Source organism: Actinokineospora diospyrosa, from assembly GCF_024171925.1.
Classification (GTDB): domain Bacteria; phylum Actinomycetota; class Actinomycetes; order Mycobacteriales; family Pseudonocardiaceae; genus Actinokineospora; species Actinokineospora diospyrosa.
In genome coordinates this window covers 57,672-284,739 of sequence record NZ_JAMTCO010000013.1, presented here as the reverse complement: position 1 = coordinate 284,739, position 227,068 = coordinate 57,672, and the positions used below count along the sequence as shown (strand labels likewise).

Below are 227,068 nucleotides of genomic sequence, written 5' to 3'. Positions count from 1 at the left end.
TATCAACACCGTTCGAGGGTCGCCACCACGACATTCACTGCCTCAGGAAATCAGGCATCCTGCAGGGCCGGGACACCACCTCCTGGCTCGCCGACAAAGGCTACATCGGCAGCGACATGATCACCCCGTTCCGCAAACCCCGCAAACGCGAACAACCCCGATGGCAGAAAGAATACAACTTCCAACACAACAAGATCCGCGTCGCCGTCGAACGAGCCATCGCCCACCTCAAAACCTGGCGGATACTCCACACCGACTACCGGCGCCCGTTCAACACCTTCACCGCCACCATCACAGCAGTCATCGGACTCTACTTCTACGCACGCTCTGAATAACCCTCATAGTTTGCAGTCGAGGCATTCTTGTCTCAACGAGTGTCAAGACCAGACCTCCTGCGCAGCGGCGCAGGAGGTCTGGTCACTTGAGTGGCCCGGGGCCATCGAACCTGGGCGCGGGCTGCCTCTTCCCTCTGACGAGTGCGACTTTCCGCCACTGGGAGGGTAAACATGCCGGGTCGTGGGGGTTAGAGGTCGAAGCGGGTGTGGTCTGTGGCGATGGTGGTGCCTGTGGCCTCGATGGTGGCTCGGGCGGTGGAGTCTTGGGCGGCTGCGGGGTTGGTGTTGTTCAGGTGGGTGTAGTGCCAGGCGGTGACCCCGATGGGGAGTAGGGGGAGGGAGGCGGTTATGGGGAGGTGGCCCATGACCTGTTGGTCAGGCTGGCCGGTAGTAGAGGCCATCTCGTCGGCGCTTAGGAAGGTGCCGTCTAGGAGGGCGCAGGTGGCGCCGGTGACGAACTCGGTGAAGCCGGGGGGCCAGGAGGCCAGGCAGGGGGCGTAGAGCAGCGACCCTCCAGTGTGGACGTCGGTTATCCGGTAGGCGACAACCCAGTCTGGGGCGGGGGAAGCGGATTGGGCGTAGCGGGGGCGTTTGCCGGACAAGGGGAAGACGGCGCATTCTAGGTGGCCGTCGTCGAGGCGGAAGGTGTCTTCGGCTGGGTACCAGGTCCAGTGGTTGTAGTGGGCCAGGAGGTCGCGGACCGCGGCGGCGTCGAGTACCGGGCGGGGTGCCCAGACGGTCAGGCGGCCTTCGCGGAGCAGGGTGAGGCCGAGGGTGTGGTCGAGTTCGGCGTCGGTGAGGAGGGCGCCGCGGATGGGCGTTTCCCGCCTGCCTGGGCCTGGGGCGAGTTCGGGGGTGGCGTTGATCTGCGCGCGCAGGTCCGGGGAGGCGTTGAGCAGGTACCAGTTCCGGCCGGTCGCGCTGATCGCGAGGCAGTCCTGCAGGCGCGGCGGTACAGCCGGGTCGCCTGAGCGGGAGCGTTCGCACAGGTCGCAGGCGCAGTTCCACTGGGGCAAGCCGCCGCCCGCTGCGGTGCCGAGGACGACGACTCTCATCGGCGCATCACGAACGGGAGGTCCTCGGTCGGGGCGACAGCGCGGAGAACCACGTCGTGGTTCGGCGACAACGCGCACACCGGGTCGGTGTTCTCCGCCGCGCCGGTGAGCAAGAACGCTTGGCAGCGGCAGCCGCCGAAGTCGATGCCGCGGCGGGAGCAAGAGCGACAAGGGTCTCGCATCCAGTCCTCACCTCTATAGGCGTTGAAGGACGGCGAGTCGTACCAGATCTCGGCGAGGGGGCGTTCGCACGCGTTGTCGAAGGTCAGCGTGGTGATCACGTGTGCCGACGGACAGGGCAAGACTGTGCCGTCGGGAGCAACAGTGAGTTGGCGGGCACCCCAGCCGTGCATGCAGGGTTTGGGGAGGCGGTCCTGGTAGTCGGCGAGCACATAGATCACCTCCATGCGCCCCGCGAGCCGTTGGCGTGCAGCCCGCACAACCGGCTCGGCAGCATCGAGTTGAGCGCGAGTAGGCATAAGAGCCGCCCGGTTGCGCAACGCCCATCCGTAGAACTGGGTGTTCGCCAACTCAAGACGGTCAGCGCCCAACTCTTCGGCCAAGTCGATGATCGCCGCCACCTGGTCATGGTTACGCCGATGCAGGACAGCGTTGACGGTCAGCGGTAGTCCCGCCGAGCGAACGGCAGCCGCGGCGGCTCTCTTGTGCTTAGCGGCACGAGTACCGGCGATGATGTCAGCGCGCTCCGGGTCAGCCGCCTGGATGGACAACTGCACGTGCTCGATCCCCCGCACAGCGAGGTCGGCCATACGAGCCTCGGTAAGGCCGAGTCCACTGGTCACCAGGTTGACGTAACAGCCAAGACCGGAGGCATGGCTAACGAGTTCCGGTAGGTCGCGACGGGCAAGAGGCTCCCCGCCGGACATGTGGACCTGGAGCACGCCAAGCGCCCGCGCCTGGGTCAGAATCGACCGCCACTGGTCGGTGGTCAGTTCGCGGTCGCGGTGGACCAACTCCAGCGGGTTCGAGCAGTACGGGCAGTGCAGCGGGCAACGGTGGGTCAACTCGGCCAGCATCCCCAGCGGGGCGGTCATCGGGTCTCCTCCGGGTGCAGCACGCCGCGCGCGACAAGCCCGCGCAGCAGGGTCAGCACGTCCTCAGCGCGCACCCCGGCGTAGCGCTCGTCGAGCCGGGCGACGATGTCGGGCACGGTCGCCACGCCGTCGCAGGCGGCGATCACGGCCTCGGCGGTGGCGTTGAGCAGGAGCACGCCCTCGGGGTGGAGCACGACCGGGGCCCGGCGTACCGGGTCGAACCCCAGCCGTGCTCCCCGCCGCAGCCGCGGCGCCCACTCGCTCACCGCTTCCCTACTCCGTGGCAGGCGTGGTCGATGGCGCTGAGCATGGACCAGAGCACATCGCACTTGAACGCCAGCGCGGCCACGGCGGAATCTTGGTCGGCCCGCGTCACGCAATGCGCGAGCACCAGGTCGACGGCCTGCTTCCCCTCTGCGGACACCGCGTCGACCCGGGTGGTGAAGTAAGAGAGGTCGGCACGCTCGATCCAGGGGTAGTGCGCCAGGACGTCGACCACCCGACGGCGCATCAGGTGCCCGGAGAACATCTCCGTGAGCCCGGCGGCGACAGCGATGACCCACGGCCGCGTCTGGGCGAACCGCACATAGGCGTCAACCGCGAACCGCACGCCAGGTACCACGTGCCGCTCGTCGAGTACCTCAGCTCGGGTAAGGCCAAGAGCCTCACACAGCCGCAGCCAGTCCTCTCTGCCACCCTCCCCTTCCACAGCCCCGTCGTGGTAAACGATCCGCTCTAGCCACAACCTGCGGACCTCGGGCTCGGGGCAGTTGCTGACGATCGCAGCGTCCTTGAGCGGTAGAACACTCTGGTAGTACCAACGGTTCGCCGCCCACGTGCGCAGCTCCTCGCGAGTCAAGTGTCCCGCGTGCATGCGCACGTGAAAGGGGTGCGATCCCCAGTAGCGGCTGGAGAGGGCTTGTAAGGCGGCTAGGAAGTCCTCCCGCGGCAAGGGATCCGTCAACGCTTAGTCCTGCCGCGCGACGTAGGCCGTGACCTCCATGGGGGTGTCGTAGTCATCGAACTCCGGCACCACCCACTGCTCACGGTTGTCACCCATGTGCGCTCCTTTCTGTCGGCACCTACTCCCCCAGCATGACCACCCCACCCTGAGCCGACCTGGACCCGCGCTGGACCGACAGCCCTGTTGATGCCGCGAGGCACCCCCCCCCACCTGCGCGCGGGCCGACACCTCGGTGTGGCCTCCCCTCGTCACCGCTGCTTTTCCAGGTTCTTCCCGACCAACCGGCGCCCGACCTCAGCCCATCATCGGTTATCTTGATAGTTCATAGTCGATAATATGATCGCAGCTGGAGAACGCAGGAAAACGGGCTGTGGCCGCGGGATCGAGTCCCGCGGCCACAGCCCGCCGTTGGTCGGAAATCCGCCTGGGATCAGGCCTTCTTGCGCCTCTCCCGACCACTCATCAGCACCAGCACACCGGCGACGAGCAGGACCAGTGACCAGCCGAACAGCGTGATCGCGCCGGTGGCACCGGTCGCGGCCAGGCCGCCCTGCGCGGCCGGTTCGGCCTCCTCGGCGTCCCCGGTGGCCGCGATCGAGTCGTCGACCGGCACGTCGGCCGCGGAGGGCTGGGAGGTGACCGAGTCGCCGCCCGCCACGTCACCGGAGGCGGTGGCCACGTTGTGCACCGTGCCCGCCGCGATGTCGGCCGCGGTCACCACGTACCCGAGCTTGACGCAGGTGAGCGAGGCACCCGGGGCCAGCGCGGTCGTCGGGCAGACGACCCCGGTGATCTTCGGGTCGTCGACGCGGATGTTCTCCAGCGCCACGTCACCGGTGTTGGTGACCAGGAACGAGTAGTCGACCAGTTCACCCTCGTCGGCCAGGTCGTCGCCGTCGGTGTCGCGCAGCGCGGCCGACTTGACCAGCGTGATCGCCGGGGTGCCCGCCGCCTCGTTGGGGTCTTCACCGCTGACGATCTCGGTGGTCGGCACGTCCCTGGTCACCGGCGGGGTGACGTAGGGCGGGTCGGTGCCCGGCGGCTGCCCGGACGCGGTGGCCTCGTTGTGCACGATGCCCACCGCGACGTCCTCGGCGGTCACCTCGTAGGGCAGCGACGAGCACGTGGTCGTCTCCCCCGGCGCCAGGGTGGTGACCGGGCAGGTCACCACGCCCGCCTTGGGGTCGTCGACCTTGATGTCGGTCATCGGCACGTTGCCGATGTTCACCAGCACGAAGGTGTAGGTGATCGTCTCGCCGAGGCTGGCGAGGCCGTCGTCATCGGTGTCGTTGAGGGTCGCGATCTTGTCCAGGGTCAGACCCGGGTACGCGATCGGGACCTCGGCGATGGCGGGCGGCGTGCGCAGCGGCGGCCCGACCGGCGGTGTGCCGAACCCGGTGGCGACGTTGCGGACGATCCCGGCCGCGATGTCGTCACCGGTCACCAGGTAGGGCTGAGCGGTGCAGGTAGTGGTAGCGCCCGGCGGCAGGACCGACACGGGGCAGGTAACGGCACCGGCCTTGGGGTCGTCGACGCCGATGTTCGTCAGCGTCAGGTTGCCCGTGTTGGTGAGCACGAACGAGTAGAGGATGAACTCGCCCTTGTCCGCCAGGTCGTTCTCGTTGCTGTCCTGCAGGTCGGCCCGCTTCGACAGCGTCAACCGGGGCGCGGGGCCCGCGGTGGGCGTCACCGTGGAGTCCGGCGGCGAGACGACCTCGGTCTGCAGGGCGTCACCGAGGTCGGTGATGGCGATCGCGGTGTTGGCGACCTCGCCGAGCAGGATGTCGCTCTCGACGACCTGGTGCGGCGCGGTGGCCGTGCAGGTGGTCACCGCGAGCACCGGCAGGTCGGTGACCGGGCAGGTGATGGCGCCCGCGACCGGGTCGACGATGTGCAGCCGGAACAGCGGCACGGTGCCGTTGTTGACGACCAGGAACGACCACTGGATGTTCTCGCCGAGGTCGGCGAGGCCGTTGCCGTTGGTGTCGCCGAGGGTCGCGATCTTGTCCAGGGCCAAGCCGGGCACGGCGACGAAGGTCGGCGTGTTGGTGCGCGACTCCAGCGACACGATCGGCGAGCCGTCCGGCGCGAGACCCCGGGCCGTCGCGACGTTGACGACCTGCGCCGCCGCCACGTCGGCCGTGGTGGTCACGTGCGGGGCGTTGGACGTGCAGACCGTGCTCTCCTGCTGGATCAGCGTGGTCTTGGGGCACGTGCTGCCGACCAGCAGCGGGTCCTGGATGTTCAGGCCGGTGACGATGACGTTGCCGACGTTGGTGACGGTGAAGGTGTAGTCGATCTCCTCGCCCGCGTCGGCGAGCCCGTTGGCGTTGGTGTCGTCGAGGATGTCGTCCTTGACCAGGGCCAGGACCGGGTCCGGGTCGAACACCGGGATGTTGGCGGTGACCGGGGCCGAGCGGACCTGGACGCCACTGGGGGCGGTGCCGACCGCGGTGCCGATGCCGAGCACGGCGCCGACGTCCACGTCGTGCTGGCGGATCGTGTAAGGCAACCGGGCGCAGGTGGCGCTGGCCTCGGGGGCGAGGACCGGTTGCGGGCAGATGGTCTCCGGCGAGCCGCTGAGCTCGCCCTCGACGATGACGTTGGTGAGCGTCACGTTGCCGGTGTTGGTGATCGTGACGGTGAAGTCGATGACCTCGCCGAGGTCGCCGATGCCGTTGCCGTTGGCGTCGACGAGCGTCCCGGTGTGGGTGAGGCCGATGGACGGGTTGGGCACGAAGACCGGGATGGCGGAGGTGACCGGCTCCGACAGCGTGACGACGCCACCGGCGGAGGTGCCCCTGGCGCGCACGGTGCGCGTGACCGAGCCCGCGGCGGCGTCTTGCGGTGTGACGACGTACGGGATGGATTGGGTGCACACCGCGGTGCCACCGGGCTGGATGCTCAGGTTGGCCGGGCAGCCGGACAGACTCGGTGCGCCGACCACGATAACGACGTCGACGTTGCCTAGCGAGGTGTTGCCGTTGTTGGTGATCGTGGAGGTGAAGCGGACCGTCTCCCCCGCTTCGACGCGGCCGTCGCCGTTCTCGTCGCCGAGGGCGAAGGTCTGCGAGATGCTCACCGCGGGGGCGGGCACGAACGTCGGCGTCGTCGTGGTCGACGGCGCCGAGGTCACCGTGGCGCCGCCCGGCGAGACACCGGAGGCGGTGGCGGTCCGCACGACCGACCCGTTGACCGCGTCTTGTGCCGTGATGACGTAGCGCGGCGAGCGGACGCATTCGACCGTTTGGTTGGGCTGCAACGTGACGACGACACCGGCGCACGGGTTGGTGGCCAGGTCGGCGCCGGAGACGACGATCCCGGTGAGGGCGACGTTGCCGGAGTTCGACACCAGGAAGCGGTAGTCGATCTCCTCGCCGACCTCACCGACGGTGTCGCTGTTGGTGTCGATGAGGTTCGCGGTGCGGACCAGCTCGATGGCGGGCGCGGCCGCGAACGTCGGGATGTTGGTGACCGTGGGCGCGGAGGCGACGAGTTCGCCGTCCGGGGCGGTCGCGGTCGCGGTGCTGGTCGTGACGACCTGTCCCGCGGTGACGTCCGCCGCGGTGACCACGTGTGCGGGGGCGGAGCACGAGGTGCTCGCGCCGAGCGACAGGATCGTGGAGCCGCAGGTGACGCTACCGGCGCCGTTGTGCTGCACGTTGAGACCGAACAGTGTCACGTTGCCCTGGTTGTGCGCCTCGAGCGTGTAGGTGATGTTCTCACCGACGTCGCCGACACCGTTGCCGTTGGTGTCGTTCAGGTTCGCGGAGGCCGATAGCGCTACCGACGGAGCCGGGGTCGCGGTGGTGGTGACGGTGACGGAGTTGTTGTTGCCCGTGTTGGCGTCACTGTCAGTGGGGCCTGTCCCGACCGAGGCCTGGTTGACCAAGGGGAAGGTGAACGAGGCCGGGGTGGTGCCGTTGATTCGGATGGTCGTCGAGGCGCCAGCCGCTAGAGCACCTCCCGCGCAGGTGACTGAATTACCCGCTATAGAACATCCCGCGGTGGGGCTGCTAATCCCAGTCACCGAAATCGGGACGGTGTCGGTCACGGTGAAGGAAGACGCCGCGCCGGGGCCGTTGTTCGTAACCGTGAGAATCCACGAGATTGCCGCACCCGGGTTAGCGGCCTCCGGAGCGTAAACGCTCAACGCGAGGTCTACCGTCGCGCGCGGGTCGGCTTCTTGGATGCTGGGGGCATCCTCGACAGCAGGCGCTTGCTCTGCCGCAGGCTCCTTGGGAGGTTGCTCGCTCGGCGCCCCGTCACTCGGTGGGGCATCCTCGATCGGGGCGGGAACCTCGGCCTGGGACTCCTCAGTGGAGGGTGCGGGGGACTCGGGCTCGGGAGCCGGATCGGACACAACGGACGGATCACCTGCCGTGCCCGCGTCGCCCGCGCCCGCCGGGTCACCGGCTCCGTCGACCACCTCGACCTGCGTCGGGTCGACCGGGTCCGGGTCCGCGAGCACCGGACCGCCGGTGGACACCAGCGTCGCCACGACCAGCAGCAGGACGGCGACTCTCGCGCCGGGTCTGCGGGTCAGTGATGGGAGGAGCCGCCTACCGGGTTCCTCTGAGGGCGACTTCCGATTTCGCATCCCGCACCTCGCCACATAGTCCAGCCAGGACGTTCCCTGGGTGGATTCAAAGACTAGGGCCGCGGGATCTCAGCACAACGTCGGCAACGACTGTCCACCCGGAAGAGTCACCACAGAGGATTAAGGTGCGCTGGGCCGTCACCGATCTATTCCGAATTGGACCGGACGGGCGTACCGGATGATGTCTTCTTGCACCGGATCGAGGGAGAACGGCGCTGTAACGCTTCCATGATCAGCGCGATTGGATCTTCCGGCTTGGGCCGGGCGGGTGGCCGCTCAGCGCGACAGGGTGAAGTAGGCGGTGAGCGTGCCCCCGTCCGCGCCCACGTCGAGGTCCACCCGCTCGGCGACCCTGGCGATCACCCGCAGCCTGCGCTCCCCCGGGTCGTCGCCGCGGTGGGCGCGGGCGGTCCAGGTGAAGTGGTCGACGGCGGTGAGCACCACGCCGTCGCGGTCGCAGTGCAGGGTCACCGTGGTCCGCTCGCCCGCGCCGGGCTGGTCGATGGCGTCGCTGAGGGCCTCGTGGGCGGCCAGGACGACGTCCTGGCGCACGGGGGCCGGTACCCGGCAGTGGGCCAGCCAGCGGCGCACCCGCCTGCGCAGCGGGGCGAGGTGCTCGGCCCGCGCGGGCACGGTCGTGCTGAACACGGCCAGGTCCTGGTGGGTCGTCATGTCCCAGGACTGCCCGCCGTAGCACCCGGTCACACCCAATGGTTCAACCAATCACATCGGGTCTGCACCGATCGGGTGATGGGGTGACCGTGTTCAGCACGTCCGGACCGGGTCGCTCAGGTGCAGGTGGGGGTCGGTTCGCCGGGTTGCGGGGGAACGCCGACGGCGTTCCAGGCGGCCTTGACCGCGTTGTAGTCGGCGCAACTGCCCGGGGTGAGGGCGAGCGCCGCTTGGAGTGTGGCGATGCGGTACTTGAGGTAGGTCATGTTGGTGACCTTGCGCAGCATGCCGTTGTAGAGGATCTTGATGGCCTTCTCGGCGCCGATCCCGGTCACCCGGCTGCCGTTGCAGGTCGGGCTGGGCGGCAGTCCGCCGGTCGGCTCGGATCCCGCTGTGAGCAGGGCGAACCAGTGGTCACCGACCCCCGCCGCCGAGTACGGGTCGAGGGTGGGGATCGCCGCGGAGTAGCAGTTGGCGCCGCCGGTGGCGGCCGGGTTGGACATGTTGCGCACGGAGAAGTCCGGCCGCTCACCGACGAGGAAGTCGGGGACGTCGCCCGCGGTCTGCGCGCTGAAGAACTCGGCGGCGGCGCCGAAGGCGTCGGCGATGAACTCGGCGGTGCCATTGCTGGAGCGGCCACCGGGGGTGGTCTGGTCGACGATGCTGCCGTACTGGCGGCCGATGAGGTCGAGCGAGCCGACCCAGGCCCCCGCGTTGTTGTACCCGACCCAGATGCGGCCGGAGACGGCGCCCAGGCCGACCCTCCGCTCGCCGACGCGGAGACCGAGGCCGGCGCGGCCGTTGCCGTCGGCCCCGTTGCGCTTGAGCCAGGTGAGGGTCATCCGCTGGAAGGTCTGCGCGGCGTAGAGGGCGTCGACGCAGCCGGTTTCGCGGTTGGTGGGGACGCCGTCGCCCCACAGGTCGTCGGGGCCGCTGAACACCTGGCCGGTGACCGCGTCGACGCAGTCGAGGCCGGGCCAGCGCGGGTCGCGCATCAGGTAGGTGGAGCCGGAGGAGTAGGTGTCCAGCGGAACCGGGTTCTGGTTCCACGCTCCGGTACCGGAGCCTGCCGCGTGCGCCGAGGCGGGTAATGCCGCCAACAACGTCACGGCGAGTACGAGGGTTGTCTGCGTTCTCAGGGTTCTCCCCCACGAGGTCGACATCCCCACAGGATCGACAGTGGCCTGGACCACTGCAAGAGAACGCGGGCCTGAACAGATAACCAGTACCCGCGCGGGTCCGATATGTCCATGTTGGCGAATTCCCAACAGTGGACTTCACACCACCGGTCATCGCATAATGGTCTAGACCTTTCCTCGACCGCCGAAGGAGTCGCAGATGAGGATCCCCCGCGCCGCCACCACGGTGACGGCACTCACCGGCGCGCTGCTGGCCTCGACCGTGCTGGTCGCGAGCCCGGCGTACGCGCACGGATCGATGGGCAACCCGGTGAGCCGGATCTACCAGTGCTTCACCGAGGGCCCGGAGAACCCGCGCTCGGCCGCGTGCAAGGCCGCCGTCCAGGTCGGGCAGAGCTGGCCGATCTACGACTGGGACGAGGTGAACCAGCCCAACGCCAACGGCAACAGCCGCCAGATCATCCCCGACGGCAAGCTGTGCAGCGCGGGCCGCGACAAGTACAAGGGCCTCGACCTCGCTCGCGCCGACTGGCCCGCGACGACGTTGCCCACGGGGGCGTACACCTTCACCTACAAGGCGACCGCGCCGCACCCGGGCACGTTCGAGCTCTATGTCACCAAGCAGGGCTACGACGCGACCAAACCCCTGAAGTGGTCGGACCTTGAGCCCACGCCGTTCTACAAGCAGTTGAACCCGCCGCGCGCCGGTGGCGCTTACCAGCTGAAGGCAACCATTCCCGGCGGTCGTACCGGACGCCACCTGGTCTACTCGATCTGGCAACGCCACTACCCCGACAGCGGCGAGGCTTTCTACTCCTGCTCGGACGTCTTGTTCAACTGACGCACGTGAGACGGTGGTCCGCCGAGCGGCGGACCACCGTCCCTCCTCTATGGACTAGCTCGCAGTGCAGGCGGTAGGGCTAACAGCCACTGTCAGGCCCTGCCAGCCTTCACCGACCCAGCGGCCAACACCGTTGTTGGCCCACTGTGAATCGTGATAGCGGTACCAGTACATGTCGCCCGCCTCATCGACCGCGTAGAGCACACCGGCACCCGCGTAGAGGACGTTGGTGAAGTCACCCCAGCCGCTGTCGATCCACTCCGCTTGGACGACCCACTCCTCGGTGTCGTACCGGTACTGGTACCTCAACGCGTTGCCAGCGCTGTCGAAGGCGAAGAGCTCGCCCTCGTCCCCGGCGACGACTCTTTCGAAGTTGCCCCAACCAGTACCGATGACCTCGCCAAGGTTGTTCTCCCAGCCGTCTTGGGTATAGACCCAGGACCGGAGGACTCCGGTGTCATCGATCCCATAGAGCTTCCCGGCGGCGTCGATGGTGAACGTCCTGCCCTCGCCGACGTACCGGTCGAACCCCTCACCGATGACCTTGTAGTGCGCGCCATCGACCAACTTCCAGTACGCGCCCTCGCGGATGTAGCGCCGCAACTCGCCTGTGCCCTCAGGGATGGCGTAGAACTGGAAGTAATTCTCGCGTCCGACAATGGCGAGTTCGCCCGACCACCCCGCCTCACCGTTGTAGCGCATGAGCCAGTCAGGTTCGCCCGTGGCGGCGGCCGAGTGCGCGTAGTGGAACAAGCGGTCGTTCTCGTGGCCGAGGAAGTACGCCCCTCCGTAGCAGTACGCCTCTGACGTGCTCGGGGTCGCCCCACCCGGGGGCGCGGTCGTGGCAGCGAGTGCCGCGGCGGCCAGGGTGAGGCCTGCCAGGAGGCCGCTCCAACGCCTTCTCATGTTCACGCTCCTACTGACGTCCGGATGGGTCGGCTTCAGGCGGCGGAGCAGGTGTTGGGGCTGACGGCCAGGGTGAGGTTCTTCCAGCCTTCGCCGATCTGGCGGCCGATGCCGTTGTTGGCCCATTCGCCGTTGGCGTAGCGGTACCAGTAGAGAGTGCCTGCCCGGTCGACCGCGTAGAACACACCCGCGCCCGCGTAGAGGACGTTGGTGAAGTCGCCCCAGCCCTCGTCGATGTTGTCGGCCTGAACAGTCCACTCGCCGGTGTCGTACTGGTACTGGTACCGCAGCGCGCTGCCGTCGTGCTCGAACGCGAAGAGTTCGCCCTCAGCGCCTGCCACGACGCGCTCGAAGGAGTCCCAGCCGGTTCCGATGACCTCGCCCGCGCCGTTCTCCCAGCCGTTGTCGGTGCGGATCCAGACCCGGAGTTCGCCGGTGTCGTCGATCCCGTAGAGCTTGCCCGAGGCGTCAAGGGTCAGGGTCGCACCATCAACGGTGTACCGGTCGAACCCGGTGCCGAGGACCTCGTAAGGAGCGCCGTTGATGGTGTTCCACTGGCCCCTGTTCCGCGCGTAGTGGCGCAGTTCGCCGGTGCCCTCCGGGATCAGGTAGTAGTCCCCCCACCAGTTGTAGAGCAGCGTTCCGTTCCAACCGGTCCCGATGTACTCCTTCGGGAACCAGTCGCGGGTGCCCGTGGCGGCACCGAAGTGCAAGAACTCGAAGAGGCGGCCATCCGCCTCCACCCCTTGGATGGCCGCACCGGTCCCGCAGCGGGCCTCGGGCAGGTCCGCCGCCGCGGGGCTCGCGGTCACGGCGGTGAGCGCGGAGGTCGCCACGGCCAGGCCGACCAGCAGGCCGCTCCAGCGTTTGGTCAAGCTCATGAGTAGTTCCCCAGGTGTCGAACGGATGGTGACACCTGCTCCACGCACGAGGCCCGCACCCGGTTGCCCCCAGTTCTGGAAACTTCTCCACCACCCGGATCGGCCTGTCGATCTTGTGGGGAACCGCCCCGCTGTCGGACCGGCCGGCTACGATCCGCGCGTGACAGAGAAGAGGGCGCTGCCCGCCGACTTGCTGGACCTGTTCACCGGCGACGCGGGCGCGGGGCGGAGTTTGTCGGTGGCGCTGCCGCCGGGGCGGTTGGTGCGGCACGAGGAGGACGACCGACCCGCGTTATGGATGAGCGATGAGCCCGCACCCGCCGGACTGTGGGCGAGGTTGCGCGCCGAGCACGCCCGGTCCGGGCTGTGGCCGGTGCTGTTGGACGCGCTCGACGACGAGGCCGAGGAGTACCGGCCGTGGGCCTCCGGCGAGGTCGCGCCCGGGGACACGACCACGATCGGCGCGCACGACCCGGCCGCGCTGCTCGCCGGGTGGTGGGCCGAGCACACCGCGGAGGAGGCCCCGACGACCACGAGCCCCTTCGGCCGCCAGTGGCCGGGACTGGCCGCGGTGCCCGCGACCACCGGCGACCCGGACCGCGTGGCCGACGACCTCGCCGACCACCTGCTGGCCGGTCACCCGTCGATGCGGCTCGGCCTGGTCGCCGCGGACCGGGGCGCCGACACCCCCGCGGCCCTCGAGTGGGGCGGACCCACCAACTACATGGACGACCCGGCCAAGCTGTCAGCCGTGCTGCGCGACTGGGCGGACCGCTTCGGCGCCCGCGTGGTCGGCATCGGCTTCGACACCCTCGTGCTCGCCGTCGCCGCCCCACCGACCACCCACACCGACGCCCTCGCCGTCGCCGCGGAGCACTTCGCGCTCGCCCCGGACAACGTGTGGCAGTCCGAACCACCGAACACCCTCGCCGCCTACGCCCAACACCTCGTCGGCGACCACTCGTGGACCTTCTGGTGGGACTGATCGGTAGGACTAACGGGTGAGACTGGCGGGTGAGACTGGCGGGTGGGACTGAAGCCAGGGCGGTCACCGCGGGTCGATGACCCGCGGTGACGCGCATCACCGCTACGGGGGTCACCCGGGAAGGCTCACCGCGCCCGGGCCACCCGTTCGCCCGACCTCACCAGCAGCGCAGGTAGTTCAAATTGCTGGCCCAGATTCCTCCGGTTCCGATGTAGGAGCCCGCGTCGTGGTTGTAGTACGCGTTTCCCCAGTACTGGGCGCTCGACCGGTCCGACACGTTGAAGATGGATCCTGCGGGCACATAGGGGCCGGTGGACAACCAGGTGTTGTTGCTGACGCTGTATTGCCAGGTCCCGCACGGCAGCGCCGCCGAGGCGGGCGCGACCACCACTGGAGCCAGGACGGTGGCCGTGGCCAGCAGGAACGCGGTCAGCAGTCGACGAAAGAGCATCCGTTCTCCATTGTTGTGGGTTTGTCTGAGAGGTTCCTCCAGCCTGCCCCAGCATTTATGACGATCACAATCGACCAGGTGAGTGAACGATTATCGGCAGCGAATCGGCACACCTTAGCGTTGTTCACCGAAACCATTTCCGCAGCAATGCGACCTGCCGGAAATAGGCGGGATAAGGCGTTCGTCATGGCACCGCGCGCCCACGACGCGCACCCGGACCGCTCCTGGAGCGCTCCCCCGTCGCACTGCGTGCCCGGGCCATCGGTCGGATGAATGGCTCAGGTCTATGGCCGGGGTGCCGACCTTCCCGGGGCAGGTGAAGCCAGAGGGCTGACGAAGAGCGTGAGGGTAGGGCGATGGCTGCGAACGCAACCGAGATCAAGAAACCGCGGGGCCTGGCCAGGCTCATCGCGAACTGGGGTATCCGGACCAAGATCCTGACCGCGCTGAGCGCGGTCGTCGCGGTCGCCGTGCTCATCGGCGTGCTCGCGATGATCCAGATGTCCAACCTGGACGCCCAGCTCAACCGGGTGGCCACCGGCAACGCCGCGGCGCTGAGCGACCTCGGTGACATCCGCGGCGCGCAGGGTGACATCAACCACTGGGCCGTGATGTGGTACGTCGACAACAGCCCGGAGGGCCAGAAGCGGGCCCGCGACGGCCAGCACGCCGCCGACGGCAAGATCGACACCTCGGTCGAGGCCTACCTCTCGCACACCACCGAGGAGGCGGGCCGGGTCCGCGCCGCGAAGCTGCTCGCCGACCAGAAGAAGTTCCGCATCGAGCGCGACATCTCCTACGGCGACCCCGTGCCCGCCGGCTACACCCCGATCACCGACATGAACGAGTTCACCACCCTGGTCGGCAACATCGACAAGGGCATCGACGAGCTCGCCGTCATCGAGCGCACCAGCGCCGAGCGCGCCGCGGCCGAGGGCAGCGACGCCTACAACACCGCGTGGACCGTCGTGCTGATCTCGATGATCGTCGGTCTCGCCGCGGCGATCCTGCTCGCGCTGCTGGTCGCCGGGCGCATCGTGCGCCCGCTGCGCCAGATCACCGTCGTGGCCCAGCACATGGCCGACGGCGACCTGAGCAAGGCCGCCGTGGTCGAGGGCGACGACGAGGTCGGGCAGCTGGGCACCGCGTTCAACCGGGCCCGGGAGAACTTCGGCGCCGCGGTGTCGGCGCTGGCCACCACCGCGCAGACCCTGCAGTCGGACTCGACCCGCCTGGTGCAGGTCAGCGACCGGCTGCTGGAGAGCACCACCGGCGCCAACACCCAGGCCACCCAGGTCGCCGCGGCCGCGGACAACGTGTCGCTGAACCTGCAGACCGTGGCCACCGGCGCCGAGGAGCTCGGCTCGTCGATCAAGGAGATCGCGCACAGCGCGAACGAGGGCGCCAACGTGGCCTCGCACGCGGTCGAGGTCGCCGCCTCCACCACCGACGTGGTCGCCAAGCTGGGCGACTCCTCGGCGCAGATCGGCAACGTCGTCAAGGTCATCACCTCGATCGCCGAGCAGACCAACCTGCTGGCGCTCAACGCGACCATCGAGGCCGCCCGCGCCGGTGACGCGGGCCGCGGCTTCGCGGTCGTGGCCAGCGAGGTCAAGGAGCTGGCGCAGGAGACGGCCAAGGCCACCGAGGACATCGCCCGCAAGGTCGAGGCCATCCAGTCCGACACCGCGCAGGCGGTCGGCACGATCGGCGAGATCTCCGAGATCATCGCCAAGATCAACGACTACCAGCTGGTGATCGCCTCGGCCGTGGAGGAGCAGACCGCCACCACCAGCGAGATGACCCGCTCGATCGCCGAGGCCGCATCGGGCAGCTCGCAGATCGCGGGCAGCATCGGCCACGTCGCCAGCGCCACGCTGACCGCGGCGCAGGAGATCGACGGCAGCAAGCAGGCCGCCGTGGACCTGGAGCAGCTCGCCGCCCACCTGCGCGAGCTGGTGGCCCGCTTCCAGTACTGATCCGAACCCCTCTCCACCCCACCGCCGACGGCGGACCGGCCCCAGCCGGTCCGCCGTCGGCCGTTTACTCGGGTGCGCACGCGGTGGCCGATGTGCAGGATTCGGATGGGCGACTCGGCTGAACAGCGGCTCTACGGCGCGGTGCGGCGCTGGCAGGTGGTTCCGAAGGAGGGGCTGGCCGGTGTGATCGACGCGGCCTGCCTGGCGCTGGTCGACGGGCTGGACTCGCCCGCGTTGCGGGACCTCGCAGGCGCTTCGCCGCGCGACTCCCGCTACGACGTCGGCGACGTGGTGACCGCGACGCTGGCCGAGCTGGGGATCCCCGAGGTGGGGACCATGCCGCTGGGGTGCGCCGCGGCCGCCGGTGGCGGGGTCACCCGGCGCGACGCGGTGGACGTGCTCCGGTTGGACGTCGTGCCCGGGGAGGGGGTGAACCGGTTCCAGGTGGTGGTCGAGGTCAACGGGACGGACATGACCCGGGTCTGGGGACACCGCGGTGTGGACCCGGACGAGCTGCTCATCCCCGACAACCTGCTCTCGGGCGGCCCCAAGCCGCGGGTCGTGCCGATCGCTGTCCTGGTCGAGTGCTGCGAGTACGACAGCGAGACCATCAAGGTCACGGTCACCCGCGACGGGGACCGGGTGCACTGGGACTGGCCCGCGAACTCCCCTATCGAGCCGAACCTCACCTTCGGCGCGGCGGAGTACGACGCCGAACTCGCGAGGGTGGGCGCCGACCACTCGTGGGAGACACCGCTGCGCACCGCCGGTCGACTCGTCCAGACCGGCATGGACCGCGACCGGCTGCGCGACCACGGCCTCGAGTTCGGCTGGGTGGGCAGGAGAAACCAGGACCCCGAGTACTTCCGTGTCACGTTCGCCGTCGACGAGTACCAGGTGTTCGTCGACACGCCGTGGCTCGGACGTGGCCCCGAGGAGCTGGCGCGAGCGGTGTGCGAGTCCCTGGCGCTCCCGCTCGAGCAGTGGCGGGCGACCTGGTCCTCAACGAAAGCCAGCGTGACCACACCACCTTCAATCGCCGGCCCGTCGTGGCAGCCCACGCCTAGTAGGAGGCCATGAGGTCCCGGTAGGTCAGCAGTGATCGGACGGTGAGCCTGCGGCGGAGCGCGCTGTCGTCCAAGGCGTCGACGACGGTGGCGGCGCCCAGCCAGTCGGCGCCCACCTCGTCGACCAAGGCGCGGACCGCGGTCGCTTGGCCGCCGGTCTCGATCCAGTCGTCGACCATGAGGACCCGGTCGTGGGGGCGCACGAGTCGGCGGGGGAAGCCGAGCCGCAACTGGCGGTCCAGGTAGTCCGGTGGGGCCGTGCGCTTGACCCACGCGTCGCTGTCGGTGAGCTGGTCGGGGTCTTTGCGCACCTCGACGAACCCCACACCGAGGGCGATCGCGACCAGCGGACCGAGGATGTGTCCCCGCGACTCCGGGCTGAGCACGACCGTGGGCCGCAAGTCGGCGAACAGGGCGGCCAAACCGGCCCCGAGCGACCGCAACGTCTCGGGATCACGCCACCACCCGCACATGTCGGCGTACCTGGTGTGATCAGTGCGATCACCGCGCCAAGCGAACTCCGCGAGCAACGACTCGCGCAACGCCTTGCCGTCGATCGCCCCTTCCGGAGCCGGTGCTGCCCACATGCGGCGAATGCTGTGGCCGGGAAACGCCGGTCAACCGGGTTTCCCGGGCGGTTCACCCGGTGTTCGCGCTGGTGGGAACCCCCGTCTCCCCTCCCAGCGGAAATCGACGGCGGCAAGCGGGCCGCCGTGGGCCTGGAGCAGCTGGTGACCGAACCCGCGGGTCTCCAGGTCTAGCGCGTACACGATCAAGCTCACTGTTGTGAAGACAGCACGCCGGGTCAGGGAGGTGGCTCAGTCGTCCCGTGCGGGAGGGCTCACCGGCTCCGGGTGTCTTGGTTTCGACCATTGCGGTCCGCACGCGCCGGACACAGCTCACCTCCGCGGCACTCTGCAACACGAACTATGCACAGCCGTCCATGACCTGGGCAAACACAACAGGGACGGATCATGGGCAATCGTGGAACACTGTCCACTATGACGGTCAGGCGCTCCGAGCTGGCACGCAGGCGCAAAGCCCAGGGCCTCAGCCAGGAACAATTGGCCGAAGCCCTGCACGTTGACCGCATAACCGTCTATCGGTGGGAAGCCGGGCGCAACGAACCCCAGCCCTACCTGTGGCCGAAGCTGGCCGCGTTGTTGGGGATCAGCCGAAGCGAACTGGTCCAGCTCCTCAGCCCCCAGCCCGGCGCCTTCCCCACACCTCCAGCAGCTACTCCCCTGTCCGGTGCTCAGGACACGGAGCATCTGGCGAAAGCCCTTACTGACAGCGCCCGCTTCTTTGATGGCCCGATCATCGGCTACTTCGAGCTCCAGCTCCGCACCTACATGAGCTATGACGGCACCGAAGGCCCCCGCACTGCCCTCCCCGGCGTGCTGGGCCTGCTGCGAGCGGTCAAGGACAACGCCCGAGAAGTACCCCACCGGGTCCGCGGTGATCTCCTGCGGTTCGGAGCCAAGAGCGCCGAGTTCGCGGGCTGGCTCTACCGGGACTTGCAGGAGACAGCCGCGGCCCGCTTCTGGCACGACCGGGCCACCGAATGGGCACAGGAAGCCGGGGACCTGCCCTTCCAGGGCTACGTGCTCCTGAAACGGTGACAGATGGCCTACGAGCAACGAGACGCGGCGCGGGTACTGGCCTTTGCCCAAGCGGCCTACTCCGGCCCTTGGCAGCTGCCACCCGCTGTCCGCGCTGAAGTCGCCCAACAGGAGGCTCGGGGCCTGGCCATGCTCGGCGAACCGATCGATGCTGTTGAACGCAAGCTAGGCGAAGCCCGAACATTGGCTGCCGCTCCCGACACCACGGACGGACACCACCGGCTCAGCAGCTACTACAACGACCAGACCCACTTGCTGCGGGTGGCCAGCTGCTACATCGAGGCTGGAAAGCCAGCCCGGGCAGCCACACTCTTCGGGGAGGTCCTAACGACACAAACTCTGTCCCGCCGGGACGAGGGCTACTTCCGGGCCCGCCGAGCCGTGGCCTTGGCGCTCAGCGGGGATCCGGACACGGCGGCGCTGGAAGGCGTGGCCGCTGTGGAACTGGCCAGTGAACTCGGTTCCAGCCGCACCAAACGCGAACTCGGACGGGTCGTGGCCACCTTGCAGCCCTGGCGTAACCGACCCGCGCCCAGAGCCCTTCAGGACGCCTTGAGGACGTAAGCCGCAGTCAGGAGCCAGTAAGCCACTGCCGCACCGTCCCGATGACGGATGCCTGCCAGGCTTGACTCTGGGGATTGGCGTACTCCGGATCGCGGTGGACGGCGAAGCCGTGTTCGGCCCCCTCGATCTCCACCAGCCGGTGCTCCACCCGGAGTTGCCGCACGGCCTCTCGAGAGGCCGCCACCGGCACGAAGGTGTCCTCCGTGCCATGCACGATGAGGGTCGGGGCAGCGATCTGACCAAGGACGGTGTTCGGCTGTAGCCAGAACACCTCGTTGAGGAAAGCCCGGCTGTGCTGAACGGTCGGCGAGTGGTCGAGGTAGCCCTGTGCGGCAAGCCGCTGAGCGGCTTCCGTGCTCAAGGAGTCGTCTGACCAGTGCGGTTTCTGGTCAATGTAGCGACGCTTGTAGTTGAGCTGCGGGTTGAGGAGCACCAGTCGCGCGACTTCCGCCGGACGCTGCGCCGCGTAGTAGGCCGCCAACCCACCACCGAAGCTAGCGCCGAGCAAACTGACCCGGGAGGCGCCCACATCCTCGCGCACGTACCGAAGCGCTACCTGAATGTCGTTGAGGTGCGCTGCCAGCGACGACTCCTGAGGCTGCCCCTCACTCTCCCCGTGCCCCCGCAGGTCGTAACGCAGACTGATGACCCCCGCCTCCGCAAGGCCGTTCGCCAGGCGAGCGAAGAAGCCGCCTTCTTCCCGGGTTACTCCACCGCCATGCACCATGACCAGGGCAGACGGCGCCGGAGACAACGTGGCTGGCGGTGTGACCATCGTGGCCGCCAAAGCCAGCCCGTCCAGGGTGCGCAGGTGCAGCTCAGTGGGAGACACGGGGGCTCCTTTGGTATGGGGGACCCTCACCGGAAGCCTACTGAGATAGCCACGTCTCGAGCGATACCGACTCCGATCGCAGGACCGTGCGGTGGGAAACCGCGGTGCGCTTGGGGTGGTGGGTGTGGAGGATGGCCGGTGTGAACGAATCCTCCGAGCAGCGTCTCTACCAGGCAGTCCGTCGTTGGCAGGTGGTTGGGGCGGGGCCTCGTGACCTGATCCACGAGGCGTGCCTGGCGCTGGTTGACGGGCTGGACTCGCCGGGGTTGCGGGATTTGGCGGGGGCTTCGGCGAGGGACTCGCGGTGGGAGATCGACGAGTTGGTGAGGGCCACGTTCGCGGAGTTGGGGATTCCGGCGGTGGGCACTGTGCCGTTGGGGTTCGCGGTCGCGGCCGGTGGTGGGGTGATCAGGCGGGCCGGGGTGGACACGTTGCGGTTGGCCGTGGCACCGGGGCCGCGTGAGGAGGTGTTCCAGGTGCTGGTCGAGGTCAACGGGACGGAGATGACGACGGTCTGGGGTGCGCGCGGTGTGGACCCCGACGAGGTCCTGCTGCCCGACAACCTGCTGGTAGCCGGTCCTGAGCCGCGGGTGGTCCCGATCGTCGTCACGGGCGAGGACGGCATCCCGCACGACGGCTCGTTCTACTGGTACACCGAGAACGCGGGAGTCACGATCACCCGCGACGGCGACGTGGTGCACTGGGACTGGTCCCCGGACCCCGAGGACACTGAAGACTCGGTCGTGGCGCCGAACGCCACCTTCACCGCGGCGCAGTACGACCGCGAGCTCGCCAGGTTCGTCGCCGACCACGCGTGGGAGACGCCGCTGCGCACCGCTCGTCGCCTCGTGCACGCCGGTATCGATCGCGACCGGCTGCGGGGGTACGACCTGACCCTCGGTTGGGTGGGCAACAAGCACCGGGAGCCCGGGCTCTTCCGTGTCACCCTCATCACCGGCCACTACTCGGTGTGGTTTGACACCCCGGGGCGCGGGCGAGGTCCGGAGGAGGTGGCGCGGGAGGTGTGCGCGGCCTTGGCGCTGCCGCCCGAGCAGTGGCAGGTGAGCTGGCAGTCACACCGCGACACCACACCGCCCGCCATCGCCGGACCAGGGTGGCAGCAAGGGAGCTGAGACGTGTTCGCGCAGGTGGGAACCCCCGCACCGCGCGTGGTGGGGGTCCGTCATAGGCTGCCGAACATCCCCCGGGAAAAAAGTTCGGGCAGTGTGTCGATCCGTGCCGCGGCCCGTTCGACCTAGGGGTGAAGCGGGGCCGAGAGGGCCTCGGTGAAGCCAGGGAGTACGACGATGAAGTACATGCTGATCATGCGCGCGTCCGACGAGGCTTTCGCCGCGATGGGCGACATCGACTTCGGCGAGATGCTGGCGACCGTCGGCAAGTACAACGACGAGCTCATCCGCGCGGGTGTGCTGGTCGCGGCCGAGGGGCTGGCCGACGCGGCCGACGGTGTGGTCGTGGACTACTCGACCGAGCCGCCGGTGGTGACCGACGGGCCGTACGGGGAGACCAAGGAGCTGTTCAACGGCTTCTACCTGCTCAACGTGGCCTCCAAGGAGGAGGCGGTCGAGTGGGCGCGGCGGATGCCGATGACCGGGGCCGGGTTCAAGACCGAGATCCGCCGGGTGCCCTCGATCGAGGAGTTCCCGCAGGACAACGAGTGGATCCAGAAGGAGCGCGCGTGGCGCGAGGCGACCGGGCAGCTCTGAGCGGTGCCCGCGACGCGGTCGGCGCGGTGTGGCGGATCGAGTCGGCGCGCATCGTCGGCGCGCTGGCCCGCCACACCGGGGACTTCGCGCTGGCCGAGGACCTGGCGCAGGAGGCGTTCGCCGAGGCGCTGGTGACCTGGCCGCGCGAGGGCGTGCCGGACAACCCGGCCGGGTGGCTGCTCACCGTCGGCAAGCGCCGGGCGATCGACACCTACCGCAGGCGCGCCGCGCTGGACCGCAAGTACGCCGTCCTCGCCAACGACGCGGGCGGGGACGGCGTGACGACCGACTGGGACCCCGACCAGATCGACGACGACGTGCTGGCGCTGGTGTTCACCGCGTGCCACCCGGTGCTCTCGCGCGAGGCCAGGGTCGCCCTGACCCTGCGCGTGGTCGGCGGGCTGACCAGTGACGAGATCGCCAAGGCGTTCCTGGTCCCGACCGCGACCGTGCAGGCGCGGATCACCCGGGCGAAGAAGGCCATCGCCTCGGCCGGGGTGCCCTTCGAGGTGCCCCCGGTCCAGGAGTGGTCCGCGCGGCTGGGGTCGGTGCTCAGCGTGCTGTACGTGATCTTCACGGAGGGGTCGTCGGCCAGTTCCGGCGCCGACCTGATCCGGCTGGACCTGGCGGGTGAGGCGCAGCGGCTGGCCAGGGTGCTGGCCAGGCTGGTCCCGGGCGAACCGGAGGTGCACGGCCTGCTCGCGCTGCTGGAGCTGACCGCGGCCCGGTTCCCCGCCCGCACCGGACCCGACGGTCACCCGGTGCTGCTGCAGGACCAGGACCGCGGGCGGTGGGACCACGCCGCGATCCGCCGGGGTCAGGCGGCGTTGGCCCGGGCCGAGCAGGCGGGCCGGGGCTTGGGCGCCTACGGCCTGCAGGCGGCGATCGCCCAGTGCCACGCGGTGGCGCCCTCGGTGGCGGCGACGGATTGGGCGCGGGTGGTGGCGTTGTACGAGGCGCTCGCCACCCTGACCCCGTCCCCGGTCGTCGACCTGAACCGCGCCGTCGCCGTGTCGATGGCGGACGGCCCCGCCGCCGCACTGGCCATTGTGGACGGACTGGTCGACGCGCTGCCCGACTCGCACCTGGTGCCGAGCGTGCGCGGGGAACTGTTGGCCCGCTTAGGACGTGACGACGAGGCGCGGGAAGCGTTCAAGCGGGCGGTCGAGTTGTGCGGCAACGAGCGCGAGCGGGCTGTGTTGCGGGACAAGCTCGACGCCCTCGGCTGACCTGGCGGCACGGGGTGGCAGGATCGCACGCGTGAACGAGTGGGATGACGCGGCGGACACCTTCGACGACGCGCCCGATCACGGGCTGCGGGATCCGTTGGTGCGCAAGGCTTGGGCGGATCTGCTGCGCGCGGTGACGCCCGAGCCGCCTGCCACCGTGGTCGACCTCGGGTGCGGCACCGGCTCGCTGTCGGTGCTGTTGTCGGCGATGGGCCACCGGGTCCACGGGCTCGACCTGTCCGAGCGGATGTTGGCGGTCGCCGCGCGCAAAGCCGGTGCGGCCGTGGCACTGCGGCAGGGCGACGCGAGCGCGCCGCCGTATCCGCCCGCCACCTTCGACGTCGTGCTGGCGCGGCATGTGTTGTGGGCATTGGACGATCCGGCGACCGCGGTGCGGCGGTGGGTTGACCTGCTGCGCGCCGGTGGGCGGCTCGTGCTCGTCGAAGGCCACTGGCACACCGGTGCCGGGCTGACCGCCCTCGAGTGCCGGGACTTGGTGCTCGCGCACCGCCACGAGGCCGAGGTGCGGCGACTCGACGACCCGGCGCTGTGGGGCGGGGCCATCTCGGACGAGCGGTACCTCGTGCTCAGCACCCGCTAGAGCGAATCACGCTCCGTTGGCCCGATAGCCACTCCGTGCTAGCGTGGTTCCGGCCCGACAACGGCATGGGATTCACGGGTGAATTCCCGGCCGACGAGAAGGGAATTCGGTGGCGACAACCATCCCGAGTGCGCACGGCGACGTCACCGTCGGCGATGTGTTGCGGACGAGTAGGACCTACACCGTCGACGAGGTCCGGGAATTCCGGCGCCTTTCCGGATATTCGGACAATACCGAACCCCGGTATTTGCCGTACCTGCTCGTGGTCGCCCCGCTGACCAAGCTCGGCGGCGACATCGACTACCTGTCCGGGCGGATGAGCTGGACGGTCACCCGGCCGGTCGCGGTGGGCGAGACGATCACCGCGGAGCTGGAGATCACCCGGCTCGAGCGCGGCGAGTCGGCCACCAAGATCGCCTTCGACGCGCGCATCCGGTGCGGCGACGAGGTCGTCATCACCGGGACGAGCAAGGGCGTCGTCCTCACCGCGGGGAGTGGGCACTGATGGGCGAGAGCCTCACCGTCGGCGCGACGCGCAGCGCGAGCCGGACCGTCTCCGACGCCGACATCGCCGCCTGCGCGCGGCTGACCGGCGACTTCGGCGCGCACCACATCGCCGGGATGGCGGGCAAGAAGGTCGCCCAGGGCCTGCTGACGCTCTCGGGCACCCCCCTGCTCGCCGACGACGGCGTGCACGTCACCGGAATGGACCTGCGCTTCCTCGCGCCGGTGTTCGTCGGTGACGAGATCACCACCTCGGTCACCGTCGACGCGCTCGACGGACCCGCGATCGCCTTCACCGTGGTCGTCGCCACCGCGGCGGCCGAGGTGCTGCGCGGCACCGGCACCGCCATCGCGCCTGCCTGACCCACCCGCGCCGAGCACGCGGGCCCCGCCCCGCACGGGGCACCGTGACGAATTCCCGCCGGGCCATACCGCACACCCGTGCGGGCTGTCCACACTCGGCGGTCGAATTGGTGCGTTCCGGTTTTCCCAGCTGACAATTCCTTGCGGATCCCGCTCGGCGTGGGGTTCACTGGGTGCGGAACGGCGAATGGGGGCCAATCACCAGGAGCGCTGATTCACCGCGCTCGCCCGCCTGCCAACCACGAAATCATCGATATCGGGGGGACGTACGCAGGATGACGGAACAGGTTGGTCAAACGAGCTTACTCACCCGCGAGGTGATGAGCGACCCCTATCCCACTTATGCCCGGTTGCGCGCCGAGGACCCGGTGCACTACAACGAGCAACTCGGCGGCTGGGTGATCACCCGCTACGACGACGTCACCGCGGCGCTGCGCGACCACGAGACGTTCTCCTCGCGCCGGATCGCCCTGCTGGTGGCCCAGCGCGGCGGCGCGAACCCCTCCCCCGCCGTGGCGCGGTTCCTGGAGCTGGCCGGGCACTGGATGTGGATGCTGGACCCGCCGACGCACACCCGCATGCGCAAGCTGATGAACCAGGGGTTCACCCCGCGCGCGGTGCGGCTGCTGGAACCGATGGTCCAGGGCATCGTGGACGAACTGGTCGACGCGGCGGTGCAGCGCGAGGAGATCGACCTGATGGCCGATTTCTGTTTCCCGGTACCGGCCCTGGTGATCTGTGGGCTCTACGGGTTGCCCCCTGCCGACGCCCGCCGGGTGACCGAGTGGTGCGACGCGCTCAAGGTGTTCCTCGGCGCGGCGACCGACCTCGGTGGCGCCCAGCAGGCCGCCGAGGCGGTGCACGAGATGATCGACTACCTCACCGAGATCATGGAGGCCCGGCGCGCCGAACCGCGCGACGACCTCGTGTCGCGGTTGGTCACCGCCGACGACGAGGGTGACCGCCTCGGCGTCGACGAACTGGTGTCGAACCTGCTGCTGCTGATCGCGGCCTCGTTCGAGACCACCATCGACATGCTGGGCAACGGCCTGGCCGGCCTGCTGACCCAGCGCGACCAGTGGGAGCTGCTCAAGAGCGACCCGTCGACCATCCCGAGCGCGGTCGACGAGGTCATCCGCTGGGACGGCCCGGTCCAGCTCACCCACCGGCTGCTCACCAGGGATGTCGAACTGCGGGGCAAGCAACTGCGCGAGGGCCAGTTGGCTTACCTCATGCGAGGTTCGGCGAACCGCGACCCGGAGCGGTTCGCCGACCCAGACCGCATCGACGTCACCCGGGGCGACACCGGGCACGTCGGCCTTGGCCTCGGGGTGCACTTCTGCATCGGCGCGGGCCTGTCCCGGATGGAGGGCAGGATCGCCCTCGCCGAGCTGACCACGCGGCTGCCGAACCTGCGGCTCGTCGAGCCGCAGCGGCTGGACTGGCGCGCCGACAACCTGCAGTTCCGCGGCCTGTCGCAGTTGCGGGCGAGCACGTCGTGACCCGGGTCGCCGTGCACGTGGTGTCGCTGCGCGCCCTGGAGCGGGTGCGCGGGCGCGCCGAACCGGACCTGCCCGCCGCTGAGCGGGCCGCGATCGAGCGCCGCGCCTCGGGCCGTCGCCGCGTCCAGGCGCAGGCCGCCAGGGTGTTGGCTGGCGTCGCCGGGGTCGAGTCCGGCAACGCCAGCCACGACCAGGACTTCCTCGTCGTGGCCGAGAGCCCCGCGACCTGCGGTGTCGACGTCGAGGACGCCGCGGAGGACGAGTTACGCGAGGTGGCGACCCGGTTCTGCGCGGCGAGCGAGGTCGCTGGGCCTGTGTCGGCGCGGGCGTTGTGGACGGCGAAGGAGAGCGCGGCCAAGGCCACCCGGCTCGGGCTGCGCGCCGGACTGCGGTCCATCGGCTTCACCGCCGACCCGAGCACCGGGTGGTCCACAGTGGACTGGCCGTACGGGGCGGGCTTCCTCACCCGGACGGTCGATCTGGGCACCCGGCACTGCGCACTCACCGTGCGCGCCGACGCGCCGCCCCGGGTGCGGGCGCGCGTGTGGACGCCGACGGTGTCCGACGGGCGCTGGTCGTTCACCCCCGCCGCCCCGGCCGGGGACTCCCCCGCCCACCGGTTGGCCGAAGGGCTGCGCGCGTTCGGCGGCACCCGTGGCTGAGCCGAGCACCCTGCACGCGGCCCTCGCGGCGGCGGCGCGGCGGGGCCCCGACACGCCCGTCACCTTCCACACCGGCCGCGAGCGGCTGGGCCTGGCCGACCTGCTCGACCAGTCGCACGCGATGGCCGGGGCGCTGGCCGCGGCCGGGGTGCGCCGCGGTGACCGGGTCGGGCTGCTGTGCCAGAACGAGGCGGACTTCTTCCGCGTGCTCATCGGCTTGGGCGTCCTCGGTGCCTGCGCCTGTCCCCTCCCCCTGCCGACCATGGCCCGCGACGGCTACCAGGTGCGGGTGCGCGGCGTCATCGCGGCGGCGCAGATCGAGACCGTGGTGGTGTCGGAGCGGCTGACCAGGCTGCGCGGTGTGCTGGGTCCGGCGCTCGACGGGACCACCGCGGTGTCCACCGGGGACCTGCGCGACCACGACGCGCCACCGGACAGCGGGGTGACCGGCGAGGACGACCTGATCGTCCAGTTCACCTCCGGTAGCACTGCCGTGCCGAAGGGCGTGCGGTTGTCGCACGCGAACGTGCTCGCCTGCCTTACCGCGATCCGCGACGGCATCGAGCTCAGCGGCGCGGATCGCGCGGGCAACTGGCTGCCGCTGTTCCACGACATGGGCCTGTTCGGCTCGCTCACCGCCTTGTACTACCCGATCCCGTTGACCGTGTGGCAGCCGTCGGTGTTCGTGAAGGACCCGGCGCACTGGCTGCGGCTGATGTCCGAGATTGGTGTCACGGCGTGCCCGCTGCCGAACTTCGCCTATGACGCGATGGCGCGCGCTGTGCCCGCGGACGAGGTGACGGACTACGACCTCAGCAACTGGCGGGTGGCGTTCAACGGCGCCGAACCCATCGCTGTGGACACTCTGGAAGGGTTCCTCGACCACTTCGCGCCTGCCGGTTTCCGGCAAGAGGCCATGCTCCCGGTCTACGGGCTCGCCGAAGCCACTCTCCCGGTGACGTTCTCCGAGCTGACAGCGCCGCCTCGCGTGGATTGGGTAGACCGCCCACAGCTGGCCGAAACAGGCAAAGCCGTCCCGGTCGACCGCGGTAGCCCCAACTCCCGCGGTGTGGTGTCGGTAGGACGACCGGTGACGAACATGGCCGTCCGCATCGCCGACCCGGAGACGGGCGCGCTCCAGGGCGAGCGGGTCGTGGGCGAGGTCGAGATCCGGGGCGCGTCGGTGACCGCGGGCTACCTGCGCGGCGAGCAGCCGTTCACCGAGGACGGCTGGCTGCGCACCGGCGACCTCGGCTACACCGCGGGCGGCGAGCTGCACATCACCGGCCGCCGCAAGGAAATGATCATCGTGCGCGGCGACAACTACTACCCGGAGGACGTCGAGGCCGCCGTGCGCACCGACCCCGGCGTCCACCGCAGGCGCTGCGTGGCCTACCTCGACGAGGGCGCCGAGCGGATGGTCCTCGTGGTCGAGTCGACCGAAGAGGACTCCCCGGCGCTGCGGGAGCGGCTGCGGGCGCTGGTCGCCACCGCGACCGGCCTGGAGGACGTGCGGGTGGTCGTCGCGCCACCGCAGGCGATCCCGCGCACCAGCAGCGGCAAGCTGCAACGACTCGCTTCCCGGGCCAGGTTCGGCTAGTGGCTGACCCGGAACGTTGACCACATCCCGGCGTTCTCGAGTCGAGCCACCAGGTCAAGACACCAGAGGAGAAGGGGACATGCACAGCTTCGACGTCTTCACCCACTACGAACGGGTCCACTGGCAGCTCAAGGACATCGACTTCGGCAGCGTCGACAAGGACCTGGTCAAGCCGGAGCACGTGCTGATGGCCAAGAGCGGCGTGATGGGCGAGTCCAACGTGATCGCCGCGGTGCACGGGTTCCTCAACGAGTTCGTCGACGACTACGACTTCTCCACCTTCGCCGTGGTGTGGGGCTACCAGGAGGTGCAGCACCACTACGCCTTCAAGTCGTGGCTGGAGGCGATCGGCGAGGCCGTCGACGACGCGCCGGTGCAGGCGATGCGCGAGCCGTACGCGCCGGGCAGCACCCCCGCGGCGACGCTGGCCACCAACATCATCTCCGAGCTGACGGTCAACCACATCTACCGGCGGGTGGCCGCCGCGGTCGAGGAGCCGGTGCTGGCCGACATCCTGCTGCGCGCCAGCCGCGACGAGGCCGGGCACGCGCGCGAGTTCATCCACTACTGCCGCGGCCGGTTGGAGCGCAAGCCCGAGGAGATCCCGTCGGTGCTGGAGACGCTGTACGTCTACACCTCCGACCAGAAGATCAAGCACCCGGTGAGCATGTTCAAGAGCAACCTGGTCGAGCTCGAGGACCACGAGACCATCGACACCGGGTTCGACCTGTTCCTCGAGGGCGTCGCCGACCAGGGTGAGCTCGACGAGCTGCAGGGCAAGATCCGGCAGGTCTTCGGGCAGCTGGTCGACAAGGACCTCAGCACCAACGGCAAGGTGCGCCGGGCGCTGGCCGAGGCGCTCGGGTGAGCGACGGGACACCGGTCGAGGTGCCGTGGCGGGTGCTGCCGGACTACAGCTGCTTCGGCTGCTCCCCCAGCAACGAGCACGGGCTGCGGCTGAACTTCACCCACGCCGGCGACGGCATCGAGTGCGTGCTGCGGGTCGACCGGACCTTCGAGTCCTACCCGGGTGTGGTGCACGGCGGGATCGCCACCACGGTGTGCGACGAGATCATGGGCAACCTGCTGGTGCTCAAGATCGGCACGTCGGTGTTCACCACCACGCTGCGCACCCGCTACCTGTCCCCGCTCGCGGTCGGCGTCAGCTACCGCTGCGCGGCGAGCGCCGAGGACCTCACCGCGGCCCCGTACCGGGCGTACGCGGAGATCACCGACCCCGACGGCGCGGTGTGCGTGACCGCCGTCGGCACCTACCAGCCCGCGACCGCCGAGCAGGTGCGCGACCGGATGGACCTGACCGAAGGCGAAGCGGAACTGATCGAGAACGCCCTGGCCGGACTGCGGCCGGGCGGCTGACCCGAGGAGACAGCGCGAAATGTCCGAAGACGTGATCACCGTGATCACCACCGTCACCGAGATCGTGGCCGGGGAGTTCGGCCTGCCGGTCGCCGCGGTCGACGCCGACGTCGACCTGAGCTCGCTGGAGGGCGCGGACTCGGTGAAGGTGCTGCGCGCGGTCGCCAAGATCGAGCGGACCTACGACATCGAGCTCGAGGACGACCAGGTGTTCGGCCTCAAGACGGTGCGCGACGCGGCGACGCTGGTCGTGGCCACCCTCGCCGAGAAGGAGCCCAGCGGTGGCGGTCGCTGACACCAACGTCCACTACGACCTCGACCCGGAGATCTTCGGGCTGTACCTGGACCCGATGCGCAAGTACTCCTCGGGCCTCTACACCTCCCCCGAGGACACCCTGGAGCAGGCGCAGCGCACCAAGCTGCGGTTCGTCGCCGACCGGGTCAAGCTGGCGCCGGGCAAGCGGCTGCTCGACATCGGCTGCGGGTGGGGGTCGCTGATCCTGTTCATGGCCCAGGAGTACGGCGCGCGCGTGGTCGGGGTGAGCCCGGCGCCCAACCAGCACGGCTACATCCACGACCTGGTGGCCGAGCGCGGCCTGGGCGAGCTGGTGACGACCAGGGTCGGGCAGATCCAGGAGCTCGACATCGAGCCGCGCTCGTTCGACGCGGTCACCATGCTCGGGTCGATCGTGCACATGCCCGACCTCGGCGAGGCGTTCGGCCGGGCGCACGCGGCGCTGCGCACCAAGGGCATGCTCTACGTCTCGGAGAGCTGCTTCCGCAACGCCGCCAAGCACGCGGAGTTCAGCGAGCAGGAGTCCACGGCGTTCGTCCGCGACGCGATCTTCGGCTGGGGCGACATGCGGCCGCTGTCGGAGTTGGTGCGCGGCGCCGAGGACGCCGGGTTCAGCGTGGTGGCGGTGGACGACCTGACCGAGCACTACCACCGGACCATCGAGGACTGGCTGGTGAACGTGGCCGCCTCGGCCGAGCGGCTCGACGAGATCGAGGCGGGCCTGGCCGACAAGCTCACCAAGTACCTGCGCACGGCGAACGCGGGCTGGGGCTTCACCACCAAGCACTACGCGCTGACCTGCGCGAAACGCCGCTGATCGGGGAGGGAACGGTTGTGCACAGGCAAGTCGGCGGGCCACTGCTGCCCGCGGCGGAGGTGGACGCGGCGGTCGGCACGTTCCTGCGCGCGGGCCGCACCCGCTGGGACGAGTTCGACTTCGACTGGCCCCTGGCCGACGCGTCCCGCCTCACCGACGGCCAACGCTCGGCGGTCGAGTTCATCACCATCATCGAGGACCACCTGCCCGGGTACTTCGCGCTGTACGACGAACACTTCCCGCTGAACGAGAGCGTGGAGCGGGAAGTGTTCGTGCACAACAGGGAGCTGTACCACTTCTCGATCCGGTGGGCGCAGGAGGAGGACACGCACGCGCGGACACTCTTCCGCTACCAAGTGGAATCCGGCCTGGCTTCGGCATCCGGCTTGCGGGACTCCCTGGCAGTGGAGGGCCAGAAGAAGTTCGCCGTCGACTACGCCGACGCGGTGCAGTTCTTCACCTACCCACTGGTGCAGGAGAAGGCGACACAGCTGTACTACCAGAACCTGCGCCAAGTCATCGACGAACCGGTCCTGGGCCAAATCCTCAACCGGCTCAGCCGCGACGAGGCCCGCCACTTCACCTTCTTCGCCGACATGCTGCAGCGCTACCTGGTGCGGTACGGGGACGCGGTGGTGGAACCGGTCCGGGCGGTGATCGCCGACTTCCGCATGCCCCTGGCCGACACCATCCGCGGCTACTGGCGCTGGGCCCTGAAGATCGCCGACACCGCCCGCTACGACCACACCGACGCCTACGACTACCTGATCAAGGTACTCAACCGGGCGGTGGACGCGAAGTCGGACAAGGTCACCGAACTGATCGACTTCATAGCGGCCTGTCGAACCATCAACGCGTGAATCGGTGAGGGGCGGCCAGATGGCCGCCCCTCACTTCACTTCAGTCACTCATTCCATTATGGACTCGTCGGCACCACCGATTCCGAGTTGGTGGTCGGACTCGGGCTCGGGCTCGGACTCGACGAAGGTGTCTCGCTCGACGGGGGTGTCGTCGACGATGGTGGGGTCGACGAGGACTCGGTGGGCGAGGGCGTTGTAGTCGTGACCGAGGTGGCCGTGGACGACGACGAGGTGGGCAGGGTTGTGGTGGTGGAGGGCGGCTGGTCGGCGTCGAGGACGGCCTGGATCTCGCGTTTGACGGCGTCGAACTCGGCTTGGATCTCGGCGATGGACATGTCCTGGACCCGCGTGGCCAGGTCCGTCATGCGGGACCAGATCTCGGTGATCTCCGCCTTCGCCGCCTCGCTCGGTTCGTTGGCGACGGTGAGCACCAGCTGCGCGGCGAGGGCGAAGGTCACGCAGTCCACACAGGACTTGTTGACCGCGACGGCCACGTTCTCCGGGACCACCACGTTCGCCTGGCCGACGATGATCACGATCTGGAGGGCGATCGCGACGGTGGCGCAGTCGCGGCAGCTGGCCAATGCCCATGCCTCGTTGCGGTTGTCCACCGTGTCCTCCGTGGCCCACACCAGCGCGAAGGCGACCTCGTAGAGCACCGACCCGTCGGTCGTGTTGATGGCGACGGCCTGGTTGTCGCCAGGGCCGGGGGCGTCGGGGCGCTGGAAGGGGAACACCCAACTAGGCGCGGTCGGATTGTTGACCGGGCGCAGGACCACAGCCGGGACCGGCTTGTCCTTTGTGGGCAGAGCGGCACCCTCGGGCATCCGCGCCTGCCGCTTACCCGCCGCCGGGACGACCGACGAACGCTCGGGAAGGGCCTGAGGAGCGCGAGCGGCCTGCGGCATCACGTCCTGCACCGTGCCGCGCTCGCCAGGCTGGATCGGCCGGTAGCGGTCACCCTCCGGCCACCACGCCCACGCCAACCCGACGACGACCGCGATGAGCGCAACGAGTGCGACAGCGCGGCGACCCGGCTTCGCCGATGACCAGCCGACGACCTTCTTGCCCGTCCGGCGCACCATCCGCGCCAGCAGGTAGAAGATGCCCAGCATCGGCACGGCGATCGCAACGATCGACAGCACCCGCACCGCGGAGAGGGCCAGGTTGCCGTCGTCGAACGCCGCACCCAGGCCCGCCCACTGCTGCTGGACCCCGTTGACCGCGGTGCCGATGATGCGCGGCAGGGTCAGGACCATCAGCAGCAGGCTGAGCAGCAGCACCGGGACGACGACCACGACCCACAGCGTCACGACCGCGCGCGCCCACGGCTTGAGCACGGTCGTCTCCGGGGAGCGCCACCGGTTCGGCAGCAGCCCGAGCAGTGTCGGCTTGATCCGCTGGAACAGGTCGGGCACGCCGGTGAGGTCGGCGAGCACGTGGTAGCCGTCGAAGCGGACCAGCGGGGTGAGCTGGCGGACCATCTGCAGCAGCTGCGTGGCGATGACCAGCAGCAACGCGTCCCACCCGGACAGCGCCCAGCCGCCGAACATCGCGACGGCGACGATGGCGTTGAAGTAGAGCCCGCCGAGGTCGGTGCGCAGCCGCCCGGCCCGGCCGAGGCGGTAGCTGTCGGTGACGTCGGTGTAGAAGGCGGGCCACATCAGGTACATGCCGAAGCCCATGGCGCCGGGTGTGGCGCCGCCGTAGCGGGCCGCGGCGGCGTGGCCGAACTCGTGGAACCCGGCGGAGATGATCGTCACCGCGAACACCAGCAGCAGCAACGACGGCCGCTGGAACGCCTCGTACGCCGCGCCCGCCAGGCCCTTCTCGAACAGCACCCAGAACGACACACCGAGGAACGCGAGCACGACGGCGACCACGACCAGCGGGTGGAACAGCCAGGTGAACGGGCTGGTCACCCGCCGCGTGGTGTCCTCGCTGGAGATCACGCAGCGCATCCGCAGGCCCAGCAACGGGTTCGCCTTGCGCGGCTTCGGGTCGGTGCCGTCTGGCAGCCGCAGCACGCCGAGCGGGAGCAGCTTGTCCAGCAGCACCCGCACGTCCTGCCCGCTGATCCGCCTGCCGACGGCAGCGCCCGCGCGCTCGGCGATCCCGTCGTGGTCGCTGTGGCCGTCGACGGCCTCCAGCACCCGGTACAGCAGCGGGGTCAGTTGCAGCACCTGGCCGTCCGCGCGGCGGACCAGGGCGGGCGGGCGGCGGTAGCCGGACCCGCTCATCTCCCCGATCAACAGCACGCCGTCGGCCCGTGTCGGCACCGCGGGGCGGGACGCGTCGGCGTCCCGCCCCGGTGCGGTGCCCGGGCCCGAGATGACGCTCATCCGGGCCCCCTTCTTACTGGTCGACGTCGCTGGTCTGGTCGGCGGTGGCGGTGGCGTTGCCGGTGATGTCCTGGTTGATGATCGCCTGCTGCTGGGCGACCGCGGTGGCCTCCGAGCCGGTCGAGCCGATGTTGGCCGACACCGCGGCGTCGATCGGGGCGGCGACGTTGGCCTGGGCGGCGATCGCGCCGTTGATCGGGGCGGTCAGGTCCAGGTCGGCGTTGACGTTCACGTCCAGGTTGAGCAGGCCGCCGTTGAGCGCGCCGCTGATGTCGTCGGGGATGTCCACGGCGTGCACGCCACCGGGCTGGGCGGCGGGCGGGGTGGTCGGGACCGGCTCGGACTGGTCGATGGCGCTGTCCTGGGTCGAGTGCGCGGTCGAGTCGCCGGTGATGCCCTGGGTGATGGCCACCCCCTGGTCCGACAGCGCCTGCGCGGTGGAGTCGGTGGACAGCACGTTCGCGCCGACGGCCGCGTCGATCGGGGCGGCGACGTTGGCGTTGGCCGCGACCGCGAGGTCGATCGGGGCGGCCAGGTCCAGGGCCAGGTCGAGGTCGACGTTGAGGTCGAGCAGGGAGTAGACCTCCTTGGCGGGCAGCGCGGCGCCGGTCTCGGCGGCGAGGTCGTCGGCCGACAGCGGGGGCAGGTGTGCCTGGTTGCTTCGCTCCATGTCGGGATCGGTACCCCTGCTCCGCGCGGTCGAAACGAAGAACGCTATCGGTGAGACGTTGTCGGTGGAATGTTTCTCGACGGGCGAGACATCCATTCACCGGCGCCGCGCCGCTGATCACAGAGCCGTGTCCACAAGCGCCCGAAACTTACCGGCCGGTATCGCGCGCGCTATTCCGAGGTGCCCGACAATACAGGTGAACATCATTCACGATCTATTGTGGACGCCCATTCCCGGCGGCCGCGAGACCACTGAGGACTCCACTGAGGATCGCTCAGTTCACCGGCCCCGACCACCCGATTGTCTCAGTCAGGTCACACGACCGGGAGCGTTGCCATCCCACACAGTGGTCCGGTGCCGTCCCCCGTTCGGCCGTGGTGTACGGGATTGGGCCGATCGGGTGGTCACCCTCATGGGGGTATCCCGCGCTGTCGGTATCGCCTTTATCCTGCGGCGCGCACACCACGAAGAAGTGAGGAACGTGAGTCGACCAGTCCAGTGGCGGGGGCGGACCCGCTCGGACCACCACAGCAGGCCCAGGGGCGACGAATGGGCCCGGTGCCCTCGGTGACCGCACCGCAATACGGAAAGGCGAAACCGGCGCTGCTGCTGGCCGACGAGTTCTTCCTCTGCGGGCTCGACGACATGACCGGCGAGCAGCGGCTGGAACCGCAGGCGCTCGCCGTCGGCCTCGCCGCCGCGGTGCTCGGCGAACTGATGCTGTCCCGCCACATGATCATCGAGGACGGTCTGCTGCGGGTCGCCGACGTGCCTGCCGCCGACGAGCTGCAGGAGCGGGTGCGCGCGTGGGCGCGCAAGGACCACAGCGTCGAGGCGGCCAAGGACTGGATCATGGTCCTGGTCGCGCGCGACATCGCCGAGCTGGTCAAGCACCGGATGCTCGCCTCCGGCAAGGTCGTGCGCACCACCCGCAGGCGGCTGCTGCGCAAGCCGCTGGAGCTCTACGTCCCGCCGTCGCTGAGCACCGCGGCCGCGGCGGGCGTGCGCATCGCGGGCAACCTGAGCGTCCCCCGCCCGCTGTCCACAGCGGACCTGCTGCTGGCCGGGCTGCTGCGCGCCACCGGCCGCGACCGCGAGATCCTGAGCCACTGCGAACCCGGCGTGCACGAGGAACTGGAACGCCAGATCCGGACGAACCTGTGGCCGAGCGCGGTCGCGCTCATCGACAACGCCACCGAAGTACTCGTGACAGCAGCGGTCACCCCGCTGTTCTAACCACGACCGGCGACCGACCGCACCACCGGACCGGCTGCCCACTCCGTCCCCAGAACCGTCTCTACCAGGTCCACAAAGGAGTGACCGTGTCCACAACCGCAGCCCAGACCCTCGCCGGGCAACGCGTGTCGACCGCAGGGGTGGTGTTCTTCACCGCGTCGGCGGCCACGCCGCTGACGGTCTGCGCGGCGATCGTGACGACCGGGCTGGCCGCCACCGGCACGCTCGGCCTGCCGCTGGCCTTCGTGATCATCGCCGCGGTGCTCGCGGTGTTCAGCGTCGGCTACGTCGCCATGGCCCGCCAGGTGCCCAACGCGGGCGCCTTCTACACCTACGTCAGCCTCGGCCTGGGCAGGCCCGCCGGGGTCAGCGCGTCGTGGATCGCGCTGCTGTCCTACAACGTCCTGCAGATCGGCCTCTACGGGGCGATCGGCCCGTCCCTGGCGCCGCTGCTGAACAAGTGGTTCGGCCTCGACCTGCCGTGGTGGGTGATCGCCATCGTCGCCTGGGTGGTCGTCGCGGTGCTCGGCGTGCGCCGGATCCGCAACTCCGCCCGGGTGCTGCTGGTGCTGCTGGCCGCCGAAGTCGCGCTGGTGCTGCTCTACACCATCGCCAACCTGGCCAACCCCGCCGAGGGCGGCCCGACGCTGTCCGGCCTGGCGCTGGGCGACCTGCTCGGCTCCGGCCTCGGCCCGCTGCTGGGCCTTGCCGTGCTCGGCTTCGTCGGCTTCGAGCAGAGCGCGGTGTTCTCCGAGCAGGCCAGCCCCGGCGCGGTCCGCCGCGCGACGATCATCTGCATCGGCGGCCTCTGCGCGCTCTACACGCTCTCCTCCTGGTCGACCATCCAGGCCGCGGGTCCCGACAACGTCGTCGCCGCCGCGCAGGCCTCCCCCGCCGGGGTGCTGTTCTCCCTCGCCGAGCAGAACCTGGGCGCGTGGGCCGCCGAGGCCGGGCAGATCCTGCTGGTCACCAGCGTGCTCGCCGCGCTGATCAGCTTCCACGCCACCTGCGCGCGCTACACCTTCGCGCTGGGCCGCGACCAGGTCCTGCCCGCCGCGCTCGGCCGCACCACCCCGCGCACCGGCCAGCCCGGCGCCGCCTCGCTCACCCAGAGCGCGCTGGCCCTGCTCGTGATCATCGCCTACGCCATCGGCGGCTGGGACCCGCTGACCGAGATGTTCTACATCGCGGGCACCGCGGGCGCCCTCGGCGTGCTGATGCTGCTGGCGGCCACCGCGTTCGCCACGGTGCGCTTCCTGCGCGACAACGACGAGGACACCTCGACGGTGCACAAGGTGGCGCCCCCGATCGCGGCCATCGCGGTGACCGCCATCCTGGTGCTGGTGGTCGCCAACTACGCGCTGCTGCTCGGCGTCCCGGAGACCTCACCGCTGCGCTGGGGCATCCCGATCGCCTTCGCCGTGGTCGCCCTGGGCGGGGTCGGCTACGGGCTGCTGCTGCGGCGCACCCGACCGCAGGTCTACGACGCCATCGGCCGGGGCGCCGGTCGCGTCCCGGTGGGCGCCCGATGACCACGATCACCCGGGCGAGCACGGCCGACATCGCGCACTGCGCGGCCGTGGTCGCCCGGGCGTTCGAACCGCTGCCGCAGACCGCGTGGCTGGTCGACACCCCGGCGGACCGGCTGGCCGCCCTGACCGCGGACTTCGAGATCCTGGTCGAGCACGCCGCGACCCACGGCCACATCGACACCATCGACGACGACGCGGTCGCCGTCTGGTTCCACCGCGAACACGGCAAACCGCCCGCCCCCGCGGACTACGCCGCCCGCGTCCTGGCCGCTACCGGCCGGTACGCGGACCGGTTCCACGCACTGGACGCGGCGTTCGACGCGCACCACCCGGCCGAACCGCACCACCACCTGGCGCTGCTGGCTGTGTTGCCGCACCGGCAGGGGCACGGTCTCGGCGCGACCTTGCTGCGACACCACCACGCCGCGCTGGACGAGCGGGGCTTGGCGGCGTTCCTGGAGGCGAGCACGCTCGACAGCGCGCGGCTGTACGAGCGGGAGGGCTATAAGCCGCTCGGGGAGCCGTACGCATTGCCGGAGGACGGCCCCACAATGTGGCCGCTCTGGCGGCAACCGAGATGATCTATCCGCAGGGGCGGTCCCACCAGGATCGCCCCTGCGGCGTTTCAGGCCCTAAAAGTCCATCCCGTACCGGGGATAGTCAACGCGCGTCCATCGCCGGGCAAGAAACTGAATCGCTTTTCCGCCGCAGCGGTTCCAGCGCTATTTCAGACTGCGACAGGGCAGAGCGCACCCCCGCCGGACCACGAGCGCGATCAATCAGCACTCGACGTGGCACCGCATGAGTGATCAGCCGGGCGCCGCTCGGATCGTGGGCGCGACCACGGGCCACCTGGCGGTCGATGTGGTCCGCCGGGTGTGCGTCGTGAGCCGGGCGGGTCAGGCGGAACCTAGGGCGACCTCGGCGGCGGGGGCGATGCCCGCGGTGCGGCCGGGGGCGGAGTGGAAGCTCCAGTAGAGGTTCGTGTGGGCGATGACCTTGTCCGGGGACGGGGCGCCGTACTCGGTGAAGTCCTCGGTCGTGTGGGCATCGGACACCAGGGTCGTGTCGTAGCCCCTGGCCACGGCGCCGTGCAGGGTCGAGCGGACGCAGGCGTCGGTCTGCGCGCCCGCCACGACCAGGGAGCCGACCCGCAGGTCGGCCAGAACGGACTCCAAGTCGGTCTCCTCGAAGGAGTCGCCGTACTCCTTCTGCACCCGGGGCTCGGACTCCAGCGGCGCCAACTCCGGGACGATCTCCCAACCGTGGCTGCCGTTGGGGTGGTCGCCGCCGTTGTCCTGCACCCAGACGACCGGGACACCCGCAGTCCTGGCCCGGTCGAGCAGCACGTTGATCTTCCCGATGACGGCCTCGCGCTCGTGCGCGTTGGCCACCACCGCGTTCTGCACGTCGATGATCACCACAGCCGTCCCCGGCCGGTCACTCAGCGTGGTCACAACCCTCTCCTCACCTGCACACCTGTTCGTCGCCGGCAGCATAAGCACACCCACCGACAATCCGCGCGCGAGTAGCGGCGGCTACACGGGGGTCCCGCAGGACGGGTGCGTGGCGAACCCGTGGCGGACGATCAGCTCGCGGTGGCGGCAGACGAGGCCGGGTCCAGGAAATCGACTCGCGCGGTTGTACTGATCCACATAGGACTGGACGTCGAACCGGCCGATCGCGCGCGACCCGGTCGCCGTTCTCGCCGGGGACCTCTCGCACGCGCGGTCCGGCACAGCGCCGATGGCGGCTAGGAGGGGTTCACCCGCAGTTCCTTGACGTAGATTGCCCGCAATTGCGTCAGCCTCAACCGGCGGCTGTCCGCGCGAACCGCGTAGGTCACGCCGATCGGCTCGGGGCAGGTCTCAGCGGGGGAACGGGAAACGCCCAGTAGGCGCCCGCGGTGGCAGGTTGGTCCGTTCAGCGGGCGGACAACGAAGTCCACCGGGGCAATGGCGGGAAACCGTCTGTACGACCGGGTTCGACGAAGTAGCCTGGCGGGATGACGCGGTCACAGGGTCGACGGTGACGAGCATGCCTCAGGTTTTCGTGACGTACACGCACGATTCCCAGGACCACAAGGACGATGTGCGGTTCTTCGCCCGGCTGCTGCTGGAGGCGGGCATCGACGTCACGCTGGACCAGTGGGCCGAGGGCGTGCGCCAGGACTGGTCGACGTGGGCCACCCAGGCGATCATGACCGCCGACTACGTCCTCGTGATGGCGTCGCCGCAGTACGCCGCCGCGGGTGATGGCATGGGTCCGGCGGGCATCAACCCCGGCGTGCGCTCGGAAGCCGCTATTTTGCGGGATCTCCTGCACAGCCAACGCGACACGTGGACCACGAAGCTGCTCCCCGTCATCCTCCCCGGCCGTCGGGTCAGCGAACTCCCCCACTTCGTGCTGCCGCACACCGTCGACCACTACGTGATCACCGACCTCAGCAGCCCCGGCGTCCTGGACCTGGTCCGCGTCATCACCAACCAGCCACGCCGGGTCAAACCGCCGCTGGGCTCGATCCCCCACCTGCCGCCAGAACCCGAACCCGACCTCACCAACGGCCACCGCCGGGGCACCGCCCTCGAGGAATATGCCGCCGCGGTGTCCCCGGTCTGCCTGGCGATCCGGGCCCGCATCTCCGCGGCGGAACAGGAAACCGGGGAGGTCACCATGGAGACCGCCGCCGGCCGCGACACCGTGGCCAGCCTCCTGCAACGGTTCCACGACGTGATGGCCGAGGGCTGGTGGGAACTGAGCGACGTCCCCCTGCCCACCGGCGAGGACGACCGCCGCCGGGTCCGCGCCTGGCAGGAGTCCTACCTCCGCCTCAAGGACTCCCTCGGCAACTCAGCCCAACAACTGGACTCCATCAACAACCGCCCCGGCCTGATGTCCTACTTCCTGCGGCCCTTCATGGGCTTGTTCGCGGGCAGCAAGTCGCTGGAATCGAGCCAGGAGTTCCGGCACCAGTGCGACCTGCTGAGCATCGCCAACCCGGTCAAGGCATGACCTCTGAGTCCACAGTAGATGATTAGGTCGAGTTTGCGCACCTAGATCACAGGCTCTTGCCGACACTCCACTACCTCGTGCTACCGTATAGTGGTAGTCGGTGTCACCGAGTACTGGAGCTGGGATGGACGACCTGACGGAGATGTTGAAGGGCACGCTCGAGGGCTGCGTGCTGGAGATCATCGGCAGCGAGGAGACCTACGGGTACGCCATCACACGGCGCCTGAACGAACTCGGCTTCGTCGACGTCATCGAGGGGACGGTCTACACCATCCTGCTCCGACTGGAGAAGAACGGCCTCGTCCAGGTGACGAAACGTCCGTCCGGGCAGGGTCCGCCGCGCAAGTTCTATGCGCTCAACAGCGCTGGACGCAAGGAGCTCGCGACGTTCTGGGCGAAGTGGGAGTACCTCTCATCTCGAATCGACAAGCTCAAGGAGGGCGGGAGATGAACTTCTGGGAGACCGTCACAGGCAACGACATCACCAGGGCATGGAACTCGTTCGAAGCCCGAGCCGAGGCATTGCCCGCTGACCATCAAGCGGCATGGGAGGAGATCAAAGGCCATCTTTCTTCCTACTCGGACTTCACCGGCCGAAACCTGACACCGATCCTCGACGCCGCCCTGGGGTTGCTCGAAGAGGCAGCGTCCGAGGGGCAGGGTGTCCACGAGGTCCTGGGTGACGACATCAAGGGCTTCTGCACCGCGCTGGCAGGCGGAGAACGGAGCCGAGACTATCGCGACCGGTGGCGCGAGCAGTTGAACAGGAACGTAGCGAGGAAACTAGCCCAACTGGGAGGCTGACATGGGCATCCAAGACCTCATCGAGGGCAAGAAGCAGTGGCGAGCGCACATGGCACGAGTCAAGGCGCTCCCACCTGACTACCACATCGTCTACAAGGAAATGCAGAAGTACCTCTTCAAGGTCGGACCGGTCGACTTGCTCGACGGCCCCATACTCACCGGGATCGTCGACTTCTTCGAAGAGGGCGCCGCGGCAGGCAAGGGCGTCCTGCAACTCATCGGCCCCGACATAGCCACCTTCTGCGACGACCTGCTCAAGGACTCGCCCACCCACGCGGACATCTACCAGAGGTCCATCAACCAGAACGCCGACACCTAACACCTGTTGCCCGGGCACCCTGGAGTGACCGTGACCCCCACCGCTGAAGCCACTCGCCCAGACCGACTCGCAGACCGACTACTGGCCAGCTGTGGCCCTCCCAACCTCCGCAGTCCCGCGTCGGTCAGCGCGCGGAGACGGCTGCCACCTGCTTCCACTCCTCGAGGTCCGCAGGCGCCAACGCGGGATACCCCTGCTCACCTATCTGCCCACGAGACTCGGCACCGAGCGCGGTAGCGGCAGCCAAAGCCAGTGCCGCGTGGACCTGGGCCCGCGCGAGCGCCCCGTCCCGGGCAGCGGCATCCGTGTGATCGACATCGTTGGCCTCGCTCAAACAGCGCTCGGCGGCCAGGTAGTGCTCCGGTCCAGTCATACCCCGATGATCCCGCCCATCGACACTCACCGAAAGGGCCGTCTGCACCCGGACGGGCTACTGACCCCAAGGGGTTTGAGGCCTTGACGGCCAGCTCACTGGATGGATCCGCGAAGCCATCGAGCGTCTCGTGACCGAAAGGCCCTTGGCTTACCGTCGACGCTCGAAGCCGGGCCGAGCCGTCTGTCGGCGGCGCTCCACATCCACGGCGACAGCGGCCAGCGCACACAGTCCGGCCACGGCCAGCACCACGATCACCGTCACTGTGCCTGCGGACAACTCCGGCGGATCGCAGTCGGTCATCCCGGGCTGTATCCCACACGCCGAAAGGCTCCCCCAGGCCGACCCGCGTACTTCCGGAGCGGGCCCCAGCGCCTCCTCGGCTACGCGCAACACCAGCAGAGCGACGCCGAGCAGCGCCACCCCCACGATCGTCGTCAGCGCGAGCACCCAGCGCCGAATCATCCTCGCTCCTCACGCCAAGCATCAGTTCAGCCAAGTAGTGCACTCGGGCGACGGCAAGCCAGCGGGACGGCGCCATCGTGCTGAGCGGGGGACGGGGACGAGATGGTCAACCGCGCCAGGCTCGTGGCGGTTGCGAGCAGGTGAGCGGACGGACGCGGGCCCTGAACGGTGTCGACATCCAGGGATCGCGTCCGCCGGAGCGGCCGGGTCACCGACCGCCCACCGCATGTTCCCCTGACCGGGCCTGCGCCGCCAACGCGGGGTGGCTCAGGGCCACCGTGAGCAGGGTGGCGAGGAAGACCAGCACGTAGGCGTTGCCGAGCAGGAAGTGCAGCGGCCCGCCCGTGATCACCGGGGTGCCGACCAGCGGGTTGACCAGTGCCAGCACCGGCGGCGGGGTGGCGAGCAGGAACGGCACGGGCACGAGCCACACCCACTTGCGGGCAGCCAGCTCCCGCACCACGACCGCGATCAGCGGCACCAACCAGACCCAGTGATGCCCCCACGACCACGGCGAAACCGTCGCCCCCGCCATACCGACAACAGCCACCCCCAGGACGTGATCCGCCTTGGCCGCCACCACGAGCGCCGCCGCCACGACGACCACAGCCAGCCCGATCCACACCGCCGGACTCTCGACGCCCGCGCGCAACAACAGCCCCCGCAACGACTGGTTGTGCGACGAACCCGGCTCAGCGAAAACCCTCGTCGAGTCGGCGAAAGTGCCGCGCAACCAGTACGTGACCGAGTCAGCGGGCATCACCGCGAACCCCAACGCCACCGTCGCCGCACCGACGCAGGTCGCGATCAACGCGTCCCGAAACCGGCGCTGCACCAGCAAGAGCCCAACGAAGATGACCGGTGTCAACTTGATCCCGGCGGCCACTCCGGTCCCCCAGCGCGGGGCGAGCAACACCAGGGCCAGCAGGAGCAGGTTGACCTGGCCGAGGTTCAAGCTGGTGTGCACCGCCTCGGTCAGCACCGCCGCCGCAGTGACCAGCGGCCACAGCTTGCCCGCGCAACGGTGCGCGATCAACGCGAGCAACATCCCGTTGAGGAGCACGACAACAACCTGGGCGACCGGCAAGCTCAGCAGCGCCAGCGGGGTGAACACGATGGCGGAAAATGGCGGATAAGTGAACAGAAGACCATTGTTGACCGGCCCACCGTAGAGTTCCCGCCCACCCAGGAAAATTTCCGCACCACTGCGGTAAACGGCCAGGTCAACGGGATCAGCCATAGTGGCGATGACCAAGACCACGCAGGTCAGAACCACCGCGACCACGCCACAGAGAACAAGAAAGAACCGCACGGACTTCCCAACACGCGCCAGATCCCCAGAGCCCAGAGATCATCGCACGAATTCCCGGAACCGCTCAGTCCGATTCCCGCGAGCTGGAACACGCCCCCGGCCGGAGTCAGCAGGCATGGACTGGTGTTGGTCGTCGCTTCGCTGCTGCGGCTCGCAGGCCGGGTTGGGCGATGATCGAATCACCCGCTCTCGCTCGTGCGGTTCGGGATGCCGAAGGCCGGGGCGTGTTCGCGCAGGAAGTCGTCCAGTAGGCGTGGCGGGTGGCCGAGCAGGCGTGCCACGGTGTCGTTCGGGTGTTCCGGGTGGGTGGTGGCGAGCCGCTGGATCTCCAGGACGTGGTCGATGAGCCAGTTCGGCGCGCCGCGCAGGTCGGCTCGGAGTTGTTCCGGGGACACGGTCACGCATCGGGTGGGTCTGCCCGCGGCGGTGAGTCGGGCCGCGATGTCGGGGTAGGAGATCGCTTCTGGGCCGGTGAGCAGGTGGGTGCCGCCGGGGTTGTCGATCAGCGCGGCGACCGCCACCTCCGCCACGTCGCGCGCGTCGACCATGTTGAGCGGGGTGTCGCCGGTCGTGGCCGGGAAGCTGCCGGTGGCGCGGATGCGGCCCGCGTGGAACAGCAGGTTCTGGAAGAACGCGTACGGCCGCAGGAAGGTGTGCGCGATCCCCGTCGCGCGCACCGCGTCCTCGACGCGGTGGTGCAGGCGGGCGATCGCGACCGGTGAGTCGGCTGGTCCGGGCGCGGACAGCTTGACCAGGTGCTCGACGCGGGCCCGAGCCGTCTCGGCGACCACACCCAGTTCGACCTCCTCCTGCCGGGGCCCGTTGCCCATGGCCAGGAACACCCCGGAGACACCGGTCAGCACCGCGCGCAGCGCACCGGGGTCGGCCGCGTCGCCGATGACCTGTTCGACGCTCGGTGGAAGGTCGCTCGCGGCGCGGACCAGGGCCCGGGTCGGCAAGCCGCGGCCGTGCAGGGTGTGCAGAACGGCGCGGCCGGTGGTCCCGGTGCCGCCGATGACGAGGATCATGGCTTCTTCTTTCGGGTGCGTGCCGCCGTGATCGCGCCGCCCAACGCGGCGGACGGGGTGGCGTCGAGCAGGAGAGTGGACTCGGCGAGTCCGAAGTGGACCAGTGTCGTACTGGCCAGGAACGCCGCTCCCGCGCACAGCAGGGCCGCGACGAGGAGTCGGACCGAGCGGCGCCCGCCCCGCGGCGCGAACGTGACGGCGAGCGCGGCGAGGGCGGACGGGATGGCGATGGAGGTGAGCGAGGCCGCGGCCAGCCGGTCGTCGGCGATGACCAGCGCGCTCACGTAGCTCATGGCGGCGGGCATGACGTAGGCCGGGACGACGTTCGCCGCGATTGCCACAAGGGGTGCTCGGGGCACGGTGCACTCCTGGGGGTTGTTCTTCGTGGTGACGTCCCCAACGCTAGGAGTGTTGCTCGGTGTGCACTAGTGAGCAGATTCTGAACAGACTGTTCCCTCAGTGGCATAATGACGGAATGGAAGAACTGGGTGACGTGGCGGTCTTCGTCCGAGTCGTCGCGACGGGGAGCTTCTCCGCCGCAGCACGGGCACTGTGGATGCCCAAGTCCTCGGTGAGCCGCCGAGTGGCCCGCCTCGAGAACCGACTCGGTGTGCGGCTCCTGCACCGCACCACCCGATCACTCGCCCTCACCGAGGCCGGAAGCGCCTACCACGCAAGGGTTGCACCGGCCCTGGCCGAACTCGACTCCGCCGCGGGCGCGGCCGCGGACACCCGAGAAGTCCCTCGCGGCACCGTCCGCTTGGCCGCCCGTCCGGATGTCGGCGCCGAGGTCTTGCCGGAGTTGGTGGCGGCGTTCCTGGCCAGGTACCCGGAAGTGCGGGTCGAGGTAGCCCTCGCCGCGCCCGCGGACCTGGTGGAAGGCCGCTTCGACCTGGCTCTGCGCGCGGGCCCCGGCGGTCCCGGCGCCACCCGCCTGCAGAACACCCGCTTCCGCTTGTTCGCCTCACCGGTCTACCTGGCCCGCAGGGGAACCCCCCAACGCCCCGCCGACCTCCCCACCCACCACTGCCTCCCGTTCGGCGACGCGACCCACTGGCACCTGCGATCACCCCAGGGCGAGGTTTCGGTAGCCATCGCAGGCCCGTTGACCAGCGACGACCTCACCTTCGTCCGCCGCGCGGCGGTGGCCGGGGTCGGCATCGCCCTGCTCCCCCACCCCGCCGCCGCCCCGTCGGTCCGAGCGGGCCTGCTGACTCCGGTCCTGCCCGACCACCACACCGAAGGCCAACCCCTGCACCTGGTCGTCCCCTCGGACCGCCACCTACCACTGCGGGTGACGGTGCTGCGCGACTTCCTGGTGGCCAACTTCCCCAAATAGCCCGCGACTAGGCGCTGTCCTGTGAGTCTGGTGCGTCGGATCGGTGATCCGCGTGGCTGCTGGGCGCGCGGGCGGGAAGCCGCACGTACCGGGTCGTACTTGGGCATTTCCGGCCGTGCGGTCAGGGGCCGCGCGGGCGCAGATAGCGCGTACCTGACTTGCGGTACAGCGCCTAGTGGCTCGACTCAGGGCGTTGGCCGTACGTCGGCGGGTCCACGGCGTGGCGGGCAAGGTGCCGAGGTCCTCGCACTGGGTGTTCGGGCGTTTCGGCAACCCCGAGGGACGGGTGCGGGTCGGTGATCTCGCATGGATGGCTGCCCCTGCGAGCAGCCGTGGGCGCAGTTCCTGTGCGGTTACCACGACCTGGACCTGCGCGACGCCACCGGCCTGGGTCATGGCCGGACCATCGCGCACCACGCACACCCCGACACCGTCGCGCGCTGGGTACCGAGGCTGCTGGCGGGCGACCTGGCGGGAATCGCGATCACCGAACCGCACGGCGGCTCCCGAGTCACGCGGACCCGCACGCGGGCTGTTCGCGGCCCACGCGGGCAACTGCTGGTCCCCGGCCGCAAGTGTTGGATCAGCAGGCTCACCGAGGCCGCGGTGTTCACCGTGCTCTTCCGTGCCCCGGCTGGCCACCTGGCGGCCGCCGTGATCGACACCGCCGTCGCGACCCTCACCTCTCGAGATCTCCCCCGGTTGCGCGATACCGCCCTGGTCACCCTCGGCACCGCCCACACCCGCATCACCACCGCCCTGCTCGGTTGCGCTGTGGCGGCCCACCACGCCCACCACGGTGATCCGCACGCCGAGCTGTGGAGCGCGGCCACCAAGGCCCACGGCGTCGACACAGCCCACCAAGTCGTGGCCGACCTCGCGCCCCTGGCGGGCGCCGCCGGATACCGGATCGACTCCCCCATAGCCAAGGCCGCCGCTGACCTCGCCGGATACCGGCTCGCCGACGGCGTCCACGACAGCCTCAACCGCACAGCGGGCAAGCACCACACCCACACGCGAGCGCCCATCCCCCACCCGGAAACCGCGCTCGACGGCGCGGCCTGATCCCGCGGAGAGGTCTATGCGCCGCAGTTCACCTGGACGCCGTGCGCGCACAACACCGTCGCACCAGTCCGCACGGCGTCCAGGGCCGCGGCCACCCGCCCGGCCAACACCGGCTTCACCCACGACCGCGCCTCATCCACCGCCATGAACCGAATGGACCGGATCTCCCCGACCGCCAGGTCCACGCCCGCGAGATCGGTCTCTTCCAGTACCCCGCCGTCGAACAAGAACGCCATCCCTTCGGGGCGGTCGTGGTGGGCGTGCACGTGGTCGACCACCAGCAGACGCCCCACCCGATCGGCCGACAGCCCCAACTCCTCCCCCAACTCCCGACCAGCCGCCTCCCACGGAGACTCGCCGGACTCCACCACCCCGCCCGGAACCTCCCAGTTCGGCTTGTAGGTCGGCTCCACCCACAACACCCGGTCGTCACGATCACGGAACACCACACCTGCGGCCATCCGCTTACGCGGCAACGATTTCACGTATTCGGACACAGGCATCACCGACACAGACGACGAATCAGCAGTCATCCCCGCAACCTAGACCGCACGACACAACCACTCACGATCACCCGTCCGTGCACATGGCCCGCCACGGGCCGTGACATTGTTGGAGCGATCGAGGCACGATCACCCTCGACCAGGAAGGTGTCAGAGCAAACCGCCCTACCGGGACGACGGGCAGCCCGTCTCCCGCGGCGGGCGCGCACCGAGCACCTGCCTACCGCGACCGCACTGCGCGCGTAAGGATTCTCCCCCAATGGACTGACACCGGCGACCTGGGTGTCGGCCTGCCCTGCTACCAGCTTTGGGCGCCGACCTCGACCTCTGCAGGCGTGCTACGAACCACGCCCGTCCCAGGCCGGGCAGGCTCGATCGGCACCGGGAGGCCGCGTCGCGCGGCGCTCGTCTGTGCGCTGTGGACCCGACAGTGCCGACTCTGTTCGGCGGGTCCCCCTCGGTCTCGCTCAGCGCGCCAGTTTGCATCGGCGGGCAGGTTGCGCTCAGCAGCACACCAGGTGCCGGCCGTCCTTGGTCGGGGCGGCGTGGATGGGTGGGCTGTCGGTCATGGGGCCTGCACGCTGGTTGCCAGGCGGAAGCCGACGGGGTAGAGGGGGCCGGGGAAGGCGCCGTGGCGGCGGCGGGTTCGGGTTAGGTCGCCGAAGCGGGAGAAGCTGCCGCCGCGGGCTACTCGGTATTCGGTCATGGTTTGGACCAGGTGGTCGGCTACGTAGGGGCCGCCGGGGTAGGGGGTGTAGGTGTCGGCCACGTATTCCTCGACGTTGCCTGCCATGTCGAGGATGCCGAACGGGGAGCGGCCGGTGGGGAACGCGCCGACGGGGGTTGTGGTGTGGATTCCTGTTTCCCGGGTGTTGGCTGCTGAGGGGTCGAACTTGTTGCCCCAGGGGAACTCCAGGCCCTCGGGGCCTGCGGCCGCGTACTCCCACTCGGCTTCGGTCGGCAAGCGCCAGGGGTGGCCGGTGCGGGCGGTGAGCCAGTGCGCGTAGGCGTCCGCGTCCTCGGCGCCTACCCCGCAGACCGGGTGGTTGGCCCGGTCCGCGGGGTAGGCGCCCAGGTACCACGTCGTCGGGCGGGTCGGATAGTCAGTAGCAGCCAGGAAATCGCGGTACTCGCCGTTGGTGACCGGGTAGGTGGCCAGCCAGAACTCCGCGAGCAAAACCGAGTGCGGCGGGGATTCCTTGCGGATCCAATCCGCCTCAACCCCGACGTGCGCCCACTGCGCCACCACACCATCCACATCAGACTCTTCGAGACCGATGCGGGCGCGGGCGGCCGGAATCCGGCAGGTGCGCGGTACCAGGCCTACCCTCGGGTCACCCAGTACCGCGAGCACCGTGCCCACCGCGAGGCGAGTCGCCTGCGGTACCCCGGGATCCTCGACCAATGCGGCCAGCTCCACCGGGTCGAGCGGCAAAACCCCTACCAGGTCAACGACTTCTCGCTCCGCCAGTGCCGCGTGTTCGCGGAAGTGCGGTGAGGCGGCCACCTCGTCCAGGCGCATGCGGTCACACCCCCGGCGCGATGGTCAGCGCGTGGTGGGCCGCTTCGGCCTTCGCGCGCAGGTACGCGGCGTTGTCCGGGGTGAGGTGCACCCTGGTCGGGATCACCTCGACGATCTCGACGCCGAACCCGCGCAGTTGGCCGACCTTGTCCGGGTTGTTGGTGAGCAGCCGGATCCTGCGCACCCCCAGCGTGGTGAGGATCTCGGCGGCGACCTGGTAGTCCCGCTCATCCTCCCCCCGGCCGAGCAGCCGGTTGGCCTCGAACGTGTCGGTGCCCCGGTCCTGCAGGACGTAGGCGTCGATCTTGTTGTACAGACCGATCCCCCGCCCCTCCTGACGCAGGTACAGCAGCACCCCGCCGTGCTCGGCCAGCCGGGCGATCGACTCCTCTAACTGCGGACCGCAGTCGCAGCGGGCGGAGCCGAAGATGTCGCCGGTGAAGCACTCGCTGTGCACGCGCACCAGCGGGACCTCGCTCGGTCCGGCGAAGCGCAGTGCGACGTGCTCGCGCTGGTCGGCCAGGCCGGTGAAGGTGCTCAGCTCGACGACGTGCCCGCCGAAGCGGTCGAGGGCGACCTCCACTTGAGACCGAACAGTCACCGCTCCCAGGGCGGTCACGCGCTCACCGCCCCGGCCCGGTCCGCGGCCAGCTCGTCCACGTGGAACCGATCGCGCACGACCGGGTCGCCGCGTTCGTCCAGTCCCACCAACAGGATCGTGCCGTCCCAACTGGCCACGGCCACGGTCTCGGCGTCCACCGCGCACACGCACGACACGGCCTGGTCGAACTCGGCGAGCACCCGGCCGGACACCAGCGGGGCCGCGTCGGCGGACCAGTCGACGGTCCAGGCGTACAGGGCGAAGTCGTAGGACCCGGCCAGCACCACAGGCGCGGCGGGTGTGCCGAGCACGCCGACGCACTTGGCCGACTCGTCGGGCCCCAGCAAGGTCCGGACCTGCAACACCGAGCCGTCTGCGGCAAGCCTGCCGACCTTGACCGTGTGGTCCCGCGACGCGCTCACCACCACTTCCTCACCCAGCACGGCGACGGCGTTGACCAGGTTCCCGTGCTCCCAGAGCACCGTGCGGTCCGCGCCTGCGCCGAGCTGCACCGTGCGGTCGGTGGCAGCCGAGGCGTAACCAGTCGCGGTCGCGGCCAACGACTTCACCGAGCCACCGTGCGGCTGGTACTCCTCGAGCACCGCCAGCGTCTCCGGGTGCAGTTCGATCACGGTCCCGTTGTAGGTCCCCGCAATGACCCTGCCGCCCGCAAGGCACAGCGACGGGACGGGCGCCCCCAATTGTCCACTATCGACAGTCGCGTCAGGACCAAGACGCACAACCCGCCCGGCATAGGACGCGGCGTACACCACATCCTCGGCCGCGGCCAGAGACAGGATCGGTCCGGCCATCGCCTCGGTCGTGGTGCTCGCGCCGGTCGCCAGATCCACGCTGAGCACGGCGCCGGAGTCACAGCCGATGTGCAGTGTGCCCGCCGCGACGGCCATCGCGTTCGGGCCGTGGTTGGCCGTGGTCGGACCGGACAGCGGGGCGTAGGAGGCAAGGTCGAACAGGTGCGGCCGGTCGCGGAAGCTGCCCGCGGCCACCACCGAGCCCGCGACGGCGACCGAGCGCGGCCACAGCCGCTCGTCGACGACCCGGTGCCGCAACTCCCCCGCGGCGGAGAACCAGCACACGGATCCGTCGTAGGAGCCGACCACCAGCGTCTGGTCGTCGGCGGACCAGGCCACCGTGCGCGCCGCCGAGGTGGACGCCTCGATCGTGCGCACCGGTTCCAGGTCCGCCGACAGCAGCACGACCTTCCCGTCGTCGAGCGCGACCGCCAGGGTGTCGCCCGCGTGCGACCAGGCGCAGCCCTCGATGGAGCTGTCGTAGTGCCGCACGGCTGGGGCCGCGGTGCCGTCCGGGTCGGTCACGATGATCATGCCGTCCTCGCCGACCGTGGCGACCAGACCGGCGGCGTTGACCGAGACCATCATGCAGTGCGCCGAGTGCGCGCCGACCTCGGCGAGGAAACGCCCGCTCGCGGTGTCCCACAACGAGGCCCGGCCGTCCTCGGACACGCACGCGATCCGGACGCCGTCGGGCAACCAGGCCAGCGAGTTGATGTCGTCGGTGTGCCGGGCGAGCACGGCCTCCAGGTGCACCTCGCCCTCGTCGGTCACCCGCCACACGCCCACGGTCTTGTCCGCCGACGCGGTCGCCAGCAGGTCGGGCCTGCTCGGGTGCCAGGTCGAGGAGTTGACCAGCCTGCGGTGCCGCAGCCGGGCCAGCGGGCGCGGTGCCGCCGGGTCGGCGATGTCCCAGATCAGCGCGGTGCCGTCGTAGGAGCAGGTGGCCAACCGGCGGCCGTCCGGGCGGGCGGCGACGTGGGTGATGGGGGCGGCGTGCCCGTGCGGGGGCACCCGGAGGTCGATCGTGCGCATGGGCACTTCCATTCTGGTCAGTGCGGGGTGGACTCACCCGCGGCCTTGTCGGCTGGCGCGCGCCCGGGCCGCAGACCGGGCAACGCCAGCAGGGAGAGCGCGGCGACCAGACCGAGGAACACCAGGACGGCCTGGGCGCCCAGGGTCTGCTGGACGAGCGGGATGAGCAGCGGCGCCGCCAGCGTGGGGACACCGCTGATCAGGTTGAACAGGCCCTCGGCGCGGCCGATCACGGTCGCGGGCAGGTACTTGACCATGATCATCGCGGTGACCGCGGTCATCGCCGAGCGCAGCGTGAAGAACACGACCATCACCGCGATGAGCACCGGTGTGGCCGGGATCGTCATCGCGAACAGCGCACCGGTCATCACGAACGCGCACGCGGCGAGCACCCGGTCGGGCCGGGTCTTCGCGCGGGCGGCGATGTAGAGGCTGCCGACGAGCGCGCCGATGTTGAACGCCGCCTGCGCCACGCCGACGGTCTGCGCCGGTACCTGCGCGTGGTCGCGCAGGTACCACACCAGGAACGCCAGCACCCCGATCCCGCTGGCGAACTGCAGCGGCAGCGACATCATCTCCAGCCGGAACACCTGCGGCGTGCCGCGCACGATCCGCCAGCCCTCGACGATGTCGCGGGTGAGCCCGGGGCGCGGGCCGTCGACGCGCTCGACCCGGGGCGGGTGCACCCCGATCAGCCAGACCACGATCGGGGCGAGGAAGGTCGCGGTGTTGAACCAGAGCAGGCCCAGGTAGCCCACCCACCCCAGGCCCGCGGCGACCAGCAGCGGGCCGACCACGTTGGAGGTGACGAACAGGCTGCTCAGCACCGCCCGCGACCGGGCCGCGTTGTCCGGGAACATGTGCGGCACCGCGGTGATCCAGCCCGTCCGGTACAGCTCACCGCCCAACTGCACGAAGGCCACCAGGGTGAACAGCAGCCACATCGGCAGCCGGTCCGCCCCCGCCGCAAGGTTCAGCGCCACCGCCGCGGTCAACTGCACCAGCAGACCGGGCACGACCAGCAGCCGGGCGCCGAACCGGTCGGCGGCCGCGCCGAGCCACGGACCCAGCAGCAGCATCAGCGGGCCCAGCGCGGCCACCAGCGACATCGTCGCCAACGACCCGGTCAACTCGTAGACGTAGAGCGGCAACGCGACCTTGTAGGCACCCTCACCGAGGTTGTTGAGGAAGTTGCCGGTCGCGAAGATGACGAACCGGCGGTCCCGCCACGGTGGGAACTCCTCGGGGGGCGGATTTTTGCTCATGATCGAGATACTTACCAGTCGCGTTGGGCGAGGGCGAACGCGGCTTGCCTGCGCGGCAGCCAGCGGTCCTCCACCTTCGCCAGCACGCCCCCGGGGCCGCCGGGCTTGACGAACCGGTACAGCGACAGGATCCCGGAGCGGGCCCCGACGAGCAGGTGCGGCGCGCCGTGCTGGTCGCGCACGGCGGCGAGCGCCTTCGGGTAGTCCGGCAGCTCCTCGACGAACCCGACCAGCTCGCCGTCGTCGTAGCCGTAGGTCGCCACCTGCATGCCGTAGGAGCTGACGCTGACCAGTCCGTCGACCAGCACCGCGTTCTCGTTGGTGTTGGACAGCAGTTCGGTCCACCGCCGGGTGACGCCGGTGCCGATCTCGATCTCCTTGAGCCCGCCGTCGCCGACCACGTAGAGCAGCTCGCCGCTGGTCCACATCCGCTTGGGGTACTCCCCCTGGTCGAGCCGCCAGCCGGGGGTGCCGTCGGCCTCGAGCACGACGATCACGCCGTTGCGGGTGCCCAGCACGGCCCGCCCGTCGGGCAGGTAGGCCGACACCCAGACCGGCAGCCCGTCGACCTGGTGCACGGTCGTGACCGCGCCGGTGTCGGCGTCGAGTTCGAAGGCGCCCTCGTTGCCCGCGACCAGCAGGCGGGTGAAGTCCGGTGCCGCGGCGACGGTGTGCAGCAGGCCGGGTAGGCCGGTGTTCCACCGCTGGGTGCCGTCGCGGCCGGCGCGCAGCACCCGGCCGTCGCGGGTGACGCCGACGAAGCCGCCGGGCACCGGTGCCACCCGGCGGGTGAAGCCGTGCCCGGTGACGTGGTCGGCCAGCACCCGCAGGGTCGGTCCGCTCGCGGCGGGCACGACCTGGGCGACCGCGACGCCGGAGTCCGAGGCCAGGTACAGCACGCCGTCGTCCTCGACCGCGTGCTGGATGTCCCACACCGCCTGCCTGCGGAAACCGAGCCTGCCCAGCTGCGCGCCCTCGGCGTCGAGCTTGACGACCTCGCCGTCCTGGCAGAGCACGTAGAGGTCGCCCCGGTCGTCGATGGTGAGGTCGCTGAGCTGGTGCGGGAAGCCGCTGATCGTGCGCACGATGCGCAGCGCGCGGTCGGTGTTGTCGTAGATGTGCAGTTCGCCGTCGAAGCCGCCAGCGTAGGCGCGGCGGTAGTCCTTGGCGAAGTGGATGAACTCGACGTCATCGCGGGCGAAAAGCGATTCACCTTCCTTGACGCCGTCCAGGGATACGACGATCACGCCGTTGGCGACGTCGGCGGTTTCTCCTTCACCGAAGTCCTGGGTGCACCAGAACCGGTCGTGGAGTTTGTCGTAAACCACTCGGTGGATATTTCCGTCGTCGATTTTGACGTGTTTGGGGAACGACATCGTTTCGAAGTCGCCGAACCAGAGCCCGCCGTTCTTGTCGGACACGACGTGCACTTTCCCGCTGTCTGTGCTGACCCATTCCATCACCGCGTCGCCGCAGATGTTGGGGCGGATCTCCAGCACGTCGAAGGTCTCCAGGTCGAGCACGAGCATCTGGTTGTGGTAGCCGCTGGTGACGTAGACCCGGCCCGCCCACACCGCGATCCCGCGGGAGCTGACCGGGGAGGGCTCCTCCCCGTCGAGCAGGCTCGAGCGGTCGCACACGGTGACCGGGTCGACCCGGTTGAGCAGGTCGAACGTGGCCAGCGACCAGCGGTACACCGCCCCCATCCGGTCTTTGCCGATCACCCAGTCACCGGCGACGGTGAGGCCGTAGAGCGGCCTGCCCGCCCGGACCCTGGCCGAGGAGCGCACCAGGCGCAGCTCGTCGTCGAACAGGTGGATGCGACCGAAGGTGTCGGCGGCGATCAGCCCGACATCGGGCACCCAGACGATTCTGATCAAGCGATCTGTCACGGTCATCGACGAACCCCCAGTTCAGACAGAAAGAGACCGGCCTGCGAGAACCGACACAGGCCGGTCTCGATCCTAGGCGACTTCGCACGGACGACAGTGCGATTGTGTCGCCTTAGCTCACTTGTTGCCGCGCACGTTGCGGCGGACCGGCTTCTGCATGAAGTTCACCCCCAAATTGATTCTCGTGTGAGTGGCTCGATGGGATAGCCATCGACCTCCGCAATCGTGGCCGGATCAACCGAGGTAAAACAACCCCGGAATAGAGTGACGCTGATCACATGCGCCTATCTGGGTGATTCTTTGTGCGCACCGGCAGTTCTTTGCCATAACCGGCAGAACGGGGCTTTCGCGGATTCGGTACACTTGCTGAGCAGGGTCGATGAATGTCAAGTGATTGTTGGGGAGTAATGACGGTACACACCATTCCGGCGGACGCGTGGAAGAAGCTCACCAGCACCGTGGGGCTCATCGCGGTCCGCCACGACGACGGGGTCAACGTCATGGCCGCCGAGTGGACTTACTTCCTGAACAAGCAGCCGCTCTACGTGGGCGTCGTGCTGAGCCCGCGGGCGCGGACCAGGGAGTTGCTGGCAGGCGCCACGGAGTTCAGCGTGACGCTATGCGCCCAGGAGCAGGCGGCGCTGGCGGACTTCGCGGGCAGCTTCTCGCTGGAAGAGGTGGACAAGACCAGCAGCGAACTGCTCGAGCTCGGCGACCCCGTGGCGACCGGGACCCCGTGGGTGCGCGGCGGGCTGGTGGCCCTGGAATGTGAGCTGCGGTCGGTCGTGGAACTGCCGGTGCACCGCATGTTCATCGGTGAGGTGGTGGCCCTGCACGAGGGCGCCGCCGATCTCAAACCCCTGGTCAAGCACGGTGCCATGCACACGATCGGGGAACGCGTGCGGCGCACCGCGGTCGTGGCCGCCGCGCACCACCGGGACGGCCAGCTGGAGGTCTTCGCCACCGGGCCCGACGCGGCCGACGACATCGACCTGTGGCACGTCCACCTGGTGGACGGCGACGGTGTGGAGCACGACCTGGGCGCGCACCCGTCGGCGGAGTACGGCGACTTCGCCGTGACGGTTCCCGTGCCGCCCGGCGCGCGACTGGCCGAGGCGGCCGTGCGGGTCGAGCGGTCCGGGGCCGAGCCCGGGCACGCGCGGCTGGGCGAACGGCAGGCTCGGTGACCACGCCCGCGCGGCGCGGTCCGTTACCGGATTCGGTCCTGCGGGTGGGCGTCGCCCAGGTCGCGGCCGTTCCGGGCGCGGTCGAGCACAACGTCGACACGGCGTTGTCGGCCGCCCGGGCCGCCGCCGACGCGGGCGCGTCCCTCGTCGTACTGCCCGAGCTGCACATCCAGGGCTACCACCTGCCAACGCTGCTCGCCCAGCCGGGCGATGTGCTCGACGCCGGGCTCGACGGCGTGGTCGCCGACCACCGACTGGACCCGCTGACCGCGGCGCCGGTGACCGTCCTGTGTGGAGCGGCGACGCGGCGACCGGACGGCGGTGTGCGCAATTCCCTGCTGCTGCTGGTTCCGGGGCAGGCGCCGAGAGTGGTCTACGACAAACGCTTCCTGTGGCGCGACGAGCGCGAGGTGTTCGTCCCGGGCAGCGACGTGGTGTGCCTCGACATCGGGGACTGGCGACTCGGTTTGGGCATCTGCTACGACGTGTCGTTCCCGGAGCACGCGAGGGCGAGTGCGGTGGCTGGGGCGCAGGCGTACCTGTGCCCCAGCGCGTTCGTCGTCGGCGCGGACACCCGAGCCGCGACGTACCTGGCCGCGCGGGCGCTGGAGAACACGATCTTCACGGTGTTCGCGAACTCGGTGGACGGCCCGCCCGACCGCCTAACCGGTGGCCGCAGCGCCGTCTTCGGTCCACAAGGGGCAGTCCTGTCGCGGGCCGACTCCGCCGCCGCGACCCTGGTGACCGATCTGGACCCGGACGCGGTGCGGCGCGCCAGGGACCTGCTCTGGATGCTCGACGACCTGCCCGCGGACCAGGCCCGCCCAGTCGTGCGGACCGAGGCCGCCACCCTGACCGGACGGGAGTCAGACCGTGCTTGACGAGATCGAGATCAACACCACCGGCCCGCGGCAGCGACAAGCGCTCGGCCAGGGGTTCTTCTTAGTGCGCCACCCCATCTCCGAGACCCTGCTCGACGACGCCTACGGCGGCCTCGCCGAGTTTTTCGCGCTCCCCGCGGCAGTGAAGGCGACCTGCGTCGTGCCGGGGACGAACGGCCAGTCCGGGTACACCCCGGCGCTCGTGGAAACGGCCGCCAACACCACGACGGCCGACTGGAAGGAGTTGTTCCACTGGGGGCGCACCCTTCCCGACACCCACCCGCTGGCGACCAGGTACCCCGCCCGCTACCCCCGGCCGCACTGGCCGGATGACCTCGTACCCGGGCTGGGCCGGGTGCTTTCCGCGCTGCACACCGCGATGTTCGACTTCCAACTGTCGGTCGTGGACACCATCTCCGACAACCTCGGCGTACCGCGCGGGTTCTTCCGCGACATGCTGCTCGACGGCCCGGTCGCCAACCGCGCTAGCTGGTACCCGCCGATGTCGCAGGCACCCGGCGACGAGCACGTGTGGGCGGTGGCGCACCAGGACTTCGACCTGGTGACCATGCTGCCGCGGGCCACCACGGCCGGCCTGGAGGTCCAGCTCGACGGCGAGTGGGTGCGGGTGCAGGCCCCACCCGGGTACGCGGTGATCAACGCGGGCATGGTCCTCGACCGGCTCACCAACGGCGCCGTCCCGGCCGCGACCCACCGCGTGGTGGCCACCGCGGACCAACGGGAGGGCAGGCTGTCCATCGTCCAGTTCTGCCACCCGGTCCCGTCCACCGTGCTCACGCCGCTGACCGTCGACGGCGGCCACCCCCGGTACAGCACGGTCACCGCGGCCGACCTGTTCGACCTCACCATGTACCGGATCAACCGCCTCGAATCGGCGCGCCGAGTTCCCGAACCCGCGGTTTAGTCGTTTGGCGGCAGCAGGTTCTGCCGGTGGGTGCGCCGACAGAGCGGCGGTCATCGGATCCTGACGACCACCGAGAGGGCGACATGACACATCGACCGCACGTGCTGCTCAGCGTGGCCACGAGCATCGACGGGCACATCGACGACGCCGCCCCCGAGCGGTTACTGCTGTCGAACCCGGCCGACCTCGACCGCGTCGACGAGGTCCGCGCCGGGGTCGACGCCATCCTCATCGGTGCCGAGACCATCCGCCGCGACAACCCGCGCCTGCTCGTCAACAGCGCACTGCGCCGCCGACAACGCCGTGACCGCGGCGAACCCGACTACCCGCTCAAGGTCACGATCACCGCGAGCGGGGACCTCGATCCCGCGCTGCAGTTCTGGCACCACGGCGACCGCAAGCTCGCTTACACCACCGACACCGGCGCCGCGCTGCTGCGCGAACGACTGCGCGCGCTGACCACGGTCGACGTGGTGTCCCTGGGTCCGACCATCGACTTCGCCGCTCTGCTCGACGACCTCGGCGCCCGCGGAATCCGGCGCCTCATGGTGGAAGGGGGCCAACAGGTGCACACCGGCCTCCTCGCGGCCGGACTGGTCGACGAGATCCACCTCGCCATCGCTCCCCTGCTCGTCGGCCACGCCGACGCACCCCGCTTCCTCGGCCCAGCCGACTACCCCACAGGCCCGACCGGCAGGATGCGCTTAGCCGGAACCGAAACCATCGGCGACGTCGTCCTTCTCCGTTACCTGCCCAAACAAGAGAGCACCGCATGAGCCACGACGACGACCTCCGATGGATGCGCGAAGCGATCGCCTTGGCCCACCAGTGCCTACCCACCGACAGCGCCTACGCCGTCGGCGCCATCCTCGTCGGCTCCAACGGGGCTGAACTCAGCCGCGGCTACTCCCGCGAAACCGACCCCAGCGTCCACGCCGAGGAATCCGCCCTCGCCAAACTCCCCACCCCACGCCCCGACCTCACCGGCGCCACCCTCTACAGCACCCTAGAACCCTGCTCCCAGCGCCGATCCCGCCCCCTCACCTGCACCCAACTCATCCTCAACACCCCCATCACCCGCGTCGTCTACGCCTGGCGAGAACCCCCACTCCTAGCCGACTGCCACGGCCACGAACTGCTCACCCAAGCGGGAATCACCGTCGTCGAACTCCCCGACCTCGCCGACGAGGCGCGCGTACCCAATCGTCACCTCTTCAAACCCTGACGGCCCAACGTCAAGCAATCCCGCTCCTACTCCGGCTCTGTCGCGTTTGGAGCATGCTCCGTCGTCTCCGCACCGCCTCATGAGACGATGGAGCGGTGCCAGGGAGTCGAGCTCGACCGGAAGACCGGACGCCGATGAACACGAACAACGACCGCCTTCCGGTGTCCGGACGATACGTCCGCTACCGCGACGTCGACTACCGGCTGCAGCACTCGCCCGGCAAGTGGTGGATCACGTCGAACCACGCGGTCGACGAGTCGTTCGCGCAGGCGGGGCGGCGCTCCTTCGTGAAGCACCTCGCGCACGACGATGTTCTGGAGTGCTACGACCTTTCCCGCCCCGGGACCTACCACGGCATGCCCGTCGAGGTCGTCACCGACCGGCCAGGTGGGTACTCGGTGACCACGCGTGATCCGAGGGCCACTGTGGAGGGTTTCGAGCGGGCCGATCACCGTAGCCCGTTGGAAAAGCTGATCGCGTTCGACGACGCCGAGCTGCGGTTCACCACGACGCTCACACCGGTTCCAATGCCGTGGAAGATCGCCTACGACTGGGAGCAGTTCAGCGAACGTCTCGCGGACACGCTCCGCGAGGTGACCGATCGCGTCTTCCTCATCGTCCACGCGACGGCGGACCCCAAGCGATACGTGCAGTTCGCAGGCGGACCCGACCAGCTCGACGCGGAAGCCCCGGGAACAGACGTCGTGGCGGACGCCGACGAGTTCCAGCTCCGCAGGTTCGACTGGGCCGCACCCGATGTCGCGCAACCCAACTGGACGTCCTCGCTCCGACGCCCCGCGCTCACGAAGGAACTGGTACTGCTGGCGAGGTGTTGCGCCGCGACACTGCATGAGGCGTACGGGATCACGAGCCCGGATGAACTCCGCTACCGCGCGTGGCGCGAACCGGCAGGCGCAAGGGCTACCCCCGTAGAGTTTCCCGCACTCGGGCTCGGCTGATCTATCGGTCCGTGGGAGCTGTGATGCCCGCGGACCGCAGCAAAGCCGCCAAGGTCGAGTAGGTGCGGTCGAGGTCCACGGCCTCGGGCGCGACGCGCCACTGCTGGTGGATGCCGATCACAGCACCCAGCAGCACCGTGCTCAACTCCTCGCCACCGACACCGTCGGGCAGCGGGAGGCGGGTGACCCACGCGCGGACCTGGCCGCGGAGCGCGTCGTGCAGGCCGACGTACACCTGGCGCAGCGGTGATCCCGGGTCGTCCGCCTCGACCATGAGCTTGGCGAACAGACCGGTCGACGGGGCTCGGGTGAAAGCCGTGAGCGTGCCGAGCACCTGGTCGACCGTGCCGGGGTCGAGGGTGCCCGCCGCGGCGGCGAGCCGGACGACGAGGTCGTCCACCACCGCCGCCAGCAGTCCTTCCTTGCCGCCGAAGTGCCACGGGATGGAGCCCCGGCTGACCCCGGAGCGAGCGGCGATGTCCTCGAAGGTGGTCCGCCGGTAGCCGCGCTCGGCGAACAGGGCGGTGGCGGCCTCGACCAGCAGCCTGCGGCTCTCCTGGGTCATCTCGGCGCGGCGCGTGGCTCGGGTCACAAGTGGACAGCCTACCGGTCGACTGCTGGCTAGCATCTTCTATGTTGGTCAACATAGAAAGTGGGGGCGATGACACGACTCGACACAGCCGACCACGCGACACTGCCGTGGCGGATCCACGAGATCACCGCCGACTTCCGACTCGAAGACGTCTGGGCGTTCCGCACGCCGGGAGCAGGCCCCGACGACTTCCCGACGATGCTGGCGAAGTTGCGCGCACCGGGTGAGGACCAGCCGCTGTTGGCGCGGTCGCTGTTCAAGGCGCGCTGGAAGCTCGGTGAACTGTTCGGCTGGGACCGGGAATCCCACGGCCTCGGCTCCCGGGTCACCTCCCTGCGAGACCGGCTGCCCGACGACCTGCGGAAGGCCCCGCGCGGGCTGGACAACCCGTCGATGCCGCTCAAAGCGGTCTACGAACTCGACAACGAATGCGCGCGCGAACTGGCGAACAACACCGTGCACGCGGTGATGCACCTGAGCTGGGCACAACGCCCAGACGGCGAGTACGAGCTGCGGATGGCAGTACTGGTGAAGCCCAACGGCTGGTGGGGCCGCGCCTACATGGCCGCCATCGCCCCATTCCGCCACCTGGTCGTCTACCCAGCGATGACCCGCCAGTGGGAACGCGCCTGGCTGAGCCGGTAGTAATCAACCGAACCGCGGTCGCGAGCGTGACTCTCGGCACTGGTCCCGATCGTGGCGTCACCGGGGAAGGTCCCGCTCGCGCCGAGTCGAGACGCTGCTTTAGAGCTCCGCTCGCGCGAGGGGTGCGCCGACTTCAGGTGCCTGGGAGTGCTCCCTGCGCGAGCGGAGCTGCTCCCACAGCAACGAATGCCTACCGATCGTTCTCACAGCCGACGGTCCGCCATCACATCAAGACACGCATACCGGCTCCCACCACACCGCCACTAAGGTCGACCGCAGCCTGCACTAGCGGCCCTCAGACCCCGATGGAGCGTGACCAGAAGTGAACAAGAACCAGCGCCTCGGCTGACAACATCCCTGGCCAGCAAGTGTCGTCCCCGCGCAAGCGGGGCTGTTCCGTACGAGGAATCCGTCACCCGGGCCCTGGCCGCGTCGTCCCCGCATAAGCGGGGCTGTTCCCATCAGCAAGACCTTGGTCACCGAGTTCAACGCGTGGTCCCCGCGCAAGCGGGGCTGTTCCCACGTCCGCACCCACCACCTCGCCGCATCGGAGGTCGTCCCCGCGCGAGCGGGGCTGTTCCCCCGCCGCTCCGGGTGCCACCGCAGGTCCCGGAAGTCGTCCCCGCACGAGCGGGGCTGTTCCGTCCGGCCGGGAATGCACCCAGCACGCCGAGCCAACGTCCCCGCGCAAGCGAGGCTGTTCCGTTGTTCCCGCCGCCGAGCGAGGCGCCCGTCAGCGTCGTCCCCGCGCAGGCGGGGCTGTTTCGTGGTCGGTGCCGACTGGGCCAGTTCTTGAGCCGTCGTCCCCGCGCGAGCGGAGCTGTTTTCCAGGGCGTGACGGTGGTCCTGCCCCGTGCCTGGTGGTCTCCGCGCGAGCGGGGCTGTTCCGGCCTGCACGGCGTTGTCGGCATGCTGGTGCGGCGGTCCCCGCGCGAGCGGGGCCATTCTGAGCCAGCCGCGACGGCCGGTCCAACCGGCGGCGTGGTCCCCGCGCGAGAGGGGATGTTCCGGCCACGTCGGGGCGCGCTTAGCGGACTTGGCCAGTGGTCGCGTTGCGACAAGTGCCGCGATACGCGTGCCAGCAGTGCGGGCTCGTGGGCGTTCAGGGCGCGATGCGGGCCCGTGCCCACGCCGCGATGCGCTCGGGGACCCAGGCGTGCACCGGCCTGGTGAGCTGACCTCGGTACCGCCACAGTCCCGGCGGTCCGGGGTCGCGGCGGAGCAAGTGGGTGAGGTCGGTCGGCACCTCGCCGTCGAACGGGCCGGTTACGAGGCTGCCGATGCGCGCCACGTCGGCTGGGTCGACCTGGATGTCCTTGCTGCCGGTGATCGCCAGCACCGGCTGGTCGATGGTGGCCAGGTCCGGGCCCGGGTCGTGAGCCATGTATTCGCGCAGCCACCGGTCGGTGAGGCGCGAGCGCGGCATCCGGTCGTGCCCGTCGGCGGTGGACGCGCGGAGCCGGTCGCGCTCGCGGGCCTGACGGCGTGCCAGTACCGAGCCGAACGGCCGCAGCAGCGGTGGCAGCGTGGTCGCGATACGGTCGCTCTGCCAGGCCATCACTCGTTCGCCGGGCTGTGCGGCACCCGCGAGCAGCACGTACCCGGCGGGCGGTGGAGCAGCCCGAACAAGGTTGGCCGCCAGCACCGCTCCGGTCGAGTGCCCGATGACGAACACCCGCTCCGGGTCCACCGCGGGGTGAGCACGCAGCGCAGCGAGGGCGGCTGCAGCGTCGCCGCACTCGTCGTGGAAGCCGGTATTCAGGTAGTCACCGCCCGAGGCGCCCACACCCCGCTTGTCGTACCGCAACAGGGCGAAACCGTGATTTGCCAGCACCACCGCGAGCGCTCGGCCCAGTCCTAGCGCCATCCCGCGCATTGCGGAGTCCCGGTCGATCGGCCCGGAACCGTTGATGAGCAACGCAGCCGGATGGCGGCCATCCCCGCCGGGTCGGGTGAGCGTGCCTGCCAACAGCGCTCCCGGAGCCGGGATCTCAACACTCTGCTCCCGCAACGGCCCGCCCTTCGTTCTCATGTCTGAGAATCATCAGCCTCAAGCTAACATTCTCGATCGTGAAAACCAACGCCGACCCAGCGCGACCCGGCGCTGGCATCGTGGAGACCGTGCTGCACCCCGTCCGGCTGCGCATCGTGCACGCGCTCGTGGACCGTGAGCTGACCGCCCGACAACTCAGCGCCGAACTCGAAGACATCCCGCAAGCCTCGCTCTACCGCCACGTCGGGCGCCTGGTGGACGCGGGGGTGCTGCGGGTGACACGCGAGGAGCGGGTCCGAGGCGGTACCCAGCGCACATACACGGTGGTGGAGTCCGCAGTCACCCTCAGCCCCCGCGACTTCACCACCGCCTCCACCGACGACCACCAGCGCTACTTCGCCGCATTCGTCGGCGCCCTGGTCGCCGGGTTCGAGCAGTACCTGCACAGCACCACCGCCACCCCCACCCGCGACGGCCTCGTATACCAACAGATCCCGGTCTGGCTCACCCCCGCCGAGTCCCGCAAACTCGCCGCCACCATCACCGACCTGCTAACCCCACTAAGAGCCCGCACCGGCGGCAAACGACGCACAACCTTCGCGATGGTCCTACACCCCGACCCAGCCACATAGCAGGCATCCGCTCAACGCGCGTACGTCGGCAGCAGTCCGCACACCGGGTAAACGATCGTCCGGGTCGACCTGGTCATGAACGGCCAGGCAGTGGGACCACCTCGGGATCGGCGTCGACCAGCGAGCGATGGAGTTGCCGGGCCTGATCCTTCAGCTCCAAAGTCCGCAGAGCGAGGACCTCGATCTAGTTGCGACCCGGACGAATGGGCGAAAGCGATCCCGGAGACCACCGCATTGATGCGGTCCCGCTATACCGAGGACGCCGAGTACCAGCGCGGCAACATCGGCAAGCCCACCATGGCCCCGCTATGGCTTGATTCAACGCTAGGAGGTCACAACTTCGCTACCGGCAGACCCAACGAGGAACAGGTGTGGATATCGCCTGGAAAGACGGCGACGGCGCCCGATTCGACCGCGCCCGCCTGCGGCTCGACAGCTGTGGTGGTGAGGACGCAGGACACCAGCGGCGGCGGGCTCGCACCTGGGCCTCTCGAGGACCATTGGTACTGGTCCTCGGTCCAGATGGCGGCGCAGATCTCGTTGATGGCGCCAGCGGCGTCGCCGTTGCTGACGCCCACTGGGATGTGATGGTAGGGCGCGGTGCTTGTGAGGTCGGCGGTGCGGTAGCAGTACGCGATCTCCCGCGTGGTCGGCTCGACTGTGACGGGGGCGCTGCCCGGTGTCACCTCGGGCACCGACGGCCGGGTCATCAAGACCGCGCCGCCCAGGGCGATCGCGCTGATCGCGACCACGGCACCGGTGGCCATCAACCGCGAGCGGCGCTGCACCGCCCGTTTCCCGATGGCTTCGATGGCGTCGAAGTCCAACGTCAGCGGCGGTTGCACGCCGACCGCGCGGTCGAGGAGTTCACGTTCTCGGGTCATTGGGCTCCCTCTCCCAGGAGATCACAGTCGAAGTCGGAACGGTCGGTCAGCAGCGTCCTGAGCGTGTCCAGTGCCCGCGCCGATTGGGATTTCACGGTTCCTTGGCTGATGCGAAGAGCCGACGCCGTCTCCGCGACCGACAGGTCGCAGTAGAAGCGCAGGACCAGCACGGCCCGTTGGCGCGGGGCGAGTCGATCCAGTGCGGCACGGACCTCGAGCCCGTCGGTCGACATCGATTCGGACGCGGGGCGATCCGGGGGCGTCACCAGCACTTCGGCACGGCGATGAGGTCGCCGTGACTCATCGATCGCCAGCCGCGCGATCACTCTACGGGCGTACCCGTCGACACGAGTCGGGTCCAGTCGCTCCCACCGCTGATAGAGCCGTACCAACGTCACTTGGACGATGTCCTCGGCCAATGCCCAGTCACCGCACACCAGGAACGCGATCCGACACCACAGCGGTGCCCGTTCCGCGGCCATCCGACTGAAGCTGAGTTCCGTCCTCAACGCCCCCGCCCTTCCCTGTCCCACATCCCAGTCCCGAGGCACGACCTCGTAGGTCATCTCCTTGTCGTCTCCCGCCACCAGTCCCACGACCTCCCACCCCCGGCCGCCAACGCGTTGGCTAGAGGTGTCCGCCTCCGGCCAGGGGTAACAACGCCACATACCACACAGGTTTCCCCTTCGACCCCGACCCCGACGTCGCCGCCAATCCATCACCCCGCCGACACGGCCCAGCGGTGTCGCGTAGGTTCAGTCCAGGGCAGGGTTCAGGCCGAGCCCGTCGGCGTCGGGAACGGTGTGGGCCGGTCCCCCGGGCAGGACGTAGAAACGGTCGACCACCTCGAGCACCCCGACCGCCTGCACGACCGGGCGGCTTCGTGAGCGACGAGGCGAGGCCCGACTGGCGGCGGGGGCTGATCCCGAAGATCATCGCCGAGCCGAAGCAGCTTCGGCGCCTGCCGGGTCCGCTCGACGAGACCAAGGTCGTCCACCAGACCCAGTACCTCCTCAAGGGCCTGGGAGGCGATGTCGCTGGCGACGCGGTGGACCGTCTGACGCTCCTGCAGGAACGGCACAAGGACGACCTGGAGATCGTCGTCGCGTTCACCTCGCTGGGCATGGGCGTCGACAGGGGGAACGTGCTGGACCGGCTCACCGAGTTCGAAACCCGGCACGACGTGGACGCCAGGACCGTCCGGCGGTGGAGCGACGCGGGCATCGGCATGCACCGGCCCCAACTGCTCGTCGACGGCGCCGCGATCGATCTCTTCTACCGCCGGGTCGAGATGGGCCTGCCGAAGAAGCCGCGCTTCTGCTGCGACCCCGTCCGCGTGCCGGTCGATTCCGCAGACCGAGTCGAGCTCGTCCTGCGGTGGCCGGGCGAGATCTTGGCGACCCCAATCTTCGAGAGCCGCCGGATGGGTGACTGGCGCACACACTGCCAGCTACGCATGCACTACCTGGCTGTGGCCGTGTATCGGGACGGTCCGCTGCTGTCGGCAGGCGAGTCCATTCACGAGCTGAACAAACCCAGGCCCGTCGTGACCGAGTACGACGGGCGCGAGGTGGGGCGGTGACCTGCCGGTACAGGGCAGGTCACCCGCGCGCCGGACGCTCGACCGCTGGCTCCTTCTGGTCATCGGAGCCTACGCGGTCTTGGACTTCTCATCGCCGGGTGGGGTGGGGCTGGGGCCGGACTCCTGGTGTCCACTCGGTTGGCGAGGAGTCCGGTCCCAGCTGGACACTAACGTCCACTATGGAGCCAACGGTCAGATGCGCTCTCCCCGGTAGCCGATCGGTCCCTCGTTGGGGAACTGGGCCGTGCCCTGGAAGGTGGCGCCGTTGTCGAAGAAGGTGACGGTCGCGTTGCCCTTGGGGCCGCTCCAGGTCACCGTGGTCCCGGTGGCGGGTGCGCAGGCATGGACATCCCCTGGTACGTGTGGAATGTACATTCTGCTCGATCCCGAGTGATCAACAGCGCGAAGCACTACATGTCCTTGGGGGTACTGAAACCATGAGGCCGAGACGGCGCCACAGGCGTCACCTGGTCGCCGTCTCGCTGGTCACGTTGGTGCTGGTGCCGCACGCGGTCACGTGCGGCACCTGGCCACCAACCAGCCCCGAGGACGGGTGCGACCCGGCCGACCGGGCGACGGCCGACCGCCTGGTCGCCGACCCCGTCCTCGACCGGGTCCCGGACGGGGTCCAGGCACTGGAGAAGTTCACCCGCCTCCCCTGCCAGGACGACGACTGGCTCGGGTACGCGGGCCGCTCGTTCATCTCGAAGGGGCAGTACGACGAGATCCGGGCCTTCCACAAGAAGGCGTTCGCCGACCGCGGCTGGGAACTGCGCTCGGAGGTCCCGCTGGAACCGGTCAACGGCCCGGACATCAGCGACATCCACCTGTGCTTCGAGCGACCGGACATGCCCGGGATCACCCTCGGCGTGTACTTCTACCCGTTGACCCCCCTGGACTACTCGGTCCGCTTCCGCTTCGGCGACCGCAACCAACCCTGCTCCTAGCCGATCGCGGCGCGGACACCGGCAGGCAGCAACAACCACCGCTGGCACTCTCGCCGCGCTTCCCACGCGGTGTCCGGATCTGCCAGCAGATCCCGCAACGGCTCGGTGCGCCCACAAGCCGAGATCCCCGCACGGAGCGCGGTCACGGCCTGGTCGCCGAACCGCTCCCGCGAACACGATTCCAGCCCGAGGAGCACAAGTGGGCGTGGCAGCCTCGGGGCGGCGTTGGACAACGCCCAGCAGGCCTGGATCCGGGTATCGCGGTCCACATCGGCGCTCGACAGGATATCCAGGACAGGCGACCGTCGCGGCCTCCTGTCGCCACCTTGCCCAGCAGCCGGATGAACGCCCGGGTGACCGCGGCATCTCCGTACGTGTCGGTGCCACGCAGCCTGGTGACCAGAACGGTCCGCAGGGCGCGACGGTAGCCGGAGTTGACCAGTACGGCGGTCAACGCGCTGCGCGTCGCGTCCTGGCGGCCGAACAGGGACTGCTCGACCAGGCGGGTCAGCACGTGGTCCTCCCCTGCCGCCCACTTGTGCTGGTTTGCGCAGGCCCCGCTCCTGGACCTCCGCTGCCACCGCCCCGGCGAGCGTCCGGTACCGACTTGCCTGACGATCGGTGCCGTACGGCTTGGCGAGATGGATGAGGTGGTGTCGTAGCGATGGGTCCGGGCCAGCCACCCGAGGTAGGCGTCGGCGCCAGGAGCAGCGGCCCCCGGGTGCTTGCCTGGTCTCCCAGGCAGGTCGGGCATCGGTAGCACCTGTTACCAGCGCGGGGGTCGCGTTCACAGGACCGTTCGGCGGCCCCCCCGGTACGCGATGGTTCGAGGCGTTGAGGCAACCCGGACGACGCGGAGGTGGATCGCGGTGTTGGTGGAGCGGACGAAACGAGTGCTGGCGGGACAGGCGGCGGCACAAGGGTTCCGACCCGAGCACCGGGTCATCGTCGGGTTCGGCAGGCGCACCGACCCGGCCCAGATCACAGCCCGCGCCGTGCTCGCCGACTCCGTCCGGCAGGCGTTCCGCGCCGCTGGTCGACGACGGCGCGCTCTACCGGCAACTCGACGACGACCCGCCGCCGACCTGGTCTGGTTGGTCTCCGACGACGTCCACCGCGTGGTTGTGCGCCGCGGCTACGGCCGCCCGCCGACCGGCTCGTTCCAGCCGACCGGGGTGAGGGCCAAGGAGGTCGACACGACTGCCTGGCTGTTCACCCGACAACCCGCGTCCGCGGGCCCGGACCTGCCTCGACAGCAGGGGGACGGGCAGTGCTGTGAGTCGCTCCACGCGATGACGGGACACCGGTCACGGGAGGGCAGGCGTGGTCAGCCGAGGTGTTCGGGCGCGCCGCCGTCTGGGATGGGGTCGGCTGGTTGTAGTTGTTGGCTGATGATGAACCACACCCCCGCGGGGACGTTGTGCACGGCGGTGGGGGCGGTCATCTCGGGGCCGTTGCTGGGTTGGTAGCGGACGCCCTGGTGGCCGTGCTTGAGGCCCGCTGCCTGGTTGTGCCTGGTTGCCAGGGGCCACAGGTTGTCCGCCTCGTCGGGGCCGCCGAGGAAGTCGTCGAGGACGTGGTCGATCTGGGCCGCGCCCTCGGGGATGTCCACGCCGTGCTGCTCGAAGGCGTCCGCGAGTTTGGCCTGGCCCACCGTTGTCCCGCCGCCCGCGCGCGTCCCGTGCTCCTTCTTGAACTTCTTGCCGGTCCACGGCCAGTACAGGGCGTCGACGCCTGCTTCGAGGCCGTCGGCGTACTCCTGGTGCGGGAACTTCCGGACGTTGGGGCCGCCGTGGTGGGGCAGTTCGTCCGGGTAGACGTCGAAGGGCTTGAACCAGATGATCGGCACGGGATCCCGGTATGTTCCCGTGTGGTACCTCGGACCGTCGTCGCGGGGTTTGGTGCCCTTCCCCTTCCTGCTGGACCGCGACTTCGCGATCGCCGGGCTGAGGTTGTCTTTGAACCCCCTGACCACCATGTTCCTGACCGCGTCGTCCTGCGCGGTGAAGTGCTTGCCCGTCAGGGCCAGCGGCGAGGCTTTCAGCAGGTCGAGCTTGGTCTTCGCGGTGAAGGTGCCCTCAAGGTCGTCGACGATCGGGAACACGTCCGTGCTGAGGATGTTGAGGGTGAGCAGGCCGGGGTCGTCATGGATCTTCTTCCGGTCCCCCAGCTTGGTCTCGTTGTCGATGAAGTGCAGCAGGGTGGCACCCAACTGCAGGATGCCTGCCATCTTCAGAGCGGCGTTGACGCTCGCCTCGAGTGCGAGCGAGAACTCGCTGCGCACCAGCTTCCCCTTCTCGAAGTGCAGCCCGACGAGACTGTTCTCCAACGAGACCGACGGCGTGACCGAGAGTTCCATCTGCGTCTGCAGGGTCGCGTTGACATCGAGGAACTTCGAGGCGATGAAGCCGCCGACGCGCAGTCGGATGTAGGGGCTGTACAGCAGGCGGAGGCTGCCGGACAACGCGCCGCTGAGCAGCCTGGCCTCCAGGGAGAACTGGTCGACGGCCCATTCCCCGAGCTGTCCGCCGATCACGCCTCCCTTCTCCGCGCCGGAGATCGGGTTCAACCCGGACATCCAGCCCAACGGGCCCGCGGCGATACCGACCAGGCCGCCCACCACGCCGCCGACAGCCGCCTCGGCCTTGCCCGCGCCTTCCCTGCTCTTGCGCCTGCTGGCGATGGCGGACGCCGCGATGCCGACCTCGACCGGTGAGAGGCGCACCGAGGCGTCGGCGAGACGCGGCGCGTTGTGGGCGCCGATGTCCAGGCGCACGTCGATCCCCTCCGCGACCGGGAGGTCGCCCGTGCTCAGCTCACCCGCGCCGATGTCGAACTTGTCGAGGTCCGGCAGCTCGAGCGGGAAGTAGCGGCCCTGGTCGAGCAGCATGAACCTCGCGTCGCCGGTGATCGGCAACTCAGGGGTGTCCTCGTTCGGGGTGCGTTGCACAACGCCGTTCGCCGCCACGAGTCGGGAGACGGAGGCGTTGCCCGCGCTGCGTTGTAGTGCGAGCATCGCTGCCCGGCTGCTCGCACCGCCGGGAACCGCGCGTACCGGTGTGCCGGGCTCGCGTTCGGCGGCAGTGCGGCGGTGAACGGGAACCTGCGGGTTGGCGAGCTTGGGTGATTCGAACATCCGGCCTCCAGGCACGCTCCAAACGCCCGCTCGATTGTCGAGGGCGCGAGTCGCGGCGGGCCACCCCGGAACGGGGTGTGCCCCGTTGGGCACCAAGTCCGGACCTGATGGAGTAGCCGGGGTCGTGGGCTGCACTAATGTCGGCCGTGGGTAGGCCGGGGCCGTTTGACGTGTGGCGTGGGCGCTTGCTGACCGTCACGTCGGGTGGATGAGGCGGGTTTCGTAGGCGAAGATCAACCATCCAGTCATCTGACACCGAGTCCGCTGATCGACCGCGCCTGGCATCTGGCGATCCTGGACACCCATTTCCACGCCGCCCTGTGCGATCGCCTCGACCGGTTCGTCCATGTGTCCTCAGGCTCCTCATCGCCGGACACACACCAGCCGACGCCGAAGCATGGGGACACGGGATCCCAGCGTTCGCCGAGCTCGCCCCGCCACACTCGACAGCTTCGCCGCCTGCATCGCCGAACTCTGGACCCACTGGGCAAGCACCGGCAACCACTCCCCCGCACGAGCACGAATCGCCCGAGAATGGGCATGCTGGCGCTCCACCAGCGTCAACATCGCATGACCACAGCCACTTGAACCCGGGTGCACCCCGGACACCGATCCACTCGGCTCCGCCAAGTCCCTGGCACGCCCGTGCCGGGGACTTGGTCTAGCGGTCCACACCTCAGTCCTATAGGATCCTCGATAGGCTCGGGCCGCATGGCGAGCAGCGATGAACGCTAGCCAAGCACCACGGGACAGCTCTTGCTCGCCGCTTGACAGCAGGAACTCTGTCCGCACGATGAGCTCCCACGTCTTGGATCTACACATCCTATAGGATTATCGATCGGCAGCCTCACGAGGAGTGGGAAGGGACGAGAACAGTGCCGCCTGGGGATCGCGAAGAGTCCGATGCCGAGGCGGTTGTGGTGGTGCTCGGTTCGGCGGGTGGCCCCACCCCCAAGGTGGGGCGGCGTCCGGTCGCGCACGCACTTGAGGTCGCGGATGAGATCAGCCTGGTCGACTGTGGGAACGGTGTCGCCGGGCAGCTCGTCGAGGCGGGGCTCGACCTGGCCAAGCTGCGACGGATCCTGATCACCCACCACCACATCGACCATGTCGCCGACGTCGCGGTAGTGCTTCATCTCGCGTGGTCGCAACTTCGCGCGCCGGTACGGGTGATCGGGCCTCCGCCGTTGCGGCGGCTGTTCGAGTTGCACTACGAAGCGTTCGAGGTCGACATCCGCAGCCGCATGGCTGACGAGGGATGGCCGCATCTTCGTGACTTGGTCGACGTCATCGAGCTGACCTCGGCGGAAACGGTCGACTGCGGCCCTGCCCGGATCACCGCCGCCCCCGTCGAACATCCCCCGATCCCGTCGTTCGGGTATCGCATCGACGTGGCCGGTCGCAGTGTGTGCTTCTCCGGCGATACCCGGCCGTCAGAAGCCGTCGCTGACCTCGCGCGCGATGTCGACCTGCTGGTGCACGAGACGACGTACCTGAACAACGCGGCCTCGTACCTGCCGCCGGAGCGGGCCCAGCGTGTGCTGACGCGGATGCGATCGGTGCACAGTGAGCCGGTCGGCGCGGCACGGATTGCCGCTGCGGCGCGGGCTCGGGCGCTGTTGCTCAGTCCGGTCGGGGCGTTCGGCCCGACCTCCGACGACGAGATCCGCCGCGAGGCGCGATCCGCCTATTCCGGCCCGATCTCGATCGGTCGGGACTTCCTGCGCGTCCCCGTCCCCAGCCACAAGGAAGTACGGAACTGATGGTCACCTACCGGACCGGGGGCGAATCGGTCGTCGCGGGCCTCAAAGCGCACGGGCTGACGACCGTCTTCGGTCTTCCCGGCGTGCAGAACGACTGGCTCTACAACGCCTTCTACGACGCGGGCGACGACTTCCGGATCATCCACACCCGCCACGAGCAGGGCGCGGGATTCATGGCGCTCGGGGCCACGATGGCGACCGGCCTGCCCAGCGTCTGCAACGTCGTCCCCGGCCCGGGTGTGCTCAACGCCGGTGCGGCGCTGGCCACGGCGTACGGGCTCAACGCGAAGCTGTTCTTCCTCACCGGCCAGGTCCCGCAGAAGATGATCGGCCGGGAGCTGGGCACCTTGCACGAGGTCCCCGACCAGCCCGGGCTGCTGCGGTCGCTGAGCAAGCACTACGACCGGGTCACCCACCCCGCCGAGGCGGGCACCAAGGTCGCCGACGCCGTCCGGGCCCTCAACACGGGACGCCCCCGGCCGGTGACCCTCGAGGTGCCGATGGACGTGCTCGCGATGCGGGCACCTGTCCCCGAGGAATCGCCGGTCGCCACCGAGCCCGACGAGTTGATCGACGCGGAGGGGATCGACAGCGCGGTCTCGGTCCTCGCGGGCGCGGCCAACCCGATGATCTTCGTGGCCAACGGCGCCCAGGACGTGTCGGCGGAGGTCACCGCGCTGGCCGAGCTGCTGCAGGCACCGGTGGTGGGCTACCGGACCGGCCGCGGCATCGTCGACAGCCGCCACCCGTTGAGCTGTTTCCTCCCCGAGGCAAAGCCCCTGTGGGCCGAGACCGATGTGGTCATCGCGCTCGGCGGGAGCGCGCGATCGGCGCTGCAGGGCTGGGGCCGGGGCGCGCGCACCCTGATCCGGATCGACGCCGACCAGACCGTCCACGGCCGCTATGGCCAGCCCGATGTCGCCATCACCGGGCGGCTCGAGAGCCACCTGCCGGTACTGCTGGATGCCCTGCGCGCCAAGGGCGTCCGCGGCCCGGACCGCACCGAGCGGATGGGGCGGGTCCACGCGGCCTGGCGGGAGCGCAGTGCGGTCCTCGACCAGCAGATCGCCTACCTGTCGGTGATCAGGGAGGCGCTCGGCGACGACGGCGTCTTCGTCGACGAGCTGACCCAGATCGGGTTCGCCAGCCGCATCGTCATGCCGGTGCACCGGCCCCGGACCTTCCTGTCCACCGGGTACATGGGCACCCTCGGATACGGTTTTCCCACCGCGCTCGGCGCCAAGGTCGCCAAGCCGGATACCCGGGTGCTCTCGGTCACCGGTGACGGCGGGTTCCTCTTCGCCGCCACCGAATTGGCCACCGCTGTGCAACACGGCATCGGCCTGGTCACGGTCTTGTTCAACAACAGCCAGTACGGCAACGTGCAGCAGATGCAGCGGGATTTGTACGGAGGCAGGGTGATCGCCACCGATCTCGTCAACCCGGACTTCGAGCGGTTCGTCACCTCGTTCGGCGCGGGTTACGCACTTGCGGAGAGTCCGGCGGCCTTGGCGCCGGCACTCGACGCGGCGTTCGCCTCCCCCGGGCCCACGGTCATCGAGGTGCCGGTGGGCGACATGGTCAGCGTGGACAGGTTCCGGTGACAGCACCCGCGCCGTACCTGGACCCGTTGTGGGCGCGCTCGCCCGCGCTGCGCTGTGTCGTGCTGGTCGGGTTGCCCGGCACCGGCAAGAGCCTGCTGGTGCGTGAACTGGCCGCTGCGGCCAATGGCCGCCGAACCGGTGTGCTGCAGTGGGATGTCGCCCGCCGGTCCTGGGATCAGGACCCGGCCGTGCAGGACAAGTACCCCGAGATCGACGGCGTGACCCATGCCCGCGTGCGGGTGGCCATGGGCTCGTGGGTGCGCTCGGCCGTCACGGACTGGTTCACCGACGACGACGGGCTGCTGATCGTCGAGGCACCTCTGATCGGTGGCAGGTTCTCCGAACTGGCCCACCGGCTCGACGACGACGCCGAGGCCGTGCTCGCCGCGCACAGCACCCTGTTCACCGTGCTCGCCCCCGAGGACCAGCTACGCGAGCGGCTGCGCGGGCAGCGCTCGTCCGACATGTCCGAGGCGGGCGACGATCACCTCGAACGGCACAACGCGTCGGTGGACCTGCTGGACGAGCTGACCGATTCACTGCGGATCCCCGCCGCCGAGCAGGGTGTCACGGCGCGCTCGGACTCCGGGTACGACCAGGACCTGTACGTCGCGTTGATGGCGAAGGTGCTCGAACACCGGCACACCATGGTCATCCGACCGAACCGCCTGATGGCCGTGTCCGGATCGGTGTACGACCTCGACGACCGGGCCGAGCGGGTGTGGCCGACCCGGCAGCAGGTGCGCCGATCGGTCACCGAGTCCGAGGCGCTGTCCGAGGCGGCACTCTCGGCCCGGGTCGAATCCTGGTACCGCACCTGAGGGACTCGGCAGCTCAGGCCACGTCGTTGGCGCGCAACCTGTCCTGGACCTGCTTGACCAGAGCGAGGGTGTGCGCACGGCTGAGATCCTCCAGCGCACCGTCCGCGGCGCCGCGTTCCACAGCGTCGAGGATCTGCTCGTGCGCGGCGATCGTCTCGCGACCGGCGGAGAGGCCGAGCACCTGGATGATGAAGCCCCGCTCGTGGGAGAACACCAGCCTGCTCACGGTGTCGGCCCACTGGCTGAGGTCCTTCAGCTCGCCGACCATCCGCTGGTTGGGGCACCGGGATCGGATCAGCTCGTGGAACGCCCGGTTGTGCTCGCTCCAGGACTCGAGGTCGAACGCGTCGAGCGCCTGCGACAACCGTGTGTTGAGCGAGCGCAGCTCGGTGATGTCGTCGCCGGTGATGAACGGGACGGCGGCACGGGTGGCGTATGCCTCGAGTACCGCCTTCATCTCCATGAGGTTGAACCAGTCCTGCTTGTCGAGCCGTACGATCGAGGGCCCCGCGTTGGCGCCGTAGTCGACGAGCCCCTCCGCCTCGAGCCTGCGCAGTGCTTCCCGGATCGGGGCCTGGCTGACGCCGACCTCCTTCGACAGGGTGTCGATGATCAGGCGCTGGCCTGCCGCGTACTCCGAGTTCACAATCCGGGCACGGAGGATCTCGTGCACGAAGTCCACTTTCGACTGTCCTGCCGAGGGCGCCGATCCCATGTCATGTCTCCTTGGCCGCGCAGTCGGTAGCCGCGGCTGAACCAGACGGCCCGCCAATCATATATCGTCACCTATAGGTTGACCCGCGTCTCGGGCCGACGTGGCCTGCGACGCGCGACAGGGCCTCAACGGTGCGCTCGACCTGCTCCGGCGTTCCGACGGTGATCCGCGCGCCTGCCGGGTCGCCCATGGCGTTGGCCGGTCGGACGATGATCCCTTCCGCCTCGAGGGCTTTGGCGAACAGTTTGCCATCACCGACTTCGGCGTAGACGAAGTTCGCGTGCGAGTCGATCGGCGGGAAACCGAACCGCCGCAGTCCTTCGGTCAGGGTGGCACGTCCGGCGCGGTTGAGCTCGACCCGGCGGGCGAGCTCGTCCGCTTCGGGCAGGCTGGCGCGGGCGGCGGCCAGGGCGACGCTGGTGACCTCGTAGTTGCTCTGCACTTTCTGGACCGCTTCGATCAGCGCGGGTGACCCCACCAGGTACGCCACCCGCAGTCCGGCGAGGCCGTAGGCTTTGGAGAACGTGCGCAGGGTGACCAGGTTCGGCCGGTGAAACGCGCGGTCGGCGATGGTGTCGGGATACCCCGTTGACCGCGCGTACTCGAAGTAGGCCTCATCGACGACCACGGTCGTCGATTCCGGTACCGCGTCGACGAATCGGAGCAACTCCTCGCGTGTCACGATGCCACCGGTGGGGTTGTTCGGGTTGCAGACGTAGACGATGCGGCTGAGGTCGTCGACCAGTTCCAGCATCGCCGCCAAGTCGTAACCGCCGTCGAGACGCACGGGAGCGGTCCGCGCCGACGCGCCCTGCTTGCGGGCATCGAGGGCGTACGCGTGGAAGGTGGGTGTGCCGGTCACGATGGTGGTGCCCTCGTCCAGCAAGGCCACCGACAGGTGGTGGATCAGCGCGATCCCGCCCGCGCCGACGGCCACCCTCTCGACCCCGACGCCGAGGAAGTCCGCCAACTCGCCGCGCAGGGAACGGAATCCCGACTGCGGGTAGAGGTTGGCGGAATGGACGCACTCGACAGCGGCCGCTGCGGCGGCCGGGAACGGCCCATACGGACCCTCGTTGGCGGCCAGGCCGAGCAGGTCCGACGCGACAGCACCTCCCCCAGCCGCGTCCCGCACGCTCCGCCCAGCGCTGTAAGGGGGGAGCCCGTTGATCGCCGCCCGGATGAACGGTCCGGTCGAAGCAGTCGACACCGCCACAAACCCCTTCGTTGAGCTATAGTGTTTCCTATACGATTCTAGGTGCGGTTCGGGAGAGCGGCAATGGGTCAGGCGGTGCGGATAGAGGATTTCTTCGTCGACGGCGTCTGGATCCCGTCGAGCGGACAAGACGATCTACAGGTGTTCGACCCATCGGTCGGACGCAGCCGGGGGGTTGTCCGGACAGCCAGCGCGGGCGACGTCGACCAGGCCTGTGCCGCGGCCGCTCGCGCGTTCCCCGGGTGGAGTTCCCTGCACCCGGAGCAGCGCGCGGCGTACGTCGCCGCTGTCGGCCGCGGCCTCGCCGAGCGGGCGGGTGAACTCGCCGACGCCATCACCGCGGAGGTCGGAACCCCGCGTCACAAGTGCGTGGCCTTGCAGGTCAACCCGGCCGTCGCGGCGTTCGCGTCAGCAGCGCGGCTGGGCGCCGCGCTGCAAGCCGACGAGCGGATCGACAACACCACCGTACGGCGCGTGCCCGTGGGCGTGGTCGCCTGCATCACCCCGTGGAACTACCCGTTGTTCCAGATCGCGTCCAAGATCGCCGCAGCCCTGGTCGCCGGGTGCACCGTGGTGCTCAAACCCAGCGAGATCGCACCCTCCTGCGTCGTGCACCTCGTCGAAGCAGCCTCCGCGCTACCGCCCGGCGTGCTGAACGTCGTCTTCGGCGACGGACCAGGCACCGGCGAGACCCTGGTCCGGCACCCCGCCGTCGACTTCGTGTCCTTCACCGGATCGACACGCGCGGGACGCCGAATCGCCGCTGTCGCCGGGGAACAGGTCAAACAGGTCTCCCTCGAACTCGGCGGCAAGTCCGCCAGCATCGTCCTACCCGGCGCCGACCTGACCACGGCCATCACCAAGACCCTGGCGAAGACCTTCCAGAACTCCGGCCAGACCTGCGCGGCCCTGACCCGCCTCCTGGTCCCCCGCACCGACCTGGCTCAAGCCCGCACTGCGCTCAACCGCCTCGTCCCCGCCTTCACCACAGGCGACCCGACCGACCCAACGACCGAACTCGGCCCGGTGACCACCGCAGCACAACACGAGAAGATCGTCACCCTGACCTCCGACGCGCGCGCCCGCGGCATCGACCTGATCGCATCCGGACCAATCACCGCAACCCCGCCCGGCTACTACGTTCCCGCCCAGGCATACCTGACCGACCCGAACGATCCCCTCGCCCAGGAAGAGATATTCGGCCCCATCCTGGCAACGATCCCCTACGACAACATCAGCGAAGCCGTCAGCATCGCCAACAACTCCCCCTACGGCCTCAGCGGTTCCGTCTGGGCCTCCACCCCCGAACAGGCCGCGGCGGTAGCCACCCAAATCCGCACCGGCAGCGTCAGCATCAACGGAGCCCCAACGCACCCCGACGCCCCCTTCGGCGGCTTCCGCATGTCCGGCTTCGGCCGCGAGCGCGGCGCCCACGGCATCCTGGATTTCCTCACCACCCAGTCGGTGCACTTCTGACAACCAGCACCCAAGAAGCCACCCTCATGATCCCGGCAGCCGGTCTTGCATCCGGTGCTTGGACCGGATCACGGTGGGCTGATGCCCAGCCGGGCGAACAAGGTGTCGGCGAGCTCGAGGTGATGGGCGGTCTCGGAGGAGTCCGTCGAGCTCATCGCGAGTCCGCGGTGGGCGCGTGCCCGCTGGTATGGGTCGGTGGCGGTGTCGAGGGACTGCCGAAACCGGACAGCGGCTGTCTCTACTTCGCCCAGGCGGAGAAACGCCTCGCCGAGGTCGTTGTACGCGCCGCTGTCGGACGCGGGTGCACCAAGTTCGGTGATGAACGCCAGCGCTTCGGCGGCGTGCGCGCGTGCCTCGGCGTCCCTCCCGCTTTCGGCGCACAGCAACGCGAACTCGGCTCGGCAGTCGGACTCTCGCGCGCGGTACCCGAGTAGCCCGCACAAGCGAATCGCCTCTTCGAACCGGGCCTTGGCCTCGTCCCGATCCCCATTCCGGCGACAGATCGAGGCCAGGGTGGACTCGCTGTTGGCCATCCCGATGTGGTCGTCGATCTCCTGGAACAGGACCAGCGCCATCCGGGCGTCCGCCTCGGCGGGGAGACCGAGCCGGGAGCGGACGATGGCCAGGGTGTTGTGCGCGTTGGCCTGGCCCCGCCGGTCGGTGATGTCGGCGTATCCGGCCGCGGCTGACTCGCTGTGCCGGATGGCGTCGCGGTAGCGACCTCGGATCACGTCCAGTGAACCGAGGTTGCCCAGGACCGCCACCTCGCCGCGGCGGTCGCCGAGTCGGCGGCGCAGCTGCAGCGCCCGCTCGAACTCAGCGGCCGCGCCATCGTGGTCACCGGTCAGAATGTGCGCGATCGCCAGGTCCTGGTGGGTTTCGGCCAGTGCGAGGGGGTCGCCGTCCCGGCCAAGGTGCTCGAGGACGAGGTGGTGCGTCCACAGCCAGTCTTGGTGGTGGTTGTGCAGCAGGAAGTACCGCCCCAGCGCCTGCGCCAGTTCTGAAGCCGCGACGGCGTGCCCGGCCTCGCACGCCGACGCGACGGTGTCCACGAGGACACGGTGCTCCCGCACCAACCACGCCATGCCGTCGTCAGCCGTGGTGAACGCAGGCACCGCGACGCGCGCCTCGCCCACCGTGAGCGGGATCCGGCGCCGGTGCGGATCGACGGCGTCCACCGCCGCGTGCGCGGCGCGCGTCGACCACGTCACCAACCTGGCCAGGGCCGCGCTACGTTCGACCACCGACAGCTGCAAAGCCCGGTCCGCGGCGAAGAGACGGAGAAGGTCGTGCGACCGGTACCGGTCGGGCCCGCACCGCTCCACCAGCCGGGCGTTCTCCAACACCCGCAACGCGGCTCGGGCGGCCCCCACCGGCAGGTCGGTGAGGGCCGCCGCGGCGTGTACGTCGATGTCCGGCCCGGGGGCCAGGCCCAGCAGCCGGAACACCGACCGGGCAACGTCGGGCACGGCGTCGTAGGACCAGGAGAACACCTCAGCCAGGTTCGCCGACAGCTCCCCGGTGTCCCAGGCGGACAGCGGTGACGCCGTATCCCGCAGTTCCCGCAACAACGACTCGAGCGGCAGGTCCGACCGGGCCGCCACGATACCCAGGGCCAGCGGCAGACCCGCGCACCGCTCGACCAGCCCGGCCACCGCGCGCGGTTCAGCGGCCATCCGGTCGGCACCCAAGTGCCAGGCGAGGACCTCGCGGGACCCTTCCTCGCCGAGCGGGAGCACCTCCACCGACCGCGCGCCCCCCACGCGCAGCCCGGCCAGCCGGGACCTGCTCGTGACCAGCACCATGCACTCCGGCGTGCCCGGGAACAGCGGTTCGACCTGGGCGGTGTCGCGGGCGTTGTCCAGCACCACCAAGACCCGTCTACCGGCGACGCGGCTGCGGAACAGCGCGGCGCGAGCCGCCTCGTCGACAGGCACGGACCCCGGGTCCACGCCGAGGGCCAGCAGGAACCCGCCCAGCGCCCGTGCCGCCGGTACCGGCTCGGTCGCCGGGGCGTGGCCGTGCAGGTTGACGTACAACTGGCCGTCGGGGAACTCGGCGAGGTTCTGGTGCGCCCAATGCAGGGCCAGCCAGGTCTTGCCGACCCCGCCAACGCCGCCAACCACACAAACCCGGGTCCCGCCAGCGGAACTGATCTTGGTCAGGTGGGCCAGTTCGTCGTGCCTGCCGACGAGGAACGGCGGGGGCGCGGGGAGCTGGCGGGGTTGCTCGCCCGGCGCCGCGACGGCCGGTTCCTCGCGTAGCACCCGCTGGTACAGCTCGCGCAGCGCCTCACCGGGATCGACACCCAACTCCTCGGACAGGCGCTCCCGCAACAGCTGATACTGGCGCAGAGCCTCGGCCGGGCGACCGCTGAGGTACAGGGCGAGCATGTACTGGCCGACCAGACGCTCGTCCAGCGGATGCGCGGCCACGAGCGCGGGCAGCACAGCCACCAGGGAGGATGTGCGGCCGAGGCGCAGTGCCACATCAGTTCGGTCTCGCTCGGCGGCCACCCGTTCGGCGGCCGTGGCCGTTCGGACGGCGTCGAGCCACGGCGAGGTCAGCGTCCCGAACATCTCGCCCTGCCACAACGTCAACGCCTCGTCGTAGAGGGTGGATGCCTGAGCGTCCGCGGCAGTACGGGCTCGGCCTACCAGGTCGCGAAACCGGTGCAGGTCAACGTCATCGGGGTCGAGCTCCAACACATACCCGCCCGCGCGCGAGACGACTTCCACCTCGGCAGCGGCGGCGGTCAAAGCCCGGCGAAGCCGCGACAGGTAGCCGTAGAGCGTGTCCCGCGCACGCAGTGGTGGCGAATCGCCCCACACCCGGTCGATCAGCTGATCCGCCGTCACCACCCGTCCGACTTCCACCGCCAGCACTGCGATGACCGCCCGCTGGCGCCGGTGACCTAGCTCAACAGGCTTGTCCCCCACGTCCGCCTCGACCCCGCCGAACAGGCGGATCAGCGCTCCCATCCCGTCATTCAATCGGCCGCACGCAGGCGATTCAAGGATCTTCGCAAGGTCGGCCGCAGGCCGCTTCGCGATCCTGGTCCGGCAGGAGAGGCCATCGGAGGAAGCCACCGAATGGCCGAATGATCTCGCCACGAGCAGAACAAGGCCAGCACGCGGTTCGACGAGACGTCCCGGCAACAGGTGCCGGGACTGCGCGGCACCCCGTGCGTCAGAACCAGGATCCGGGGCAGGGCGGACGACGTCCACCAGGAATCGAACAGCAGTGTCCTCAGTCGTGATCAACGGCTCCTCCGGAGGCGGATCGCTGACGCAGGGCCACGCAGCATCGTCACGGAGAACCTGCGACCGTCGCTACCGGGGACCGGCTGGCCGGTGGCTCGAAGCCCTGGAGAAGGCGGTGGAACGCGCGGTGGATGGCCTCACCAGGGTTGGTCCCGAGGTGGTCGAGGAGTCGGCGGCACAGGTCGCGGTGGATCGTGAGCGCGTCCGCGGTGCGGCCCACGCCGTGCAGGGCGAGCATCAGCTGTGCGGCTGCCACTTCGTCGAAGGGGTGCGCGCGGACGCGGGCGAACAGGTCGGCGACAACCTCGCTGCCTCGGCCCAACCGCAGGACGGCGTCGGTTCGAGCCGTCTCCACCAGGTATCTCCGCTGGTGCGCCAACTCCCGCGCCGCCTCGAACCACGCGGTGTCCAGACCCTCGAACGCGCGGACACCGTGCCAGGTACCCACCGCCTCATCGCTCAACTCGACCAGCCGGGAGTCCACGGTCTCCCGGCGCACTGCCGTCGCCAGGCGCTCGAACCGGTGGAGGTCGACGACGTCGGGCGCCGCGGCGAGCGTGTAGCAGCCCGGACCGCGTTCGAGTCGTACCTCGCGGACATCCGCCAGGGCGCGGCGTAGTCGGTGGATGTAACCGTACAAGGCGCCGCGGGGCTCGCGGGGTAAGTCCTCGCCCCACACACGTGACACCAGCTGTTCGTAGCCAACGGGTCTGTTCGCGTCGACGGCCAAGGCGGCGAGGACGCACCTCTGGCGGGCGTGGCCCACGGCGCGGTGGCGCCCGTCGACGAGCAGTTCGACCGCTCCGAGCAACCGGATCTGGACGTCCACTGGCCTACCTCCTCCTGTCGGCGTGCCCGGATGGCGCCGCCCGTGCGGGGAGCCGACCGACGGTTTCTGCCGCCACCAAGGCGGTTTCGCGCCATCGCTCCCTGTCGGGTCGTGTGTAGCGTGCGCGGCGTTGTTCAGGATCCGCCGCATTCCGCTGGACAACGCAGTGCGAACAGGGGGAACGCGACGTGCCGCGACAGGAACGTCCGGTGGAGCCGGGCGACCCGGTCCTCGTTGAATTCGCCGAGGCTCTGCGCGAGCTGCGCAGGAAGGCGGGGTCCCCGACGTACCGGCAGCTCAGCACCCGGGCGCACTACTCGACCGCGGCGCTGTCCGATGCCGCTGCCGGGCGGCGGCTGCCGACGCTGAACGTCACCCTGGCTTACGTCCGCGCCTGCGGCGGCGACGCGCGGGAGTGGGAGCAGCGGTGGCGGCAAGCGGACGCCGAGCTGGGGTGGTCGGTGGAGCAGGAGGACAAGGCCGTCCCGTATCGGGGGCTGCTCGCCTTCCACGAAGGCGACGCCGAGGTGTTCTTCGGGCGGGACCGAGCGGTCGGGGAAGTCCTGGCGCGCCTGCGCGAACGGCGTTTCGTCGGTGTGTTCGGCGCGTCCGGGGCGGGCAAGACATCACTGCTGCGCGCGGGTGTGGCGCCGCGCTGGCCAGGGCCGGTGGCAGTGCTCGTACCCGGCGCCCAACCGGTCGAGGAGTGCGCGATCCGCGCCGCCGACCTGGTCGGGCGCTCCACGGTCGAGGTGCACGACCAGTTGCGCGCGGATCCGGCGAACCTGGCCCTGGTGCTGGCGCCGGTGACGGGCCTGCTGGTGCTCGTTGACCAGTTCGAGGAGTTGTTCACCCTGTGCGAGGACGCCGGGGAGCGCGAGTGGTTCATCCGGGCACTGGTCGCGCTCGGGGCCCGGGCACACGTGCTGCTGGGGGTGCGCGCCGACTTCTACCGGCATTGCGCCGAGCACGAACCGCTGGTCGAAGCTCTGCGGGACGGCCAGGTGCTGCTCGGCCAACTGACCGCGCAGGAGCTGCACCAGGCCATCGTCGGCCCCGCCACGGCACGGGGACTTCGCCTGGAGTCGGAGCTGGTGACCCGACTCGTCGCCGACGCCGTCGGGCGGGCCGGGGTGCTGCCGATGCTCTCGCACGCCCTGCTCGAGACCTGGCACCGCCGCCGCGGCATCACCTTGACCCTGGAGGGCTACACCGCCGCCGGGGGCATCGACCACGCCATCGCCCGCACCGCCGAGGCGGTCTACGCCGCGCTCGACGAACACGGGCAGACCTTCGCCAAAGCCACGTGCACACGGCTGGTGGCCCTGGGCGACGACGGCGACACCAAACGCCGGGTCCCCCGCGACGAGTGGGACCACGACCAGACCACCACCGCTGTCCTGCACACCCTTGCCGCCGCCCGCCTGATCACCATCGACCAGGACAGCGTGGAACCCGCGCACGAGGCCCTGATCACTCACTGGCCACGCCTGCGCGCCTGGCTCGCCGAGGACCGCGACACCCTCCGCGTCCACCGCCACCTCGCCGACGCGACCCGGATCTGGCAGGACCTCGACCACGACCCGGCAGCGCTCTACCGCGGCACCCTGCTCACCCGAGCCCGCGACTTGCTCACCACCCACCCCGCCCTCGTCACCACCACCCAACGCCAGTTCCTGACCACGGCGCACACAGCCCGCAAGAGCAACCGCCGCAGGCAAGGACTGAGTGCCCTCACCGTGGCCTGCCTCGTCGCGGTCCTCGCAGCGGTCGGCCTCTACGCCGCACGCACCTCGGTCGACAACAACCGCCGCGTGACCGAGGCCGTGGTCGGCCAAGCCATGGCCCAGGCGCGTGTGCTGCGCTCCTCGGACCCGTCCCTGGCGGGCCAGGTGGCGCTGGCCGCCTACCGCCTGCTGCCCAACCCGACCATCCGGGGCGGGCTGTTCGACGTGGTGTCCGCGTTCAACCAGGCCAACGAGACGCCGGGTGACTTCGACGAGACACACCAGGTTGTGTTCCACCCGGGTGGCCGCTACCTCTACACCGCCTCCCACGGCGCCCTGAACGTTTACGACTTCAACGGGACGCCCACCCCCAAGTTCTCCCACGCTGTGCCGGACCTGGGCGCGGTCGGTCGCGTCGCGATCGACCGGACAGGTCGGACACTGGCGGTCGCGGCGGTCCAGGGGCCGGTGCACCTGGTGGACGTGACGGATCCCAGAGCACCGAAGGTGGTCGCGGCAGTGCCCTCGGCGGGGTGGGTCGAGCCCCACTTCAGCCCCACCGGGCCAATCCTGGTGCTGTTCGAGACGTTCACCTCGGCTGTCCACGGTGCGCCCCAGCCGTTGTCCGAAGACGTGATCCGTGTGGTGGACGTGCGGGATCCCGCCCACCCGGTCGAGCGGGCGAGCGTCCGCGCGGACGAGGAAGCCGTCGGGTTCAACCACGCGGGCGACCTGGTCACGCAGAACCCCGGTTCGGAGATCCACCTGTGGGACCTCGGCGATCCCGCGCACCCGTTCCGGCGGTCACCACTACCGAACGCTTCTGCCGAGCCCTATGTGGCGCTCTCGCGCACGGCACCGATCGCCGCCTCGGCCACGAGTGGTTCCACACCGGTGCTCGTCGGCACGGACGGTTCCACGCGCCTGTGGGACACCACGGATCCCCTCCGCCCCCGCGCGACGGGTCGGATACCTGGCATGGTCGCGTTGGCGCTGTCCCCCGACAACCGGTTCATCGCCGCGGCCAACCGGGAGAACGTGGAGATCTGGGACATCAGGGATCGCGACAACCCGGTGCAGTACGCGGTGCACATCGCCTCGAACTTCACCTTCGGTACAGTGGTCTTCGCCTCCGACGGTAGATCTCTCGTGATCGTGAGGAACAACACTTCAGGTCTCCTGTGGCCCGTTGACGTCTCCGCCGCGGAGAGCTGGGTCTGCCAGCGCGCACTCCGCCCCATCGCCCCCGACGAATGGGCCCGCTACTTCCTCAACATCGACTTCGCCGACCCCTGTGCACCGCAACCCGGTCCGTAGCCGTCGTGTGGCGCCGGTTTCGCTGCCGGCGCGACCCCTCATCGCGCCGGCAGCGAAACAGCCGTCAGAGCTTCGGCGTCTCACCGGTCTCGTCGGCGGGCGTGGCGGTACGCGACTCCTGGTACTGCGCGATGTTGTCCATTTTGGCTTCTCCCCTGGTGATTGTGCCGCCCCCTCGGTGGCACAGGGACAACTCTCCAGGTCCGCCTTGATCGGGATCTTGGGCAAATCTGTCACGTCGACGTGGCCGCTGCGGCACCAGAGAGCCAACCCGGCCATGATGTCCTCAGTGGAGACTGCCGGACCGCCCCTCGAACGAGCGCCTCGCGGAAGACGGCGTCGGCCACGTCCCCGGAGCCACCGCGAGGTAGGCCTGCCCCAGGCTGTTCAGCGCGGGCACCTGGAACGACCGCCTTCCCCGGGTTCGCCGCAGCGCCAACGACTCAAGTGTGGTCGCGCAGCGTCGTGTACGCGGCCGCTGTGGCGCCGGGTCACACGCCATCGGTGGTGGCCAGCAGGGCGGACATGCGGTCGACGGCGTTCACGCGCCCCTGCGCGTCGTACATCCGGCGGACCTCCCGCCACAACGACCGGGCTCGGCGGAGGTCACCCGCGGCGACGTGGTTGTCCGCCACGCGTTCGAGGGTGTCGGCGTAGTCGTACATCGATCGCGTGCGGCCGAACAGCGCCAGGGCGCGCTGGTAGAAGTCCTCGGCCCGGGCGTGGTCGCCTTCGCGGTGCGCGAGGTAGCCGAGGCTGTCGAGGACCCGGGCTTCGGCGTCGGCGTCGGCGTGGCGCCTGGCCAGGGCCAGCGCCGCGGCGCAGTGCTCCCGCGCGCGGCCCAGGTCGCCGACCTTGGCCGCGTACCAGCCTGCCTGGTTCAGGGCGTGGGCTTGGCGCATCTCGTTGCCCGTCTCGCGCAGGATCACGAGCGCGCTCTCGGCGTGCGAAAGGGCACGCGCGTCGTCGCCCAACTCCTCGTGCACCGGCGCAAGAGCCTGGTGTGCGTTGGCCTGGGTCTGCTTGTTGCCCGATTCGCTGCCCACCGCCAACGCGTGCTCCAGCAACAGCTTGGCCTCAGTGCGGTTGCCCGCCCGGTTGTGCGCGGCGCCCAACCGCCAGGCCGACAACGCCCGGGCGTCGGCGTCCCCGGCGAGCTCGGCCGCACTCAGTCCGGCGCTCCAGACCCGGACTTGGTCGCCGCTGTGCACCTGGCGGCGTTGGAAGGTGTCCAGCCCCCACGCCAGGCGCCACACCGGCGCGTGGCGGCCGAGGTCCACGGCCAGGGCTTGGGCCGCCAAGAGGGTCGGGTACTCGGCGCCGAGCCAGGCCAGTGCCTCGTCCTCGTCAGCGAACCGCCGGGGCGAGCCACCGGGGGCGAAGGGCAGCTCGTGGGGGTAGAGCACCGCCTCGGCCGCCAGCGCGGTGTCGGCGTAGTGGTCCACGAGCCTGCCCAGCCGTGCCCGGGCGGCGCCGTGGTCCGCTGCTTGTTCCGCGGCGAACCTGCGGACCAGGTCGTGCATCCGGTAGCGGCCCGGGACCGGTTGGCGGACCAGGTGCGCGGCCTCCGCAGGGCGCATGACGGTCCGAACGCGCGGTGCGGACGTACCCAGCAGGGCGGCGACCGCGTCGACGCCGATGTCCGGTCCGGGCGCGAGGCCGAGCAACGAGCACGCCTCGACCGTGGCGGTGGGCAACGCGCGCCACGACGTCGAGAACACCGCGCGCAGACCGGAGTCCGCCTCGTCGGCGTCCCAGTCGCCGATGCCGCCGGCCTGGTGCAGTTCCTCGGCCAGCACGCGCAGCGGGAACCCGGGGTGGCTGGTCGCCCGCGCCGCGAGCAGCGCCAGGGCGAGTGGCAGTCCCGCGCACCAGTCGAGCAGGTCGGTGACCGCCTCGGGTTCGCCGCGCACCCGCTCGTCGGACATGTGGCAGGCGAGCAGGTCACGCGCCGTGTCGCGGTTGAGCGCGTCGAGGGTCAGCACGGGGATGCCGTGGGAGGCGCTCAAACCGGTGAGCCGATGTCTGCTGGTGATCACCACGAGGCTCGAGGACCCCCCGGGCAGCAGCGGGCGCACGTGGTCGCTGTCGCGGGCGTTGTCCAAGACCACGAGCATCCGCTTCTCGGCCACCACGCCGCGGAACAAGCCCAGCACGCTGTCCGCGTCGGTGGGGACCCCGGCGGTGGGCACACCGATCGCGGCGAGGAAGCGCGATGCCACGGCAGCGGGCGGTAGCGGGGTCCCTGAGGGGGCGAACCCGCGCAGGTCCGCGTACAACTGGCCGTCGGGGAACGCGCCCGCGTTGCGGTGGGCCCAGTGCAAGACGAGGGTGGTCTTCCCGATGCCACCGACCCCGACCACGGCCAGCGCGGAGGTTGGTGTGCCGTGCAGCCCGACCAGCGCCTTGTCGAGCTGGGCGATCTCGTTGTGGCGGCCGACAAACACCCGTGCCGCGGCCGGGAGCTCACGGGGCAGTGGCCGCGCGGCGGCGCCCGCTACCCCGGTGAGCTCGCCCGCCAGGATCTGGCGGTGCAGTTCGCGCAGCTCGTGGCCGGGATCGGCGCCGAGTTCGTCCGCGAGGAGCCGCCGGAGGAACTCGAAGCGGTCCAGCGCCTCGGCCTGCCGTCCGGTGCGGTAGAGCGCGAGGACCAACTGGCAGGCGAGCTGCTCGTCGAGCGGGTGGGCTTCGGCCAGGTCGAGCAGTTCCGCGAGGAGCGTGTCGTGGTGCCCTTCGCGCAGGGCGATGTCGTTGCGCCGCAGCAGAGCGGTCCACCGGTCCTGCTCCACCACCCGCCGCACCGAGTCCGCCCACGGCCCCTCGACATCGGCCAGCGGACGCCCACGCCACAGGCGCAGTGCCCGCTGCAGCAGCTCCAACGCTTCCCGGTCCCCGGCTTGGCGCGACCGCGCGACCAACCGCCGGAACCGGTACAGGTCAACCGACTCCTCGTCCACCTCGATGACGTAGCCGTCCCTGCCGCGTCGGATCTCGGCACCCCACACCCCGGCCAGTGCCTGCCGCAGCCGGTGCAGGTAGCCGTACAGGGTGCCCCGCGCGCGCGTCGGTGGGTTCTCCCCCCACACCCGATCAATGAGCAGGTCAGCCGACACGGGGCGGTTCGGCTCGACCAGCAACGCCGCCAGCACGCACCGCTGCCGAGCATGACCGATATCGATCACCACCTCGCCAACCCGGACCCGGACGACTCCCAGGACCTCGAAGCCCGGCACCTCGACCACGCACCCCACGATCCACGACAGCGGTCGGTGGATCAAGGTGCCCACCCGCGAACCCAGCGGGCGCACCACATACCCGACTGCCAGAGCCGACTCGACGAGGAGACCACGTTCCAGGCAACAACCGGTCACCCGGCATGGCAACGCTTTGATGTTCGCCATGGCCGGGTTCGGCCTCGTCGGGGTGTCCTGCTCCTCACCGCCCGTGGTCGCGTGGTTGGGCTGGCTTCGCCATCGGCGTCGTCGCGTTGGAGGTGTACGCGGTGCCGATCATCCGCCGTGGTTCGCGCGGTGTAGTTGCGCTGTGCTGCGGCCGCGTACACCTCGGATTTCGTTTCGGCGTATTGCCACCCTGGCGCCATTGCTTCGTTTCGTGTTGTGCACAACGTGCACTTTTAAGACTTGTTGTCGGGTGGCGTTCCTGCGGCCAGACGCTGCCCGCCAGAGCCACGCGCAGGGCGTTAGCCCAAGGGCCGTTCAGGTCGGCCAGTGGTCACAGCGCTGCGGCGTCGGCATCCGATCGGGCAGCTCCTCCGCTTGATTGTCGTCTTGGGGTGCGGATGCGGCCCGGCACGACGAGAAAGCACGGCCCAGTTCGGGCGGGCATCCAAGAAACCTCCTAGGTCGATACAAGATCGCCGGGTCACTGTGGGCGGCGACGTTCGGGAAACGTCGGGAAGGAGGAGTGATGATCGCCGTGTCGTTCGCTTCTCGGTTGGCGACGGACGGGTTGCAGCAGCACCTGTTCGCTGCGCCGTCCACCGTCGCGGAGGCGTGCAAGAAGCGCGGCTACGCGTGCTGGTCCTCCAGCGAGTGCTGCAACGGCCTCTGGTGCTCGTGGCGGTTCATCTGCGACTGGGTCTGACGTCCGCACCGTGCGGATCGACGTTCGGAGAGGAGGGGAAATGGGGACAGCCACCATCACCGAGCGGTTGGCGACGGACGGGTTGCAGCAGCACCTGTTCGCCGCGCCGTCCACCGTCGCGGAGGCGTGCAAGCCTCCCGGGGCGTGGTGCTGGAGCTCCAGTGAGTGCTGCAGCGGCTACTGCTCCTGGTCGTTCCACTGCGGCTTGAGGTAGCGCCAGAACGGGGCACACCCGGTGGTCGGCGTTCACGCCTCCGCTGGGTGTGCCCGCCAGGCCGGGCACCTGGCGCGCAAGGGACATTCCGCCGAGGGAAGGCGATCTCCGTGATCAGTAGGACGATGCCATGTCACTGGTGAGGGCCGGGCGTGAAGCACGCCGTTTCGTGGAGGGGGTGCGGCGCCCGCAAGGGATGTACCGGATCGAACGCTGGCCGCAAGTGCGACCCGGTCGCGGCAGCCTGTCCGTCGGCTCGGCAGTCGTCGCCCTTCGCACCATCCAGCGGACGACGCTGGGATTCCTCGATCCCGTCGAGGACGCGTTGTACCTGGTGGCCGGGCTACGAGCGCTGGGGGTGCCCGTCTCCTTCCACCTCGGGCGCGAACTCGTGCCGGTGGCGGCACCGGCGGGCTACTACGCCTGGGTGCAGCACGTGGACGAGGTGCTCAGCACCTCACTGCCGGTTCTGCAGACCTATGTCGAGATCCATCGCGTGGAAGCGGGGTGAACGTCGTGCTCGGAACAGCGCGGATCGCCGGACACGAAGTCCTTTGCCGGTGCGAACCGGACGGGGCGGACTGGCCGGGAGTACGACTCGAACGATCACCGACGGAGGTCACCCTGAGGCGTGACCACCCCGGGACCCGACCGCTCTACTACCGCATCGAACCCGGTGCCGTGCGGTGGAGCGACGACCTGCGGGAGTTCACGCCCGCTACCCCAGATCCGGGCCACCTGCTCGCTCTCGTGCACGGCACGAGCCCGGCTCCCGACGCGACCGGCGTGCCCGGCGTCCACCGGCTTGTCGTCGGCGCCGAGGTGCGGGTCGACGAGTCCGGGGTCGCGGTGCGGCGGGCCACCGACCGAGGCCTACCTCCCGGCGACGATCTAGGCACAGCGGTGACGCGCGTTCTCAACGACGCGGCCGGGTGCCCCATCGCCTACAGCGGCGGGCTCGCTTCGGCGTTCCTCGCCGCGGCGGCCTTGAGTGCCGGACACCGCCCTACGCTGCTGCACGCCGACCTCGGGCCGGGGACGCGCCACCTGCCGACGCCTAGCGTGCCCGGCTTGACGACCACCACCGTGCCGATCGAGATCACCGATCTGGTGGACCACCGCGGCATCACCGGTGCCGAGCCGGTCGTGCCGCTGCCGGACGTCGTGGCACCGATGCGGTTGATGGACCAGTTGGCCGCCGGGGGGGCCGTGATCAGCGGCGCCCTGCTGGAGGACCTCGTGTCGGTGCGGCTGCCGGATGTTGACGCGGGAGTGCGCGGTATCCGGTTGCTGGGATTGGAACCGTTTCACGTCACCGGTGTGCTGCGTGACCTCGCACAAGCGCGGGCGCTGGTGGAGCAGCAGGTCGTGTACCCGTCGGGAGCCGGTGACAGCGAGGCGCCCGCCGAGCGGCCACCGGGTTCCGCGCCACCACCCAGACCGCCTGGTTCCGGACCGCTGCCGGGGCTGACCAGGGCGGGCGAGGAGGCGTACGCGGCAGCCCGGCTGGCCACGACGGCGGTGTGGAACGAGCACCTGGACTCGTTGGACCCGGTGGTGGGGCGCGCGGTCGCGGGACTGGAGGAACGCGGGCACGGCGGCGCGTTGCTGCCCGCGCTGAACCCCGGTGTGCTCGCGGCCGCGGCGGCGCTGCGATCGGGGCAGATCGGCCGCATCCGGGCAGGCAGGTTCCACAACCACCTGCCACTGCTCACAGCGGTGACCGCGCACGGGATCGCAGGGGTGCGCCGCACCCCGGCGGGGTACTGGCTGCGCCTGGCCGCCGCCCATCACCTGCGAGCGCACCGGACCGAGATCGCTGCCGACCTCACCCGGTCGTCCGCGCTGGCCGACCTGGGGCTGATCGATCCGGCGCGGATCGTCGAGGTGCTGGCCGACGGCCGCGATCTGGCCGGACACGCACTGCCGCTGCTGCGGCTGGTGTGGGTCGAGCGGTGGTTGCGGAGGCGGTCGTGAGCAGTGGACTCGAGACAGGGCAGCTGGGGCTGGCTCCCGGGGTGACGCTGACCCGATTGCCGTTCGGCGGCACGGTCCTGGTCGCCGCCGTCACGCTGGCCGTCGCCGAATGCGGTGAGCGGGATGCCATGCGGCTGGACCTCCTGCTGTCCCAGGGCCACACCGCCCACCCGGACCTGCGGGCGTTCGCCGGTGAACTGATCCAGTCCGGCTGGCTGATCGTCGCCGGTGACGAGAGAGGAGCGGACCGATGACCACACCGTGGCCGGATGTCGTGCTGGCGCTGCTGGCAGGCCCGCTGGTGGTGGCTGGTCTGGCCAAGGTGGCCGCGCGAGCCGACCGGCTGAGCTGGCCGGTGGAGCGGGGCCCGCTGCGTGCTCCGGTGGGGCCCCGGCTGGTGGGGACAGCCGAGGTGCTGGCGGCGTGCGCGGTAACGGTGGTGCAGGGCCGCCCGGCGGCGGTGCTCGCCGTGACCGTGGGCGTGGTGCTCACCACCGCCGCCGCAGTGCTTCGCGGCCGCGAGTGCGCGTGCTTCGGAGCGGCGAGGCTGGCAACGGTCAAGCGTTCCCACGTGGTCGGCAACCTGCTCGGTACGGCGGCCGCTGTCGCGGCCCTGGTGGGAGGGCCAGGGGACGATCCCGTGTTGCGGGCCGCAGTCGCGGGCGCCTCCGCGCTGGTTGCGGCGACTGTGGTGCTGGTCCTGGATCGCCGTGCCCGGCGCGTGGTGACCACCCCGCGGTGCGACGAGCCAATCAGCGCGGTGCGCCTGTACACCACCGCGGGCTGCCCGTCGTGCCGCGCGGTGAAGCAACTGGTGGCCACGGTAGAGCAGGCCCGGCGTGACGCTGTGGTGACCGTCGTGCTCGCCGCCGGTGAGAAACCACCGGGTGAGCTGGGCATCGCCGGTGTGCCCGCCGCGATCGGCCTGGGGACCACGGGTGAACCGGTGTGCGGCCCGGTGTCCGGGGTAGGTGCGGTGAAGGCGCTGGTCGACTCGATCAGCGTCGTCGCCCCGGAGCGGGCGACCGACCGTGTCGGGTGAGCGCAGGTGGCGCGACCGGGCCTGGGAGGGCGGCCCGTCGGCGGAGCTCAGTGCGCCGCGGCACCCCTCGCTCGTCGAGCGCAACCCCGCCGTCCTCCCGTGGCGCGACGTGCTGCTGGACCTCGATCTGGCCGGACTCGCACCCGGTAGGGCGCTCGTCGAGCAGATCGCCATCACCACCGGCGACGGGCGGACCTGGGTGCTGCCGCTGTCCGGCGTGCTGGCCACCCGGCTCGCGTGGCACCCGGAGCTGCCGCTGGTGGCGGGGCTCGTGCTACGAGATCGACGGGCGTGCCCCTGGGTTGCCGATCACCGCGCGAGGAAGGTGTTCGTGCACAACGGCGTCCGGGCCGCCGTGTCGCTCCTGATGCCCGACAGACCCCCGCTGGCCTGGTGCGGCGGACTCCGGCTCGCCCTGCTCACGACTTCCGACCGCCCGGAACCGGTAACGCGCGACGATCGTCCACCGGAGCCGACGGTGCTCGAAGCCGCAGGTCCGGCGTGGGTGGACCTCCTGCCCTCCGTCGCCGCGCTCGAACAGGTCGCGGCCGCGCGTGTGGCGGTCTTCGACCACGGGAAGGGCGAACTGCGCGAGGTCACCGAAGCGTTGCTTGTCAGCGGCGTGACGGTGGCCGACGGCGTGCTGCGGGTAGAGCACCTGTCCGGTGCCATCGACCCCGGTCGCGGCGGCCCACCGGACTTCGGGCTGTGCCCCGGCACAGTTGAGGTTGACGTCGTGGGCGCTGCCGGCGCTGCCGTTGGTGAGGTGGCCGACGCCGAGGAAGCGCCGACGACCGGATCCCCGGTCCCGCTCGGCGACAGGGCGTTCCTGACTCTGCGCACTCCGCCAGAGGCGGCGGGCCCCGCCGTCCTGTGGATCCACAGCACCGCACCGGGAGAGGCACCCAGTGAGCACGCACCTCCCACACTGGTCGAAACGGGTTGCCCGGTCGCCGTCCTGGACCTCTCGCTGCACTGGCCCGCTCACTCGACCGCCGACCTCCTCATCGGGCAGATCACCACTGCGGTACGCGCTGCGGTGTGCGCGCTCACCGCACGTCATCCCGCAGCGGTGGTCGTGGGGGGACACAGCTTCGGCGCGACGCTCGCCCTGCTCGCGCTGGCCCACGTCGACGGGCTCACCGCGGCGATCGTGCACAGCGGGTGCTACGACCGCACGTCGACCCCATTCGGTTTCCAGTGGGAACAACGGTCCTACTGGGAGGTGCCGCAGGTGTACCAGGCGTTCAGCGCGGTGCACTTGGCCGACCGGCTGGCAGGTCCGGTGCTGGTCGTCCACGGCACCGACGACCTCAACACAGCCACGCCCCCCGACCAGGCGCTTGGGCTCTACCGAACCATTGTCGCGGCGGGCGGCCGGGCGCGCCTGGTGCTGCTGCCCGGTGAGGGACACAACTTCCAGTTCGCGGAGAACCTGCGCTTCCTCACGGCCGAGCACGCCACCTGGCTGGCGCGCTCGGCGGCCTCGGCAGGAGGAGAACGATGAGCGGCGGCACGGTGGCATCGGCGGCCTTCGCTGTTCGGCTGGCCTGGCGGGCCCATCGGCGGGGCCTGATCGAAGTGGTGGCGATGCAGCTGATCACCGCGATCGGGCTGTCGGTCGCTCTGCTGCTGCTGCGCGCCGTCGTGGGTGACGCACTCACCATCGTCACCGGCTCGGCCCCAGCGGCCGGGCGGTTGGTGCCAGCACTGCTGGTGGTGGCGCTGATCGGCTCGACAGGCGCGGTGCTGACCATCATCAGCGCGGCCAGGCAGCGGTTGCTCGGCGCGAAGCTCGACCGGTACCTCACCAGCCTCGTGCTTGCGGCCGCCGACCGCGCCGAACTGGAGCGGTTCGAGTACCCCGACTTCCACGACCGGCTCCACCGCGCGGTACACGCCTCCCGCAGCCAGCCCGTCATCGTCATCACGATGCTGATCGCGATGCTTCAGGCCGCGCTGACCGCCGTGGCGATCGCCGTGGCCTTCGCCGCGATGGCGTGGTGGCTGCTGCCGTTCGCGGTGATCAGTGTGCTTCCAGCGCTCAAGGCCGCTCGCGACGAACGCGACGCGCACTACGGGCTGCACCGCGGACTGGCCGAGAACCGACGGTTGCGCGAGTACTACGAGCACCTGCTCACCGGACGCGACGAGGCCGCAGAGGTCCGGGCCCTGGATCTGGGACCCGTGCTGCGGCGCCGGTGGGACCGCCAATACCGCGACGAGATCAGCGCGGTCGCGAAGGTGATCGGCACACATGTGCGGCGCAAGGTCGCGGCACGCCTGGCGGGTGACGCCGTGACGGCGGCGGTGCTCGGTGGGATCTGGTGGTTGCTGGCGACCGGCGTCGTCGACCTGCCGACGGTCACCGCCGGGGTCACCGGGCTCTGGTTGCTCTCCAGCCGGGTGCAGATCGCGGGCATGATGGCCAACGGGATGGGAGAATCGTTGCTGTACCTGCGCGACCTCCGCTCCTTCGCCGCCTCCTCCGCCTCCGCCTCCGCCTCCGCCGAAGACGAACAGGAAGCCGCACCGAACGGCCCACCACCGCGCTGGGAGGTCCTGGAGGCCCGGCAGATCCGGTTCACATACCCCGGAACGGACAACGCCGCGCTGCACGACGTCAGCATCACCGTCCGCAGGGGGCAGGTCGTCGCGCTCGTCGGATCGAACGGTTCGGGCAAAACGACCCTGGCCAAGATCCTCGCGGGCCTCTACCGCCCGCAGGACGGACTGCTGCGGCACAACGGTGTGACCGTGGCGGACACCGCCCGACTGCGGGACACGACCAGCCTGGTGTTCCAGGACTTCGGCCGCTACCGGCTCCCCGCCGTCGACAACATCGCCCTCGGCCGACCCGGCGAACCGGTGGACGCCGCACGAGTGACCGCAGCGGCCCGCCGAGCCGGCGCACACGAGTTCCTGCGTGCGCTCCCCCTCGGCTACGACACGGTGCTGAGCAAGGAGTTCACCGCCGGGGCCGACCTGTCCGGCGGCCAGTGGCAGCGGATGGCACTGGCCAGAGCGTTCTACCGGGACACGCCGTTCGTCATCCTCGACGAACCAACGGCCGCTCTCGACCCGCAAGCCGAAGCGGAACTGTTCGACCACATGCGCGATCTGTTCGCGGACCGCGCGGTACTGCTCATCTCGCACCGCCTAGCCAGCGTCCGCTCAGCCGACCGGATCTACGTCCTGGACACCGGACGAGTCGTCGAGGAAGGCACACACACCTCGCTGATGCGCGACAACGCCCTCTACGCCCGCTTGTTCAGGCTCCAGGCATCCGGCTACACCTCGGACCTACCCGATCCTCGGGATGACCGGCGCGTCAGCGAGAACGTTCGAACGGCGTGACCAGCGCGGTGGACACTAGCAAAGTCCTGTTTAGACAGACTTCAACCTGAAGATGTGGGCACTGGCCCGGCCGCGCATGTACAGCATGGGCACTACCCTGCGAACAGGGTGTGGACCTCGGTGGGGTCCCGGTCGAGTAGTGCTTCCAGTTCGCCCGGCCCGATGACGGGGTGGTTGACATAGTGTGTCGGCGTGTAGTCGAGACCCTACTGTCGCCGAGGGGGTGGCGATTAGAAATGAACATGCGGGATTCGGCTAGTGGCCGACAGCGCCGTCGAGGCGTCGGCGGATGGGGTCGACGTGGCAGATGTGGCGGAGTATCCCTCCAGGACATAAATGATGACTAGACGACGGTCATTTGCCGCCATTTTCGTCTACAACGGACTCGTCCTATGCCACCCAGGCCCTTTCAATTCCGCAGCTCCCATCCTTCATCGGACAAGATGGCTGGCATGCGCTCACCCAGTTCCCACTCCACAGTGTCCGGCCGTTGACCGGACGACAGAAACTGCGCCAGAACCGCATATGGGACGTCGACCGGCACGACACCACGAGCAGGCACTCCCACGTCATACATGCCGGCCAGGCGAGCATCTTCCCATTCGGCGTTCAAGCCGTTGATCGGCGCACACAAGCGAGATCCCGCTCGCCAGACCAGGCCCTCGGTCGTTGAACACCCCGAACGTCGGACTCTCCTGGCGTTCCTTTCCCTGGGTCGTCTTCACCGGCGCAGTGGCGTGCCAGGTTCCAGACCCACATGGAGTAGTTACGAGCCGAGAGGAAGGCGCTACGGTCGACATGAGCCCGCGTGTGTCGGGCCGGACTGGGGAGTTCGCATGAAGAAGTTCTCGCGCAAGGTCGCGTCTAGTCTCGGGTTTGCCGCGGTTCTGCTCGCCGTCGGGATGCCCGCCTCCGCGTCGCCCGCCGGGGTCACGGTCTACAAGTCGGGTGAGCTCAACAGCGTGGGTAGTGGCTACACCAAGTGCGTGGACATGACGTCCTACGCCTCGGGCACGATCGTGGGTCTCAACGGGTGCAGTGGTGTCTCCAGCCAGCAGTTCCACTGGGACTCCCTTGACGGTCGCATCTACGTCACCGGTTCCGGCAACACCAAGTGCCTCGACCTCGGCTCGTACGCGCCGGGCACGCCCGTGGGGCTCTACCCCTGCAGCAGCGTGAGCAGCCAGCAGTGGGTCTTCGGCGGTGTGAACGGCCAGCAGATTTACAGCTACGGCAGCGGCTACTCGGTGTGCATCGACGTCGCGTCGTACGCCAACGGCACCACCGTGGGCGTGTTCACCTGCAACGGCGGTGCGAGCCAGCGCTGGGACCTGTCCTGACCTCGCCTTAACGGTCGGATCGCCTGTCTGACAGCCGATATCGACACTGTCGCGGTCGATCCTGAGCGCTGGGACGCGCCCCAGCGCTCAGGATCCGGGATCACCGAGGGATCCAGGCAGACGACAGGGCGCGGAGCACACCGTCCTCTCGAGAAGTTGTCTGAGCCTGAGCCGCTGAGCCCTCGACTTTGTTCTGAGGTAAGGGCTACCAGGTCACGGGAAGTGCGTTCAGGCCGCCGGTGAGGAGGTTGTCGCGGGGTTCGAGTTCGTTCAGTGGCACCGCGAGGGTCAGGCCGGGGAAGCGTTGGACGACGCGGGCGAACAGGACGTCTAGTTCGAGTCGGGCGAGTGGCGCTCCGGCGCAGAAGTGCTTGCCGTGGCCGAAAGTCAGGTGGCGGTTGGCTTCACGGGTCACGTCGAAGCCCTGGTGGTCACCGACGAGGTGCGGGTCGACGTTGGCGTGGGCGAGGCCGAGTAGCACCATCTCGCCCTCCTGGATGATCACGCCGCCGATGTCGAGGTCGGTGTAGGCCCACCTCGGTAGCGCCGCCCACATCGACCGGGTCGGGGGTGGCGAAGTAGCTCGTCCCGGAGCACCCGACGACGGACTCGACCGCGCCGACCTCCCACCAGCGGTGCAAGCCCTCCTCGTCGACACCGCCACATTCAGCGCAGAGATTCGCGACATTCGTGCCCTACAAGCGAAACTCACGACGCGCCTACGGCCATCCACTCCGCCCAACCCGCACAGGCCACCGTCACATGAAATGACCGCCCACCTCCGGATGGGCAACGGTCGGACACGCCCTCGATCCCGGTGCCCCGATCGACTGTGCTAGCGGAACGGTTGACCTGGTTGGCTCGACAGCGTTCGAGGAGGTCGTGCGTGACGCCGCTGCCCGCTACGAGGCGGTGTGCGGCGGTGCTGATTTCACCTTCGACTTCAGAGGCAGCTCCGCGGGCATGGAGAAGCTGGCCAAGCAGAAGGTCGACGGTGGTGGGTCTCCGCCCATGGTCGCCTTTCGCCGACGGACCGAAAGACGACCTTCAGACAGCGCTGGTGCCACGGCCTGTCGCCTTTCTCCTGTTCACCCTCGTGGTCGACCGCCATACCAATGTCGCCGACCTGACGTTGGACCAGGTTCAGCAACTCTACGCGGGCAACATCACCAACTGGAAGCAACTCGGCGGCTCCGACCTGCCGGTGGTCATGGTGAGCCGCTTCCCCGGCTCAGGCACGAGACGCACCTTCCAACGCCAAGTCATCCCGTCGCGCCTAGGCCCCGATCTGCTACGCGCGGCCACCACGAGCGGCGAGAAGGTGAGGTGTCGTGCTGGACGCGCTTCGGAATAGATGCCCCGGCTGCTCGGGCTCGGGCCAACGGGTCCATCATTCGTCGAGTGCCACATGACCGCCTTACACGCCCGTGAGTCCTGGAACCCCGCAGGTGCCTGTACCTCGCCGATGCTGCTGCGGGGCTGGGCTTGTGGGTCGGCGACTCGGAGTTGTGCGGGTTGCGCCGCCAAACGGCGATCCGGGTTGCGGCGCGGTGGTGTGCGCGATGCATATTGCGCGCCAGGTTCGCCACGATCGCGCAGAACCAGGGGCGAAATAGGGGCCCCGCGGATGCCCTTCTTCTCTTCACCCGCACCTAACGCCACCGCGTCCGCGGCGGGCGCCCGGTAGTGGCGATTGATGAGAGCTCCGAATGAGCTCATGTCTCGGGAACGGCTATCCACCATTAGTTCGCTGCCGGTTTCATTTCACTCCGAGATCGGCACGGTAGTCTGAACGGGTGGAACACATCGTTCCCATTCAGCTCCCGCGTCCAGATGAGTAGCATGCGGATGTTGTCCGTGATCGGGTCAGCGCGTGTGGACAACGTGACGCGGACAGGTTGGGAGAGAAGTGCCCAGATCAGAACGCCCAGTGACCTCGGAAGACGAGGTACTGGCCGAGTTCGCCCGCGGACTGCGTGCCCTGCGCAAGACTGCGGGCGATCCGACTTACCGAGCGTTGAGCGCCGCCGCGCATTACTCCGTCACCTCGCTCGCTGCGGCGGCCAGCGGCCAGAAGCTCCCGACCTTGGCGGTGACAACAGCGTATGTTCGCGCTTGCAGCGGCAACGTCGAGGAGTGGGAGCGGCGCTGGCGTCACGCAGCCGCTCACCTTGCCACAGCGGACGAGCGTGCGACAGTAGCAAGCGAACAAGCCCCCTATCGAGGGCTTGTTGCGTTCGACGAATCCGATTCGAAACTGTTCTTCGGTCGCGAACGCGTAGTTCGGGAGGTGCTCGACCTGATCCGCGATAAGCGACTGGTTGGGCTGTTCGGTGCTTCCGGTGCGGGCAAGACCTCTGTTCTCCGGGCCGGCGTGGCGCCAGCCTGCGAGGAAGACGTCGTCGTTTTCAGCCCTGGCGCTCAGCCGCTTGAGGAGTGGGCTGTCCACGTGGCCGCGCGCTGCATGGAATCACCCGTGCAGATTGCCGAGGAGTTCCGGGCAGACCCGGCCAACATCGCGGTACGCATGCGGTCCATTACGCGCGAGGGCCATGACCTCCTGCTGATCGTCGACCAGTTCGAGGAAGTGTTCACTCTCTGCGCCAATCTGGCAGAGTGCGCCTGGTTCATCCGAGCCCTCGTCGAAGTCGCCCATGCCCCGGGCAGTCGGTGTCGAGTCATCCTTGGGGTTCGCGCGGACTTCTACGGCCGGTGCGGAGAACACGGTGAACTTGTCGACGCGCTCCGAGACAGCCAGGTCCTGCTCGGGCCGATGACGCCCGAGGAACTTCGGCGGGCTATCGTCAAGCCCGCTGCGGTGAACGGCTACCAACTGGAAGCCGACCTGGTCACCAGGCTGATCGTCGACACCACCGGGCGGGCGGGTGTGTTGCCCCTGCTCTCTCACGCCGTGCTCGAGACCTGGCACCGACGACGGGGGATGACGCTGACCCTCGCGGGCTACGAGGCTGCGGGGGGCATCGACCACGCAGTGGTCCGTACAGCGGAATCGGCGTTCGACAGGCTTGACGAGCACCACCGGCGGATCGCCGAGGACGTCTTCGTGCGTTTGGTGGTTCTCAACGACAGCGGCGACGACACCAAACGCCGGGCGGGTCTCGAAGAGTGGATCGACCCCGCTGTTCTGTCGGTGATCAATCTCCTTGCACGTGCTCGCTTGGTGACCGTCGACCGAGACAGCGTGGAGTTGGCGCACGAAGCCCTGATCGCCCACTGGCCCCGCCTGCGGGGGTGGCTCACTGAGGACCGCGCTGCGTTGCTTGCCCACCGTCAAGTGGCTGATGCCGCGCACATGTGGGAAGACCTCGGGAGAGATCCGGCTGCCCTCTACCGTGGCGTGCTCCTGAGCCGCGCCGTTGGACTCCTCCGTACCCGTCGGCACTTGATGAGCGCCAAGGAACAGCGGTTCGTGGCCGCTGCGCAGAGCGCCGCGCGCGGGCGGAGGTACCGCATCTTCGGCGCGGTCGCGATCGTGGTCATCGTCCTCCTTGCTGCGACCTTGTACACCGTGCGCACGGCCCAGGACAACGCATCAGGCAAGCAGGAGGCTATGGTTCAGCGGCTGGTGAACGACGCGAGGTCATTGCGTTCCACGGACCTATCACTGGCGAGTCAGCTCGCTCTCACCGCGCACCACATTCAGCCTGGTGTCATGACTCGTAGTGCGGTCTTGGACCTGGAGGCACAGCACAACGCTGATGGGTGAGGTTCGTCGAACGAGTTCGTCACGGCTGGATTCCACCCCGATGGGCGTTGGCTGTACCTGCTTGAGAACGGGCGCCTGAAGGCAGGCGATAGCGCGGGGTCACCTTACCCGTTCTTGATGGTCGACGTCGACGCTCCAGAGGACATCACGGAGATGGTCGTGAGCCCCCATGCGCCGCTGATGCTCGTGACCACCTCCAGCGGTGTAGTACATCTCCTGGATCTCGGGAATCCGTTGCGGCTGGCGACACTGGCTACCATGACCACACGAGTGGGAAATCTCTACCGCACACATGTCTCTTTCAGCCCGGCGCACCCAGTGATGGTTGCTCAGGAGATCGCGTACCCTGCGGAATCGGACAACACGTCATCGCCCAGTTCACAGATCACGATCATCGACATCTCCGACCCAGCCCATCCCCGGCAGCGGGGGCAGATTACATCCGACCAGTCTACCGTGCAGTTCACCGCTGACGGAGACCTCATCCAGTCGTTCAGCCAGGACGGGTTGCACATGTGGGACTTGTCCGATCTCGACAAGCCGCTCAGAAGTCCTGTCTCCGATCCGCCAATCCCCGTGGGTTGGTCAGCCGTCGCCCTGACTCGTCCGATCCTCGCAACCGGCGGAGAGGAGGGCATGGGTATTTCCATCGTGGATATCGCGGGACCGCCACGAGAGCTCGCCCGGATACCCGGTAAAGCGCCAGGTATCTTCAGCCCGGACGGGCGCCTCCTGACGGTGTCCGCGCAACAGGCGGTCCACATCTGGGATGTGGCTGACCCTGGCAATCCCCAGCAGGTCGCCACCCTGGCCGTCTCCTCGAACGTCGCCCCATTCGCCTTCAGCCCTGACGGGACTGGCGTGGTGATCGCACAGCCAGACGGCCTGCGCTACGTCGTCGTGGACGTGGAAATTGCCATCAAGGGGTTGTGCGAGCGGGCGCATCCAAGGATCACCGACGAGCAGTGGGAGCGCTACGTTCCGGAGTTGGACTACCGGTCTCCCTGTCCGTGATCTAGGGGAACCTGGACGTACCCGATGGTGTACCAACCGCTCCGGGAACCCGCCGGACGGACGTACACTTTAGCCAGCACGTTCGCGGTCGCCGAGGTCAATCCCGGGGGACCGCGCCCGCGAACTTCGTCCCGTTCCCGTACGACTGGCGCTGTGACCTGCGTGTGATCGCCGGGCAGTTGGACCGGTTCGTGCGCCGCGCTCTCCCCACCTGGCGGGAGTACAGCGGCGCGCGTGACGCGAAGGTCATCGTCCTCGCGCACAGCATGGGCGGGTTGATCGCACGCTACTGGGCGACGGTTCTCGGTGGACACGAGCACTGCAGGACCAGGAAGTGCTGCGGCATCTGATCGACTCCGAGGAGCTGATCCCTCTGGAGTGCACCGGTTTCGCGTTCACCGAGGACTTACCCGAGTCGGTCCCGGAAGGTCGCGGACGGGTACAGGGTCTGCTGACCTTCGACCAAGCCGTCGCGGCCGGACAAGAACAGCTCGAGCGTCCTTTCGTGTTCGCACTGGATATCGCCACGGCGTGGTACGAACTGGGTATCGCGCCACACCAGATCCCGGGGCGGCTCAGCGTGTCGCTCGGTGGCGGCCTCGTGCTCGACGTCACCGATGACCGGCGGTCTCCGACAACCCTGCGCCCGTGGCCCCGACCGGTCCATCCGCAGGTGCCCCGCCCCACCACGATGCACGGCCGCACCGACGAATCCCTTGCCGTGCGGATGAATATCGCGCCAGGCAAGCACATCATGATCGCGGGCGAACCCGGAGCCGGCCGCACCACGCTGTTGCGCACCTTGGCGCACGAGGACTGGACCACCGAGTTTCCCGATGGGGTCATTCACCTCGACGGCGGCGGCATCCACCCCGACGACCTCGGCCAAGCGGTGCTCGACGCACTGTACCTCACCGACGAGCCCGTGCTCGTCGACGCCGAACTCCTGTCCGATCTGCTCGGCGACGCACGCGTCCTGGTGTTCGTCGACGACGCCGACGCGCACAAGCCCGCCGTCCTGACCAAGGCGATGCCCCGATCCGCGGTCGTCGCCGCCATGACGACCGCGGACGAACCGGCCGTCGTGCTGGGCGGGTTGTCCGACACCGCTGCGGTGTCGGTGCTGTCGAACGGCGGGGAGTCCACCGATGCGCTGCGTCGGATCGCCGCGGCGCTGGCTGGTCACCCGGGTGACCTGACGATCGCGGCAAGCCTGCTCGACCAAGGCACCTTCACCCCCGACGCACTCGCGGCCTGGCTGACAGGCGGAACCGCAGCGCGCTCGTCGCTGGTCGCAGCACTGGTGCGGAGCCTGGCACCCGAGGCGAGAGAAGTCCTGAGCCAGTTGGCCGCCGTCCCCACACCGATGACACGGCAACACGTGTCCGGCACCGTCGGCCACCGCCAAGCGGAGCTCGGTCTGAACGCCCTCCGGCGCGCGGGATTGCTTGACACCACCGGAGCGCACGTGCGCCTCCTGCCGTCGCTGTCCCGGCTGGTGCAAACGGTGATCCCGGCGGGGCAGTTCCAGGCCCGAATGGTGGACCACCTGGCGGAGTGGGTGGACGAGCACGGATCGGACACCGAGAGCGTGCTCGCCGACGCTGCTCTGTTGGAGCACGCCGCGCGAGAAGCGTTGCGGCAAGATCGGCCCGCCGTGGTCGAGAAGCTGGCCCGCGCCCTCAGCCCCGCTCTTGCGGCGGCCGGGCGTTGGGGCGCGCGGGGAGCCGTGCTCGGGGTGGCGGTCGAGGCCGGGCGGATGCTGGCGGACACGGTGTTGCAGCTGTGGGCGACGGGACAACTCACCGCGCGACCCCATTCTCCCGAGCCCGCCACATCGTCCCCGGGTCAAGCAGCGGGGCACGGCACGCACGTGGTCGGCTGGAAGGCCCTCGCCGTGGCAGCCGTGGCCGTGACCGGCGTGTCGACCGTGTGGTTCGTAGCCAACGGAACCCCCGACCGACCGACCATGGACGCGGCCACGTCCTCGACGTACATCGAACCCACGGAGCCCGTGCCGACCGTGACCGAGGGCACCACATCGTCGGCACCACTGGATCCGACCACGACGGGGGCGACCAAGCCGACGGAATCGGGGACCTCGTCCCGCCCGGTCTTCGACCAGCGCACGCAGGATCTCGGCACCACCGTGCTGGCCCGGGGCTTCATGATCCAGGTCGAATCAGCGCGAACCTTCCTCTCGGGTGGCCAGCCGACGCTGGAGGTCCGAACCGAGGTGCAGAACCAACTGTGGGGCGAGGCCAGCTCCTCGCCACCGGCCGCTCAGGTCCGCTACGGGAACGCGGTGGATGGGGGCGGCACGAACAAGTCCGCTTCCTTCCCCAGAGGCACCGCGGTTCCGGTCGTCTACACCTTCTTTGTCCGCGAAGACTTTTCCTGGGCGGAAGCGACGCTCGAGTTCCTGGTGTCCAACCACGCCGCACCGAGCACGGTGTCGCTGTCCGGGCAGCGACCTTCCGTACCGCACGGGCCGCTGCCGGTCACCTTGAGCAAGCAAAGCCTCGAATCCGGCAGGCTCCACCTCACTTTCCGCTACAACAGCCTGTTCCGGCTCGACGCCGCCCTCTACGCCGAAGGCAGCCACGACCAAGCCCAGGGCGGCGGCTCCGACTTCGACCGACCGTGGGCGGGCGGCCTCGACCGGGGCAAGGGCTCGCTGAAGATCTACTTCGACCTGACCGGCGCCCCCGGCAGGGGCGGCCTGGGCCTCGGCACCGAGAACTTCACCCTCACCCGACACCAAGACGGCCGCACCCTTCGATTCGACAGCACAGCCAACGTCGCCCTCTACCCAGACGCCCCAACCCGCACGCGACTGGCCATCGCCACCCAACTCGACCTACCCGCCACCGGGACTTACACCCTGACCTTCCTCGACCGGAACTACTACGAGACACTGAAGCCAGAACCCGACAGCCTCACCTTCACCATCGGCTAGGGCATACCGGGCACCGTGGACGCCCTCGACTGACCACGCTCCTGTACCGCCACCGCCCACGATTCCCCTGCCGCCCTACCGCACAAGTTCACTGGCTCAGTCGTTCCACTGACCCACGTCAAGCTTGCGGTTGATGCCTTGCAGCAGGGTCCTGGCGCACAGCGACAGGAGGCTGAGGCCGTGGGTGTCTTCGCAGGGGCCGTTGGGAACAGTGGCGGGACTGGCGCGCCCGACGAGCGTGGCGGGACGAACTAGTCTCGTTCGACGGTCAGTACGCCGATGTCCTCTAGGGTCAGGTCGTCCACGATGGACTCCAGCAGGCGGGAGAACGGCTCGTCGTGGGCGGAGGGCCCAGGTCTCGGTAGTTGAGGGCGACCAGGTTTTGATCCGGTCTTGGCCGAGACTGCCCGCCCGGATACCGAACGGCACGCCCGCGGCGTGGTCACCAGACGGGCGAACACTGGCCGTGGCGCCCAACGGTACCGGCGCGATCCTGTTGGAAGTCACAGATCCCGACCACCCGCCCTTCGAGATTCCTGAACCGGCTTGGGCCCACCCTGCCGCAGGCCGAACAGGGCACCGATTGGACGCTGATTTCCTCGTACTTCGACAGCGTTGTCGGCCCAGTAGGCGTCGATGCTCAACACCTCGTCCGCTACGCCTGGAACGGTCTCCTCGGTCATAGCGACCTGCGCACCACAACGACCGGGGGGTTCCGCATGAACTACCGAAACGGCGACCGTTCCGGTTGGCGTCACAACCGCAACGGCGCCGCTCCGATCCGTGCGGCTATGAACGCCATCTACTGGCACAAGGCCTGGTAGTTGGCCGTCGCGGCGCTCAGGAGTTTTAGTGGGGTTCCCCGAGCCCATAGCTCTGGCTCGGGGAACCCTGTCGTCAATCGACTTCCACAAGCAGCCCTGTCCGCTCCCAATGTGTCGATGCGTGACGGTCGCTCAGCGAGCAAGTTCGAGGTGACGGTGTAAAACGCGATCTGATCTGTCCCCTTGCCAGGGTAGCCGTTTTGGCCGTGCGCCCATCGCCACCCGCCACTGCGGTGACTCGAAGCGGTGTGGTTCTGGCGACGATCACGGCTGTTGCGAACACCACGTACAGCTCCGCGACGTCGTCCTCCAGCAACGCGGAGAACTCCGCGTCGCCCGTTCCCACGTCGGGCCCCGTCCTCTGCGCCGCCCGCCTCCGGTTCGCATCCCACCGAGGCCATCACCGCAGGTCGGCGGTGAAGGACAGGATCGCCTCGGCGGTGACCTCCGGGGTACTGAGCTGCGGGCAGTGCCCGGTCACGGCCAGCCGTCGAGCGTGGCGTAGCGATCCGGGTCCCACGCCGCGACCTCGGCACGCCCGGCGCCGATGTGATCGAACAGCACCACCCCGGTGGTCTCGGGCGAGCACCGGCACGACCAACCGCCACAGGTTCTGGTCACAGCCGAACCCGTGCGCCGGCACAACCACCGGCCCGGCCCGCTTGCCGGTCTCGACCACGTTGTTCCTGGCACGCACATCCACCGGCCCAACCTCTCACGCGCAGAGCCTGCGCAAACCGACCCGCCGGTGGCACAGCAACCCCGGTAGCGGCCATGTCCGCGGTCGGAGCTGACCGGGTGACCATGGCATCCATCGGGTGATCCGCGGACGCGTCCGAAACCACGCACGCGGTCTGTGCTGCCTGATCACCCTGAGCCGAGGGTGACCGGTGGTTCATCACCGCCACGAGGTCCCACACATCTTGCCCCTTCCGACGGGCAGGTTGACGACATGCGATTGCAGTAAGCGGAGTCCACCCGCATCAATGGTCTGGTCGATTTCGCCACCCGGTCACTCCATTGCCGAGGCAGCGTCACCCCTTTGTTCGACCGGGCTCGTCTTGACCTCCGGCATCAATCCCGCCCATGATGGACGACGCAGTTGAAGCAGCTCTTCGTCCTACATGGACAGTTCGGAAGTACCGACACGCCAGCCCCCTGCCATTTCTCCGGCCATTACAGGAGAGAGTGTTCGACAAGGTGGATGAAGATCCCGATCGGGCTGGCCGCGCTCCGATGTCGCTGTCGGAGCCGATGCCCGGTCGGCTGCCCCACCATACCGACGTGCCCCATATCCGCGATTGTGTCCGCCAGATGGCCGCTCGATCCGGGTGGTTCGGGGCGGACTTGGACCCCGTGAAGGGATACCAACTCATGAATGTCGCGTTCTCACAGGCGCCTCCCCGCAGGCCCGGGTGGCGGCGAAGAGCGGCCTTGGCGGTGGGTGTGTCCGTGGTGTCGGCGGGGTTGGTCGCCGTCGCCACGCAACCGGCGGCCGCAGCGCCGGTCGTCACCCACCAGTTCGCCTACGTGGCCAACAGCGGTGGCAACACGGTCACCGTGTACGACACCGTGACCGCTGCCACGGTCTCGACCATCGTCGTCGGCGCCTCGCCCCTGGAACTGGTCGCCACGCCGGACGGCTCGCGCGTGTACGTCACCCAGTTCGCGGGCGGTATCTCGGTGATCGATACCGGGACCGCGAGCACGGTGGCCACCATCCCGCTGAGCTCCACCTCCTCGGGGCTCGCGATCACCCCGGACGGCACGCGGATCGTGGTCGTCAACAACGGCGGCAACTCGGTCTCGACGATCGACACGAGCACGAACACGGTGATCGCGACCGCCGCGGTCGGGTCGTCTCCCTCGACGGTGGCCATCAGCCCCGATGGCGCCACCGCCTACGTGAGCAACAACCTGTCCTCCTCCGTGTCGGTGCTCGACGTCGCCACCACCACGGTCACCGCGACGATCGGCACCGGGCAGGCGCGGCCGACGGGCCAGGCCGTCACCCCGGACGGCTCCCGGCTCTACGTCGCGCACCGCGGCGGCGTCGTGGTCGTGGTCGACACCGCGACCAACACGGTCACCGGCACCCTCGCCCTCGGCGCGAGCGCCATCTCCGCCGGTGTGGTTGCCTCCCCCGACGGCAGCCGCGTCTACGTCGCGAACATCGGCCCCGACACGGTCTCGGTGATCTCCACGGCCACCAACACCCTGACCTCGACCATCCCGGTCGGCAGCAACCCCAGCCGGATCACCATCACCGCCGACGGCGCGACCGTGTTCGCCACCAACAACGGCGCCTCCTCGGTGGCCACCATCGACACCGCCACGAACACGGTGACCGCCACCATCCCGGTCGGCTCCGGCCCGTTCGGCGTGGTCACCACCCAGGTGATCCAGCCCCAGGTCACCACGGTCAGCCCGAGCAGCGGCCCGACCACGGGCGGCACCGCCGTCACCGTGACCGGCGCCGACCTCGCCAACGCCACCGCGGTCCGCTTCGGCGCGATCCCCGCGACCTCGTTCACCGTCGTGAACAGCACGACCATCACCGCGGTGGCGCCCGCGGGCGCGGCCGGGACGGTCGACGTCACCGTCACCACCCCGACCGGCACCAGTGCCACCTCGGCCGCCGACCGGTTCACCTACGTCGACGCCGATCTGTCGGTCTCCGTGACCGACTCCGCCGACCCCGTGGCACTGGGCGGCGACCCGTTCACCTATACCGTCACCGCCGCCAACGCCGGACCGTCCAACGCCACCGCGGTCACCACGTCCACCACCCTGACCGGTCCGGTGACGATCAACTCCGTCACCACCTCCCAGGGCTCCTGCACGGTCAGCGCCCTGACTGTGTCCTGCGCCCTCGGCGCGATCACCGCCCCCAGTTCCGCGACCGCGACCATCACGGTCACCCCGTCGGCCACCGGCACGGCCACCGCCACCGCCACCGTCTCGGCCGCGGAGCCCGACTCTGCGGGGGGCAACAACACCGCCGCCCAGTCCACGAGCATCACCAACTCCCTCGGCTGCACCATCACCGGCACACCAGGCAACGACACGCTGATCGGGACCAACGCCGCCGACGTGATCTGCGGCCTCGGCGGCGAGGACTCGATCAACGGCGGCAACGGCGACGACACCATCTACGCGGGCGCGGGCGACGACGTCGTGAGCGGTGGCAACGGCAACGACACCATCTACGCGGGCACCGGGGACGACAGCACCTACGGCGAGACCATCCTCGACCTGCTCCTGCACCTGTTCGACAACGGCGCCGACACCATCCACGGCGGTCCGGGCAACGACACCCTCGACGGCCAGAACGGCAACGACACCCTCATCGACCACGACGGCACGGACTCCATGAGCGGCAGCCTCGGCAACGACACCATCGACGTCCACGACGGCGTCGGCGGCGACACCGCCAACGGCGGCCTGGGCACCGACACCTGCACCACCGACACCGGCGATACCCGGATCGGCTGCTAGCCAGGGCATCTGCCGTGCGGTACCGGGGCCCGGTACCGCACGGCGGACATCCTGCCCCGCAGCACAACATCTTCTTCTCTGACCACACAGCGCTTCGAGGTGGGGGAACGGATGGCGGTGGGAACTCAGGTGACGTTCCCAGCGGCACCGCCCGGGCGACCGCGTGGTTTAGGCGGCGGTCTCGGTGAACGCACTGGTCGAACTGAGGCGTGCAGGGTGCGCGCAAACCAACGATAGTTACCTGAAGTGTGTGAACAACGACTGTTAGTCACCTTGTCAGAGCTCACACGATCGGGCTACTCCTGTGCGTCGCGCAACCAGAAGGCCGCCGAAACCCCAATAGTGTGGCGCCGCCAGTCCTATTGAGAGGAGATTCTTGTGACTGTGTTGTCCCGAGTCGTGGGTGGACTGCTGGTCGCGGTGGCAGCCTCGGTGGCCACGGCGGGGTCCGCGCTCGCCGACGGTGGGGTTGACCTCAACTTCGGTGTTGGTGTGAACGCGGCGAACAACTGGAACTTCAGCGCTGCGTCTGTGTGCTTCCAGGAGCTCGCGGTCGTCCCGGTCGGTGGCGAGTGGAGCGGGAACACGACCAACCATTGCGTCAACGGCAACGTCCTCAACCACAGCGGACGATAGGCACCTCGGTCCCCGCCGGTTCGAAGCCCATTGGTTCGGCGCCATGCCATCCAGAACGCCCTTGGTGCCTGACTCACTCGCGAGCTCCTTTCCGCTGCTACGCCGCTATCAGGGCAGCTCAACCGGCACCGACAGCGGTGGAGCGTTGATGTCCGTTGTGGACTCCAGGCCGATACGCACAGGTGCGCACGTCGTCGAGACGTGCTTGGCGGCGAACACAAGCGTTCGTACCCCAGGAGCCACCCCATGGCCTGCGCAGGTTCGACCACGTCGGTCAACGCTGGAGAGGTCCGCCCGTTCTGGGTGATCCGCCCGCCGGTAGATCACCAGCACGCTGGCCGCATCCGACGAGGGAGGTCGAGACGCGTGAGCGAGGAGCGAGCCGTGGCCGCGGGGGTGCCAGGGGTGCGGGTGGACCCGGTCGGCGGCCCACGCCGGGTGATCGGTGCCGGGTCGAGCCGGGGCTTGGGGGTGCTCAACGGTGTGTTGATGGTCGGGGTGGGGATCGCCGCGCTTGTCTGGCCGGAGGCCTCGCTGGTGCTCTTGGCGCTGCTGTTCGCCATCACCCTGCTCGCCAACGGTGTGGTGCGGGTGCTGCAGGCGATCACTGACGGCTCGGAGTCCGGGGGCGGGCGGGTGCTACTCGGTGTACTTGGCGCGTTCTCGCTCCTGGTTGGCTTGCTGTGTCTGCGATCCCCGTCGCAGACCTTGGCGTTGTTCGCGGTTCTGGTGGGCTCGTGGTGGTTGGTCGGCGGTGTCCTGGCGGTGGTGGCCGCGCTCGGCGACCGGGGTGGTGAGGGTCGTGGGTGGTCGGTCGCGTTGGGCGTGCTGAGCGCGGTCGCGGGCGGCTACGTCCTGCTCCAGCCGGGGATCTCGCTGGCCGCACTGGAGTTGGCCCTCGGCGTGAGCTTGATCGTGCTCGGCGCCATCACCGCCGTCGAAGCCGTCCGCGCCCGCCCGACAGACGGATGACCCCGGCGTGGTGCGGACCGAGGCGAGACGTTCGCGATGGGCGCTGACCACAGGCGGGCGAGATCGAGGAGGTGAGACCGGTGGACGTGTCCGGAGTGGTCGTCATAGCGGTGGGAGTCGTCCTGTGCTTCCTCGGGGTCCGCTCACTACACCTCGCCGTGATCGCGTCGGGCTTGGCACTGGGGTGGCTGTTGGCCGAGCCGTTCGACGCTGGCCCGGGTGCCGCAGTGATCATCGCGGTCGCCGTGGCGGCGCTGGCCTGGGTACTGGTCGTCCTGGTGTTCCGAACCGGGCTGTTCTTCGTCGGCGCGCTCGCCGGCGCCATCATCGGGGTCAAGCTAGTCGGCCTCTTCCAGGGCACCGACATCGTCCTGGCCGTCCTGTTCGTGGCCGCCACCGGATTCCTCACCGGCCTGGCCGTCCAGCGGTACCGCCTCCCGATGGTCGCCGTGGCCTGCGCACTGGGCGGCGCGGGCCTGGCACTGAGCGGCTTGGCCCGGACGTTCCCCGACGCGCTCGGCTTCCTGCGCGAACCCGCGGCGGGCTGGCAGGCCGTGGTGGCAGGCGCCGCCTGGATCGCCTTAGGTGCGGTGGGCTGGTCCGCCCAACGCACGCACACGACGGAGAGTTGACGCCTCGCTAGCCTGTCCCCCGCCCAGGCGATTCAGTCGCCTGCCTCGGGCGCACAACCGCAACAAGCGAAATGCACTTTCCGAGAAGCCCTAGGGGTGGACGAGATCTGCGAGTTGGTGGACCAACGGGAGCCCATGCCCGCCTAGGTGTCCTGGCGGGGATGTGTACCGCGGCAGCTACCACCCGCGTGGACCGGGCTGTTGGCGACCAGTTCGGAGGTGATGATCTCCAGGTCGGCGATCCGATCGGGGATCAATCCGAGCGTGAGGGACCGTTCGGCTTCTCATCGGCGAGCCGGGCTGACGACGCCAACGCGAAGTGCGGCGAATGATCGGGTTCTGGAGGCGGCGCACACGGTGGTAGTCGGCAGGGGGCCGAACGGGCTGGTGGCCGCGAACATCCTGGCCGACGTGGGATGGGACGTTCTGGTGCTGGAAGCCACCGCAGAGCCCAGTGGCGCCGCGCGCACCGCCGAGCTGACCGTGCCCGACTACAGGCATGACTGCGCAACGGGTTCCACCCGACCTCAAGGACACACAATGGGGAGGCTCCTGAACGACATAACGAGGCTTCTTGGCGAAGATGCCGACGCTCATTGGAGCTACGAGTTGGGGAACTCCGGAAGGCTGTTGATCGTCGTAACCGGGCTGCGCACGACGGCGCCGAGGTCGGGTCGGTCTGGTGCGACTATGCCACAGGTGGCGGCGAGTGGTCTCCGTCATCAGCCCTTTGGGGGATGCGGAGCAAAGCGAGTCTGATCTCATCGAGAACTTCGCCCTCCAACAGAGCAGCCGTCGATGTCATGTGCGCCGTGGAATAAGGGCGGGTAGCGGAATGAGGCATGGGCAGCAGGAGGCGTCATGTTGGCGCCTCCTGCTGCCCACTGGTTGGCTGGCTGCACTCCTCGCCTTTGGGAACCGGTCGGCCATCGTCGACACCGAAGAGACTCATCCTGGCGTGCGAGCGACCCCATCTCGCGCGGGAGCATGACTCAGCCACTTCGCTAACCGTCCACTATGGAGGAACGGCTAGATGCGCTCTCCCCGGTAGCCGATCGGCCCCTCGTTGGGGAACTGGGCCGTGCCCTGGAAAGTAGCCCCGTTGTCGAAGAAGGTGACCGTCGCGTTGCCCTTGGGACCGCTCCACGTCACCGTCGTCCCGGTCGCGGGCGCCGAAGCCCCGATCACCTCGCTGCGGCTGGTGATGCTGATCTCCAGCGTACCGTCCGGACTCCACCCACCGTTGAATCCGCCGACCTGGTAGAACGTCTTGTACTTGGCCACAGGCTTGTTCTCCTCACAGCTCCGGGGAACGCCGATCACGATCTTGCTCGGCCATCATGGCGCAGCCACGGGAGCGCTCGCCAAGACCGAAACCGCCTGCCACCCCATTGCCGCGCCGATACACCGACACCGCCCAAACCTGGTGGAGTACACCTACCGACAGCAGCCCAACAACGCCGATCGAGTGATGATCACATCACCCACTCGCCCATTCACCAGTCCTTATCCGGCCAGAAATCTGCAATTTTCGCGACCACTCAATTATCTTTCAACCCAATCCGTCGCTAATCTTGCACCCACGTGGCCGCCGCTTGATCCAGCACCGAGAGGCGAGGAGTTTCGGTTGCCTAGAGCCCGCCCCTGCGGCCTCTATTCCGGAGGGTGAAGTATTCCAAGCATGCAGGGTAGACATAGGCTGGCCGCTGGACCCATTGTCCGGGACGGACATCGTGCGCTGGTCGGTGGACTGGGTCGGACGATTGTCGCTTCGGAGGTGGCCTGATGTACCAATGCCGAGCGAGCATCCTGGGTGCACTGCGCCATGACCAGTGTCTGTGGACCGGCGTGTAGGCCGGGGGTAAGGCTACGGCGTGGACGCGGCGGGCGAGTTGGGCCAGTTGCGGCATGGCGTCTTGGTGCGGTGTGTGTCGTAGGTCGGTGACGAGGTCGCGGACAGCTGTGCGGGTGCGGGTTTCGCCGGGCGCGGTGCGCTCGGCCACGAGCAGGGCGCGGTAAGCCCGTTCTGGGCTGCCGTGGTCGAACCAGCAGCGCGCGGTGTCGACCAGGACGCGAGCGCGCCGTTCGGTGGCGGGGATCAAGGCGAGTGGGTGGGTGTGGGCGTGGGCGAGCCCTGCGGCGGGGTCACCGAGGGCGTGGGCACCGCAGATGCGGTAGCTGATGATGTTGCCCAGCAGTGTGCGTTGCCGGAGGCTGCCCTCGGCGAGACGGGTCGCGGCGGTGGCGGCGTCGGCGAGGAGTTCGCGGCTGCGGTCGCGGTCGCCTGCTTGGGCTGCGGCATAGCTGGCTGTGCAGTGCAGCATGCCGAACATCAGGGCGTTGAGCAGTCCCGCGAGTCGTTGTGTTCGTGTGATCCAGCCGGTTGGGGTAGGCCGGGGATTCAATTTCGGATCGTCGTTGGGTGCTCGTAGGTTCATGTCGTGGCCTTGGTGGCGGCGGTTGGCCTTATAGTGCTCGACGTAGACGCCCAGTACGTGCTGAAATTGACTTTGGCCAGCGACAAGTAGCCGGTCGATGCATTCACGTCGCAGCGAGCTGATCCAGCGTTCGGCGATCGCGTTCATCCGTAGTGCTTGCGGCGCGGTGAGAATCGTGTGGATGCCGATGGCAGTGAACACCGCGTCAAAGGCCGCAATGAACTTGGCGTCGCGTCGCGGATCAGGCGGGTGAAACGTTGGCCGGTGTCGGCAAGATCGGTTGTGAGGTTGCGGGCCAGTTGGGTTGCCCAGGCTCCGTTCGGGGGTCGGTGATACCGAGCAGGTGGACGCGACGGGTGCGGTGCTCGATGACGAACGCCGCGTAGAGACGCTTGAGTGAGATGGTGTCGACGTGGAAGAAGTCGATCGCCGGAAGACCGTTAGCCTGGGCACGCAGGAACGCGCGCCACGCGTCACCGCAGACCAAGCGCGGCGGAATTCGATGGCCGCGAAGGGTACGGCGGATCATCGAAGCGGCGAGACGATGCCCGAGCCGACGCAGCTCGCCTTGGATCCGGACCACACCCCCCGGTCGAGTTCTCCCTCGCCTAGCGGACGATCAGTGCGACGACCTCGTCGCTGATCGGCGGACGGCCCGGCGCTTTCGGATGACGCCACTTCCCGGCCACAAGCCTCCGATGCCACCGCAACAACGTCACGGGCGTGACGATCCGGCAAGCCCGCAGCGACCTCGGAGGCAGCCGAGACAGGGCCGCGAACACTGCCGGGTCCGCCCAGTCCAGCCACGGGCGTGGGTTGGTATAGCGCAGAACGGCCACCTTGTGGCGCAGTGCGAGTCTCTCCGCGTCCTTGGAAGCCGAGCCCCGGCCCAACAACGTCAGCAGGCAAGCACGGCATGACTTCCCCAATTGCGCGATGATCGGTCGCGAGTGTCCGCAAGGCTCGGCGTCGACCAAGCTCCTGCGGAGATCGACGGCCGAGCTTGAGGAGGCGCACGTGTCCGACGACACCTCTCGGTCACCCGACGCGGGCACGGTGAACCAGGTCGAGGGCTTGGCGAGCGGCGCGGTCGTGCAGGCCCAACACGTGCACCGACTCGAACAGCACTTCCACGGCATCGACGGGCCGAACAACAGACCACCTCGCGCCAGGCTTGGGTTGTCAAACTTACCTCGCCGCAACCCCCACTTCTCCGGGCGCACAATCGAACTAGAGCGTGTCGGCCAACTGCTCGCGAAAACGCCCTCGGGTGGGCTCGTGACGATCTGCGGGATGGGCGCTGCGGGCAAGACGCAGGTCGCGCTCGAATATGCGCACCTGCACCACGACGAGTACGATCTGCTGTGGTGGGTCTCGGCACACGATCCCGTCCTGATGGTCAACCAACTGCTCGCGCTGGCCGACCGGCTGGGCGTCGGGCGGCCCGGCCTTCCCGCCGACGACGCGCTCGAGCGGCTGCACGAGCGCCTGCACTCCACCGACCGTTGGCTGGTCGTGGTCGACGCCGCAGACCGCCCCGACCGGGTGGCTGGGTTCCTGCCGCGGGGACGTGGAAACCTGCTGCTGACCACCCGCCACCGAGAATGGGACGGGTTGGGCGAGCTGTACGAGCTCGACGTGTTCCGCCGAACGGACTCAGTCCGTTTCCTTCGCTCCCGCCTCGACGGGCTCGATGCGGACGCGGCGGCCGAGATCGCCGATGAACTGGGCGACCTCCCGCTGGCGCTCGCGCAGGTAGCCGGGTACATGGCTACGCGGAAGCTGCCGCCTCGGGACTACCTGCGGCTCTTGCGCACCCATCGTCACCGGATCCTTGCGAAGGGGGAAGTGATGTGGAACGAGAACCGCCTTGATGAAGTGTGGTCGGTGTTCCTCGACCGGCTCCGGTCCGAACAGGCCGCCGCCGCGCAGATGCTGGACATCTGCGCCGCCTTGGCGCCCGACCCCGTCCCTCTCTGGCTCTTCCGGGAACACCCCGAGCAACTCGGGGAACCGCTGCGGTCGGCGGCCCGCGACGAACTCGACTTCACAGAGGTGGTAGGCGAACTCATCCGGTCCTCGCTCGCCACCCGGCCCGACGACTCGGTCCAGGTCCACCGGCTGCTGCAGGAAGCCATACTGCGCAGTTTTGGCGCCGACGACCGCGGCCACGTGGTGCGCGCCGCCATCGAGTTGCTGGCGGCGGGCGACCCCGACGATCCCGAGGACGCCACCCACTGGCCCCGGTACGCGGCCATCCTGCCGCACGCACTGGCTTTGCGGGCCGAGATCGGCACCGACCGGTTCCGCCACCTGTTGACCAACGTCGCTTCTTACACCTTGGCCAGGGGGCAGCTACTCGCCGCGAACGAACTGCTGGTGGAGCTGCTGCGGACGTGGCGGCCTGTGCTCGGCCAGGATTCGCCCGATGTGCTCACCGCGATGAACCGGCACGCGGCCACGTTGCGGGCGCTGGGCCGGTACCAGCGTGCGCTGGAGGTCGACCAGGAAGTGCTGCGTCGACTGCCCCGCGGCGTCGGGGCGAACGATACCAAGATGCGGCAAGTGACCGAGACGACGGCAAACGCACTCGACGATGTCGGCCGCTACGAGCAGTCCATGCAGGCCCACCGGGTGCTCTTCGACGCCCTCTCGGCCGCGCTGGGACCGGACGCGCCGGAAACGCTAAAGTCGGCGAGCGGCTACGGGCACGCGCTGGTGTCGGCGGGGCACGCGGTCCGCGCGGTCGACCTCCTCGGCGACACCCTGAACCGCAGGCGACGGGTCCTGGGGCTTCGGCACCCGGCGACTGCCTTCACGATGACCGGCCTCGCCCTCGCCCTCGCCAATTCCGGTGACCCGCAAGCCGCAGCCGGGTTGGACGAGGAAGCCCTGATGGTGCGCCGCGAGGTGCTAGGCGACGACCACCCACACACCTGGATCGCCGAGAACTGCGTCGCCGCGGACCTCGCCCAGCTCGGGCGCCACGCGGAGGCGGTGAAGATGTTCTCCCAGACAGCCCAGACGCGTCGCCGCGCGCTGGGCCCCGGCACCCGGAGACGCTGCAGTCGGCGACGAACCTCGCCACGGCCCGCTCGGCGCTGGGCGACACTGAGACCGCGATCGCCGAGCATATACGTGTTCTGGGCCTATATGACGAGGTTCTGGGCGCGGACCATCCCACTGCGCTCCAATGCGCGAACGACCTGGCCATCGACCTGCTCCGGTCGGGCCGCGCCGAGGAAGCGCTGCCGCTGTTGGCCAACGTGCTGGACCGGCGCACCACAGTGCTCGGCGAAGAGCACCCGGATAGCGTGCAGGCGCTGAACAACCTGGCTGTCTGCCACACGGATCTCGGCGAGACGCAGCGGGCCGCAGATCTCTTTGGCCGGGCTGTCGCGTCCGGCCGCGTCCGGATGGGCCCGCACCATCCGGACATCGCCGTTGTCCTGGCAGGTCTCAAACTGTTGACGCGCGGCCGCGAGGTGTGGCGCGGGGGCGCACCGAGAGACGGTACCGGCTACCTGACCAGAGCCAATCATCGGTACTGACGGCTGCTTCTCTGGGGGAGTCTTTGCGGATCTTGGTGTACCCGACCGGGCTGCGCATCTGCGGCAGCCACATCAACGCGATGGAACTCGCGGGGGCCATGGTGCGCCGCGGCCACGAGGTGGTGGTCTACGGCCAAGGCGGCCCGCTGGTGCCACTCCTGGAGCCGTTGGGAATCCAATTCGCGCGGTCGGTGAGTGCGCGATTGGGGCTGGAGGGCGCCGTGGTGCGGGAACTGGCCACACTGGTTGCCGACTACCGGTTCGATGTCGTGCACGCCTTCGAGTGGCGCCCGACGGTCGACGCTGTGCTGGCCGCCCAAGTCGCCTGCGGTGTTCCCGTGGTGTCGACCGTGTACTCGATGAGCGTTCCAGACTTCTTCCCCGCGCACGTGCCGCTGGTAGTCGGCACCCCGGCCATCGCCGCGCAGGCGCGCCGTAGGCACCGGGCGCGGGTCACCGTGATCGAGCCTCCGGTCGACCTCGGACCGGAACCCGGGGAGACGGCGCGGGCGCGGACCGCCGGACCCACCTCCATCGTGATCGTCTCGCGGCTGCACCCGACCCTCAAGCTGGAGGGGATCCTGGCCGCGATCGCCGCCGTCGACCGACTAGGCGCGGTGAGCCCCCAGCGGGAACTCGAACTTGTCATCGTCGGCGACGGCCCCGCCGCCGCAGTCGTGACCGACGCCGCAGCGGCGGTGTCCGCGCGCGGGCGGGCCAGGATCGTCATGGCGGGTGCGGCCCTGGATCCGACCCCGTTCTACCGATCGGCGGACATCGTTATCGGCATGGGTCACTCGGCGCTGCGCGCAATGGGGATGGCGAAGCCGACGATCATCCAAGGCGAGGATGGGTTCTGGGAACTCGTGTCCACGGCGTCGATACCGCGTTTCCTCTACACGGGCTGGTACGGCATCGGCGACCACCGCGACCGGGAATCTAGTGTGCGCGGCCTCGTCGCCATCCTCACCACCCTGCTCGACGACGCTCAACTCCTCGGCGAGTCGGCGGCGGCGGGCTACCGGGTGGTTGTCGAGCGCTTCACCCTGGACCGGGCGGCTGCCCGGCAAGCGCGGTTGTATGAGGAGGTGATGCGCAACCGCTCTAGTCGGCTGCGGGCAGCGGTGGAGGCGTTGCGGTCGCTCCACGGGATATCACGAACCGCGCTGCGCGCCCTCGTTGACCAAGACCACGATGTGTGGGACTTCAACCACAAGCACGCACAACCGTTGTACACCGGATAGGCAAATACCCAAGGCGAAGAAGACCGGCAAGATCGCCGACCTGACCTTCGGCGAATACAGGTTCCTCATCGACAAGGGAATCAACTGGCGGTGCATCGAGTGGGCCGGACTTCCACGCGAGCAGTTCGTGCACCGCCTCAACAGAGTGCGTCTCATCCGCAGCGAGATCGCCCACTTCCAGCCCGACCCCCTCGCCGCCACCAGTCTGGCCACCCCGGAGGAGTACGCCGGACCGCTCAGACAGCACGTGCCCTGAGGCGCCTGAACCCGATTGACGACGGGTACATCGAGGCTCGCGAACTGCGTGTGCTCGTCGAAACGCTGACATCGGTAGTGACCTGGCATGTGAGGCAACTGGTTGTTCGTGGTGTGAAGGTCCGCGAGGCGTCGTGTGCGCTAGATCCGATCTACTCAGGCGAGCAAGGAAGCCACATCCGGGTGGTAGTCAGGTACTCGCGGTCCCTGCCCCGGCCTTGGATGCGGTAGGCAGCGCGCTCCGATCTCGACCAGCGAGGATGGCGGCGGAACTAAACCACACGACCTGCGGCTGTGCTTGGGCCAACACGCGGCGCTGCTGGCCGAGCTGACATCGTCGGCGGGCACCTATCAAAGGGACGAGCGCGTGGCCGGGCAGTTGATGCTCGCGCTGCACTGCAGCGGCCGTCAGGCCGAAACGCTCCACAGGTACGACGAGTTGCGCACACGGCTGGCCGACCAGGTGGGGACGGATCACGGTCTGGACATGCAGAAGCTCCCCCCAGCGCGCCTTGTCGGCGGAATCGACCTTGCTGGTGCGAACGGCGGCTGCGCACCACCCGCCGGTGGTCCCCGGCAACTTCCCGGTGCAGGCCGAGGCTTGCCAGGCGCACCTGCTGTTCAACCCGGTCGGCGGGCGAGATCAGCCAGGCCGCGTTCGGGCCGCTGGCGATCGGCGTCGGCTACACGGTCGTACTCGGCTCGGCCTGCGGGTGTCTGGCTTCAGACCTCGCGTGTTCGTCGAGCCAGCCTACGGCGTCTGGCTACGCGCCGAGGTATTCCGCCTGGGGGTGTAGGGCGCTCTGAAGCACCACCACCGGCATAGGTCGCGCTGGTGTCGTGGCGAAGAGTCAGGCGTCGCCGAGCCAGGGGCGGTGTGTCTGGTTGGATCGGTGAGTGCTCTGGTTCGATGAAGACGATGTCGCCCGGCTCGCTGGGCCCGGGTACCGGGAGCTCGCCTACCCGTACCTTTACCGCGCCGACCCTGTGCTGTCCCGGGGCGAGTTGGTCGCGGACATCGTCGGCACGGACGAGCGAGTGCGGTTGGCCAAGGCCGACGGCGGAATGGATCACTCGTGCACGTGCCCAGCGGGCCTGGCAGGGGTGTTCTGCGCGCACTGCACCGCCACCGCCCTGTCCGCGCTCTCGCAGTTCGGGCCACCGGACGTCTTGTCGCTGCGGCATCGGATTCGTGATCTGGGCCGGTTCGGCAGGATCGCAAGCACGAACCTCACGCGGTGGTCGGAACTGCTCGACGCACTGCTCGCCGACCTGGAGGTATCCAGCCAGGAAGGGTACGCCGTCCTCATTCGGCCGTGCTACCAAGACCTGCTTCGTGTGTTGGTGCGCCAGCAGGTCTACGTCGACTCCGAGGAGGTGGAGGAATCCGTTCTGCGTAGCCGGGAACGGGTCATCGCGGGGTTCGCCGACACGTGCCGCTCCGAACCAGCGCGCGGTGACGAGCTCGCCGAATGGGTGATCGACCTCCAGACACGTACGGACTCGCTGTTCGCGCTGGAACTCGCCGATGTCGTTGACATCCTGGGCGAGGACGGTCTGGTGTCCTATCGCCACCTGGTGAACGAAGCGCGCCGCCGCGTCACCGATGACGATGACGACCATTCGCAGACCATCTGCTACCTCCACGACGAGCTCTACCCCGAGGTGCACGAGGACCCGAGTCACCGCGCGCGGGCCATGGCAGGACGCGGCGATCACCAAGAGCACGCCCGCCGGCGCTGGGACCTGTTCACCCGGCACCCGGACGAACGCCGCTACCGCGAACTTCTCGCCGCGTCGGCCCCGCTCGGCGCGCAGACCTACGCTACCGGTCGAGTCTTGGCCCATCTGCGCGAACTGGCGGCAGAACCGGGGCCCAGAGCGTGCACACCTCTGGTCGACCACTTGGTCGCGGGCGGCGACGTCGCGGGAGCCTGGGCCGCTGCGCACGAGTTCGGCCTCGACAGCGCGGACCTGCTCGCACTGGCCCGACGCCGGGCCGCCACCCACCCGGCGGAGGCGATCCCGATCATCCTCGACGCCGCCGTGCAGACGGTGGACCACCGCAGCGGCCAACTCAGCTTCGCGCGCGCCGCGGGCCTGCTCGCGGAAGCGGCCCTCCTGCACGACCGGGCAGGCCTGGACTTCGAACCCGTCAGAGGCCGCTTCACTGCGGCATACGCCCACCACCCGCTCCTACTCGCACTGATCGACGACTGCATCTCAAGCAAGGCGACGCCACAGGACTGACCCCCGAGGTGGCCCGCCCGGGTGAGCAGCGGCAATGGTCCGCCAATGCATGCCAGTGGGAGCGCTTCACCGGTCGTCGTGTGCGCTCGACCGACGAGACCCACTCCCTCGCATGCAAATCGGACAGGCGACCTACGCCGCATCCATCGCCGGGCTGGTCGGGTTGACGCTGCTCGTCGCGCCCTGCCTTGCTGGATCTGGGATCTGGGTGGTGACGACGAGCAGGGACTACCTGAACGGCGAGGTGATCCGCCTCGATGGCGCGCTGCGCATGGCACCGAGGTAGGTCAGCACTTCGTCGAGCAGGGCCCGCACGCCCTGGACGAAGCTGCCCGCGCTGTGCAGGGCGCGGTTGAACTGCTCGATCTCGTCGGCCGAGGTACTGGTGAACATCAGTGTCTCGGTCAACTCGAGCCGCCGGTTCACCGAGCTGACCGAGCTGCGCCAGCGGTGCAGCAGGTCGATCAGCTCGACGTCGCGTCGCGGGCTCAGTGCACCGGAGGCGAACGCGGCGTCCACAGCGGACTGGATCAGCCTGGGGTAGAGCCGCCTGCCCGCGGGGCCGCTGGCGCTGAACGCCTCGCTGGCGAGCGTGTCCAGGTTCCGCTTCAGCTCGATCTCGATGGACTCCAGGGCCTGTTTGCGGCGTTCGCGCTGGGCCGCCCACCGCTCGGCGAAGATGCCCGCCATGCCCGCGAGCACGGCGAGGGTGTTGACCGCGGGCTCCAAGCCCTGCCCGTCCGGCGAGACGACGAACCAGGCCACGCCCGCGCCCAGCGCGGTCACGAGCGCGCCGAAGGTGATGAACGTGATGGCGATCCGGATCATCCCCGCGTCAGCTCTCCCAGATCTCGTCGGCCCTGGTCCTCGTCCCCGGTTCGGCGGGCGGTGTGGGAGCCTCGCCCGGCGCGAGCAGGAGCAGGTCCATGCCGAAGCCCTGCGCGCTGCGCGGCGCGGAGAAGTCCGAGTGCGTGGCAGCGACCTTGCGCATCCCCGCCGCGCGCACCATCTCCTCCTGCGCCTTCCGCAGGTACTTGCGGGTCAGGTAGAGCCGGATGGTGTCGCCGTCGGGGAACGGCACGCGGGTGCGGTCGGGCAGCATCATCTGGATGTCGCCGCCAGTCTGGTTCTGGTAGATCACCTTGACCCGCAACGCGCGGTCACCCTCGACCGCGCCGCGGAAGCGCACCGCGTCGGTGTTGATGGTCAGGTCGGTGTTGTGCAGCAGCGCGCTGGTGACGAACTCGCGGTAGGCGCGGCTGCGCGCGTACTCCTCGACCGCTTCCTGGGCGAGTTCGTCGGACACCGCGTCGGTGCTGGCGACCTCCAGCAGGAACCGGTCCTGCGGACGAGCCAGCGCGGTGAGGTTGGCGAGCAGTCCGCCGTCGTCGTCGAAGTTGGCCAGCGTGTTGCCCAGCAACGAGTACAGCACCGGCTCGTCGCCGACGAGCCGGTGGACCAGACCGCGCAACTCCGTCAGATTCTGCGGGATGGCGAAGTCCACCTGCACCGGCACCACCCGGTGACCCGGCAGCCGCACCCGGTGGGTGGACTCCTGCGTGCCCAGGCGCAGCATCTCCGAGCTCATGTCGACCGGCAGGTAGACCATGCCCGGGTTGCGCTCGAGCAGGTGCTCGACGATCAGCCCGTCCTTGTGACCGGTGCCGACGCCGAAGCTCACGTAGTGGAAGCCGTCGCCGAGCTTGCCGCGCACCCGCCCCAGCGCCGGGTGAACGAGTCCAGGCTCTGCTTCATGACCAGGTAGAACGGGTCGGTGCAGGCGTGCGCCCACGCGATCGTCGGACCGATGCCCCAGTAGGCGTACCCGGAGGTGATCTGCTTCCCGTCACCGGTGGTCGACACCTTGCCGCGCAGGTCACTGGTCAACGCGGCGAGCTTGTCGCGCTGATCCTCACCGACCAACACCAGCGACCAGGCGAAGTCGGACTCATCGATGGCCTTCGCGAGATCGCCGACCATCCGCTCACCGCTCGCCGTCACCGGTCGGCCTCCTCTGGTTGGCTGTGCGTAGCCTACCGACCACAGGTCACCAGGTCCGGGGGTTCAGCTGCCCCGGTCGACGCATTCCTGCCAGTGTGGGTCTCAGCGCCGAACAAGGACAGGTTGCCGCGGCCGCTATGTCACGACGGTGTCGAACGGCGACGCGAGCAGCCCGCTCGGAGACGAGACGAACTCAACGTGCTTCGCCCCGGCAACGACGGCTGATCGGCTCGGGCCGGGATGGTGCCAACCGCGCGGGCGACCTCGGCGTGGTTCCGACAGCCAGCTGCTCCGGCACGGTGGCTCTACCGCCGGTTGTGTCCGCGCGGCGGCAGCATGGTCGCCATGATCAGCCGGTGGCAGATCGACAGCCGGCTTTGGAGTGCGGTGCTGACCGTCACGGTCGGGTCGCTGTCAACCAGTCCTCAACGATGGCGCTTGGTTCTGGCACTTGGCATGGATTGCCGTAGCCGTCGGATTCGCAGGCACAGCGGTGCTGGACCTCATCGTCAACCGAGCTTCGGTGCCAGCAGTGGCCGACCTGGACCAGGCGAAGCGGAACCTGGCCAAGATGGTCCAGGACCGGTGGCGGGTGGCGAAGATGCTGCGATCGCTGGATCCGCCCATCCCCGTTGTGTGGCACCTGACGCGGGCGTAGGTGATGGACTTCCCGAAGCACATCGCACACGGTCAACTCACCGTCAACAAGCGTTCCGACAACGTGGAATGGCTGGTGGCCTGTTTCCGCAGGATGCGGTCGCGGCGCCTGGTCATCACCGGTGGAGCGGGAACAGGTAAGACCACCCTCGCCCTGCAGCTGCTCCTGGAACTGCTGAACACACGAACGAACAACGAGCCGGTCCCGGTTCTGCTCTAGATGGCGGACTGGGATGCACAGGTGCCAAGACCATCCTGGAATGGGTTGCCGCACGGCTGCGCGCCGACTACGCACAGCCGCGCACCTGGGGCGCCAATCGCCCTGATGAGCATGACCGACCTGGCAGCGGTGCGAGCCGTCGTCCGCGACGCGTGGACATCCATCCTGGCCCCACCGCTCGACGACCTGAGACTGCTTGCCTGGTCCTGCGGCGAGGACGCGTGGCGGGCGCCGGCCGGGGTGCCGCCGGTAGAAGTGGACATCTTCTCCCCTGGCTTCCTCGGCGGCACCCCGCTGCTGGACCTCCCACCGCGCGCCGCCGCCGATTACCTCGGCAGCTACGCCCTGTCCCTGCTGGAGGGCCTGGAGTACCAGCAGAAGCAGGTGGTCTTCTACGACATCCTCACCCGCGCCCACCTGATCACGTGCCTGAACGAACCGCGGTTCTGGGACGAGGTGATCCGAGCCCACCTGCCCGCGGGCGCGCGCGCTGCGTTGGTTCCGTTCTGCGCCTCGCTCGCCGAACACCGCGAGGCACTCGCGCTATCAGAAGAACGGTCCAACAACATCGTCGGCACCTCCCTGCAGTGATTACCTACCGATGACCCCTTGAGGTCAAAGGGAGTGATTTGCGCACCGCCCAGTCCGCATTTGTGATTCAGAGCTTGAACTCTAAGTCGCAAACCTAGTTTGCTCGCCGATTCACAAGAACTCGTTGCGGCCAACATCAATTCTGCCCGATACAGAAACTGACCATATCCACTCGGTGGACGTCCGCAGCATGTTGCTTACGATCCCACGTAACAACGCCTGAGGTTCAATCAGCGCTGCCGTTCCAGCGCCTGTCGATGCTTTCCCAGTGTCAGCATCATGTATGGAGTCGTACACTCGACCGACACCAGTTCGCGGCCGACTCCTGGCTCGATCCGGACTGGTTCACCGATCCGTTCGCCATCGCGCGGCGGCGTGGTAAAGAATACCGAATGCTCCTCGGTGCTGGAGTCGATTCCGGAAAATACCAAGGCAGTCCCCTCGACTTCCCACCGCCCCTCCGATTTCCCGCTCACTACGAGGCGTAGAATTAGTCGCGACTGGTAGTCAACTTGCCACGTCGCATTGCTGCTCGTGCGAGCATAGGTACCATCCGCACGGAACTCGTAGGCTTGTCCCTCGCCGCCGAATGCCATCGATGGATCACCCCTGATTGTGACTTCTCGAATATCGCCCTTGGTCGTCCACCGTCCGGTAACGCACTGCCTCAGTTGTTCGGACAGATCCGGCATCGGGGTGCCCTGTGGCACGCGCGGAACCACCCCCATCCCGACTGCCACCATGGTGCCGACGGTTCCCAGCACGATCAGCCCCCACGGCCAATTCCACGACGCGGTAGTCAGTGTGGCCAGTGGGCCGACTACGACAGAGATCAGGACGAAGAGCGTGAGCAAGGCGGGGCCAGGTGTCGCACTTATTGCGATCACCGCGGTCGCGGCTAGCCCGCCCACGGCTGTGGCGGCGATGCCCAAGAGTTTCGTCGAAAGGCTCGATCCGAGGACGGCGACCATCGTTACCCCTACCAAGAGGTCAACAACTAACACCGGTCCGATCCACCACACCAGGAGCGTGCCGATGACCGAGGCGGGATCCGCTTGAACCACCGCCCCGATTCCAGACACTTTGAGAACGAATCGCACCGCAACGAGGATGAGTCCGCAGGCACTGGCTACCAGGGCTGCCAGCCTGATCGCCCGCCAGCGACGGAACCGGACCGTGAAGGCAGGAACCACAAGCGCCGCGATCCCCAGTGCCAGAATCCCGACAAGGGTCAGGTCCTGCGGTGACACTGGAAGGAAAGTGAATGCCATGGCGGCTACTAGCATCTCAAACTGGTCTGGATCGGAAAATCCATACACTTCGGCAAGCACCGAATAGATTTCCGGCGTCGCAATCGCCGTGAAGTAGGTACGCAGGAACAACATCCAGATTCCAACCGCAACGACCACAGCCGCGATCTGGCTCCCCCGGGTTGCGGCAAGCCACCTGCAATACACCACTTGGAGCCCTGCCAGCATCAGCAGGGCAACGAACTCGACGAGCAAGGCCCGTTCCCCGAGCCGCCCAGCTTTCTCAAAAGAGCTCGCGACTCCTAGTTCGCCAGCAATGAGGACTCCCAGTACCATTCCTCCGCCGAGAGTCCACGGTTGGCGGCGGTTCGCCCCGACCACCGGAGCCACTACTGCGGCAAAGAGGACTCCCGCGAGCAGTCCACCTGCCGTGTACTCGAAGAGATGCAACTCGGTCCCGTCGACCCATACTCGCAGGCTGGACAACATCGGGAACACAGCAAGCCCGATCGCAGCGCCGAGCAAGACACCTTGCCACAGGCTTGCTGCATCAGGGCTACGAGTTCCCTGGCACACTTCAAGTCGCACATGCGGAGCGGGATGCTTGGCGAATACGCTGGCGATCAGCGGACGCTGTCGCGCCACGAGGGCGCCCATACCGAGCGGGTAATTCGACGAGCCGGAGACGGCGTCAGCATTCAGTTCGCGCGTGCGCATGACTGACAAGTATGCCAAGTGCACAGCGAGGGAAAGTGCGAGCAGTCGCCAGAGATCCTCAAATAAGTACGCCGAGAGGTCGTCCAGGCCGACTACAAAGAAGTGGGGCAGGATAGCTACAAGCGGATAAGCCACAGCAATCGCTAGCGCCTTTCGGCCGATTGACACGTCCCGCAGTAGAATGTGGCCGAGCTCATGACGGACAACCGCATCGAAACCGTCCCGGTCGCGGCGCCAAAGCCTGCTCAACTGCCCATGAATGACCAATCGCGGACGTCGCCATGTCCCGATCACCTGAGCAGCGTCGAAGTCATGCCCGGATGCGAGAATCTCAGGTGGCCGGATCAAGCCAGCCTCTTCTGCCAGCACATGGATTCGCCGGATTAGAGACTCGGCAGAAGCGGGAGGCTCCCCGAGGTTCAGCTTCCATATTGTGTAGAACGGCATCGCAAAGTAGATGATCCCCCCGAGCGCAACGAGGACGAGCGGACCGATTATAGGCTGAGCCAAGGTCGGTACCGCGCTACGGATGAGCATTAGGCGGTATATGAAAGATGCCGCTGCGACTGCTGTCACGACGAGGACGACGAACGCACCCGTCGAACTGGATCTGATCGGTTTCCCCTCAGCCATCATGGTGGGCACCACTGTCTCGCGATTGGTCCGAAGCCAGTTCCTGTTCGAGGGCTTCCAGGAGAGTTTGTGCACGTTCAGCAGGGAACCCATGATTGGCGACAAGGTCGTCCACGATCTGCTGCACACTCGTCTCCCCTCGCACATCCTGCTGCTGTGCACGTCGCTTTCGGGTTAGCCGCCCCCACATCCGCCGGGTGGCCGACTTGGTCGCCTGTTCCACGGCGACACCAAGAACCTTGTCCAGAGCCCAGAAGATCCAGGGCGCGACGACCACTACGGTCTCGGCGAGCCCGGCTCCGGCAAGTGCCCCACCTGACTTGCGACTCGGCCGTCGCGGCAAGCCGCTACGACGCTGCCTCAGGTGCGCTTCGAACAGCATGTCGAAGGTGACCTGGTCCGCAGCCTCGTCCGGCGCGACCTTGGACAAGAGATCGAGGTACTGCTGCCTACGCTTCTGACGCTCATCGATGTCCACGGCCAGACAGTCGGCTGATCATCAGCGCCGTTAGCACGTTCTGCGAGGTTCCGCTGAAGATCAACCGATAGGCCCAAGCACGTGGCGGGGCACCTTGGCAAACACCCAAGGTTCCCAGGTCCCCACCGCCTGCACGCCCAACCCGCAGTGAGGCTACGTCAGTTTGCCGGTCTGTCCGGATCGATGTGCGCTCACCGCTGGACCGTCTGACCGGGATCGGGTTCGAGGGTCGCTGGCCCGGCAGCCTGCCGCGTGAGCAGGCACAGCGGCAAGATTGCGACCCTATCGGTGTCTGACTACGCCGCATTCCGCTTGCTCTCGATCCCGGGGATCTGGATGGCGCGGACGAAGGTGCGGGCGGCGCTCTCCACTTGTCACACTAGTCCCGCAGCACAGTCACCGGTCCGCCGCTGGCGAGCGCGAAGGCATAGTACGACGACCTGCCTCACAGACCGGATTCGGTGCGGGCGCCTGCTGACTCGCCAGGGTGACGCCCTTCGGACGTACCCGACCATGCACAGCGACACGCCTGACCTCGCTATAGAGTTTACCGACCAGCACGGGAAGACGAACCCGGGATTCTTGATCATGGACTGTTGCCGCCGGATCCGGCAACGTCCGGCTGTCTACGTACGCCCGACCCAGCAGTTGGCGAAGCAGGTGCACAGACCTCATATTGGGAGTGCTCGGCGCGCGTAGCGGAATGCGGACGTGGACCGATGGGCACGGTGGAGTCGGTTCTGGTGGGTGGAGTGGTGCGTGGACGATCCGGGGTCTTCAACACACAACAAGGTTGTGGCTGGGCACATCAGCGGGAACGTGGTGCAGGCTGGGGTTGTCGAGTCGGTGACGGTGGTTGCGGCTGCGCGTCCGCGGGATGAGGTGGAGGCGGTACTGGAGGTCGTGGCGGGGCTGTCGGGCGATCTTTGGCAGAGGACTAGTCATACCTGGGAGATCCATCCGGAAGCGCCGGTGCGGGTGTCGTGGAGCCGGGATGACGAGTTGTCGGTGGAGGATGAGCGGCCGCTGTTGTCCGAACCTGTGATCACGCGGCTGTACGAGGACCTCTTTGTCCGGGAGGGTCTGCGCCAGGTGATCTTGGTGGGTGAGGCTGGGGCGGGTAAGTCGAGTGCGATGCACTTGCTGTATAAGAAAGCGCTCGACGAGCGGGCCGACAAGGGGGACCCCCGTGCTCCGGTCCCGCTGTGGTTGACCATGAGCGATTGGGACCCAGCCAGCCTGGACCTGACGGCGTATGCGGTGCGGGAACTCCTCAGTCTGCCGGGACTGCGCCGCCGGGACGGTCTCACTCGGCGGATGGCGGAGCTCTTGGTCCGGCGGGGGCGGATTGCGCTGTTCCTCGACGGTCTGGACGAGATGCCTACTGGGCTGCGTGCCAAGGCGGCCGCTCAGGTCAATCGGGCCACACACGGTGGTACCCGGGTTGTGGTGAGCACCAGGCCCGGTAAACGCGGTGGTGACAAGGACATCGAGCGGTTCCGGTGGCCCGAAGTGGTTCGGTTGAACCCTGTGGATGTGCCGACCGCGGTGGAGTTCTTGCTGCACAAGCAGACCGGGCAGGACCGGCCCGCGTGGCGCGAGCTGGCCGACTACCTCACCGCGAACCCGGACAGCGCGTTGGCGAAGGCGTTGCGCACCCCGCTGACGATCAACTTGATACGGCATGCCTTCCCGCACGCGGGAAGCAGCCAAGAGAAGCCGCTCGACCTGGTGCGCGACGGCCTGGACACGCCCGCGAAGATCACGACCCGGTTGATGGGCCTGTTCCTGGACCGCGCCTACTCGACGGAGGGTGTGACCGGCCGGTTCCGCAGAGCCCGCAAGACCGCCCAGCACGCGCGAGAACGGGCGACCCTGGCCTGGCTCGCACGGCGCTTGGGCGCCAAGCGCGACATCGCCTGGTGGCGGATTCCCCTTGAGGTGGAGGTGGAATCGTTGCGGGTGAAGAGCGCGCTGTTGGTCGCCGTGCCGGTTTTGGCTGTCGTGCTGGCGGGGTCGGCCGTGTTCGGATGGCCGGAACCGTGGGGTCTGGCCGCTGTTCCCGTCGGTGTCGCCTGCCTGGTCACCTTCCGGATTGTCCCGCGCGCGGTGCTCCGGGCGCCCGCGACGCTGGCCTGGACCGGTCCGTCTCCCGCGGACCTGCGGCACACCACCAGGGTCTGGCTGCTGGGAGGCCTCCTGTTCGGCGGCATGGCGGTGGTATCCAGCGGCAACTGGTGGGCGATGGTCGCGATCGCGGGCATGTTCGTGGTGATGGGCCTGCTTGGCGCCGGATACGGGCAGGGCGTGTCCGGCGGTCTGCTCGGCTCGGCGACCAGGGATCTGACCGACTCGCCCAGCGTGACCCCGCACAACGCGTTCCGCGCCGACCGTCGCCGCACGGTGGTCGCCGCCGCGGTCGGCGCCGTCGCCGCGTGCGCGATGTGCGCCCCGCTCGGCCTGTTCGACGACTCGGTGGCGTCCGGGCTCGTGTGGGGTGTGGGCATGGGCTTCACCGGGGGCTGGGTGTCCGGCCTGGGACCTGCCTGGTTGCTGGTCGTGGCGCGTCCGTCGTTCAAGGGTCCCGCACGGCCCTACCGGTTCACGCCGACTCTCCGGTCAGCGCTGGACAAACAGGTGCTGCGACAGGCCGGTCTCGTGTACCAGTTCCGGCACGCCGAGTTGCAGGTCTACCTCCAGCGCAGCGGGTGAACCCCGAGGGGTGGGCGACATTCGGCTTGTCGTGACAAATACCGGTCACGGGAGGATCCAGACATTGTTCGACACCGACCAGACCGAATCCCGCTGACCACACCGGAAGCGTTCGCGGACATTACTGCGAACGGGCGCGGTCCGACTGGGTCGTGTCGCCCCCTCCCTCGCGCGGAAGGTGGTCGGCCCGCTCCGACCTCCGCTACCGTTGGCCAACGCGAAGCCTCGGGAGTGGACGGACGATGGATAGCGGATCCAAGTCGAGTAACACCATTTCCGGTGCCACCAACAATGCCGTGCAGATAGGTGAGGTGCGCGGCGACTTCCATTTCCACGCCGTCGCGCCCGCCACGTTCCCCGTGCCGAGGCAATTGCCACCCGATGTGCCCGGGTTCATCAACCAGGAAGCGCACCTGTCCCGGCTGAGCGCCTGGCTGCGGCCCTCCGCGCAGCGGGCGCCGCTGGTCCAGGTGATCGCCGGGGTCGGCGGCGTCGGCAAGACCTCGCTGGTCACGCACTGGGCGCACCGGGTGCGCGACTGGTTCTCCGACGGGGACCTGTTCGTCGACCTGCACGGCTACCACCCGGACCGCGTCGTCAGCGCCGGGGCGGCGTTGAGCGCGATGCTCCGCGCGCTCAACGTCTCCGGCGACCGGATACCGACGACCGTGGACGCCATGTCCGGTCTCTACCGCTCCTTGTTGCACGAGCGGCGAGTGCTCGTCTTCCTCGACAACGCCTCCTCGGTGGAACAAGTGCGACCGCTGTTGCCCGGGAGCCCGAGCTGTAGGGTCGTGATCACCAGCCGTAGCCAACTGGGCGGGCTCGTCGTGCGAAACGGGGCGCACTGCATGCCACTGGACGTGTTGTCGCACGAGCACGCGACAAGCCTCCTACGCCGGGTGATCGGTGACCGCGCGGTAGCGGAACCGGGGGCGGTCGACCAGCTCGCGGGCTATTGCGGCTACCTGCCCTTGGCTTTGCACATCGCGGCGGAGCAGCTCGTCGCCAGACCGGGGGCGCGGGTCTCCGATCTGGTGGCCGAGCTGACCGACGAGCGCGAACGCCTCGACGTGCTGGCGACTCCCGGCGACGAGTCCTCGGCCGTGCGCGCCGTCTTCGCGCTGTCCTACGGGGCGCTCCCGGCCGCGGCCGCTCGCGCGTACCGCCTGCTCGGCTTCTTCGCCGGTCAGGACATCGGCCTGCCCGCGGCGGCGGCGCTCCTCGGTCTCGGTGCCGGGCAAACCCGCCGCGTGTTGGCCGAGCTGACCTCCGTGCACCTGCTCACCGAGAAGGACAACCAGCGCTACCAGCTGCACGACCTGCTGAGACTGCACGCCGCCGAACGCGCGGAGATCGACGAGCCCGCCGACGAGCGCAGCGCCGCTCTATCGCGCCTGATGACCTGGTACGCCCACGCCACCAGGGCCGCGGTGCGCGAGATCATCCCGTTCTTCTCCCAGATACCGGTGGAACTCGCGCGGACGGCGACCCCGGTGCCCGACTTCCCCGACCGCGCGGCGGCCCTCGCCTGGAGCGACTTGGAGCTGCCCAACCTGACAGCCGGGATCCGCCAAGCCGCGGCACTTGGCGACCACGAGCAGGTGTGGCGGTTGGCGGTGCTGATGTTCGGCATCCTGCTCGTCCGCAGGCCGCACGCGGACTGGTTGGCCACGCACGAGGCGGGCCTGGTGTCGGCGCGTGCCTGCGGGGAGATCGCCGCCCAGGCGTGGCTGCTCACCAGTGTGGCCATCGCCGAGCGCGAGTTGCGCGACCCCGAGCGCGCGCTGGGGCACGTGGAGCAGGCCCTCGAGTGCTGGCGCGCCGACGGCACCCGGTGGGGTGTCGCGTGGGCCCTGCGCGACACCGCGGCAACCCACCACCAGCTCGGGCGGCACGCCGAGGCCATCGCCATGTTCGAGCAGGCGCTGGCGATGCACAGGGCGGACGGCGACACGTGGGGTGAGGCGACGGCTCTCGCGGGACTGACGAAGGCGCACGTGGGCAACGGCGAGCTGGACACGGCCCTCGCTGAATCGCGGCGGGCGCTGCACATCCGACGCGAGCACGAGGACAGTCGCAACATCGGCCAGGCCCTCAACGACGTCGGTCGCGTCCACTTGGCGATGCGGGACTTCCAGGAGGCCATCGAGTGCGCCGAACAGGGCTTGGACCTGCTCGTCGCCACCGATTACTGGCACGGCCAGGCGATCTCCCACGAGCTGCTCGGTGACGCCCTGCACGGCGCGGGCCGTCGGGAGGAAGCCTTGGCGCGGTGGCGAATGGCGGCCGACCTCTACGGGTCACTCGGCGATCCACACGCGAACGAGGTGCGGGCGCGGCTGTCGAGCTGACCGTGTCCCCGCTCAGCGGCAGGCGTACCCGCGGGTGTTGCGCCCGCGCTGAAGCGAGACTGGGGATTCATGTCTACTTGACCCAGTCGTCAGATGCGACCCTTGCGGGCAGGGCTGGCCGTCGGCCGGGTACTCGATCTGGCGGGGCGATGGCGTGGGGCCCACAACCGCACCAGATCCACCAGCGCGCAGCGGCCCGGTCTGGTTGAGTCGGCCTGCGGAGCATGACAGGCTCATGTCCCGTGATCGATGACTTCGCGAAACAGTACCTGCACAGCGACCTGCGGGAGGTCCGCGAGACGATGCTCTGGAAGCTCGACTGGCTCGGCGAGTACGACATCCGACGTCCCCTGACGGCGACGGGGACCAACCTCCTCGGCCTGGTCAAGCACCTGTCGCTGTCGGAGTCCAGGTACTTCGGCGAGGTCTTCGACCGGCCCTACCCCGAACCCCTCCCCCGCTGGGACGACACCGGGCAACGCGGCACCGACATGTGGGCCACCGAACACGAGACCCGCGAGGAGATCGTCGACCGCTACCGCCGGGTCTGGGAGCACTCCGACACCACGATCACCGCCCTCGCCATCGACGCCCCGGGCCACGTGCCCTGGTGGCCACGGCCCGACGTCATGCTGTTCAACGTGCTGGTCCACGTACTCACCGAAACCTGCAGGCACGCCGGACACGCCGACATCCTCCGTGAGCAACTGGACGGTGTGACAGGGATTGCGGCCGGAACCACGAACCCGCGGCACGACAAGGCCTTCTGGGAAGCCCGGACCGCGGAGATCGAGCGAGCCGCCACAGCAGCCACCGAACGGCGTTGAACGCCGCGCGGTGCACCCGTTCATCGAACGAGCGCACCCCACCAGCACTCCCAGCACGGTGCAGCGGAACACCAATCGACTCCACGCGAGCGCTCACCCAGCCGCACCATGTTCCGTGCGGCGGCCGCACGAAACATGGTGGCGGGCTACTTCCACCTACCATGCGGACCATGACCAGGGTCATGATCCAGCCGTCCTACGGCAAGCCGGCGACCCGCAGGCACTGGGCGGACACGCTCGACACTCCCGTCCAGTTCCGCGAACCACCCTATTTGGACACCCTCACCCCGGACGACCGAGCAGCCCTGTCGGAGACACACCCCGACGGCCAAGCAAGGTTCTGGGGCGCCACCGACAAGCACGACAAGCGCCTCGACACCCTGGGACCCGGTGACGTGGTGCTCCTGACCGGCCAACGGCACGTTCGGGCGATCGGATGGGTGGGCGCAATACTGCGCAACCACGCGTTCGCGCGGGCGCTGTGGACCCCCGATCCGCGGGACTGCTTGTGGAGCAACGTGTACAGCTTGCAGGAGTACCGAGCTACTTGGATCCCGTACGAGCGGATCTGGGCACTCCCCGGCTTCACCCCAGGCGACTACTTCATGGGATTGCGACTCCTCGATGAGGTCAAGAGCGGGGTCGTGTTGAGAGGGCTGGGACTCTGACCGGGCAATCCTCGACACCCGGTTGGGGGCGGTTCACTCCCAACCGAAGCACACCCGCACACAATCGTCCACAAAGGACTTCGCCGATGTGCGGTTCCCTGACACGAGCGGCGATCGCGGTACGCGTCGACCTGCTCCGGGGTCGGGTCGACCCCGGCCACGTCGGCGAACTCCTCCGGGTCCTCGTAGTCGGTGATGTCGGGGTCGGACCCCGTCGTGGCCGCCCCGTCGAGCGCGGTCTCCACCGCGGCCACCACATCCGGGTGCCCCAGGGGCAGGGGTCCGGGGATCCGGTCCAGCGCGCCGCCGACACTGGCCGCCACCAGGCGCACGTCGGTGCCCCGCGCCGCCAGTTCCTCGCGGCGCCGGGTGGTGCGCCGCATCCATTCCTCGTTGGCCGAGAGCGCGGGCGCGCCCGGGACGGCGTCGCACTGGGTCACACCCGACCAGGGGTCAGCGTGTGGTCGGCAGGTAGCGCGGGGTCTGCCTGGCGTTGGTGGCCTGCTCGAAGGCGTAGGCGTATCCGATCAGGTGCGCGTCGCTGGATCGGGTGCCGATGAAGGACAGGCCCAGGGGCAGGCCGTTCGCGGCGTAGCCCGCGGGGACGGTGATGTGGGGGTAGCCCGCCGCCGCGGCGTGGGTGGTCGTCTTGGCGAAGGGGGCGCTGTCGCGTTCGCGACCGATGACCGGCGCCGGGAGCGAGGTCGGGGTGACGATCGCGTCGAGGCGGTGTCGCACCAGCGGGTCGTCGATCGCCCGCCGAGCCGCGCCGGTGGCCGCCTCGCGGTGGGCCCGGTAGGCCGGTGCGCTCAGGTCGCCGTCGGTCTTGTCGGCCATGTCGAACAGCAGGTGGTCGTGCCCGTCGGGGTGGCGGTCGTAGAAGTCGATCAACTCGCGCAGGTTCCTCGGGTGCCTGCCCGGCGTGGCGCCCAGGTAGGCGTTGAGGTCGTGCTTGAACTCGGTCAGCACCGCGGGCAGCATGTGCTCGGTCGTCACCTCCCCCAGGTCCGGCACGTCCGCGCCCTCCACCACGGTGGCACCCAGGTCGCGCAGTCGGCGCACGGCCGCGTCGAAGACCCGGTCCACGTCGGCGTCGACCCCGACGTGCCCCTCCCGCCACAGGCCGATGCGCTTGCCCCGCAACGCGTCCCGCCGCAAGACGGTGCGGGGGTCGCTCGGCAGGGTGCCCGCCGCGGCCGCGGTATCGGGGTCGGCGGGGTCGGCGCCCTGGATCGCCCACAGCGTCAACGCCGCGTCGGTGACGGTGCGCGCGAGCGGCCCCGGCGTGTCGTGGCGCGAGGTGATCGGCACGATCCCGGTGCGGCTCACCAGCCCGAGGGTGGGCCTGATCCCCACGGTCGAGGTCGCGCTCGCCGGGTACACGACCGACCCGTCGGTGTCCGTGCCGATCGCCACCGCGGCCAGCCCCGCCGCCGCGGACGCCGCCGAGCCGCTCGACGAACCCGACGCGCTGCGGTCCAGGACGTAGGGGTTGTGCGTCTGGCCGCCGACCGCGCTCCAGCCGTCCACCAGGTCGGACCCGCGGAAGTTCGACCACTCGGACTGGTTGGCCTTGCCCAGGATCACGGCACCCGCGGCCCGCAGCCGCGACACCAGGAAGGCGTCCTCGGCGGGTTGGGCGCCGAGCAGCGCCGTGGCACCCGCGGTGGTCCCCTGGCGGTCCGCGGTGTTCATGTTCTCCTTCAGCAGCACCGGGATTCCCTCCAGCGGCCCCCGGGCCCCGCGGGCGCGCCGGTGGGCGTCGCTGCGCCGCGCCATGGCGATCGCGTCCGGGTTGACCCGGACCACCGCGTTCAGGCGCGGGTTCAGCCGCTCGATCCGGTCCAGGTAGCCGCGGGTCACCTGCTCGGAGGTGAGCAGGCGCGCGTGCATGGCCGTCTGCAGGTCGACGACCGTGGCGCGCTCGAGCAACCCAGCGGGCACCGCGCCATGCCCCGCACCGGTCGAGGCCGCCGCGGGCGAGAGCGCACCCACCGCCAACGCCGTGGCGAGCCCGAGCACCGCGAAGCATCTCCTACGACCGTACACACCCATCGAGTTCCTCCAGCGCTGTGATGTCCACACAGGACGCGACGTGGCGTCGCGTCGGCAGGGAGGACGCTAGTTGGGCGTCGTGGGTGCGGGCGATCCCGCTAGGACCCGGACCGGTGGTAGTGCTGGCACTACTCGCCCACCTCGCGGTCTGGCAACGGCAGGGCTACGAGGGCGACCGCGGTGGATGTGGGGCGTGCTCTTGCTGCCACTGGTCCGGATGGCCCACCAGCCGGGGTGGGTAAGGGGAACGGATCCACTGGCCGTCCCCCTTCGCGCACCTGGCGCGTCCCGCTCACGGGCTGATTGCCCTCGACATCACGACACCCACGCCGGACCACACCTGAGGTGTCCCCGTCAGTGCGGCACGCGCGCGTCGATGAGGCGCAGCGATTGGCGGCCTCCAGTGGCTTTTACCTTGCCGTGTGGCGGCTGGCGCAGGGTTGAACACCTACCCCACTCCGCCGGGACACGGCTGCGCGGGCAAGACACCCGAACGGCGAGGCCTCCTGCGGTGCGGTCAGGCCCGCGCACGCGGCGGGGGTGAGCCTGACCGGTCGCGTTGCGCGCGGCCGGAACCGCGACGCCTAGGACTGGCCTACCCCGTGCCTGCCCAAGGGGTTTCGCGTGCGCTGGATCCACTTCTCCAGGGTGTTGCGCAGGACGACCGGGTCGACGGGCTTGGTCACGTAGTCGTCCATGCCCGCGTCCAGGCAGGCCTGCTTGTCCTCGGCCAAGGCGCCCGCGGTCATGGCGATGATCGGGGGTACCCCGGTCGCCTCGCCGCGGCGGCGCAGTTCGACCGTGGCGGTGAGACCGTCCATCTCCGGCATCTGGCAGTCCATCAGGATCGCCGCGTAGGGCTTGGTCCCGACCAGGCGGAGCACTTCGAGGCCGTTGTCGGCGACGTCGACCTGGTAGCCGAGCTTGGTCAGGATGCCGACCGCGACCATCTGGTTGATCTCGTTGTCCTCGGCGAGCAGGATCATCTCCCCGTTCACCTCGGAACTGCCGCGCTGGACGGGGAAGGACGTGGCCCCGGTGGCCGGTCCCGCGGGTGGGTCGAGCAGCCCGACCAGGCAGTTGTAGAGCTGGGAGGGGTTGATCGGTTTGGGCAGCACCGCGCTGGCACCCGCCTCGATGGCCCGCTGGTCGTCCTGGTAGGACCCGGAGGTCAGCAGCACGGTGCCGATGTGCGCCAGGTCGGCGTCGGCCGCGATCTCGGCGACCAGGTCGAGCCCGCGGCGGTTCGCCACGTGCTGGTTGATCACGACCACGTCGAACGGCTCGCGCGGTTCGGCGGCGCGGAGCCGGTCGAGCATGCTGGTCAGGTCCGTCTCCGAGGTCAGGACCATGCCCCAGGCCCAGCTGTGCCGGGTGATCAGGTCGCGGGTCGTGGGGTTGTCGTCGAGCAGCAGCAACCGGCGTCCCGCCAAGTGCTGGGACGCGGGCGCGTCCGCCTCGGGCGCGCGGTCGAACGGCATCGTGAAGCTGAACCGGCTGCCGCGGCCCGGTTCGCTGGCCACCTCCAGTTCGCCCCCCATGAGCCCGACGAGCTCCCGGGTGATGGCCAGGCCGAGTCCCGTCCCGCCGAAGCGGCGGTTCGCGGCGGTTTCCACCTGGGAGAACGGCTCGCACAGCGACGGCAGCTCCGCCACGGCGATGCCGATCCCGGTGTCCTCGACGGCGAAGCAGATGCGGACCCTGCCGTCCTCGTCGACCCCCTGCAGTTCCGCGCGCAGCACCACCGATCCCCGCTCGGTGAACTTGACCGCGTTGCCCAGCAGGTTGAGCAGCACCTGCCGCAGCCTGCCCGCGTCGCCGCGCAGCCTGATGGGCAGCTCCGGCGGGTAGTGGCCGACCACCTCGATGTCCTTGTCGCGCGCGGCCTCCACCGCGGCGTGCACGACCTCGCCGAGCACCTGGTCCATGGCGAACTCGGTCTCCACCAGCTCGACCTTGCCCGCCTCCGCCTTGGAGAAGTCCAGGATGTCGTTGATGATCGTCAGCAGCGCTCGGCCCGAGGCGCGGATCGACTGGGCGTAGCGCTGCTGCGAGGCGTCCAGCGGGGTGTCCAGCAGCAGGTCGGTCAACCCGATGACGCCGTTCATCGGGGTGCGGATCTCGTGGCTGACCATCGCGACGAACTGCGACTTCACCCGCACCGCCGCCAGCGCTTCGTCCCGCGCGGCCGCCAGCGCCTGTTCGGCCTCACGGCGCTCGCTGGTGTCGCGGATGGCCGCCGAGACCAGCACCCCCTGGTCGGTCGCCAGGGGGGCCAGGCTGATCTCGACCGGGAACTGGCTGCCGTCGCTGCGCTGGCCGACCAGTTCCAGGCCCACGCCCATTCCCCGGTGCGACGGCGAGGTGAGGTACTCGTGCCGGTTGCGCACGTGGTCCCGGCGGAACTGCTCCGGGATCAGCACCTCGACGGGTTTGCCGACCAGCTCGTCGGCCCGGTAGCGGAACAGCCGTTCCGTCTGCTGGTTGACCAACGTGATGAGGCCCCGCTCGTCGACGATGACCATCGCGTCCGGCGCGCCGAGCACCAGGCGGTGGAACCGCTGCTCGCCCTCGAAGGGGACCGCCTCGGCGGTGGGCCGCGACCTCCCGTTCGCGTGGGCGAGTGTCGCGAGCGGCACCACCACCAGCAGGGCGGCAGCGGGGACCGCGGCATCGACCACGCCGACCGCCGCCAGCAGCGGGCCCGCCAGGAGCACCACCGCGGCAGCCGCCGAGCCGAACCTGTCCGCTGCCACCCGGTTCGGGCCAGCGGGGTTGCCGACCGCGGACAGGTCGGACCGAGCCGCCAGGACGGCTACCCAGACCGCGACGACACCCACTCCCGCCGGGAGCGACATCGCGTGCCCGTCGGCGACCACGGCTACCGCCGCCACCACGGCGGCGGCGGTCGAGAGCGCGGTGTCGACGTCCAGGGCGATCACACCGCAGGCGGCCAGCGCGAGCGCCGCGGCCGCCACCGCGGGGGGAGCGCCGGTGCCCGCCGCCCAGGCCTGGACCCGGTCCGGGAACAGCAAGGCGTCGACGGTGGGGGGTTGACCGGCGACGGCCGCCACGAAGGCCACGGTGCAGGCGACGGCCACCACCGCCGCGATCGCCTGTCCCGTCCGCCGCCGGGCGGGCACACCACCGGTGGGCGCGACCAAACACAGGGCGATCCCCAGGAGAACCAGGGAGATCGCGGTAATCGGGTCCACGACGACCCCATCGGGATCCAGTGCGGCGAGTGCCCTGGAATCCACCGCATATCCCACCAGAGCGATGGCACCGGCCGCGGTCAGAGCAGCCGTCGCGACGGTGCCCGTCCGCGGGAGACGGCGGTGCGCCGAGCTACGACCGGAATCATCCATGTGGTGAGTCTGGACCTCATTCCGTTGCCGCACCATCACCACATCGGGGAATTGACCGGCGCGCGGTTTCCCCGGGCGAGGGCGATGAGCCCGCCGCGGTGAGCGGATATCCAGGGACCGGCCACAGCGTTCGGTGTGCGGTGGAGTCCGACTCTGGTGAGTCCTAACAGGACGGAAGTTGGCCTGCGGGTGCCATCGCTTTCGCTTCTCCGCCAGCGCAATTTATCTGACCGAATCGGACATCAGTGGGGGAAGCGGCAGCCACCACGCCGGTCTGGCGCGCCGAGCCGGAAGTCGCGCAGAAGTCCCCGCCGCCGGACATCCACACTCCCGGCGACCTCTTATCGGCACTCCACTTCCGCCACGCTGCGCAACAGAAATGCAACGGTTTCGACGAAAATACACGCCGGGGTGTCATCAGAACGTGTGTATTGTCGAGCGGGCCCGGCTGGCGGGGACTAGAACAATCCGTGTCAGGAGTTCACAGCGGGAATGCTCGGGGAGCGCAATGGATGCTGGACTGCTTGGCATCGTGATCACTCTTCTCCAGCAGGTCCTGGGGGCGGTTGTCGGTTCCTAACCCAGGGCTCGGTGGAGGCTCTGCGATGTGGCCGAACGTCGCAGAGCCTCCGCGCCGTCCAAGCCCACCGGGCAGGCGTCAACCGCGATCCGATCCCGCTCGGGGGTCGGTTGCCGCCGCACACATGTCGAGTCGAAGCTGGAGAGATGATCCGTAGCTTTTCCGCGCCAGGGACCCCGCACACCCTGGGACGCCCACCTCTATGAACATCGAACACGAGGAGCCGGACTCCCTTTTCGCCCAGGGGAAGGACCGGCAGCCAACGTGGACAGCGGGCCAGGTCGCCAGTCGTCTCGGAGTCACCGAGTCCACGCTCCGCTCCTGGCACCGCCGCTACGGCCTGGAACCGTACTCGGCGCGGCAGGGTGGGCAACGACGCTACAACCCCGAGGACCTGGTCCGGCTGACCCGGATGCGCGAACTCGTCGACAGAGGCATGCGCCCCTCGGCCGCCGCGAACCTGCTCCACGCAGCGGTAGCGCTCGGAGATGTGCACACCGCCGTGGTCGTGGCCGCCAAACGGTTGGACACCGCTACATGCGCGGACCTGCTGACCCAGACGATCCACCGATGGGGGGTCATGCGGACGTGGGACCGGGTCTGCAGGCCCGCACTGACCTCGGTCGAACGGGACCAGCGCAGCGATCCGGACTGCGTGGACGACGAACACGCCCTGTCCTGGTCCATGACGGTGGCACTGCACCGGGTCCACCGACCACTGCGACCAGCCTCCGTCATGCTGGCCTGCGCCCCGGGGGAACAGCACGCCCTCCCCGTCGAAGCCCTGGCGGCCGCGTTGGCGGAGAACGACGTGTCCGCTCAAGTCCTGGGAGCGGCCATGCCCACGCCCGCACTGGTGCGAGCGGTCACCTCGACCACACCCGAAGCCGTCGTGCTGTGGTCCCACCGCCGGGACCCCGAACACCACGTCGCCGCCTCGGCGGTCGCCGCCCTGGGTACGCGGCTGATCGTCGCGGGACCCGGCTGGCGGAGCGCGGTCGGCGGGTGGGACCAGCCGAGATCCCTGTCGAACGCGGTGACGATGTTGTGCGAACCCGACACCGTCGAGCAGTAGCGACGCGCACCGCCTGCCCATCTCATGCGACTGGGGACTCACTCACGAAGGCACGCGCAACCTCACCACGGTCACCTGTCCGCCCCACTCCCGGTTGCGCACCGACGTGGTGGTGAAGGAGAGATGCCGACGGGGTGTCGGTGGCTGGTGCGGGCATGGTCGAGTTGCCGTGGCGTCGTGCCCGCTCGATCACAGGGTCGCGAAGACGTCCATTCCGGAGAACCAGGTGGATTTGGCCGCGAAGCTGTGGTGGGTGATCCCTTGGACGATGCCGCGCAGTTCCTTCTCCCCGTAGCGGTCGGCGTGGTTCGCGGCGACTTCGAAGCGGACAGCGAAGTCGCCGTAGTTGGCGCGGGCCTCTGTCGGGGTGAACGAAGTGGTCTGACTGCCGGTGGGGCCGTACAAGGTGAGGTCTTCGCCCATCATCACCATGATGGCCACGCCGGGGTCCTCGAACCGGCCGTTCGGCCACTGGGTGCCTGGACCGGGCCGGTCATCGCACAGACCGAGGCTCGCGTCCCAGGGGTAGGCGGACACCCGGGGATCGTCGAGCCCGTCCACCGCCAGGCACGGGCGCAACCCGGCGGGCAGGGCACCGAACTGGATCGGGAAGCGCTGGGGCGACGCTGAACCCGGTTGCACGGCGTTGGCGATCGAGGTCAGCTTGGCCCTCACGTCGGGACCATCCGTGTCGGCCCGGACGGTGAACCAGGCGTTGTCCGCGTATCGCACCGCGACCACGGGCAGGTGGGACGTGATCCCGCCGACTTGGACCACATTCGGCGCGTCGAGCAGGTAGTACCCGGGCTTGCCCGACACCGTGACCGCCTCGCCGCTCAGGTACGGGGTCGCGTTGAGAACGCCTGGCGCGTACACCGCGATTTGAGCGAAGCCGTCCGTACCCGAGGGGGTCACCTCCCGGACGGTGGCCGTCGTGTTGGTGGCGGTGACCGCGGTGTAGCCGAACCGGAATCCCTTGGGCAGGCTCGCGGCCACCGTCAGCCTCGTGGTCAGATCAATGGCACCCGGGGCCGCTGGTGCCGCTGGTGCCGGTCGCGAAGTCGTCGACGTCCCCGTGGGCGTCGTGGTCCGCGGAGCACCCGGCGGTGGTGCCGCGGTGCCGTGCTGGCCCTGGTCGGCGGTCAGCGCGAGGACCAACGCCACCGCCATGACCACGGAGGTGACGCCCACCCGGGCAGTACGCCGTCTGATCCGGATCCGCCGCCGCGCCCGCGGTGGCGCGACGATCACCGGACGTGGTTCGGGATCCGCCCAGGCGCGGTGAGCGTGCTTGAGTTCGCGGCGGACACGGGTGCCGATCGCCGCGCGGCGGGTGAGCACGTGCAGTGGTGCGGTGGCCAGGTCGGCCGCCGTCGCCAGGCCGAGTTCGCGGGTCACGACGACAGCCCGGGGTGACAGACCGGACGCCGCGAGCGCGGTGGTGGGGGTGACCTCGACCGGTGGTGCGACCACCACCGGCTCCGCGGACTCCGGTGCCGTGAACACCCGCTGCCACGCCCTGGTCAAGTCCCGCAGGTCGGCGAACCTGTGCGCCGCCTCGCGGTGCAGCGCGCGGCCGAAGAAGGCGGTGAGGCCGTCGCGGAGGGCGGGTTCGAACAGGTCCACGGCGATGGTCGGGACCTGGTCCGCGGTCATCCGGGGGTCGGTGAGGCCGTCACCCCAGACCGGGCGCGCGCCGGACGCCATCTCGTGCAGGGTGACCGCGGCGGCGTACCACTCGGCGTGGTCGTCGTAGTGGGGGCGGGCAGCGGTACCGAGGAACGGGTCGGCGTACAGGCGGGTGCCCGCGGTGGTGTCCAGGTCGGGGGCGTCGGCCAGGGAGAAGTCGAACAGCAGGAGCTGGGAGGCGCCGTCGGCGCGGCGGAACATGCCGAAGTTGTCCGGTTTCACGTCCCGGTGCCGGACGCCCTTGGCGGCCAACTGGTCCAGCGCGCGCAGCACGTCACCGCCGTAGCGCTCCAACTCGCGGCGGTCGAGCCTGCCCTCGGTGCGCAGCCGCGCGCTGAGCGCGGTCTCGCCCGCGAACTCCAGGTCCAGGGTGGTGCGCCCGCCCAGCACCCGCGGGCCGTCGAGCAGGCGGACCACCATGCCGCCGCCGACCACGCGCAGGATCGCCGCCTCGGCGCGCAGCCGCTGGGCGCGCTCCTCGTCCAGCGCGATCTTGAACACCCGCCGGTCGGTGCCGTGGCCGACCAGCAGCGCCTGTGCGGTCGACCCGGTGCCCAGAACCCGCTCGACGACCCAGTCCCGGTCGACCACCTGGCCAGGGGCGGCGGTGAGCGGGTCGGCGGCCATGGTGGAGGCGGCGGTCCGCGTCACGGCGTCGAGCCGCTCCAGGAACGCCGGGACGGAGTCGAGCCGATCGACCACGTCGGCCCGGGTGGCGTGGTGGACCAGGTCCTCGAGGGCGGGCACGGCGCCGGGCACCCGCAGCCCGCCGTCGGCCATCAGCCTGGCCAGCAGGCCGTCCCGGTCCGGGGCCGGGGGCTCGCCGGTGAGCAGCAGGTGCGCGAGGGCGCCGAGACCGAACACGTCCAGCGCGACCGGATCGGCGTCCGGCAGGTCGAATTCCGGCGCCAGGTAGGGCCGCACCCCGTCCGCCCACGGCTTGCCGTCGAGCACCGTCGGGGTCAACGAGGTCAACCCGCTCACCTCGGCCGAGCGCGCCGCGGTCTGCCAATCGATCACCCGCAGGACCGGCACCGCCTCGTCGGACACGTGCACCGACCGGGCGGCCAGCGCCCGGTGGTGCAGCGAGTGGCTGTGCGCGTACCTCAGCGCCTCGGCCAGTTGGCGAACCAGGTCGAGCCGCCGCGCCTGCCCGGCGGCCGGGTGCAGGTCGAGCCACGTGTCCAACCGCAGGTCCGCCTCGTGGTGGCGGAACAGGATCGCGTGCCCGCCCCGGTGCTCCCCGAACTGCGCGGCCTGCGCGATCCCCCGGTGCACGACCCCCCGCAGCACCTGGTACTCGCGCCGCGCCGCGCGCTCGACGTCCTGCCGGGCCTGCGCGCCCGCGTGGGCCGCCGCGAAGTACACCCGGAGCCTGCCCACCTCCCGCACCGGTGTGCCGCGCCGCGCGAGCCGGTCCTCCCACCCGGGACCGGTGTCCAACGGCCGGGGGTCGAGCACCCAGTCGTCACCGAACCGCAGGTGCGCGGTGGACGCCTCGACGCCGATCTGCCGCATCAACCGCGGGAGCGTGCGCGCGGCGAACTCCTCGGACAGGGAGCCGGGCAGCGACAGCAGGTCCCGCCAGATCCACGGCAGACCAGTGGAATCGTCGTCGCGCCCGTACACGTTGGTGCGCTGGACCTCGTCCAGCTCGGAACGCAGCCCGGCGGCGGAGAGGAAGACAGCGGGCTCGATGCGCGGGACCGGCGTGGTCACGCGCAGGTCCCTGGCCGCGCGGTCGAGGAGGATCTTGAGTTCTTTGGCCTTGCGGTCGACTTGGTGCAGGGGGTTGCGCAGCGCCCGCTTCCCGCCGCCGTCTTTGCGGAACACCCAGGTGGCGCCCCTGTTGGTGACGTGACCGAGGTGCGCTTTGAGCTCGACCAGGTACAGCCCGCCCGGGGCCGCGACGAACAGGTCGCACTCGTTGATCCGGCCCGACACGGCGGTGAAGCTGAAGGTGGCCCAGGCGGCGTAGGGGCCCGCATCGGGTAAGAGCCGCCGTAAGTGGTCCAGCCCTTCACGTTCCCACGCGTACTCGGACGGGCTCTCCTGGAACCACCGACCGACCACTCGTCCGCTCCCCTTGCCCCGCCACCCCGACGGCCCAGCCAGCGTACTGGGTACTGTCCGCCCGCCGATCTCGGCCCGGGGCTTCCGGACGAGGTGTCGTGGTCAGGGGTACGGCGACAACCTCGACGGGTTGAGCCACGTCCGGGATGCCGTCGCCACGTCACTGACAAGGATGGGCGGCGAGGGGCGGTGGACTGCTCAGCACCTTGGCCGTACCCGAGAACGATCTCGAGGTGCTCGAGGCGGTGGTCGACCTCGACGACGACTTCTTGGAGCTGGGTGGGAACGCGTTGCTCGCGGTCCGAATCGGCGCCACCCTGCGGGCTGATCCGGTGCGCGAGCTCTGCAGGCGCCCACCATCAGACAGGATTCACGAGCCTCGACGGCTGAGGGCTGGAACGGCATGCCCGTTCCCGGCCGGTCGTCGGTCGACCGGCCGGGAGGGGGTGGTTAGTCGCCGGGGACCTCGATGGGGGCGGCGGTTGTGGGGAGGGATTGGCCGTACTCGTAGTTCGCGGCGATGATCTGCCAGTGCTGGTCTCGTTGCAGGTGCGCCGAGTACGGGTCGAAGTCGCGGACGTCGGGGCCGAGTTCGTAGACCTGGCCGCTGATCAGTTCGACGAGGAGGTAGGAGTCCACACCGGACTGGTTCGCGGTGGGGGGCGGTTGGGTCCAGGTGATCGGGTTGGCGCCGGTGAGCACGGGCGCCGGGGGGACCTTGGCCGCGACGGAGTAGTCGCCGGGGGTGCCGATCTGGACCGACAGGGTGATCGACTTGCCGTCGCCCCAGTTCCAGCTGTGCGGGGTCAGGGTGAAGTCGTAGCGGCCGGGGGTGAGCCGGGAGGTGGCGGGGTTCACGTCGAAGGTGGGCTGGGTCGCGGGGTTGACCGCGGGGAGGGTGCGTTTGCGGCCCTGCAGGTCGACGAACGACACCAGGTAGATGTCGGCCGGGGCGTGCTGGCGGTAGCGGCCGAGCGGGACCATGGTGACCGGGTCGTCGCCGCGGGCGTCGTAGCTGAAGGTGATCTTCGTGTCGGTCACGTGGGCGGACAGCGAGCGGGCCGCGGTCGGCGGCAGCAGCGGCAGGTGGGTGACCGGCACCACGGCCTGCGCCGCCGTCCCGGACGGGTTGCGGTCGGTCAACGCTAGGATGAACCGGTCGCCGTAGGCCACACCGGGAATGGTGATGTCCACCCCGGGCTGCTCGGAGGTCACCCGGAGAATGGGGCGCCCACAGAGGATGTCACTGGGCACGCACACGCGGACCTCGGTGTTGTTCACCTCCGGGAGAGCCTCGGGACCGCGCTCCCAGAGGACCGTGAACCCGGTCGAGGTCGACTCGGCGGTGACGTTGCGGACCGGAGTGGGCGGCGGGCCCGCGGCGACGTAGCGGAAGTAGCGGTAGGTGATCGTCGACCCCATGGTGTCCATCCCGGCGGGCACCAGTGCCTGTCCGTTCGCGGTCTCCGGGAGCACGAACGCGCCCCACCGCACGCCCGCTGCCACGGCGAAGGTGGCCGTGGTGGCGTTGGTACGCACCAGTTTGCGGTCGGCCGGGTTGTCCGGGTTGATCAGCACCGCGGTGTACGCCGTGACCGCGGGCACCGGCTTCCAGTCCATCCGGATCGAGTTCTGCGTCGCGGACGCGGTGAAGTCGGTGATCGCGGCGGGCAGCTGCGGTCGCGGGCCGAGCTGGTCGAAGGTCGTCCACCGCACCGCGGTCCCCACGACACCGCTGATGAAGGTCTTGGCCTCGGCGGTGAACTGCGGCACCCCGCTGATCACGCCGGTCGAGGCGTAGGTCATCAGGCCGAACAGGTGGCCGCTGGTGTCGCCGGGCCGGTGGTAGAACACGGGACCGCCGCTGTCGCCGGGGATCGCCGTCGGCGGGTTGACCAAAGTGGACAGCATCAGCCCGCCGGTCGGTGACGTCCACCCCGCCGTGAGCTTTCCGCCGCCCAGGCCGACCGCGAGCGCCGAGCCCGCGAGGGTGTTGTCCGCGCGCGGGATCCCGTTGTCCACCAGGTCGACGAACGCGGGCGCGGGCAGCGCCACGGCGAGGTGGGACAGGCTGAGGTCGCAGTTGGACCCCGGGCACGAGGTCACCGAGTCGATCTTCGCGGTCCCGTAGGCGTTGGTGAACGACCCGCCGACCGATCCCGGCGCGTGCCTGGTCGTGAGCACCCATTGCGGCGCGACCTGCACGCCGGAGGCGCTCGCGCGCCCGGCGAGCTTCCAGTCGTCGACCGCCCGGCCGCTCACCGGCTCGCGGATCACCGTCGTCCCCGGATCCACCCCGTTGCCCACCGCCCCGGCCGGTCCGACCGCCACGAGCAGGGACACCACACACATCGCACTGGCCAGCGCGATCCGACGCACACCGATCATGTCCCGGACGCTAGAGCGCGAGGCACTCCGGCGACACGAACGCGAACCCGCTTTCATCCCCTGTTCGTCGGAGGTTCGCCACACCCAACACGACCGTCCACGACGGAGCGTCACCCGGGCGGCACAGTCAGCAGGAGGTCACGACGGCGAAGCCGGTGACGTCGGTGAACCCGTTGTCGGAGAAGGCATAGGTGTCCAACAAGGCGAGGGTGGTGGTGCGGGACAGCGGAACCCGCTCATCGACCGAAAAAGAAAGCAATACGGGGCGAACTGGACACTGTTCCAGGACGCCCGCAGTCACGCACCTGAAGACGACGTCATCGGCGGTGTGCGCCTACCGCCGTCGATGATCGTGAGGCCTGGGCGTGACAGCCGGGCTTGGACCGTCGGTGCGACAGTGATGGGCCGGTCCGCGGTGAGGGCGGCCATCTGCTCGCCGACCCGCCGGTAGAAACGCAACTGGACACGACGTCCGAAGATGGCCCAACCGAAGCGGAGGATCGGGTGTGCCTCGTGCGAAGGCCGAGAATACGAGTGTGCCCGGAACTCCACCGCACCCGTCACGTGGTCCTTGCCGACCTCGTAATCCACCCTCCCCCGTTCCAGGTGCCCGTCGAGGGTCTCATACGCCCACCCCCACCGACTGACCTGGGCATCCACCGAATCCAGAACCGCCGTGACCCGCACCCCCATCAAGAACCGAACGCCGCAAAAGCAGCCCTCCAGCACCATGTCCCGCCCCAGCAACAACGACCCCTGCCGAAAGTACCCCCGAATCAACTCAGGAGGCGCGAACTCATATCCCCGCACCAACTCGACCGCCCGAGTAAACAACCCGCCGGGGATCGGCGGGCCCACTTCCTCGTACCCCAAGATCCGCCGATGATCGTCGCGGTACCAGCCAGGACCCACCTCGGCCACGGCGTAGTTGATCCGGCGCCCAACCAGTTCAGCCAACAACATTTCCGGATCACTGAACCGTCGGATGCGCACCACTCGAGTATCCCAGACACAGGGACCGCTCCCGGAGGTGACTAGTCGGCGCTCACCTCCTGATCACATCACCTGACTGGGCGTGCGAAACGAGGCGCATAAAGGTCGTCCGGCCATTCTCACCCCAATCCCGCTCCGAGAGCGAGGAGGACCAGGTGCACGCGGTCGCGAGCCCCGAGTTTCATCAGCAGGCTGCGGACATGTGATTTGGCCGTGCCGGGGCTGATGTGGAGGTGTTCGGCGATCTCCACGTTGGTCCGGCCGCGGGCGACGAGGGTGAGCACCTCCCGTTCCCGGTCGGTGATCGGCAACCGGGCGGGGCCGCGGACCGGTGCGGGGAGCTTGGTGAACTCGGCGATGAGCCGTCGGGTGGTGGTGGGGGCCAGGAGGGCTTCGCCCCCGGCGATGACGCGCAGCGCGGCGAGGAGATCGCGCGGTGGTGTGTCCTTGAGCAGGAACCCGCTGGCCCCGGCGCGCAGCGCGGCGTGGACGTGTTCGTCGAGGTCGAAGGTGGTCAGCACCAGGACCCGGGCCGCGGTCGAGGCGGTGACCCGGGCGGTGGCGGCCACCCCGTCCAACCCGGGCATGCGGATGTCCATCAGCACCACGTCGGGACGCAGGTCGCGAGCCAGTTCGACGGCGCGCAGGCCGTTCTCGGCGGCGCCGACGACCTCGAGGTCCTCGGCCGAGTCGACGATCCCGCACAACCCCGCCCGCATCAGGTCCTGGTCGTCGGCGATCAGCACGCGCGTGCTCACGCGGGCACCCCGGCGAGCGGGAGCCGGGCCCGTACCGCGAACCCGCCACCGGGCACCGGTTCCGCCTCGACCGTCCCACCGTGCGCGGCCGCCCGCTCCCGCATCCCGGCGAGGCCGTGCCCGGCATTGGCCTGGCCACCGCGGCCGCGGTCGACCACCTCCACGCACAGCGCGTCGCCGGTGATCTCGACGGTGAGCACGCAGGAGTCGGTGTTCGCGTGCTTCACCACGTTGGTCAACGCCTCCTGCGCTATCCGGTACGCGGACACGTCGACGCCTGCCGGAAGGTCGCGGGTCTCACCGCGCACCACGACCTCGACCGCGACGCCCGCGCTCCGTGTTCGGACGACGAGTTCACCCAGGTTGGCCAGGCCCGGCGGTCCGGTCTCGTCGTCGGGTTCCGCGCGCAGCACACCGAGCAGGCGGCGCATCTCCACCAGGGTCTCGCGGCCCGTGGTCTCGATGGCGCCGAGCGCGGTACGCGCCTGGCCCGGCCGGTCATCGAGCACCAGGTGCGCGTATCCCGCTTGCACCGTGATGACGCTCATGCCGTGGGCGATCACGTCGTGCAGGTCGCGGGCGATGCGCAACCGCTCGTCCACGACGCGCTGCTTGGCTCGCGCGGCCTCCGCCTCGGCGCGGTGGATCCGCTCGGCGACACGGGCGCGGTGCCCACCCACCGCCACCCCGACCAACCACGCGATCACCATCACCATCCCCGGAACCACCGCGTGCACCAAGACGCCGTTGTGGTGCACGAGCGTTGTCGCCAGCGCCGCCAGGAGCGTCACGACGCCAGGCCGCCGGTCCGAGGTGACCGCCACCGAGTAGAGCAGCGATATCCACGGCAACAGGACCAGCCACGGGGACGACAGCGGCAAAGCGGCCGCCAGGAGCAGGACCGCGGCCGTCGAGGGCCACCTCCTGCGCGTGAGCACCGCCGCGCACGACAACAGCAGGCAGAGCACACCGAGCAACCCGATCTGCCCCGGCACCGCGGCGATCCCGGCCGGACTGAGCCGGAACGTCCCAAGAGGACTGTTCTGGGCGAACAGGACAGCCCCGAGCACAACGCCGTGAACCACCACGACAACGATGTCGACCCATCGACCGAACCGCGAACCGTCGCGCATGCCACGACGCTAGAGCACATCCGTCGCGCGGACATCAGCCCACAGGCGTATGCCCCAGGGCATAGGTGCGCGGTCGCGAAACCGGCTCACGGGCTGATGAATCCCTTGCCGCGAAGGGAAATCGTTACCGGCGACAGCCGAGTCCACAAGGAGGTCCCATGCGATTCAGCCGCCTGGCAGCGGTGGTCCCGCTCGCCGTGAGCCTGGTGCTGGGCACCGGCGCGACCGCCACCGCCAGCCCGCTCGTCCTCACCCTGCCCCCGCCAACCGGTCCCCACCCGGTCGGCACCACGGCACTGCACCTGGTCGACCACGCCCGCCACGACCCGTGGGGCGCACCGGAATCGCCCAGGGAGCTGATGATCAGCCTCTGGTACCCCGCCCGCGACGCCAACCGCCACCCGGTCGTCCCCTGGCTCCCGCCCGCCGCCGCGGCCCGGTACGCGGTCGACAACGGTGTCGCGCCGGGGGACCTGCGCGTCCCGGACACCCACGGCCACGACGGCGCCCCGGTCGAGCGGTGCGGCAGGCTGCCGGTGGTGCTCTACTCCCCCGGCAACGACTCATTCCGGTCGGCCAACACCGTGGTGGTGGAGGAGTTGGCGAGTCGGGGTTACTTGGTCGTCACCATCGACCACACCCACGACGCCCTCGTCGAGTTCCCCGGCGGGCGGGTGAGCCTGCCGGTGCCCGACGGCCCGGACACCGGTGCGGCGATGGCCGAGGCCAGGGTCGCCGACGTCCGGTTCGTGCTCGACCAGCTCACGGCGCTCGACGCGGGCGGCAACCCGGACGTCGACGGGCACCCGCTGCCCCGCGGTCTGCGCGGCGGGATCGACCTGGCCCGGGTCGGCATGTTCGGCTACTCGGCCGGGGCGACGACGACCGCGGCCACGCTGTTCGCCGATCCGCGCGTGCGGGCGGGGATCGGCGTCGACGGCGCGGTCACCGGTCCGGTCGTCACCGCGGGCCTGGACCGCCCCTACCTGCTGATGAACGCCCGCGCGTCCCGGCAGACCCTGCCGGACCTGGCGACGTTCTGGTCCAACCTGCGGGGCTGGAAGCGCGACATCACCCTCACCGGCGCCGCGCACGGCAGCTACGGCGACCTCGCGGTGCTGCTCCCCCAGGCGGCGCCGCTGCTCGGCTTGGACCAAGCCCAGGTCGAGGCGGAGATCGGCACGGTGGCCCCGGCCCGGTCGGTGGCGGTGCAGCGGGCCTACCCGGCGGCGTTCTTCGACCAGCACCTGCGCCGCTCCGGTCACCTGCTGGACGGCCCGTCACCGCGGTTCCCCGAGGTCGTCTTCACCCCGTGACCGGAGCACCGGGGCCGTTCGGGCGAGCCCGGTGTGCAGGGTCCGCGGCGCGGTCGTCGCCGCGGACCCTGGTCCGTTTGTGGCAACCGGTGTTCCTTCGGTGACCGGTGGTGGGCGCGTCAGTCCCGAGCGGCGATGAGCACGGAGGGGACTCTGCCGATGAGGAGGCGGCAGGCCCACAGGCCCGTCGTGCCGATCGCGGCCCCGATGAGAAATCCGACGAGGACGTCGTGCGGGTAGTGCGCGCCCAGGTAGACGCGGGAAACGCCGACCAGCAGGGTGACGGCGACGGCAGTCAGCCCCAGCGCGCGGTGGGTGAGCAGGATGGCGACCGCGGCCGCCGCGGCGACGGTGGCGTGGTTGCTGGGCAGGGAGAAGTCCGTGGCGTAGTCGCACGGCGAGACGGTGGGCAGGTGCAGGACCTGACACGGTCGGGGTTCGCGTACCAGCACCTTCACCACGTTGCTCACCGCGTAAGCCAGCAGGACCGCCACCGGAGCCCACACAGCCGTGGCAGCCGCCGCCGGGGACCGGTGCCGGGCCCGCCGCCACGCCGTCACCATCAGCAGGGCCAGCAGCACCAGTGCCCCGTCCGTGTAGACCGACGCGATCGTGTGCAGCCACGGGGTGCGTTCGGCGAACCCCAGCACGCTGGTGGTCATGCGCGGCTCCTCGACCGGACCAAGCGGGTGACGACCGGGAGCAACGACACCACGACGATGGCCGCGATGATCGGCAGCAGGTAAGCATCGACGTTCGGGATCGCGCTGCCGAGCAGGAACCCCGCCAGCGTGACGCCGACCGTCCACAGCACCCCGCCCAGGACCTGCCAGAGCGCGAACACCCCGGCCGGTACCCCGGTCAGCCCGGCGAGCGGGTTCAGCACCGTCCGCACCACCGGGATGAACCGCGCCAGCACGATCGCCTTCCGGTGCCCGTACGCCTCCAGGAACCGCTTGCTCTGCGCGAGGCCGTTGTGCAGGTGCCGGTTGCGCGAGCGTCCCAGCAGGACGGTCCCGCCCCGGCGGCCGATGAGGTAACCGGTCTGGGCACCGAGCAGGGCACCAGCCGCCGCGGCCGCGATCGTCAGCGGCAACGGCAGGTGCAGCGACGCGCCCGCGGGGGTCGCCGCCAGTACCCCGGCGGTGAACAGCAGTGAGTCCCCGGGCAGGAAGAACCCGATGAGCAAGCCGGTTTCGGCGAACATCACCAGGAACACGCCGAGCGCGCCGAAACCGCTCAGCAACGACTGTGGATCGAGCACGGACATGGGGATCCTTCACGGCAGGCCGGTATGTGCCACCGACGTTAAGCAGCACCGGGTGCGGCCGCGGCGAGCGCAAGGCAAGCGGAAGGCAAATCGCTGGAAGGTTTGCTTTCCGCTTGCCCTCGGCTCCCGCTCACCGACTTAACGTCATGGGGTCGAGAGGAGCGAAGATGGAGGTCCTGGTGCTGGTGGTCGTGTTCGCGACCTCGGTCGCGGCGGGGATGGGCCTGCACGGCCTGGCGGAGCGATTCCGGTGACGAGTCCGCCAGGAGAAAGAGCCGCGGGCGCACTAGGGTCCTCGAGCATGGCCCGCGTGCTCTTGGTCGAAGACGACGAGACGATCGGGGCCGTGCTGAGCGACAGCCTGCGCAGACACGGCCACGACGTGCGGTGGGCGCGCACCGCGGCGGCCGCCCTCGGCGACGGGAACGCCTTCGACCTGGCCCTGCTCGACCTCGGCCTGCCCGACCTGGACGGCATCGAGGTGTGCCGCAGGCTGCGCGAGCGCCAGCCGACGTGCGTGCAGGTCATCCTCACCGCCCGCACCGACGAGGTCGACGTCGTCCTCGGGCTCGAAGCGGGCGCCGACGACTACCTGACCAAGCCGGTGCGGCTGGCGGAGCTGCACGCGCGGATCCGGGCGCACCTGCGCCGGGAGTCGGCGGGCACGGGGGCCCAGGTGCTGGAGTTCGGCGCCCTGCGGGTCGACCCGGGCACCCGGCGGGTCACTGTGGACGGTCACGAGGTCGCGCTGCGGGCCAAGGAGTTCGAGCTGCTGCTGCGCCTGGCGCGCGAGCCGGGCATCGCGGTGCGCCGGGAGGATCTGATGGCCGACGTGTGGGACGCGCACTGGTACGGCTCGACCAAGACGTTGGACGTGCACGTGGCCGCGCTGCGCCGGAAACTGGCCGCCGCGGGCGCCGCGCCCGAGATCACCACGCTGCGCGGCTACGGTTACCGGCTGGAGTCCCCGGCGGATGCGTAGGCGGATCGTCGTCCTCGTGGTGGTGGCCGCCGCCCTGGCCATCGCGCTGTTCGGGGTGCCGCTGGCCTACGCAGCCGCCCGCTACTACCTGGCCGACGAGCGCGTCGAACTGGAGCGCCTGGCCGACGACACGGCGCTGCGGGTGGTCGACGACCTCTTCGCCGGGCGAACACCGGAGGCGGTGCCCACCGGCGAGAGCGGCTCGGACGTCGCCGTCTACAGCCCCGCCGGGACGAGGGTGGTCGGGACCGGGCCAGACCGGCTCGACCCGGGCGGGCCGCGGGTCGAGCCGGGCGGGGTCGTCGAGGCCGACACCGACGGCGAGCTGGTCGTCGTGATCGGCATCGCCAGGGGCGAGGAGGTGGTGGGGATCGTCCGCGCGGCGAGCCCGACGGTCGAGTACTACCTGCGCACCGGGCTCACCTGGGCGGCCATGGTGCTGCTCGGCGGGGTCGCGCTGGCGGGCACCTGGCTGGTCGCGCGCGGGCAGGCACGCAGGCTCGCCGAGCCGCTGGAACGGCTGGCGGGCACCGCGGCCAGGCTCGGCGAGGCCGACTTCACGGCGCGCGCCCCCGACAGCGGCATCCCCGAGGTGGACTCGGTCGGCTCGGCGCTGACGCTCACCGCCCAGCGGCTCGACGCCCTGCTGGAACGCGAGCGCGCGTTCACCGCGGACGCCTCGCACCAACTCCGGACACCGCTGGCCGGACTGCGACTGCAACTGGAATCGGCGCTGGAGAACCCCGACGCCGACCCGCGGCAGGCCATCGCCGCGGGGATCGGCACGACCGATGTGCTGGAACAGACCATCGACGACCTGCTGGCGCTGGCCCGCGACACCCCCTCGGCGACCCACACCGGCCAGGTCGGGGCGATCCTCGACGGGTTGGCGCGCGAGTGGCGCGGCGCGCTGGTCGACCGGGGGCTCGGGGTCGAGGTGACCGACGACGCCGCGGCGGCCCTGGTGGCCGGTCCGGTGCTGCGCCAAGTCGTGGCCGTGCTGCTGGACAACGCGGGCAGGCACGGCGCGGGCGAGGTCCTGCTGACCGCACGGGTGGTGGCCGACACCATCGCCGTCGACGTCACCGACCAGGGCGTCGGGCCCGCAGCGGGCACCGACGTGTTCCGACGGCGAGCGCACGACAGCGGCGGCCACGGGATCGGCCTGGCGCTGGCCCGCAGGCTCGCCGAAGCCGAGGGCGGGCGGCTGCGGTTGATGCGGACCGACCCGACGCGGTTCACCCTGGTGCTGCCAACCCGCTGATTTGCCGTCGGCTAACCCCGTGCTGGCCCTGCGGGCACCGGGCGATTCCTACCGTTGGCGCCATGCCCCAGACACTCATCAGCCCGCTGCCTGCCCGCCGCGCGACCCCGAGGCGGCGCAGACGCCGCCGTGTCGTCGCCTTGGTACTGGCCGTCGCGCTCGTGTACCCGATGACGACCTATGTCCAGGTGCTGGTGTACCCAGGGCAGGCGAGTTTCACCGCGCGCACCGTGGATTGGTTGCGGCAGATGGGACTCGACGCGCCGGTCAACGCGATCGAGAACTGGTGGTACACCCGCAAGCAGCCCGGCACCGGCGCACCAGCCGCCACCGCGCTGCCCCCGACGCGGACTCCCACTGTGGCGGCCCCAGGGGCACGTCCGTCCGACCTGGTTGTCCACTCAGGACTCGCAGGTGAGGGCGTGTGGGTTCCCGGGGCGAGGGCGGCCGACGGCACGGCAGCTCTGTACACGACGTTCGTCCGACCCGACCCGCGGCACGGCAGTGTGGTCGCCGGGGTGGCGTGGCTCAACCAGGACCTGACTGCGGCCACGCTCGTCCCCGGCACCCGCGAACCCGGTGGGTCGGTAGGCCCCGACCACGCGGTCCCGCTCGGGATGCGGTCGAGCCTGCTGGCCACGTTCAACTCCGGCTTCAAGATGCGCGACGCCAACGGCGGCTGCTACCTCAACGGCACCACCATCGGCACCTTGCGCGACGGCGCCGCCGCGGTGGTGCTCACCCGCGATGGGAGAGTCGGTATTGGACAGTGGGGCCGGGACCACACCCTGGGCCCGGACGTGATCGCGGTCCGGCAGAACCTCGACCTGGTGATCGACCGCGGGCAACCGGTGCCAGGACTGGACCAGAACACTGCGGAGCACTGGGGCAACGCCCGCAACCAGTTCCAGTACACCTGGCGCTCCGGCCTCGGCCTCGACTCCCACGGCAACCTCCTCTACGTCGGCGGCGACCAACTCACCCTCCACACCCTCGCCGACGCGATGCGCCAAGCGGGCGTGGTCCGCGGCATGGAACTGGACATCCACACCGGCATGGTCGTCTTCACCGCGTACCGCCCCGATTCCCCCGGCACAAGCCCGACCCGGTTGCTGCCGGGGATGAGCAGTCCCCCTGACCGCTACCTGGTCCCCGACCAACGCGACTTCTTCGCCATCGCGTTGCGCGCACCCCGGACCCACGCATCGACTCTCTCACCGTGATCACGGTCCTCGCGCGAACTCATGGGCGACTTACGCAGGACTTCCGGGTGGCCCCCGGCGACGCCGCCCACGGGGCTGGGTTGGCGTGGAGGCCAGGAGCGGATCTTCGCGCAACGCAGTTGGTCTTGCGTTGCTGATGACGTCGCGACGCGTACGGTCGCTCGGTGGTGGCCACGCTGGGCACGGTGGTGATCGGGGTGGTGATTGGGGAGTTCATCTCGATGACGTGGTGTGAATGGGTGGTAAGGGCGGGGGCGGGGGATGTGAATTTCCCTGTGGGCTACGGCTGCGTGCGCTTTTCCTGTCGCGTTGGGGTCGAGGGGGTGGCGCGGGTGGTCGGGCATTCGTAGGCTCGGGGCACTATGTCCAATCATCGGGGCTGCGGGCAGCGCGGCGGGATCCGGCCGCGCACTGGCGTGGTGTCGGCGATGATTGTTGGGCTGCTTCTGGTGTATGTGGCCTTGTGCGTCGGCCATCCGCATCCGCTCGTGGCGGAGTCGGGGCATCTGGTGGCGACGGAGGTTGTGGCGGATCAGCCGGATTCCGGGCCTGGTGAGGACGACTGCGGTTACGTGGTCCACGATCCGGATGCCGTGCACACGTCGGCGGCGGCCTGTGGGGTCACCGATGCCGTTGTGGATGTGGTCGACTGCTTGTCGGGCCAGGGATACGCGGTGGGCGCCCGCTATGTTCGACCGCCTCCGCTGTGGGGGCGCACTCTCCTGACCCGCGTCTGTGTCGCGCGGACCTGACGGCGCGCGCCGCTGAGCGGTGCGCTTGTGCCGCTGGCTGCCCCGTCATGTGATGCCGCGACGGTCACTGGAGAAACCCATGCGTTCGACCACTTTGCCCTTGCTGCTCGACGCGGTTGGCGACACACCCGTCGTCCGCCTGCGCAACCTCACCACCGCCCACGAGGCCGAACTGATCGTGAAACTGGAAGGCGCGAACCCCGGCGGCAGCCTGAAGGACAGGCCCGCCTCCCACATCATCCGGCACGCGGAGCGCACCGGCGCACTCCGCCCCGGCGGGACGATCATCGAGTCATCGTCCGGCAACTTCGGCATCGCGCTGGCGATGTACGGCGCTTCCCTCGGCTACCGGGTGATCGCCGTGGTGGACCCGAAGTTGACCGCCACCAACCGGGCGCTGCTGCAGGCCTACGGCGCGGAGATCGTCGTCGTCGACGAGCAGGACGACTCCGGTTCCTACCACAAGACCCGGATCTCGTTGGCCAACCGGATGCACGACGAGATCGCCGGGTCGTTCCGGCCCGACCAGTGCTTCAACCCGCTCAACAGCGACGCGCACCTGCACAGCACCGCCGCCGAACTGCTCGACCAAGCCGGTCCGGAGCTCAGCGCGGTGGTCTGCACCGTCAGCACCGGCGGTCACCTCGGCGGTATCGCGCGTTCGGTCAAGAGGCGCGCGCCGCACGTGCGGGTCATCGGGGTCGACGTCGAAGGGTCCACTGTGTTCGGTGGGCTCGCGCACGCCTACCTGACTCCGGGCATGGGCTTGAGCTGGACACCGGTCAACCTCGACGATCTGTCCCTTGTGGATGAGGTGTACAAGGTCACCGATGATGACGCCTACCGCGCGTGTCGAACCCTGGCCCGCACAGAGGGCATCCTCGCCGGGGTGTCGACGGGGGCGGCCCTGACCGTCGCACTGGCCGCGGCGATGCGGACGCGGGCCGGTCGGCGCGTAGCCGTGCTCGCTTCCGATCGTGGCGAGCGCTACCTCGCTACCGCCTTCAACGACGAGTGGCTGCGGGCCAATGCCCTCACCACCGAGTGCACCGTCACTGGACTGCGCGCCCGCGCTGGTCGGCTCGCCCCGCACTCGACTGACCCCGCACGGGATTGCGCGAACTACCTGCCCGAACTGGCGGAGCAGCTGGGCTCGCCGACCGCCCGCGCCACCGCCGAGGTGAGCCGGTGATCACCGTGTTGCGCCAGAGAGCGTTCCGCCGCTTGTGGTTGAGCCACACGGCCTCCGCCGCCGCGACGGGCCTGATGCCGACTGCGCTCATTCTGGCCGTCCTGGACCGACATGACGGCTTCACGGCGCTCGGCCTTGTGTTGGGCGCGAGGACTTTGGGATTCCTGCTGGGTGCCCTGCCCGCAGGCGTCATCGCCGACCGCTATCCCCGTGCCAAGACCCTGGCCTACTCCAGTCTTCTCCGGGCAGCGGGAACAGTCGCGGCCGCCTTGCTGCTCGACCTGCCCACCATCGCGCTGTGCGCCGCCGTTCTCCTCGCGGGTGCTGGAGAAGGCGTGTTCCGCAGCGCCTACCAAGCGCTGGTCGGCGAGCTGGTCACCGAGGAGCACCGGCACTCGGCGAACGCGGCCACCACACTCAGCCTGCGCATCTGCCTGGTGGCCGGGCCCACCATCGCGGTCGTGGCGCACAGCGGCCTCGGCCGAACCGCCAGCCTCCTGATCGCCGCCGGGTTGTGGCTGGTCGCCGCCGCACTTCCCCCTCGACATGGTGCGGCGCCGGAAGGCTCGGGTCGCGCCAACGCCTTCGTCGACTTCGGCGAAGGTCTCCGTGAGGCGCGCAAACACCGGTGGTTCCTCGCGGGCTTGGCCGCCCTCGTCCTCTGGCTAGCCCTCGGCGAAGCCGCGAAGTACCTCATGCTCCCCATCATCAGCCAAGAACGCTTCGGCGGCGACTGGCTCATCGGCGCGGCCCTGGGCGCCTACTCCCTCGGCGCCGCCTGCGGGGCAGTCCTGATGAGCCGATGGCAACCACGCCGCCCGGGCGTTCCAGCCATGATCATGCTGGGCAGCTACGGACTGGTCCCGCTCGCACTGGCCTTCGCCCACCAGAGCTGGATCATCATCGCCTGCTGCGCCATCGGTGGTGCGGGCATCGAGATCTTCAACATCCCGTGGTTCACCGCCATCCAACGCGAAGTCCCCCAACACCTCCAAGCCCGGATCTCCGCCCTCGACTTCCTCGTCTCCTACGGCATGAGCCCACTCGGCCTGGCACTGCTGCCCGCCGCGATCGCCGCGACAGGCGGCATGCTCGTCCTCACGGTATGCGGTGTCGTGGTCATCGTCGCCGCACTGCTCACGTTGCTGGTGCCCGGCATGGCCACATTCACCGATCCGCGCCGACCCGACCCGGCGAAGCAACCCTTGGGTAAAACTGCCACTGCCGCCACATGACGAGATCCGGTGGTCGCCGCCGCCATATTGGCAGCGACCACCGGATCCGCGCCCACCGCTCGGTCCGGTTCAGACGCCATCACGGCAGCCAAGACGGCGTACCGCAAGCAGAATCTCTTCTGAAGTGCGACAGCTCGACCTCAGGGGAAGCGGGCGCCCAGGCCACCGTCGACCGACCAGTTGGCGCCGGTAACGAAGGCGGCGGCGGGTGAGGCGAGGAAGCAGACGACCTCGGCGACGTCCTGCGGGGTGCCGAAGCGGCCCAGTGGGTGGTTGGCGAGGGCCTTCTGCTCGGCGTCCGGCTCGGCGTTGTTGGTGAAGTACTCGTCCACGAGAGCGGTCCTGATGAAGCCGGGACTGACCGCGTTGACCCTGATGCCGTGCTGCGCCACGTCGAGCGCGAGGCTCTTGGTGAAGCCGACCAAGCCCGCTTTGGCGGCGGCGTAGGGGAACATCCCCGCGGTCGTGACGGTGGCGTGGATCGAGGCGATGTTCACGATCGCGCCGCCGCGGCGTTCGACCATGCCGGGGAGGACGGCTTTCGCCACCAGCCAGGCGCCCTTGAGGTCGACGTCGAACACCGCGTCCCATTCCTGCGCGGTCATGGCGATCGGGTCGGCGTAGGAGTTGCGACCGGCGTTGTTGACCAGAACCGTCACCGGGCCCAGTACCCCGGAGATCTCCGCCGCGGCCGCGGCCACCGCGACCTCATCGGTGATGTCGGCGACCGCGGCGTGGACGGCGGCGCCCTCGCTCAGCCGGTCGCGGGTCTCCGACAACTCGGCGCCCAGGACGTCGATCAGCCCGACCGCCGCGCCCTGAGCCGCCGCCGTCTCCGCGATCGCCAAGCCGATCCCCCGTGCCGCACCCGTCACCAGCACGACCTCGCCAGCCAGCCCGCCCCGCGCCATTGCCACCTCCGGTTGCCTTGTCCGGCGGTCAGACTACGCGGGGGCCACCGCACCGGAGCACGCGAACTGGCACCGCTGACCTCGAAGATGGCGAGTCCAACCAAGCAGGATCACCCCGCCAACTCCCTGGTCAGCCAGCAATATGCGTCCTCAGCTCGATAGCAGCGGTCGCAGGTCGAGTGTGAGCCAGGAGTCCTCGGGCCATGCTTGCACTCCTGACTCCCGTCAGGGATCCGGTGGCGAGTGGGCGACCCGTGCCGAGGGGTCGCCCACTCTTACCCAGTCGTGCGCCGCGGCGAGGGCACCGCGACACACCCCGGTGCCGGGGAGGGTGACCCTGCGCCGCCAACACCCCACCCGGCCCGTTCATGGTGTCCGGGTTAGACAGCACCACCGGTGGTCTGGGAGATCCACTGGCGGTAGGCGGTCAGGTCCGTGTAGATCGTGTGCCCCTGGCCGCAGGTCGCGCTGCCGTGACCGGCGCGGCTGGTCGCGCCCGCGAGCTGGCCCTGGACCACCAGCGGACCGCCGGAGTCGCCGTAGCAGGCGGTCTGCGAGGTGCTGCTCTGCACGCACAGTTCGCTGGCGCCCCGGATGCTCTGGCATTGGCTGTCGGAGTTGATGCGGGTGTTCAGCAACTTCAGCGTGCGCGGCGGGCTCTGCTGGCAGCCGCGCTGCGGGCAGGTCTGGCCCCAGCCGTAGAGCACGACGCTCGAACCGACCGCGGGGGAACTGCCCGCCAGGGTGATCGGCTGGTTCTGCACCGCGCGGGAGAGCTTGATCAGCGCGATGTCGTACCCGTTCTGGATGTTGCCGTAGGACGGGTGCTTGATCTGCCGCGACGCCGACACCAGTGTGCCGCCGGTCGTGTTGTCCTTGGAGCCGATCCGCAGGTTCAGCGACCCGCCCTGGATGCAGTGCGCGGCGGTGACGACCCACTCGGCGCTGATCAGCGAGCCGCCACACCCGTGCCGACCGTTGACCTGGAGGGACGCCATCCACGGGTAGTTGCCGGTGGCCGTCGAGCCGCCAACGATCGCGGGCGTCATCGGCGGGGAGTCCGACGGCGGCGCGGCGTTGGCCGACGTGGTGATCGCAGTGAGCGTCGCGGCTCCCACCACCAAGGGGACGAGGGCAGCGCGCAGCAGGGTACGCAGGTTCATGAAGGGTTCTCCTTTGTGGAATCGGCCAGTCCGGATATCCGGCCGATATGCCCACTATCGACCGAACCGCCCCATATCGAACATCTCAATATTCCATCGAGTTCACCTATGGGACACCTAAATGGGAACGTCGACGTGCCGCAGATGCTGGATCGCCCGCGTTCACGGCCCTACAGCCGAGCCGCCAACGCGGCAGGCGCGGCACCAACCCGAGGATGGCCAGGGCCGAATCGGCGGGCGCCCCTGCGGCGTGGGCGCCCGCCTCCGCTGACAGGTGGTCGCGAGTCCCAAGGTTCAAATCTGAAGAGGACAATCCGACTTCGCCGAGTGGACAAATAGTGGCCAATCGGTAACAGCGCCTGGTCGCCCAGCGATCATCGGCACATCGGTCGGCGCGCGGGGGCGGCTTCCGGCTGGCACCAGAGCCCTCTACGCGCAGGTCTAGGAGTGAGTGGATGTTTCGGCGGCGAATCGGCGTTCTCGCAACCGTTCTCGCGTTGACGGTCTCGACCGCGGCTGGCACGCCCGGCCACGCCGCCCAACCCGCAGGCCAAGACGACCTGTCTTCGACGAGCACCCGGGACTCCGATGAGCTCGGTGCCGCTCCCCGCTTGGCCGCCCCCGCCGGTGCGATCACGTTCAGCGAGTTCGGCCTGGGCACGCAGATCACGACGCAGTACCGCGACCAGGGCGTTGTCTTCAACGAGGGCAGCTTCATTACAGCCGACAGCGCGAACCCGACCAGTCCGGTGCTGTCCGGGACACCCAAGTTCCAGGGGGAGATCGCACTCGAGATCGTCGATCCCGGGACAGGCGGACCCGCTGCCACCAGCGGGATCGAGTTCGACGTCGGCTACATCGACAGCCGGAACTCCGTCGAGATCGCTTACTACGGACTGGACGGCGCGCGCCTTGGCGCGGTCAGGGCCAACGCGATCGGGATCAACCACATCCGGCTCCCGCTGGCGGGCATCCACCGAGTCACGATCGACAACACCGAGGAGGAGCCCGCGGGCTTCGCCATCGACAACGTGTCGACCGGCACCGCGCTCGGCGGCCGCCAAGTCAACCGAATGATCGCGATGGGCGATTCCTACTCCTCCGGCGAGGGGTACATCGAGGACATAGAGAAGCGGCTGGGCCGCGACCCCATCGCCTATGACTGCGGCACGGCCATGCGCGACGCGAGGTACCACGAGAACTCGGAGTGGTTGCGTTTCGAGCTTTTCCGCGGCGACCACGTCCGGTGCGACACCACGACCAAACAGCCCATCAGCTTCGCCGACGCGCGGAAGCGCCCCGCCAAGCAGTACGAGAACCGGTGCCACCGACACGGGCGCGCGTGGCCGCAGCAGGTCAGCCGCTCCCTCGGCGTTGCGGCCAACGACTTCCTCTTCACCGCGTGCTCCGGAGCGGTCACCGAGAACCTGGGCCTGATCAGCGGGACGGGCGAGGCCCAGTACCGGATGTCACCCAACAGCGTTGCGGGCGGCAACATCCAGGTCACGGACGCCAAGAACTTCAAGGCCGAACACGGCTCGCCGGATCTGGTCACGCTCGGAGTGGGGGGCAACGACGCGTCCTTCGCGGGGCTTGTCAAGGCCTGCCTCGCACCGGATCTGCACACCATCTTCGGGACCGTGGACTGCCGGGTGTCGGAGGGGTCGGACATCAGCCGCGTCAACGGGCCCGTCTTCGACAAGCTGGTCACCACGTTCAGCAATTTGCGCGCGGAGTTCGAGGACGCCGAGGTGCTGGTGTACGGGTACCCGAGCGCACTCCAGGCCGCCCTGGGATGCCTGCCCGGCACCTTCAACGCCGCCGAACGCGAGTACCTCCAGAACCGTTTCCTCCCAACGCTCAACCAGGCGATCGAAGACGCGGCCGCCACTGCGGGGGTGACCTACATGCCGCTGTTCGCCGTGACCGCGGGCCATGAGATCTGCACCGGCACCGACGACGCCCCCGCGTGGGTCAACGCACTTCGCCTCGACGACATCCAGGAGAGCTTCCACCCCAACCAACTCGGCCACGACGCCATCGCGGCCTACTTCCTCAAGCACTACGTCGACGACCAGGGCAGGCTGCTGTTCGCCAACCCCGAGCCCAACCCGACGATCCGCGGCCCACGGGGTCCGATCACCGTCGCCGTGGGCAATGTGCGCGCCGACCCGTCCGGCCAGTGCGGGGTGGAGTGCCTGCAACCCGCCTGCTCCCCCAGCGACTGCGCTCTGCGCGTGCGAGGCGAGAACTTCTCACCGAACAGCGAGGTCCGCATCGTCCTGAACTCCGACCCGGTCGACTTGGGAACCGTGACCACCGACGCCGCGGGCGAACTGGACGTCACCCTGCCGGTCCCGACCTCCGTGCCGGACGGCGAACACCGCGTCGACATCACCGGCGCCAGCCCAGACGGAATCGCGCAGATCGCGTCCACCCCGGTCATGATCGAACGCGTCACACTGGCCGACCCCGACGCACCCCCGAGTACGACCACACCCACCACATCACCGCCCGCGCCGCCGGTGAGCACCTCGGCCAACGCGCCTATTCCGCAAGGGTCTCCGCAACCGCCCACATCCGACCTGGCATCAACCGGCGCCGACGTCGCCCTCCTCGCGGGGATCGGCCTCCTGGCGGTTCTCGTTGGCCTGCTGGCAATCATCATCGAACGCAAACGACGACGCCAGAACCCGGCCGACTGATCCGCGCACAGTCTCACTAGGTCAGATGGCCACCCGCTGATGGCAGCCCAACCTCACCAACACACATGACCGGGATCAGCAGATTCAGGGGTCGAGTGTGTAGGCGATGGTCTTGACGTGGGCAACGTTACAGGTGGCCGGAGTCAGCGGCTGCCCAGGGATTGGTCGCCCGGTTCGCCGAGCAGGAGGTTGTCGTAGAGCATGTTTCCCGCCGTGAAGCACACCCTGATCCCGACGTTCAGGTTGTTGCCGAAGATCTTGAGGAGTTCGTTTCCCAGGCACACGGGACATCCACCGTGTGTGTCCGTCGCACCGCTGTAGTCCGCGCTGATTCGCCTCCGCTCCCTGGTGATGGAGTTGAAGAACCTGGTCTCCCAGGGGATCTGCTCCTCGTTGAGGGAGATTCCACCCACGTTCGAGCGGTCAGCGGCAAGGAACACCTCCGCTGACAGCTTCCACGTGCCGTCCACGTAGCGCGTGTACCCGGTCCCGTCGCTGCCCAGTTTCGGGAGCGTGCCCGGCACTCTCCCCCGAACCTCCATGGCGGAACGGACGCAGTTCAGTAGTTCTCTCTGCTTCTCGTCGCTCAGATGTGCTGTGTGTGGCCGCGCCCATTCGACCATCCGGTGTACGTGTTCCTGTGCCAGGTGTGGTCGGGTTTCGCGGAGCACTCCGGCCAGTGCGCCGCACGCCCCGAGTTCTAGGACCCGGTCGTCGGCGTCGCCGCGCGCACGCCACGATGTCGCGAAGGTGGACATCCAGTTTATCAACCGGTAGAAGAGTTCTTCCTGTTCTTCGAGGGTCAGGTCTCCCGACGCGTCGGCCAGTTCGACAGCAAGCTTACGAAGGTGGCTGGTGATTCGCGGAGTATGGGGCCCGAACAGCAATCTCCGAGTTCGGTCCGGGATCTCCTTCCTCGTCGGGTTGACCCACGTGTTCACGTGCTCCGCTGTCCGCGCCAGTACGTCGATCGTCTCGGGTGGCCACCCGAACCCGGCTCCGGCCCTGCGCACCGCCTCGGGGCTGGGTGCGCGCCCGCGCACATCCGCTCGCCAGGTCTTGTGCGGGTGCTCGCCCCGGTAGACGAGCCAGGTGGCGCCCGCCATGTGATGCGCTGCGACAACACGGAAGACGCGGGTGAGGGCCGCGTCGTTGTCCGGGTCTGCTCCTGCCTCGTCCAGGGCTGTGAAGAAGCCCGTGATCCCCCACAGGGCGGCGCCTTTGCACCAGGCTTCCCCCAGTTCCGGAAGCTCCCAGTCGGCCACGCCGTGACTGGATCCGCGCACCCACTTGAAGCCTTGGTGCACCAAGGCGGCGCACACCTCCCCCAGGTGGCCTATCCACTCGGCCCCACCCGGCGTGCGGCACAGGCCCTGGAAGGCCCCGTGTCGCCAGGCGGCGTCCACGACAGCCAGCATCCGGTACTCGTCGCTGTCGTCCAGGGCCTCAAGTGGGGCCTGGCCATGGGTCAGCCGGTGCGTCTCGAAGTCGAGGAAACCCTTGATGCCCTCGATCCAGTCCCGCTTGCTGCCCGACACGCGCTCTCGCAGGTCGCCGATCAACTTCGCCTTCACGACGGGGTTGTCGCACTTGTCGATCTCCGCGCAGGCGTCGTACACCGACACCATGAACGCGTCTTTTTGGTTGCTGTAGAGCCAGTCGGCCCAGTTGTGGCCGTAGGTCCTCATGTCGTGTCCCTCCTACTTGACGGCGCAGGGAAGGCGCTCGATCCCGTTGATGAGGCTCGCCTTCACCCAGGTGGGCTGGGCTGTGGCGTGGAAGCCGGGAAGTCGCGTGTAGAGCTCCGCCAGGAGCGCCGTCATCTGTCGTCGTGCCAGGTGTGCGCCCAGGCAGATGTGGGGACCGCCACCGCCGTATCCCACGTGCGGGTTCGGCGACCTGGTGACGTCGAAGGCGTTGGGATCCTTGAACACCAGCTCGTCCCGGTTCGCGGAGCAGTGGTAGAGGATCACGCGATCCCCTCGCCAGTAGGTGTGTCCGTGGAGCGTGTAGTCGCGGGTGACGTTGCGCCTGACCCACGCGACTGGTGTGGCACACCTGACGATCTCCTCGACGGCTGCGGGGAGGTTGTCCAGCAGCAACGCCCGCTGCGCCGGATTCCTTGTCAGCAGGTGGATTCCGTGCGACAGCGCGTGGCGGGTCGTCTCCACCCCGGCCGCGACCAGCAAGGTGAAGAAGCGGCCCAGTTCGAGATCGGTCAGGCACTCGCCGTCCACGTTCGCGTTGACCAGCATGCTGATCAGGTCCTCACCTGGTCGCGCACGGCGGGCCTCAGCCAGGTCTGCCACGAATCCGTGCATCACGGCGAACTTCTCTTTGATGAACGCTTCCCGCTCGTCGGGGCTGCGGAAGTCCAAGTTCCCCGAATCGCTGATCGCCAGCACGATGTTGACCGCGGGCATGAGCTCGTGGCTGGCCGACACAGGAATCCCCATCATCGAGAAGACAGTCCCGAGGGTCAGCGGCGTCGACACCGTCTCGACGAAATCGCTCTCGTGTCGATCGGCCAGATCATCGACCAGCCGGGTGACGCGCTCCTGGATGTCTGCCTCGAACCGGGCGAGGATCCGCGGGGTGAACGACCCGGCGATGATCCGGCGTAGGCGGGCATGCCGGGGGTCGTCCATGCTTTCCATGGAACCGCCGTACTTCTCCGTGCCCGCAGGCAAATCGTCCAGGCGGACGGCGGTGGGCTCGGAACTGAACACCCCAGGGTTCCGGGCGGCCTCGACCACATCCGCATGCCGCGTGAGCGCATAGAAGCCTGCGGTTCCCGCGCGCGGACAGAAGACTGGACCTTCGCTCGCGCGCAATTCGGCGAACAGCTCGTCCCGGACAACCGCAGGCTGTGCCCAGAACGACGCGGTCATGAGGTCGTGATTGCTCTCGTGCTTGGCCATGCTGACCCGGCCCTCCCGATGTCGCGTCGGACTCCTCCACCCTGCGCAGGGAGGCCGATCCGCGCAACACCTGACCGAGCGAACCCGACCAACGGAGATCGGGGCGCAAGGTAGCGGTGGTCGAGAAGTAGCGGGGTGGCGGCAGCGTTCTAGCCTCGCCGAACACTCATCGACCGCCACGTCTTCGACATCACTTGCGTGTGGGGCGGCAAGCATCTGGCCGAGATCGACAGTTGGTGCAACTCGGCGAAGGCAAGCTGAGCCTCGCTCTCGTACCACGTGCTGCACCGCTGACAGATCCGGGCGGTTGCGCGAGGACGTCCAGCGCACGAGATCCGGCCGGGAAGTTGCGGTGACCGCCCAGGCGTCGGGGGGACACGCGGGCGGTCACCGCAGGAGGCGGGGCGGTCGGGGGGTGACCGGACCCCGCCGGGTCAGACGGGCTGGTGCGCGCCCAGGTCGGCCAGCCGGAACCAGCCGGGTGAGGTGAGGTGGGGGCGCAGGCCCGGGTCGTCGCCGACCACCACGCGGCGCCCGACCTGCTGGAGCATCGGGAGGTCGGTGCTGTGGTCGCCGAACGCGACGCAGTCCTGTGCGGACACCCCCAGCTCCGCCATGGTCGCCCGCACCGCGCGGGCCTTGCCCTCCCCGATCACCGGCTCGCCCACCAGTTCCCCGGTGTGCTTGCCGTCCACGACGGCAGGCTGGCCGCACAGCACCCGGTCGGCGAACACGTGGTCGGCGATCGGGTCCAGGCAAGCCGGGAACGAGCCGGACACCAGGACGATCGCCGCGCCGCCGTTCTGGTAGCGGCGCAACCAGCCCAGGGTGGCCTCGTTGTACAGCGTCGGGAACGCCCGCTCGTACCAGGCGCGGCCGTGGTCGGCGATCTCGGCGGCGGAGTGCCCGGCGAACATCCGGTAGTACTCGCGGTTGGACTGATCGCGCGGAACTCCCGCGGCGGCCAGGCCCTTGAGGTGCTTCTCGGCGCGCTCGTACTCCTCGGCGTCGAAGTACTCGGCGAGGAAGCCGAACATGCTCTTGACCGTCACCAGTGTCTCGTCGACGTCGAAGAACGCCACCCGAACCGCGCTCATGAGGCGCACGCGGGCGCGGTGACGTTCACCCCGAACGGCGCCCCCACCGGCACCAGGTCGGTCACGTAGAACACGACCGGCTCGGTGCCCCGGTTGATCCCCTGGTGGATCTCCCGTTGCCCGGCGGGCTCGACGTAGGCGTCGCCCGCGCGGTAGGTGTGGACCTCGCAGTTGCGGTCGAGCCGCTCGACCACGCCCTGCACCTGCACGACGACCTGCTCGCCGACGTGGTAGTGCCACGGGGTGGCGCCGCCCGGCGGGATGGTCACCTTCCTGGCCACGAACTCGCGGTTCTGCCACGACCCCACCAGGTACGGCGCGGAAGTCGTGCCCCGGCCCAGGATCTCGGCCACGGGGGTCGGCGCGGGTTGCGACACCGCCTGCCCGGAGTTGAGCCCGAACAGGGCCGCGACGGCGGCGGTCAGGGCGAACACGGCACGGCGTCTGGTCATGCGGACGTCCTTTCGGTGACGGGGGTGAGGGCGCGGCACAGCTCGCGGATCCCGCGCCGGGTCTTGCGGCCGAGGTGGCCCTCGGCGACCGCGCGGACCAGCAGCGGCGCGGGGGTCGCCCCGAGGTGCTCGAGCACCCGCAGCGCCACGTCGGTGCCGACCAGGTCGAGCAGCCGGGCCGGGCCCATCGGGAACCCGTGCACCGCCCGCATGCCCGCGTCCAGGTCGTCGACGTGCTCCGGCGCGGTCAGCCGCAGCGCGTCGTTGAGGTAGGGGAACAGCAGCGCGTTGACCACGAACCCGGCGCGGTCGCCGCACTCCACGGCGTGCTTGCCCAGCCGCGCGCAGACCTGCCTGGCCACCGCCAGCGCGGCGTCCCCGGTCTGCCGCGCGCGAACCAGTTCCACCAGCGGCATCGTCGCCGCCGGGTTGAAGAAGTGCAGGCCCAGCACCGACTCCGGGCGCCGGGTGGCCGCCGCGCACTCGGCGACCGGCAGGCCCGAGGTCGTGGTGGCCAGTACCGCGCCCGGTGGGCACACCCGGTCCAGCTCGGCGAACAGCGCCCGCTTGACCGCGAGGTCCTCGACCACGGCCTCCACCACCAGCTCGCACTCGGCCAGCAGCGACAGCTCCGTGCCGCCCGCCCAGCGGCCCGGCCTGCGCAGCCCGGTCCGCTCGATGTGCCAGTCGAGCGCGTCGCGGGCATCGATGACCCGCTCGCTCGACCGCCCGACCTGCACCACTGCCACCCCGGCCGACACGAGCGCCTGCGCGATCCCGTTGGCCATGGTCCCGGTGCCCACCACCCCGACCAGGCGCGGTCCCGCCGCGGGGTCGGGGGTGGGGGTGGACTCGAACAGCGGGTAGTCGTGGAAGCCGCGCCCGCTCGCCCGGCCCAGCCGCCCGGCGGCAACCAGGTCGGCGAGCACCGCCGCGGGCCGCGACCGGGGGTCGCCGGTGCGCTCGTGCAGTTCGGTGAGCAGGGCGACCGCGGTGTCGAGGCCGATCTCGTCGAGCAGCCGCAGCGGGCCCAGCGGCAGCCCGCAGCCCAGGCGCATCGCCGCGTCCAGGTCGGTGGCGCTGACGTAGCCTGCCCCGTGCAGGGCGGCCGCGTCGTTGAGCAGCCCGAACAGCAACTCGAAGCCGACCGGCCGGTCCTGTCCCGGGGTCGGGCGCAGGTCGAGCCGGTCCACCAGGTCGTAGGTGGCGGCGCGCGCCCAGTCCGCGGTCTCGGCCGGGAGGGCCACCTCGACGGCGGTGCCGGTCCAGCCGAACCGCAGCCCGACCGTGCGGTCCCGGGCCCCGGGTGGGGCCAGGGCGCTGACCGGCTGGGTCACCGAGGTGGTGACCAGGAGCCTGCCGGACCCGGCGTGCTCGGCGAGCCGGGCGGCCCGAACCGCTGGCGAGCCCTCGACGGCCTCCACGAGCACGTCCACGTCGCGCAGGTCGGTGGTGGCGACCCGCAGGCCCGCGGCGGTGGCGGCCTCGGCGACGCGGGCCCCCGCCCCGCCGAGGCCGAGCAGGCCGATGCTGCTGATCATGGTGACGCGGTCCTCTCTCAGGGTGCGGTGAGGACCAGGGCGGCGTTGTGCCCGCCGAAGCCCAACGAGGTGCTGACGGCGACGTCGACCCGGGCCCGGCGGGCGGCCCCGACCACCACGTCGACCTCGACCCGCGGGTCGACCTGCTTGGTGCCCGCGGTCGGCGGGATCACCCCGTCGCGGATGGTCAGCGCGGCGCACACCGCCTCGATCGCGCCCGCGGCGGCGAGGGTGTGCCCGGTGACCCCTTTGACCGAGGTCACCGCGATCGACTCGCCGAGCACCGCGCGCAGCGCCTTGGCCTCGGTGACGTCGTTGAGCGGGGTCGAGGTGCCATGCGCGTTGACGTGGTCGACGGCGCGCGGGTCCACTCCGGCCTCGGTCAGCGCCGCCTCCAGCGCGCGGCGGATCCCCGAGCCGTCGGGGGCGGGGGCGGTCGCGTGGTGGGCGTCGGAGGAGGCGCCGTACCCGGCGATCCTGGCGTACCCGGCCACCCGGCGGGCCCGGGCGTCGGCGGCCCGTTCGAGCACCAGCGCGCCCGCGCCCTCGCCGGGCACGAACCCGTCGCGGTCGAGGTCGAACGGGCGCGAGGCGGTGGCCGGGTCGTGGTCGCGGCCCGACAGCGCGCCCATCCGGCGCAGCCCGGTGATGGTGACCGGGGTGATCGCCGCCTCGGTGCCGCCTGCGATCGCCACGTCGCAGGCCCCCGAGCGCAGCAGCGCGGTCGCGATGCCCACGGCGGTCCCGCCGGAGGCGCAGGCGGTGGCGGTCACCAGGCTCGGCCCGGTGGCCCTGATGTCGATGGCCACGTACCCGGCGACCATGTTCACCATGGCCATCGGCACCATCAGCGGCGACACCTCGTCGGCGTGCCCGTCGTGGAACACCCGGTACTGCGACTCGAAGGTGGCGGTGCCGCCCAACGAGTTGCCCAGCACCACGGCCACCCGCGCACCGTCCCAAGTGGACGGATTGAGACCCGCGTCGGCGACCGCCTCGCGCACCGCGCACAGCGCCAGCTGGGTGAAGCGGTCCAGCCGCCAGGCGTGCCGGGCGCCGAGCGCGGCCACCGGGTCGAAGCCGGGCACCCGGGCGGAGATGGCGCCGCCCAGCTCCGGGTCGGTGCGCGCGGCGGGCGCCCCGGACAGCACCCGCTCCCAGCTCTCGGCCACCCCGATCCCGGCCGGGGTGAGCAGTCCGACCCCGGTGACCAGCACCTCCGCCGTCACACCGCCACCCCCTTCGCCCTCGCCCCGACCAGCGCCGCGGCGTCGTCGAGGGTGTGCGTGGGCTCCAGCTCGCCCTCGGCGAGCAACACCCCCCACTCCTTCTTGATCTTCAGGGCGAGCTCGACGAGGACCAGCGAGTCGACGTCGAGCTCCTCGAAGGTGCCGTTCGCCGCCAGTTCCGCGCGGGGGATGCCGAAGTCGTCGTGCAGCAGCTCGGCGAGGCGGTCCTTGATGGTGCTCACAGTGGTGTCTCCTGTCGGGTGCAGGGTGTCGTCATCGGTGTGGGTGTCGTCGGTGTCAGGTGTTGGGTGTTGGGTGTTGGGTCGGTGTGCTCACGGGAGCCGTCGCGGCGGTGCCTCGACGGTCAGGTCCGGCCAGACGAGCGCGGCCGACCCCCAGGTCAGCCCCCCGCCGAAGCCGCACAGCAGGGTGCGGTGCCCGGGGCGCAGCGCCCCGTCCACCACGGCGTCGGCCAGCGCCACCGGGATCGACGCGGCCACGGTGTTGCCGACCCGGTCGAGGTTGCGCACGACCTGCTCGTCGGCCAGGTCCAACTGCTCGCCGACCGCGGCGAGGATGCGGGCGTTGGCCTGGTGGGCCACCAGCCGGTCGGCGGCGTCCCAGCCGACCGCGGCGCGCACCGCCCTGGTCGACTCGCTCATCCGCAGCACGGCGTGCCGGAACACCGGCTTGCCGTCCATCGCGAAGTAGTGGTCCCGTTCGGCGGCGGGCACTCCAGAGGAGCGCTGCCGCGATCCACCGGCGTCCACCGCGATCAGGTCCGCCAGCTCGCCGTCGCTGCCCAGGTCGAACCCGAGCAGCGCGCCCGGTTCCCCGGGTGACCCGGCGCGCACCGTCACCGCGCCCGCGCCGTCGCCGAAGATCGCCCGGGTGGTGCGGTCGGCAGGGTCGAGGATGGTGGAGAAGGTGTCCGCGCCGATCACCAGCACCGAGTCGCAGCCGGTGGCTACCAACCCGGTCGCGACCCGCAGCGCGTAGACGAACCCGGTGCACACCGCGGCCACGTCGAACGCGGCCACCCCGCCCAGTCCCAGCCGGGACGCCACCTCGGGGGCGGTCGCCGGGCAGGAGCGGTCGGGTGTGCTGGTGGCCAGCACCACCGCGTCGACCCGGGCGGTGCCCGCGGACTTCAGCGCCCGCCGCCCGGCCTCGACCGCCAGGTCCGAAGTGGACTCACCGGCGGCCACCAGGTGCCGGGTGCCGATCCCGGTGCGCGAGCGGATCCACTCGTCGGAGGTGTCGAGCACCGAGGCCAGCTCGTGGTTGTCCACGACCCGCTCGGGCAGCCACGCGCCGAGCCCGTCGACCACCGCGGCCCGGTGCGACGGGTGCGCGCGGTCGTCCCCGCGGCCGACGCGGTTCGGGTGGCTCATCTCTCTGTCCTTTCCGTACTGATCGGCTCGCCGGTCCGCCGCACCACCAGGCAAGACCAGGTGAAGCCGCCGCCCGCGCCGAGCAGGACGGCGATCGCACCGGGGGCGAGCCGGTCGGAGTCGAGCAGGTCGGCCAGGCTGGCGGGCACGTCGCCCGCGCCCAGGTGCCCGGTGCGGGTGCCCGGGTCGACCAGCGGCGCGCCGAGGACCGATCCCACGACCGGGCCGTAGATGTCGCGGGCCGCGGTGGCGCCGAGGCGGGGCAGCAGCACGGTGGTGACACGCGGGTCGTCCGCGGCGACCCCTGCCTCGTCCAAGCCCCGGCGCAGCACGGTCGCGACCTTGGCGCGCACCGTGTCGACGAACGCCTCTTTGCCCGCCGAGCGCAGGAAGTCCCGCTTGGTGCGCCGCACGTCCACCTCGGCCCGCGGTGCCGGGGTGAACTCGTCGGCGCCGCGGTGCATCAGTTCCAGCGCGGGCGCGGCCAGCGAGGTGACCGACAGCAGGTCCAGCGGACCGGGCCGCTGGACCGGGTCGGCGCGGTGCAGCAGCAGGGCGGTGCCCGCGTCGCCGTACCAGAGCCCGTAGTCGCCCTTCCAGCGGTCGAAACCGGGGGCGGCGAACCGGTCGCCGGTGGTGACCAGCGCCCGCGCGGTGGCCGGGTCCGACAGCAGCCGCGCAGCGGCCACCTCGACCGCCATCGCGCCGCCGTTGCACATCTGCTGCACGCCCATCGGCAGCGCCTCGGTGGCACCCGACTCGTGGGCCACGTAGTGCGCGGGGGACCAGAAGTCGTGGCCCTGGTGGTAGATCCAGGCGTGCAGGGCCAGACCGATCCGGGTCGGGTCCCAGCCTGCCCTGGCCAGCGCGGTCCGCGCCGCCGCCACGGCCAGCCGCGGCGCGGGCACCTCGGCGACGGGCAACTGCTCGACCCCGGTGGCCGCCGCGTCCTCCTCGGTGATCCGCCCGGCCGCGACCATGTCGACGGCCTTCTCGACGGTGTCGGGGTAGTGCGCGACCGCGGCCGTCACGCCGACCCGGCCAGCGATCCTCATCGCCCGGCCCCCGGCGCCACGACCGGTACCGCGGTGATCGCCGGGCCCGCGAGCGCGGCGGTGGTGAACGTGGCGGTGGACATGGTGCCGACCGCGATCGCCTCCCCGTGCTGGGCGAACTGCACGGGGTAGGTGCGCACGTCGGGTAGCGCGGCGGCCAGCACCGGCTCGGCGTTCGTGGGCCGGAACAGGGTGATCGCGGTGGAGGCGTCGAGCTCGGCGTAGCGGCTGAAGGAGAAGTCGAACCCCACCACCGCGGTGCGCGCCGGGGAGGCGGCGAAGTAGTCCTCGCCCGCCAGCAGGCACAGCTGCCGCGCCGCCTCCATCAGCACCATCCCCGGCACGTGGTCCTGGGCGTGGTCGAACATGCTGCGGTTGTCCACCGGCACCCGCAGCGCGGCCACCGCGTGCTCGGCGTCGACCTCCGCCTCGGCCAGCACCACGTTGGCCTGGTTGCCGCGGCCGACCAACCGCGCGGGCACCCCAGGCGCGGGCACCGCCATGTCCACAGAGGACGGCGGGGCGGCCCCGCCGCGCCGGTCCACGCGCAGCTGCCGGTACGACTCGCCGGACAGGTAGCCGACGTCGATGACGACCTCGCCCACCGCGACGCCGCCCAAGTACACCGCGGTGTCGTAGGTCAACGCCCGTAGTCGGCCGGGCAGCCCCCGGCGGCCGCCGGTGCGCACGTCCAGCGCCACCGCGTCGGACCCGGTCGCGCCCGCCGCCAGCAAGCCGGGCAGGCGCACGGTCCACGACCGCAGGATGAACTTGGTCGTGGCGGGCACCGCGAAGTAGGCGTGCCCGCCGTAGGTCTCGGCTTGGCGCACCACCTCCAACAGCAGCAACGGGTCCGGGGCGGGCACTCGCAGCGCGTGGTCGGTGTAGTAGGCGTGCGACGGGGGCAGCTGCGCGGCGGCGAGGTAGCGCCGCTCCCCCACCCGCCTGGCGTCGGTCAGGAAGACCTCCGAGAGCGAACTGCGGTGCAGCAGGGACCTGTCCACAGTGCGCAGGTAGCGCAGCCCGGCCAGCGCCGGGGAAAGGTCCGGCCCGTCCAGTGCGGTCGTCACGTTGTCTCCTCGCGGTGGCCGTTCGGTTGGGGTTTCTCGCTCCCCAAGCCTGTCCCGGTCTGCTCAACCGGAACTCAAGCCGATCTCACCCATTGGTCGCCTTCGACTTGATTTCGTCGCGCAATGAAAGTGCACCGCCGAAAATGGCGACGGCACCGCAGGCGATACGCGCCCGCAGTGCCGACTAAATCCGTGTTGAATTCAGGCCACCGGTACGGCCGTGGCTGAAAGCGGCTCGTGGACCGTGTCGCCGATCAGGATGGACTGGTACAAACCGACCAATCGCGGAGACGGCTCCACGCCGAGCTCGTCCATGATTCGCGCGCGAAAGCGCAAAAAGGAATCCAGCGCGGCGGCGCTGCGGCCGCAGCGGTAGAGGATCATCATCAGCAGCGCCTGGAAGCCCTCGTGCAGCGGGTGCTCGGCGCACAGCGGGGTGATCTCGGCGTGCATGTCGCGGTGCATCCCGCCCGCCATGTTCACCTCGATCCAGCGCTCGAGCATCGACAGCCGCAGGTCGGCCACCCCCCGGGCCCAGCAGTGCAGGATCGGGCCCTTCTTGACGTTGTCGAGCGGGTCGCCGCGCCAGCAGCGCAGCGCGGTGCTCAGGTCGCGCCGGGCCGCGTCGAGGTCGCCGACCGCGATGCCCGCCCGCGCCCGGACCACCCTGGTCTCGAAGGTGTGCAGGTCCAGCTCGTGCGGCTCGACCAGCAAGCGGTAGCCGTCCGCCTCGGTGACCAGCCGGTTGGCGGCCACCTCCTTGCGGTCGACGCGCAGGCACTCGGCGAACATCTGCCGGATCTGCCCGATGTAGGTCTGCAACGCGGTCAGCGCCGACCGCGGCGGGTTGTCGTGCCACACCTCGCGCACGATCGAGTCCACCGGCACCACCCGGTTGCGGTGCAGCGCCAGCAGCGCGAGGACCTGGCGCTGCTTGCCCGCGCTCGGGCGCACCTCGCGCCCGTCGACGGTGACGGTGAGCGGGCCGAGCAGGCCGAGCCGCACCCCGGCAGCCGTCGACCACGGTAACTCGCCGGTCGGGTCCTCTGATTCAGCGAAGTCGACCACGCCGTCGACGTCGAATTCCCGACCCACCCCGTATAAGCTTGGCATGCAATTCCCCCACGAATTAATGTCGACCCCCGCCGAGTGTCAAGCCTGCGCCAGCGTATCAGAGAAACCAATTCGCCGGATGGTCCTGACGAAACTCACCGACCGGATCGAGGACCAATCCGGTGCCGCTTGACCGCGCCCTACTTTCCTCGTGCCCGCGGGAGAAGGGCAATGCTCCGTTGGGGTGGATGCATTGCCCTTCTCAGCGTGACCCACTTCGCGATACCACTAGTGGCCCGACCCAGAACGCTGGCCGCGTATCGGCATGGCAGGCAAGGCGCGCAACGCCCTCGTACTGGGTGCACTCGGGCGCTTGCGGCAACACCGCCAAGCACGTCGTGGGCCGAATGGACTTGGCCGACGTTCTGGGTCGCGCCACTAGTTGTCGAGCCCGCCGGGCGATTCCACGCGCGCGGCGTTGGTGGACATCTGGTGCCAGTGCGGATAAGGCGGCGGGGAGTAGCTGACCAGGTCCAGGTCGGCCCGCTCGGTGTCGTCGAGCGACCAGGTCGTGGCGGCCAGGTTGTCCGCCAACTGCGCCAAGTCGCGCGCGCCGAGGATCACCGAGCTCACCCCCGGTTGCTCCAGCAGCCAGCGGATCGCCACCTGCGCCGGTGTGACGCCCCGGTTGTCGGCGATCTTGCGCAGCACCGAGACCGTGTCGAAGGCGCGGTTGGTGTCGTGCGGCTCGAAGTAGCCCACCGCGCGCCGGGTCCCGGCAGGCGGGGTCTGCCCCGGCGGCTGGTGCCCGGTCAGCAACCCACCGGCCAACGGGCTCCAGCAGGTGATGCCCACACCGGACTCCTCGGCCATCGGCAGCAGGTCCCACTCCGCCTCGCGGCTGACCAGGTTGTACTGGATCTGGTGGCCGACGAAGCGCTCCAACCGGTGCAGCTCACTGATCCCCAGGGCCCGGGTCAGCTGCCAGGCGGCCAGGTTGGACGCGCCGAGGTAGCGGACCTTGCCCGCGCGCACCAGATCGTCCAGCGCGCGCAACGTCTCCTCCCACGGGGTCCGCCCGTCCCAGCCGTGCACCTGGTAGAGATCGATGTGGTCGGTGCCCAGTCTGCGCAAGCTGGCCTCCACCGAGCGCACGATGTGGTGCCGCGACAGGCCCTGGTCGTTGGGCCCGGCGTTGCCCGCCACCGCCCAGCGGACCTTGGTCGCCACCAGGACCTCGTCGCGCAAGCCGCGCAACGCCTCGCCCAGCACCTCCTCGGACCGCCCACCGGAGTACACGTCGGCGGTGTCGAACAGGTTGATCCCCGCCTCCACGCACCGCGCCACCACGGCTTTCGCCTCCGCACCGCGCACCTGGCCGATGTGCTGGTAGCCGTGGCTGCCACCGAAGGTCATGGCACCAAAGGACAGTTCGGACACCTGCAGGCCGCTGCGGCCGAGGAACTTGGTTCGCATGATCGGATCTACCTGCCAACCGTGGCTTCGGACTCGGAGTCCGACGCCCTCGTGTCCGCGGGCACGGCGAGGACCACCGGCTCGGACTTGCGGCCCCGCAAGAACAACAGCGTGGTGAGCACGCCGAAGGCGATGACCGCCGCCGCGGTGAGCACGCCCGCCTGGATGCCGTCGAGGGTGGCGGTGAGCCGGGTCGCGTCGTCGGTGATCGAGGTGAGCCCGCCGGTGGCGATCGAGCTGAGCACCGGGATGCCCACGGTCAGGCCGACCAGCTGCGAGGTGGTGATCAGGCCCGAGGCCAGGCCCTGTTCCTCGTTGGGCAGACCCGAGGTCGCCACGATCGAGTAGGCGACGACGGCGACCATGTGGCCGAACCCGGCGATGCCGGTACCGACGAGCAGCAGCACCGTGCTGTCCGAAGAGGACAGCCAGAACAGGATGCCGGTGCCGATGCCCTGGACCACCAGACCGACCACGAGCGCGCCGCGGCCCTGCAGCGACTTGACCAGGCGCGGGGCGGCCGCGCCGCCGACGACCGCGGCCAACCCGAGCGAGGCGAACGACAGCCCGGTCTGCAGCGGGTTGAACGCCAGCACCCGCTGCATGTACAGCGTCATCAGGAACACGGTCGCCGTGATCATCGAGAAGGTGATGAGACCGCCGAGGTTGCCCCAGCCGACGGTCGGGCGGCGCAACACGTGCAACGGCGCCAACGGGGCCCTGGCCCGCTTCTCGATCGCCAGGAACGCCGCGAGCAGCAGCACCCCCACCACCAGGGCGACCAGCGTGGTCGGCGCCGCCCAGCCGTCCTTCTCGGCGCTGGCCACACCGAAGATGACCGCGAGCAGACCACCGGTGACGGTGATCGCGCCGGGCACGTCGAGCGAGGTGTCGCCCGCGTTGCGGCTCTCGCCGATCAGCAGCGGGGTCGCGACCAGCACGAGCGCGCCGAGCGGGACGTTGATCAGCATGGTCCAGCGCCAGTCCAGCGCCTCGCCGATGACGCCGCCGAGCACCACGCCGGAGGTGAAGCCCAGCGAGATGAGCGCGCCGTTGACGCCGAGCGCGCGGTCGCGCTGCGGCCCCTCGGGGAAGGAGGTGGTGATCAGGGCCATGCCGGAGGGCACGATCATCGCCGCGCCGAGGCCCTGGCCCGCGCGGGCGGCCAGCAGCATCCACGGCGAGGTGGCCAGGCCGCCGAGCAGGGAGGTGAGGGTGAACAGCGCGAGACCGGCCAGGAAGATCCGGCGGCGGCCCAGCAGGTCGCCGAGTCGGCCGAACAGCAGCAGGAACCCACCGCAGGGCAGGGCGAACGCGGTGACGACCCACTGCAGGTCCGAGACCGCGAAGCCGAGTTCCCCGCCGATGGTCGGCAGCACGACGCTGACGATCGAGAAGTCGAGGGCCACCATGAACTGGGCGGCGCAGAGCAGGACGAGGATGAGCCAGTACCGCGAGCCCGCGAGCTGCGCGGGGCTGTCGGTAGGCCGAACGGTTGCCATGGTGGCAGTCTCAGCGGGGACGCGCCGCCGTGGGGAGTTCGAACTTATAGTAGTGGTGTGGCCACTACCAGCCCGCCGGAGCTAGTCCGGCGCCGCGAGGCACTGCGGGACTTCCTGCGCAGCAGGCGCGCCCGGCTCTCCCCCGAGGACGTCGGCCTGCCCGGCGGCGGCCGCCGCCGCACCCCCGGCCTGCGCCGGGAGGAGGTCGCCGTGCTCGCGGGCGTGGGGGCGTCCTGGTACATGTGGCTCGAACAGGGCCGCGACATCCGGGTCTCGGAGAGCGTGATGGACGCCATCGCCGTCGCCCTGCGGATGAGCGAGCTCGAACGCGTGCACTTCTACCGGCTGGCCGGGATGAACCCGCCGCAGCCGGTCACCTCCGACGAGGCCGAGGTCTCCGCGGAGCTGCGCCGGGTGCTCGACACCTGGCTGCCCAACCCGGCCTACGTGCTCGACCGCTACTGGAACGTCCGCGCGGTCAACGACGCCGCCCGGGTGGTGCTCGGCCTGCGCGACGGCGACACGATGAACTGCCTCGTCGCGTACTTCACCGAACCGGCCTTCCGCAACCGCTACCGCTACTGGGCCGACTACGCCCCGCACGTGGTGTCCGAGTTCCGCGTCGACGCCGCCCGCTACCCGGACGACCCGGTGTTCGGCCCGCTCACCCAGCAGTTGTGCGAGGAGAGCCCGGAGTTCGCCGAGCTGTGGGCCAAGCACGACGTGCAGGACCACTCCGGCGGGGTCAAGGCGATCGAGCACCCCAGGGCGGGCTGCCTGATCTTCGAGCACACCACCCTGCGCCTCGCCGACCGCGCCGACCTGCGCCTGGTGCTGCAGACCCCGCAGGCGCACACCGACACCATGACCAAGCTCAAGGCCCTCCTCGAGCACGAGGCCAGGCGCGTCGCCCTGGTCGAGGCCGGGTAACCGAGCCGCTCGGTCCAGCTCCCGGATTACGCAGTCAACCCGCCCCTGGGCTTTCCAGCGGCATCCCACGCTGAGCAGTCCTTGAGTTCTGATTGAGCCCCCGTCGACAGGGTTGGGCGCGACGCACCCACCCGACGGAGGGCCACCCATCATGAGCACCGCATCCCCACCGGTCGCGCGGCCGGGGTTGACCTTGTTCGCCGTGTGCGCGGCCGTGCTGGTGCTACCCGCCTCGCTCACCGGTACCTCGGTAGCGCTGCCCAGCATCGCCGCCGACCTGCACGCCACCCTCGCCCCCACCCAGTGGGTGGTGAACGCCTACAACCTCACCTTCGCCACCTTCATGCTCGCGCTCGGCGCACTCGCCGACATCGTGGGCCGCAAGCGGATGTTCGGCACCGGCGTGGCCATCTTCGCGCTGACCTCGTTGGCGAGCACGTTCGCGGGCGACATCTACCTGCTCGACGCGCTGCGCGGCCTGTCCGGCATCGGCGCGGCCGCGGTGCTCACCGCGGGCAGCGCGATGATCGCCGACGTGTACCAGGGGGCCGCGCTCGGCCGGGCCTTCGGGATCTTCGGCACCGCCGCGGGCGCGGGCCTGGCGCTGGGGCCGAGCACCTCCGGCCTGCTCATCGGCGCGTTCGGGTGGCGCTCGGTCTTCTTCTCACACCTGCTGATCATGGTCGTCGTGCTGGCCGTGGTCCCGCTGCTGCGCGAGTCGCGCAACCCGGCCGCGTCCAAGGTCGACTGGCTGGGCACCGCCACCTTCACCGCGGGCCTGTTCGTGTTCACCCTCGCCATCGTCGAAGGCCCGCAGCGCGGCTGGCTCGACGTCCTGGTGCTGGTGCTGCTCGCGGCGGCCGTGCTGCTGCTGCGGCTGTTCGTCGGCGTGGAGCGGCGGCAGCGGCAACCGATGTTCGACCTGGCGCTGTTCCGCCAACCCCGGTTCGTCGCGCTGTGCCTGCTGCCGGTGGTCGCAGCGTTCGGGTTCGTCAGCCTCGCGGTCCTGCTCCCCCAGTACTTCATCGGCGTGGACGGGGTCACCAGCCAGGGCGCGGGTCTGCGGATGCTGCTGCTGACCGTGCCGGTGCTGGCGGTGCCGATGATCGGCGCCTGGCTGGCGGCCAAGCTGCTGGGCACCCGCACCGTGCTGGTGCTGAGCCTGCTGTGCATGGCCGTGGGCACCGCCTGGCTGGCCAGCGTGCTCGGCCCCGGCGTCGGCGTGGCCGCGATCGCCCTGCCGCTGCTGCTGGTCGGCGCGGGCATGGGCCTCAACGCGGGCATCCTCGACGGGGTCGCGATCAGCTCGGTCGAGCCGGAGCGCGCGGGCATGGCCGCGGGGATGTTCAACACCATGAGGTTGGCCGGTGAGGCCGTGGCCATCGCCATCATGGGCGCGCTGCTGGTCACCTTCACCCAGGCCCGACTGCGTGGCGGTCCTGCGGAGGCCACCTCCGAGCTGGCCAGCCAGGTCGTGCAGGGCGACCTCGGCGCGGCCGCGTCCCGGGTCGCCGACGCCGACCGCGCCGGGTTCGCGGGTTTCCTCGCCGACGGCTACACCGGTGCCTTCCAGACCACGCTGTGGCTCATCGCCGGGATCTGCGTCGTCGGCTCGGTCGTGATCGCCGTGCTGCTGCCCGGCCACAAGCCCGCGCCCGAGGTCGCGCCGGAGCCGGTGGGTGAGCCCGCGTGAACCGCCCGGTCCTGGTGGTCGGCGCGGGCCCGGTCGGTCTGGCAACGGCCACCGAGCTGCTGCGCCGCGGGGTGCCGGTCCGCTTGATCGACAAGGCCGACCAGCCCTCGCCGCTGACCAAGGCGCTCGGGGTGTGGCCGCGCACCGTGGAGATCCTCGACCGGCTCGGCGCCGACGGCGCGGCGGGCAGGCGGGGGCTGCGGGTCCGCTCGTTCCGCTACTACTCCTCAGCGCGGCAGGTGGCCCGGATCCGGTTCCCCGACCGGACCGCGCCGCTGATCCTGCCCCAGCCCGAGGTGGAGGACATCCTCGCCGACTGCCTCACCCGGGCGGGCGGCGCGGTGGAGCGGGGCACCGAGCTGCTCGACCTGGTCCAGCACGACGACCACGTCACCGTCCGGCTGCGCGAGAGCCGCGGTGGCGAGCAGGTCGAGGAGTTCTCCCGGGTGGTCGGCTGCGACGGGGCGAGCAGCACCGTGCGGTCGCTGGCGGGCATCGGCTTCGAGGGCGCCACCTACCCGCACACCTTCGTGGTGGCCGACACCCGGCTCGACGGGCCGCTCACCCACGACGACAACCACTACTTCTGTTCCCCACGAGGGGTTCTGGTGATCGCCGGGCTGCCCACCGGGCAGTTCCGGGTGTTCACCTCCGCCCCGCCCGAGCTGACCCGCGCGGGCACCGACCTGGACGTGGTGCAGCGGCTGGTCGACGAACGCGGCCCCGGCGGGCTGCGGCTGCACGACGCTTCCTGGATCAGCGCGTTCAACGTGCACGCCAGGCACGCCGACCGGCCGATGGTCGGACGGGTGCTGCTTGCTGGCGACGCCGCGCACATCCACAGTCCGGCGGGTGGGCAGGGCCTCAACACCGGCGTGTACGACGCCTACAACCTCGCCTGGAAACTGGCCCTGGTCGAGCAGGGGCGCGCGCGGGAGGACCTGCTGCACAGCTACGCCGAGGAGCGCGGTCAGGCCGCCAAGGACGTGGTCCGCCAAGCGCACGCGCAGACCAAGGCGTGGATGCTGACCAAGCCGCACCAGGTCGCCCTCCGCGACCTCGCCTTGCGCGTCGCCTCGGCCACTCGAGTCGCGCACTTGTCCTATGTGCCAACTCTTGCCGGGTTGCGCGCCAGATACTTCTCGATCCACAGTGGACAGGAACGGGGTGGGTTCACCCCCGGCGCCCTGGTGGGTGACCACCTCGTCTGGGACGTGCGCACCAGCAGGCGCACACCGTTGCGCGCCGCCCTGTCCGACCTGCGGCACACGCTGCTGCTGTGCGACGTGACCGACCACTCGTCGGTGGTCGAGCAGTTCGAAGCGGACACCGGGCTCGACGTCCGGGTCCTCGACACCGCCGCGGGCAGCCTCGGCCTCCCCGGCGCCGGGCTGCCCCTGCACCGCAGGCCCAAGGGCAGCCCGTTCGCGGTGCTCGTGCGGCCCGACCAGCACGTCGCGGTGTGCGCCCCGGTGACCGACCTCGGTCCGGTCCGCGCCGAACTGCGCCGCGTGCTCCGCCCAGTCCTGCCCACCCACCCCGCTGAAAGGTGACGCAGTTGACCCGCCGAACCCGTACTGTCGTTCTGGCCGCCGCACTCGCCGCCGCTTGCCTCGGTACCGCCGTTCCTGCTTCCGCCGCCATCCCTGCTTCCGTTTCGTGGCACCACGGACTGCCCGCACACCTGGTGGGACGCGCCGCCTCGCTACACCCGGAGGGCGTCACCTGGGATCCGACCCGGCAGGCGTTCCTGGTCAGTTCAGCCAGGCACGGCACCGTGTCGGTGGTCCGGCGCGACGGCGGCACCCGGGTCCTGGTGGACGACCCGGCGATCATCTCCAGCTACGGTGTGCACGTCGACGCCGCCCGCGGCCGGATCCTGGTCGCCTACGCCGACCTCGGCGTGGCCACCCGCTCCACCGCCGAGACCACCCTCAAGGTCGGCGGTGTCGGCGTGTTCGACCTGGCCACCGGCCGCAGGCTCTTCGTCGTCGACCTCACCCGCCTCGAACCCACCCGCGCCGCGTTCGCCGTCAACGACCTCACCTTCGGCCCCGACGGCACCATCTACGCCGCCGACGTGTTCAGCGACGCCGTCTACCGGATCACCCCGCGCGGCCAGGCCTCGGTCCTGGTCCGCGACCCGGCGCTGACCGACGGCAACGGCGTCGGCGTCAACGGCATCGTCTACCACCCGAGCGGGAACCTGTTGGGGGTCAACACCGGCGACGGTCGACTGATCCGGATCTCCTTGCGCACCAAGAAGGTCAGCACTGTTGTCACACCTGGCCGTTTGGTCGGCGGGGACGGTCTGGCCGTTCGTCGGGATGGGACCGTCGTGGCGGTGACGAACTCGCTGGGCAGTCCAAACGGGACGGACGCGGTGCGGGTACTCGCCTCCGCGGACGGCTGGCGCACCGCCCGCGAACAGTGGACCAACCCCGCCTGGCCGGTCCGCGGCCCCTCCACCGTCGCGGTCACCCCGCACGGCGACTACGTCCTCAGCGGCCGCCTGGAACTGCTGTTCGGCCCCGACCACACCACCGCCGACGACTTCGTCCTGCGCCGCGCCACCCCCTGACCGCCCCGATCCCGGCCAGTACGGCACCCTTGGCCCTCGACGCCCGCTGCCAGCCCACGAGGAGACCCCAGCGCATGTCCCTGATCCCGGACAGCCACCTCGACCTGCTAGACCGCCCCCTGTTCGCCCACCTGGCCACCATCCGCCCCGACGGTGTCCCCCAGGTCAACCCCATGTGGTTCCACTGGGACGGCGAATTCGTGCGGTTCACCAACACCACCACGCGGTACAAATACCGCAACGTCACCACCAACCCAGTCGTGGCCTTCTCGGTCAACGACCCCGACCAGCCTTACCGCTACTTGGAAATCCGCGGCACCGTAGAGCGAATCGACAAAGACGCCGACGCGGAGTTCTTCCTGGAACTGGCCAAGCGCTACAGCCTCCCCATGGACGGCCCTCCCGAAGACGCCCCGGACCGCGTCATCTACGTGATCCGCCCGATCGCCGTGAGCAGGCAGTAAAACCCCACCCCACCCCGCCCACCGCCCTCACGGCGGTGGGCGGATTTCATTTGATGTGCCTGTTTCGGTCGCATTGACGAGGTAGTGCGCGGCCAGTAGCAGTCGCGGTAGCTGGTCCACAGGCAACTCAGTACCACTCCGGTAAGTGCCCATCTACCATGTGATCGTTCTTGGTCAACGATGACGGCCATGTCGACTCGCGTCGAACGTTCATGTTCGCCGAGCACCGGAAGCGTCAGAACCGCGACAAAAAGATGACTCACGGTCCAGGGTTCGCGGGAATCGGCTAAACCGACAGGTGAAGGGAACAGGCCGAGCGTTGTCGCCGATGGTTGGTCTGCAGACGATCGACCAGAGGAACGGACGTGGCAGAGGGCGAACAGGAGCAGGGCAAAGATCAGGGCCAACCGCAGAAGTCAGGCGGTGCGGTTGAGCGGCTACTGCTCCGGGTAGCGACAGCGGACAGCGAGTTGCTGCCCACTCGCGTGGAGCGGACGCGGATGGCTGTGCTCGGCGTGTTCGTGTTGGTCATCGCGGGCATGGGCGGCTTATCGCTGTGCCTGTACCTGACAATGATCAATGGGTTGTTCCACTGGTGGTATCTGGGTGCCGCGGCGGGATGGGCTTTCATCGTGCTCACCGTGGACCGATCGATCCTGGCCGAGCCTTCCTATGGGGACCTCCGGCCGGTGGAGCGGCGGGCAGACCACATCGCGTCGCTCGGGGACCAGTCGTTGTGGCCGCCGAGCCTGGCCGCCGAGCCGTAGCCGTCGCGGACTTGGCGGTGGCCCAGTCCGTTCAAGGCCATCCTGTACCTGTCACGGGTCGGTATGGCAGTGGCGGTGGCGTACCTGATCAGCGAGGCCTTGGTGTTGCAGGTCTTCGCGCCCGAGATCGACGCCAAGCTCGCCGTCAACGAGCAGACCGACTACAACGCGGGGTTGTCGGTGCTGGTGGAGAAGCGCAAGAAGGGGATCGACGGCGAGATCAAGAACCGGGATGACCGCATCGCCCAGGCCAACACGGAACTCGACCGCGTGCGGGGGCTGATGGACCAGGCCCGCGCGAACTACCAGTGCGAGGCTGACGGCACGTGCGGCACCCACCAGCAAGGCCCCGGGCCACAGACATCGGCCGAGTGGCAAGCGTTGCAAACCGCCACAGCCAACTACAACAACAACGCCGCGGCGAACTCCGCACTCATCGACACGCTCAACAAAGAGAAGGCAGCTCTCGTCGAGGAGCAGAAGAACCTCGACACCGGTGGATCGACGGAGCGGGCCGCGATCGAGGCGTCGACAGACGGTCTGGCGGTCCACCAGACCTCCCACCCGGCACGCGGCTGGCTGCTGCGCGAGGAGGCCTTTCGCCAGTTCCAGTCCGACAACGAGCACAACGGGACAGTCCAGACGATCCCGTGGGTCATCCGGGGACTGCTGTTGCTCATCGACCTCCTCCCGATCTCGGTCAAGCTGCTCAACAGCCACACCCTCTACGGGCGGCGGGTGCGTGAGCAGGCGGAACTGGAGCGCTACCTGGCCCGCGCCCAGCACACCGAACGGCTGGCTGAGGCGGAGAAAACCATGATGCTCGACGCCTTCATCAGCTCGGTGGAGCACAGCATCGCTTTCGAGAAGCAGAAACGCTTCCACGAAACGCGCACTGACAACGTGCAGAGGAGATGAGTCGTGGACCACGTGGTTGAGATCGCCAGGTTGCGGGCGAAGGCAGTGGCCGTTGGCGAAGAACTCATCCGGCTGGAGCCGCCCGCAGACCTGCAAGACCTGGTGCGCACCGCATGGCAGCGCCAGCGCGACCTGCACCTCGTGGCGCACCGCGATCCCACCGCCGCACTGGCGGGTGGTGTCACCGCGGGCAAGTCGCTACTGGCGTCCCTCCTGGTGGACGTGCCGGGTCTGTTGTTCAGCACGAACGCGCCCGCGACCGGGAACCCCACACGGATCCGCTTGGCAAGGGGTTCCGGGCCGACCAGTGTCACCCGCAGGCGGGTGACACTACTGACGGCCGAGGCGGTCGCCGAGTTGGTCGAGCACATCCTGGCAGGCATCATCGCCGAGGCCAGGAGGATGAACGGTGGCCGGGACACCGGCTCCTACGACGTCCGCGGTCTCCTCGGCTGCCGCCCGGTCGACCCGACCGACGTGCAGCGGTCGGACTGGTCAGCGGTGACGGCGTTCTTCGAGCCGCGCTGGAACACAGACGCGCTGGACCCCAGCCTCAAGGAGTGGGGCGTCGAACTGTTCGCCATCCGCGACGCGCTGCGGGTAGCCGGGCACCTTTTGCCCACCAACCCGGGCACAGGAGCAGAGGAGCTCGACGCCGAGACGATGGTCGCGGCTCTGGAGATCGGCGACCAGCGGATGGCGGGTGCGGGGTTCTCCCGCCATCGGAGCATGCAGCCGTTGCTGCCCGACCAACTGGCCACGGTGACAGGGCTGCGAGCGGTCTTCCCGCTGATCCACGAGGTGATTGTCGACGTGGCCGTGGACCCGGCGGTGTGCGCGGGCTGGGCGTTGCCGATGGCGCTCATCGACCTGCCCGGAACGACCGCCAATAGTCGTCGCGACCAGTACCTCACCCTCAGCGAGCTGCGTACGACCACCGTGCTCGCCGTGGTGATGAACGCCGCCGAGCCCGCGAACAAGGAGCTCGGCGAGTTGGTGCGCGCGCTCACCGAAGGCAGGCATGGCGCCCCGGCCGACCTGGTCGACTCGATCGTGGTGCTGGCGAACAAGGCCGACCGGCTCAACCCACCCGGGTACGCGGTGGGCTCGGTGTCGGACCTGGTCGCCTCCTCGGAGGACCTGCGCACGCTCAACGACGAGGTCGGCAAGCTCACCCGAGGCCGACCCGAGCAGGTTGCGCTGGTGTCCGCGCTCGCCGTGGCACTCACGGCCGGGCACCAGCCGCAGGGCGCTCGGCATGAGGACGCCGCGGCCGCGAGGGAGCAGGTGCGCCGCTGGGGGCGGATCGTCAACGGGTTGGTCCAGGACCATCCGATGGCCGCGGCCCTGGCCGCCATCGGCGACGACGGCGGTCTCGGCCGAGTCCGCGAGTTGGTCGTCGGGCAGACCACCGGCCCGGGCCTGGGCATCCTGGTCCGCTTGGCACAGGCGCACGAGGCCGAACTGGACGCTGTGCTGGTCCGCCTGCGCAGGAGCTCGCCGCGCACGGCGGCCAACGAGCACGAGCGGTCACGGTTGGTGTCGCTCGTGGCGGACCTCCGCGTCGCCCAACGGGTGTACTCGGCCGAAGCAGACCGCGTGCCCGCGCTGTCCACACTGCCGCACGGTTCATCCACTGTGGACGCCGAGCTGGTCGACCTGGTCGTCGCGGAGGTCGACGGCTGGCCGTTGTGGCCCGCGACCCTCAGCACGGCCTGGGACTTCGGTGTCGGTAGGAGCAGACCACCCAGGGGCCCCGGGCGGCGGCCGGGTCGCCCGGGCAAGTCAGGGCGCCCGCGGGCGGACCGCGCCGAGAACCACGGCGTGGTCACGACGACCGAGATCCTCGCCAGCTACACCGAGAGCCGGTCGGTGGTGCGGTACCGGGCGGATGCGTTGCTGGTCGAGGCAGTGCGGGAGTGGGCGTCGCGGTTGCACGGCAGACCCGAGGTCGCCGCGGTCGTCGCCAGGTTGTCCTCCCCCGACCGCGAACTGCTGGCTGACCGGTTGCCCCTCGGTATCGGCCACGACGCGGCCGATAACTGCCTGGAACTGCTCACCGAACTGGTCGACCTCGAACTCGCCACCGAGTTCGCCAAGCACCACGCCGACACGGCGGCGCCCCACACCGGAGACCCCTTGGAGGGGGGCAGGGCGCTGCCGTGGGACCCGACGCGAGAGAAGCGGTCCGGGACCATCACCGACCTCGCCGACCTCGTCACCGCCGAGCGGTTGCGCCGGGACCTGTCCGCCGCACTGGTCCACGAGGTGCGGTTGAGGTCGCGATACGTCCTCAACGAGGTATTCGACAACCTCGCCGAGTTCGCCAGAGAACTCAACGACATCCTGCCCACCCACCGGGAGATCGACCGCATGGTCAACCCGCCGGAAGGAGCCGAGGCATGACCGCCGCGACGGAAAGCGAGTCCAGGGCCGCGATGCGCCCGCCTGCCGACCCGAACGCGCACCGGGTCGAGGTGCTGTCGGTGGACATCGGCACCTGGTCCTCGGTCAGCACGCTGTGGGACGGCAGCGTTGTGCCGGACAATCCGGGCGCCGAGACCGAGCGCGCGCTGGCCGCCTGCGTGCTCACCCTGCTCAGTCTCCCCGAAGTCCAAAGCGACGGCCCCAACCTGGTCAACCACGTCAACGACGCGCTGGCCAGGGACCAGGACGGCCCCGTTCTGGGGGAACTGACCGAGGTGGCGGAGCGGATCAAGGCCACAGCGGGCACCGATGGCGAGTCCTCGCGGCTGTTGCGTGCTGTGATCTGGGCCTTCGACCAGTGGTTGGCCAGCGTCGACGACGACGGGGTCCGCACCCGGGTCGGCAGTAAGCGGTTCGCGTTGTACAACGAGGCATTCGACGAGTTGCCGCTGCGTGCGCAGAACCTGTGGCCGCTGCCGATCGGGTCCGAGCACGAGGTGCTGGAAACCTCCAGCGTGTTGTCAGTGGTCAAAGACGACTTCGCCCGGTCGACGTTGCTCAATGACGCCACGTTGGCCTCGAACAGCACCGGTCTGCTGTTCCGGCAGATCAAGTCCAAGCTCGCTGAGGTCGTCGAGGAGCCCGCGCTGTCGACCGTGGCCAACGTGCCCGCCGGGTGGAAGCCGGACACCGAGTTGCTGTTGGGCAAGACGCTCGCCGACATCGTGCGGCGGGTGGAGCAGGGCGTGCTCGACTCGGGGGCCGTCGCAGACCTCACCCGGATCAAGAGCGCACGGCTCGGCCGCGCGGTGCTGACCTACCCCACCACACTGGCCCCACAGGCGAGGCGGCGGATGCACCGCCTCGCGGTGGACGCGCTCGGTCTGCCCGAAAACGACGTCTACGTGCACTGGGACGAGGCGGTGGCGGCGGCGCTGTACTTCATGCTGCGCGAGTTCGGCGGCTACCGGGAGGCGGGCATCGACACCTTCCGCCACCGGGCGCACCTGATCGGGGACCCGGTGAACCCGACGTGGCAGCGGGTATCCCTGCTGGTCGACATCGGCGGCGGTACGACCGACATCGCCCTGCTGGCCATGAACTTGAGGCAGCAGGCGTCCCACCAGCGCGCGACGCGGACACCGACCGGGGCCGACCTGAGCGGACGAGCGTTCGAACTGCGGCCCGTCGTACTCGGCACGACCGGCCACCCCCAACTCGGCGGCAACCTGCTCACCCTGCGGATGTTCTACTGGCTCAAGGCAGCCATCGCCGACGCGGTGCGCGGCGGAGAGGGTGAGTCCCTGGCCGAGCGGGTATTGGCGAACAAGTCACCGGACCCGGTGCCCAAGGACGTCCGGCTGCGTTTGCGCAGCGAGGTGCCCACCGACGGCGACGGACCCACCCCGCTGTTCCTGGCCCTGTGGGCGGCGATGGAGAACGCCAAGCGCGCGCCCGAGGACGATGTGTACCAGTGGCGGATGGTCGAGGTGTTCCCCAAGCGCCTGCCGACCGGGACCACCTGGGTGAGCAAGCTCGCTGGGGTGGTGGACCAGATCGCGCTGACCCGCGAGGACTACGCCCGCCTGTGCAGGCCAGTCGTGGAAGCGGCGGTGCGGCTGGGCGGCTACCTGGTGCGGCGCACCCTCGGCGGCAAGGACGTCCCACTCGACGTGGTGGCCCTGTCCGGCCGCACCACCGGAGTCCCCGGAGCCGAGGACCTGGTCCGTGATGTGCTGCGGCGGGAACTGGCGCACGGCACCGCACCGGTCGGCTGGCCCGCGGAGGAGATCGTCGTTGAGCGCGACCGGGCCAAGCAGGCCGCCTCGATCGGGGCGGCTTGGGCGGGCGCGACCGCGGTCGCCACCGGCGACAGCGCTGCCGAATTGGGCCGTGACCGCCTGCGGATCGAGGTGTCCGGCCTGCTCGGCACGTTGCCGATGGACCTCGGACTCGTTGGAACGGAAGGCAAAGCGCCGGTCTTGCTGCGCGCGGGGACACCTTTCGACATGGTCGACTCGATAGGTCGGTGGTCGAAAGGCCCTTTCACCCGCTCATCGTGGCGGCGCTACAACGGCGGTAGATTGGTCAACCTGCACCGCAAGTTGTCCGAGGCCGTTCCCACCGGCATGGACTCGATCCAGTGGGGCAAGTTCAACCTGCCCCCCGAGTCCGCCAGTCCGCCGGACCTGTGGTTCCAGGTGCAGGTCGAACAGGACCTCACCCCGAGCGTGCTGCTGTGCCGGGGATCGGTGACCAGCCCCCGGCCCCGGTTGTACACCGACGCGGGGCACGACGAGGCATCGGTCCAAGCGCTGGTGATCACCAGTGTCTCGGCGGGAGTCGTGCCTCGAGTGGCGGTCCGGGCGGTGGGTGGCGGGCACACCGAGCCGGTGCTGTTGTTCGGCGGCGGCCCCGCGAGCGAGGTCCTGCACTGCGACGTGCTATCCGATACCAGGCGCCACGGCGCGCGACCGGGAGAGGTGTGGACGACGGCGGCCATTTCGGAGAACGCGCTGCCGCGCGTCGAGCCGGGCGGCGCCTACCAGTTCACTGTGGACGGTGTCGACTCGGGCACGCCGATCGTCCCGCCGACCTTCGCACCCGGCAGCGGCCCCTCAGCCGAGACGCCCCGCTGGGCGGTGTTGACCGGTGGGGGTTCCTTGCGCGTGCACGCCAGTTACCCCTCCTACCTGCCCGCCGAATCCCTGGAACAGGCGCTGGCCAGGCCCGGCATGGTGTACCAGGCGCCAATGGTCGACGGCTTCCCGGACCGCATCCCCGAGTGGGACCCCTTCACCGGAGACCACTGATGAGCGAGGACGGGTATCCAGCCGCCCTGGTGGGCGTGGCGGCCCGCTTGGTGCGCGCGCTGCACGAGGCCGCCTCCATCGTGAGCGACGCGCTGGGCGTGGCGGCTGACGAGCTTGAGGCCATACAAACGTCGACCAGGTCGGGCCAGGACGAGGACTTGGACGACCAGGCCGACGACCCGATGGCCGAACTGTGGAAAGACGTCGCCGCGCAACGGCCTGAGTTCGGCACGCTCACCCCTGACCCGGGGGAGATCCCAGACCTGCTCCTCGCCGCGCGCGAACGCGTCGGGCCCGACCTCGCCAACCGGATCGACGCCGCGCTGCCGGACGTAGAACTGCCCGAGTCCCCGTTCCCACCGAACAGTTCGGCCCCTGACACCTTGCGAACCGCCGCTGACGGCTTGTGGCGGATCCTCACCATGGGTCATGGCCTGGCAATCGGCTACCACAACCTCTCAGTGAGACCACCGGAGGACGAGGACACGGCAAGGTTCGTTGACGAGGTCTCCTCGTGTCTCGGCAAGTTGGAGCTCAACGAGTTCGCCAGCACCAAGGATGCCCTGATGACCTGCATCACGCTCGACAGCCAGCTGCGCAGCTTCGCCCCGGCGCTGCTCACCACGCAGGAGCAATGGCGTCCGCTGGCGCCCGCTCCGGACAGCCGTTGGTCAGCCCTGTTAGACTCCTTCCTGGCCGCTGTCAACGACTACGGGCAGACGTTGAGCCCTCCGTTCAGCATGGGCGCGCCTCCGATCGGCACCAAAAGCCGCGAGGCGCAGCGCGAACACCACCTGGAGTTGAACGAATGCGTACGCATCGACGGTAAAGAGGACAACAACGACGTCGTGTTGTGGCCCGTGTGGTGTTGGGGCGCCATCGCCTCCAAGACAAAGCGGGTGGATCAACCCGCTCGGGTCGTGCTGGGGCCCTGGTCCTGAACCCGGCCACCAAGAGCGCTGACTCGCACGTCTTCACCGCGGGTCGGGACGCGCCGGGATTGGCGTGTCCCGGGGCGGGGTCAGGCCGAAGAGGTCTGTTCCTTCTGCTGGGCGTTGACGGACGCGCGGGTCGCGGCCTCGCGGAGGGCGGACGCAAGCTGGCCTTCGGCGGGGTGACTGGCCCCGAACCGCTGACTTGTGACGTGCGGGTTCGCCGCCGCGGAGACTTCGAGGTGGCACCTCTTCCGGACCTGCTGCAAGCTCGCCATTGCCGGGCTGAAACGAGTTGCGAGCGGGTGTTGGGCTGAGCGCGCTGCTGACTGCCCGAGAGGCCTCAGGTCGGCGGGGCCGCCAGCAGCGCGTCGGTCATGGCCAGCAGGCCTGCTCGGACCTCGTCCATCGTCATGTCGCCGCCGTCGACGAGCATGTCCACGAACTCGGCGCGCGGGGTGGTCAGGACGGCGTGGGTGAGGAAGCGGGCGTCCAGGTCCGGGCGGGCCTCGGCCACCACCGGGGTCATCGCCGCGTGCCAGGCCAGGTATCGCGCGGTGCTCTTGGCGTTGGCGTGCCCGCCCTCCAGCGCCCGCAGCAGCGGGCGGCCGGACACCACGATCACGTCGAACAGCTCGCCCATGAAGTCGCGGACGCGGTCGGCGGGTGGGCGGTCCGGGGTGCTCAGCCGGTCCAGCGCGCCCGGTTGCCACTGCTCGGTCAGCTGGTCGAACAGCGCCGCGATCAGGCCGTGGCGGTCGCCGAAGTGGCGGAACGGGGTCCCCTTGCCCACGCCCGCCTCAGCCGCGATGTCCTGCATGGACACGTGGTCGACGCCGTTGGCGCAGATCAGCCGGTGCGCCGCGGCCAGGACCGCCTTCCTGTTGTGGATCGAGTCCCGGCGCTCGGCACGACGCCTGACCCCGGGCTGGACACCTTCCACCGTCATGGAAGTAGTGTAGGCAGCCTAAGTTGACCGGCGGTCCGAAACAGCTGGCTGGTGAGAGGGACGGTGGGGGATGAAGGCGATCCGGTTCCACGAGCAGGGTGGGCCCGAGGTACTCAAGCTCGAAGAGGTACCCGACCCGACGCCGGGGACGGGTGAGGTGCTGGTGCGCGTCTCAGCGGCGGGCATCAGCTACGCCGAGGTGCAGATGCGCTCCGGCGCCATGGGTGCGCACCCGTGGTTCCCCGCGCCGCCGCTGCCGTTCACGCCGGGCTTCGAGGTCGCGGGCACGGTCGCCGCGGTCGGCGCGGACGTGGACGCGTCGCTGGTCGGAACGCGTGTGGTCGGCGGGATCGCGGGCGGCGGGTACGCCGAGCTCGCGGTGCTGCCTGCCGCGGCGGCACTACCGGTGCCGGACGCACTGGACGACCACGAGGCGCTGGCGCTGTTCGGCCAGGGCACGACCGCGGTCGGCGTGACCGAGACGGGCGCGCCGCAGGCGGGCGAGGTCGTCCTGGTGCTGGCCGCGGCGGGTGGCGTCGGTGGCCTGCTGGTGCAGCTGGCCAAGCGGGCGGGCGCGACGGTCGTGGCCGCGGCCCGCGGTGAGCAGAAGCTCGCCCTGACCAAGCAGCTCGGAGCCGACCTCGCGGTGGACTACACCGAGACGGGCTGGGCGGAGAAGGTGCAGGCCGAGGTCGGCCAGGTGCATCTGCTGTTCGACCCGGTCGGCGGCGAGATCAGCCAGGCCGCGTTCGGGCTGCTGGCGATCGGCGTCGGCCGCGCGGTGGTGTTCGGCTCGGCCAGCGCGCAGCTGCCCGCCGTCACCCCGGTCGACTTCCTCGCCCGAGGTCTGCGGGTGTCCGGCTTCGGGCCACGGGTGTTCGTCGAACCGGCCTACGGCGCCCGGCTACGCGCCGAGGCGTTCCGCCTGGGCGTCGAGGGCGCGCTGAAGCCGGTCGTGGGCGAGGTGCTGCCGCTGTCGTCAGCCGCTGCGGCCCACGAACTGTTCGAGAAACGCGGCACCACCGGCAAGATCGTGCTGGTGCCATGATCACCCGTAAGGCGTCTGGAGGTACCTGACGCCCGCGCAGGCCGCCACTCGCCCGAATCCTTGCTGTCCCTTGTGGGCATCCGAAACGCAGACCGCGAATCGACCGCGTTGCCCGGGGTTAACCAGCCGCTGTTCCCCGTTGCTACGCCGTAGGTTCCCGAGTCGTTGAGCAAGCCGCCGCAGTGCGGATTCGTTGAGAGTGGTCGCGAACTGGCCGGGACCATTTGATCGTGCGATGTGCGAGCTTTGCCGTGCGGGCGGGGGCCGGTCGGAGTCACTGTGGGTGAAAGGGTGAACACGCAGGATGCCTGCGGCGATCAACCGGGTGGGCGGGCTGCGACAGCGTGTGCCTGACCGACGAGGGGAGTTCCATGCGCAAGTCACGGATGGCGGTCTTGGGCGCCATCGTCGCGGTGGTGGTGGCGGGGTTGGTGCCTGCCACGGCTGCCGCCGAGCCGAATCTGCGCGCATTCCGGGGAGACGTCAACGGTGACCGGATCGCCGATCGGGTCACCCCCGGTGTCGAGCCGGGTGGGCCGGGCAAGACGCCTTGCGTCTTCGGCATCGAGCTAGGTAAGCCCGACGGGACCCTTGGGGCATCACGCGACTACACGTTCGACTCGCCGCGCACATCAGCGCCGTACTGCCCCGACATGGGTGTTGTGGGCGACTTGCGCCGCGACGGCAAACCCGACCTGATCACCACCGGTTTCCAGTGGTCCGAGGGCGGTCTCCTGACGCTGCGCCTGGTGCGCGACAAGCTCAAGGTCACCGGCCTCCAACCGGGCCTGCCCTTCCCCAACACCCTCCGCTCAGCCGACTTCAACGCCGACGGCTACCCGGACGTGTGGTCCTCCAGCAAGCAGGTCAGGGAGATCCGCTCGTACAACAGCACCTCCGACGGCAGCTTCGTGCCCGGCCCCATCTCCGGCTGCTCCTCGGACCCGGTCCCCCAGCACGTCATCGCCGACTTCGACGGAGACGGCGGCGACGACATCCTGATGTCCCGACGCTGCGAGTTCCTCTACTGGGTCCCGGAAATCCAGTTCGGCAGCGGCAAAGCCCCAGTCGCCTTCGCAGGCGGCTTCCAGGCGTACCAGGTGTTCAGCATCGACATCGAGGACGACGGACACCCGGACGTCGGCGTGATCTCCGATACGCCCCAACTACGAGTGCAGTACTTCAGAAACGACGGCGCAGGCAACTTCACGTGGGGTTAAGTCGTACCCCCCAGCCGGATCCTCGGTGCGGTCGCATTTCTCCGAGCGCCGGGGATTCGGCCTATCAGGTCGCAGTTCATCGAGGTCTGGCAAGCTGGGGTTGGTCACGCGGCAGCCCGTCATCCGGGTGACCGGCACGCACCCCGACTAGGACAGCGAGTTCTCTTGGACGAGACCCCGGATCTCGGGCCGTTGCCCAAACGCATCTCTGTTGAGGTGGAGCAGGTCGAGCGGCTCGTCGCTGATCAGTTCCCCCAGTGGGGTTCGCTCCCGATCGCGCCGGTGGCGAAGAGCGGGTGGGACAACGTGACCTTCCACCTCGGCGACTCGATGCTGGTTCGCTTGCCCAGCGCGCGCGAGTACGCCCTGGCCGTCGACAAGGAGCACGAGTGGCTCCCGGTGCTGGCCCCGTCCCTCCCCCGCCCGATCCCCGTACCGCTCGCCAAGGGCACGCCAGGAGCCGCTTACCCGTTCTCCTGGTCGGTCTACGAGTGGATCGAGGGCAGGCCTGCGAGCTTCGAGGCAGTGGCCGACCAGATCGGGCTCGCGCGGGATCTGGCCGACTTCATCCTTGCTTTGCAGGGCATCGATGCCTCTGTGGGGCCGCAACCGGGGATCCACAACTGGTTCCGCGGCGCGACACTGCTCACCTACGACGCCTCCGCGCGCGACGCACTGGCCACCCTGCGCGGGCACGTCGATGTCGAGCTGGTTCAGGAGATCTGGAAGAGCGCACTGGACTCGCGCTGGGACGGCGTCGACGTCTGGTTCCACGGCGACCTGGCGGAGGGCAACCTGTTGCTCGACAACGGCGCACTCCACGCCGTCATCGACTTCGGCACCTGCGGTGTCGGGGACCCAGCGTGCGACCTGGCGATCGCCTGGACTCTGCTGACCGCTGAGAGCCGCGTGGTCTTCCGAGAACGGTTGGGCATCAACGACGCGCTGTGGTCGCGAGGCCGAGGTTGGGCGTTGTGGAAAACGCTGGTGTACTGCGCCAACAGTGTGAACGAGTCCGACGCCGCAGCCGTGAACTCCCGGCGGGTGCTCGATGAGATCTTGGCCGAATACAACGCGCGTTGACCGATCGCCGAGTCCCTCGGAAGGGCTATGTCTCGCTCGCGCCAAACCACACCCGGTTGGCAAAGCTGTGACAAACCCCCTCGTGTCGAGTGGGCCCCTGGATCGAGCACCGATACGATCTGGACGTGCTCGTCGGCCAGATGCCCCGCCCTCCGGACACATTGTTGACAGGCCAGGTCAAGCATGGCCGAACGGCTCTGGTTGGTGCTATAGCTTCTTGTGCCACGTCGTGCAGCCGGAGGTTCGGATGTCAGAGATACCAGGCCTGCCAACGGAGAACGATGACGGAGACGCCACCTATCTCGCGGAGACGCTGAGGCACGAGCGTATTGACCTGCTGCTGGACGACTCGCAGGCGCTCGACATGGTGCGGACGACCATACGGCGGGCACTGTGGGCCGCGGGCGTGCTGGTCTTCTCCTTCTTGGTCCTCGCGGTGCTGCCTCGATCGGCCCTGGGCATGTCCGAGTTGGTGTTCGTGGCGGTCGTGGCGCTGGTTGTCCTGCTGGTTCGCTGGAACATCTTCCGGCGGTCCACGCACAACGAGCCGATCAGCGAGTGGTCGACGTTGCTGGTGGGCAAGGCCGCGGCCGCGGACTCGGTGTACAGCCACATCGCCGGGCGGTTGCGGGACCGGGAGATGCCGATCCAGAGCAACACCGCCAGCAGGATGACAGCGACGCGCGTGATGGGAAACCGCCTGGTCCTCGTGGACGGCTACCACCACGTGTACGTGTCCGTGTTCGCCTACGGCACGAGCCTCTACCTGGGGTGGAGCATGTGGCGGATCCGCACGGGCGCCGATCTACTGCACGAATACCGGGTGCAGTCACGCGGCGACCGGATGGACCAGGTCGGCCGGGTGCTGAACCTGGATCGGCTCAAGGCAATGCGCGAGGCCGTGCACTCGGTCTGCCGGGAGGCCCTGCACACCGCGGTGGCGGACATCCGGATCGCCGAGGACTACGGCTTTCCAACTGGGATGCCCAAGCTCGAGAGCCTGCCCACCAGCGTGATACCCGTGCCACTCCGATGAACCGCAGCCGCTCCGGTCGTCTGTCAGACTCCTCCGGGAAATGCACGATGCCGACCTCGTCCCTCGGCCGCGTCGGCCAGTTCGGCCACAGCCGAGAACCAATGGCCACGCACGTGGGAGTTGACGAACGAGCTGTCCGCGAACTCAGCCGAGGCTGCCAACTGGGTGACCACCGCACGGGCGGATAGCTGCTGGCCGTTCTGTACATCGATGATCACTGCGGCGTTGCCGCCGGTTGGCGCGCGTGCTCGTGAACCCTCGGAGCTAGCTGTCGTCGTGGGTAGTCCGGTGGTTACCTCAGAGGACGGTCAGCAGCGTGATGGCGCCGAGGACGGCGAGCATCAGCGAGCTCGTCAGGTCCAGGGTTCTGGTCACCCTCGGCTTGCGCAGCCACAGAACCGCCCGCGCGGCGCCCACGGCGACCACCACCAGCCAGATGACCGCCACGACACCGTCGATCACCCCGAGCAACATGATCATGTGGAAGCCCACCGCGTGCGCGGGCAGGAACTGTGGGACGACCGCGAGGAAGAACAGGCCTACCTTGGGGTTGAGGGCACAGGAGAACAGGCCGGACCGCAGGGCGGGGCCTACCTTGGGCGCTGCCGACTCAGCGACCGGACCGGTGGGCTGGCGGGACCGGAAACCCACCAGCCCCAGGTAAAGCAGGTAGAGCCCGCCCGCAACCTTCACGGTGACAAAGGCCGACGCCGAGTTCTGCAGGAACGCGCTCAGCCCGAGCGCGACCGCAGCAGCCCAAGCCACCGAGCCCAAGCCGGAGCCGATAGCAGCGGCCACACCGGGGCGGACTCCGGAGAGGCTGTAGCGCAACACCAGGAACGTGTCCGGGCCCGGGGTGATGGCCAGGAGCAGGCAGAGTCCGGCGAAACCGAGCAGGGCGGTGGTGGTCACCGGTCAGCCGCCGATCGTCAGGCCCAGGCTCTTGCCGTGGTCGCGGACCTCGGCGCGGGCGGCGGCGAGGTCGGCCAAGGTGAGGCCGGGCATGACTGATTCCACGTAGTCGGCCATGGCGGCCTCTCGGTCGATGATGTCCTTGTGGCGCCACTTCGCTGCGCGTTGTTCGTGGGTTCGCTGATCCGGCATAGGAAGACCCAGAACCGCGGCGCGGGTGCGCGCCTTGTCCGGGTCTAGCAGCATGGTGAAGTCGAGCGAGCCCGGTTCCGGGGACAGGACCTCGACGTCAAGGGAGGCGATGCTGCCGGCACCGGATTCCAGCAGGGATTTCATGGAGTCGACGTTCTCCCGCATCAGTGCGGGGTCCATGCCGAGGTGGCCGATGACGAAGCCCACCTTGAGTAGGAGTCCGGCATTCTTCGCCGCTTGCATGGCGCGCACGTTGTGGTCGAACATCTTCTCTGCTCGGAACGCCGAGTTCAGCTCGCGGGCGGGGGCCAGTGGCTTCTTCATGGCGTGCAATGAGATCGCGGTGCCCGCATCGAGGCCGACCATGAGTTGGCGGACGCCCAGGGCGCGCAAGGTGGTGGCGTGGCGTTCGTCGGATAGGCCGTCGGCGCGGGCGTAGCCGACCATCACCGGGCGGTCGTCCTCGCTCAGCGCGGTCCACCACGGTGGGGGTGAGGCCACCATTTCCCGTAGCAGTCTGCCGAAGGTGAGCGGCAGTTCGTCGGCGGTCAGGTATAGGTAGTCGTACCCGGCGGCATGCGCGGCGCGGATCACCGCCCACCCGGCCTCAGCGGAGGCGACGGAGTTGCGCCACATGCCGCCGAACTGGATCGAGCAGAACGAGCAGGCGTCGTTGCGGGCGAACTTGATGCAGCCGCGGCCGATCTCGACCGGCATGCCCGCGTGTACCCGGCGACCGGTCAGGCGCTCGAAGGTGGGTACGACCCGGCCGTCGAAGTTGCCGCGGTAGCGGGCGCTGTGGTCGAAGGCCGCGTCGATCAGCGCGTAGTCGAGGTCGGTGTGGATCGGTTCCTCGCGCTGCGGGCGAGTGACCACTGTGGACCCGTCGAACCAGGCCAGGCCGGGGTGATCCCCGTCGCGCACGTCACCGTGCGTGCTCAAGGTGGCGATGAAGTCGACGAAACCGCCGATGATCTCGTTGCCGATGAAGGCGTAGTCGACCACGCCGCGCCGCGTCGAGAGGCACTCGTGGGTGAGGGCGGTGACGTGGTCGTTGCCCAGGACGGTGACGATCCGGTCGTTGACCCGTTTCGCGGCGGCGCACAGGTCGATGCCCGCCTCGTAGGTCGCGGTCAGGGCGCTGACGCACAGGGCGAGCACGTCGCCCGCGTTGTCCTCGAGGTAGCGCAGGACCTCGGGCCACGGCATCACCGTGCCGTCGAGGTAGACCGGTTCGACGCCGGGCACCGCGCGCAGTGCGGACACCAGCGTGAGCAGTCCGAGGTTCGGGAAGTCCGACCAGTCCGTGTGTTCCTCCGGCCTGGTGACCGTGCACGAGGCGCCGTCGATGACGGTGTTGGAGTTGGGCGGGCTGACGACGAGCACCTGCATGCGGCTCTCCCCAGTCGGGTGGCGGTTCAACTGCTCGTGGCCCCGGGCGCGCCGTCGACGGCCGCGAGGGTGACCTGGCCGCGCAGGAACCCGGGGCGTCGGCCAAGTCGCGCCTGCGGTGCAGGGTGCGCCGGTTGTCGATCACCACCAGGTCTTCAGCTGTCCACCGGTGCTCGTAAAGGTAGCGGGCGTTCGACAAGTGCGCGCGTAGGTTGGTGAAGAACCACCCAGATTCCCCCGACGACGCACTCAGCGCACGCATGTCCCAGCTCGCCAGCACCTCGTCGGCCTCGAATGGCGGGCGACGTTCAGCGACTTGACCCGGCGGTAGTCGCGCAAGGTAGGGATCGGGTACCAGCCCTGGGGACGCTGGTGAAGTAGCCGCGCTCGGACGCGACGTACTGGAGGTGGCCGCGGTCGAGCACCACGCGGAGGTCCTCGGGCAGTTCGGCCCACGTGATGACCTGGTCGCACACCACGGTGGCACCATCGGCGGCGAACAGCACGATCAGGTCGACCTGGGTGCCCGGCAAAACGCCGTCGGCGTGCAGCGGAAGACCGCCGGGCCGGTGATCACCTCGTCGCGGCGCCGTCCAGGTACGGGATGTCGGTGAACCCGTACCCGGACGGCGTCGTGGTTTCAAGAGACCTTGTCGCCGAGTTAGGAGACGAACTCGCGGAACAGGTCCTCGGTGAACAACCGCCCTTTAAGGCAAGCACTGGCGCTCGAACAGTCGGGAGTCCACTATGGTCACCATCCTGCCAGGGCGGGGCGCAATGCCTTCGCCGACGGCGGGGGGATCTCGGGGGATTCGGCTGGGGCGCAGTGGGTGTTGTTGGGTGGGGTGTGGAGGGTGATGAGGTAGCGGTCGGCGGCGGCGCGGATGCAGTTGGTGCGGATGTAGCTGGCGTGGCCCCAGCCCTCGTAGGTGAGCAGGACGGTGGTGCCCCGGGTCTGGCGGTGCAGGGACTTGGCCCAGTCGTAGCCGGTGGAGGGGTCGTGCAGGTTGTTGAGCATGAGGATCTTGGGGGCGTTGCTGAGGTTCAGGCGGCGCTGGGGGTTGGTGGCGTCGGGCAGGCCCACGCAGCCGTGCAGGACGTCGTGGCCTAGGAAGGCCCGGGACATGTGCGGGGAGAGTTCGCGGGCGCGGCGCAGCAGTCCGGTGTATTCGGTGAAGGTGCGCGGCCTGATCTGCCAGTCCTGGCAGAAGATGGGCAGGAAGGGGAACGGGGTCGCGTCATCTGCCGAGAGGGCGCGGGTCCGCGCGGAGGAGGGCTCGGAGAGGGCAAGCAGCCAGTGGGACAACTGGGTCCAACTGGGATCGTAGAAGGACCACAGCGCGTAGTCGACGATCTCGCTCGTGGACACCACGCGGGCGGGGTCAGCCGGGTCGGTGATCTCGCCGCGGTCGGCGCGGGAAAGCAGGTTGTCCCAGAGGGCACCGACGTCACGACCATGCAGCGCGCAGGCCGGGTTGGTGTCGCAGAAGCGGACGAACTCGGCGAAGGAGTCCTCAGCGGCGATCGCGGTGCCGTCGGTGAACTTCCGCGGGTCGGTGCTGCTGTGGTCGAGGTTGGAGTCGATGACCATCGCGCGCAGGTTGCGGCCGTAGCGCTCGGCGTATTGCTGGCCGACCAGCGTGCCGTAGGACAGGCCGTAGTAGTTGATCTTTTGCTCGCCGAGCGCCCGCCGGATCGCGTCGAGGTCCTCGACCACCGCCAGCGAGTCGGCGTGGTCGGCGACGGGTCCGCTGCGCGCCCGGCAGTCGGCGGCGAGTTCGCGGTTGTACCTGGCGAGCGCGTCGAACCCGGCCCGCGTGGTGGGGTAGGTCGACGGCCTGCGCGCGATCAGGTCGGCGGAGCAGACGATCGGCGCGCTACGCCCGACACCCCGCGGATCGAACCCGACGATGTCGAACCGGTCCTGGATGTCCTGGCTGAACCACCCGGGCGCGGCATAGGCGAACTCGACCCCGGACGGCCCCGGCCCGCCGGGGTGGATCACCAGCGCACCCACCCGCTTGCGCGGATCGGCCGCCTTGCGCCGGGCGAGCGCGAGGTCGATCTTCTCCCCGCGCGGCTTCGACCAGTCGACCGGGACCTGCAAGGTGGCGCAGTCGACCTCGGGCAGTTCCGCGCACGGCCGCCAGTCCAGCCGAGGCCCTGCGCCGTGTGCCGCCTCCAACACCGGTTCTTGCGCAGCCGACGCCCCCGATGTCAACCCGACCACGAGCGCGATCACTGCGGCCACCCCAACGAACACCCGGGACTTCGCTCGCACCGGTCTCCTCCTGCGTTCCCTGCACCGCACCAAAGTTCGTGAGCAGTGTTCAGGAAGGTCGATCAGTACACAAGAGACCTAAGGGACGATCGCAATGTCGCTGCGTTGTGGAGTAACTAGATCGCGGAGTATCTCCATTGTGGAACCTATGCTTTGAGGCGCGCGTCGTCACGCAAGCTGATAGTCCCTTCGTGACACAGCGGGCCACACGACGTCCACCTCGAACACGCACTCGATGCGATGGTGTTCTCAGTCGGATCCGTCGCCGTAGAGTTTGCGCATTTCCTCGTATTCGCTGACGCGGTTGCGCATGTAGGTCATGAGGTCTGGGGCCAGGCGGTTCAGTTCTGAGCGCCAACCCTCGTAGAGCAGAGGGAGGGTGATCTCCAGGGAGATCATGTTCGCGTACCACTCCGCGTCCACACTGAGCATCCGCCACAGCACCAGCAGGCAACGCCGAATGAGGTCGTCGCCATCAGGGCTACCGAGGGCGGGAACGATGAGGTCGTAGCGAAGGTGTCGGACGACCTCACCATCTGAGATCACACCCAAGAACTTGCCGTGCTCAATCGCCCAGTCGAGTTCCTTCTTGGCTTCCTCAGCCACGAACGGGCGGGCTTCGGGGATCAGCATCCACACCAGGTCACACAGCGGGGTCAGACTCCAGTTCATCCGCCCAGTGGACAACTGCTTGGTCAAGCGCTCGGCGACCACATCCGGCGCGTACACCCACCCGAGTGGCGAGTTGCGGGGCACCCGCATCGCACCGTGCGGCATCATGATGTCCACCCACCGGTCATCATCATCAGACTCGGGCTCGCTCAAAACCCCTCCACGCTCGAATGTCACCTGGCCCCATCAGCCCCACATCTTGCCTGGGGTCTGCGAAGACAGTTCACCGCAGGCGGGTGGTGGTCGATCAGTTGCCGGGGCATCGGTTGTCGCCGCCGCTGTGTTCCTGGCAGATCCGGGGCTCGGGAGTGGTCGCGGGTGCCGGGTTGTGGCGGGCGTCGTATGCCCAGTTGTAGCCGGCCACGGCTACGCTCAGGAACAACAGGATCCCGAAGACGACCGCGGGCGCTCTCCGCCGGGTGATCGCGGCCAGCAACACGCCCACCAGCGGGACCCCGACGGCCACGATCTCGGCCCACATCGTCAGCCTGTCGCGTTCGGCGAGGTCAGCGGCCGTGTCCACCGGCGTGAACGCCCCGGTGAACGCGGCCTGCAGCACCAGCAGCGGGACACCGAACAGCCACGTGCAGAACAGCAGCACCCACACCAGCAGCAGCCAGCTCAGACGCTGGTCCGGCCGTTCCTCGACAGTCACCTCGCCAGCATGACCGATTCCGCAGCCCGCCGATGATGAGAAACGCCAGTCGCCGGTCGAGGCAGGGCGACAACTGCGAGCGTTAGCCATCTGGCCGGTGCGTGCCGTGCGGCGGGGATGACGACCAGCCTGAAGGTGAACACGGCCCACTCGGTCACCTTCGATCTCACCACGTAGCCGCCGCGGTGCTGATCGACTACTTCAGCCATCACACCTCGGAGACCGCTCTAGCGCTACCGGTTTCGGACTACCGGGAGATCAGTGGCCGACAGAGCCGTCTAGGCGTTCGCGGATTAGGTCGGCGTGGCCGGTGTGGCGGGAGTACTCCTCCAGGACGTGGAGGACGGCTACGCGGAGGGTCATCTTGTCGCCGTCTTCGTCGACTGCGGTGTCGTCCAGGTCGCGGGTGGGGAGCGCGGTGCGGACGGCGGCCATCTCTGCCAGGAGAGTGGCGTAGTCCGCTTCGGGGTCGGCGTTGGCCAGGTCGGTGAAGGCGGCTTCGGGGTTGTCGTCGGTGAAGAAGCAGTCTTCGGCGGGGGCGCCGGTGAAGAGGCGGTGGATCCAGCGCTCGTTGTCGGCCATGTGGCGCATGAGGCCGTGCAACGTAAGGTTGGACGGTTCGACGTTGGCGGTTTGGAGGGCGGGGCGGTCGAGGTCGGAGATCTTGTAGAGGAAGGTCTCGCGTTTGTGGTCGAGCCAGGCGAACAACAGGTCGTCACCCTCGGCGGGGAAAGGGGTGCGGGTGATCGCGGGGGTGCGCCACATGGAGGGGCCTCCGGATGCTCAGCGGTGGGCGTTGTAGTAGCGCTGCAGGGCCTCGTGGATCTCGTCCTCGACGAAGAACAGGAGTTCCGGCGGGGGCACGAAGTCGTGGTCCATCTCGTCCAGGACCTGGCGGAACGAGCGGCGGAACTGTTCCTCGATGAGGGGCGGGAAGTCCTCGGGGAGGTGCCAGTCGTGTTCGACGCCGACGGCCATGGTGTGGGTCACGGCGGTTTCGAGGGCTTCTTCGCGCGTCATTGATTGCAGCGGCGGGCGGACGGGGGTGAACACGTCCAAGTCCGTGTCGTACGGCTCGCCGAGGATTCTGGCGGCGATTTCTTGGGCGAGCATCGGGGATTGGTGTAAGCCGTCGCGGTAGGTGCCGGTCATGAGCCAGAGGCCGTCGACCCCGGCGTTGCCCAGCAGAGGGAAGCCGTCCAGCGGGATCGGGCGGTTGCCAACGTTGATCTTGAGGATGTGACCGTTGACGAGGTCCGCGCGCATCTGCCGGATGCCGCTGAGCAGCAGGTTGACCTCACCGATGGCGGCGGTGGAGATCGGTTTGGGCAACACCTCGTTGGTGGCACCGAGGTAGATGACCCCGTCGCCGCGGGGGACGACGTGCAGGCCGCAGGCGAACGCGCGGTTCGGGGTGCGGATGACCGAGTCCGGGATCAGCCCGTTCTCGGTGCGCACCAGCAGCGACACACCGCCACCGGCGACCATCGAGGGGATCTTGTCGCGGATCTCGGGGTCCACAGCGGACAGCAGGTCGTGCGAGGAGACGCCCGCGGCGAGCACGACGTTGTCGGCGGAGAGCACCTTGCCCTCGCCACGCAGCACCACGCCGGTCGCCCGGCCGCCTTCGACGATCACTCTGTCCACATGCGAGTCGACGAGCGTGCCGCCCGCCCGGGAGAACGCCGTCGGCAGGGCCCGCAGCAGAGCCGGGGTGTCGACGGCGTGCTCGCCGGGGATGAACATCGCCTTGAGCGGGCGGGACTTCGGCTCCGGCTCGAGCCAGGTGATGTCCTCCGGCTCGAGGTCCTCGTACGGCTCCTTGTAGTCCTGCATCGCCTGCCGGATCGCAGCGTACCCGGCGCTGTCGATCCCCGGCACGCCAATGGTGTTGAGGATGACGATGGTGCCGTTGGCGCTGCGGATGCGGGCCTCGTCGGACTCCTCGATCAGCGATTGCGCCCACTGGTCCCACATGCTCGTCGCGCGCACGTCCATGGCCAGCTTCAACCGGCCGTACTCGCTGCGCATCAGCGTCGGGGTGACCTCGCCGAAGCAGCCGTTCATCGCCCCGGCCGCCACCGACGCCGCCAGCGGTCGCCCGACCTCGCCGACGACGGCGACCCGCAGTCCCCGCCTGGCCAGCACCAGCCCGAGCGAGAGACCGAGGCCACCGTTGCCGACGACAATGGTGTCGAAGGTGGTCGGGAGATCAGAGGAATCGACTGCTGAATTGGACATGGGCACCCGTCGCTAAGGTCGACACCGGCAGTGGCGGAAATCGCGCCGATAGGCTCGCTCCGCACCACCATACCCACAGTGGACGGTCCACCGACACGTTTCGCGCGTATTAACGAAGAACCGCTCCGCCCGGACAGGATCACCCGTCCGACATCGCCATCCCGGGCATTTCATTGCGGTAGGGCGGCGGGTCGTCGCGACCCGTCGCCGCGTTGACCGAGGCCAGGCCGGTCATCGACAAGGCGGGGGCGTCGGCGTTCTCCGGGCGGGTCGCGGGGTGGGTCGGCAGCAGCTCGGGCAGGACGTAGCTGTAGAGCCTGCCGACGAACACGTTGATACGACTCCACTCGTCGCGGTGGTTGACCGGGGCGATCGCGCGCCGGTGCGCCCGGGTCGCCTCGATCACCTGGTGGCGTGCCACCGGGTTCGCGCAGGCCCGCGCCGGTTGGGCGAAGTTGGGCACGCTGACATCGATCCACGCCTCGGTGTCGGCCTTGATCCCGTCGGCCAGCTCCCGGATAGCCGAGTCGGTGTCGGCGCCGTCGGCTCGGCGGCGCCAGTAGGTCAGCACTCGGGCGGCGTGCCCGAGGATGCCGGTGTTGATGCCACCACTGGTCAAGAAGTCACCGTTGCCGAAGGAATCCCCTGCCACCACGCCGTTGCGCGCCACCAGCGCGTCCACACCGGACTTCGCCTCGACCGTGAACAGCGTCGGGGTGGAGGCGATGCTGGTGCGCCGGACGTCGCTGAGCGGGATCTCGGTGATGATCGAGACCTGCCGCAGCCAGTAGTCGCGGATCAGGTGCTGGTAACCGGCGAAGTACTCCGGCGAGTCGTGGTCGGTGCCCTCGGGCACGAGCCCGCCCAGGATCGGGTCGAACGTGCGGAAGTCCGGCACTTCCGCGGCGATCCAGCCGATCTCGGCGTCGTCCTCGTGCCCGATCGCGGCTTGGCGCACCCAGTACTCGTTGCCGTCGCGGTCGAACTCTGAAGCGACGCGCTGGCGCATCCGGCTGTCGACGTAGATCGTCATCAACCCGACGAGGTAATCGCCTTGCGCGCGAACAGGACCGCGACCGTCGCCGTGGTCGAGCATCCGGTGCTCGAACTCCATGCCCAACCGCTTGGCGTCCACGCTGTGCAGGCCCTCGGCGACCATGAACAACTCCGGCACCCCGAGGTCGATGACCTTCGTCCCCGGCGCGCGGACCCGCCCGTAGCTGCGCTTGCCGTCCATCTCCCGGATGGCCTCGATGTGCACGCGCACCCGACCGTCGGCGTCGCGGGTGAACCCGTCGGGCTCGCCGCGGCGGCGCTTGGTCTGCTCGACGACCCGGTGGAAGCGGAACAGCCTGCACCGGGGCTCGACCCCGGCCGCGAGGTCCATCTTCTCAATCGCCTTGAGGTAGCGGCGCAGGATGATCAGCAGTTCCTGGGCCCCGGTCTGGAAAGCCGACCGCTCCCGCAACACCTCGCCCATGTCCCGGCCGATGCGACTCGGGTCCGGCACCATCGGCGCGTCGTACGAGCCGAGCGACTCGACGCTGCGCATGGGCTTTCCGTCGGCGTAGCGGTCGTCGATGAACTCGACCCGTTGCACCACACCGGCGATGTGCGACTCGGGTGTCCACCCGGACACGACCTCGTCGGCGCGCGCGTCGCCGGGGCTCTCCGGATCGGGGTTGTAGAAGCACTCCCCCAGCAGGAACAGCGACCCGTCGCCGCGGCGCGGGACGCGGTCCTCGCCGAAGCGCTCCATCATCAGCCGGTCGATCTCGCTGAGGTGGTGGTACATGTCCTCGCGGATGTTCCAGTGCATGACCGCGACGTACGGGTCGCCGCGCAGGTCGACGCCCACAGCGCGCTTGCCCATCGCGATCGACCACAGCATCGCGGTCATGTTCGCGCCGCTGAGGCCCAGCGCGAGGAAGTCGGCGTCCTTGGCCCCGGCGAGGGTGACCTTCTCCTCGATCGGGGTGGACCGGCGGGTCGGGTCGAGCTCGGTCGGCGCTGTCTTCGGCACCGCGGGCTTGACCAGCACCGCCGCGACCACCAACGCGGCCAAGGTGATCCCCGCACCGACCAGGAACGCCAGGCTGTACCCGCTGGTGAGCGCCGCGTCGAGCGCCACTCCCCCGGTGACCTGGTCCTTGGCGCGCGCAGTGGCGACCGTGGCGAGCACGGCGAGCCCAACCGCGGCACCCAACTGCTGCGTGGTGTTCACCAGGCCCGAGCGGACACCGGCGTCAAACCGAGTCGCGCCCGCCACAGCGGCCGCCAACGTTGCTGGCACGGCGAAACCTGTGCCCAGGCCGATCAACACCAAACCGGGCAGCACATGTGCGACGTACACACCGTCGACCGGGATGAACGCCAAAAGACCGAGCCCCGCCGTCATCACGGCCAGCCCGAGCACCATGACCTGCTTGGGGTCGATCTTGCGCATCGCCTTGGGCGCCAACTTCAGCGTGACCGCGGCGATGGTGATCGCGACCGGCAAGAACGACAGGCCCACCTCGACCACGCTGAACCGCCGCACCTGCTGCAAGTACAGCGCGCCCAAGAAGAACGTCGCCGTCGGACCGGTGACCGCCAACGCGAGCGTCACATTCGTCCAGGTCACGTTGCGCGCCAACAAGATCTCCGGCGGCACCAGCGGGTGCTTGGCCAGCCGTTGCCGGATCCCGAACCCGATGAGCAGAACCAACGCCGCGCCAGCCAAGCCGAGCGTGCGACCGGAGGTCCAGCCGTGGTCGACCGCCTGGACGATGGTGTAGACCCACAGCATCAGCGAGGCGACGACCAGCACGGAGCCGGTGACGTCCACGCCGACGGTGCCGGAGTCGCGGCGGTCGTTGAGGAGCCTGCCCGCGAACAGCAGTGTCACCGCGCAGATCGGCACGTTGACGAAGAAGATCCAGTGCCAGTCGATGCCCTCGGTGAGCAGCGCGCCGACCAGCAGGCCGATCGCGGCGCCCGCGGAGGCGACGAAGGCGTAGAACGCCAAAGCCTTGCTCTGCTCCTTGGGCTTGGGGAACATCGACACGATCATGCCGAGCACCACGGAGGTGGCGAGCGCACCACCGACACCCTGCAGGAACCGGGCGCCGATGATCATCTCCTGACTGCCGGAGACTCCACACAGGACGGAGGCGACCGCGAACAGGCTCAACCCGCCCATGAAGACGCGCTTGGCACCGACGATGTCGCCGAGCCTGCCGCCGAAGAGCAGCAGGCCGCCGAAGGGGACCAGGTAGGCGTTGACCACCCAGGCCAGCTGCGACTCGGTGAAGTCGAGGTCGGCGCGGATGGACGGGAGCGCGACGTTGACCACCGACGCGTCCAGGATGATCATCAGGGTGCCCACGCACAGCACCACGAGGGCCTTCTGCCGCTCGCGCAGGGTGCGCAGCGGTCCGGCGCTCAGCGTGCGCGCGACGACGGTCTCGCCCAGCGACCCGAAGGCGTCGCCCTTGGGGCGCTGGACGAACTCGGGGTTCGGTTGCTCGTTCACGATCGCGCCGCACCCGCCATGTCGTCGGTCATGCCGCCGGTCATGCCGCCGGTCGCCGAACCGCTCATGGCCGGGTCCGCGACCAGCACCTCGTCGGTGTCGCGGCACAGCGGGTGGGTGTCGAGCAGCGGCGGCAGGTCGTGGGTGTGCAGCCTGCCCGCGTAGATCACCAGGCGGCGCCAGTCCGACGGGTTCAGCGGTACCAACGAGTGCCGGTGGCGGCGGGTCGCGTCGATGGTGTGCGCGCGCAGGCTGCTGGAGCGCCCGGTCTGCTTCTCGATCGCGGCGATCCGCTCCTGGCCGAAGTTGATCGGCACGGCCTGGCTGAACTCCTGCGCGCTGACGTGCAGCCAGCCGTCGGTGTCCTTCTTGATGGCGGCGGCCAGGTCGCGGATCGCGACCTCGGGCGCGGTGCCCGCGTCGCGGTCGAGCCAGTACTGGTAGACCCGCGACGAATGCCCGACCATGCCGGTGATCGCGCCGCCGCTGGTGAGGAAGTGCCCGTTGCCGAAGGAGTCCCCGGCGACCACGCCGTTGGTGGCGACCTGCGCGTCCGCGCCGACCCGCTCGACCAGGCTGAACAGCTTGGGCCCGTAGGGCATCTGGATCTCGTCGAGCTCGTGCACCGGGATCTCGGTGATCAGCGCGACCTGCTCCAGGTAGAACTCGCGCAGCAGGTGCTGGTGCGCGCCCAGGTACTCCTTGGACTTGCGGTCGGTGCCCGGCTGCACGAGCCCGGCCAGCACCGGGTCGAAGGTCTTGAAGTCGGGGACCTGCACCAGGATCCAGCCGACCTCGGGGTCGTCCTCGTGGCCCACCGCGATCTGGCGCACCCAGTACTCGTGGCCGTCCTTGTCGAACTCCGAGGCGATGCGGCGGCGCAACCTGCCGTGCACGTTGAGTTCCATCAGCCCGGCCAGGTAGTCGGCCTGGGCGACCACGGCGCCGCGGCCGTCGTGGTGGTCGACCTTGACGTCCTCCTGCTTGAAGCCCAACCGCTCGGCGTCGTCGCTGTTGAAGCCCTGGGCGATCATGAACAGCTCGGGGGTGCCGAGGTCGAGCACCTCGGTGCCGGGCACCCGCACCCGGCGGAACTTGCCCTTGTAGTCCAGTTCGCGCACCGCCTCGATGCGCAGCGACTTGCGGCCGTCGGGCAGGCCGGTGAAGCCCTCCTCCTGGCGGAACCACTTGACGTAGCCCTCGTCGCCCGGGTCGCTGGTGACCACGCGGTGCGACAGGAACAACCGGACCCGGGGCTCGACGCCCGCGGCCAGGTCCATCTCCTCGATGATCTCCAGGAAGCGGCGCATCATGACCAGCGCCTCGGAGGCGCCGATCTGGAAGGTGGACGGCCCGTCGAGCACGTCGGCGATGTCGCGACCGATCTTGGACGGGTCGTGGCACTCCGGCGGGCGGGGCGGGTCGGTGATGGTCAGCACCCGGGTGGGTTTGCCGTCGGCCCACCGGTCGTCGATGAACTCGGTGTGGTGGATCAGGCCCGCCACGTGCGTCTCGTCGCCCAGCGAGCTGAGGAACCCGCTGATGACCTCGTCGGTGTAGATGCCGCCGGGCTCGGTGTGCGGGGTGTAGAACGTCTCGCGCAGCTTGAACAGCCGTCCGTCGCCGCGGCGCGGTAAGCGCTCCTCGGGGTAGCGCTCGGCCATCAGCTGGTCGATCAGGCCCAGGTGGTGGTAGAAGTCCTCGCGGATGTTCCAGTGCACGCCCAGCGCCGGGTCGCCGCGCAGTTCCACGCCCACCACCCGGCGGCCCATGGCCACGCTCCACAGCATCGCCATCATGTTGGTGCCGCCCAGGCCCAGTGCCACGAAGTCCGCGTCCACCGCGCCGTGGGTGTCATCGAGTCGCACGCCCGCGTCAGTGGTGGTGTCCAGGTGCTCGGTCAGCGCGGCCCGCCCGCGCGCCTTGCGCCACCAGCCCGCGAAGTCGGTCTTCGATCCCATCTCATCCCCAAAGGTCACGTCGTGTCGGGGTGGCACGTGGTTCGCGCACCCCGAAGGAGGTAGCCCTCACCCCCGGTCGGACCGGGGGTGTGCGGGAAGGGCCACACCACGCCACGACGAGCCCGATCGACTCGTCGGTGACCTGGGGCCCCCGCGGATCACGCGCCCGCGATGAGCGGTCACGAACACCGAACGGGAACCTGGTTCGTGAACTGACGAAAGCCAGGGTGGCGTCGGCGCTGTGCCGATGATAGCAACCGGCGGCGGCCGTCGGGGCGAATTGGCGCGACGGGGTCGGCTGGCGCCCGGCCGGTGCTCGGCCGGTGCGATGTGGACGGCGTCCTTCGCGTCCGGCCGAAGTGGACCGAAACCGCTCGACGGCGGCGATCCTCTTGCTACGCTGGCGATCCGTCCACCCCCGACCGGTGCGGCGTTACTCCTGGTGGCCCAGATCCGCTGCTCTGCGCGGACCACCACCCCCGGTGCCGACCCGCCCTGACCGAACCCGAGGTGTGATCGAGTGACCCGACCGATGGCGACCGCGTCGTCACCCGTGGCCGCGACCGGCGACCCGACCCAGCTCGAGCGGATGGCCGAGGAGGTCGCGCACCTGCTGCGGCTGCTGCTCGCGGGCGCGCACCCCAGCGCGACGGACCGGCTGCTCGACGAGGCCGCGTGGTGGGCCGAACTCGCGGGCGGCGCCGAGGTGCCGCTGCTGACCGCCGTGCAGCGCGGGTTCGCGGTGCGGCAACTGGTGTTGCGCACCGCGGACAGCGACGGGTCGTGGCGCAACTCGCTGTCCTACATCGGTGACCCGAGCGGCGTGGACGAGGCCGTGTGCACTTACGACTACGAGCGCGCCGAGGTCCGCTTCCCCCCGGAGTCGCCGCTGGCCCGCCCGTACAGCTGGGTGCGGGGTGCGGACTGCGAGGTCGAGACCTGGTACGCGCGCAACGGGATGGCCGCGATCACGGCGTGGCTGATCGCGGTGGCGCGGATGGCCGGTGAGCGCGGGCGGCGGCACGTGGTGCTCACCAACCGGCTCTACCACGAGACCGAGATCCTGTTCCACATGGCGCGGCTGTCCGGGGTGGAGGTCCGCAAGCACGACACCGTGGGTGACCTGCTCGCCGCCGCGCACGCCGCCGAGGACCCGGTCACGGTGTTCCTCGACTCCAGCCGCCCCGACGGTGGCGCCGAGGCGCTGACCCGGGTGCTGCGCGAACTGGACCCGGGCAAGGTCGGCAGCGTCCTGTGGGACAACACCTGCGCGTCCTCGGCGGACAACCCGTTCGAGACCGTCGAGGGCCACCGCGAGTCCACTGTGGAGCCACCGGTCGTTCGCGCGGACCTGAACACCACGCTCATCGTGCTGCGCAGCCACGCCAAGCTCGACCAACTCGGCCTGGAGCTGTGCTCGCTCGGCTCGGTCGCGATGGTCACCACCGCGGCCAACACCGGCGAGGGTCCGCTGTGGTTGGAGGGCATGCAGCGGTTCTTCGCCGACGCCCTCGCCGTCACCGGTGCCTGTGTATCGCCCTCGACGCTGCGCCTGTTAGCCGCGGTCGACTTACCCGAGGAACGCCTGTCCGCCCGCGCGAACCGGCACCTGCGCGCGGCGAACGTGCTGGCAGGCGCGGTGCTGACCGAACGACTCGACAGCGCGCGCTACACCGTCGAGGAGAACGAACACCGCTGCTTCGTCGAGATCCACATGCTGGAGCTGCCCGGTCCTGAGCCGATCGGGGGCCCGCCGACCTGGCCGCTGTGGGACGACCTGGACGCCGAACTCACCCGGGTGGAGCAACACGCGGCGGAGCGGTCGATCCCGGTGTGGAAGTCGGCGAGCTTCGGCTTCCACTACACCGGCCTGAGCTGGTACGCCGCCGAGGACCCGCCGCGACCGCAGGGGCACCCGCACACGGTCCTGCGCGTCTGCTTCGGCATGCACGACCCGGCGGTCACCGCCGAGGCCGCCGAGATCATCGCCGAGCACCTGACGAGGAAGCAGTCCTGGACATGACCGACGTGATCACCGCAGGCCTGGTACCGGATGAGCGGATCTCCCCCGCTTTCCGCGATGTGCTGCTGAGCCGGTGCGCCGAGGGCGAGTTCGGCCTGGTGGCGGACCTGACCGAGATCGACCGCCGGTACGCGGCGGGCGCGGCGGCGGCCCAGCGCAACGAGATCCGCCTGCTGTGCGCGGTGAAGGCCTCGACGCACCCGGAGGTCCTGGCGGGCGCGGCCCGTGCCGGACTGGGGTTCGACGTCGCCAACGCGTTCGAGGTGACCGCGGCGCGGAAGGCCTCACCCAGCGCGTTCACCAGCCTCACCTCGCCAGGACTGCCGTTCGCGGAACGGGCGGAGCTGTTCGAGGCGTTCCGGCGCGGGGAGATCGACCGGTGGCACTGCGACTCGTTGGCGCAGTTGGAGGAGCTGGCGCGGGAATGCCCAGGGTCGACGGTGGGTGTGCGGGTGAACCTGGACGGGCTGGAGATCCCGGAGGGGATGCCGCTGTGGCGCCCCAGCCGGTTCGGGATCCGGTTGGACCAGTTGGCGCTGGCGCGTGACATCGCGGCGCGGTACTCGTGCTCGCTGCGGTGGATCCACGCGCACAACGGGTCCGAGGAGAACGACCTCGCGAGCTATGTGTTCACGGCGTCGGCGATCGCGGACGCCGCCGCTTCGTGCGGGCTGTCGCTGGAGTCGGTCGACCTGGGTGGCGGGCTGTTGTCGGAGGTTGCGGACCTCGACCCGTTCCTCGCCGCCGTGCGGGCCGCGGTGCCCGCCGGGGTGGAGGTCGTGCTGGAGCCGGGGCGGTTCTGGATGACCGACTGCATGGCCCTGGTGACGCAGGTGCTGGACGTGAAGGAGACGCCGACGCAGGTGGTGCTGCTGCTGGACTTCGGCCTGATGAGCCACCTGCAGTGGGCCGACCACATCCGGATCCCGGTGCTCGGGACGCTGATCCCCGGCGACACCCGGCCGTGGCGGATCTGCGGCCGCAGCTGCTTCGAGGAGGACTGGCTCGACGAGTGGGAACCGGTACCGGTCCGCGAGGGCGCCCCGATCCCGCGCGCGGGCGACGCGTTCGTCCTGGGCAACATCACCGGCTACGCCATCGAACTCGCCTGCGACTTCAACGGCGTGCACCGACCCGACGCGTACTTTCTCCGGACGTAGTCTTGATCGGGTGGACTTCCTGACCGAATCGCCCCTCGTGCTCGACGGTGGCCTGGCCACGGAATTGCGCTCTTGGGGCCACGACCTGTCGGACTCCCTCTGGTCCGCCCGCCTGCTCATTGACGAACCGGCCGCACTCGTCGCGGCGCACCGGGCCTTCTACGAGGCGGGCGCGTCCGTGGTGACAACGGCGACTTACCAGGCGTCGTTCGAGGGATTCGCGGCTCACGGGATCGACCACTCAACCACTGAACGCCTGTTGCGGCTCGGGGTTGAGGTGGCCGCGGCTGCCCGCGCGGAGTTGGCGGCGGACGGCCGCCAACGGTGGGTGGCGGCGTCGGTGGGGCCGTATGGGGCGCTGTTGGCCGACGGGTCCGAGTATCGCGGGCGGTATGGGTTGTCGGTGTCCGAGTTGGCGGATTGGCATCGGCCCCGGTTGGAGGTACTGGCGGGGTCGGGGGCGGACCTGCTGGCGTGCGAGACGGTGCCGGACGCGGTGGAGGCCGCGGCGCTGACGGTGGCATTGGCGGATGTCGATGTGCCCGCGTGGATCACGTACTCGATCGAGGGGGCGCGCACGCGCGGGGGCGAGCCGCTGGACGAGGCGTTCGCGGTGGCGGCCGAATGCCCGTCGGTGGTGGCGGTGGGCGTGAACTGCAGCGCCCCGGCGGACGTGGGGCCTGCCATCGCAGTCGCGCGAGCCGTCACCAACAAACCAATCGTCGTCTACCCCAACAGCGGCGAATCCTGGACGGGCGACTGGAGCGGCCCGTCCCGGTTCTCGGTGGAACTGGCGGCGGAGTGGGTAACAGAAGGCGCCTGGGCCGTCGGCGGCTGCTGCCGCGTGACCCGCTCGGACATCGCCGACCTGGCGCGGGTGGTGGGGGCGTGAGTGGGCTGCCGTTCCGGTCGGGAGCGGTGCCCGCCGTGGTGGACGGGTTCCAACCACGGCTGGTGCCGGAACTGGAGTCGCTCGTCAGCGGCGGGGTGGTGCTGTCCGGCCTCGGCGGCGTCGGCAAGACCCAGACGGCGGCGGAATACGCGGGCCGGGCGTCGGTGGACCTGCTCGGGTGGGTGACCGCCGCCTCGCGGTCGAGCCTGGTCAGCGGGTTGGCGGAGCTGGGGGCGGTGGTCACCGGGTCGGTGGTGGAGGACGCCGAACGGGGCGCGCGGCGGTTCCTGGACTGGTGCGCGAGCACCGACCGCCCGTGGCTGGTGGTGTTCGACGACCTCGCCGACCCGGCGGACGTCAAAGACCTCTGGCCGACCACCGGCAGCACCGGGCGGCTGGTGGTGACGACCCGGCGCAACGAGCGGTGGGCACTGCAGACGGCCACGCGGCGGCTGGTGTCGCTGGACGTGTTCACCGAGGCCCAATCGGCCGCGTACCTGCGTGGCGTGCTCGGTGACGCCCCAGGAGCGGATGACCTGGCCGTGCTCCTGGGGCAGCTACCGCTCGCCCTCAGCCAGGCGGCGGCGTACTTGGAGATGACCCCGGGCACGACCTGCGGGACCTACATCGCGAAATGGCGAGGAACGCCGCTGCGCGAGATGTTCCCGGACGAGGACGGTGGCTCCGAGACGGTCGCCAAGACCTGGGCGATCTCGATCGACGCCGCGGACAACCTGGCCCCTGCGGGCTTGGCCCGCCCGATGCTGTCGGTGATGTCGATGCTGGACCCCAACGGCATCCCGCTACCCGTGCTGACAGCCGAGCCGATCTTGACCTACCTGTCGACCGGCAGCGGCGAGACGGTCGGGGTGGACGAGGCGGCCCGTGCCCTCGGCGCCCTCCGCCGACTCAACCTGATCACCGTCGACACCGAACCGAGCGGACCCATCGCGCGGGTGCACGCACTGGTGCAACAGGTCAGCCGAGAGCGGCTGCCTGCCGAGCGGTGGGCGCTGCTCACCCGGCTGGTCGCCGACGCGGTACTCGCGAGCTGGCCGGATGTCGAACGCGACACCGAACACGCGGCGATGCTGCGGGCGAACACAGTGGTGCTCGCCGAGTTCGGCGGCGGCCACCTGTGGCAGTCCGGCTGCCACGAACTGCTGTTGCGCGCGGGCCGCAGTCTTGGTGAAGCCGGGCAGGTGCGGGCGGGAGTGTCCTACTTCCAGTCCTTACGCGCGGCTGCCGAACAGCACCTCGGGCCTGATCACCCCGACACCTTCAGAACCCGCAACAGCACCGGCTACTGGCAACGACAAGCCGGCGATCTCGCGGGCTCCTACGACACCGTCGTGCGGCTGTACGCCGACCGGTTGCGGGTCCTGGGTCCTGACCACCCCGACACCCTCACCAGCCGCAGCAACCTCGCCAGGCAACTGGACAAGGCGGGCAAGCTGGCCGAGGCGGCCGAGGCCTTCACCGACCTGCTGGCCGACCGGATTCGCATCCTGGGACCGGACCACCCCGACACCTTCACCAGCCGCAGCAACCTGGCCAGGCAACTGGGCCGCACCGGCGACGCGGCGGGCGCCGTACACGCTCTGGCCAGCCTGCTCGACGATCGAACTCGGGTCCTGGGCCCGGACCACCCGGACACTCTCACCACCCGCAACAACCTCGCCTATTGGCGCGGTGTGGCCGGGCACAGCGGAGTCGCGGAAGCCTTCGCCGAGTTGCTCGTCGATCGGCTCCGGGTGCTGGGGCCGGATCACCCCCACACCCTGGCAACTCGGAGCAACCTCGCGATCTATCAGGGGAAATCGGGCGATGCTGCCGGGGCAGCCCATGCCTTGGCCGAACTACTCGCTGACCGGCTCCGAGTTCTGGGACCGGATCACCCCGCGACCCTGGCGACACGGCAGAAACTGGCCCTGTGGCGCAGACGGGCCGGGCTGATCGACGAGTGAGGCCCACCGACGCGAGTTGGTCATCACCCCCAAGGCCACGTGCAACAGCCTGGCGGAGCCATGGGGGCAGCACATGTCCTAGCCGAACTACCCACCGACCGGATCCGAGTACTAGGACCTGACATCCCGCGATCCTGGCCGCACGGCGCAGCCTGGCCCTGTGGCGCAGAAGGGTCGGATTGGTCGACGAGTGAGGCCCCGCCAACGCGAGTTGCTTGTCACCCCTCAGGCCACGCGTAGCAATCCGGCTCAAGCCTGACTAGACCGTCGAGGCAGCGCAGGCCGACTGGCTCCGGGTCCTGGCCCCTAGCCATCCGATGCAACCTGGTCCTGTGGGGCGGGCGAGCCAGGCTGGCGGACGACTGGGGCCGTCCTGTCTGGTATCGCGTACGGGCGGATGGTCGATGATGGGGGCATGGGTGAGCTGAACCGCCTGGATGTGGATGTGTCGGGGGTCGCGGCGCAGATCCACACGGTGCACGGGTCGGTGACGATCGGCGGGGTCGCGCGGCCGGTTGGCGGGTTGCCGTACCGGTCGGGGAAGGTGCCGGTGGTGGTGGACGGGTTCCAGCCCCGGTCGGTGCCGGAGCTGGAGGGGCTCGTGTCCGGCGGGGTGGTGCTGTCGGGGATGGGCGGGGTGGGCAAGACCCAGACGGCGGCGGAGTACGCGAGCCGGGCGTCGGTGGACCTGGTGGGATGGGTGACGGCCGCGTCGCGGACGAGCCTGGTCAGCGGGTTGGCGGAGTTGGGCGCGGTGGTCACGGAGTCGGTGATCGAGGACGCGGAGCAGGGCGCGCAGAAGTTCCTGGACTGGTGCGCGAGCACGACCCGCACGTGGCTACTGGTGTTCGACGACGTGTCGGACCCGGCGGACGTGAAGGGGCTGTGGCCGAACACGGGGGCTCATGGGCGGCTGGTGGTGACCACCCGGCGCAATGAGCGGTGGGCGCTGCAGACGGCTACGCAGCGGTTGGTGCCGTTGGACGTGTTCACCGAGGCGGAGTCGGCGGAGTACCTGCGGGGTGTGCTCGGGGATGTGCCCGGGGTGGAGGAACTGGCGGAGCTGCTCGGGCACCTGCCGCTGGCGCTGAGCCAGGCCGCAGCGTACTTGGCGATGACACCGGGGATGACGTGCTTGGGCTACGTCGACAAGTGGCGCACCAAGCGGGCGGCGCTGTCGGAGATGTTCCCGGAGGACTGGTCGGGGCCCGGGGCGCGGATCGCCACCACCTGGACCATCTCGATCGAAGCGGCGAACCGCCTCCCGCCCACGGACCTGGCCGGGTCGATGCTGGGGATCATGTCAGTGCTGGCCCCGACCGGGATCCCGCTGGCGGTGCTGACCGCCGCACCGGTGTTGACCATGCTGTCCACCGACGCGGACAGCGCGGCGAGGGCGTTGGGGTGCCTGCGGCGGGTGAACCTGATCTCGGTGGACTCCGCCTCGATCGCCCGCGTGCACGCCCTGGTCCAGCACGCCACCCGCGACCAACTCGGCCGGAAACTGGTGATCGCGACGGCCCAGGTGGTGGCCAGTGCACTGCTGGCCAGTTGGCCCGCGATCGAGCGGAACACCGAGTACTGCGCGCTGTTGCGCGCGAACACCGCGGCCTTGGCCGCGAACTGCGAGGACCACCTGTGGCCGTTCCCGAGCCGTCAGGTCCTGTTCCGGGCGGCCACCAGCCTCGGCGACGCCGGGCAAGCGCACGCGGCCGCGGTCCGGTACCGGGACCTGCACGCCAAAGCTCTGCGCCTGCTGGGACCCGACCACCACCACACGCTGGTCTGCCTGGCGAACCTCGGCTTCTGGCACACCCACATCGAGGACTTCGACCAGGCGATCGAGGCGTACACCACCGTGGTCACCGCGTCACTTCGCACCCTGGGGCCCGACCACCGCGAGACCTTCGCCGCGCGCGGCAACCTCGCCAACTGCCACGGGCGAGCGGGTCGCGCTGACCTGGCGGCGGCCGCGTTCGCCGACCTGGCGGCCGAGTCGATCCGGGTTCTCGGTCCCGACCACCCGGACACGTTGACCACGCGCGGCCACCTCGCCCGGTGGCGCGGCGCGGCCGGAGATCCGAGCGGAGCCGTCACCGCCGCGCGTGAGCTGCTGGCCGACGCCCAGCGAGTCCTGGGACCCGACCACCACGAGACTCTGTCCACCCGGTACGTCTTGGCTTACTGGCTCGGCAAAACCGGGCACAGCGCGGAGGCGCTGGCGATGTACGCCGACCTGAACGACGATCGCACCCGGGTCCTAGGACCTGATCACCCCCAGACACTCGAGGCCCGCGCCACCCTCCTCGCCTGGCGGGCAGCCACCGGAGACGGAGCGAACGCCATTCAGGATCTACCGGACCTGGTCGCCGACTTGGACCGCGTCCTAGGGCCCGACCACCCGAACACCGTCATGAACCGCCGCGTCCTCGAGACTTGGCGCGAGCACAACGAACCCGGTGACAGCTAGGCGGGGACGGCGTTGAGGATTTCGCGGAGGGCGGCGATGCGGGCTGGGTCGCGAAGGGTCTTCATGCAGAAGTCGCAGATGTTTTGGTAGCGGTTGGTGGCGAGGTCTTGGAACAGGGGGTGGGTGGCGACCAGGTGGCGGAAGTAGATGGGGGAAGACGGGTCGTAGAACGCGGTGACGAGTTGTTCGCGTTCGTCTTGTTCGGTGGGGTTGGGGGTGCGGATGGAGCCCAGGAACACCGGGGTGCGCTTCATGGCGTCGGTGGAGATGTCTAGTTCGCAGCAGGCGTAGACGTCTCCTGTGGCGTGGACGGTGGTGGTGAGGCTGGTGCATTCGGGGAGTTCGTCGATGCGGCGGCTGACGACGATGTTGAAGAGGTCTTTGCCGCGGCCTCGGTCGAGGAGTTCGTTCTCGATGTAGGGCTCACCGGCGGCGTCGAGGGCGGCCTTGATGGCGGTGTCGACGTCGTGTTGGTCGGAGGGACAGAAGTTGATTTCGGTCAAGAGACCTGCCGCGCGGCCTGCTTGAGCGGCCAGGATCGTGCGGTCGACCGGGAAGTAGGCGACGTGGTAGGCGTCGGCGCTTAAAGACAAGCCTGCGATGCCCGCTTCGATGAAGGGTTCCAGTTTGAGCTTGGCGGTGCGTTCGTCGCGAGCCCAGAAGGCATTGGACTCCACGTCGACCACCAGGCCCAGGGAGCGGCCGTAGGCGATGACCTCGCACATCTGCTTGGGGTAGAGGAACACCTCTCCCCCGCTGAACGTGATGTGCTTCTTGCCGTTGCGGACCGCGGCGTCCAGGGCCGCGCGGACCTCGTCGATGGTGAGCCGTTCGGTGCGCTGCGGGCTGGACTCGACGATGCAGTGCGCGCAGGCCAGGTTGCAGGTGAGGGTGAAGTTGATCGCCACGCGGTCGCGCGCGTCGAAGCGGTCCCAGATCGCCTCGGCCATCCCGGCCTCCTCCTAGATGAGTTCCTTGTGCGCGTCGCGGACCTTGGCGACGGCGTTGACCAGGTCGGCCATGTCGGTGCTGTCACCGAGCAGGGCCTGGTGGTGGAAGATCAGCGTGCTGTCGCGGTATGCCTCGGCACCGGGGTAGGTCCGGCCGAGCGCGCGCTTGCGGCCCTCTTCTGTCCACACGCGACTGAAGCGCTTCTTGGTGTGCGGGTGCAGCATCACGCTGCGGTGCAACGGCAGGTCTGGCGGCCACAGCGCCATCCCGAGCTCAGCCGAGACCGCTTCGGTGACCCGGTCCACCGGGACCTCACCGAACGTGCCTGGCCGGAACCGGATCCCGTACTCGTACACCGACCGCTGGTCCGCCTGCTCCGGCACCGGGATCGCCGAGAAGTCACCCAGCGCCGCCAACCCGCGCTCCAGCTCGAGCGCCATCCGGTCGCGGTGCCGGTGCTGGCCGTCGAGGCGGGGCAGTTGGTCGAGCAGGACGCCCGCGGTCAGCTCGGACATGCAGTAGTTGCCGCCCATGACCTCGCCGGACTCGATCAGCTCCAGGTCGCCCGCGGCCAGCTCGCCGTCGGGGTAGCGGCGGGAGTCGGCGCGCAGCTGCTGCATCCGCCGGTACAGCCGGTCGTCGGAGGTGATGACCGCGCCGCCCTCGCCGCCTGCCAGCACCTTGCCGACCTGGAAGCTGAAGCAGCCCAACACACCGATCGTGCCGACTTTGCGGCCGCGCCACTGCGCCCCGTGGGCCTGCGCGCAGTCCTCGACCAGCGCGACCCCGGTCTCGTCGGCCAGTTCCACGAACCCGTCCAGGTCGGCGACGGTGGCGGCCAGGTGCACCACCAGCATCGCCTTGGTGCGCGGGGAGATCGCGGCGCGCACGGATTCCGGGGTGACGCAGCCGGTCTCCGGGTCGACGTCGACGACCACCGGCAGCGCCCCGACCCGCAGCACCGCGGCGACCGGCGCGACCCAGGTCATCACCGGCACGATCACCTCGTCGCCGGGACCGATGTCGAGCGCCTCCAGGGCCACGACCAGCGCGCTGGAGCCGTGGTCGACGCTGACCGCGTGCGGGACGCCGTTGTAGGCGGCGAACGCCTCGGCGAAGCGCCGCTCCCGGGACCGGGTGCCGTCGGTGGGCCAGCTGACCGCCCACCGGCGGGACCGCAGCGCTTCCAGCAGCGACGCCTCGGTCGCGCCGTCGTACTGCGGCCAACTCGGCCACGGCCGCGGTGCGCGCACCGGGGTGCCACCCAGCAGGGCGAGTTCGCTCATGCTTCTCCCTCAGTAGTTGGGTTTGCGCAGGACCATCAGGACGTCGCGGACGCCGAGCCGGGTCGGCGCGCCGCGGCGGGCGGACACCTCGGCGGCGAGCGCGGCCAAGTCCACCGGGCGGGTCAGCGCGGCGTCGTAGGCGGGCGGGGCGATCTCGTAGTCGAGGTGGTCGGAGGTGGCGACCTCGATCCAGTCGAGCCCGCTGGCGAGCGCGGCCGCCACGTAGTCCTCGAAGAACGCGCGGTTCACGGTGGTGCTGTCGTGCACGTGCCCGACCACCGCGTCGGCCAGGCCGTCCTCGACGCCGGTGCGCAGCAGGGCGCGCAACTCCTCGCGGGTGTAGAGCAGGTGCGACCACGGCGGCAGCAGTGTGTCGTCCCAGAACGTCAGGTCCCGCCCCTGGTAGCGCACGTACTCCAGTTGGTGCCCGTCGACGGCGCTCCAAATAGGACCGAAGTGCGCGTACAGGACGCCGCCGGGGCGCAACACCCTGGCCGCCTGCAGCAGCGACGGTCCGATGTCGACGAACTGCAGGGCGTTGCAGGAGAACACCGCGTCGACCGAGGCGTCCGGCAGCGGCATGTCCTCCGCGCCCGCGGCCAGCACCTCGCGCACCCCGGAGGGATCGGTCTGGGCGGCCCGGTTCGGGTCGACGCTGTACCAGCGGGCCACGCCGTGCTCGTGCAGCAGGGCCACCGGGAACGCGCCGCCGATCTCGGCGACGACCGCGCCCGCCAGCGGCACCCGCGCGGCGAAATCGGCGAAAACCTCTTCCTCGGACATCGCCAAACGCCCGATAAAAGGCGTGCTTGTAGCAGCCCCGGATTCCGGGGATAGCGAAGTGCTCATGTTCGATTATCCCCTCGACATCTGGCGCGCTATTCGATTTCCCACGGGCGGGCCGGGCCCGCGATGCGGTTCCAGGTGTTGATGATCGCGATCGACCAGACCAGTTCGGCCAATTCCACCTCGGTGAACGCCTTCGCGGCGGTGTCCCACACCTCGTCGGTCACCGGGCCGTCGGTGAGCCGGGTGATGGCCTCGGTCAGCCCCAGCGCGGCGCGCTCGCGCTCGGTGAAGAACGGCGCCTCCCGCCACACCGGCAGGCTCAGCAGCTTGCGGGTGTGCTCACCGGCCGAGATGGCCTCGGCGGCGTGCGCGTCGGTGCAGTACGCGCACCCGTTGAGCTGCGATGCCCTGGTGCGCACCAGTTCAAGCAGACCAAGGTCGAGACTGATCTTCTCGGCCGCGGTGTCCAGCGCCTCCATGCGCTTGGCCACGTGCGGGACGAGGTCGTCGACGGCCAGCCTGGGCACCAGCGGCCGCGGCTGCGCCACCGGCGTCTCGGCTGCCGTCTCCTCAACACTGCCCATCGAGTTCACTCCCTGTTCCGCGCCTGCCGTTCCAGGCGCACTATACCGTGATCCACTGAGCTTCCGGGGCGCTTTCGGCACTATTTCCGCGCCCGGCCGAAAAGGGTGTGGATTTAGGGGCCGGGCGGACCGGTCCGGGTGATAGCGTGGGCCATCGTCGGAATTCCCGGCCGTTCCCATGCCCCTTGTCGAACCGGAGGCAGACTTGTGATCGATCAGCAAAGACCCCCGATCCGGGTGTTGCGGCTGACGCCGCACTACTACTGGCCGCAGCTGGCGACCCGGTCGTGGCCGGTGAAGTTCGACGCCATCGGCGGCATGCAGTCGCAGATCCACCGGCTCACCAGCCAACTCGACGCCCAACCCGAGCTCGGCGTCGAGCAGACCGTCCTGACGCTGCGGCTGCCCGGGGCGCCGCGCGAGTGGGCGCTGTCCGAGCGCACCACGGTGCGCGGTGTGCGGATCCCGGTGCTGCCGCTGCGTTCGCGCATCCGCGGCATGGTCGACCTGAACCTCGCGTGGGCGCTCGGTGTGCTGTGGCACCTGATCCGCGAGCGCCGCCGCTACGACGTGATCCACGTGCACTGCAGCGGCGTGATCATCCCGCCGCTGCTGGGGTGGTTGCTGACCAGGGTGCTGCGCACGCCGCTGGTGCTGACGGTGCACTGCTCGATCATCGTCACCTACCACCCGATGACCCCGCTGGACCGGCTGATGCAGCCGCTGGCCCGCTGGATCGAGAAGAAGGCGATCCGCGCCGCGGCCAACACCGTCACGCTGACCCCGCGCACGATCCCGGTGCTGTCCTCGCGCACCGGTGTCCCCGCCGAGCGCTTCGCCGTGCGCCCGGACGTGATCGACGCCGACGCGTTCGCCGCCCGCGCCACCCCCGAGGCCGTCGCCGCGCTGCGCGAGCGCCTCGACCTGCCGCGGGGGAAGCCGGTCGTCGGCTACGTCGGTCGCATCGCCAGGGAGAAGGGCTGGCCGATCATCCTGGACATCGCGGCGCTGCTGCGCCCGTCCGGGGTGCACTGGGTGATCTGCGGCGACGGCAACGAGCGCGACCTGTTCGAGGCCGAGGTGGCCGCGCGCGGGCTCGGTGATCTCGTCACGGTCACCGGGTACCTGCCCAACGAGGACATCGCCACGGTGATGGGGAGCATGGACCTGCTGCTGATGTCCTCGCTGCACGAGGAGTTCGGCAGCGTGATGCTGGAGGCGATGGCCGTCGGCCTGCCGATCGTGGCGGTCGGCGTGGGTGGGGTGGCGACGGTGCTGGAGCAGGGCGAGCTGGGGTGGCTGGTGCCCGAGCGCACTCCGGAGGCGTTCGCCGAGGGCATCGAGAAGGCGCTGGCCGATCCGAAGTGGCGAGCCGACACGGCCGAGCGCGCGGCGAAGACGGTGCGCGCCCGTTACGACCTGGCCCAGGTGGCCATCGCCATCGCCGCCGTCTACGACAAGACCACCGGCCGTTGACAGGTCGATCGCGGATGTCCCGGGAACCTCGCTCCCCGTGGACATCCGCGGTCGACCCGCTTCCGGTTCGGACAAGTCTGACGAGGGCGCCACCCTGTGAACAGCCCGAATCCGACCACACGCGGGCATGGCAGCGACCGCGGATGTCCACAAGGGACTGGATTGCGGGGACATCCGCGGTCGCTCCTTCCGGATCAGGCGTGGTCGGTGACGAAGACGCTGCGCAGCGGTGGTACGCCGGACTCGTCGAGCAGGACTCGGTAGTCGGCGATCGGCAGTGCCTCGCCGAGCAGTGGGCCCAGGCGGACCGCCCCGCTGGTGACCACCTCGATGGCGCGGTCGATCTGGTCGAAGCCCGACAGCACGCCGTGGACGGAGATCTCGCGCAGCATGATCGCGCTGGGTTCCACGTGTGTCGCCTCCTCGCCGGAGTAGCCGACCAGCACGTAGTCGCCACCGGGGCGGGTTGCCTGGATGCCCTGGGGGAAGACCGCGGCCACGCCGGTGGCGTCGAAGACCAGGTCTGGCTGGGTGTCGCCGGTCCACTCGGCGAGCGAGGCAACCGAGCCGACACCCAACTCGGCGGCGATGCCCCGGCGGTGCTCGGAGGGTTCGGCGACGGTCACCGACGCGGCGCCGGAGGATCGGGCCAGTTGGGCGATCAGCAGCCCGACCGCGCCCGCACCGATGACGCCCACGTCCCGCCCGGCGACCGCGGGCGCGCGCTCGACCGCGTGCAGCGCGACGCACAGCGGCTCCAGCAGACATCCCTCGGCGCCGGAAAGGCCCTCGGGCAAGGGACGCAGGTTCGCCGCGGGCAGTGTGAAGGCTTCGGCGAACGCGCCCGCGCGGGTGAAGCCGACCTCGTCGAGGTCGAGGCAGAGGTTGAACTTGTTCTCCGCGCAGCGGGCACACGCGCGACACGGCGTGATGCCCTCGCCCACCACCGCCTTGCCGACCAGTTCCGGCCTGCTCGGCGCCTCCAGCACGCGCCCGGCCCACTCGTGGCCCGGCACGACGGGGTACTCGGCGTCGTGCAGGGTTCCGCGAAGTAATCGCAGGTCCGTGCCGCACACGGCGACGTGGGTGACCGCGACCAGTGCCTCCCCTGGCCCGGGCACCGGACAGGGGACGCGTTCGAGGGAGTGGTCCTTGTGCCCGCGCACGACCAGTGCGAGGACGGTGTCCGCGGCGTCGTCGATGACGGTCATCACGCACCGTCCGGGTTGGGGCTGTCGCCGAGGCGGTGGACGAAGAAGGCGCGGCCGTGCCAGCCGTAGCGCAGGAACTCGCTGTACTCGTAGAACCCGTCGGTGCGGGCGAAGCACTCGCGCATGGCGCGGCGCATGCCGAAGCGGGGGTTGGCCCGGTTGCAGTTGTAGTCGTCGAGCAGCAGCACGGCGCCGTCGGGCATCAGCTTGCGGCCGAGCAGGTGGTCGAGTACCTCGACCGACGAGGAGTACAGGTCGCAGTCGAGGTTGGCGATGGCGACCTCGCCCGGCAGCGGGTCCGAGGCCAGCGTCTCGGTGAACATGCCGCGCACGACGGTCCAGCCGTTGTCGCCGAAGCGGCGGCCGAACTCCTCGCGCAGCATCTCCTCGGTGCCGGGCGGGGAGGCGTCCTCGGCCTCGCGCCAGTAGCCGCTGTCGGCGACCTCGTAGGAGATCGAGTCGACCGGGTTGACGCTCTTGGGGAAGCCCTCGAACGAGTCGTAGACGTGGATGCGCCGGGGGAAGAACGCGGTGTAGAAGTCGGTCTGCGCGTCGAACTCGGTGATGAGGTCGGCCAGCAGCAGCGAGCT

Annotated in this window: 196 protein-coding genes and 6 pseudogenes (1 of these 202 running past the window's edge); 108 read left to right on the top strand and 94 right to left on the bottom strand. The window is 69.5% G+C overall.

The window, feature by feature from the left end; translation table 11 throughout:
- A partial coding sequence (locus tag LV75_RS26210; RefSeq protein WP_253885965.1) for a transposase family protein occupies nucleotides 1-335 on the top strand: 335 nt, incomplete at its 5' end.
- Nucleotides 336-523: 188 nt separating this feature from the next.
- On the opposite strand, the gene pqqB is transcribed toward LV75_RS26210, so the two are convergent.
- The 8 genes from pqqB to LV75_RS26170 all read right to left on the bottom strand — a co-directional run bounded on the left by pqqB (nucleotide 524) and on the right by LV75_RS26170 (nucleotide 9,790).
- Complete coding sequence (gene pqqB, locus LV75_RS26205) at nucleotides 524-1,390, bottom strand: pyrroloquinoline quinone biosynthesis protein PqqB (RefSeq protein ID WP_253889681.1); 867 nt, start codon at nucleotides 1,388-1,390, stop codon at nucleotides 524-526.
- Nucleotides 1,387-2,445, bottom strand: a complete 1,059-nt coding sequence (gene pqqE / locus LV75_RS26200) for a pyrroloquinoline quinone biosynthesis protein PqqE (RefSeq protein ID WP_253889680.1) — start codon at nucleotides 2,443-2,445, stop codon at nucleotides 1,387-1,389. Before pqqE ends, pqqB begins: the two co-directional genes overlap by 4 nt.
- Nucleotides 2,442-2,711 carry a pyrroloquinoline quinone biosynthesis peptide chaperone PqqD gene (gene pqqD / locus LV75_RS26195; protein ID WP_253889679.1) on the bottom strand — a complete coding sequence of 90 codons (270 nt, stop codon included), beginning with the start codon at nucleotides 2,709-2,711 and terminating at the stop codon, nucleotides 2,442-2,444. The genes pqqE and pqqD overlap by 4 nt, the downstream gene beginning before the upstream one ends.
- Nucleotides 2,708-3,409, bottom strand: coding sequence for a pyrroloquinoline-quinone synthase PqqC (gene pqqC / locus LV75_RS26190; protein WP_253889678.1), 702 nt, complete (start codon nucleotides 3,407-3,409; stop codon nucleotides 2,708-2,710). The genes pqqD and pqqC overlap by 4 nt, the downstream gene beginning before the upstream one ends.
- Nucleotides 3,410-3,412: 3 nt before the next feature.
- Nucleotides 3,413-3,505 carry a pyrroloquinoline quinone precursor peptide PqqA gene (gene pqqA / locus LV75_RS26185; protein WP_253889677.1) on the bottom strand — a complete coding sequence of 31 codons (93 nt, stop codon included), beginning with the start codon at nucleotides 3,503-3,505 and terminating at the stop codon, nucleotides 3,413-3,415.
- Between the two features lie 334 nt (nucleotides 3,506-3,839).
- Complete coding sequence (locus LV75_RS26180) at nucleotides 3,840-8,009, bottom strand: CLIPPER-2 domain-containing protein (protein WP_253889676.1); 4,170 nt, start codon at nucleotides 8,007-8,009, stop codon at nucleotides 3,840-3,842.
- Nucleotides 8,010-8,285: 276 nt separating this feature from the next.
- On the bottom strand, nucleotides 8,286-8,681 hold the full coding sequence (locus LV75_RS26175) for an ATP-binding protein (protein ID WP_253889675.1): 396 nt from the start codon (nucleotides 8,679-8,681) through the stop codon (nucleotides 8,286-8,288).
- A 116-nt stretch (nucleotides 8,682-8,797) separates the two neighbouring features.
- The gene (locus LV75_RS26170) at nucleotides 8,798-9,790 is read right to left on the bottom strand and encodes a M4 family metallopeptidase (RefSeq protein WP_253889674.1); all 993 of its coding nucleotides are present in this window, start codon (nucleotides 9,788-9,790) and stop codon (nucleotides 8,798-8,800) included.
- Nucleotides 9,791-10,019: 229 nt separating this feature from the next.
- Between LV75_RS26170 and LV75_RS26165 the strand changes: the two genes are divergently transcribed.
- Nucleotides 10,020-10,661 (top strand): lytic polysaccharide monooxygenase auxiliary activity family 9 protein, encoded by a 642-nt coding sequence (locus LV75_RS26165; protein ID WP_253889673.1) that lies wholly within the window; start codon nucleotides 10,020-10,022, stop codon nucleotides 10,659-10,661.
- Between the two features lie 54 nt (nucleotides 10,662-10,715).
- Here LV75_RS26165 and LV75_RS26160 read toward each other — a convergent pair whose 3' ends face one another.
- Nucleotides 10,716-11,567 carry a tachylectin-related carbohydrate-binding protein gene (locus tag LV75_RS26160; protein ID WP_253889672.1) on the bottom strand — a complete coding sequence of 284 codons (852 nt, stop codon included), beginning with the start codon at nucleotides 11,565-11,567 and terminating at the stop codon, nucleotides 10,716-10,718.
- Between the two features lie 35 nt (nucleotides 11,568-11,602).
- Entirely contained in the window at nucleotides 11,603-12,448 is an 846-nt protein-coding gene (locus LV75_RS26155) for a tachylectin-related carbohydrate-binding protein (protein WP_253889671.1), read from the bottom strand.
- Nucleotides 12,449-12,608: 160 nt separating this feature from the next.
- On the opposite strand from LV75_RS26155, the gene LV75_RS26150 reads away from it, so the two are divergent.
- On the top strand, nucleotides 12,609-13,433 hold the full coding sequence (locus tag LV75_RS26150) for a DUF4253 domain-containing protein (protein WP_253889670.1): 825 nt from the start codon (nucleotides 12,609-12,611) through the stop codon (nucleotides 13,431-13,433).
- 157 nt (nucleotides 13,434-13,590) lie between these two features.
- Here LV75_RS26150 and LV75_RS26145 read toward each other — a convergent pair whose 3' ends face one another.
- Nucleotides 13,591-13,884 carry a hypothetical protein gene (locus LV75_RS26145; protein WP_253889669.1) on the bottom strand — a complete coding sequence of 98 codons (294 nt, stop codon included), beginning with the start codon at nucleotides 13,882-13,884 and terminating at the stop codon, nucleotides 13,591-13,593.
- Between the two features lie 356 nt (nucleotides 13,885-14,240).
- On the opposite strand from LV75_RS26145, the gene LV75_RS26140 reads away from it, so the two are divergent.
- Together LV75_RS26140 and LV75_RS26135 are read left to right on the top strand one after the other, a co-directional pair.
- Nucleotides 14,241-15,863 (top strand): methyl-accepting chemotaxis protein, encoded by a 1,623-nt coding sequence (locus LV75_RS26140; RefSeq protein WP_253889668.1) that lies wholly within the window; start codon nucleotides 14,241-14,243, stop codon nucleotides 15,861-15,863.
- 105 nt (nucleotides 15,864-15,968) lie between these two features.
- On the top strand, nucleotides 15,969-16,943 hold the full coding sequence (locus tag LV75_RS26135) for a hypothetical protein (RefSeq protein ID WP_253889667.1): 975 nt from the start codon (nucleotides 15,969-15,971) through the stop codon (nucleotides 16,941-16,943).
- On the opposite strand, the gene LV75_RS26130 is transcribed toward LV75_RS26135, so the two are convergent.
- Nucleotides 16,927-17,517, bottom strand: coding sequence for a phosphoribosyltransferase family protein (locus LV75_RS26130; RefSeq protein ID WP_253889666.1), 591 nt, complete (start codon nucleotides 17,515-17,517; stop codon nucleotides 16,927-16,929). The two genes, LV75_RS26135 and LV75_RS26130, sit on opposite strands and share 17 nt — an antisense overlap.
- A 414-nt stretch (nucleotides 17,518-17,931) precedes the next feature.
- Between LV75_RS26130 and LV75_RS26125 the strand changes: the two genes are divergently transcribed.
- Both LV75_RS26125 and LV75_RS26120 read left to right on the top strand, forming a co-directional pair.
- Complete coding sequence (locus LV75_RS26125) at nucleotides 17,932-18,552, top strand: helix-turn-helix transcriptional regulator (protein ID WP_253889665.1); 621 nt, start codon at nucleotides 17,932-17,934, stop codon at nucleotides 18,550-18,552.
- A 3-nt stretch (nucleotides 18,553-18,555) separates the two neighbouring features.
- The gene (locus tag LV75_RS26120) at nucleotides 18,556-19,116 is read left to right on the top strand and encodes an NsdA family TPR-like regulatory protein (RefSeq protein ID WP_253889664.1); all 561 of its coding nucleotides are present in this window, start codon (nucleotides 18,556-18,558) and stop codon (nucleotides 19,114-19,116) included.
- A 7-nt stretch (nucleotides 19,117-19,123) separates the two neighbouring features.
- On the opposite strand, the gene LV75_RS26115 is transcribed toward LV75_RS26120, so the two are convergent.
- A complete protein-coding gene (locus LV75_RS26115; RefSeq protein ID WP_253889663.1) occupies nucleotides 19,124-19,948 on the bottom strand; it encodes an alpha/beta hydrolase in 825 nt (274 codons plus the stop codon).
- A gap of 140 nt (nucleotides 19,949-20,088) precedes the next feature.
- Between LV75_RS26115 and LV75_RS26110 the strand changes: the two genes are divergently transcribed.
- The 14 genes from LV75_RS26110 (at nucleotide 20,089) to LV75_RS26045 (ending at nucleotide 31,485) form a co-directional block, all read left to right on the top strand.
- Entirely contained in the window at nucleotides 20,089-21,081 is a 993-nt protein-coding gene (locus LV75_RS26110; protein WP_253889662.1) for a hypothetical protein, read from the top strand.
- 174 nt (nucleotides 21,082-21,255) lie between these two features.
- Nucleotides 21,256-21,675, top strand: coding sequence for a YciI family protein (locus tag LV75_RS26105; protein ID WP_253889661.1), 420 nt, complete (start codon nucleotides 21,256-21,258; stop codon nucleotides 21,673-21,675).
- On the top strand, nucleotides 21,648-22,904 hold the full coding sequence (locus LV75_RS26100; RefSeq protein WP_253889660.1) for an RNA polymerase sigma factor: 1,257 nt from the start codon (nucleotides 21,648-21,650) through the stop codon (nucleotides 22,902-22,904). Before LV75_RS26105 ends, LV75_RS26100 begins: the two co-directional genes overlap by 28 nt.
- Nucleotides 22,905-22,935: 31 nt before the next feature.
- Complete coding sequence (locus LV75_RS26095) at nucleotides 22,936-23,505, top strand: class I SAM-dependent methyltransferase (RefSeq protein ID WP_253889659.1); 570 nt, start codon at nucleotides 22,936-22,938, stop codon at nucleotides 23,503-23,505.
- 109 nt (nucleotides 23,506-23,614) lie between these two features.
- Nucleotides 23,615-24,010, top strand: a complete 396-nt coding sequence (locus LV75_RS26090) for a hotdog family protein (protein ID WP_253889658.1) — start codon at nucleotides 23,615-23,617, stop codon at nucleotides 24,008-24,010.
- Nucleotides 24,010-24,372 (top strand): hotdog family protein, encoded by a 363-nt coding sequence (locus LV75_RS26085; RefSeq protein ID WP_253889657.1) that lies wholly within the window; start codon nucleotides 24,010-24,012, stop codon nucleotides 24,370-24,372. The genes LV75_RS26090 and LV75_RS26085 overlap by 1 nt, the downstream gene beginning before the upstream one ends.
- A gap of 320 nt (nucleotides 24,373-24,692) precedes the next feature.
- Nucleotides 24,693-25,874: a cytochrome P450 gene (locus tag LV75_RS26080; protein ID WP_253889656.1), complete on the top strand. Its 1,182-nt coding sequence runs from the start codon at nucleotides 24,693-24,695 to the stop codon at nucleotides 25,872-25,874.
- Nucleotides 25,871-26,536, top strand: a complete 666-nt coding sequence (locus tag LV75_RS26075) for a 4'-phosphopantetheinyl transferase family protein (RefSeq protein WP_253889655.1) — start codon at nucleotides 25,871-25,873, stop codon at nucleotides 26,534-26,536. Before LV75_RS26080 ends, LV75_RS26075 begins: the two co-directional genes overlap by 4 nt.
- Nucleotides 26,529-28,136 carry an AMP-binding protein gene (locus LV75_RS26070; protein WP_253889654.1) on the top strand — a complete coding sequence of 536 codons (1,608 nt, stop codon included), beginning with the start codon at nucleotides 26,529-26,531 and terminating at the stop codon, nucleotides 28,134-28,136. The genes LV75_RS26075 and LV75_RS26070 overlap by 8 nt, the downstream gene beginning before the upstream one ends.
- A gap of 79 nt (nucleotides 28,137-28,215) precedes the next feature.
- The gene (locus LV75_RS26065; RefSeq protein ID WP_253889653.1) at nucleotides 28,216-29,004 is read left to right on the top strand and encodes a ferritin-like domain-containing protein; all 789 of its coding nucleotides are present in this window, start codon (nucleotides 28,216-28,218) and stop codon (nucleotides 29,002-29,004) included.
- Nucleotides 29,001-29,513, top strand: a complete 513-nt coding sequence (locus LV75_RS26060) for a PaaI family thioesterase (RefSeq protein WP_253889652.1) — start codon at nucleotides 29,001-29,003, stop codon at nucleotides 29,511-29,513. The genes LV75_RS26065 and LV75_RS26060 overlap by 4 nt, the downstream gene beginning before the upstream one ends.
- Nucleotides 29,514-29,532: 19 nt before the next feature.
- Entirely contained in the window at nucleotides 29,533-29,808 is a 276-nt protein-coding gene (locus LV75_RS26055; protein ID WP_253889651.1) for an acyl carrier protein, read from the top strand.
- Nucleotides 29,795-30,625, top strand: a complete 831-nt coding sequence (locus tag LV75_RS26050; RefSeq protein ID WP_253889650.1) for an SAM-dependent methyltransferase — start codon at nucleotides 29,795-29,797, stop codon at nucleotides 30,623-30,625. The genes LV75_RS26055 and LV75_RS26050 overlap by 14 nt, the downstream gene beginning before the upstream one ends.
- Before the next feature lie 17 nt (nucleotides 30,626-30,642).
- Nucleotides 30,643-31,485 carry an acyl-ACP desaturase gene (locus LV75_RS26045; RefSeq protein WP_253889649.1) on the top strand — a complete coding sequence of 281 codons (843 nt, stop codon included), beginning with the start codon at nucleotides 30,643-30,645 and terminating at the stop codon, nucleotides 31,483-31,485.
- 56 nt (nucleotides 31,486-31,541) lie between these two features.
- On the opposite strand, the gene LV75_RS26040 is transcribed toward LV75_RS26045, so the two are convergent.
- Both LV75_RS26040 and LV75_RS26035 read right to left on the bottom strand, forming a co-directional pair.
- The gene (locus LV75_RS26040; protein WP_253889648.1) at nucleotides 31,542-33,827 is read right to left on the bottom strand and encodes a zinc metalloprotease; all 2,286 of its coding nucleotides are present in this window, start codon (nucleotides 33,825-33,827) and stop codon (nucleotides 31,542-31,544) included.
- A 13-nt stretch (nucleotides 33,828-33,840) separates the two neighbouring features.
- On the bottom strand, nucleotides 33,841-34,497 hold the full coding sequence (locus LV75_RS26035) for a peptidoglycan-binding protein (RefSeq protein ID WP_253889647.1): 657 nt from the start codon (nucleotides 34,495-34,497) through the stop codon (nucleotides 33,841-33,843).
- 567 nt (nucleotides 34,498-35,064) lie between these two features.
- On the opposite strand from LV75_RS26035, the gene LV75_RS26030 reads away from it, so the two are divergent.
- The 3 genes from LV75_RS26030 to LV75_RS26020 all read left to right on the top strand — a co-directional run bounded on the left by LV75_RS26030 (nucleotide 35,065) and on the right by LV75_RS26020 (nucleotide 37,846).
- Entirely contained in the window at nucleotides 35,065-35,733 is a 669-nt protein-coding gene (locus LV75_RS26030) for a GPP34 family phosphoprotein (RefSeq protein WP_253889646.1), read from the top strand.
- A gap of 86 nt (nucleotides 35,734-35,819) precedes the next feature.
- Nucleotides 35,820-37,265 (top strand): APC family permease, encoded by a 1,446-nt coding sequence (locus LV75_RS26025; protein WP_253889645.1) that lies wholly within the window; start codon nucleotides 35,820-35,822, stop codon nucleotides 37,263-37,265.
- On the top strand, nucleotides 37,262-37,846 hold the full coding sequence (locus tag LV75_RS26020) for a GNAT family N-acetyltransferase (RefSeq protein ID WP_253889644.1): 585 nt from the start codon (nucleotides 37,262-37,264) through the stop codon (nucleotides 37,844-37,846). The genes LV75_RS26025 and LV75_RS26020 overlap by 4 nt, the downstream gene beginning before the upstream one ends.
- A gap of 318 nt (nucleotides 37,847-38,164) precedes the next feature.
- On the opposite strand, the gene LV75_RS26015 is transcribed toward LV75_RS26020, so the two are convergent.
- Nucleotides 38,165-38,722, bottom strand: a complete 558-nt coding sequence (locus LV75_RS26015) for an isochorismatase family protein (RefSeq protein WP_253889643.1) — start codon at nucleotides 38,720-38,722, stop codon at nucleotides 38,165-38,167.
- A gap of 580 nt (nucleotides 38,723-39,302) precedes the next feature.
- Here LV75_RS26015 and LV75_RS26010 point away from each other — a divergent pair.
- The 4 genes from LV75_RS26010 to LV75_RS25995 all read left to right on the top strand — a co-directional run bounded on the left by LV75_RS26010 (nucleotide 39,303) and on the right by LV75_RS25995 (nucleotide 41,400).
- Entirely contained in the window at nucleotides 39,303-40,277 is a 975-nt protein-coding gene (locus LV75_RS26010; protein WP_253889642.1) for a toll/interleukin-1 receptor domain-containing protein, read from the top strand.
- 124 nt (nucleotides 40,278-40,401) lie between these two features.
- A complete protein-coding gene (locus LV75_RS26005) occupies nucleotides 40,402-40,728 on the top strand; it encodes a PadR family transcriptional regulator (protein ID WP_253889684.1) in 327 nt (108 codons plus the stop codon).
- Nucleotides 40,725-41,081: a DUF1048 domain-containing protein gene (locus LV75_RS26000; RefSeq protein WP_253889641.1), complete on the top strand. Its 357-nt coding sequence runs from the start codon at nucleotides 40,725-40,727 to the stop codon at nucleotides 41,079-41,081. Before LV75_RS26005 ends, LV75_RS26000 begins: the two co-directional genes overlap by 4 nt.
- Nucleotide 41,082: 1 nt before the next feature.
- A complete protein-coding gene (locus tag LV75_RS25995) occupies nucleotides 41,083-41,400 on the top strand; it encodes a DUF1048 domain-containing protein (protein ID WP_253889640.1) in 318 nt (105 codons plus the stop codon).
- A gap of 124 nt (nucleotides 41,401-41,524) precedes the next feature.
- On the opposite strand, the gene LV75_RS25990 is transcribed toward LV75_RS25995, so the two are convergent.
- From LV75_RS25990 to LV75_RS25970, 5 genes are all read right to left on the bottom strand, one after another.
- Nucleotides 41,525-41,773, bottom strand: coding sequence for a hypothetical protein (locus LV75_RS25990; protein WP_253889639.1), 249 nt, complete (start codon nucleotides 41,771-41,773; stop codon nucleotides 41,525-41,527).
- Between the two features lie 150 nt (nucleotides 41,774-41,923).
- On the bottom strand, nucleotides 41,924-42,238 hold the full coding sequence (locus tag LV75_RS25985; RefSeq protein ID WP_253889638.1) for a hypothetical protein: 315 nt from the start codon (nucleotides 42,236-42,238) through the stop codon (nucleotides 41,924-41,926).
- 208 nt (nucleotides 42,239-42,446) lie between these two features.
- Nucleotides 42,447-43,523 carry a glycosyltransferase 87 family protein gene (locus LV75_RS25980; RefSeq protein ID WP_253889637.1) on the bottom strand — a complete coding sequence of 359 codons (1,077 nt, stop codon included), beginning with the start codon at nucleotides 43,521-43,523 and terminating at the stop codon, nucleotides 42,447-42,449.
- A gap of 206 nt (nucleotides 43,524-43,729) precedes the next feature.
- Nucleotides 43,730-44,578 carry an NAD(P)H-binding protein gene (locus LV75_RS25975; RefSeq protein WP_253889636.1) on the bottom strand — a complete coding sequence of 283 codons (849 nt, stop codon included), beginning with the start codon at nucleotides 44,576-44,578 and terminating at the stop codon, nucleotides 43,730-43,732.
- On the bottom strand, nucleotides 44,575-44,937 hold the full coding sequence (locus tag LV75_RS25970; protein WP_253889635.1) for a hypothetical protein: 363 nt from the start codon (nucleotides 44,935-44,937) through the stop codon (nucleotides 44,575-44,577). The genes LV75_RS25975 and LV75_RS25970 overlap by 4 nt, the downstream gene beginning before the upstream one ends.
- A 116-nt stretch (nucleotides 44,938-45,053) precedes the next feature.
- On the opposite strand from LV75_RS25970, the gene LV75_RS25965 reads away from it, so the two are divergent.
- Together LV75_RS25965 and LV75_RS25960 are read left to right on the top strand one after the other, a co-directional pair.
- Nucleotides 45,054-45,917, top strand: a complete 864-nt coding sequence (locus LV75_RS25965) for a LysR family transcriptional regulator (protein ID WP_253889634.1) — start codon at nucleotides 45,054-45,056, stop codon at nucleotides 45,915-45,917.
- A 306-nt stretch (nucleotides 45,918-46,223) separates the two neighbouring features.
- Entirely contained in the window at nucleotides 46,224-46,982 is a 759-nt protein-coding gene (locus tag LV75_RS25960; RefSeq protein ID WP_253889633.1) for an acyl-CoA dehydrogenase family protein, read from the top strand.
- A 14-nt stretch (nucleotides 46,983-46,996) separates the two neighbouring features.
- Here the strand turns inward: LV75_RS25960 and LV75_RS25955 are convergent, their stop codons facing one another.
- From LV75_RS25955 to LV75_RS25930, 6 genes are all read right to left on the bottom strand, one after another.
- Nucleotides 46,997-47,515 (bottom strand): NUDIX domain-containing protein, encoded by a 519-nt coding sequence (locus LV75_RS25955; RefSeq protein WP_253889632.1) that lies wholly within the window; start codon nucleotides 47,513-47,515, stop codon nucleotides 46,997-46,999.
- Nucleotides 47,516-48,050: 535 nt separating this feature from the next.
- Nucleotides 48,051-49,007, bottom strand: a complete 957-nt coding sequence (locus LV75_RS25950) for a formylglycine-generating enzyme family protein (RefSeq protein WP_253889631.1) — start codon at nucleotides 49,005-49,007, stop codon at nucleotides 48,051-48,053.
- 4 nt (nucleotides 49,008-49,011) lie between these two features.
- The gene (locus LV75_RS25945) at nucleotides 49,012-49,626 is read right to left on the bottom strand and encodes a GTP cyclohydrolase II (protein WP_253889630.1); all 615 of its coding nucleotides are present in this window, start codon (nucleotides 49,624-49,626) and stop codon (nucleotides 49,012-49,014) included.
- Nucleotides 49,623-51,455, bottom strand: a complete 1,833-nt coding sequence (locus LV75_RS25940) for a WD40 repeat domain-containing protein (RefSeq protein ID WP_253889629.1) — start codon at nucleotides 51,453-51,455, stop codon at nucleotides 49,623-49,625. The genes LV75_RS25945 and LV75_RS25940 overlap by 4 nt, the downstream gene beginning before the upstream one ends.
- A 17-nt stretch (nucleotides 51,456-51,472) precedes the next feature.
- The gene (locus LV75_RS25935) at nucleotides 51,473-52,720 is read right to left on the bottom strand and encodes an MFS transporter (RefSeq protein ID WP_253889628.1); all 1,248 of its coding nucleotides are present in this window, start codon (nucleotides 52,718-52,720) and stop codon (nucleotides 51,473-51,475) included.
- 11 nt (nucleotides 52,721-52,731) lie between these two features.
- Entirely contained in the window at nucleotides 52,732-54,618 is a 1,887-nt protein-coding gene (locus LV75_RS25930; protein WP_253889627.1) for a PQQ-binding-like beta-propeller repeat protein, read from the bottom strand.
- A gap of 401 nt (nucleotides 54,619-55,019) precedes the next feature.
- Here LV75_RS25930 and LV75_RS25925 point away from each other — a divergent pair, with 401 nt between their 5' ends.
- From LV75_RS25925 to LV75_RS25900, 6 genes are all read left to right on the top strand, one after another.
- Nucleotides 55,020-55,799 carry a flavin reductase family protein gene (locus LV75_RS25925; RefSeq protein WP_253889626.1) on the top strand — a complete coding sequence of 260 codons (780 nt, stop codon included), beginning with the start codon at nucleotides 55,020-55,022 and terminating at the stop codon, nucleotides 55,797-55,799.
- Nucleotides 55,796-56,680, top strand: coding sequence for a carbon-nitrogen hydrolase family protein (locus LV75_RS25920; RefSeq protein WP_253889625.1), 885 nt, complete (start codon nucleotides 55,796-55,798; stop codon nucleotides 56,678-56,680). Before LV75_RS25925 ends, LV75_RS25920 begins: the two co-directional genes overlap by 4 nt.
- Nucleotides 56,673-57,605, top strand: coding sequence for an isopenicillin N synthase family dioxygenase (locus LV75_RS35640; RefSeq protein ID WP_253889624.1), 933 nt, complete (start codon nucleotides 56,673-56,675; stop codon nucleotides 57,603-57,605). Before LV75_RS25920 ends, LV75_RS35640 begins: the two co-directional genes overlap by 8 nt.
- A gap of 83 nt (nucleotides 57,606-57,688) precedes the next feature.
- Nucleotides 57,689-58,381, top strand: a complete 693-nt coding sequence (locus LV75_RS25910; protein ID WP_253889623.1) for a RibD family protein — start codon at nucleotides 57,689-57,691, stop codon at nucleotides 58,379-58,381.
- A complete protein-coding gene (locus tag LV75_RS25905; RefSeq protein WP_253889622.1) occupies nucleotides 58,378-58,830 on the top strand; it encodes a dCMP deaminase in 453 nt (150 codons plus the stop codon). The genes LV75_RS25910 and LV75_RS25905 overlap by 4 nt, the downstream gene beginning before the upstream one ends.
- A 161-nt stretch (nucleotides 58,831-58,991) precedes the next feature.
- Nucleotides 58,992-59,789: a TY-Chap domain-containing protein gene (locus LV75_RS25900; protein WP_253889621.1), complete on the top strand. Its 798-nt coding sequence runs from the start codon at nucleotides 58,992-58,994 to the stop codon at nucleotides 59,787-59,789.
- Between the two features lies 1 nt (nucleotide 59,790).
- On the opposite strand, the gene LV75_RS25895 is transcribed toward LV75_RS25900, so the two are convergent.
- Nucleotides 59,791-60,381 (bottom strand): TetR family transcriptional regulator, encoded by a 591-nt coding sequence (locus tag LV75_RS25895; protein ID WP_253889620.1) that lies wholly within the window; start codon nucleotides 60,379-60,381, stop codon nucleotides 59,791-59,793.
- A 69-nt stretch (nucleotides 60,382-60,450) separates the two neighbouring features.
- On the opposite strand from LV75_RS25895, the gene LV75_RS25890 reads away from it, so the two are divergent.
- Nucleotides 60,451-61,026, top strand: coding sequence for a DUF2867 domain-containing protein (locus tag LV75_RS25890; RefSeq protein ID WP_253889619.1), 576 nt, complete (start codon nucleotides 60,451-60,453; stop codon nucleotides 61,024-61,026).
- Between the two features lie 1,102 nt (nucleotides 61,027-62,128).
- Here LV75_RS25890 and LV75_RS25885 read toward each other — a convergent pair.
- The gene (locus tag LV75_RS25885) at nucleotides 62,129-63,058 is read right to left on the bottom strand and encodes an alpha/beta hydrolase family protein (RefSeq protein WP_253889618.1); all 930 of its coding nucleotides are present in this window, start codon (nucleotides 63,056-63,058) and stop codon (nucleotides 62,129-62,131) included.
- A 38-nt stretch (nucleotides 63,059-63,096) separates the two neighbouring features.
- Here LV75_RS25885 and LV75_RS25880 point away from each other — a divergent pair, with 38 nt between their 5' ends.
- Nucleotides 63,097-63,651: a helix-turn-helix domain-containing protein gene (locus tag LV75_RS25880; protein WP_253889617.1), complete on the top strand. Its 555-nt coding sequence runs from the start codon at nucleotides 63,097-63,099 to the stop codon at nucleotides 63,649-63,651.
- Between the two features lie 332 nt (nucleotides 63,652-63,983).
- On the opposite strand, the gene LV75_RS25875 is transcribed toward LV75_RS25880, so the two are convergent.
- Nucleotides 63,984-64,535, bottom strand: coding sequence for a hypothetical protein (locus LV75_RS25875; RefSeq protein ID WP_253889616.1), 552 nt, complete (start codon nucleotides 64,533-64,535; stop codon nucleotides 63,984-63,986).
- A complete protein-coding gene (locus LV75_RS25870) occupies nucleotides 64,532-65,131 on the bottom strand; it encodes a SigE family RNA polymerase sigma factor (protein WP_253889615.1) in 600 nt (199 codons plus the stop codon). The genes LV75_RS25875 and LV75_RS25870 overlap by 4 nt, the downstream gene beginning before the upstream one ends.
- Nucleotides 65,132-65,418: 287 nt before the next feature.
- Between LV75_RS25870 and LV75_RS25865 the strand changes: the two genes are divergently transcribed.
- Nucleotides 65,419-66,117 (top strand): hypothetical protein, encoded by a 699-nt coding sequence (locus LV75_RS25865; protein ID WP_253889614.1) that lies wholly within the window; start codon nucleotides 65,419-65,421, stop codon nucleotides 66,115-66,117.
- 192 nt (nucleotides 66,118-66,309) lie between these two features.
- On the opposite strand, the gene LV75_RS25860 is transcribed toward LV75_RS25865, so the two are convergent.
- Nucleotides 66,310-66,432 (bottom strand): hypothetical protein, encoded by a 123-nt coding sequence (locus LV75_RS25860; RefSeq protein WP_253889613.1) that lies wholly within the window; start codon nucleotides 66,430-66,432, stop codon nucleotides 66,310-66,312.
- 122 nt (nucleotides 66,433-66,554) lie between these two features.
- Between LV75_RS25860 and LV75_RS25855 the strand changes: the two genes are divergently transcribed.
- Complete coding sequence (locus LV75_RS25855) at nucleotides 66,555-67,064, top strand: hypothetical protein (protein ID WP_253889612.1); 510 nt, start codon at nucleotides 66,555-66,557, stop codon at nucleotides 67,062-67,064.
- Here the strand turns inward: LV75_RS25855 and LV75_RS25850 are convergent.
- From LV75_RS25850 to LV75_RS25840, 3 genes are all read right to left on the bottom strand, one after another.
- Entirely contained in the window at nucleotides 67,061-67,333 is a 273-nt protein-coding gene (locus tag LV75_RS25850) for a hypothetical protein (RefSeq protein ID WP_253889611.1), read from the bottom strand. The two genes, LV75_RS25855 and LV75_RS25850, sit on opposite strands and share 4 nt — an antisense overlap.
- Before the next feature lie 1,058 nt (nucleotides 67,334-68,391).
- Nucleotides 68,392-70,200, bottom strand: coding sequence for a hypothetical protein (locus LV75_RS25845; protein WP_253889610.1), 1,809 nt, complete (start codon nucleotides 70,198-70,200; stop codon nucleotides 68,392-68,394).
- Between the two features lie 195 nt (nucleotides 70,201-70,395).
- Nucleotides 70,396-70,548 (bottom strand): hypothetical protein, encoded by a 153-nt coding sequence (locus LV75_RS25840; protein ID WP_253889609.1) that lies wholly within the window; start codon nucleotides 70,546-70,548, stop codon nucleotides 70,396-70,398.
- 527 nt (nucleotides 70,549-71,075) lie between these two features.
- Here LV75_RS25840 and LV75_RS25835 point away from each other — a divergent pair.
- From LV75_RS25835 to LV75_RS25825, 3 genes are read left to right on the top strand one after another with little or no spacing between them, the layout of a single operon-like run.
- Complete coding sequence (locus tag LV75_RS25835; RefSeq protein ID WP_253889608.1) at nucleotides 71,076-71,963, top strand: MBL fold metallo-hydrolase; 888 nt, start codon at nucleotides 71,076-71,078, stop codon at nucleotides 71,961-71,963.
- Complete coding sequence (locus tag LV75_RS25830) at nucleotides 71,963-73,567, top strand: thiamine pyrophosphate-dependent enzyme (RefSeq protein ID WP_253889607.1); 1,605 nt, start codon at nucleotides 71,963-71,965, stop codon at nucleotides 73,565-73,567. Before LV75_RS25835 ends, LV75_RS25830 begins: the two co-directional genes overlap by 1 nt.
- Nucleotides 73,564-74,388 carry an ATP-binding protein gene (locus LV75_RS25825; RefSeq protein WP_253889606.1) on the top strand — a complete coding sequence of 275 codons (825 nt, stop codon included), beginning with the start codon at nucleotides 73,564-73,566 and terminating at the stop codon, nucleotides 74,386-74,388. Before LV75_RS25830 ends, LV75_RS25825 begins: the two co-directional genes overlap by 4 nt.
- Before the next feature lie 13 nt (nucleotides 74,389-74,401).
- Here LV75_RS25825 and LV75_RS25820 read toward each other — a convergent pair whose 3' ends face one another.
- Both LV75_RS25820 and hisC read right to left on the bottom strand, forming a co-directional pair.
- Complete coding sequence (locus LV75_RS25820; protein ID WP_253889605.1) at nucleotides 74,402-75,103, bottom strand: GntR family transcriptional regulator; 702 nt, start codon at nucleotides 75,101-75,103, stop codon at nucleotides 74,402-74,404.
- Between the two features lie 67 nt (nucleotides 75,104-75,170).
- Nucleotides 75,171-76,313, bottom strand: coding sequence for a histidinol-phosphate transaminase (hisC, locus tag LV75_RS25815; RefSeq protein ID WP_253889604.1), 1,143 nt, complete (start codon nucleotides 76,311-76,313; stop codon nucleotides 75,171-75,173).
- A gap of 81 nt (nucleotides 76,314-76,394) precedes the next feature.
- Between hisC and LV75_RS25810 the strand changes: the two genes are divergently transcribed.
- Nucleotides 76,395-77,795 (top strand): aldehyde dehydrogenase family protein, encoded by a 1,401-nt coding sequence (locus LV75_RS25810; RefSeq protein ID WP_253889603.1) that lies wholly within the window; start codon nucleotides 76,395-76,397, stop codon nucleotides 77,793-77,795.
- A 68-nt stretch (nucleotides 77,796-77,863) separates the two neighbouring features.
- On the opposite strand, the gene LV75_RS25805 is transcribed toward LV75_RS25810, so the two are convergent.
- Nucleotides 77,864-80,776, bottom strand: a complete 2,913-nt coding sequence (locus tag LV75_RS25805) for an AfsR/SARP family transcriptional regulator (protein ID WP_253889602.1) — start codon at nucleotides 80,774-80,776, stop codon at nucleotides 77,864-77,866.
- Between the two features lie 328 nt (nucleotides 80,777-81,104).
- Complete coding sequence (locus tag LV75_RS25800; protein WP_253889601.1) at nucleotides 81,105-81,887, bottom strand: AfsR/SARP family transcriptional regulator; 783 nt, start codon at nucleotides 81,885-81,887, stop codon at nucleotides 81,105-81,107.
- Between the two features lie 188 nt (nucleotides 81,888-82,075).
- Between LV75_RS25800 and LV75_RS25795 the strand changes: the two genes are divergently transcribed.
- Complete coding sequence (locus LV75_RS25795; RefSeq protein ID WP_253889600.1) at nucleotides 82,076-84,931, top strand: nSTAND1 domain-containing NTPase; 2,856 nt, start codon at nucleotides 82,076-82,078, stop codon at nucleotides 84,929-84,931.
- A 491-nt stretch (nucleotides 84,932-85,422) separates the two neighbouring features.
- Here the strand turns inward: LV75_RS25795 and LV75_RS25790 are convergent, their stop codons facing one another.
- A complete protein-coding gene (locus tag LV75_RS25790) occupies nucleotides 85,423-88,218 on the bottom strand; it encodes an AfsR/SARP family transcriptional regulator (RefSeq protein ID WP_253889599.1) in 2,796 nt (931 codons plus the stop codon).
- 640 nt (nucleotides 88,219-88,858) lie between these two features.
- Here LV75_RS25790 and LV75_RS25785 point away from each other — a divergent pair.
- From LV75_RS25785 to LV75_RS25750, 8 genes are all read left to right on the top strand, one after another.
- A complete protein-coding gene (locus LV75_RS25785) occupies nucleotides 88,859-89,035 on the top strand; it encodes a Dickkopf N-terminal cysteine-rich domain-containing protein (protein WP_253889598.1) in 177 nt (58 codons plus the stop codon).
- A 40-nt stretch (nucleotides 89,036-89,075) separates the two neighbouring features.
- A complete protein-coding gene (locus LV75_RS25780; protein ID WP_253889597.1) occupies nucleotides 89,076-89,249 on the top strand; it encodes a hypothetical protein in 174 nt (57 codons plus the stop codon).
- 130 nt (nucleotides 89,250-89,379) lie between these two features.
- Nucleotides 89,380-89,760 (top strand): hypothetical protein, encoded by a 381-nt coding sequence (locus LV75_RS25775; RefSeq protein WP_253889596.1) that lies wholly within the window; start codon nucleotides 89,380-89,382, stop codon nucleotides 89,758-89,760.
- Nucleotides 89,757-91,226, top strand: a complete 1,470-nt coding sequence (locus tag LV75_RS25770; protein WP_253889595.1) for a hypothetical protein — start codon at nucleotides 89,757-89,759, stop codon at nucleotides 91,224-91,226. The genes LV75_RS25775 and LV75_RS25770 overlap by 4 nt, the downstream gene beginning before the upstream one ends.
- On the top strand, nucleotides 91,223-91,480 hold the full coding sequence (adfB, locus tag LV75_RS25765; RefSeq protein ID WP_253889594.1) for an actinodefensin-associated protein B: 258 nt from the start codon (nucleotides 91,223-91,225) through the stop codon (nucleotides 91,478-91,480). Before LV75_RS25770 ends, adfB begins: the two co-directional genes overlap by 4 nt.
- Entirely contained in the window at nucleotides 91,477-92,268 is a 792-nt protein-coding gene (locus tag LV75_RS25760) for a hypothetical protein (protein ID WP_253889593.1), read from the top strand. The genes adfB and LV75_RS25760 overlap by 4 nt, the downstream gene beginning before the upstream one ends.
- Entirely contained in the window at nucleotides 92,258-93,775 is a 1,518-nt protein-coding gene (locus LV75_RS25755; RefSeq protein ID WP_253889592.1) for an alpha/beta hydrolase family protein, read from the top strand. The genes LV75_RS25760 and LV75_RS25755 overlap by 11 nt, the downstream gene beginning before the upstream one ends.
- Entirely contained in the window at nucleotides 93,772-95,625 is a 1,854-nt protein-coding gene (locus LV75_RS25750; protein WP_253889591.1) for an ABC transporter ATP-binding protein, read from the top strand. The genes LV75_RS25755 and LV75_RS25750 overlap by 4 nt, the downstream gene beginning before the upstream one ends.
- A 409-nt stretch (nucleotides 95,626-96,034) precedes the next feature.
- Here the strand turns inward: LV75_RS25750 and LV75_RS35945 are convergent, their stop codons facing one another.
- Nucleotides 96,035-96,202 carry an Imm1 family immunity protein gene (locus LV75_RS35945; RefSeq protein ID WP_372504230.1) on the bottom strand — a complete coding sequence of 56 codons (168 nt, stop codon included), beginning with the start codon at nucleotides 96,200-96,202 and terminating at the stop codon, nucleotides 96,035-96,037.
- Nucleotides 96,203-96,461: 259 nt separating this feature from the next.
- On the opposite strand from LV75_RS35945, the gene LV75_RS25745 reads away from it, so the two are divergent.
- Nucleotides 96,462-96,965 carry an RICIN domain-containing protein gene (locus tag LV75_RS25745; RefSeq protein WP_253889590.1) on the top strand — a complete coding sequence of 168 codons (504 nt, stop codon included), beginning with the start codon at nucleotides 96,462-96,464 and terminating at the stop codon, nucleotides 96,963-96,965.
- Nucleotides 96,966-97,170: 205 nt separating this feature from the next.
- Here the strand turns inward: LV75_RS25745 and LV75_RS25740 are convergent, their stop codons facing one another.
- The gene (locus LV75_RS25740) at nucleotides 97,171-97,521 is read right to left on the bottom strand and encodes a cytochrome P450 (protein WP_253889589.1); all 351 of its coding nucleotides are present in this window, start codon (nucleotides 97,519-97,521) and stop codon (nucleotides 97,171-97,173) included.
- A gap of 269 nt (nucleotides 97,522-97,790) precedes the next feature.
- On the opposite strand from LV75_RS25740, the pseudogene LV75_RS35940 reads away from it, so the two are divergent.
- The 6 genes and pseudogenes from LV75_RS35940 to LV75_RS25715 all read left to right on the top strand — a co-directional run.
- A pseudogene (locus LV75_RS35940) lies at nucleotides 97,791-97,958 on the top strand (substrate-binding domain-containing protein); the annotation flags it as partial.
- 67 nt (nucleotides 97,959-98,025) lie between these two features.
- The gene (locus LV75_RS35635) at nucleotides 98,026-98,319 is read left to right on the top strand and encodes a substrate-binding domain-containing protein (protein ID WP_253889588.1); all 294 of its coding nucleotides are present in this window, start codon (nucleotides 98,026-98,028) and stop codon (nucleotides 98,317-98,319) included.
- Between the two features lie 576 nt (nucleotides 98,320-98,895).
- Nucleotides 98,896-100,692 (top strand): nSTAND1 domain-containing NTPase, encoded by a 1,797-nt coding sequence (locus tag LV75_RS25730; protein ID WP_253889587.1) that lies wholly within the window; start codon nucleotides 98,896-98,898, stop codon nucleotides 100,690-100,692.
- Between the two features lie 117 nt (nucleotides 100,693-100,809).
- On the top strand, nucleotides 100,810-101,706 hold the full coding sequence (locus tag LV75_RS25725) for an LVIVD repeat-containing protein (protein ID WP_253889586.1): 897 nt from the start codon (nucleotides 100,810-100,812) through the stop codon (nucleotides 101,704-101,706).
- Nucleotides 101,707-101,717: 11 nt separating this feature from the next.
- A complete protein-coding gene (locus tag LV75_RS35125; RefSeq protein ID WP_301319819.1) occupies nucleotides 101,718-102,056 on the top strand; it encodes an esterase/lipase family protein in 339 nt (112 codons plus the stop codon).
- Nucleotides 102,041-104,665, top strand: coding sequence for an ATP-binding protein (locus LV75_RS25715; protein WP_253889584.1), 2,625 nt, complete (start codon nucleotides 102,041-102,043; stop codon nucleotides 104,663-104,665). Before LV75_RS35125 ends, LV75_RS25715 begins: the two co-directional genes overlap by 16 nt.
- Before the next feature lie 503 nt (nucleotides 104,666-105,168).
- On the opposite strand, the gene LV75_RS25710 is transcribed toward LV75_RS25715, so the two are convergent.
- Complete coding sequence (locus tag LV75_RS25710) at nucleotides 105,169-105,348, bottom strand: hypothetical protein (protein WP_253889583.1); 180 nt, start codon at nucleotides 105,346-105,348, stop codon at nucleotides 105,169-105,171.
- Between the two features lie 1,581 nt (nucleotides 105,349-106,929).
- Between LV75_RS25710 and LV75_RS25705 the strand changes: the two genes are divergently transcribed.
- From LV75_RS25705 to LV75_RS36000, 5 genes and pseudogenes are all read left to right on the top strand, one after another.
- Entirely contained in the window at nucleotides 106,930-108,987 is a 2,058-nt protein-coding gene (locus LV75_RS25705) for an IPT/TIG domain-containing protein (protein WP_253889582.1), read from the top strand.
- A gap of 378 nt (nucleotides 108,988-109,365) precedes the next feature.
- Entirely contained in the window at nucleotides 109,366-109,623 is a 258-nt protein-coding gene (locus tag LV75_RS25700) for a hypothetical protein (RefSeq protein WP_253889581.1), read from the top strand.
- A 366-nt stretch (nucleotides 109,624-109,989) separates the two neighbouring features.
- Nucleotides 109,990-110,595 (top strand): HdeD family acid-resistance protein, encoded by a 606-nt coding sequence (locus tag LV75_RS25695; protein WP_253889580.1) that lies wholly within the window; start codon nucleotides 109,990-109,992, stop codon nucleotides 110,593-110,595.
- 80 nt (nucleotides 110,596-110,675) lie between these two features.
- On the top strand, nucleotides 110,676-111,227 hold the full coding sequence (locus tag LV75_RS25690) for a hypothetical protein (protein ID WP_253889579.1): 552 nt from the start codon (nucleotides 110,676-110,678) through the stop codon (nucleotides 111,225-111,227).
- Between the two features lie 339 nt (nucleotides 111,228-111,566).
- Nucleotides 111,567-111,731 (top strand): annotated as a pseudogene (locus tag LV75_RS36000) (NAD(P)-binding protein); the annotation flags it as partial.
- A gap of 525 nt (nucleotides 111,732-112,256) precedes the next feature.
- Here LV75_RS36000 and LV75_RS25680 read toward each other — a convergent pair.
- From LV75_RS25680 to LV75_RS25670, 3 genes are all read right to left on the bottom strand, one after another.
- Nucleotides 112,257-112,511: a hypothetical protein gene (locus tag LV75_RS25680; RefSeq protein WP_204456432.1), complete on the bottom strand. Its 255-nt coding sequence runs from the start codon at nucleotides 112,509-112,511 to the stop codon at nucleotides 112,257-112,259.
- 347 nt (nucleotides 112,512-112,858) lie between these two features.
- Complete coding sequence (locus LV75_RS25675; RefSeq protein ID WP_253889578.1) at nucleotides 112,859-113,866, bottom strand: integrase core domain-containing protein; 1,008 nt, start codon at nucleotides 113,864-113,866, stop codon at nucleotides 112,859-112,861.
- A 40-nt stretch (nucleotides 113,867-113,906) separates the two neighbouring features.
- Complete coding sequence (locus tag LV75_RS25670; protein WP_253889577.1) at nucleotides 113,907-114,194, bottom strand: hypothetical protein; 288 nt, start codon at nucleotides 114,192-114,194, stop codon at nucleotides 113,907-113,909.
- Nucleotides 114,195-114,601: 407 nt separating this feature from the next.
- On the opposite strand from LV75_RS25670, the pseudogene fxsT reads away from it, so the two are divergent.
- From fxsT to LV75_RS35920, 7 genes and pseudogenes are all read left to right on the top strand, one after another.
- Nucleotides 114,602-116,701 (top strand): annotated as a pseudogene (gene fxsT, locus LV75_RS25665) (FxSxx-COOH system tetratricopeptide repeat protein); the annotation flags it as partial.
- On the top strand, nucleotides 116,602-117,216 hold the full coding sequence (locus tag LV75_RS35930; protein WP_372504228.1) for a tetratricopeptide repeat protein: 615 nt from the start codon (nucleotides 116,602-116,604) through the stop codon (nucleotides 117,214-117,216). The pseudogene fxsT and the gene LV75_RS35930, both read left to right, overlap by 100 nt.
- A gap of 23 nt (nucleotides 117,217-117,239) precedes the next feature.
- Nucleotides 117,240-118,460, top strand: coding sequence for a glycosyltransferase family 4 protein (locus LV75_RS25660; protein WP_253889575.1), 1,221 nt, complete (start codon nucleotides 117,240-117,242; stop codon nucleotides 118,458-118,460).
- Nucleotides 118,396-118,716, top strand: a complete 321-nt coding sequence (locus LV75_RS25655; protein WP_253889685.1) for a hypothetical protein — start codon at nucleotides 118,396-118,398, stop codon at nucleotides 118,714-118,716. Before LV75_RS25660 ends, LV75_RS25655 begins: the two co-directional genes overlap by 65 nt.
- A 243-nt stretch (nucleotides 118,717-118,959) precedes the next feature.
- On the top strand, nucleotides 118,960-119,541 hold the full coding sequence (locus LV75_RS35925) for a BTAD domain-containing putative transcriptional regulator (protein ID WP_372504227.1): 582 nt from the start codon (nucleotides 118,960-118,962) through the stop codon (nucleotides 119,539-119,541).
- 71 nt (nucleotides 119,542-119,612) lie between these two features.
- The gene (locus LV75_RS25650) at nucleotides 119,613-120,965 is read left to right on the top strand and encodes a hypothetical protein (protein ID WP_253889574.1); all 1,353 of its coding nucleotides are present in this window, start codon (nucleotides 119,613-119,615) and stop codon (nucleotides 120,963-120,965) included.
- 115 nt (nucleotides 120,966-121,080) lie between these two features.
- Nucleotides 121,081-121,251: pseudogene (locus LV75_RS35920) on the top strand (3-hydroxyacyl-CoA dehydrogenase); the annotation flags it as partial.
- Here the strand turns inward: LV75_RS35920 and LV75_RS25640 are convergent.
- Genes LV75_RS25640 through LV75_RS25630 form a run of 3 tightly spaced genes read right to left on the bottom strand, consistent with a single transcriptional unit; the run spans nucleotide 121,194 to nucleotide 122,966 of the window.
- Nucleotides 121,194-121,793 (bottom strand): hypothetical protein, encoded by a 600-nt coding sequence (locus LV75_RS25640; protein ID WP_253889573.1) that lies wholly within the window; start codon nucleotides 121,791-121,793, stop codon nucleotides 121,194-121,196. The pseudogene LV75_RS35920 and the gene LV75_RS25640 sit on opposite strands and share 58 nt — an antisense overlap.
- A 7-nt stretch (nucleotides 121,794-121,800) precedes the next feature.
- A complete protein-coding gene (locus tag LV75_RS25635; protein ID WP_253889572.1) occupies nucleotides 121,801-122,679 on the bottom strand; it encodes an L-histidine N(alpha)-methyltransferase in 879 nt (292 codons plus the stop codon).
- Complete coding sequence (locus LV75_RS25630) at nucleotides 122,643-122,966, bottom strand: hypothetical protein (protein ID WP_253889571.1); 324 nt, start codon at nucleotides 122,964-122,966, stop codon at nucleotides 122,643-122,645. Before LV75_RS25630 ends, LV75_RS25635 begins: the two co-directional genes overlap by 37 nt.
- Before the next feature lie 532 nt (nucleotides 122,967-123,498).
- Here LV75_RS25630 and LV75_RS35120 point away from each other — a divergent pair.
- From LV75_RS35120 to LV75_RS25620, 3 genes are all read left to right on the top strand, one after another.
- Entirely contained in the window at nucleotides 123,499-123,624 is a 126-nt protein-coding gene (locus tag LV75_RS35120; protein ID WP_301319785.1) for a hypothetical protein, read from the top strand.
- A gap of 3 nt (nucleotides 123,625-123,627) precedes the next feature.
- Nucleotides 123,628-123,843 carry a DNA/RNA helicase domain-containing protein gene (locus LV75_RS25625; RefSeq protein WP_253889570.1) on the top strand — a complete coding sequence of 72 codons (216 nt, stop codon included), beginning with the start codon at nucleotides 123,628-123,630 and terminating at the stop codon, nucleotides 123,841-123,843.
- A 105-nt stretch (nucleotides 123,844-123,948) separates the two neighbouring features.
- Nucleotides 123,949-124,434 (top strand): hypothetical protein, encoded by a 486-nt coding sequence (locus LV75_RS25620; RefSeq protein ID WP_253889569.1) that lies wholly within the window; start codon nucleotides 123,949-123,951, stop codon nucleotides 124,432-124,434.
- 230 nt (nucleotides 124,435-124,664) lie between these two features.
- Here LV75_RS25620 and LV75_RS25615 read toward each other — a convergent pair whose 3' ends face one another.
- Both LV75_RS25615 and LV75_RS25610 read right to left on the bottom strand, forming a co-directional pair.
- Nucleotides 124,665-126,938, bottom strand: a complete 2,274-nt coding sequence (locus LV75_RS25615) for a M48 family metalloprotease (protein WP_253889568.1) — start codon at nucleotides 126,936-126,938, stop codon at nucleotides 124,665-124,667.
- Between the two features lie 88 nt (nucleotides 126,939-127,026).
- Nucleotides 127,027-127,512, bottom strand: coding sequence for a hypothetical protein (locus LV75_RS25610; RefSeq protein WP_253889567.1), 486 nt, complete (start codon nucleotides 127,510-127,512; stop codon nucleotides 127,027-127,029).
- Between the two features lie 795 nt (nucleotides 127,513-128,307).
- Between LV75_RS25610 and LV75_RS25605 the strand changes: the two genes are divergently transcribed.
- The 4 genes from LV75_RS25605 (at nucleotide 128,308) to LV75_RS25590 (ending at nucleotide 134,073) form a co-directional block, all read left to right on the top strand.
- A complete protein-coding gene (locus LV75_RS25605) occupies nucleotides 128,308-130,224 on the top strand; it encodes an NACHT domain-containing protein (protein WP_253889566.1) in 1,917 nt (638 codons plus the stop codon).
- A gap of 242 nt (nucleotides 130,225-130,466) precedes the next feature.
- Nucleotides 130,467-132,578 (top strand): tetratricopeptide repeat protein, encoded by a 2,112-nt coding sequence (locus LV75_RS25600; protein ID WP_253889565.1) that lies wholly within the window; start codon nucleotides 130,467-130,469, stop codon nucleotides 132,576-132,578.
- Between the two features lie 242 nt (nucleotides 132,579-132,820).
- Complete coding sequence (locus tag LV75_RS25595) at nucleotides 132,821-133,405, top strand: DinB family protein (protein ID WP_253889564.1); 585 nt, start codon at nucleotides 132,821-132,823, stop codon at nucleotides 133,403-133,405.
- 170 nt (nucleotides 133,406-133,575) lie between these two features.
- Nucleotides 133,576-134,073, top strand: coding sequence for a hypothetical protein (locus tag LV75_RS25590; protein WP_253889563.1), 498 nt, complete (start codon nucleotides 133,576-133,578; stop codon nucleotides 134,071-134,073).
- 453 nt (nucleotides 134,074-134,526) lie between these two features.
- On the opposite strand, the gene LV75_RS25585 is transcribed toward LV75_RS25590, so the two are convergent.
- Entirely contained in the window at nucleotides 134,527-136,128 is a 1,602-nt protein-coding gene (locus LV75_RS25585; protein ID WP_253889562.1) for an amidase family protein, read from the bottom strand.
- A 584-nt stretch (nucleotides 136,129-136,712) separates the two neighbouring features.
- Nucleotides 136,713-139,496, bottom strand: coding sequence for a response regulator (locus LV75_RS25580; RefSeq protein ID WP_253889561.1), 2,784 nt, complete (start codon nucleotides 139,494-139,496; stop codon nucleotides 136,713-136,715).
- 782 nt (nucleotides 139,497-140,278) lie between these two features.
- Between LV75_RS25580 and LV75_RS25575 the strand changes: the two genes are divergently transcribed.
- Entirely contained in the window at nucleotides 140,279-141,151 is an 873-nt protein-coding gene (locus LV75_RS25575; RefSeq protein ID WP_253889560.1) for a MerR family transcriptional regulator, read from the top strand.
- A gap of 189 nt (nucleotides 141,152-141,340) precedes the next feature.
- Here LV75_RS25575 and LV75_RS25570 read toward each other — a convergent pair whose 3' ends face one another.
- From LV75_RS25570 to LV75_RS25550, 6 genes are all read right to left on the bottom strand, one after another.
- Nucleotides 141,341-144,913 carry a protein kinase domain-containing protein gene (locus LV75_RS25570; protein WP_253889559.1) on the bottom strand — a complete coding sequence of 1,191 codons (3,573 nt, stop codon included), beginning with the start codon at nucleotides 144,911-144,913 and terminating at the stop codon, nucleotides 141,341-141,343.
- Between the two features lie 450 nt (nucleotides 144,914-145,363).
- Nucleotides 145,364-147,301, bottom strand: coding sequence for a hypothetical protein (locus LV75_RS25565; RefSeq protein ID WP_253889558.1), 1,938 nt, complete (start codon nucleotides 147,299-147,301; stop codon nucleotides 145,364-145,366).
- Nucleotides 147,302-147,428: 127 nt separating this feature from the next.
- Nucleotides 147,429-147,560: a hypothetical protein gene (locus LV75_RS35115; RefSeq protein WP_301319784.1), complete on the bottom strand. Its 132-nt coding sequence runs from the start codon at nucleotides 147,558-147,560 to the stop codon at nucleotides 147,429-147,431.
- Nucleotides 147,561-147,598: 38 nt separating this feature from the next.
- Nucleotides 147,599-148,294 carry a DUF1990 family protein gene (locus LV75_RS25560; protein WP_253889557.1) on the bottom strand — a complete coding sequence of 232 codons (696 nt, stop codon included), beginning with the start codon at nucleotides 148,292-148,294 and terminating at the stop codon, nucleotides 147,599-147,601.
- A 119-nt stretch (nucleotides 148,295-148,413) separates the two neighbouring features.
- Entirely contained in the window at nucleotides 148,414-149,052 is a 639-nt protein-coding gene (locus LV75_RS25555; RefSeq protein WP_253889556.1) for a response regulator, read from the bottom strand.
- A complete protein-coding gene (locus tag LV75_RS25550; protein ID WP_253889555.1) occupies nucleotides 149,049-150,185 on the bottom strand; it encodes a sensor histidine kinase in 1,137 nt (378 codons plus the stop codon). The genes LV75_RS25555 and LV75_RS25550 overlap by 4 nt, the downstream gene beginning before the upstream one ends.
- 158 nt (nucleotides 150,186-150,343) lie before the next feature.
- On the opposite strand from LV75_RS25550, the gene LV75_RS25545 reads away from it, so the two are divergent.
- Nucleotides 150,344-151,501: an alpha/beta hydrolase family protein gene (locus LV75_RS25545; protein WP_253889554.1), complete on the top strand. Its 1,158-nt coding sequence runs from the start codon at nucleotides 150,344-150,346 to the stop codon at nucleotides 151,499-151,501.
- A 119-nt stretch (nucleotides 151,502-151,620) separates the two neighbouring features.
- Here LV75_RS25545 and LV75_RS25540 read toward each other — a convergent pair whose 3' ends face one another.
- Both LV75_RS25540 and LV75_RS25535 read right to left on the bottom strand, forming a co-directional pair.
- Nucleotides 151,621-152,163 (bottom strand): phosphatase PAP2 family protein, encoded by a 543-nt coding sequence (locus LV75_RS25540; protein WP_253889553.1) that lies wholly within the window; start codon nucleotides 152,161-152,163, stop codon nucleotides 151,621-151,623.
- Nucleotides 152,160-152,771: a DedA family protein gene (locus LV75_RS25535; protein ID WP_253889552.1), complete on the bottom strand. Its 612-nt coding sequence runs from the start codon at nucleotides 152,769-152,771 to the stop codon at nucleotides 152,160-152,162. Before LV75_RS25535 ends, LV75_RS25540 begins: the two co-directional genes overlap by 4 nt.
- Before the next feature lie 301 nt (nucleotides 152,772-153,072).
- Between LV75_RS25535 and LV75_RS25530 the strand changes: the two genes are divergently transcribed.
- The 7 genes from LV75_RS25530 (at nucleotide 153,073) to LV75_RS25500 (ending at nucleotide 159,419) form a co-directional block, all read left to right on the top strand.
- Complete coding sequence (locus LV75_RS25530) at nucleotides 153,073-153,753, top strand: response regulator transcription factor (RefSeq protein WP_253889551.1); 681 nt, start codon at nucleotides 153,073-153,075, stop codon at nucleotides 153,751-153,753.
- Entirely contained in the window at nucleotides 153,746-155,017 is a 1,272-nt protein-coding gene (locus LV75_RS25525) for a sensor histidine kinase (RefSeq protein ID WP_253889550.1), read from the top strand. Before LV75_RS25530 ends, LV75_RS25525 begins: the two co-directional genes overlap by 8 nt.
- A 62-nt stretch (nucleotides 155,018-155,079) precedes the next feature.
- A complete protein-coding gene (locus LV75_RS25520; RefSeq protein WP_253889549.1) occupies nucleotides 155,080-156,240 on the top strand; it encodes a phosphodiester glycosidase family protein in 1,161 nt (386 codons plus the stop codon).
- 164 nt (nucleotides 156,241-156,404) lie between these two features.
- Nucleotides 156,405-156,590: a hypothetical protein gene (locus LV75_RS25515; RefSeq protein WP_253889548.1), complete on the top strand. Its 186-nt coding sequence runs from the start codon at nucleotides 156,405-156,407 to the stop codon at nucleotides 156,588-156,590.
- A gap of 78 nt (nucleotides 156,591-156,668) precedes the next feature.
- Nucleotides 156,669-156,992: a hypothetical protein gene (locus LV75_RS25510; protein WP_253889547.1), complete on the top strand. Its 324-nt coding sequence runs from the start codon at nucleotides 156,669-156,671 to the stop codon at nucleotides 156,990-156,992.
- Between the two features lie 79 nt (nucleotides 156,993-157,071).
- On the top strand, nucleotides 157,072-158,184 hold the full coding sequence (locus LV75_RS25505; RefSeq protein ID WP_253889546.1) for a PLP-dependent cysteine synthase family protein: 1,113 nt from the start codon (nucleotides 157,072-157,074) through the stop codon (nucleotides 158,182-158,184).
- Nucleotides 158,181-159,419: an MFS transporter gene (locus tag LV75_RS25500; protein ID WP_253889545.1), complete on the top strand. Its 1,239-nt coding sequence runs from the start codon at nucleotides 158,181-158,183 to the stop codon at nucleotides 159,417-159,419. The genes LV75_RS25505 and LV75_RS25500 overlap by 4 nt, the downstream gene beginning before the upstream one ends.
- A 140-nt stretch (nucleotides 159,420-159,559) precedes the next feature.
- Here LV75_RS25500 and LV75_RS25495 read toward each other — a convergent pair whose 3' ends face one another.
- A complete protein-coding gene (locus LV75_RS25495) occupies nucleotides 159,560-160,330 on the bottom strand; it encodes an SDR family NAD(P)-dependent oxidoreductase (RefSeq protein ID WP_253889544.1) in 771 nt (256 codons plus the stop codon).
- A 380-nt stretch (nucleotides 160,331-160,710) separates the two neighbouring features.
- Complete coding sequence (locus LV75_RS25490) at nucleotides 160,711-161,493, bottom strand: S1 family peptidase (RefSeq protein ID WP_253889543.1); 783 nt, start codon at nucleotides 161,491-161,493, stop codon at nucleotides 160,711-160,713.
- Nucleotides 161,494-161,948: 455 nt separating this feature from the next.
- Between LV75_RS25490 and LV75_RS25485 the strand changes: the two genes are divergently transcribed.
- Nucleotides 161,949-164,198 (top strand): SGNH/GDSL hydrolase family protein, encoded by a 2,250-nt coding sequence (locus LV75_RS25485; protein WP_253889542.1) that lies wholly within the window; start codon nucleotides 161,949-161,951, stop codon nucleotides 164,196-164,198.
- Between the two features lie 143 nt (nucleotides 164,199-164,341).
- On the opposite strand, the gene LV75_RS25480 is transcribed toward LV75_RS25485, so the two are convergent.
- The 13 genes from LV75_RS25480 to LV75_RS25420 form a co-directional block, all read right to left on the bottom strand.
- Complete coding sequence (locus LV75_RS25480; RefSeq protein ID WP_253889541.1) at nucleotides 164,342-165,886, bottom strand: hypothetical protein; 1,545 nt, start codon at nucleotides 165,884-165,886, stop codon at nucleotides 164,342-164,344.
- Between the two features lie 12 nt (nucleotides 165,887-165,898).
- Nucleotides 165,899-167,119: a cytochrome P450 gene (locus LV75_RS25475; RefSeq protein ID WP_253889540.1), complete on the bottom strand. Its 1,221-nt coding sequence runs from the start codon at nucleotides 167,117-167,119 to the stop codon at nucleotides 165,899-165,901.
- A 434-nt stretch (nucleotides 167,120-167,553) separates the two neighbouring features.
- Nucleotides 167,554-168,216 carry an HAD family hydrolase gene (locus tag LV75_RS25470; protein ID WP_253889539.1) on the bottom strand — a complete coding sequence of 221 codons (663 nt, stop codon included), beginning with the start codon at nucleotides 168,214-168,216 and terminating at the stop codon, nucleotides 167,554-167,556.
- Complete coding sequence (locus LV75_RS25465; protein WP_253889538.1) at nucleotides 168,213-168,668, bottom strand: cupin domain-containing protein; 456 nt, start codon at nucleotides 168,666-168,668, stop codon at nucleotides 168,213-168,215. Before LV75_RS25465 ends, LV75_RS25470 begins: the two co-directional genes overlap by 4 nt.
- Complete coding sequence (locus tag LV75_RS25460; protein WP_253889537.1) at nucleotides 168,665-170,209, bottom strand: 3-hydroxyacyl-CoA dehydrogenase family protein; 1,545 nt, start codon at nucleotides 170,207-170,209, stop codon at nucleotides 168,665-168,667. Before LV75_RS25460 ends, LV75_RS25465 begins: the two co-directional genes overlap by 4 nt.
- 17 nt (nucleotides 170,210-170,226) lie before the next feature.
- Nucleotides 170,227-171,438 (bottom strand): beta-ketoacyl-[acyl-carrier-protein] synthase family protein, encoded by a 1,212-nt coding sequence (locus tag LV75_RS25455; protein ID WP_253889536.1) that lies wholly within the window; start codon nucleotides 171,436-171,438, stop codon nucleotides 170,227-170,229.
- Nucleotides 171,435-171,680 (bottom strand): acyl carrier protein, encoded by a 246-nt coding sequence (locus LV75_RS25450; RefSeq protein ID WP_253889535.1) that lies wholly within the window; start codon nucleotides 171,678-171,680, stop codon nucleotides 171,435-171,437. The genes LV75_RS25455 and LV75_RS25450 overlap by 4 nt, the downstream gene beginning before the upstream one ends.
- Before the next feature lie 90 nt (nucleotides 171,681-171,770).
- A complete protein-coding gene (locus LV75_RS25445) occupies nucleotides 171,771-172,832 on the bottom strand; it encodes a beta-ketoacyl-ACP synthase III (RefSeq protein WP_253889534.1) in 1,062 nt (353 codons plus the stop codon).
- Nucleotides 172,829-173,887 carry a ketoacyl-ACP synthase III family protein gene (locus LV75_RS25440; RefSeq protein WP_253889533.1) on the bottom strand — a complete coding sequence of 353 codons (1,059 nt, stop codon included), beginning with the start codon at nucleotides 173,885-173,887 and terminating at the stop codon, nucleotides 172,829-172,831. The genes LV75_RS25445 and LV75_RS25440 overlap by 4 nt, the downstream gene beginning before the upstream one ends.
- Nucleotides 173,884-174,957 carry a ScbA/BarX family gamma-butyrolactone biosynthesis protein gene (locus LV75_RS25435; RefSeq protein WP_253889532.1) on the bottom strand — a complete coding sequence of 358 codons (1,074 nt, stop codon included), beginning with the start codon at nucleotides 174,955-174,957 and terminating at the stop codon, nucleotides 173,884-173,886. The genes LV75_RS25440 and LV75_RS25435 overlap by 4 nt, the downstream gene beginning before the upstream one ends.
- 201 nt (nucleotides 174,958-175,158) lie before the next feature.
- Nucleotides 175,159-176,052, bottom strand: coding sequence for an AfsR/SARP family transcriptional regulator (locus LV75_RS25430; protein ID WP_253889531.1), 894 nt, complete (start codon nucleotides 176,050-176,052; stop codon nucleotides 175,159-175,161).
- 396 nt (nucleotides 176,053-176,448) lie between these two features.
- Nucleotides 176,449-177,486: an aldo/keto reductase gene (locus tag LV75_RS25425; protein ID WP_253889530.1), complete on the bottom strand. Its 1,038-nt coding sequence runs from the start codon at nucleotides 177,484-177,486 to the stop codon at nucleotides 176,449-176,451.
- A gap of 8 nt (nucleotides 177,487-177,494) precedes the next feature.
- Nucleotides 177,495-178,988, bottom strand: a complete 1,494-nt coding sequence (locus tag LV75_RS25420) for an MFS transporter (protein ID WP_253889529.1) — start codon at nucleotides 178,986-178,988, stop codon at nucleotides 177,495-177,497.
- A gap of 57 nt (nucleotides 178,989-179,045) precedes the next feature.
- Here LV75_RS25420 and LV75_RS25415 point away from each other — a divergent pair, with 57 nt between their 5' ends.
- The 9 genes and pseudogenes from LV75_RS25415 to LV75_RS25375 all read left to right on the top strand — a co-directional run bounded on the left by LV75_RS25415 (nucleotide 179,046) and on the right by LV75_RS25375 (nucleotide 192,522).
- The gene (locus LV75_RS25415) at nucleotides 179,046-179,918 is read left to right on the top strand and encodes a helix-turn-helix transcriptional regulator (protein WP_253889528.1); all 873 of its coding nucleotides are present in this window, start codon (nucleotides 179,046-179,048) and stop codon (nucleotides 179,916-179,918) included.
- 151 nt (nucleotides 179,919-180,069) lie between these two features.
- The gene (locus LV75_RS25410) at nucleotides 180,070-181,611 is read left to right on the top strand and encodes an MFS transporter (RefSeq protein ID WP_253889527.1); all 1,542 of its coding nucleotides are present in this window, start codon (nucleotides 180,070-180,072) and stop codon (nucleotides 181,609-181,611) included.
- Complete coding sequence (locus LV75_RS25405) at nucleotides 181,608-183,164, top strand: FAD-dependent monooxygenase (RefSeq protein ID WP_253889526.1); 1,557 nt, start codon at nucleotides 181,608-181,610, stop codon at nucleotides 183,162-183,164. The genes LV75_RS25410 and LV75_RS25405 overlap by 4 nt, the downstream gene beginning before the upstream one ends.
- 5 nt (nucleotides 183,165-183,169) lie before the next feature.
- Nucleotides 183,170-184,192 carry a hypothetical protein gene (locus tag LV75_RS25400; RefSeq protein ID WP_253889525.1) on the top strand — a complete coding sequence of 341 codons (1,023 nt, stop codon included), beginning with the start codon at nucleotides 183,170-183,172 and terminating at the stop codon, nucleotides 184,190-184,192.
- Between the two features lie 74 nt (nucleotides 184,193-184,266).
- Nucleotides 184,267-184,656 (top strand): PPOX class F420-dependent oxidoreductase, encoded by a 390-nt coding sequence (locus LV75_RS25395; RefSeq protein ID WP_253889524.1) that lies wholly within the window; start codon nucleotides 184,267-184,269, stop codon nucleotides 184,654-184,656.
- A gap of 365 nt (nucleotides 184,657-185,021) precedes the next feature.
- A pseudogene (locus LV75_RS25390) lies at nucleotides 185,022-186,341 on the top strand (DUF4407 domain-containing protein).
- A gap of 3 nt (nucleotides 186,342-186,344) precedes the next feature.
- The gene (locus LV75_RS25385; protein ID WP_253889523.1) at nucleotides 186,345-188,747 is read left to right on the top strand and encodes a hypothetical protein; all 2,403 of its coding nucleotides are present in this window, start codon (nucleotides 186,345-186,347) and stop codon (nucleotides 188,745-188,747) included.
- Nucleotides 188,744-191,581, top strand: coding sequence for an acetate and sugar kinases/Hsc70/actin family protein (locus tag LV75_RS25380; protein WP_253889522.1), 2,838 nt, complete (start codon nucleotides 188,744-188,746; stop codon nucleotides 191,579-191,581). Before LV75_RS25385 ends, LV75_RS25380 begins: the two co-directional genes overlap by 4 nt.
- A 35-nt stretch (nucleotides 191,582-191,616) precedes the next feature.
- Nucleotides 191,617-192,522, top strand: coding sequence for a hypothetical protein (locus tag LV75_RS25375; protein ID WP_253889521.1), 906 nt, complete (start codon nucleotides 191,617-191,619; stop codon nucleotides 192,520-192,522).
- Nucleotides 192,523-192,856: 334 nt separating this feature from the next.
- Here LV75_RS25375 and LV75_RS25370 read toward each other — a convergent pair whose 3' ends face one another.
- On the bottom strand, nucleotides 192,857-193,462 hold the full coding sequence (locus LV75_RS25370) for a TetR/AcrR family transcriptional regulator (protein WP_253889520.1): 606 nt from the start codon (nucleotides 193,460-193,462) through the stop codon (nucleotides 192,857-192,859).
- Between the two features lie 70 nt (nucleotides 193,463-193,532).
- Between LV75_RS25370 and LV75_RS25365 the strand changes: the two genes are divergently transcribed.
- The 4 genes from LV75_RS25365 (at nucleotide 193,533) to LV75_RS25350 (ending at nucleotide 197,849) form a co-directional block, all read left to right on the top strand.
- Nucleotides 193,533-194,510 carry a quinone oxidoreductase family protein gene (locus LV75_RS25365; protein WP_253889519.1) on the top strand — a complete coding sequence of 326 codons (978 nt, stop codon included), beginning with the start codon at nucleotides 193,533-193,535 and terminating at the stop codon, nucleotides 194,508-194,510.
- Nucleotides 194,511-194,881: 371 nt separating this feature from the next.
- A complete protein-coding gene (locus LV75_RS25360) occupies nucleotides 194,882-195,730 on the top strand; it encodes an FG-GAP-like repeat-containing protein (RefSeq protein ID WP_253889518.1) in 849 nt (282 codons plus the stop codon).
- Nucleotides 195,731-195,895: 165 nt separating this feature from the next.
- Complete coding sequence (locus tag LV75_RS25355; RefSeq protein ID WP_253889517.1) at nucleotides 195,896-196,813, top strand: aminoglycoside phosphotransferase family protein; 918 nt, start codon at nucleotides 195,896-195,898, stop codon at nucleotides 196,811-196,813.
- Nucleotides 196,814-197,060: 247 nt separating this feature from the next.
- A complete protein-coding gene (locus tag LV75_RS25350) occupies nucleotides 197,061-197,849 on the top strand; it encodes a hypothetical protein (protein ID WP_253889516.1) in 789 nt (262 codons plus the stop codon).
- A gap of 297 nt (nucleotides 197,850-198,146) precedes the next feature.
- On the opposite strand, the gene LV75_RS25345 is transcribed toward LV75_RS25350, so the two are convergent.
- The 11 genes and pseudogenes from LV75_RS25345 to LV75_RS25300 all read right to left on the bottom strand — a co-directional run bounded on the left by LV75_RS25345 (nucleotide 198,147) and on the right by LV75_RS25300 (nucleotide 211,669).
- A complete protein-coding gene (locus tag LV75_RS25345) occupies nucleotides 198,147-198,761 on the bottom strand; it encodes a LysE family translocator (protein WP_253889515.1) in 615 nt (204 codons plus the stop codon).
- 3 nt (nucleotides 198,762-198,764) lie between these two features.
- Nucleotides 198,765-200,345: a B12-binding domain-containing radical SAM protein gene (locus tag LV75_RS25340; RefSeq protein ID WP_253889514.1), complete on the bottom strand. Its 1,581-nt coding sequence runs from the start codon at nucleotides 200,343-200,345 to the stop codon at nucleotides 198,765-198,767.
- Between the two features lie 112 nt (nucleotides 200,346-200,457).
- Nucleotides 200,458-200,607 (bottom strand): annotated as a pseudogene (locus tag LV75_RS35915) (TauD/TfdA family dioxygenase); the annotation flags it as partial.
- Between the two features lie 46 nt (nucleotides 200,608-200,653).
- Nucleotides 200,654-200,878: a hypothetical protein gene (locus tag LV75_RS25335; RefSeq protein ID WP_253889513.1), complete on the bottom strand. Its 225-nt coding sequence runs from the start codon at nucleotides 200,876-200,878 to the stop codon at nucleotides 200,654-200,656.
- A 218-nt stretch (nucleotides 200,879-201,096) separates the two neighbouring features.
- Nucleotides 201,097-202,626: an alpha/beta hydrolase gene (locus LV75_RS25330; protein WP_253889512.1), complete on the bottom strand. Its 1,530-nt coding sequence runs from the start codon at nucleotides 202,624-202,626 to the stop codon at nucleotides 201,097-201,099.
- A 249-nt stretch (nucleotides 202,627-202,875) separates the two neighbouring features.
- Nucleotides 202,876-203,451: a hypothetical protein gene (locus LV75_RS25325; protein ID WP_253889511.1), complete on the bottom strand. Its 576-nt coding sequence runs from the start codon at nucleotides 203,449-203,451 to the stop codon at nucleotides 202,876-202,878.
- A 94-nt stretch (nucleotides 203,452-203,545) separates the two neighbouring features.
- Nucleotides 203,546-203,953, bottom strand: coding sequence for a DUF6234 family protein (locus LV75_RS25320; RefSeq protein ID WP_253889510.1), 408 nt, complete (start codon nucleotides 203,951-203,953; stop codon nucleotides 203,546-203,548).
- 258 nt (nucleotides 203,954-204,211) lie between these two features.
- The gene (locus LV75_RS25315; RefSeq protein ID WP_253889509.1) at nucleotides 204,212-204,718 is read right to left on the bottom strand and encodes a mycothiol transferase; all 507 of its coding nucleotides are present in this window, start codon (nucleotides 204,716-204,718) and stop codon (nucleotides 204,212-204,214) included.
- A gap of 18 nt (nucleotides 204,719-204,736) precedes the next feature.
- Nucleotides 204,737-206,194 (bottom strand): NAD(P)/FAD-dependent oxidoreductase, encoded by a 1,458-nt coding sequence (locus LV75_RS25310; RefSeq protein WP_253889508.1) that lies wholly within the window; start codon nucleotides 206,192-206,194, stop codon nucleotides 204,737-204,739.
- Nucleotides 206,195-206,333: 139 nt separating this feature from the next.
- Nucleotides 206,334-209,708, bottom strand: a complete 3,375-nt coding sequence (locus tag LV75_RS25305; RefSeq protein ID WP_253889507.1) for an MFS transporter — start codon at nucleotides 209,706-209,708, stop codon at nucleotides 206,334-206,336.
- Nucleotides 209,705-211,669 (bottom strand): hypothetical protein, encoded by a 1,965-nt coding sequence (locus tag LV75_RS25300; RefSeq protein WP_253889506.1) that lies wholly within the window; start codon nucleotides 211,667-211,669, stop codon nucleotides 209,705-209,707. The genes LV75_RS25305 and LV75_RS25300 overlap by 4 nt, the downstream gene beginning before the upstream one ends.
- 520 nt (nucleotides 211,670-212,189) lie before the next feature.
- Here LV75_RS25300 and LV75_RS25295 point away from each other — a divergent pair.
- The 5 genes from LV75_RS25295 to LV75_RS25275 all read left to right on the top strand — a co-directional run bounded on the left by LV75_RS25295 (nucleotide 212,190) and on the right by LV75_RS25275 (nucleotide 220,181).
- Nucleotides 212,190-213,692: a hypothetical protein gene (locus LV75_RS25295; RefSeq protein ID WP_253889505.1), complete on the top strand. Its 1,503-nt coding sequence runs from the start codon at nucleotides 212,190-212,192 to the stop codon at nucleotides 213,690-213,692.
- A complete protein-coding gene (locus tag LV75_RS25290) occupies nucleotides 213,689-214,852 on the top strand; it encodes a hypothetical protein (RefSeq protein WP_253889504.1) in 1,164 nt (387 codons plus the stop codon). Before LV75_RS25295 ends, LV75_RS25290 begins: the two co-directional genes overlap by 4 nt.
- Nucleotides 214,853-214,862: 10 nt before the next feature.
- Nucleotides 214,863-215,744, top strand: coding sequence for a homocysteine S-methyltransferase (mmuM, locus tag LV75_RS25285; RefSeq protein WP_253889503.1), 882 nt, complete (start codon nucleotides 214,863-214,865; stop codon nucleotides 215,742-215,744).
- Nucleotides 215,741-217,711 (top strand): tetratricopeptide repeat protein, encoded by a 1,971-nt coding sequence (locus LV75_RS25280; protein WP_253889502.1) that lies wholly within the window; start codon nucleotides 215,741-215,743, stop codon nucleotides 217,709-217,711. The genes mmuM and LV75_RS25280 overlap by 4 nt, the downstream gene beginning before the upstream one ends.
- 415 nt (nucleotides 217,712-218,126) lie before the next feature.
- On the top strand, nucleotides 218,127-220,181 hold the full coding sequence (locus LV75_RS25275; protein ID WP_253889501.1) for a tetratricopeptide repeat protein: 2,055 nt from the start codon (nucleotides 218,127-218,129) through the stop codon (nucleotides 220,179-220,181).
- Here the strand turns inward: LV75_RS25275 and LV75_RS25270 are convergent.
- From LV75_RS25270 to LV75_RS25255, 4 genes are read right to left on the bottom strand one after another with little or no spacing between them, the layout of a single operon-like run.
- Nucleotides 220,178-221,131, bottom strand: coding sequence for a radical SAM protein (locus tag LV75_RS25270; RefSeq protein ID WP_253889500.1), 954 nt, complete (start codon nucleotides 221,129-221,131; stop codon nucleotides 220,178-220,180). The two genes, LV75_RS25275 and LV75_RS25270, sit on opposite strands and share 4 nt — an antisense overlap.
- A 12-nt stretch (nucleotides 221,132-221,143) precedes the next feature.
- Complete coding sequence (locus LV75_RS25265; protein ID WP_253889499.1) at nucleotides 221,144-222,418, bottom strand: DegT/DnrJ/EryC1/StrS family aminotransferase; 1,275 nt, start codon at nucleotides 222,416-222,418, stop codon at nucleotides 221,144-221,146.
- A 9-nt stretch (nucleotides 222,419-222,427) separates the two neighbouring features.
- Nucleotides 222,428-223,267 (bottom strand): class I SAM-dependent methyltransferase, encoded by an 840-nt coding sequence (locus tag LV75_RS25260; RefSeq protein WP_253889498.1) that lies wholly within the window; start codon nucleotides 223,265-223,267, stop codon nucleotides 222,428-222,430.
- Nucleotides 223,268-223,296: 29 nt separating this feature from the next.
- The gene (locus LV75_RS25255) at nucleotides 223,297-223,791 is read right to left on the bottom strand and encodes a carboxymuconolactone decarboxylase family protein (RefSeq protein ID WP_253889497.1); all 495 of its coding nucleotides are present in this window, start codon (nucleotides 223,789-223,791) and stop codon (nucleotides 223,297-223,299) included.
- Nucleotides 223,792-223,998: 207 nt separating this feature from the next.
- On the opposite strand from LV75_RS25255, the gene LV75_RS25250 reads away from it, so the two are divergent.
- Nucleotides 223,999-225,267: a glycosyltransferase family 4 protein gene (locus tag LV75_RS25250; RefSeq protein WP_253889496.1), complete on the top strand. Its 1,269-nt coding sequence runs from the start codon at nucleotides 223,999-224,001 to the stop codon at nucleotides 225,265-225,267.
- Nucleotides 225,268-225,461: 194 nt separating this feature from the next.
- Here LV75_RS25250 and LV75_RS25245 read toward each other — a convergent pair whose 3' ends face one another.
- Both LV75_RS25245 and LV75_RS25240 read right to left on the bottom strand, forming a co-directional pair.
- A complete protein-coding gene (locus LV75_RS25245; protein WP_253889495.1) occupies nucleotides 225,462-226,478 on the bottom strand; it encodes a zinc-dependent alcohol dehydrogenase in 1,017 nt (338 codons plus the stop codon).
- Nucleotides 226,478-227,068, bottom strand: the 3' portion of a protein-coding gene (locus tag LV75_RS25240) for a TylF/MycF/NovP-related O-methyltransferase (RefSeq protein ID WP_253889494.1). Its footprint extends 189 nt past the window's final position; 591 of the gene's 780 nt are visible here — the last part of the coding sequence; its start codon lies off the right edge, out of view — the gene reads right to left on this strand; its stop codon occupies nucleotides 226,478-226,480. The genes LV75_RS25245 and LV75_RS25240 overlap by 1 nt, the downstream gene beginning before the upstream one ends.

Coding starts and splice junctions, on each gene's coding strand:
- pqqB (WP_253889681.1), bottom strand. CDS start 1,390: ATGAGAGTCGTCGTCCTCGGCACCGCAGCGGGCGGCGGCTTGCCCCAG.
- pqqE (WP_253889680.1), bottom strand. CDS start 2,445: ATGACCGCCCCGCTGGGGATGCTGGCCGAGTTGACCCACCGTTGCCCG.
- pqqA (WP_253889677.1), bottom strand. CDS start 3,505: ATGGGTGACAACCGTGAGCAGTGGGTGGTGCCGGAGTTCGATGACTAC.
- LV75_RS26180 (WP_253889676.1), bottom strand. CDS start 8,009: ATGCGAAATCGGAAGTCGCCCTCAGAGGAACCCGGTAGGCGGCTCCTC.
- LV75_RS26175 (WP_253889675.1), bottom strand. CDS start 8,681: ATGACGACCCACCAGGACCTGGCCGTGTTCAGCACGACCGTGCCCGCG.
- LV75_RS26165 (WP_253889673.1), top strand. CDS start 10,020: ATGAGGATCCCCCGCGCCGCCACCACGGTGACGGCACTCACCGGCGCG.
- LV75_RS26160 (WP_253889672.1), bottom strand. CDS start 11,567: ATGAGAAGGCGTTGGAGCGGCCTCCTGGCAGGCCTCACCCTGGCCGCC.
- LV75_RS26155 (WP_253889671.1), bottom strand. CDS start 12,448: ATGAGCTTGACCAAACGCTGGAGCGGCCTGCTGGTCGGCCTGGCCGTG.
- LV75_RS26145 (WP_253889669.1), bottom strand. CDS start 13,884: ATGCTCTTTCGTCGACTGCTGACCGCGTTCCTGCTGGCCACGGCCACC.
- LV75_RS26140 (WP_253889668.1), top strand. CDS start 14,241: ATGGCTGCGAACGCAACCGAGATCAAGAAACCGCGGGGCCTGGCCAGG.
- LV75_RS26135 (WP_253889667.1), top strand. CDS start 15,969: ATGGGCGACTCGGCTGAACAGCGGCTCTACGGCGCGGTGCGGCGCTGG.
- LV75_RS26130 (WP_253889666.1), bottom strand. CDS start 17,517: ATGTGGGCAGCACCGGCTCCGGAAGGGGCGATCGACGGCAAGGCGTTG.
- LV75_RS26125 (WP_253889665.1), top strand. CDS start 17,932: ATGACGGTCAGGCGCTCCGAGCTGGCACGCAGGCGCAAAGCCCAGGGC.
- LV75_RS26120 (WP_253889664.1), top strand. CDS start 18,556: ATGGCCTACGAGCAACGAGACGCGGCGCGGGTACTGGCCTTTGCCCAA.
- LV75_RS26105 (WP_253889661.1), top strand. CDS start 21,256: ATGAAGTACATGCTGATCATGCGCGCGTCCGACGAGGCTTTCGCCGCG.
- LV75_RS26085 (WP_253889657.1), top strand. CDS start 24,010: ATGGGCGAGAGCCTCACCGTCGGCGCGACGCGCAGCGCGAGCCGGACC.
- LV75_RS26080 (WP_253889656.1), top strand. CDS start 24,693: ATGAGCGACCCCTATCCCACTTATGCCCGGTTGCGCGCCGAGGACCCG.
- LV75_RS26065 (WP_253889653.1), top strand. CDS start 28,216: ATGCACAGCTTCGACGTCTTCACCCACTACGAACGGGTCCACTGGCAG.
- LV75_RS26055 (WP_253889651.1), top strand. CDS start 29,533: ATGTCCGAAGACGTGATCACCGTGATCACCACCGTCACCGAGATCGTG.
- LV75_RS26040 (WP_253889648.1), bottom strand. CDS start 33,827: ATGAGCGTCATCTCGGGCCCGGGCACCGCACCGGGGCGGGACGCCGAC.
- LV75_RS26035 (WP_253889647.1), bottom strand. CDS start 34,497: ATGGAGCGAAGCAACCAGGCACACCTGCCCCCGCTGTCGGCCGACGAC.
- LV75_RS26020 (WP_253889644.1), top strand. CDS start 37,262: ATGACCACGATCACCCGGGCGAGCACGGCCGACATCGCGCACTGCGCG.
- LV75_RS26010 (WP_253889642.1), top strand. CDS start 39,303: ATGCCTCAGGTTTTCGTGACGTACACGCACGATTCCCAGGACCACAAG.
- LV75_RS26005 (WP_253889684.1), top strand. CDS start 40,402: ATGGACGACCTGACGGAGATGTTGAAGGGCACGCTCGAGGGCTGCGTG.
- LV75_RS26000 (WP_253889641.1), top strand. CDS start 40,725: ATGAACTTCTGGGAGACCGTCACAGGCAACGACATCACCAGGGCATGG.
- LV75_RS25995 (WP_253889640.1), top strand. CDS start 41,083: ATGGGCATCCAAGACCTCATCGAGGGCAAGAAGCAGTGGCGAGCGCAC.
- LV75_RS25990 (WP_253889639.1), bottom strand. CDS start 41,773: ATGACTGGACCGGAGCACTACCTGGCCGCCGAGCGCTGTTTGAGCGAG.
- LV75_RS25985 (WP_253889638.1), bottom strand. CDS start 42,238: ATGATTCGGCGCTGGGTGCTCGCGCTGACGACGATCGTGGGGGTGGCG.
- LV75_RS25975 (WP_253889636.1), bottom strand. CDS start 44,578: ATGATCCTCGTCATCGGCGGCACCGGGACCACCGGCCGCGCCGTTCTG.
- LV75_RS25965 (WP_253889634.1), top strand. CDS start 45,054: ATGGAAGAACTGGGTGACGTGGCGGTCTTCGTCCGAGTCGTCGCGACG.
- LV75_RS25960 (WP_253889633.1), top strand. CDS start 46,224: ATGGATGGCTGCCCCTGCGAGCAGCCGTGGGCGCAGTTCCTGTGCGGT.
- LV75_RS25955 (WP_253889632.1), bottom strand. CDS start 47,515: ATGACTGCTGATTCGTCGTCTGTGTCGGTGATGCCTGTGTCCGAATAC.
- LV75_RS25950 (WP_253889631.1), bottom strand. CDS start 49,007: ATGCGCCTGGACGAGGTGGCCGCCTCACCGCACTTCCGCGAACACGCG.
- LV75_RS25940 (WP_253889629.1), bottom strand. CDS start 51,455: ATGCGCACGATCGACCTCCGGGTGCCCCCGCACGGGCACGCCGCCCCC.
- LV75_RS25935 (WP_253889628.1), bottom strand. CDS start 52,720: ATGAGCAAAAATCCGCCCCCCGAGGAGTTCCCACCGTGGCGGGACCGC.
- LV75_RS25930 (WP_253889627.1), bottom strand. CDS start 54,618: ATGACCGTGACAGATCGCTTGATCAGAATCGTCTGGGTGCCCGATGTC.
- LV75_RS25925 (WP_253889626.1), top strand. CDS start 55,020: ATGACGGTACACACCATTCCGGCGGACGCGTGGAAGAAGCTCACCAGC.
- LV75_RS25910 (WP_253889623.1), top strand. CDS start 57,689: ATGACACATCGACCGCACGTGCTGCTCAGCGTGGCCACGAGCATCGAC.
- LV75_RS25905 (WP_253889622.1), top strand. CDS start 58,378: ATGAGCCACGACGACGACCTCCGATGGATGCGCGAAGCGATCGCCTTG.
- LV75_RS25890 (WP_253889619.1), top strand. CDS start 60,451: ATGACACGACTCGACACAGCCGACCACGCGACACTGCCGTGGCGGATC.
- LV75_RS25885 (WP_253889618.1), bottom strand. CDS start 63,058: ATGAGAACGAAGGGCGGGCCGTTGCGGGAGCAGAGTGTTGAGATCCCG.
- LV75_RS25875 (WP_253889616.1), bottom strand. CDS start 64,535: ATGACCCGAGAACGTGAACTCCTCGACCGCGCGGTCGGCGTGCAACCG.
- LV75_RS25855 (WP_253889612.1), top strand. CDS start 66,555: ATGAGGCCGAGACGGCGCCACAGGCGTCACCTGGTCGCCGTCTCGCTG.
- LV75_RS25845 (WP_253889610.1), bottom strand. CDS start 70,200: ATGTTCGAATCACCCAAGCTCGCCAACCCGCAGGTTCCCGTTCACCGC.
- LV75_RS25840 (WP_253889609.1), bottom strand. CDS start 70,548: ATGGACGAACCGGTCGAGGCGATCGCACAGGGCGGCGTGGAAATGGGT.
- LV75_RS25830 (WP_253889607.1), top strand. CDS start 71,963: ATGGTCACCTACCGGACCGGGGGCGAATCGGTCGTCGCGGGCCTCAAA.
- LV75_RS25820 (WP_253889605.1), bottom strand. CDS start 75,103: ATGGGATCGGCGCCCTCGGCAGGACAGTCGAAAGTGGACTTCGTGCAC.
- LV75_RS25805 (WP_253889602.1), bottom strand. CDS start 80,776: ATGGGAGCGCTGATCCGCCTGTTCGGCGGGGTCGAGGCGGACGTGGGG.
- LV75_RS25785 (WP_253889598.1), top strand. CDS start 88,859: ATGATCGCCGTGTCGTTCGCTTCTCGGTTGGCGACGGACGGGTTGCAG.
- LV75_RS25780 (WP_253889597.1), top strand. CDS start 89,076: ATGGGGACAGCCACCATCACCGAGCGGTTGGCGACGGACGGGTTGCAG.
- LV75_RS25775 (WP_253889596.1), top strand. CDS start 89,380: ATGTCACTGGTGAGGGCCGGGCGTGAAGCACGCCGTTTCGTGGAGGGG.
- LV75_RS25760 (WP_253889593.1), top strand. CDS start 91,477: ATGACCACACCGTGGCCGGATGTCGTGCTGGCGCTGCTGGCAGGCCCG.
- LV75_RS25750 (WP_253889591.1), top strand. CDS start 93,772: ATGAGCGGCGGCACGGTGGCATCGGCGGCCTTCGCTGTTCGGCTGGCC.
- LV75_RS35945 (WP_372504230.1), bottom strand. CDS start 96,202: ATGTATGACGTGGGAGTGCCTGCTCGTGGTGTCGTGCCGGTCGACGTC.
- LV75_RS25745 (WP_253889590.1), top strand. CDS start 96,462: ATGAAGAAGTTCTCGCGCAAGGTCGCGTCTAGTCTCGGGTTTGCCGCG.
- LV75_RS25740 (WP_253889589.1), bottom strand. CDS start 97,521: ATGTGGGCGGCGCTACCGAGGTGGGCCTACACCGACCTCGACATCGGC.
- LV75_RS25725 (WP_253889586.1), top strand. CDS start 100,810: ATGGTCGACGTCGACGCTCCAGAGGACATCACGGAGATGGTCGTGAGC.
- LV75_RS25710 (WP_253889583.1), bottom strand. CDS start 105,348: ATGACCGAGGAGACCGTTCCAGGCGTAGCGGACGAGGTGTTGAGCATC.
- LV75_RS25670 (WP_253889577.1), bottom strand. CDS start 114,194: ATGATCCGCCGTACCCTTCGCGGCCATCGAATTCCGCCGCGCTTGGTC.
- LV75_RS25640 (WP_253889573.1), bottom strand. CDS start 121,793: ATGATCCGGATCGCCATCACGTTCATCACCTTCGGCGCGCTCGTGACC.
- LV75_RS25625 (WP_253889570.1), top strand. CDS start 123,628: ATGGACTTCCCGAAGCACATCGCACACGGTCAACTCACCGTCAACAAG.
- LV75_RS25620 (WP_253889569.1), top strand. CDS start 123,949: ATGAGCATGACCGACCTGGCAGCGGTGCGAGCCGTCGTCCGCGACGCG.
- LV75_RS25615 (WP_253889568.1), bottom strand. CDS start 126,938: ATGCTCATCCGTAGCGCGGTACCGACCTTGGCTCAGCCTATAATCGGT.
- LV75_RS25600 (WP_253889565.1), top strand. CDS start 130,467: ATGGATAGCGGATCCAAGTCGAGTAACACCATTTCCGGTGCCACCAAC.
- LV75_RS25590 (WP_253889563.1), top strand. CDS start 133,576: ATGACCAGGGTCATGATCCAGCCGTCCTACGGCAAGCCGGCGACCCGC.
- LV75_RS25585 (WP_253889562.1), bottom strand. CDS start 136,128: ATGGGTGTGTACGGTCGTAGGAGATGCTTCGCGGTGCTCGGGCTCGCC.
- LV75_RS25580 (WP_253889561.1), bottom strand. CDS start 139,496: ATGGATGATTCCGGTCGTAGCTCGGCGCACCGCCGTCTCCCGCGGACG.
- LV75_RS25575 (WP_253889560.1), top strand. CDS start 140,279: ATGAACATCGAACACGAGGAGCCGGACTCCCTTTTCGCCCAGGGGAAG.
- LV75_RS25565 (WP_253889558.1), bottom strand. CDS start 147,301: ATGATCGGTGTGCGTCGGATCGCGCTGGCCAGTGCGATGTGTGTGGTG.
- LV75_RS25550 (WP_253889555.1), bottom strand. CDS start 150,185: ATGCGCGACGGTTCGCGGTTCGGTCGATGGGTCGACATCGTTGTCGTG.
- LV75_RS25545 (WP_253889554.1), top strand. CDS start 150,344: ATGCGATTCAGCCGCCTGGCAGCGGTGGTCCCGCTCGCCGTGAGCCTG.
- LV75_RS25540 (WP_253889553.1), bottom strand. CDS start 152,163: ATGACCACCAGCGTGCTGGGGTTCGCCGAACGCACCCCGTGGCTGCAC.
- LV75_RS25535 (WP_253889552.1), bottom strand. CDS start 152,771: ATGTCCGTGCTCGATCCACAGTCGTTGCTGAGCGGTTTCGGCGCGCTC.
- LV75_RS25530 (WP_253889551.1), top strand. CDS start 153,073: ATGGCCCGCGTGCTCTTGGTCGAAGACGACGAGACGATCGGGGCCGTG.
- LV75_RS25525 (WP_253889550.1), top strand. CDS start 153,746: ATGCGTAGGCGGATCGTCGTCCTCGTGGTGGTGGCCGCCGCCCTGGCC.
- LV75_RS25520 (WP_253889549.1), top strand. CDS start 155,080: ATGCCCCAGACACTCATCAGCCCGCTGCCTGCCCGCCGCGCGACCCCG.
- LV75_RS25510 (WP_253889547.1), top strand. CDS start 156,669: ATGATTGTTGGGCTGCTTCTGGTGTATGTGGCCTTGTGCGTCGGCCAT.
- LV75_RS25505 (WP_253889546.1), top strand. CDS start 157,072: ATGCGTTCGACCACTTTGCCCTTGCTGCTCGACGCGGTTGGCGACACA.
- LV75_RS25495 (WP_253889544.1), bottom strand. CDS start 160,330: ATGGCGCGGGGCGGGCTGGCTGGCGAGGTCGTGCTGGTGACGGGTGCG.
- LV75_RS25490 (WP_253889543.1), bottom strand. CDS start 161,493: ATGAACCTGCGTACCCTGCTGCGCGCTGCCCTCGTCCCCTTGGTGGTG.
- LV75_RS25485 (WP_253889542.1), top strand. CDS start 161,949: ATGTTTCGGCGGCGAATCGGCGTTCTCGCAACCGTTCTCGCGTTGACG.
- LV75_RS25480 (WP_253889541.1), bottom strand. CDS start 165,886: ATGAGGACCTACGGCCACAACTGGGCCGACTGGCTCTACAGCAACCAA.
- LV75_RS25475 (WP_253889540.1), bottom strand. CDS start 167,119: ATGGCCAAGCACGAGAGCAATCACGACCTCATGACCGCGTCGTTCTGG.
- LV75_RS25470 (WP_253889539.1), bottom strand. CDS start 168,216: ATGAGCGCGGTTCGGGTGGCGTTCTTCGACGTCGACGAGACACTGGTG.
- LV75_RS25465 (WP_253889538.1), bottom strand. CDS start 168,668: ATGACCAGACGCCGTGCCGTGTTCGCCCTGACCGCCGCCGTCGCGGCC.
- LV75_RS25460 (WP_253889537.1), bottom strand. CDS start 170,209: ATGATCAGCAGCATCGGCCTGCTCGGCCTCGGCGGGGCGGGGGCCCGC.
- LV75_RS25445 (WP_253889534.1), bottom strand. CDS start 172,832: ATGAGCCACCCGAACCGCGTCGGCCGCGGGGACGACCGCGCGCACCCG.
- LV75_RS25440 (WP_253889533.1), bottom strand. CDS start 173,887: ATGAGGATCGCTGGCCGGGTCGGCGTGACGGCCGCGGTCGCGCACTAC.
- LV75_RS25425 (WP_253889530.1), bottom strand. CDS start 177,486: ATGCGAACCAAGTTCCTCGGCCGCAGCGGCCTGCAGGTGTCCGAACTG.
- LV75_RS25420 (WP_253889529.1), bottom strand. CDS start 178,988: ATGGCAACCGTTCGGCCTACCGACAGCCCCGCGCAGCTCGCGGGCTCG.
- LV75_RS25410 (WP_253889527.1), top strand. CDS start 180,070: ATGAGCACCGCATCCCCACCGGTCGCGCGGCCGGGGTTGACCTTGTTC.
- LV75_RS25395 (WP_253889524.1), top strand. CDS start 184,267: ATGTCCCTGATCCCGGACAGCCACCTCGACCTGCTAGACCGCCCCCTG.
- LV75_RS25380 (WP_253889522.1), top strand. CDS start 188,744: ATGACCGCCGCGACGGAAAGCGAGTCCAGGGCCGCGATGCGCCCGCCT.
- LV75_RS25370 (WP_253889520.1), bottom strand. CDS start 193,462: ATGACGGTGGAAGGTGTCCAGCCCGGGGTCAGGCGTCGTGCCGAGCGC.
- LV75_RS25365 (WP_253889519.1), top strand. CDS start 193,533: ATGAAGGCGATCCGGTTCCACGAGCAGGGTGGGCCCGAGGTACTCAAG.
- LV75_RS25360 (WP_253889518.1), top strand. CDS start 194,882: ATGCGCAAGTCACGGATGGCGGTCTTGGGCGCCATCGTCGCGGTGGTG.
- LV75_RS25350 (WP_253889516.1), top strand. CDS start 197,061: ATGTCAGAGATACCAGGCCTGCCAACGGAGAACGATGACGGAGACGCC.
- LV75_RS25340 (WP_253889514.1), bottom strand. CDS start 200,345: ATGCAGGTGCTCGTCGTCAGCCCGCCCAACTCCAACACCGTCATCGAC.
- LV75_RS25315 (WP_253889509.1), bottom strand. CDS start 204,718: ATGTGGCGCACCCCCGCGATCACCCGCACCCCTTTCCCCGCCGAGGGT.
- LV75_RS25310 (WP_253889508.1), bottom strand. CDS start 206,194: ATGTCCAATTCAGCAGTCGATTCCTCTGATCTCCCGACCACCTTCGAC.
- LV75_RS25300 (WP_253889506.1), bottom strand. CDS start 211,669: ATGGGATCGAAGACCGACTTCGCGGGCTGGTGGCGCAAGGCGCGCGGG.
- LV75_RS25290 (WP_253889504.1), top strand. CDS start 213,689: ATGACCGACGTGATCACCGCAGGCCTGGTACCGGATGAGCGGATCTCC.
- LV75_RS25275 (WP_253889501.1), top strand. CDS start 218,127: ATGGGTGAGCTGAACCGCCTGGATGTGGATGTGTCGGGGGTCGCGGCG.
- LV75_RS25270 (WP_253889500.1), bottom strand. CDS start 221,131: ATGGCCGAGGCGATCTGGGACCGCTTCGACGCGCGCGACCGCGTGGCG.
- LV75_RS25265 (WP_253889499.1), bottom strand. CDS start 222,418: ATGAGCGAACTCGCCCTGCTGGGTGGCACCCCGGTGCGCGCACCGCGG.
- LV75_RS25260 (WP_253889498.1), bottom strand. CDS start 223,267: ATGAGCACTTCGCTATCCCCGGAATCCGGGGCTGCTACAAGCACGCCT.
- LV75_RS25255 (WP_253889497.1), bottom strand. CDS start 223,791: ATGGGCAGTGTTGAGGAGACGGCAGCCGAGACGCCGGTGGCGCAGCCG.
- LV75_RS25245 (WP_253889495.1), bottom strand. CDS start 226,478: ATGACCGTCATCGACGACGCCGCGGACACCGTCCTCGCACTGGTCGTG.